General features: G+C 72.6%; 197 protein-coding genes and 6 pseudogenes (2 of these 203 only partly in view). 106 read left to right on the top strand and 97 right to left on the bottom strand.

Annotation, left to right across the window (positions count from 1 at the left end; translation table 11 throughout):
- Positions 1-239 carry the 5' portion of a hypothetical protein gene (locus ACZ51I_RS13230; RefSeq protein ID WP_468874839.1) on the bottom strand. The gene continues 127 nt to the left of window position 1, outside the view, so the window shows 239 of its 366 coding nt (coding positions 1-239); it begins with the start codon at positions 237-239; its stop codon lies beyond the left edge, outside the window.
- A complete protein-coding gene (locus tag ACZ51I_RS13235) occupies positions 236-1234 on the bottom strand; it encodes a LysR family transcriptional regulator (RefSeq protein ID WP_468874840.1) in 999 nt (332 codons plus the stop codon). The genes ACZ51I_RS13230 and ACZ51I_RS13235 overlap by 4 nt, the downstream gene beginning before the upstream one ends.
- A gap of 136 nt (positions 1235-1370) precedes the next feature.
- Between ACZ51I_RS13235 and ACZ51I_RS13240 the strand changes: the two genes are divergently transcribed.
- The 3 genes from ACZ51I_RS13240 to ACZ51I_RS13250 all read left to right on the top strand — a co-directional run bounded on the left by ACZ51I_RS13240 (position 1371) and on the right by ACZ51I_RS13250 (position 5007).
- On the top strand, positions 1371-2657 hold the full coding sequence (locus ACZ51I_RS13240) for an MFS transporter (RefSeq protein WP_468874842.1): 1287 nt from the start codon (positions 1371-1373) through the stop codon (positions 2655-2657).
- Positions 2658-2712: 55 nt separating this feature from the next.
- Entirely contained in the window at positions 2713-4161 is a 1449-nt protein-coding gene (locus ACZ51I_RS13245; protein ID WP_468874845.1) for a carboxylesterase/lipase family protein, read from the top strand.
- Between the two features lie 153 nt (positions 4162-4314).
- Positions 4315-5007, top strand: coding sequence for an RraA family protein (locus tag ACZ51I_RS13250; RefSeq protein ID WP_468874847.1), 693 nt, complete (start codon positions 4315-4317; stop codon positions 5005-5007).
- A gap of 24 nt (positions 5008-5031) precedes the next feature.
- Here ACZ51I_RS13250 and ACZ51I_RS13255 read toward each other — a convergent pair whose 3' ends face one another.
- From ACZ51I_RS13255 to ACZ51I_RS13265, 3 genes are all read right to left on the bottom strand, one after another.
- Positions 5032-5469 carry an OsmC family protein gene (locus ACZ51I_RS13255; RefSeq protein ID WP_468874850.1) on the bottom strand — a complete coding sequence of 146 codons (438 nt, stop codon included), beginning with the start codon at positions 5467-5469 and terminating at the stop codon, positions 5032-5034.
- A 465-nt stretch (positions 5470-5934) separates the two neighbouring features.
- Entirely contained in the window at positions 5935-6591 is a 657-nt protein-coding gene (locus ACZ51I_RS13260; RefSeq protein WP_468874852.1) for a class I SAM-dependent methyltransferase, read from the bottom strand.
- An 89-nt stretch (positions 6592-6680) separates the two neighbouring features.
- Complete coding sequence (locus tag ACZ51I_RS13265) at positions 6681-7061, bottom strand: MerR family transcriptional regulator (RefSeq protein WP_468874855.1); 381 nt, start codon at positions 7059-7061, stop codon at positions 6681-6683.
- Between the two features lie 63 nt (positions 7062-7124).
- On the opposite strand from ACZ51I_RS13265, the gene ACZ51I_RS13270 reads away from it, so the two are divergent.
- Entirely contained in the window at positions 7125-8351 is a 1227-nt protein-coding gene (locus ACZ51I_RS13270; RefSeq protein ID WP_468874856.1) for an MFS transporter, read from the top strand.
- Positions 8352-8426: 75 nt separating this feature from the next.
- On the opposite strand, the gene ACZ51I_RS13275 is transcribed toward ACZ51I_RS13270, so the two are convergent.
- From ACZ51I_RS13275 to ACZ51I_RS13285, 3 genes are read right to left on the bottom strand one after another with little or no spacing between them, the layout of a single operon-like run.
- Positions 8427-9254: a hypothetical protein gene (locus ACZ51I_RS13275; RefSeq protein WP_468874858.1), complete on the bottom strand. Its 828-nt coding sequence runs from the start codon at positions 9252-9254 to the stop codon at positions 8427-8429.
- Positions 9254-10525: a VWA domain-containing protein gene (locus ACZ51I_RS13280; RefSeq protein WP_468874860.1), complete on the bottom strand. Its 1272-nt coding sequence runs from the start codon at positions 10523-10525 to the stop codon at positions 9254-9256. Before ACZ51I_RS13280 ends, ACZ51I_RS13275 begins: the two co-directional genes overlap by 1 nt.
- 37 nt (positions 10526-10562) lie before the next feature.
- The gene (locus ACZ51I_RS13285) at positions 10563-11099 is read right to left on the bottom strand and encodes a hypothetical protein (RefSeq protein ID WP_468874862.1); all 537 of its coding nucleotides are present in this window, start codon (positions 11097-11099) and stop codon (positions 10563-10565) included.
- Positions 11100-11587: 488 nt separating this feature from the next.
- On the opposite strand from ACZ51I_RS13285, the gene ACZ51I_RS13290 reads away from it, so the two are divergent.
- The gene (locus ACZ51I_RS13290; protein ID WP_468874864.1) at positions 11588-12043 is read left to right on the top strand and encodes a hypothetical protein; all 456 of its coding nucleotides are present in this window, start codon (positions 11588-11590) and stop codon (positions 12041-12043) included.
- A gap of 154 nt (positions 12044-12197) precedes the next feature.
- Here the strand turns inward: ACZ51I_RS13290 and ACZ51I_RS13295 are convergent, their stop codons facing one another.
- The gene (locus ACZ51I_RS13295; RefSeq protein WP_468874866.1) at positions 12198-13079 is read right to left on the bottom strand and encodes a winged helix-turn-helix transcriptional regulator; all 882 of its coding nucleotides are present in this window, start codon (positions 13077-13079) and stop codon (positions 12198-12200) included.
- A 139-nt stretch (positions 13080-13218) separates the two neighbouring features.
- Here ACZ51I_RS13295 and ACZ51I_RS13300 point away from each other — a divergent pair, with 139 nt between their 5' ends.
- A complete protein-coding gene (locus ACZ51I_RS13300; RefSeq protein ID WP_468874868.1) occupies positions 13219-14475 on the top strand; it encodes an MFS transporter in 1257 nt (418 codons plus the stop codon).
- A 121-nt stretch (positions 14476-14596) separates the two neighbouring features.
- Here the strand turns inward: ACZ51I_RS13300 and ACZ51I_RS13305 are convergent, their stop codons facing one another.
- From ACZ51I_RS13305 to ACZ51I_RS13315, 3 genes are all read right to left on the bottom strand, one after another.
- A complete protein-coding gene (locus tag ACZ51I_RS13305) occupies positions 14597-15313 on the bottom strand; it encodes a flavodoxin family protein (RefSeq protein ID WP_468874870.1) in 717 nt (238 codons plus the stop codon).
- Between the two features lie 231 nt (positions 15314-15544).
- On the bottom strand, positions 15545-15832 hold the full coding sequence (locus ACZ51I_RS13310) for a DUF6296 family protein (protein WP_468874871.1): 288 nt from the start codon (positions 15830-15832) through the stop codon (positions 15545-15547).
- Positions 15833-15861: 29 nt separating this feature from the next.
- A complete protein-coding gene (locus tag ACZ51I_RS13315; RefSeq protein ID WP_468874874.1) occupies positions 15862-16698 on the bottom strand; it encodes an N-formylglutamate amidohydrolase in 837 nt (278 codons plus the stop codon).
- 185 nt (positions 16699-16883) lie between these two features.
- On the opposite strand from ACZ51I_RS13315, the gene ACZ51I_RS13320 reads away from it, so the two are divergent.
- Positions 16884-17447: an HPP family protein gene (locus tag ACZ51I_RS13320; RefSeq protein WP_468874876.1), complete on the top strand. Its 564-nt coding sequence runs from the start codon at positions 16884-16886 to the stop codon at positions 17445-17447.
- 8 nt (positions 17448-17455) lie between these two features.
- Here ACZ51I_RS13320 and ACZ51I_RS13325 read toward each other — a convergent pair whose 3' ends face one another.
- Positions 17456-17878 (bottom strand): ATP-binding protein, encoded by a 423-nt coding sequence (locus tag ACZ51I_RS13325; protein WP_468874879.1) that lies wholly within the window; start codon positions 17876-17878, stop codon positions 17456-17458.
- A gap of 181 nt (positions 17879-18059) precedes the next feature.
- Between ACZ51I_RS13325 and ACZ51I_RS13330 the strand changes: the two genes are divergently transcribed.
- On the top strand, positions 18060-18926 hold the full coding sequence (locus tag ACZ51I_RS13330; RefSeq protein WP_468874882.1) for an RNA polymerase sigma factor SigF: 867 nt from the start codon (positions 18060-18062) through the stop codon (positions 18924-18926).
- Between the two features lie 59 nt (positions 18927-18985).
- On the opposite strand, the gene thpD is transcribed toward ACZ51I_RS13330, so the two are convergent.
- The 6 genes from thpD to ACZ51I_RS13360 all read right to left on the bottom strand — a co-directional run bounded on the left by thpD (position 18986) and on the right by ACZ51I_RS13360 (position 24051).
- Entirely contained in the window at positions 18986-19882 is an 897-nt protein-coding gene (thpD, locus tag ACZ51I_RS13335) for an ectoine hydroxylase (RefSeq protein WP_468874885.1), read from the bottom strand.
- Positions 19883-19934: 52 nt separating this feature from the next.
- Positions 19935-20357, bottom strand: a complete 423-nt coding sequence (locus tag ACZ51I_RS13340; protein WP_468874888.1) for an ectoine synthase — start codon at positions 20355-20357, stop codon at positions 19935-19937.
- 37 nt (positions 20358-20394) lie between these two features.
- Positions 20395-21660, bottom strand: a complete 1266-nt coding sequence (ectB, locus tag ACZ51I_RS13345) for a diaminobutyrate--2-oxoglutarate transaminase (RefSeq protein WP_468875631.1) — start codon at positions 21658-21660, stop codon at positions 20395-20397.
- Positions 21661-21731: 71 nt separating this feature from the next.
- Positions 21732-22262, bottom strand: coding sequence for a diaminobutyrate acetyltransferase (gene ectA / locus ACZ51I_RS13350; RefSeq protein ID WP_468874890.1), 531 nt, complete (start codon positions 22260-22262; stop codon positions 21732-21734).
- Between the two features lie 331 nt (positions 22263-22593).
- Positions 22594-23397 (bottom strand): endonuclease I family protein, encoded by an 804-nt coding sequence (locus tag ACZ51I_RS13355; protein ID WP_468874893.1) that lies wholly within the window; start codon positions 23395-23397, stop codon positions 22594-22596.
- A 186-nt stretch (positions 23398-23583) separates the two neighbouring features.
- Positions 23584-24051, bottom strand: a complete 468-nt coding sequence (locus ACZ51I_RS13360; RefSeq protein WP_468874895.1) for an Lrp/AsnC family transcriptional regulator — start codon at positions 24049-24051, stop codon at positions 23584-23586.
- Positions 24052-24168: 117 nt separating this feature from the next.
- Between ACZ51I_RS13360 and ACZ51I_RS13365 the strand changes: the two genes are divergently transcribed.
- The 3 genes from ACZ51I_RS13365 (at position 24169) to ACZ51I_RS13375 (ending at position 28730) form a co-directional block, all read left to right on the top strand.
- Positions 24169-25290 carry an asparaginase gene (locus tag ACZ51I_RS13365; protein ID WP_468874897.1) on the top strand — a complete coding sequence of 374 codons (1122 nt, stop codon included), beginning with the start codon at positions 24169-24171 and terminating at the stop codon, positions 25288-25290.
- Between the two features lie 254 nt (positions 25291-25544).
- Positions 25545-26978: an aspartate ammonia-lyase gene (locus ACZ51I_RS13370; RefSeq protein ID WP_468874899.1), complete on the top strand. Its 1434-nt coding sequence runs from the start codon at positions 25545-25547 to the stop codon at positions 26976-26978.
- 108 nt (positions 26979-27086) lie between these two features.
- Complete coding sequence (locus ACZ51I_RS13375) at positions 27087-28730, top strand: GMC oxidoreductase (RefSeq protein WP_468874901.1); 1644 nt, start codon at positions 27087-27089, stop codon at positions 28728-28730.
- Between the two features lie 55 nt (positions 28731-28785).
- Here the strand turns inward: ACZ51I_RS13375 and ACZ51I_RS13380 are convergent, their stop codons facing one another.
- The 3 genes from ACZ51I_RS13380 to ACZ51I_RS13390 form a co-directional block, all read right to left on the bottom strand.
- On the bottom strand, positions 28786-29274 hold the full coding sequence (locus ACZ51I_RS13380) for a carboxymuconolactone decarboxylase family protein (RefSeq protein ID WP_468874903.1): 489 nt from the start codon (positions 29272-29274) through the stop codon (positions 28786-28788).
- Positions 29271-30350 carry an NAD(P)H-dependent amine dehydrogenase family protein gene (locus ACZ51I_RS13385; protein ID WP_468874906.1) on the bottom strand — a complete coding sequence of 360 codons (1080 nt, stop codon included), beginning with the start codon at positions 30348-30350 and terminating at the stop codon, positions 29271-29273. The genes ACZ51I_RS13380 and ACZ51I_RS13385 overlap by 4 nt, the downstream gene beginning before the upstream one ends.
- A 79-nt stretch (positions 30351-30429) precedes the next feature.
- Positions 30430-30870, bottom strand: a complete 441-nt coding sequence (locus tag ACZ51I_RS13390) for a GNAT family N-acetyltransferase (protein ID WP_468874908.1) — start codon at positions 30868-30870, stop codon at positions 30430-30432.
- Between the two features lie 199 nt (positions 30871-31069).
- Between ACZ51I_RS13390 and ACZ51I_RS13395 the strand changes: the two genes are divergently transcribed.
- Entirely contained in the window at positions 31070-31864 is a 795-nt protein-coding gene (locus tag ACZ51I_RS13395; protein WP_468874910.1) for a L,D-transpeptidase family protein, read from the top strand.
- Between the two features lie 44 nt (positions 31865-31908).
- Here the strand turns inward: ACZ51I_RS13395 and ACZ51I_RS13400 are convergent, their stop codons facing one another.
- The 4 genes from ACZ51I_RS13400 to ACZ51I_RS13415 form a co-directional block, all read right to left on the bottom strand.
- The gene (locus ACZ51I_RS13400) at positions 31909-33291 is read right to left on the bottom strand and encodes an NAD(P)/FAD-dependent oxidoreductase (RefSeq protein ID WP_468874912.1); all 1383 of its coding nucleotides are present in this window, start codon (positions 33289-33291) and stop codon (positions 31909-31911) included.
- A 146-nt stretch (positions 33292-33437) separates the two neighbouring features.
- A complete protein-coding gene (locus ACZ51I_RS13405) occupies positions 33438-34616 on the bottom strand; it encodes a YncE family protein (RefSeq protein ID WP_468874914.1) in 1179 nt (392 codons plus the stop codon).
- Between the two features lie 190 nt (positions 34617-34806).
- Positions 34807-35388 (bottom strand): dienelactone hydrolase family protein, encoded by a 582-nt coding sequence (locus ACZ51I_RS13410; RefSeq protein WP_468874917.1) that lies wholly within the window; start codon positions 35386-35388, stop codon positions 34807-34809.
- A gap of 124 nt (positions 35389-35512) precedes the next feature.
- Positions 35513-35785 carry a hypothetical protein gene (locus ACZ51I_RS13415; RefSeq protein WP_468874919.1) on the bottom strand — a complete coding sequence of 91 codons (273 nt, stop codon included), beginning with the start codon at positions 35783-35785 and terminating at the stop codon, positions 35513-35515.
- 191 nt (positions 35786-35976) lie between these two features.
- On the opposite strand from ACZ51I_RS13415, the gene ACZ51I_RS13420 reads away from it, so the two are divergent.
- The 6 genes from ACZ51I_RS13420 (at position 35977) to ACZ51I_RS13445 (ending at position 42134) form a co-directional block, all read left to right on the top strand.
- Positions 35977-37185: an RNA ligase gene (locus tag ACZ51I_RS13420; RefSeq protein ID WP_468874922.1), complete on the top strand. Its 1209-nt coding sequence runs from the start codon at positions 35977-35979 to the stop codon at positions 37183-37185.
- Between the two features lie 4 nt (positions 37186-37189).
- A complete protein-coding gene (locus tag ACZ51I_RS13425) occupies positions 37190-38110 on the top strand; it encodes a phosphatase domain-containing protein (protein WP_468874924.1) in 921 nt (306 codons plus the stop codon).
- A 70-nt stretch (positions 38111-38180) separates the two neighbouring features.
- Positions 38181-38882 (top strand): ribonuclease H family protein, encoded by a 702-nt coding sequence (locus ACZ51I_RS13430; protein ID WP_468874927.1) that lies wholly within the window; start codon positions 38181-38183, stop codon positions 38880-38882.
- Between the two features lie 287 nt (positions 38883-39169).
- Positions 39170-39853 carry a GNAT family N-acetyltransferase gene (locus ACZ51I_RS13435; RefSeq protein ID WP_468874929.1) on the top strand — a complete coding sequence of 228 codons (684 nt, stop codon included), beginning with the start codon at positions 39170-39172 and terminating at the stop codon, positions 39851-39853.
- A gap of 263 nt (positions 39854-40116) precedes the next feature.
- Positions 40117-41214, top strand: coding sequence for an enoyl-CoA hydratase/isomerase family protein (locus tag ACZ51I_RS13440; protein WP_468874932.1), 1098 nt, complete (start codon positions 40117-40119; stop codon positions 41212-41214).
- Entirely contained in the window at positions 41211-42134 is a 924-nt protein-coding gene (locus ACZ51I_RS13445; protein WP_468874934.1) for a glutaminase, read from the top strand. The genes ACZ51I_RS13440 and ACZ51I_RS13445 overlap by 4 nt, the downstream gene beginning before the upstream one ends.
- Before the next feature lie 25 nt (positions 42135-42159).
- Here the strand turns inward: ACZ51I_RS13445 and ACZ51I_RS13450 are convergent, their stop codons facing one another.
- Positions 42160-42768, bottom strand: coding sequence for a TetR/AcrR family transcriptional regulator (locus tag ACZ51I_RS13450; protein WP_468874937.1), 609 nt, complete (start codon positions 42766-42768; stop codon positions 42160-42162).
- A gap of 95 nt (positions 42769-42863) precedes the next feature.
- Between ACZ51I_RS13450 and ACZ51I_RS13455 the strand changes: the two genes are divergently transcribed.
- Positions 42864-43274, top strand: a complete 411-nt coding sequence (locus tag ACZ51I_RS13455; RefSeq protein ID WP_468874939.1) for a DUF4345 domain-containing protein — start codon at positions 42864-42866, stop codon at positions 43272-43274.
- Positions 43275-43325: 51 nt separating this feature from the next.
- Here ACZ51I_RS13455 and ACZ51I_RS13460 read toward each other — a convergent pair whose 3' ends face one another.
- The 5 genes and pseudogenes from ACZ51I_RS13460 to ACZ51I_RS13480 all read right to left on the bottom strand — a co-directional run bounded on the left by ACZ51I_RS13460 (position 43326) and on the right by ACZ51I_RS13480 (position 47503).
- The gene (locus ACZ51I_RS13460; RefSeq protein ID WP_468874942.1) at positions 43326-43991 is read right to left on the bottom strand and encodes a lysophospholipid acyltransferase family protein; all 666 of its coding nucleotides are present in this window, start codon (positions 43989-43991) and stop codon (positions 43326-43328) included.
- Positions 43992-44192: 201 nt separating this feature from the next.
- A complete protein-coding gene (locus ACZ51I_RS13465; protein WP_468874945.1) occupies positions 44193-44591 on the bottom strand; it encodes a nuclear transport factor 2 family protein in 399 nt (132 codons plus the stop codon).
- 44 nt (positions 44592-44635) lie between these two features.
- Positions 44636-44914 (bottom strand): hypothetical protein, encoded by a 279-nt coding sequence (locus ACZ51I_RS13470; RefSeq protein WP_468874947.1) that lies wholly within the window; start codon positions 44912-44914, stop codon positions 44636-44638.
- Between the two features lie 155 nt (positions 44915-45069).
- Positions 45070-46312 (bottom strand): annotated as a pseudogene (gene mgt, locus ACZ51I_RS13475) (macrolide-inactivating glycosyltransferase); the annotation flags it as partial.
- A gap of 18 nt (positions 46313-46330) precedes the next feature.
- Positions 46331-47503 carry an FAD-dependent monooxygenase gene (locus ACZ51I_RS13480; protein ID WP_468874949.1) on the bottom strand — a complete coding sequence of 391 codons (1173 nt, stop codon included), beginning with the start codon at positions 47501-47503 and terminating at the stop codon, positions 46331-46333.
- A gap of 79 nt (positions 47504-47582) precedes the next feature.
- Between ACZ51I_RS13480 and ACZ51I_RS13485 the strand changes: the two genes are divergently transcribed.
- From ACZ51I_RS13485 to ACZ51I_RS13495, 3 genes are all read left to right on the top strand, one after another.
- Positions 47583-48155: a TetR/AcrR family transcriptional regulator gene (locus ACZ51I_RS13485; protein WP_468874952.1), complete on the top strand. Its 573-nt coding sequence runs from the start codon at positions 47583-47585 to the stop codon at positions 48153-48155.
- A gap of 135 nt (positions 48156-48290) precedes the next feature.
- The gene (locus ACZ51I_RS13490; protein ID WP_468874955.1) at positions 48291-49058 is read left to right on the top strand and encodes an NPP1 family protein; all 768 of its coding nucleotides are present in this window, start codon (positions 48291-48293) and stop codon (positions 49056-49058) included.
- 141 nt (positions 49059-49199) lie between these two features.
- A complete protein-coding gene (locus ACZ51I_RS13495) occupies positions 49200-51263 on the top strand; it encodes a pectinesterase family protein (RefSeq protein WP_468874958.1) in 2064 nt (687 codons plus the stop codon).
- Position 51264: 1 nt separating this feature from the next.
- Here ACZ51I_RS13495 and ACZ51I_RS13500 read toward each other — a convergent pair.
- Both ACZ51I_RS13500 and ACZ51I_RS13505 read right to left on the bottom strand, forming a co-directional pair.
- Positions 51265-51396, bottom strand: a pseudogene (locus ACZ51I_RS13500) (SAM-dependent methyltransferase); the annotation flags it as partial.
- Positions 51397-51463: 67 nt separating this feature from the next.
- Complete coding sequence (locus ACZ51I_RS13505) at positions 51464-52741, bottom strand: FUSC family protein (protein WP_468874961.1); 1278 nt, start codon at positions 52739-52741, stop codon at positions 51464-51466.
- A 166-nt stretch (positions 52742-52907) separates the two neighbouring features.
- Here ACZ51I_RS13505 and ACZ51I_RS13510 point away from each other — a divergent pair, with 166 nt between their 5' ends.
- Positions 52908-53222: a hypothetical protein gene (locus ACZ51I_RS13510; RefSeq protein WP_468874964.1), complete on the top strand. Its 315-nt coding sequence runs from the start codon at positions 52908-52910 to the stop codon at positions 53220-53222.
- Between the two features lie 33 nt (positions 53223-53255).
- Here the strand turns inward: ACZ51I_RS13510 and ACZ51I_RS13515 are convergent, their stop codons facing one another.
- On the bottom strand, positions 53256-54965 hold the full coding sequence (locus ACZ51I_RS13515; RefSeq protein ID WP_468874966.1) for a serine/threonine-protein kinase: 1710 nt from the start codon (positions 54963-54965) through the stop codon (positions 53256-53258).
- A 458-nt stretch (positions 54966-55423) separates the two neighbouring features.
- On the opposite strand from ACZ51I_RS13515, the gene ACZ51I_RS13520 reads away from it, so the two are divergent.
- From ACZ51I_RS13520 to ACZ51I_RS13530, 3 genes are all read left to right on the top strand, one after another.
- A complete protein-coding gene (locus ACZ51I_RS13520) occupies positions 55424-56647 on the top strand; it encodes a sensor histidine kinase (protein ID WP_468874968.1) in 1224 nt (407 codons plus the stop codon).
- 33 nt (positions 56648-56680) lie between these two features.
- Positions 56681-57370 (top strand): response regulator, encoded by a 690-nt coding sequence (locus tag ACZ51I_RS13525; RefSeq protein ID WP_468874970.1) that lies wholly within the window; start codon positions 56681-56683, stop codon positions 57368-57370.
- Positions 57371-57578: 208 nt separating this feature from the next.
- Entirely contained in the window at positions 57579-59381 is a 1803-nt protein-coding gene (locus ACZ51I_RS13530; protein ID WP_468874972.1) for a thiamine pyrophosphate-requiring protein, read from the top strand.
- 33 nt (positions 59382-59414) lie between these two features.
- Here the strand turns inward: ACZ51I_RS13530 and ACZ51I_RS13535 are convergent, their stop codons facing one another.
- A complete protein-coding gene (locus ACZ51I_RS13535) occupies positions 59415-60305 on the bottom strand; it encodes a LysR family transcriptional regulator (RefSeq protein ID WP_468874974.1) in 891 nt (296 codons plus the stop codon).
- A gap of 106 nt (positions 60306-60411) precedes the next feature.
- On the opposite strand from ACZ51I_RS13535, the gene ACZ51I_RS13540 reads away from it, so the two are divergent.
- The gene (locus ACZ51I_RS13540) at positions 60412-60789 is read left to right on the top strand and encodes a hypothetical protein (RefSeq protein WP_468874977.1); all 378 of its coding nucleotides are present in this window, start codon (positions 60412-60414) and stop codon (positions 60787-60789) included.
- On the top strand, positions 60782-62401 hold the full coding sequence (locus ACZ51I_RS13545; protein WP_468874979.1) for a multicopper oxidase family protein: 1620 nt from the start codon (positions 60782-60784) through the stop codon (positions 62399-62401). The genes ACZ51I_RS13540 and ACZ51I_RS13545 overlap by 8 nt, the downstream gene beginning before the upstream one ends.
- A 252-nt stretch (positions 62402-62653) precedes the next feature.
- On the opposite strand, the gene ACZ51I_RS13550 is transcribed toward ACZ51I_RS13545, so the two are convergent.
- Positions 62654-63976 carry a phytase gene (locus tag ACZ51I_RS13550; RefSeq protein WP_468874982.1) on the bottom strand — a complete coding sequence of 441 codons (1323 nt, stop codon included), beginning with the start codon at positions 63974-63976 and terminating at the stop codon, positions 62654-62656.
- Between the two features lie 273 nt (positions 63977-64249).
- On the opposite strand from ACZ51I_RS13550, the gene ACZ51I_RS13555 reads away from it, so the two are divergent.
- Entirely contained in the window at positions 64250-64783 is a 534-nt protein-coding gene (locus tag ACZ51I_RS13555) for a hypothetical protein (RefSeq protein WP_468874985.1), read from the top strand.
- 9 nt (positions 64784-64792) lie between these two features.
- Here the strand turns inward: ACZ51I_RS13555 and thpR are convergent, their stop codons facing one another.
- The gene (thpR, locus tag ACZ51I_RS13560; protein ID WP_468874987.1) at positions 64793-65410 is read right to left on the bottom strand and encodes an RNA 2',3'-cyclic phosphodiesterase; all 618 of its coding nucleotides are present in this window, start codon (positions 65408-65410) and stop codon (positions 64793-64795) included.
- A 219-nt stretch (positions 65411-65629) separates the two neighbouring features.
- Here thpR and ACZ51I_RS13565 point away from each other — a divergent pair, with 219 nt between their 5' ends.
- Complete coding sequence (locus tag ACZ51I_RS13565) at positions 65630-67669, top strand: calcium-binding protein (RefSeq protein ID WP_468874989.1); 2040 nt, start codon at positions 65630-65632, stop codon at positions 67667-67669.
- A gap of 228 nt (positions 67670-67897) precedes the next feature.
- Here the strand turns inward: ACZ51I_RS13565 and ACZ51I_RS13570 are convergent, their stop codons facing one another.
- On the bottom strand, positions 67898-68653 hold the full coding sequence (locus ACZ51I_RS13570; RefSeq protein ID WP_468874991.1) for a TetR/AcrR family transcriptional regulator: 756 nt from the start codon (positions 68651-68653) through the stop codon (positions 67898-67900).
- 150 nt (positions 68654-68803) lie between these two features.
- Here ACZ51I_RS13570 and ACZ51I_RS13575 point away from each other — a divergent pair, with 150 nt between their 5' ends.
- The 4 genes from ACZ51I_RS13575 (at position 68804) to ACZ51I_RS13590 (ending at position 74366) form a co-directional block, all read left to right on the top strand.
- Positions 68804-70315 (top strand): flavin-containing monooxygenase, encoded by a 1512-nt coding sequence (locus ACZ51I_RS13575; RefSeq protein ID WP_468874992.1) that lies wholly within the window; start codon positions 68804-68806, stop codon positions 70313-70315.
- A 56-nt stretch (positions 70316-70371) separates the two neighbouring features.
- Entirely contained in the window at positions 70372-71331 is a 960-nt protein-coding gene (locus ACZ51I_RS13580; protein ID WP_468874993.1) for an AurF N-oxygenase family protein, read from the top strand.
- Positions 71332-71411: 80 nt separating this feature from the next.
- Entirely contained in the window at positions 71412-73052 is a 1641-nt protein-coding gene (locus ACZ51I_RS13585; RefSeq protein ID WP_468874994.1) for an FAD-dependent oxidoreductase, read from the top strand.
- Positions 73053-73148: 96 nt separating this feature from the next.
- Positions 73149-74366 (top strand): phospholipase D-like domain-containing protein, encoded by a 1218-nt coding sequence (locus tag ACZ51I_RS13590; protein WP_468874996.1) that lies wholly within the window; start codon positions 73149-73151, stop codon positions 74364-74366.
- Here ACZ51I_RS13590 and ACZ51I_RS13595 read toward each other — a convergent pair.
- Positions 74357-75280 carry a YihY/virulence factor BrkB family protein gene (locus ACZ51I_RS13595; RefSeq protein WP_468874998.1) on the bottom strand — a complete coding sequence of 308 codons (924 nt, stop codon included), beginning with the start codon at positions 75278-75280 and terminating at the stop codon, positions 74357-74359. The two genes, ACZ51I_RS13590 and ACZ51I_RS13595, sit on opposite strands and share 10 nt — an antisense overlap.
- Before the next feature lie 133 nt (positions 75281-75413).
- Between ACZ51I_RS13595 and ACZ51I_RS13600 the strand changes: the two genes are divergently transcribed.
- Genes ACZ51I_RS13600 through ACZ51I_RS13610 form a run of 3 tightly spaced genes read left to right on the top strand, consistent with a single transcriptional unit; the run spans position 75414 to position 78938 of the window.
- Positions 75414-77138, top strand: a complete 1725-nt coding sequence (locus tag ACZ51I_RS13600) for a bifunctional phosphatase PAP2/diacylglycerol kinase family protein (protein WP_468875001.1) — start codon at positions 75414-75416, stop codon at positions 77136-77138.
- Entirely contained in the window at positions 77104-78081 is a 978-nt protein-coding gene (locus ACZ51I_RS13605) for a YihY/virulence factor BrkB family protein (RefSeq protein WP_468875004.1), read from the top strand. Before ACZ51I_RS13600 ends, ACZ51I_RS13605 begins: the two co-directional genes overlap by 35 nt.
- Before the next feature lie 50 nt (positions 78082-78131).
- Positions 78132-78938 carry a phosphatase PAP2 family protein gene (locus tag ACZ51I_RS13610; protein ID WP_468875006.1) on the top strand — a complete coding sequence of 269 codons (807 nt, stop codon included), beginning with the start codon at positions 78132-78134 and terminating at the stop codon, positions 78936-78938.
- A 33-nt stretch (positions 78939-78971) separates the two neighbouring features.
- Here ACZ51I_RS13610 and ACZ51I_RS13615 read toward each other — a convergent pair whose 3' ends face one another.
- Complete coding sequence (locus ACZ51I_RS13615) at positions 78972-79622, bottom strand: esterase/lipase family protein (RefSeq protein ID WP_468875633.1); 651 nt, start codon at positions 79620-79622, stop codon at positions 78972-78974.
- A gap of 402 nt (positions 79623-80024) precedes the next feature.
- Between ACZ51I_RS13615 and ACZ51I_RS13620 the strand changes: the two genes are divergently transcribed.
- The 3 genes from ACZ51I_RS13620 to ACZ51I_RS13630 all read left to right on the top strand — a co-directional run bounded on the left by ACZ51I_RS13620 (position 80025) and on the right by ACZ51I_RS13630 (position 84464).
- Positions 80025-82385: a collagenase gene (locus ACZ51I_RS13620; protein ID WP_468875008.1), complete on the top strand. Its 2361-nt coding sequence runs from the start codon at positions 80025-80027 to the stop codon at positions 82383-82385.
- Between the two features lie 82 nt (positions 82386-82467).
- The gene (locus ACZ51I_RS13625) at positions 82468-83427 is read left to right on the top strand and encodes a proline racemase family protein (RefSeq protein WP_468875010.1); all 960 of its coding nucleotides are present in this window, start codon (positions 82468-82470) and stop codon (positions 83425-83427) included.
- A 92-nt stretch (positions 83428-83519) separates the two neighbouring features.
- Entirely contained in the window at positions 83520-84464 is a 945-nt protein-coding gene (locus tag ACZ51I_RS13630) for an ornithine cyclodeaminase family protein (RefSeq protein WP_468875635.1), read from the top strand.
- 63 nt (positions 84465-84527) lie between these two features.
- Here ACZ51I_RS13630 and ACZ51I_RS13635 read toward each other — a convergent pair whose 3' ends face one another.
- From ACZ51I_RS13635 to ACZ51I_RS13660, 6 genes are all read right to left on the bottom strand, one after another.
- The gene (locus ACZ51I_RS13635) at positions 84528-85808 is read right to left on the bottom strand and encodes an NAD(P)/FAD-dependent oxidoreductase (protein ID WP_468875013.1); all 1281 of its coding nucleotides are present in this window, start codon (positions 85806-85808) and stop codon (positions 84528-84530) included.
- Between the two features lie 92 nt (positions 85809-85900).
- The gene (locus ACZ51I_RS13640; RefSeq protein ID WP_468875015.1) at positions 85901-86890 is read right to left on the bottom strand and encodes an ABC transporter ATP-binding protein; all 990 of its coding nucleotides are present in this window, start codon (positions 86888-86890) and stop codon (positions 85901-85903) included.
- A complete protein-coding gene (locus ACZ51I_RS13645; RefSeq protein WP_468875018.1) occupies positions 86887-87891 on the bottom strand; it encodes an ABC transporter ATP-binding protein in 1005 nt (334 codons plus the stop codon). Before ACZ51I_RS13645 ends, ACZ51I_RS13640 begins: the two co-directional genes overlap by 4 nt.
- A complete protein-coding gene (locus ACZ51I_RS13650; protein ID WP_468875021.1) occupies positions 87891-88877 on the bottom strand; it encodes an ABC transporter permease in 987 nt (328 codons plus the stop codon). Before ACZ51I_RS13650 ends, ACZ51I_RS13645 begins: the two co-directional genes overlap by 1 nt.
- Entirely contained in the window at positions 88874-89809 is a 936-nt protein-coding gene (locus ACZ51I_RS13655) for an ABC transporter permease (RefSeq protein ID WP_468875023.1), read from the bottom strand. Before ACZ51I_RS13655 ends, ACZ51I_RS13650 begins: the two co-directional genes overlap by 4 nt.
- An 8-nt stretch (positions 89810-89817) precedes the next feature.
- Positions 89818-91560, bottom strand: coding sequence for an ABC transporter substrate-binding protein (locus tag ACZ51I_RS13660; protein ID WP_468875026.1), 1743 nt, complete (start codon positions 91558-91560; stop codon positions 89818-89820).
- Positions 91561-91786: 226 nt separating this feature from the next.
- Between ACZ51I_RS13660 and ACZ51I_RS13665 the strand changes: the two genes are divergently transcribed.
- From ACZ51I_RS13665 to ACZ51I_RS13690, 6 genes and pseudogenes are all read left to right on the top strand, one after another.
- The gene (locus tag ACZ51I_RS13665; protein WP_468875028.1) at positions 91787-92992 is read left to right on the top strand and encodes an NAD(P)/FAD-dependent oxidoreductase; all 1206 of its coding nucleotides are present in this window, start codon (positions 91787-91789) and stop codon (positions 92990-92992) included.
- A 34-nt stretch (positions 92993-93026) separates the two neighbouring features.
- Complete coding sequence (locus ACZ51I_RS13670) at positions 93027-93341, top strand: (2Fe-2S)-binding protein (protein WP_468875030.1); 315 nt, start codon at positions 93027-93029, stop codon at positions 93339-93341.
- On the top strand, positions 93322-94785 hold the full coding sequence (locus tag ACZ51I_RS13675; RefSeq protein WP_468875033.1) for an FAD-dependent oxidoreductase: 1464 nt from the start codon (positions 93322-93324) through the stop codon (positions 94783-94785). Before ACZ51I_RS13670 ends, ACZ51I_RS13675 begins: the two co-directional genes overlap by 20 nt.
- Positions 94786-94859: 74 nt before the next feature.
- On the top strand, positions 94860-95777 hold the full coding sequence (locus ACZ51I_RS13680) for a dihydrodipicolinate synthase family protein (RefSeq protein WP_468875035.1): 918 nt from the start codon (positions 94860-94862) through the stop codon (positions 95775-95777).
- A gap of 148 nt (positions 95778-95925) precedes the next feature.
- A complete protein-coding gene (locus ACZ51I_RS13685) occupies positions 95926-97311 on the top strand; it encodes an aldehyde dehydrogenase family protein (RefSeq protein WP_468875038.1) in 1386 nt (461 codons plus the stop codon).
- Between the two features lie 77 nt (positions 97312-97388).
- Positions 97389-97810: pseudogene (locus ACZ51I_RS13690) on the top strand (alpha/beta fold hydrolase); the annotation flags it as partial.
- 6 nt (positions 97811-97816) lie between these two features.
- Here ACZ51I_RS13690 and ACZ51I_RS13695 read toward each other — a convergent pair.
- Positions 97817-99079, bottom strand: a complete 1263-nt coding sequence (locus tag ACZ51I_RS13695) for a serine hydrolase domain-containing protein (protein ID WP_468875040.1) — start codon at positions 99077-99079, stop codon at positions 97817-97819.
- A gap of 46 nt (positions 99080-99125) precedes the next feature.
- Positions 99126-100022 (bottom strand): alpha/beta hydrolase, encoded by an 897-nt coding sequence (locus ACZ51I_RS13700; protein ID WP_468875043.1) that lies wholly within the window; start codon positions 100020-100022, stop codon positions 99126-99128.
- A gap of 107 nt (positions 100023-100129) precedes the next feature.
- Here ACZ51I_RS13700 and ACZ51I_RS13705 point away from each other — a divergent pair, with 107 nt between their 5' ends.
- Complete coding sequence (locus ACZ51I_RS13705; protein WP_468875045.1) at positions 100130-101158, top strand: PucR family transcriptional regulator; 1029 nt, start codon at positions 100130-100132, stop codon at positions 101156-101158.
- A gap of 192 nt (positions 101159-101350) precedes the next feature.
- Positions 101351-102562, top strand: coding sequence for a serine hydrolase domain-containing protein (locus tag ACZ51I_RS13710; protein ID WP_468875047.1), 1212 nt, complete (start codon positions 101351-101353; stop codon positions 102560-102562).
- A 22-nt stretch (positions 102563-102584) separates the two neighbouring features.
- Here the strand turns inward: ACZ51I_RS13710 and ACZ51I_RS13715 are convergent.
- The 3 genes and pseudogenes from ACZ51I_RS13715 to ACZ51I_RS13725 form a co-directional block, all read right to left on the bottom strand.
- A pseudogene (locus tag ACZ51I_RS13715) lies at positions 102585-102956 on the bottom strand (C40 family peptidase); the annotation flags it as partial.
- 13 nt (positions 102957-102969) lie between these two features.
- Positions 102970-103419, bottom strand: coding sequence for a MarR family transcriptional regulator (locus ACZ51I_RS13720; RefSeq protein WP_468875049.1), 450 nt, complete (start codon positions 103417-103419; stop codon positions 102970-102972).
- Complete coding sequence (locus ACZ51I_RS13725) at positions 103416-103898, bottom strand: MarR family winged helix-turn-helix transcriptional regulator (protein ID WP_468875051.1); 483 nt, start codon at positions 103896-103898, stop codon at positions 103416-103418. The genes ACZ51I_RS13720 and ACZ51I_RS13725 overlap by 4 nt, the downstream gene beginning before the upstream one ends.
- 362 nt (positions 103899-104260) lie before the next feature.
- On the opposite strand from ACZ51I_RS13725, the gene ACZ51I_RS13730 reads away from it, so the two are divergent.
- From ACZ51I_RS13730 to ACZ51I_RS13745, 4 genes are all read left to right on the top strand, one after another.
- The gene (locus ACZ51I_RS13730) at positions 104261-105658 is read left to right on the top strand and encodes an APC family permease (protein WP_468875053.1); all 1398 of its coding nucleotides are present in this window, start codon (positions 104261-104263) and stop codon (positions 105656-105658) included.
- A 227-nt stretch (positions 105659-105885) separates the two neighbouring features.
- Entirely contained in the window at positions 105886-106269 is a 384-nt protein-coding gene (locus ACZ51I_RS13735; RefSeq protein ID WP_468875055.1) for a hypothetical protein, read from the top strand.
- Positions 106270-106456: 187 nt separating this feature from the next.
- Complete coding sequence (locus ACZ51I_RS13740; protein WP_468875058.1) at positions 106457-107965, top strand: right-handed parallel beta-helix repeat-containing protein; 1509 nt, start codon at positions 106457-106459, stop codon at positions 107963-107965.
- Between the two features lie 194 nt (positions 107966-108159).
- The gene (locus ACZ51I_RS13745; RefSeq protein ID WP_468875060.1) at positions 108160-108804 is read left to right on the top strand and encodes a GAP family protein; all 645 of its coding nucleotides are present in this window, start codon (positions 108160-108162) and stop codon (positions 108802-108804) included.
- A 22-nt stretch (positions 108805-108826) separates the two neighbouring features.
- On the opposite strand, the gene ACZ51I_RS13750 is transcribed toward ACZ51I_RS13745, so the two are convergent.
- Both ACZ51I_RS13750 and ACZ51I_RS13755 read right to left on the bottom strand, forming a co-directional pair.
- Positions 108827-109156: a hypothetical protein gene (locus tag ACZ51I_RS13750; RefSeq protein WP_468875063.1), complete on the bottom strand. Its 330-nt coding sequence runs from the start codon at positions 109154-109156 to the stop codon at positions 108827-108829.
- Between the two features lie 111 nt (positions 109157-109267).
- Positions 109268-109666: a nuclear transport factor 2 family protein gene (locus tag ACZ51I_RS13755; RefSeq protein ID WP_468875065.1), complete on the bottom strand. Its 399-nt coding sequence runs from the start codon at positions 109664-109666 to the stop codon at positions 109268-109270.
- A 215-nt stretch (positions 109667-109881) separates the two neighbouring features.
- Here ACZ51I_RS13755 and ACZ51I_RS13760 point away from each other — a divergent pair, with 215 nt between their 5' ends.
- Positions 109882-112932 carry an AfsR/SARP family transcriptional regulator gene (locus tag ACZ51I_RS13760; RefSeq protein ID WP_468875067.1) on the top strand — a complete coding sequence of 1017 codons (3051 nt, stop codon included), beginning with the start codon at positions 109882-109884 and terminating at the stop codon, positions 112930-112932.
- Positions 112933-112973: 41 nt separating this feature from the next.
- Here ACZ51I_RS13760 and ACZ51I_RS13765 read toward each other — a convergent pair whose 3' ends face one another.
- Positions 112974-113210, bottom strand: coding sequence for a hypothetical protein (locus ACZ51I_RS13765; protein WP_468875069.1), 237 nt, complete (start codon positions 113208-113210; stop codon positions 112974-112976).
- Between the two features lie 305 nt (positions 113211-113515).
- Here ACZ51I_RS13765 and ACZ51I_RS13770 point away from each other — a divergent pair, with 305 nt between their 5' ends.
- From ACZ51I_RS13770 to ACZ51I_RS13840, 15 genes are all read left to right on the top strand, one after another.
- Positions 113516-114877, top strand: a complete 1362-nt coding sequence (locus tag ACZ51I_RS13770) for a helix-turn-helix domain-containing protein (RefSeq protein ID WP_468875071.1) — start codon at positions 113516-113518, stop codon at positions 114875-114877.
- Between the two features lie 206 nt (positions 114878-115083).
- Positions 115084-124641 carry a non-ribosomal peptide synthetase gene (locus ACZ51I_RS13775; RefSeq protein WP_468875073.1) on the top strand — a complete coding sequence of 3186 codons (9558 nt, stop codon included), beginning with the start codon at positions 115084-115086 and terminating at the stop codon, positions 124639-124641.
- The gene (locus ACZ51I_RS13780; RefSeq protein WP_468875075.1) at positions 124638-125429 is read left to right on the top strand and encodes a thioesterase II family protein; all 792 of its coding nucleotides are present in this window, start codon (positions 124638-124640) and stop codon (positions 125427-125429) included. Before ACZ51I_RS13775 ends, ACZ51I_RS13780 begins: the two co-directional genes overlap by 4 nt.
- Positions 125430-125476: 47 nt before the next feature.
- The gene (locus tag ACZ51I_RS13785) at positions 125477-126511 is read left to right on the top strand and encodes a TauD/TfdA family dioxygenase (RefSeq protein ID WP_468875078.1); all 1035 of its coding nucleotides are present in this window, start codon (positions 125477-125479) and stop codon (positions 126509-126511) included.
- A gap of 8 nt (positions 126512-126519) precedes the next feature.
- Positions 126520-128436, top strand: a complete 1917-nt coding sequence (locus ACZ51I_RS13790) for a non-ribosomal peptide synthetase (protein ID WP_468875080.1) — start codon at positions 126520-126522, stop codon at positions 128434-128436.
- A gap of 77 nt (positions 128437-128513) precedes the next feature.
- Entirely contained in the window at positions 128514-134030 is a 5517-nt protein-coding gene (locus ACZ51I_RS13795) for a condensation domain-containing protein (protein ID WP_468875083.1), read from the top strand.
- A 456-nt stretch (positions 134031-134486) separates the two neighbouring features.
- Entirely contained in the window at positions 134487-141629 is a 7143-nt protein-coding gene (locus ACZ51I_RS13800; protein ID WP_468875085.1) for an amino acid adenylation domain-containing protein, read from the top strand.
- On the top strand, positions 141626-141841 hold the full coding sequence (locus ACZ51I_RS13805; protein WP_468875087.1) for an MbtH family protein: 216 nt from the start codon (positions 141626-141628) through the stop codon (positions 141839-141841). The genes ACZ51I_RS13800 and ACZ51I_RS13805 overlap by 4 nt, the downstream gene beginning before the upstream one ends.
- A gap of 164 nt (positions 141842-142005) precedes the next feature.
- Positions 142006-142416 (top strand): cobalamin B12-binding domain-containing protein, encoded by a 411-nt coding sequence (locus tag ACZ51I_RS13810; protein WP_468875089.1) that lies wholly within the window; start codon positions 142006-142008, stop codon positions 142414-142416.
- On the top strand, positions 142413-143726 hold the full coding sequence (locus tag ACZ51I_RS13815; protein ID WP_468875092.1) for a methylaspartate mutase: 1314 nt from the start codon (positions 142413-142415) through the stop codon (positions 143724-143726). Before ACZ51I_RS13810 ends, ACZ51I_RS13815 begins: the two co-directional genes overlap by 4 nt.
- Positions 143727-143830: 104 nt before the next feature.
- Positions 143831-144835, top strand: a complete 1005-nt coding sequence (locus ACZ51I_RS13820) for an asparagine synthetase A (protein WP_468875094.1) — start codon at positions 143831-143833, stop codon at positions 144833-144835.
- Positions 144832-146118 carry a glutamate synthase-related protein gene (locus ACZ51I_RS13825; protein WP_468875097.1) on the top strand — a complete coding sequence of 429 codons (1287 nt, stop codon included), beginning with the start codon at positions 144832-144834 and terminating at the stop codon, positions 146116-146118. The genes ACZ51I_RS13820 and ACZ51I_RS13825 overlap by 4 nt, the downstream gene beginning before the upstream one ends.
- Positions 146115-146477, top strand: a complete 363-nt coding sequence (locus ACZ51I_RS13830) for a hypothetical protein (RefSeq protein ID WP_468875099.1) — start codon at positions 146115-146117, stop codon at positions 146475-146477. Before ACZ51I_RS13825 ends, ACZ51I_RS13830 begins: the two co-directional genes overlap by 4 nt.
- 75 nt (positions 146478-146552) lie before the next feature.
- A complete protein-coding gene (locus tag ACZ51I_RS13835; protein WP_468875102.1) occupies positions 146553-147845 on the top strand; it encodes an MFS transporter in 1293 nt (430 codons plus the stop codon).
- A 7-nt stretch (positions 147846-147852) separates the two neighbouring features.
- On the top strand, positions 147853-148593 hold the full coding sequence (locus tag ACZ51I_RS13840; RefSeq protein ID WP_468875104.1) for a 4'-phosphopantetheinyl transferase family protein: 741 nt from the start codon (positions 147853-147855) through the stop codon (positions 148591-148593).
- Between the two features lie 22 nt (positions 148594-148615).
- On the opposite strand, the gene ACZ51I_RS13845 is transcribed toward ACZ51I_RS13840, so the two are convergent.
- Positions 148616-151048, bottom strand: coding sequence for a SpoIIE family protein phosphatase (locus ACZ51I_RS13845; protein WP_468875106.1), 2433 nt, complete (start codon positions 151046-151048; stop codon positions 148616-148618).
- Positions 151049-151368: 320 nt separating this feature from the next.
- On the opposite strand from ACZ51I_RS13845, the gene ACZ51I_RS13850 reads away from it, so the two are divergent.
- Positions 151369-151650 (top strand): hypothetical protein, encoded by a 282-nt coding sequence (locus ACZ51I_RS13850; protein ID WP_468875108.1) that lies wholly within the window; start codon positions 151369-151371, stop codon positions 151648-151650.
- Between the two features lie 75 nt (positions 151651-151725).
- Here the strand turns inward: ACZ51I_RS13850 and ACZ51I_RS13855 are convergent, their stop codons facing one another.
- Positions 151726-153306, bottom strand: a complete 1581-nt coding sequence (locus ACZ51I_RS13855) for a CBM35 domain-containing protein (protein WP_468875111.1) — start codon at positions 153304-153306, stop codon at positions 151726-151728.
- Between the two features lie 337 nt (positions 153307-153643).
- Between ACZ51I_RS13855 and ACZ51I_RS13860 the strand changes: the two genes are divergently transcribed.
- Positions 153644-154435 carry a bestrophin-like domain gene (locus ACZ51I_RS13860; RefSeq protein ID WP_468875113.1) on the top strand — a complete coding sequence of 264 codons (792 nt, stop codon included), beginning with the start codon at positions 153644-153646 and terminating at the stop codon, positions 154433-154435.
- 23 nt (positions 154436-154458) lie between these two features.
- On the opposite strand, the gene ACZ51I_RS13865 is transcribed toward ACZ51I_RS13860, so the two are convergent.
- Entirely contained in the window at positions 154459-154635 is a 177-nt protein-coding gene (locus tag ACZ51I_RS13865) for a zinc-binding dehydrogenase (RefSeq protein ID WP_468875116.1), read from the bottom strand.
- Here ACZ51I_RS13865 and ACZ51I_RS13870 point away from each other — a divergent pair.
- The 3 genes from ACZ51I_RS13870 to ACZ51I_RS13880 all read left to right on the top strand — a co-directional run bounded on the left by ACZ51I_RS13870 (position 154634) and on the right by ACZ51I_RS13880 (position 156819).
- The gene (locus tag ACZ51I_RS13870; RefSeq protein ID WP_468875118.1) at positions 154634-155923 is read left to right on the top strand and encodes an MFS transporter; all 1290 of its coding nucleotides are present in this window, start codon (positions 154634-154636) and stop codon (positions 155921-155923) included. The genes ACZ51I_RS13865 and ACZ51I_RS13870 overlap by 2 nt on opposite strands.
- Before the next feature lie 234 nt (positions 155924-156157).
- A complete protein-coding gene (locus ACZ51I_RS13875) occupies positions 156158-156502 on the top strand; it encodes a hypothetical protein (protein WP_468875120.1) in 345 nt (114 codons plus the stop codon).
- Positions 156493-156819 (top strand): hypothetical protein, encoded by a 327-nt coding sequence (locus ACZ51I_RS13880; protein ID WP_468875122.1) that lies wholly within the window; start codon positions 156493-156495, stop codon positions 156817-156819. Before ACZ51I_RS13875 ends, ACZ51I_RS13880 begins: the two co-directional genes overlap by 10 nt.
- 219 nt (positions 156820-157038) lie before the next feature.
- Here the strand turns inward: ACZ51I_RS13880 and ACZ51I_RS13885 are convergent, their stop codons facing one another.
- Positions 157039-158094 carry a LysR family transcriptional regulator gene (locus ACZ51I_RS13885; RefSeq protein WP_468875125.1) on the bottom strand — a complete coding sequence of 352 codons (1056 nt, stop codon included), beginning with the start codon at positions 158092-158094 and terminating at the stop codon, positions 157039-157041.
- A 316-nt stretch (positions 158095-158410) separates the two neighbouring features.
- Between ACZ51I_RS13885 and ACZ51I_RS13890 the strand changes: the two genes are divergently transcribed.
- Together ACZ51I_RS13890 and ACZ51I_RS13895 are read left to right on the top strand one after the other, a co-directional pair.
- Positions 158411-159490, top strand: a complete 1080-nt coding sequence (locus ACZ51I_RS13890; RefSeq protein WP_468875128.1) for an alkene reductase — start codon at positions 158411-158413, stop codon at positions 159488-159490.
- Positions 159491-159663: 173 nt separating this feature from the next.
- Entirely contained in the window at positions 159664-160599 is a 936-nt protein-coding gene (locus tag ACZ51I_RS13895) for a zinc-binding dehydrogenase (RefSeq protein WP_468875131.1), read from the top strand.
- A gap of 164 nt (positions 160600-160763) precedes the next feature.
- Here the strand turns inward: ACZ51I_RS13895 and ACZ51I_RS13900 are convergent, their stop codons facing one another.
- Entirely contained in the window at positions 160764-161717 is a 954-nt protein-coding gene (locus ACZ51I_RS13900; RefSeq protein ID WP_468875133.1) for a terpene synthase family protein, read from the bottom strand.
- A gap of 417 nt (positions 161718-162134) precedes the next feature.
- Between ACZ51I_RS13900 and ACZ51I_RS13905 the strand changes: the two genes are divergently transcribed.
- The 5 genes from ACZ51I_RS13905 (at position 162135) to ACZ51I_RS13925 (ending at position 168281) form a co-directional block, all read left to right on the top strand.
- On the top strand, positions 162135-164105 hold the full coding sequence (locus tag ACZ51I_RS13905) for an ATP-binding protein (RefSeq protein WP_468875136.1): 1971 nt from the start codon (positions 162135-162137) through the stop codon (positions 164103-164105).
- 416 nt (positions 164106-164521) lie between these two features.
- Positions 164522-165142, top strand: coding sequence for a GNAT family N-acetyltransferase (locus ACZ51I_RS13910; protein WP_468875138.1), 621 nt, complete (start codon positions 164522-164524; stop codon positions 165140-165142).
- 120 nt (positions 165143-165262) lie between these two features.
- Complete coding sequence (locus ACZ51I_RS13915) at positions 165263-165682, top strand: YciI family protein (protein WP_468875139.1); 420 nt, start codon at positions 165263-165265, stop codon at positions 165680-165682.
- Positions 165679-166824, top strand: coding sequence for an RNA polymerase sigma factor (locus tag ACZ51I_RS13920; protein ID WP_468875637.1), 1146 nt, complete (start codon positions 165679-165681; stop codon positions 166822-166824). The genes ACZ51I_RS13915 and ACZ51I_RS13920 overlap by 4 nt, the downstream gene beginning before the upstream one ends.
- Positions 166825-167081: 257 nt before the next feature.
- Positions 167082-168281, top strand: a complete 1200-nt coding sequence (locus tag ACZ51I_RS13925) for a S8 family peptidase (protein ID WP_468875142.1) — start codon at positions 167082-167084, stop codon at positions 168279-168281.
- A 162-nt stretch (positions 168282-168443) separates the two neighbouring features.
- On the opposite strand, the gene ACZ51I_RS13930 is transcribed toward ACZ51I_RS13925, so the two are convergent.
- Positions 168444-168662: a hypothetical protein gene (locus ACZ51I_RS13930; protein ID WP_468875144.1), complete on the bottom strand. Its 219-nt coding sequence runs from the start codon at positions 168660-168662 to the stop codon at positions 168444-168446.
- Between the two features lie 233 nt (positions 168663-168895).
- Here ACZ51I_RS13930 and ACZ51I_RS13935 point away from each other — a divergent pair, with 233 nt between their 5' ends.
- Positions 168896-169318, top strand: a complete 423-nt coding sequence (locus ACZ51I_RS13935; RefSeq protein WP_468875147.1) for a YjbQ family protein — start codon at positions 168896-168898, stop codon at positions 169316-169318.
- 24 nt (positions 169319-169342) lie between these two features.
- On the opposite strand, the gene ACZ51I_RS13940 is transcribed toward ACZ51I_RS13935, so the two are convergent.
- The 3 genes from ACZ51I_RS13940 to ACZ51I_RS13950 all read right to left on the bottom strand — a co-directional run bounded on the left by ACZ51I_RS13940 (position 169343) and on the right by ACZ51I_RS13950 (position 173222).
- Positions 169343-170935 (bottom strand): DHA2 family efflux MFS transporter permease subunit, encoded by a 1593-nt coding sequence (locus ACZ51I_RS13940; RefSeq protein WP_468875149.1) that lies wholly within the window; start codon positions 170933-170935, stop codon positions 169343-169345.
- Positions 170936-171103: 168 nt separating this feature from the next.
- Positions 171104-171589 (bottom strand): MarR family winged helix-turn-helix transcriptional regulator, encoded by a 486-nt coding sequence (locus ACZ51I_RS13945; RefSeq protein WP_468875150.1) that lies wholly within the window; start codon positions 171587-171589, stop codon positions 171104-171106.
- A gap of 85 nt (positions 171590-171674) precedes the next feature.
- On the bottom strand, positions 171675-173222 hold the full coding sequence (locus tag ACZ51I_RS13950) for a serine hydrolase (RefSeq protein WP_468875152.1): 1548 nt from the start codon (positions 173220-173222) through the stop codon (positions 171675-171677).
- Between the two features lie 213 nt (positions 173223-173435).
- Between ACZ51I_RS13950 and ACZ51I_RS13955 the strand changes: the two genes are divergently transcribed.
- Positions 173436-174233 carry a thymidylate synthase gene (locus ACZ51I_RS13955; protein WP_468875155.1) on the top strand — a complete coding sequence of 266 codons (798 nt, stop codon included), beginning with the start codon at positions 173436-173438 and terminating at the stop codon, positions 174231-174233.
- On the top strand, positions 174230-174760 hold the full coding sequence (locus ACZ51I_RS13960) for a dihydrofolate reductase (protein ID WP_468875158.1): 531 nt from the start codon (positions 174230-174232) through the stop codon (positions 174758-174760). The genes ACZ51I_RS13955 and ACZ51I_RS13960 overlap by 4 nt, the downstream gene beginning before the upstream one ends.
- Positions 174761-174777: 17 nt before the next feature.
- On the opposite strand, the gene ACZ51I_RS13965 is transcribed toward ACZ51I_RS13960, so the two are convergent.
- The 4 genes from ACZ51I_RS13965 to ACZ51I_RS13980 all read right to left on the bottom strand — a co-directional run bounded on the left by ACZ51I_RS13965 (position 174778) and on the right by ACZ51I_RS13980 (position 177590).
- The gene (locus ACZ51I_RS13965; protein WP_468875160.1) at positions 174778-175782 is read right to left on the bottom strand and encodes a MerR family transcriptional regulator; all 1005 of its coding nucleotides are present in this window, start codon (positions 175780-175782) and stop codon (positions 174778-174780) included.
- Positions 175783-175788: 6 nt separating this feature from the next.
- Positions 175789-176457: a HEAT repeat domain-containing protein gene (locus tag ACZ51I_RS13970; protein ID WP_468875162.1), complete on the bottom strand. Its 669-nt coding sequence runs from the start codon at positions 176455-176457 to the stop codon at positions 175789-175791.
- A gap of 89 nt (positions 176458-176546) precedes the next feature.
- On the bottom strand, positions 176547-177074 hold the full coding sequence (locus ACZ51I_RS13975; protein ID WP_468875639.1) for an NUDIX hydrolase family protein: 528 nt from the start codon (positions 177072-177074) through the stop codon (positions 176547-176549).
- A gap of 132 nt (positions 177075-177206) precedes the next feature.
- The gene (locus ACZ51I_RS13980) at positions 177207-177590 is read right to left on the bottom strand and encodes a VOC family protein (RefSeq protein WP_468875164.1); all 384 of its coding nucleotides are present in this window, start codon (positions 177588-177590) and stop codon (positions 177207-177209) included.
- Positions 177591-177848: 258 nt separating this feature from the next.
- Between ACZ51I_RS13980 and ACZ51I_RS13985 the strand changes: the two genes are divergently transcribed.
- The 3 genes from ACZ51I_RS13985 to ACZ51I_RS13995 all read left to right on the top strand — a co-directional run bounded on the left by ACZ51I_RS13985 (position 177849) and on the right by ACZ51I_RS13995 (position 182404).
- Complete coding sequence (locus ACZ51I_RS13985; RefSeq protein WP_468875166.1) at positions 177849-179363, top strand: SDR family oxidoreductase; 1515 nt, start codon at positions 177849-177851, stop codon at positions 179361-179363.
- A gap of 300 nt (positions 179364-179663) precedes the next feature.
- The gene (locus ACZ51I_RS13990) at positions 179664-180152 is read left to right on the top strand and encodes a MarR family winged helix-turn-helix transcriptional regulator (RefSeq protein ID WP_468875169.1); all 489 of its coding nucleotides are present in this window, start codon (positions 179664-179666) and stop codon (positions 180150-180152) included.
- A 179-nt stretch (positions 180153-180331) separates the two neighbouring features.
- Complete coding sequence (locus tag ACZ51I_RS13995) at positions 180332-182404, top strand: MMPL family transporter (protein ID WP_468875171.1); 2073 nt, start codon at positions 180332-180334, stop codon at positions 182402-182404.
- 140 nt (positions 182405-182544) lie between these two features.
- On the opposite strand, the gene ACZ51I_RS14000 is transcribed toward ACZ51I_RS13995, so the two are convergent.
- Entirely contained in the window at positions 182545-183798 is a 1254-nt protein-coding gene (locus tag ACZ51I_RS14000; RefSeq protein ID WP_468875174.1) for an NAD(P)/FAD-dependent oxidoreductase, read from the bottom strand.
- Between the two features lie 205 nt (positions 183799-184003).
- Here ACZ51I_RS14000 and ACZ51I_RS14005 point away from each other — a divergent pair, with 205 nt between their 5' ends.
- Complete coding sequence (locus tag ACZ51I_RS14005; protein ID WP_468875176.1) at positions 184004-184822, top strand: alpha/beta fold hydrolase; 819 nt, start codon at positions 184004-184006, stop codon at positions 184820-184822.
- A 36-nt stretch (positions 184823-184858) separates the two neighbouring features.
- On the opposite strand, the gene ACZ51I_RS14010 is transcribed toward ACZ51I_RS14005, so the two are convergent.
- From ACZ51I_RS14010 to ACZ51I_RS14020, 3 genes are all read right to left on the bottom strand, one after another.
- On the bottom strand, positions 184859-185395 hold the full coding sequence (locus ACZ51I_RS14010; RefSeq protein ID WP_468875179.1) for a hypothetical protein: 537 nt from the start codon (positions 185393-185395) through the stop codon (positions 184859-184861).
- A gap of 177 nt (positions 185396-185572) precedes the next feature.
- Entirely contained in the window at positions 185573-186121 is a 549-nt protein-coding gene (locus tag ACZ51I_RS14015; RefSeq protein WP_468875182.1) for a GNAT family N-acetyltransferase, read from the bottom strand.
- Between the two features lie 107 nt (positions 186122-186228).
- A complete protein-coding gene (locus ACZ51I_RS14020; protein WP_468875184.1) occupies positions 186229-187131 on the bottom strand; it encodes an NAD-dependent protein deacetylase in 903 nt (300 codons plus the stop codon).
- 506 nt (positions 187132-187637) lie between these two features.
- Between ACZ51I_RS14020 and ACZ51I_RS14025 the strand changes: the two genes are divergently transcribed.
- Positions 187638-187844, top strand: coding sequence for a hypothetical protein (locus ACZ51I_RS14025; RefSeq protein WP_468875186.1), 207 nt, complete (start codon positions 187638-187640; stop codon positions 187842-187844).
- Here the strand turns inward: ACZ51I_RS14025 and ACZ51I_RS14030 are convergent.
- The 8 genes and pseudogenes from ACZ51I_RS14030 to ACZ51I_RS14065 form a co-directional block, all read right to left on the bottom strand.
- The gene (locus tag ACZ51I_RS14030) at positions 187834-188874 is read right to left on the bottom strand and encodes a vWA domain-containing protein (RefSeq protein ID WP_468875188.1); all 1041 of its coding nucleotides are present in this window, start codon (positions 188872-188874) and stop codon (positions 187834-187836) included. The two genes, ACZ51I_RS14025 and ACZ51I_RS14030, sit on opposite strands and share 11 nt — an antisense overlap.
- Before the next feature lie 75 nt (positions 188875-188949).
- Complete coding sequence (locus ACZ51I_RS14035) at positions 188950-189804, bottom strand: ABC transporter permease (RefSeq protein WP_468875190.1); 855 nt, start codon at positions 189802-189804, stop codon at positions 188950-188952.
- Entirely contained in the window at positions 189801-190922 is a 1122-nt protein-coding gene (locus ACZ51I_RS14040) for an ATP-binding cassette domain-containing protein (protein ID WP_468875192.1), read from the bottom strand. Before ACZ51I_RS14040 ends, ACZ51I_RS14035 begins: the two co-directional genes overlap by 4 nt.
- A 139-nt stretch (positions 190923-191061) precedes the next feature.
- Entirely contained in the window at positions 191062-191217 is a 156-nt protein-coding gene (locus ACZ51I_RS14045) for a VenA family class IV lanthipeptide (protein WP_351192239.1), read from the bottom strand.
- 190 nt (positions 191218-191407) lie between these two features.
- On the bottom strand, positions 191408-194164 hold the full coding sequence (gene lanL, locus ACZ51I_RS14050; protein ID WP_468875196.1) for a class IV lanthionine synthetase LanL: 2757 nt from the start codon (positions 194162-194164) through the stop codon (positions 191408-191410).
- Positions 194165-194376: 212 nt separating this feature from the next.
- On the bottom strand, positions 194377-195870 hold the full coding sequence (locus ACZ51I_RS14055) for an extracellular catalytic domain type 1 short-chain-length polyhydroxyalkanoate depolymerase (protein WP_468875199.1): 1494 nt from the start codon (positions 195868-195870) through the stop codon (positions 194377-194379).
- A gap of 523 nt (positions 195871-196393) precedes the next feature.
- A pseudogene (locus tag ACZ51I_RS14060) lies at positions 196394-196481 on the bottom strand.
- A gap of 37 nt (positions 196482-196518) precedes the next feature.
- Positions 196519-197253, bottom strand: coding sequence for a DUF7873 family protein (locus ACZ51I_RS14065; protein WP_468875201.1), 735 nt, complete (start codon positions 197251-197253; stop codon positions 196519-196521).
- 175 nt (positions 197254-197428) lie between these two features.
- Between ACZ51I_RS14065 and ACZ51I_RS14070 the strand changes: the two genes are divergently transcribed.
- Together ACZ51I_RS14070 and ACZ51I_RS14075 are read left to right on the top strand one after the other, a co-directional pair.
- The gene (locus ACZ51I_RS14070) at positions 197429-198112 is read left to right on the top strand and encodes a DUF4232 domain-containing protein (protein WP_468875204.1); all 684 of its coding nucleotides are present in this window, start codon (positions 197429-197431) and stop codon (positions 198110-198112) included.
- A 94-nt stretch (positions 198113-198206) separates the two neighbouring features.
- Entirely contained in the window at positions 198207-198899 is a 693-nt protein-coding gene (locus ACZ51I_RS14075) for a class I SAM-dependent methyltransferase (RefSeq protein ID WP_468875206.1), read from the top strand.
- Between the two features lie 34 nt (positions 198900-198933).
- Here ACZ51I_RS14075 and ACZ51I_RS14080 read toward each other — a convergent pair whose 3' ends face one another.
- The 7 genes from ACZ51I_RS14080 to ACZ51I_RS14110 form a co-directional block, all read right to left on the bottom strand.
- Positions 198934-199674 carry a VOC family protein gene (locus ACZ51I_RS14080; protein WP_468875208.1) on the bottom strand — a complete coding sequence of 247 codons (741 nt, stop codon included), beginning with the start codon at positions 199672-199674 and terminating at the stop codon, positions 198934-198936.
- A gap of 102 nt (positions 199675-199776) precedes the next feature.
- Positions 199777-200196 carry an SRPBCC family protein gene (locus ACZ51I_RS14085; RefSeq protein ID WP_468875211.1) on the bottom strand — a complete coding sequence of 140 codons (420 nt, stop codon included), beginning with the start codon at positions 200194-200196 and terminating at the stop codon, positions 199777-199779.
- Between the two features lie 25 nt (positions 200197-200221).
- Positions 200222-201178: a class A beta-lactamase gene (gene bla, locus ACZ51I_RS14090; RefSeq protein WP_468875214.1), complete on the bottom strand. Its 957-nt coding sequence runs from the start codon at positions 201176-201178 to the stop codon at positions 200222-200224.
- 111 nt (positions 201179-201289) lie between these two features.
- Complete coding sequence (locus tag ACZ51I_RS14095; RefSeq protein WP_468875217.1) at positions 201290-204274, bottom strand: NHLP bacteriocin export ABC transporter permease/ATPase subunit; 2985 nt, start codon at positions 204272-204274, stop codon at positions 201290-201292.
- A 1-nt stretch (position 204275) separates the two neighbouring features.
- A complete protein-coding gene (locus tag ACZ51I_RS14100) occupies positions 204276-206393 on the bottom strand; it encodes an NHLP family bacteriocin export ABC transporter peptidase/permease/ATPase subunit (RefSeq protein WP_468875641.1) in 2118 nt (705 codons plus the stop codon).
- 155 nt (positions 206394-206548) lie between these two features.
- The gene (locus ACZ51I_RS14105; RefSeq protein ID WP_468875219.1) at positions 206549-207355 is read right to left on the bottom strand and encodes a biotin/lipoyl-containing protein; all 807 of its coding nucleotides are present in this window, start codon (positions 207353-207355) and stop codon (positions 206549-206551) included.
- A 135-nt stretch (positions 207356-207490) separates the two neighbouring features.
- Positions 207491-207733: a hypothetical protein gene (locus tag ACZ51I_RS14110; RefSeq protein WP_468875222.1), complete on the bottom strand. Its 243-nt coding sequence runs from the start codon at positions 207731-207733 to the stop codon at positions 207491-207493.
- A gap of 454 nt (positions 207734-208187) precedes the next feature.
- Here ACZ51I_RS14110 and ACZ51I_RS14115 point away from each other — a divergent pair, with 454 nt between their 5' ends.
- Both ACZ51I_RS14115 and ACZ51I_RS14120 read left to right on the top strand, forming a co-directional pair.
- Positions 208188-208766 carry a GNAT family N-acetyltransferase gene (locus ACZ51I_RS14115; RefSeq protein ID WP_468875224.1) on the top strand — a complete coding sequence of 193 codons (579 nt, stop codon included), beginning with the start codon at positions 208188-208190 and terminating at the stop codon, positions 208764-208766.
- Between the two features lie 3 nt (positions 208767-208769).
- Positions 208770-208931, top strand: a complete 162-nt coding sequence (locus ACZ51I_RS14120; RefSeq protein ID WP_468875227.1) for a hypothetical protein — start codon at positions 208770-208772, stop codon at positions 208929-208931.
- Positions 208932-209859: 928 nt separating this feature from the next.
- Here the strand turns inward: ACZ51I_RS14120 and ACZ51I_RS14125 are convergent.
- Positions 209860-210726, bottom strand: a complete 867-nt coding sequence (locus tag ACZ51I_RS14125; protein WP_468875643.1) for a D-alanyl-D-alanine carboxypeptidase family protein — start codon at positions 210724-210726, stop codon at positions 209860-209862.
- Between the two features lie 213 nt (positions 210727-210939).
- Between ACZ51I_RS14125 and ACZ51I_RS14130 the strand changes: the two genes are divergently transcribed.
- A complete protein-coding gene (locus tag ACZ51I_RS14130; protein WP_468875229.1) occupies positions 210940-211497 on the top strand; it encodes a hypothetical protein in 558 nt (185 codons plus the stop codon).
- On the opposite strand, the gene ACZ51I_RS14135 is transcribed toward ACZ51I_RS14130, so the two are convergent.
- Entirely contained in the window at positions 211460-212083 is a 624-nt protein-coding gene (locus tag ACZ51I_RS14135) for a phosphoribosylanthranilate isomerase (RefSeq protein ID WP_468875232.1), read from the bottom strand. The two genes, ACZ51I_RS14130 and ACZ51I_RS14135, sit on opposite strands and share 38 nt — an antisense overlap.
- A 143-nt stretch (positions 212084-212226) precedes the next feature.
- On the opposite strand from ACZ51I_RS14135, the gene ACZ51I_RS14140 reads away from it, so the two are divergent.
- Positions 212227-212733, top strand: coding sequence for a DinB family protein (locus ACZ51I_RS14140; protein ID WP_468875233.1), 507 nt, complete (start codon positions 212227-212229; stop codon positions 212731-212733).
- A 138-nt stretch (positions 212734-212871) separates the two neighbouring features.
- Here ACZ51I_RS14140 and ACZ51I_RS14145 read toward each other — a convergent pair whose 3' ends face one another.
- On the bottom strand, positions 212872-213753 hold the full coding sequence (locus ACZ51I_RS14145; protein ID WP_468875237.1) for a helix-turn-helix transcriptional regulator: 882 nt from the start codon (positions 213751-213753) through the stop codon (positions 212872-212874).
- Positions 213754-213893: 140 nt separating this feature from the next.
- On the opposite strand from ACZ51I_RS14145, the gene ACZ51I_RS14150 reads away from it, so the two are divergent.
- Positions 213894-214673, top strand: a complete 780-nt coding sequence (locus ACZ51I_RS14150; protein WP_468875240.1) for an NAD(P)H-dependent oxidoreductase — start codon at positions 213894-213896, stop codon at positions 214671-214673.
- Positions 214674-214798: 125 nt separating this feature from the next.
- Here ACZ51I_RS14150 and rph read toward each other — a convergent pair whose 3' ends face one another.
- Positions 214799-217396 carry a rifamycin-inactivating phosphotransferase gene (rph, locus tag ACZ51I_RS14155; protein ID WP_468875243.1) on the bottom strand — a complete coding sequence of 866 codons (2598 nt, stop codon included), beginning with the start codon at positions 217394-217396 and terminating at the stop codon, positions 214799-214801.
- A 726-nt stretch (positions 217397-218122) separates the two neighbouring features.
- Positions 218123-218650, bottom strand: coding sequence for a PadR family transcriptional regulator (locus ACZ51I_RS14160; RefSeq protein ID WP_468875246.1), 528 nt, complete (start codon positions 218648-218650; stop codon positions 218123-218125).
- Between the two features lie 88 nt (positions 218651-218738).
- On the opposite strand from ACZ51I_RS14160, the gene ACZ51I_RS14165 reads away from it, so the two are divergent.
- The 7 genes from ACZ51I_RS14165 to ACZ51I_RS14195 all read left to right on the top strand — a co-directional run bounded on the left by ACZ51I_RS14165 (position 218739) and on the right by ACZ51I_RS14195 (position 224073).
- The gene (locus tag ACZ51I_RS14165; protein ID WP_468875249.1) at positions 218739-219518 is read left to right on the top strand and encodes an alpha/beta fold hydrolase; all 780 of its coding nucleotides are present in this window, start codon (positions 218739-218741) and stop codon (positions 219516-219518) included.
- A 9-nt stretch (positions 219519-219527) separates the two neighbouring features.
- A complete protein-coding gene (locus ACZ51I_RS14170) occupies positions 219528-220514 on the top strand; it encodes a glutathione S-transferase family protein (RefSeq protein ID WP_468875252.1) in 987 nt (328 codons plus the stop codon).
- 120 nt (positions 220515-220634) lie between these two features.
- Complete coding sequence (locus ACZ51I_RS14175; RefSeq protein ID WP_468875255.1) at positions 220635-221270, top strand: flavodoxin family protein; 636 nt, start codon at positions 220635-220637, stop codon at positions 221268-221270.
- Positions 221271-221362: 92 nt separating this feature from the next.
- Positions 221363-222256: an SDR family oxidoreductase gene (locus ACZ51I_RS14180; protein ID WP_468875258.1), complete on the top strand. Its 894-nt coding sequence runs from the start codon at positions 221363-221365 to the stop codon at positions 222254-222256.
- 317 nt (positions 222257-222573) lie between these two features.
- On the top strand, positions 222574-223290 hold the full coding sequence (locus ACZ51I_RS14185) for a GvpL/GvpF family gas vesicle protein (protein ID WP_468875260.1): 717 nt from the start codon (positions 222574-222576) through the stop codon (positions 223288-223290).
- Positions 223291-223389: 99 nt separating this feature from the next.
- A complete protein-coding gene (locus ACZ51I_RS14190) occupies positions 223390-223737 on the top strand; it encodes a hypothetical protein (protein WP_468875263.1) in 348 nt (115 codons plus the stop codon).
- Positions 223738-223911: 174 nt separating this feature from the next.
- Positions 223912-224073, top strand: coding sequence for a DUF5670 family protein (locus tag ACZ51I_RS14195; RefSeq protein ID WP_267726685.1), 162 nt, complete (start codon positions 223912-223914; stop codon positions 224071-224073).
- A 78-nt stretch (positions 224074-224151) separates the two neighbouring features.
- Here ACZ51I_RS14195 and ACZ51I_RS14200 read toward each other — a convergent pair whose 3' ends face one another.
- Positions 224152-224376 carry a DUF5133 domain-containing protein gene (locus ACZ51I_RS14200; protein WP_468875266.1) on the bottom strand — a complete coding sequence of 75 codons (225 nt, stop codon included), beginning with the start codon at positions 224374-224376 and terminating at the stop codon, positions 224152-224154.
- A 209-nt stretch (positions 224377-224585) separates the two neighbouring features.
- Here ACZ51I_RS14200 and ACZ51I_RS14205 point away from each other — a divergent pair, with 209 nt between their 5' ends.
- From ACZ51I_RS14205 to ACZ51I_RS14220, 4 genes are all read left to right on the top strand, one after another.
- Positions 224586-225065: an ATP-binding protein gene (locus tag ACZ51I_RS14205; RefSeq protein WP_468875268.1), complete on the top strand. Its 480-nt coding sequence runs from the start codon at positions 224586-224588 to the stop codon at positions 225063-225065.
- A gap of 165 nt (positions 225066-225230) precedes the next feature.
- A complete protein-coding gene (locus tag ACZ51I_RS14210; protein WP_468875645.1) occupies positions 225231-226070 on the top strand; it encodes an RNA polymerase sigma factor SigF in 840 nt (279 codons plus the stop codon).
- 225 nt (positions 226071-226295) lie between these two features.
- Entirely contained in the window at positions 226296-227126 is an 831-nt protein-coding gene (locus ACZ51I_RS14215) for a DUF1206 domain-containing protein (protein ID WP_468875271.1), read from the top strand.
- Positions 227127-227230: 104 nt separating this feature from the next.
- Complete coding sequence (locus tag ACZ51I_RS14220; RefSeq protein ID WP_468875273.1) at positions 227231-228700, top strand: aminotransferase class I/II-fold pyridoxal phosphate-dependent enzyme; 1470 nt, start codon at positions 227231-227233, stop codon at positions 228698-228700.
- Between the two features lie 195 nt (positions 228701-228895).
- On the opposite strand, the pseudogene ACZ51I_RS14225 reads toward ACZ51I_RS14220, so the two are convergent.
- The 4 genes and pseudogenes from ACZ51I_RS14225 to ACZ51I_RS14240 all read right to left on the bottom strand — a co-directional run.
- A pseudogene (locus ACZ51I_RS14225) lies at positions 228896-229165 on the bottom strand (GNAT family N-acetyltransferase); the annotation flags it as partial.
- A gap of 81 nt (positions 229166-229246) precedes the next feature.
- Entirely contained in the window at positions 229247-229408 is a 162-nt protein-coding gene (locus ACZ51I_RS14230) for a hypothetical protein (protein ID WP_467896989.1), read from the bottom strand.
- 142 nt (positions 229409-229550) lie between these two features.
- Positions 229551-230395 (bottom strand): IS5 family transposase gene (locus ACZ51I_RS14235; protein WP_468875277.1). Its coding sequence is split into 2 segments (ribosomal slippage): positions 229551-230051 and positions 230054-230395, totalling 843 coding nucleotides; the frame shifts between segments, so codons are not numbered across the junction.
- Between the two features lie 37 nt (positions 230396-230432).
- On the bottom strand, positions 230433-230686 hold the final stretch of the coding sequence (locus tag ACZ51I_RS14240) for a DUF4253 domain-containing protein (RefSeq protein ID WP_468875280.1). It continues 532 nt past the right edge of the window; 254 of the gene's 786 nt are visible here — the last part of the coding sequence; its start codon lies beyond the right edge, outside the window; the stop codon is at positions 230433-230435.

Consider the following 230686-nt stretch of genomic DNA (forward strand, 5'->3'; position numbering starts at 1 on the left):
ACCGCCGCGACCGTGACGATCGCCGGTTCCCCGTCCCCGGCGGACCGGCGGGCCTCCGCGATCACGTGGTCGGCCGCCCGGTGCAGGTCCCGGGCGTACTCGCGCTGGGCGAAGGACCGTGCCCGGGAGGCGGCGAACGGCCGCACCGCCCGACCCTTCCGGACCACCCCGACGGCCATGAGACCCGCCCCCAACAGGAACAGGAGGGCCCACCCCACGAGACCGGCGTCCCACTTCATCGCCGCGGCCCCTCCTGGAGTTGGACCTCCGGGCCCTGGCCCCGGGCCCCGGGGCGCCGACCCCGGTGCCGTGCCCAGGACGGGGTCCAGGTGTCCGCCTCGGGGCGGGGCTCCCGCGCGCCGTCGAGGTGCTCGCGCAGGGCGACGAGCGCCGGATGCGGATTGTCCACGGCCCAGAGCAGCGAGTGCGGATAGACCGGCGTAGGGCTGTGCACGGCGACCCGGCGCAGGTCGTGGCCCGCGGGCCAGACGAGGCGGGTGTGCCCGCCGACGAAGGTCGCGAGTTCGGGGGAGTCCGCGAGCGTGTCGAGCAGCGGCTCGACACCGAAGTCGGGGCCCGTCACCTCGATCGCGAGCCCGAACGCGGCGGCGAGGTCGGCGTAGTACGCGGCCCACTCGGTTCCGCCGGCGGCCCCGGGCACCCAGATGCGGTGCCCGGCGAGCCGGGCCAAGGTGATCTCGCGGACGCCCGCGAGCGCGTGCGCCGGGCCGGTGAGGAGCTGGAGCGGCTCGTCCAGGACCGGCATGGCCTCGATGCCCTCGGGCAGCCGGCGGCCCGGCATCGTGACGGCCCGGAACGACGCGTCGATCGTGCCGGAGCGGAGGGCGGCGACGGCCGCGTCGGCGTCGAAGAGCGTCACGACATCGAGCTCGACGTCCGGGTGGGCCCGGTGGAAGTCCTGCAGCAGGGCGGCCGGGGCGAGCCGCCGGCCGAGCACGTCGACCCGCAGCGCCCGTCTGCCCGGCCGTACGGAGGCGACCGCGCGGGCCTCGGCGTCGAGCAGCGCGCGGGCGTGCGGCAGGAACGCCTGGCCGTCGATCGTCACCTCCGCCCCGCGCGCGGTCCGGGCGAGCAGAGACACCCCGAGCTCCTTCTCCAGTGCGGCGATCCGCTTGGAGACGGCCTGCTGGGTGATCGCCAGCTCGTCGGCGGCGTGCCGGAAGCGGCCCGCGTCCACGACGGCGAGGAAGGTGCGCACGGCTTGGAGATCCACGAGCGCCAGGCTACCCCGACAACCGGGGGTTGTGGCGAGGTCCGCCCGTGGTTGTTTGATCTCGGCGTCTGCGGCTCGCTTGGATGGCGGAGGACGACAGGCCGTTGTTCCGCGAGATGGTGGGAGGGGTACGGGCATGGCGGGCGGCACCTCGCTCGGGCGGGACTTCGGATGGCTGTGGGCGGCCTACGCGTCGAGCACGCTGGGCACCTGGCTCGCCTTCAACGCCTTTCCCCTGATCGCCCTCACCGTGTTGCACGAGGGCGCCGCCGAGGTGGCCGCGCTCGCCGCCGTCGGAGCCGCCGTCGGAGCCGCGGTCGCCGTCCCTCTCGGACCCTGGGTGGAGTTCCGCCGCAAGCGGTCCGTGATGGTGGCCGCGGACCTCGTGCGGTGTGCCGCACTCCTGAGCGTCGGCGCCGCTCACGCCTTCGACCGCCTCACGTTCACCCAGCTCCTGGTCGTCTCCGTCGTTGTCGCGGCGGCCGACATCACCTTCGGCGCCGCCTCCGGCGCCTTCCTCAAGGCGCTCGTCCGCCCGGAGGACCTGGTCGTGGCCCAGGGTCGCCTGGAATCCACGACCTGGACCGCGACCGTGATCGGTCCGCCGCTGGGCGGCGCCATGGTCATGGTCCTCGGCCCGGTGGCGACGGTCCTGGCCGACGCCGTGAGCCACCTGCTCTCGGCCGTGGGCATCCGTGCGGTCGGGAGCGAGGAACCGCGCCGGACCGGGGTGAAGGAGCCGTTCCGGCTCCGTCCCGGCGACCTCCTCGCCGGATGGCGCCACATCCTCGCCCACCCCGTGCTGCGCCCGCTCTTCCTGAACACCGTCCTCGTCAACGGCCTGATCATGGCCGCCATGCCCCCGCTCGCCGTCCTCATGCTCGGTCCGCTGGGGTTCGCTCCGTGGCAGTACGGACTCGCCTTCGCCGTCCCCTGCGTGGGCGGGCTGGTCGGCTCCCGCCTGGCCGGGCGGCTCGTGGCGCGGTACGGCCGGCGCCGGGTGCTGCGCGTCTCGGGGGCGCTGCGGGTGTGCTGGCCCGTCGGCCTGGCCTTCGTCCACCCCGGGGTCACGGGGCTCCTGCTCGTCATCGGGGTCGAACTGGCACTGATCACCTGCTCGGGCGTCTTCAACCCGGTGTTCGCCGCTCACCGCCTCGCGCTGACGGAGACCGACCGGGTCACCCGCACCCTCACCGCCTGGTCGGTCACCGGCAAGGCGTCCGTCGCGGCCACGACCGCCCTGTGGGGCCTGATCGCCGCGGCCGCCGGTCCCCGGGCGGCCCTCGCGCTCGCGGGCGTCCTCCTGCTGGCGACGCCGCTGCTGCTGCCCCGGGAGCGGGATACGGGAAGGCGGGGGGACGGCCAGGGGGACGGGGAGCCGGACGATCAGGCTGACCGACACGGCGTTGACACGTGTAAGTAGCGGTGGGAGGCTCCTGCCCGACCCCGTGTGCCCGCACCGAAGGAGCAGCGCCCCCATGAGCAGCGCCCCCACCGTCACCACCGCCCGAGGACCCGTGCGCGGCGAGCGTCGAGCGGACGGGAGCCTGCGGTTCCTGGGCATCCCGTACGCGCGGCCGCCCGTCGGTGAACTCCGTTTCGCCGCCCCCGTGCCGCCGGAGGCGTGGGCGGAGCCGCTGGACGCGACGGCGTACGGGCCGACGGCGCAGCGCCGTCCGTTCGCCGAGGTCACGACGATTCCCGAGCCGTCGATCCCGGGTGCCGGTGTGCTGAACCTGAACGTGTTCACGCCCGCGGCCGACCCGGAGGCCGGTCTGCCGGTCCTGGTCTGGATCCACGGCGGTGGGTACGTGGCGGGTTCGGCGGCCAGCCCCTGGTACGACGGGGCCGCGTTCAACAGGGACGGCGTCGTGCTCGTCTCCGTCGGCTACCGGCTGGGCATCGAGGGGTTCCTGCACCTGGAGGGCGCACCGGACAACCGGGGCGTACGGGACTGGATCGCGGCTCTGGAATGGGTACGGGACAACATCGCGGCGTTCGGCGGCGACCCGGCCAAGGTCACCATCGCCGGGCAGTCGGCGGGCGGCGGCGCCGTGCAGACGCTCCTCGCCGTCCCGTCGGCGCGAGGACTGTTCCGGGGTGCCCTCTCCGTATCCGGCGTGGTCATGCGGCCCGACGGCCCCGAGGTCGCCCGCACCGCGGCCCGGCTGTTCACGTCCCGTACGGGCGTCCCGGCCACCGTCGCCGCCCTGCGCGACCTGCCCGACGACGAACTCCTCGCCCTCCAGGACCGCATGGCCGAACCGGGTCCGGACCGCGAGGGCCTGCCGCCGATGCTGGCCCTCGCCCCGTTCGCCGACGGCGAGCTGGTCCCCGTACCCGTCCTGGACGCCCTGACGGACGGCGAGGCGGGCGCCGAGGTCCCGCTGATGCTCGGCTTCACCGAGGACGAGTTCACGATGTTCCCCGCGCCCGGACCCGGCGCCCCGCCCCTGCCCGTCCTCCTGGGCGACCTCGGCCTCGACGCCACCAAGGCCGGTGCCTTCGCCGAGGCGTACGCGGCGGGCGGCCCGGAGCGGTACTTCGGCCAGGCGCTGACGGACACGCTCTTCCGTGCCCCGAACCTGGCCGTCGCGGACGCCCGCGCAGCCCGTGAACGCCCCACCTGGCTCTACGAGTTCCGCTGGCGCTCCCCGGCCACCGGCCTCGCCTTCCACTGCCTGGACCTGCCCTTCGCCTTCGACCTCCTCGACGCCGAAGGCGTCGCTGCCGTCGCCGGTGAGGAGCCGCCGCGCTCGCTCGCGGGCGCCCTGCACCGGGCGTGGGTCGCCTTCGTCACCGATCAGGACCCGGGCGCCGACTGGCCGCGCTACACCTCCACGGAGCACACCACGAAGATCTGGGACGCGGAGCCCCGGATCGCCCAGGACCCCCTGAGCCGGGTGCGGGCACTCTGGCTCGACTGACGCCCGTCCGGGGATCCATGCTCCGCGCGTCCGCGACTGGGTAGGCTTCGGGCGCGGCGGGGACGGGCGGTACGGCCGGACGGTGCGCTCCTGCCCGCTCGACGCCGGACCGCACCACGTCGCACCCCCGCCACGGACGGATCGGAACGCCAGATGCCGAAGGAATTCGCCGACCTCTCCACGCCGCTGATCGCCGACGCCTGTGTACGGCTCGGGGAACCGCTGCGCGCCGCGCCCGCCGGGATCCTCCCCGTCGTCGCCGGACAACGCGTCGCCGGCCGGGTGCTGCCCGCCCGCCACTACGGAAGCGTCGACGTCTTCCTGGAAGCCTTCACGCACGCCGCCCCCGGGGACGTCCTCGTCATCGACAACGCGGGCCGCCGCGACGAGGCCTGCATCGGCGACCTCGCCGTCCTGGAGGCGGAAGCTGCGGGCGTCGCCGGGGTCGTCGTCTGGGGCCTGCACCGGGACACCCCGGACCTGGTCGGGATCGGACTGCCCGTCTTCTCGTACGGACGCCACGCCCCCGGCCCCGTGCGCCTCGACGACCGCGACCCCGACGCGCTGACCACCGCGCGGTTCGGCGAGCACGAGGTGACCGCCGCCGACGTGGTGTTCGGCGACGACGACGGCGTCGTCTTCGTGGCGGCCGACCGCGCGGACGCCGTCCTGGAAGCCGCCCGGAACCTCTTCCGCACCGAGCGGGAGCAGGCCCGCCGGATCCGCGCGGGGGAGACCCTCCGCGCGCAGACCCGGTTCGACGCGTACCTCGCAGGCCGCGCCGAGGACCCCTCGTACACCTTCCGCCGCCACCTGCGCCGGATCGGCGGCGCGATCGAGGAGTGACCCCGGCGCCCCCGGGCCCGAGGGTCAGCCTTCGAAGCCGACGGTGCCGTCCGGCAGGATCGCCTCCACGCGCGCGCCGTGCTCCACCGTCCGGCTGACCGTGCAGAACTTCTCGTGCGTCAGGCGCACCCCGCGGGCGAACACCTCGGCCGCCTTCGGGTTGGTGTCCGGCAGGTCGAACTCGTAGCTCACCCGGATCCGCCCCACCCGGCCGTCGTCCTCGGGCCCCGCCACCGACTCGACCACGATCCGGAGGTCGTCGTGGTCCACCGCCCGGGCCGTCCGGTCGATGACGAGCCCGCCGCAGCCGCCCATCGCCGCGAGCAGCAACTCGACCGGGGTGAACGAGGGCTGCGCGTCCGCGTCGTCGGCGGCCGCCATCCGGACCTCCGCGCCCCGGTCGTTGCGGGCGGTCCAGTTCCGGTACCCGGTGCGGACGGTCTCGATCCGGTAGTCGGCCATGGCGGGGAAACTCCTTCGTTCACGTACGTGTGCTCGTACGGTACGCGCCGGGGACGCCGGGAGCCGCGTCCCTGCGGCCCCGCGCGCCCGTGCGGGCGGGCCACCGAGCCTCTACGGGACCGCATCTGAGTAGCGCGGTACGAGAGGCTGAGTACGCCGACCGATACGGCGGCCGCCGCCCGCTGATGGACTGGGGTCATGACCTTCGACGCCCGGCGCACCCGCCCCCTCCAGCACGTCACGGCCACCGGCACCGCCCTCGCGGTGGCCCTCGGCCCGCTGGTCATCGGCGCGCTGATCGCCAAGTCGGCCGGCGGTGACCCGATGGTCTCGGTCAACGCCCTGATCGCGGGCGGCGGCCAGCGCGCCCGCATCTCCCGCGCCCAGCTCCGCTCGGGCACCCGGCTCCGCCTCACCCTCCGGCTGCGCCCCGTCGCCCCGCTCCGCTCGCGCGTGCGCCCCGGCTCAGGCGCGCGGCCTGCGGGCCAGGAGGAAGGCCTGCGGCGTCTTCTCGCCGGGGCCCGGCTCCCGCACCAACCGGGCCGACTCGACGAGTCCCGCCGTGGACAGCAGTCCCGCCAGGCGGTCGGGTGACCAGCGGTACACGTCGAGGGCGACCTCGTGGCCGTACGCGCGCTCCAGCCGTACCCGCTCGTCGTCGCCGACCTTGAAGGCGACCAGGGCGTACCCGCCCGGCGCGAGCACCCGGTGGAACTCGGCGAAGGAGGCGGTGAGTTCCTCCTCGGGCATGTGCACCGTCGAGTACCAGGAGAGGACGCCGCCGAGCGAGGCGTCGGGCAGGTCGAGCGCGGTCATGGACCCCACTGCGAAGCGCAGCCCCGGGTAGCTCGCGCGGGCGACCGCGATCATCCCGGGCGACAGGTCCACCCCGAAGGCGTCGGCGCCGAGGTCCCGCAGGTGGGACGTCACACGGCCCGTCCCGCACCCCAGGTCGCCGATCGCGCGCGGCCCACCCGCCGCCTCCACCTTCTCCACGAAGCCGGCGATCATCGCCCGGTCCAGCGGAGCCGCCGCCAACTGGTCGGCGAGCAGCCGCTCGTAGTCGACGGCGACGGTGTCGTAGGAGCGGCGGGTGGCGGTGACGTGCGCGGCTTCGGTCATGGCGGGACCCTATGACGATCCCCTGACGAAGCCTGCCCGCGGGCCCCTCGGCGCGTGGCACGCCGTACGGACCGTGCCGGCGGCGCGGGCTACGCCGACGAATCCGCCGCCAACTTCCCCCGTACCGCCGCGAGATACTCGGCCACCGCGTCCCGGTTGCGGGTCAGGCAGCGGATTCGGTCGGTCATCCGGTCCCGCTCGTTCTCCAGGGTCTCCAGCATCTCCGGGGTCGCGTCCGGGAAGTGGATCGTCCGCGGCTTGTTCAGGCACGGCAGGATCTGCTTGATGATCCGGGTCGGCAGACCGGCGTCGAGCAGGCCCCGGATCTGCATCACCCGGTCCACGTTCGACTCGTCGTAGACGCGGTAGCCGTTCGGCAGCCGGTCCGCGACGATGAGACCCTGCTCCTCGTAGTAGCGCAGCAGTCTGCGCGGTGTTCCGGTGCGCTCGGACAGCTCTCCGATCCGCATGACAAGCCCCCTCCAGGCGATCGCTTGACCCTCACATCAATGTGAGGGTTCGACCATACGGCCATGACCCACGACACGACAGTGGCGGCCGGTCCCGCCACCCCCGCGCCCGCACGCCCCGAACCCCGCCCGGCCTCCGGCCGGTTGCCCCTCCCGGCCCTCCTCGCCCTCGCCACCGCCGTCTTCGTCACCAGCCTCACCGAGACCCTCCCCGCCGGGGTCCTGCCGGCCATGAGCGCCGACCTCGGCGTCGGCGAGGCGGCCATGGGCCAGTCGGTCACCGGCTACGCCCTCGGCACGGCCCTCACCGCCGTCCCCCTGGCCGCCCGCACCGCCGGCTGGCGCCGCAAGCGCCTGCTGCTCACCTCGACGGCCGGCTTCGCCGCCGCCAACACGGTCACGGCGGTCTCCTCCTCGTACGCCCTCACGATGGGTGCCCGGTTCCTCGCCGGGGTGGCCGCGGGCGTCGCCTGGGCCCTGCTCGCCGGCTACGCCCGCCGCCTCGCCCCCGCGCACCTCCAGGGCCGCGCCGTCGCCGTCGCCATGACCGGCATCCCGCTCGCGCTCTCGCTCGGGGTCCCGGCCGGCACCTTCCTCGGCGACGCCGTCGGGTGGCGGGCCGCCTTCACCGCCATGACCGTGATCGCCGTCGTGCTCCTCGGCTGGATCGCCCTCGCCGTCCCCGACCTGCCGGGTGAACCGCGCGGCGGCCGCGCCCCGGTCGCCCGCACCCTGAAGGTCCCGGGCGTGCTCCCCGTCCTCGCCGTCACCTTCGCCCTCGTCCTGGCCCACACCGTCCTCTACACCTACGTCGCCGCCTACCTCGACCACCTCGGCCTCGCCGGCTCCACCGGCCTCGTGCTGCTGGTCTTCGGCGCCGCCTCGCTCGCCGGGATCTGGTTCACGGGCCGTCACATCGACCGCAGGCTCCGGGCCCTGATCCTCGCCGGGACGATCCTCTTCGCCGTCGCCGCCGCCGCGTTCGCCGTCCCCACGGCGAGCGCCGCCCTGGTCCTCGTGGCCGCCGCGCTCTGGGGCCTCGGCTGGGGCGGCGCGCCCACCCTCCTGCAGACGGCCGTCGCCGAGGCGGGCGGTGACGACGCCGACACGGCGCAGACGATGCTGGTCAGTCTCTGGAACGCGGCCATGGCGGCGGGGGGCGTCGCGGGCGGCCTCCTCCTCGACGGACTGGGCGCCGACGCCCTGCCCTGGAGCGTCCTCCTGCTGCTCGTCCCGGTGGTCGCCGTCGTCACCGGAGCCCGCGCCCACGGCTTCCCGGCCCGCGGGTGAACCCCGCCTGCCCCACCCGACGCACCGAGGCCCCCACCGCGCGCGGTGGGGGCCTCCGTACCGCTTCGAGCCGGGTCAGACGGCCGGCGGCACCCGGGACGGGCGGCCCGTGCCGCGCGTCAGGACGTAGCCGCCGATGCCCGCGAGCGCGGCCAGGACGCCGCCCGCGAGGGTCCACACCCACCGGTCGGACCACCAGCCGGATGACCAGCCGTCCTCCGGGGCCGCCGCCTCGACGGGGGTGGTCCGGCCGGCGTCCTCGTCCGCCTTCGCCTGGTCGGCGGTGGTCGCTCCCGGGACGAGCGGCGCGGCGAGCGAGCCGTCGGTGGCGTAGGCGCCGCCCTTGTCGAGAATGTCGGCCCCGATCCGCGCGGTGAACGGCTGGCCGAGGTCCGCGTCCGGGCCCCCGGTGACGGTCAGCCGGACGTAGTAGCTGCCGGGCAGCGGGTCGTTCGCCCAGGTGTCGGCCGAGGCCCGGACCGGGCGCAGCACACAGGCCAGCTCCACGGTCGCGGCCTCCTTCGCCGCCGTACGGGACTGCATCCCGTACATGCACGGCTGACGCCGCCGCAGCCCGTCGTACACGTCGATCCGCCAGGTGGCGGGCCCGTGCCGCAGCGCCGCGTCGGGCAGCGTGACCGTGGCCTTCACGGTCGGACGCTCCCCCGTGTCCGCGGGGAACACCCAGTACAGGTAGTCACCCGTGGCGGCCTGCGCCGTGGCCTGCTGCCCCGGGAGGAAGCGGGCGGCGGTACGGAAGGTGGTGCCGGCCTCCGTGGGGCCGGCCTCCTCGGAGGAGGACGCCGAGGGGCTGGGCGAGTCGGCCAGGGCGGCCGGAGCCGCGAGGCCGAGCAGGGCCGCGCCCGCGAGCGCGGCCGTGGCGAGCACGCGTACGGTACGCATCAGTTGGTCCTCCAGACAGCGAAGCGCCAGCGGGACAGCCAGCCCCAGAGCAGACCGGCCAGGAAGCCGGCGAGGACCAGCACGCCGAGCAGCCACCAGCCGCGGCCGAGACCGAACGAGGCGACGTCCGAGGCGGACGAGGGGCCGTCGACGACGTCCACGGTCAGCTCGACCGGCATGCCCGGCGTCGTCTTGACCGACGGGGGAGCGGAGAAGGAGTTGCTGACCTGGAGGCAGACCGTCTCGGCCGCGGGCTTGACGTCCCCGGGGCCGTCGTCGGCCTCCGGCTTCGGATAGCGCAGTCCGGTGGAGATGACGTCCGTGCGTCCGTCGCCCGCCTCCGAGCCGCGGACGATCTCCCGGCCGTGGAGCGTGACGGCCCGCAGGAGCACCCCGTAGTCGTTGTTGACGGCCCGGTCGGCCGACACGCTGACGGAGGCGCGCAGTTCCTGGCCGGGCAGCAGGTCCACCCGGTACCAGCGGTGCTCGCCGAAGGATTCGCGGTCCGTGTACAGACCGGGTTTCAGGAGGGGCGCGTCGGCGCAGCGCGCCGCGCCCTTCGTGCCGACGGGAACCACCACCGGGTCGGCGGCGCGGTCGACCAACTGCCGTACGCGGCGCGAGAGGTCCTCGGTGCGGTGGACGGAGGTGTAGGTGCCTCCGGTGGCCTCCGCGATGCACGTGAGCTGCTGCCGGGTCTTGGCGTCCGGCACGAGGCCCAGGGTGTCGATCACGAGGTGGATGCCCTCGGCTGCGATCTGGCGGGCGATCTGGCACGGGTCGACGTCGCAGGTGTCCTCGCCGTCGGTGATGAGGACGATCCGCTTGGTCGCCCCGTCCTTGCCGAGGTCGCCGGCCGCGCCGAGCAGCGCCGGGCCGATCGGCGTCCAGCCGGTCGGGGCGAGCGTGGCGACGGCGGTCTTCGCCTCGGTGCGGTCGAGCGGGCCCACCGGGTAGAGCTGCCGGGTGTCCTTGCAGCCCCGCTTGCGGTCCTGCCCCGGATAGTCGGCGCCGAGCGTGCGGATGCCGAGCCGCACCTCCTCGGGCACCGCGTCGAGGACCTCGTTGAAGGCCTGCTTCGCCGCCGCCATGCGGGACTTGCCGTCGATGTCCTTGGCCCGCATGGAGCCGCTGACGTCGAGGACCAGCTCGACCTTGGGGGATTCCTTCGCCACCGGCTCGTCGGCGGCCGCGCTCTGCGGCAGGAGCGCGGCGCTCAGGGCGGCGAGCAGCGCGCAGGCCCCGGTCGCCAGCCGTTTTCTCGTGATCATCGCCGGATCGTATTGACGATCGTCCGACAAACCCAAATCAGGTCTGGCTGTTGAGGAAGCCGATGAGGCAGGCGCCCCACCAACCGGTCTGGCTGACGGTCGCGGCCACCCCCGAGCGGACGAGCAGCCGGCGCGGGACGGTCCCGGTGCGGTGGACCTCCAGGAGCTGGCCGAGCCGGTGTGCCCAGAGTCCGTTGAGGGTGACGGCGACGACGAGCCCCAGCTTGACCAGGGTCAGGGGGGAGTGGAGGTCGGGGCGGAGGAAGAGGCCGGAGACGACGAGCCCGCCGAGGCCGGCCCAGATCGGTGTCTGGAGGGCGACGGCCGTGTCGAGGACACCGGCGAGCGGCCGCCTCCCGCTCAGCCAGAGCACGGCGAACCAGTCGACGGCGAGCACGGAGCCGAGGCCGACGACGAGGAAGGCGACGTGCAGGAAGCGGGCCGTCGTCAGGAGGGAGCCGTCCGCGTGGACGTGTCCGGCGGTCCAGCAGGCTGCCGCGATACCGGCGGTGGCGACGAGCCCGAGGGCGGTGAGGAGCCAGGAAGGCGTGAGCTCCTGCGCGGTTCTGGACATGCGTTGATCTTCCGGACGTATGAACGACATAAATTAGGTAAGGCGAAGCTAAGTGCCGCTCGGGGGCACGTCAAGCCGGTGTGGCGTACGTCCCAGGCCTCGGGAGCCTGCCTCACGCATCAGGTGCTACTGCCGGGGGGAGAGCGGGTCAACGGGTCTCATCGGGCAGCGGCCAGGCGCAGCGCCTTGGCTGCGGCGGAGCGAGCGTCCGTCCCGGCACCATTCGGCATCGTGCGAGTGGAATTTCACCCACGCATGCGCATTCATTGACCGATCCACTTTGGATCGCATTCATCATTGAATCGTGCGCGAAAGGCGCAATCCCGCCGACTTGCGGCCGGGATTGCGGAGTGCTGCTCTGGATGGGGAGTGAAGGGCGAAATGATCCGGGCCCGAATGAGTGGCGTTCAGCCGAAGTAGGGGGAGCGCGCGTCGTGTGACGGCGGTCTGCCCCGCGCGCTGCGACGACCCGCTATCGGAGGTTCACGATGACACAGGTCTCTCATGTCCGCATCCCGCTACGCCAGGTCCTGGCCGTGCTCTTGGCGGCCGCCCTGACGCTCTCCCTCTCGGTGGTGTTCACCGTTACCTCGACCAAAGAAGCAGCCGCCTCGTGCTCCGCGAGCCGGTTCAACGGAACGTGGCGCTCGTCCGACGCGAGGCTGAAGCGTATCGACGTATGGCAGGGAGAGGACTGTCACCTGTACGCCAGAGCCTGGTCCGTCTGCGAGAACGACTCGTCGCATATCTGCAGCTGGGGAAAGAGGAGAATGGGCGACAGTCCCGAGCCGAACTTCCAGTTCGTCGGATACAACTGGAGCAACGCCGATGAGGTGCTGCACCTGCGGATGAAGGACAGCTCTCACCTCTCGGTGTGGGACAGCACCGACTACCACAGCGGCAAGAAGGTCAGCTTCACGGTCACGATGTCCAAGAGCCGTTGAGCCCGCGAAGAGCGGCGACTCCGCCCGCGTTGCTACGGGACGTGAGCCCCTACCGCGACAGGTGGGGGCCTCGCCGCTCGTCCCCGCCCCGACAGGATGCGAACCGCGTCGGGGTGGGCCCGTGTTCGATCCTTCTTGCGCCTGTCCGTACGTGTCAATCCTCCGCGGCCAGGCGCCGCACCTCGGTCAGCGCCTCGCTCACTGCTGCCGGGATGTCCGTCACCGGGAAGCGCGCGTGCCGCACCGTGCCGTCACGGTCGATGACCAGCACGATCCGTTTCAGTCGCAGCAGTTGTCCGGCGCGGAAGGTAGGCAGGCGCAAGGCGGCGGCGAGGCGGAGGTCGACGTCGGAGAGGAGGGTGAAGGGGATGTCCTCCTGGCTCGCGAACACGCGCTGTTCGTCCGGGCGTTGGGTGCTGACGCCGTGCACCTCCGCCCCCGCGGCGCGGAAGTCCTCGTAGGCGTCCCGGAAGAGCCGGTTCTCCAGCGTGCAGCCGACGGTGCCGGGGATGTGTGACCAGCCCTCCGGCAGGGGGCTGGGGCTCCCGGTCGCCGGATAGCAGAACAGGACGGTGGCCACGCCGCCCGCCACCGGGTCGACCGGCGCGCCGTCCCGGTGGCCGGGCAGTCGCAGGCGCGGCAGACGCCGGCCCGTCAGGTCCGCGACGCGCCGTGCCTCCGCGCTCGTCTCGTCGGCGGTGCCGCTGAGCGAGCCGTCGCCGAAGACCCAGCGGTCCGCCCAGTCCTGCATCGACAGCAGGACCGGCAGCAGTCCCCGGCCGCTCTCCGTCAGCCGGTACTCGTGGCGCACCGGCCGGTCCTGGTACGGGACCTTCTCCAGCACCCCCGTCTCCACCAGGTGTACCAAGCGCTCGGTGAGCACCTTCCGGGAGATGCCCAGCTCCTCCTGGAGCGCGTCGAACCGGTGGTGCCCCCGCGCGGTCTCCCGGATCAGGAGCAGGCTCCACCAGTCGCCGACCACCGACGCGGCATGCGCGATCGCGCAGGTGGCGTCCCGCTCGGGAACCGACCTCATCACTGCGTCTCCACTTCTGCGCGCACGGCGGCCGCTCGTCGGGACCATCTTGCGCCATGAGGTCGGTTCCGGATAGAAACTCACCTGGAGCAAGCGAGTTCCGAAAAGAGACTAACTATCCACGGGGGGTGGTCGCCGTATGAGCGGAACACAAGCGATCCAGGAACACGACCGACGCGACGACGAACGGGAGGCCTCGTCGCCGGGGGTCTTCTGGCGCTTCTGGGCCGCCGCCACCGTCAGCGGCGCGGGTACCGCCGTCACCGCCCTCGCGCTGCCGCTCGTCGCCCTCACCGTCCTCGACGCCACCGCCTTCGAGGTCGCCCTGCTCGCCGCCGCCGGGCAGGTCTCATGGCTGCTGCTCAGCCTCCCGGCGGGCGTCCTCGCGCAGCGTGTGCCGCTGCGCCGTCTCCAGGTCACGCTCGACCTCGTACGGTTCGCGGCGCTCGGATCGCTGCCGCTCGCCTGGTGGATCGGCACGCTCACGTATCCGCACCTGCTGTTCGCGGCGCTCGTCACCGGCGCGGCGACCGTGCTGTTCGACATCGGCAACTCGACCTTCCTGCCCGCCGTCGTCCCGTCCCGGCAGCTGGCCGCCCGCAACAGCGTCATGTCCGGCACGCACGCCGTCACCGACACCGGCGGCCCCTCCCTCGGCGGCGTCCTGATCGGCGCGACAGGCCCGGTCGGCGCGCTCGTCGTGGACGCCGCCAGCTACCTGGCCTCCGCCGTGCTCCTGCGTACCCTCCCCGAGAGCCGCCCCGCGCCCCGCACCGGCGAGAGCGCGCTGCGGCTGATGCGCGAGGGATGGCGGTACGTCACCGAGCACCCGGTCATGCGCCCCTGCATGATCTGGGCGACCGCCGCCAACTTCCTCAACGCGGCCCTCGTCGCCCTCACCCCCCTCTACCTGGTCCGCGGGGCCGGCCTCGACTCCGTACAGCTCGGTCTCGTCCTCGCCATGGACGGGGTCGGCGCGCTCGCCGGCGCCGCCGTCGCGGTCCGCGTGACCACGCGCCTCGGCACCGCGCGGGGCGTCATCGTGGCCGATCTGGCCGGCGGGGCGCTGCTCCTGCTCGCCCCGCTGACCACGTCGGCAGGGGACGCGTACTGGTTCGCCCTGGGCAACGCCGGCTTCGCCTTCGGCACGGTCATCGGCTCGATCACCACCCGCACCTACCGGCAGACGCAGTCGCCCCCGGAACTGCTGTCCCGCGTGATGGCCACGGTCCGCTTCGTCTCCTGGGGCGCGCTGCCGCTCGGCGCGCTCACCGCCGGCCTCCTCGCCACCCACGTCGGCGCCCACACCGCGCTCTGGACCGTCTGCGCCGCCGCCCTCCTGCCCCCGCTCTACCTCTTCTCCACCACGGTGGGCCGCCACCGCGACCTCATCTGACGCCCTGGCGGGGCGATCCCGTGCGCGTCGGACCTGTGCGGTGAGGGTGCGCCAGGCCGCACGACGGACCTGGTCGATCCGGGCCGACGTCCACCGGACCTCCGGCCGTTTCGGCCCGTACTCAGCGGTGCTCGGGGTTCTCGAAGTCGAACCGGCAGCCGGCGTCCCACTCGGAGCGCTGGTTTCCGTGGACGGGGATGCCCCCGGCGTCCCTGAGCATGCGGGCCAGGTGCAGCTGGTTCCAGGTCATGAAAGTGGTGTTGCGGTTGGTGAAGTCGTTGTTCGGCCCGCCCGAGCCCGGGTCGAGGTAGGAGGGCCCGGGCCCGGCCTCGCCGACCCACCCGGCGTCGGCCTGCGGCGGGATCACGTACCCGAGGTGCTGCAGGCTGTAGAGGACGTTCATCGCGCAGTGCTTCGCGCCGTCCTCGTTGCCGGTGATCAGGCAGCCGCCGACCCGTCCGTAGTACGCGTACTGCCCGTGCTCGTTGAGGATCGACGAGCAGGCGTACAGACGCTCGATCACCTTCTTCATGACTGAAGAGTTGTCTCCCAGCCATACGGGTCCAGCCAAGGTGAGGATGTCCGCGGCCATGACCTTGGAGTAGATGACGGGCCACTCGTCGGTCTCCCAGCCGTGCTCCGTCATGTCGGGCCACACACCGGTCGCGATGTCGACATCCACCGCTCGCAGCACCTCGACCTCGACGCCCTGGCGCTCCATGATCCCGCTGCTGATGTCGATCAGCCCCTGAGTGTGGCTCCGCTCCGGCGAACGCTTGAGCGTGCAGTTGATCACCAGTGCGCGGAGACCGCGGTAGGACGGGCCGGTGTCGGTCATGGATGCGTTCCCCTGCGGACGAGTGGGCGGGTCGGGCGGCGCATCACGCCCGGTGCCGACGTCGTGGGGCTCCGGGTGGGGCCGACCGAGAATCCCGTCCAATCTCTCGCCTCGTCGGACGGAGTGACCGCACACCACGCCAGTGCCGACGAAGTCGCCTGTCCGATCACCCGCGTGGCCGCACAGCCATTTCGGCGCGACCGAACGCGTGAGGACCCCTCGTCCCCCACCTCAGGCGGCCGAGGCGGGCGGATCCGCCGGATCCGGACCGGACGGATCCTCCGGAGCGGGGTCGGGAAGCGGGCGGGCCCGGACCTGGCGGGAGACCTCCTGATGGGCCCCGGTCGCGAGGATGCGCACCTCGTCCCGGTCGCTGATCTCGGCCCGGATGATCCCGGTCGAGTCCGCGTAGACCGGATGGCCTCCGGATCCCGTCAGGAGCGTGCGCTCCACGACCACGACGTCCTGGGTCGATCCCGTACCGTCGGAGAACACCAGCTCGTATCGGTGTGGGCTCATCTGTCCGATTTTACGCCGATCGGCCCTGCTCACCCGCCGGCGACCGCGTCGACCAGGGCCGCCAGGGCCGACCCGAGCGCCTCGGCCCCCGGGCCCGCGGGACCACCCGGCTCGCTCATGTAGAGGTCGCGGCGGATCTCCACCATCAGGGCGCTCACCCGCGGATCACGGCCGTAGTACGCCAGGGGCACGTACGTCCCTGCGAACGGGCTGTCCGTCCCGACGCCACCGAACCCGCCGAACGCCTCCCGCGCCGCGTCGAGCAGCGCGGGAGGGGTGTGGAAGGCGTCCGTGCCGAGGCAGACCGGCGGACGCGGGCCGTCGCCGTGCAGCTCGTACGGCAGCCGCTCGGTCGGGTACGAGTGGACGTCGACGATCACCACCCGGCCCGCCACGGCCAGCCGCTCGGCCACCGCCTCCGTCATGGCACGGGCGTACGGCGTGAAATACCGGTCGAGCAGCGGCGCCGCGTCGAATCCGGCGGGCCGCAGCACCGCCCGGTGGGTGGTGCGGGTGTACACCGCGCCCATCCCGACGGAGAGCATCTCCTCACGCTCGTCCGGGAACCGCTCCGGGTCGACGACGAGCCGCGAAAGCCCGTTGACGAACCTCCAGGGTGTCGTGCGGGCCGCCGCCGCGGCCACGTCCGCGATCTCCGCCGTGTGGGCGTCCGTGATGTGGTCCAGCTCACGGGCCAGCTCCGCGTCGCCGAGCAGGATCCCCCCGCGCACGTCCGCGGGCACCTCGCGGGAGGAGTGCGGCACATGCAGGAGGACGGGAGAGTCCGGGGATCCGGGGAGAAGGCGGAAGGACGGCGGGGCGGCGGGCGACGTGCCGGACGAGGGGCCGGTCAGAGGGAGACTCATGGGGGAATCCTGCCTCCGACCCCGCCCGCGCCGTGGCGAAACCGCTGGTTACAGTGATGGGAGGTCGCGCCGCCACACCAGGCCGGGCGCGAGACCGGGCCCGACTGTCGATCACAGGGACCCGTACGACCACCCCGCCCCTGTCCCGCCCGGCCTCCGCCGCCTGCCCCGGAAACTCCGCACCCATGAGCATCGACGCCGCCCCGCGTCCCGACACCGCCCCCGGCGCCCCCACTCAGCGGGGGCCGCGCCTGCCGTGGATCGCCGGCCGCGCCCCGGCCCGTCCCGCGCCCGGCGCCGCCTTCCACAGCGTCAGCGCCGCGACCGCCGCACTTCTCGGACTCGTCGCCATCGGCGCCGTCATCCACGAGCCGGTCCTGATACCCCCGCTGGCCGCCAGCGCCGCGCTCGTCCACTGCGCCCCCGCGCTGCCCCTCGCCCAGCCCCGCAGTGTGATCGCCGGCCACCTCCTGGGCGCCGCCGCCGGGTACGCGGTGTCCGCCGTCGCCTCGCACGGCAGCGCCTGGGCCGCCGCCCTCGCCGCCGGAATCACCCTGGCACTGACGACCCTGGCCCGTACCCCGCACTCGCCGGCCTGCGCGACCGCCGTCGTCATCGTGCTCCAGGCCCCCGCACCCGCCCGGTTCGTCCCCCTCCTGTTCGGGGCCACGGTCCTCCTCGTCCTGACCGCGTTCGCCGCCTCCCGCATCCGCCGCGCCGCACCGAGATACCCCGCCTACTGGTGGTGAGCCCCGGCTCAGCGGTCGACCGTCACCGCCGCGTGGACGGTCTTGCCGTCCGGCCGGGCGTCCACCGACACCTCGCGGCACAGCCGCAGCACGATCGGCCAGCCGAAACCGCCGGGCCGCAGATCCGCGGGGAGTTCCTGGCGCGGCGGTTCCCCGCAGGCGTCGGTCACGGACACGGTGACCCGGTCGCTGCCGACGGCGATCCCGAACGACGTGACCCCGCCCGCGTGGCGGTGGGCGTTCGTGACCAGTTCCGAGGTGACGAGGAGCAGATCGTCGACCTGGGAGTCCCGCAGGGGGCCGAGTGGCGTCAGCGTGCGGCGGACCAGCCGCCGGGCCTGAGCCGGTGTCAGGAGCGGGTGCGATCCGGTCCCGCCGGCGGCCCGCGAAGCCGCCGATCCAGGGGATCGGGTTTCGCTCCGGAGCTTCATCGCAGGTCCCTTTCTTCCCGATGTGTCAAGAGCTGACGTGAAACGCCTGCCCTGACCCGCCGTTGTGATGCCTCGTACCCGGACCGGCGGCGCCGCGCGCACCCGTCAGGAGTGTGTCCGTGGGAAGGGGGTACGCGGACCTGGACCGCCGACGGACAGTGAGCAGGAGGAGGTCGACCCCGTGCGGACCGAGGTGGCCAAGGCGACGACGACGTACGTGACGAGTGGTACGGGGGAGGACCTGCCCGTTCTCGATGCCCCCCATGAACTCCCGCCCCAGGACGCGCGCGCTCTCTCGAAGGTGTTCCTCCGCGAACTCGCGGCGCGGGAGGAGGGGACACCGGAGCACCAGTACGTCCGGAACACCCTGATCGAGATGAACATGACGCTCGTGCGGTACGCGGCGGGCCGGTTCCGCGCGCGGGCCGACGAGATGGAGGACATCGTCCAGGTGGGGATGGTCGGCCTCATCAAGGCGATCGACCGCTTCGACCTGAGCCGCGAGGTGGAGTTCACCACCTTCGCCGTGCCCTACATCGTCGGTGAGATCAAACGGTTCTTCCGCGACACGAGTTGGGCGGTCCACGTCCCGCGCCGGCTCCAGGAGGCCCGGGTGGAACTGGCGAAGGCGACCGACGAGCTGAGCTCGCGGCTCGGCCGCGCACCCCGGGTAGCGGAACTGGCGCCTGTCATGGACCTGTCCGAGGAGCAGGTGGTCGAGGCCCAGCTGGCGGCGAACGGCTACAACTCGACGTCCCTGGACGCCGCGATCGGCGACGGCGAGAACGACGACGCGGCCCTGGCGGACGTCATCGGCGAGGAGGATCCGGCGCTGGAACTCTTCGAGGACTTCCACACCCTCGCCCCGCTCGTGGTGGCCCTCGACGAGCGCGACCGGCTGCTGCTGCACCTGCGCTTCGTCGAGGAGCTGACCCAGACGCAGATCGGAGAGCGCCTCGGCGTCTCCCAGATGCACGTCTCACGGCTCCTCGCCCGCAGCCTGAAGCGGCTGCGGGACGGCATGGTCGGCACGGCGATCGAGGGATGACCGAGGGGCGCGCCCTCGTGGACCTGGGCGCGCCCCTCGCTGGTCGTCCGGTCTCCGCGTCAGGCCAGGTCCGCCGGGCGGGCCGCGATGAAGGAGGGGCGCGGGACCGGGGCGGCGAAGGGCGCCTCGGGAGCGTTCTCGACGCTGTTGAAGACGAGGAACACATTGCTCCGGGGGTACGGGGTGATGTTGTCACCCGAACCGTGCAGGGCGTTGCAGTCGAACCAGGTGGCCGAGCCCGCCGGGCCCGTGAAGTGCCGGATGCCGCAGGCTTCGGCGAAGGTGGTGAGCGCTTCGTCGGACGGCGTACCCGCGTCCTGCATCCGGAGCGACTGCTTGTAGTTGTCCTTGGGCGTCTCGCCCGCGCAGCCGAGGAAGGTGCGGTGCGAGCCGGGCATGATCATCAGGCTGCCGTTGGTGGTGTGGTTCGGCGTCAGCGCGATGGAGACCGACACGGTCCGCATCCGCGGCAGACCGTCCTCGGCGTGCCAGGTCTCGAAGTCGGAGTGCCAGTAGAAGCCGCTGGCGCCGAAGCCGGGCTTGCCGTTGACCCGCGACTGGTGGACGTAGACGTCGGAGCCGAGGATCTGGCGGGCCCGCCCGACGATCCGGGGGTCCTCGGCCAGCCGGCGGAAGACCTCGCTGATGCGGTGCACCTCGAAGACGGAGCGGATCTCCTGGGAGCGGGGCTCGACGACGGCCCGCTCGTCCGCGCGTATGGCGGGGTCGGCGACGAGCCGGTCCAGCTCGGCGCGGAGCTCCTCGACCTCGTCCGGGGTGACGAGCTCGTCCACCGTGACGAAGCCGTCGCGGTCGTACTCCTCCAGCTCCCGGGCCCAGAAGGGGCCGGGAGTGCCGGGCTCGGACCACACGACGGGGTCCTTGCGCCCGATGAGTTCCTCCCGGGCGCCGCGGGTGGGGTAGAGGTCGACGGGACGGGTGGGTGCGGAGGTCATGGAACGGGGTGCTTCCTTTCGTGTACGGACTCGTCGGGGGCGCGGGCCGGTCTCAGGCCTGGCCGGGCTCGGATTCGGGCGCGGGTTCCGTCAGGAGCGGGTAGACGCCGTTCTCGTCGTGGTCCTCGCGCCCGGTGACGGGCGGGTTGAACACGCACAGGCAGCGGAAGTCCCGCTTGACCTTGAGGGTGTGGCGCTCGTGCCCGTCGAGCAGGTACATCGTTCCGGGCAGGATCGTGTACGTGCGGCCGGACTCGTGGTCGGTGAGCTCGGCCTCGCCGGCGGTGCAGACGACGGCCTCGACGTGGTGGGCGTACCACATGGAGGTCTCGGTGCCGGCGTACAGCACCGTCTCGTGGAGGGAGAAGCCGACCCGCTCACGGGCCAGCACGATGCGCTTGCTCTCCCAGGTCCCGGACGCGGCGCGAACGTGCCGCTCGGTGTTCTCCAGCTCGTCGAAGGTGCGGACGATCATGGGCGATGGCCTTTCGGGTGGATCTTCGGGTGGGGTCTCAGGCGGTGTGGCGTACGGAGCGGGCCAGCATGCCGAGGCCCTCGTCGAGTTCGTCGTCCGTCGCGGTCAGCGGCGGCAGCAGCTTGACGACCTCGCCACGCGGCCCCGACGTCTCCAGGAGCAGGCCGATCTCGAAGGCCCGTCGGCACACGGCCTCGGCGCGCTCGCCGTCCGCGAACTCCAGGCCCCACACCAGGCCGCGCCCGCGCGACGACAGGGCCGTCCGGCCGTCGTCGCCGCACAGGTCGAGCAGGGCGCGCTCGACCCGGTCGGCCCGGTTCAGGGTGCGCTCGCGGAGGGCGCCGTCGCGCCAGTAGGCGTCGAGGGCGGCGGTGGCGGTGACGAAGGCGGGGTTGTTGCCGCGGAAGGTGCCGTTGTGCTCGCCGGGCTCCCACAGGTCGAGTTCCGGGCGGAACAGGCAGAGGGACATGGGCAGTCCGTAGCCGCTGATGGACTTGGACAGGGTGACGATGTCGGGCGTGATGCCCGCCTCCTCGAAGGAGAAGAAGTCGCCGGTGCGCCCGCAGCCCATCTGGATGTCGTCGACGATGAGGAGCATGTCGTGCCGGCGGCAGAGCTCCGCCAGGCCGCGCAGCCACTCGGCCCGTGCGACGTTGATGCCGCCCTCGCCCTGGACGGTCTCGACGATCACGGCCGCCGGGTGGTCGAGGCCGGAGCCGGTGTCGTCCAGGAGCCGCTCGAACCAGAGGAAGTCGGTGACCTGACCGTCGAGGTAGTCGTCGAAGGGCATCCGGGCGGCGTGGTGCAGCGGGACGCCCGCTCCGGCGCGCTTGGCGGCGTTGCCCGTGACGGCGAGCGAGCCGAGCGACATGCCGTGGAAGGCGTTGGTGAAGGAGACGACCGTCTGGCGTCCCGTGACCTTGCGGGCCAGCTTGAGGGCGGCCTCCACCGCGTTGGTGCCGGTGGGGCCCGGGAACATCACCTTGTAGGGCAGGGCGCGGGGCTCCAGCACCGTGGTGCGGAAGGTCTCGAGGAAGGTGCGTTTGGCGGTCGTCGACATGTCGAGGCCGTGGGTGATGCCGTCGTCGGCCAGGTAGTCGAGGAGGGCGCGCTTGAGCACCGGGTTGTTGTGGCCGTAGTTGAGCGAGCCCGCCCCGGCGAAGAAGTCGAGGTACGGGCGGCCGTCCTCGTCGTACAGCCGGCTGCCGCTGGCGCGCTCGAAGACGACGGGCCAGGCACGGCAGTAGCTGCGGACCTCCGATTCGACGGTCTCGAAGACGGAGGGGGCGGCGATGTCGGTCAGGGTCACGGAGTCTCTTCTCCAGGGTGTGGTGCGGGGGGAGTGGTGCGGTGCGTGCTCGGAACGCGCGGCTCTCAGTACGCCGGGGGTGCGAGGGGGCCGATGCGGTAGAGCACCTCGGCCTCGTGGCCCGCCACGGGGAAGGAGGCGGACGGGAAGAGGACCTCGCGTGTGAGGTCCGCCCCGTGCCGGCGGGCGTAGGACCGGAACATCCGGTCGGACGCCAGGTTCCCCGGTGTGACGGTCGCCTCCAGCCGGTCGAGTCCGTGCTCGTCCGCGACTCGGGCGGACAGAGCGTCGAGCAGGGTCCCGGCTACCCCGGTTCCACGGTGCGAACCCTCCACGGCGACCTGCCAGACGAAGAGCGTCCCGGGTGCGTCGGGCCGCAGGTATCCGGTGACGAAGCCGACCGCTCGCCCGGAGGCGTCACGGGCGACGGCGGTCGTGTCGGCGAAGTCACGGCACCACAGCAGGTAGTTGTACGGCGAGTTGAGGTCGAGTTCTCCCGAGCCGCGCGCGATCCGCCAGAGTTCGGCGCCGTCCGCGATCTCGGGGCGGCCGACGGAGAGGCCGCCGACCAGGGATGTCAGGGGGGCAGTGGTCATGGGCGCCGAAGTTACCGAGCAGATCGCGGAACTTCCTCGGGCTGGGGTCTTGTTCCGGATGAGGCAGGCGTGATAGGTGCGTCGGTGCTCTCGGTGTGAGGAATCCACCTCTGACCGATCGGCAAATGCGGTTATAAACGGTCAAAATGACCGTTTATAACGGATGGATAACGCATCTGGACTGTGAGATGCCGTCTCTCAAAAACGTGAGAACATCCGGGATTTCGTGTTTGAAGGCGCCGGGAGCGGTCAGGTGTAGGGGTCGACACGACGGGAGCCGGGCCGGCTGTCACGAGCCCGGCCCGGCTCCGTCCCTTCCGTGGCGCCCGGACTACCAGATCGCCTCGACCCACTCCGGGTGGTCGATGAACGGGTTCCGGTTGTGCTGGTAGGTGGTGTAGATGACGTCGTTGCGGCGCTCTTCGAAGGTGCTCGGCGGATCCTGCTCGTTCCACTGCTTCAGGATCGCGAGGCGGCCGTGGAAGGGGACGCCGCCGTTGGCGGACGACTCGTTGGGCTCCAGGTCGGGCCAGCCGTCCCCGCCCTCGTAGCGGACGGCCATGTAGAGGATCATCCGGGCGACGTCGCCCTTGTCCGCGTCGCGCGGCTCGAAGGAGTCGCTGTCCGTGTAACTGCCGGGCGCGCCGCTGACCGCGCTGCCGCCGTTGTCCCAGTCCTTGTTGCCGCGGGTGCTGTTGACCTGCACGTCACAGGCGCGCAGATGGTGCAGGTCGGTGCCGGGGCCGGCCGACGTGCCGAAGTCGCCGTGGGACTGGGCCCAGGTGTGCTCGCGGTTCCAGTTGCCCGTGGAGCCGCCGTTGAGGGACTTGGCGCGCGAGACCCCGCTGTAGAGCAGGATGACGTTGTTGGTGTTGCTCGGGTCCTGGTCGGTCGTCTTCAGCGCGTTCCAGACCGCGTCGTACGAGATCTTGCTCTGGCTGCTGATGATGGTGTGCAGCGAGGACTTGAGGCTCGCGCCGGTCTTGCCTATCGCGTTCTGGTAGTAGGTGGCGTCGTACGCGGTGGTCGTGGCGCTCGCGGGGGTCGCGGTGACCGCGGGGAGCGTGACGCCGACGAGGGTGGCGGCCACGGCCGCCGCCCACGCCTTCCATCTGCCGATCCGCACAACGGACATGGGGGGCCCTTTCCCGGGGACGGCACGCGCGGGGTGACGGGCGCAGGCTCAACGCCGCCGTCATCTACGCGTGTTGACTTCGTGTCATCCGGGAGGGTGGCACAGGTCAGGTACCTGTCATGTAACGGGGAGGAGGCTGTTGCGTGACGTTCCGGCATAGGGCGCGACCTCGGGGCGCCGGGATCCTCAGGCGCCGCCCCGGACGTCCACCGGCATCCCCTTGGGCTCCTTGATGCGCTTCATGATGATCTGCGAGTTGACCTCGGTGACCCCGGCCAGCGTCGTCAGGCGCTCGATCCAGAGCCGCTCGTACGCCGCGAGGTCCGCCACCGCGATCCGGAGCAGGCAGCCGGGGCTGCCGAACAGCCGGTACGCCTCGATCACGTCCGGCACGTCCTGCAGCGCCTCCTCGAAGGCCTCCACCGTCTCACGGTCCCGCCGCACCTCCACCGAGACGAGGACCTCAAAGCCGCGCCCCACCGCCTCCGGGTCGATGATCGCCCGGTAGCCCTGGATCACCCCGTCCTGCTCCAGCTGGCGCACTCGGCGCAGACAGGGGGAGGGGCTGAGTCCGACCCGCTGGGCCAGCTCCTGGTTGCTCAGCCGGCCGTCATTCTGGAGCTCGCGCAAGATGTGGAGATCAATCAGGTCCATGGCGCAATTATCCACCACGACGGAACAGGCGAGGGGCTGATTTCGCAATCGTCTTGCGCGCTCCCTGTCCTATTGTTGCGGCGCAGGAGAAATGGGCACGGAGTAAGGACGGCAGGCATGAAGCGGACGAACGACGGAGGGGCACGCCGGATCGTCGTCATCAGCACCGGCGGCACGATCGCCAGCCGCTGGCAGGGCACCGGTTACGCGGCGGACGCCTCGGGCGACGACGTCCTGGCCACCGCGCCCCTCCCCGAGGACGTCACCGTCGAGGTCGTCGACCTGTTCAACGTGAACAGCTCCCGGATGACCTCGGCCCACCAGCTCGCCCTTCTCCGTACCGTCCACGAGACCTTCGCGGACCCCGGCGTCGACGGCATCGTCGTCACCCACGGGACCGACACCCTGGAGGAGACGGCCTTCTTCCTCGACCTCCACCACGCCGACTCCCGGCCGGTCGTCCTCACCGGCGCCCAGCGCCCCTTCGGCACCGGCGACGGTGACGGCCCCGGCAACCTCTACGACGCGCTCCAGGTCGCCGCCTCCGTCCGCGACCTCGGCGTCCTCGTCGTCTTCGACGGACGCGTCCACGCGGCGCGCGGCACCGTGAAGACCCAGACCCTGGCCGCCGACGCCTTCTCCGACCCCTCCGCCGAGCGCCTCGGCCGCGTCGGGTTCTCCCGCGTCGACATCGAGCGGCAGCCGGAGCGCCCCGCCCCGCTGCCCCTGCCGGCCGCCGCGCACACCGCGATACCCGGGGCCACCGGCCCCGACGCCACCCCGCTGCCCAGGGTCGACATCATCACCCACCACGCAGACGGCGACCCCTTCCTCCTGAACGCGGCCGTCTCCGCCGGCGCCCGGGGCATCGTCCTCGTCGCCACCGGCGCGGGCAACGCCACCCCCGAGATCGCCGCCGCCGTGGCGGACGCGGTCGCCCAGGGTGTCCTCGTCGCCGTCACCACCCGCGTCCCCGCGGGCCCGCTGGCCGAGATCTACACCGGCGGCGGCGCGGTCGACCTCGTCGCCGCCGGCGCCCTGCTCACGGGCACCCTCCGGGCCGGCCAGGCGAGGATCGCCCTCCTCGCCACGCTGCTCGCCGAAGGTGCCACCGCCGCGGGCGACCCCGCCCGCGGCACGGCTCTCCTGCGCCGCCTCCTCGAAGGACCCGTCCGCGCCGAACCGGCCCTCGCCACCGGCGGCTCCCGCTCGGCCTCCGCGGTCGCCAGCCGGGCCTAGGGTCCGAGAAACACTCGCCGACCCGGCACATCCCCCGAACCCCGGCTCGCGGACGGAGCACCCCCCCGGCCCGCCCGCGAGCCGGAATCAACCTCCCCCATCGGCGCACCGCGCCCGCCGGGCCCGCCCGGCGGCTTCGCCCTGCCCGGAACCGGCCGCCGGGGCCGTACGCGCACGCGTGGCCACCGGACGGGCGCTCCGGCGCCGCGCACCTCCCGCACCCCACCCCCTCCTCTCCCCAAGGACGGCCCCTCATGATCCCCGCACCGGCCCCGCACGACGTTCCCGTCCGCCGCGAGCACGATCTGCTCGGCGACCGGGACGTCCCCGCCGACGCCTACTGGGGCGTCCACACCCTGCGCGCCACCGAGAACTTCGCCATCACGGGGACGCCCATATCGGTCTACCCGCTGCTCATCGACGCGCTCGCCGCCGTCAAGGAGGCCGCCGCCCGCGCCAACGAGGAACTCGGCCTGCTGTCCTCCGACAAGGCCGACGCCATCGCCGGGGCCTGCCGGGAGATCCGTGCGGGACACCTCCACGACCAGTTCGTCGTGGACGTCGTCCAGGGCGGTGCGGGCACCTCCACCAACATGAACGCCAACGAGGTCGTCGCCAACCGGGCCCTGGAACTCCTCGGCCACACCAAGGGCGACTACGCCCGGCTCCACCCCAACGAGGACGTCAACCTCGGCCAGTCCACCAACGACGTCTACCCGACCGCGATCCGGATCGCGGCGATCGGCGCCGGCCGTGAGCTCCTCAAGGCCATGGCCGTCCTCCAGGACGCCTTCGCCGCCAAGGCCCTGGAGTTCCGCGAGGTCGTGAAGATGGGCCGCACCCAGCTCCAGGACGCGGTGCCCATGACGCTGGGCCAGGAGTTCTCCACGTACGCCGTGATGCTGGAGGAGGACCGCGGACGGCTCGCCGAGGCGATCGAGCTCATCCACGAGATCAACCTCGGGGCCACCGCCATCGGCACCGGCCTCAACGCCGCCCCCGGCTACGCCGAGACCGCCCGCCGCAGGCTCGCGGAGCTGACCGGCCTGCCGCTCGTGACCTCCGCCAACCTCATCGAGGCCACCCAGGACTGCGGCGCCTTCGTCCAGCTCTCCGGCGTCCTCAAGCGGATCGCGGTCAAGCTCTCCAAGACCTGCAACGACCTGCGGCTGCTCTCCTCGGGGCCGCGCGCGGGCCTCGGCGAGATCAACCTGCCGCCGGTGCAGGCCGGTTCCAGCATCATGCCCGGCAAGGTCAACCCGGTGATCCCCGAGGTCGTCAACCAGGTGGCCTTCGAGGTGATCGGCAACGACATCACCATCACCATGGCGGCCGAGGCGGGACAGCTCCAGCTCAACGCCTTCGAGCCGGTGATCTTCCACGCCCTCTCGAAGAGCATGCTCTCGCTGCGCGCCGCCTGCCTCACGCTCGCCGAGCGCTGCGTCACGGGCATCACCGCCAACACCGAGGCACTCCGGGCCGCCGTGGAGAACTCCATCGGTCTCGCCACGGCACTCAACCCGTACCTCGGCTACACCGCCGCCACGGCCATCGCCCAGGAGGCACTGGCCACCGGCCGGGGGGTCGTCGAACTCACCGTGGAGAAGGGCCTGCTGCCCGCCCAGCGGCTCGCCGAGCTCCTGACCCCCGAGCGCCTCACGGGAGCGCCCGGCATGACCTCGGCCTGACCGCTCGGGCGGCGCGTCCGCACAGAAGTTACCCGTCGGTTTAACGTGACTTCCCCGACGGGCGACAGTAGAACATGTTCCCATTCGCTCACGAGTGAGGAACATCACATGAGTGAACACCCCTTGCCCGCCAAGAGAACCGGCGGTGTCAGCCGCCGCCGGTTCCTCGCGGGAACAGGTTCTCTTCTCGGTGCCGCCGCCCTCGTCGGACAGGCCACCCCGGCCCACGCCGAGACGCGCCTCGCCACCACCCCGATCCCCACCGGCGCCCACGTCCCGGCACTCGTCGTCGGCACCGGATACGGCGGCTCCGTCGCCGCGCTCCGCCTCGCCCGCGCCGGGGTCCACGTCCACATGATCGAGATGGGGATGGCCTGGGACACCCCCGGGCCCGACGGCAAGGTCTTCGCCAACACCACGCGGCCCGACTACCGCTCCTTCTGGCTGCGGACCCGCACCAAGCAGCCCCTCAGCAACTTCCTCGGTTTCCCCCTCGACAAGGACGTGCCCCGTCACACCGGCATCCTGGACGCCGAGGACTTCGCCGGCATCACCGTCTACCAGGGCCGGGGCGTCGGCGGCGGCTCCCTCGTCAACGGCGGCATGGCCGTCACCCCGCGCCGCGAGAACTTCGCCGCCGTCCTCCCCACCGTCGACGCGGCGGAGATGTACGCCAGGTACTACCCGCGCGCCAACGCCGGACTCGGCGTGACCGCCGTCGACCAGGCCTGGTGGGAGAGCGCCTCCTGCTACCAGTACGCCCGCGTCGGCCGCAAGCACGCCGAGCGTTCCGGCTTCCCCTTCGTCTTCGTGCCCAACGTCTACGACTGGGAGTACATGAAGCAGGAACTCGCGGGGGACGTCCCCAAGTCCGCCCTCGAAGGCGAGGTCATCTACGGCAACAACCACGGCAAGAAGAACCTTCAGAAGACCTACCTGGCCCAGGCCGCGGCGACCGGCCGCGTCACCGTCTCCGCCCTGCACAAGGTCACCTCCGTCACCCCGGCGCCCGGCGGCGGTTACACCGTCTCCATCGACCAGATCGACACCACCGGCGCCACCCTCACGAGCAAGACCGTCACCGCCGACAAGGTGTTCTTCGCCGCCGGCAGCGTCGGCACCAGCAAGCTCCTCACCCGCCTCAAGGCCACCGGCGCGCTGCCCGCCCTCAACGACCAGATCGGCAAGGGCTGGGGCGACAACGGCAACGTCATGTGCGGGCGCGCCAACCACATGTGGGACCCGACCGGCAAGCTCCAGTCGGCCATGCCCACCGCCGGCATCGACAACTGGGACGCGGGCGGCGCCTTCGCCGAGGTCGCCCCGCTGCCCACCGGCATCGAGACCTACGCCTCGTTCTACCTGTCCATCACCAAGACCCCGCACCGCGCCGAGTTCACCTGGAACGCGGCCACGGGGAAGGTCGACCTGAGCTGGGACAGGGCCTGGAAACAGACCTCCATCGACGCCGCCAGAACCATCTTCGACAAGATCAACGCCAAGGAGGGGACGATCTACCGCACCGACCTCTTCGGCGCGTACAAGATCTGGGGCGACCACCTCACCTACCACCCGCTCGGCGGCGCCGTCCTCGACCGGGCGACCGACAACCACGGCCGACTCCACGGCTACACCGGCCTGTACGTCATCGACGGCTCCCTGATCCCCGGCAACACCAGCGTCAACCCGTTCGTCACCATCACGGCCCTCGCCGAACGCAACATCGAACGGATCATCGCCGAGGACCTCTGACCCCGCGTACGCGAGAGGGGCCGGCCGGAACCCCGGCCGGCCCCTCTCGCGGTCCTCAGCGCGTCGGCAGCACGCACACCGTGTCGAGGCCGAGCACCCGGTTGAGCCGCCCGAAGGCCAGCCACGACCCCAGGCTCATCGTCAGCTCCACGATCTCCGCCTGGCTGTACCGCGCCGTCATCCGCGCCCAGAACTCCTCGTCGAGGCCGTGGTGGTCGAGCGCGTACCGCTCCGCGTACTCGGCGGCGAGCCGCGTCCGCTCGTCGAAGGCCTCCGAGACCTCCGTCTCGCGCCAGCCCGCGACGAGCTCCTCGAACCCCTCCTCGACCTTCACCCCGTCCCGGTCGGTACGCCAGTCCAGACAGAAGCCGCAGCCGTTGATCTGTGCGATCCGCAGCCGCGCCGCCTCGAACTCGCGCAGCCCCAGGGTCGTGTGCGCGTACACCGACAGCGAGAAGTTCGCCGCCGCCGTCCCGATTTCCGGGACCATGTCGCCCCATACGTACCCGATCGGCTCCTGGCCCTCGGGAATGTCGATGATCACCGCGGTCTCCTTCCCAGCTTCCCGACCGCCGGCCGCAGCGGCACGTCCAGCGCGTCGTACAGTCCCGGCTCCGCCGCCGCCAGCCACTCGATCGCCCCGACGAGCCGTCCCACCGCCGTGGCGTTCCCGCCCGCCGACCGGTTCTCGCACTCGTCCGTCGCCGCCACCGTCACCTCGATCCGGGGACTCCCCTCGACGACGACCCGGTGCGCGCCCGCCCCGTCCGGCGGCACCGGCCAGTCCGGCGCGCATGAGGGGTGGATCCGGGTGACGTGCTCGATCACGATGCGGGGCTCCCCGCCGACGATCCCCTGCACCTCGAAGCGGACCGCCCCCTGCGTCCCCGCCTCGAAGACGCCCATGCTCCGCGTCGTCACGGTGGACTCCAGCGGGCGTCGCTCCAGCGTCTCGCGGATCTCGTCGAGTTCGGCCCCGAGCGCGCGGGCCATCAGGCGTATCTGCCCGCCCCAGATCATGGTCGGCACCGAGGGCCACAGCATGGGCGGTTCGTACGCCATCGGCCGGCCCATCCCGACCAGTTCGCGGACCGACTCCTCCTGCTCGTACGTGGAGTAGTCGAAGATCTCCTGGCAGCGGATAACGTCCACCGTGGCGGCGAGCCCGCTCACCAGGAGCGGCAGTACGTCGTTGCCCCAGCCGGGATCGACGCCCGAGACGAAGAGCGAGCCGCCCCCCTCGGCGACCGCCGCGAGCACCGGATCCCGGAACTCGGGCGGCGCGTTGCGCTGGTCGTACAGCGGGTACAGCGCGGGCGTCACCACCACCGCACCCGCCGCCACCGCCCGCGCCACGTCGGCGAGCGCCCCGTCGGGCCGGGTGTCGCCGGAGGCCGCGTACACCACCGCCCCAGGCCGCCCGTCGAGCACCGCGCCGACGTCGTCGCCCGCCGCCACCCCGAGATCGCGCCCGAGCCCCGCGAGCCGGCCCGCGTCACGCCCCACCTTGGCCGGGTCGGACACGAGCACGGCCGCGAGCTCGAGACCCGGATGGGCGTCCACGGCGCGAATGGCCGCGCGCCCGACGTTCCCGGTACCCCACACCACCGTCCGAATCATGCGCGGAGGGTAGCGCCGGGCCCCGAAGGTTCCCAGACCCGCGACGCAATCGACTGACGAGCCGTCAGAAACGCGTGCGTCAGGCCAGGCGCAGCGCCACGAACGCGATCGTGTCGCCCGGCAGGACGTACCGCTCCACCTCCGTGAAGCCGCGCGCGCGGGCGAAGCGCAGACCCTCCTCGTTCGAGGCGAGAACCACCGTCTCCACGCCCTCGTCGCTCAGCGTCCGCGCGTACGCGAGCCCCCGCTCGTACAGCGCCGTACCGAAACCCCGCCCCCGGTACCCGGGCAGCGTCCGTGCGATCACGGTCGCCGCCGGGGTCTCCTCGTCCGGCGGACGCACCGTCGAACAGCCCACCGCCACCTCCCCGAGGTACGCGACGTCCAACCGGTTCCGGCCCGCGCGCTCCCGCACCTCCTCGGGGGAGAGCACCGCCGTCGGGATGATCGTGTTGTGCACGGCCCGCCAGTCGGCGAGCTGCTCCTCGGTCCGCGCCCGTTCGATACGAAGATCACTCATCTCCGCAGGAAAGCCCGCCCCACGCGACCGGTCAACCCCTTTCCTCGAGGGAGGCGTCCGTGCGGGGAAGCGGCGGGCGCGTCCGTACGGGGGAGGGGCGGGCGCGTCCGTACGAGTGACGGCGCGGTCGTGGCGGCAGCGCCGCCCGTCGAGCGGGTACGGATCGCTGCACTGCCCCCGGCCAGGAGGATGCCGTCCCATGCCCGTCCGCAAGGGCGCTCCCGCGCTGCTGAGCGCCGGCACACTGTGCGCGGCCCTGTTGCTCAGCGGCTGCGCGAGCCCCGTCCCACCCGCGCCCACCGCCCGCACCTCGCCGTCCGCGTCCGCCGCCGGCGACAGCCGCCCCGCCCCGGGCCCACCCGGCACGGCCGCCAACGACCTCGCCTCCGCCCCGGTCCCCGCGCCCCGGCTCCCCGGCGTCGGCCCCGCCACCCACGCCCACGTGCCGGACGCCACCACCCAGGCCCTCGTCGTGACCGGTGCCACGGCCGACTCCCACCGGGCCACCGCCACCTTGTACCGTCGCGACCCGGCCGGTCGCTGGACCAAGGCCGCCGGGCCGTGGGCCGCCCACAACGCCCTCCAGGGCTGGACCGCCGACCACACCGCCGGTGATCTGCGCACCCCGATCGGCGTCTTCCGCATCGGCGACGCGGGCGGCCTGCTGCCCGACCCCGGCTCCCGGCTCCCGTACGACCAGGACGAGGAGTTCGACATCAGCGGTACCGGCTTCTCCGGGGAGCCCCTGGAAGGCTCCTTCGATCACGTGATCGCGATCGACTACAACCGGGTGCCGGGCCGCACGCCGCTCGACAAGGAACGCCCCCTCGGTGAGGAGAAGGGCGGCGGTGTCTGGATCCACGTCGACCACGGCGGACCGACCCAGGCCTGCATCGCCCTGGAGCGAGAGGCGCTGCGCGAACTGCTGCGCGCCCTCGATCCGGCCGCGGAGCCGGTTGTGGTCATGGGGCCGGCCGCCGAACTCGCCCGCTGAGGGCCCGTGCGGCGCCGGGGAGAACAACCCCGGCGCCGCACGCGTCAGTTCCGGCCGCCCGTCCCGACCGCCCCGCGGAACGAGGCGGTGTGGCTGCGGACCTGCTCCGGCGTCAGGTACGCGTCGGTGTACTCGAAGTCCCGCAGCGTCCCCGCCTTCGAGGCCAGGAACCCGGTCCGTACGTAGTCGTCGCCCGCGACGGCGTTGAGCAGCCAGTTCGTCATCACCCGGGTCTTGGCCACGTTGGTCCGCAGCGCCGCCCAGTGGTAGCCGCGGGCCACGGCCTGGGCGGGGGCCCCGTGCAGCTCGACACCGAGCGGCTTCGACACGCCGTCCATGCCGCCCAGGTCCACCACGAGCCCCAGGTCCTTGTGCGTGTACGGGTGGGTCCGCTCGTTCCGCAGGGTCGCCACCAGGTTGTCGGCGAGGGCCTTGCCCTGCCGCATCGCGTGCTGCGCCGTAGGCGGGCAGATCGCCCCCGCCTCGCCCTTGGCGAGATCGGGGACCGCCGCCGCGTCGCCGAGCGCCCACACCCCGTCGAGCCCCGGCACGTTCATCTCCGCCGAGACGACGAGCCGGCCCCGGAGGGTCTCCGTGCCGAGCGTGCCCATCAGCGGACTCGCGGCCACACCGGCCGTCCAGATCAGCGTCCGGCTCGGCAGCACCCGCCCGTCCGTGAGCGTCACCGTCTTCTCGTCGACCGAGGCCACCGACACGCCCAGCGACACCTCGATGCCGCGCCGGGTCAGGATCGACAGGGCGGCGGCGCCGAGCTTGTCTCCCAGCTCGGGCATCAACTTCGGCGCGATGTCCACCAGATGCCATTTGATCAGGTCGGGGTCGAGCCGGGGGTACCGCTTGACCGCGTTCTGGGTGAGCAGCTGGAGACAGGCCGCCGTCTCCGTCCCCGCGTAACCTCCGCCGACCACCACGAACCGCAGCCGCGCGGCCCGCTCCTCCTCGTCGTTGCTCGCGTCCGCCAGGTCCAGCTGGGCGATGACGTGGTCGCGGATGTACACGGCCTCCGCGAGCGTCTTCATCCCGCGCGCGTGCTCGGCGAGCCCCGGGATGTCGAAGCTGCGGGTCACACTGCCGGGCGCCAGGACGAGATGGTCGTACGGCTCGTTCACGTACTCGCCGGAGATCGTCCGCACCACGCAGACCTTCGCCGCCGTGTCGATCCCGACGACACCGCCCGGGACGATCCGGGTCCGGTGCCGCTGGCTGCGCCGCAGGGACAGCGCGACCGACTGCGGGGTCAGCACCCCCGCGGCCACCTGGGGGAGCAGTGGCAGATAGAGCTGGTACGAGAACGGCGAAAGGAGCGTGACCTCCGCCTCCCGCTCGGTAAGCCGCCGTTCGAGCCGCCGCACACAGCCCACTCCGGCGAATCCGGCGCCCACTACGAGAATCCTCGGTCGCGTCACGCTGTCCGCCCTTCCGAAATGCGCGTTGGTCCACCCTTTTTATCGTGATTGCTGACGGATCGCTCCTCGGTGCCCTGAGGCCCCGTCTCTTCGGTGCCCTGCCGTCCCGGCGCCGAGGCGCTGCGGCGGCACGGCGCCGTGGCGCCTCAGAGGACCGCGATCCCCAGGGGCCGTGAGCCCGCGACAAGGCGTCGTGTGTCGCCCGTGCCGAGGTCCACGACCGTCAGACCGTCCCAGTACCCGCTCCGGGTGAATCCACCCGTCACATAGGCGGTGCGGCCGTCCCGCGACACGGCCACGCTCTCGTGCGGGCCCTCCAGCGGGTAGACCCGCTCAGCGCCGCCCGGCGCGCGCACCGTCAGGGACGGTCCGCGGTCCCCGTCGGGGTCGATCGGCCCGGTGCCGACGGCCAGCAGCGTCCCGTCCGCGGTCACGGTCGCGCCGTGCTGGTGGGTGTTCGCGGTCATCGGCTCGATCGTCGTCCGGCCCGTCCGGGGGTCGACCACGGCGAGCCGCTCGCCCTCGAAGGGCAGCAGGAGCTTTCCGTCCGAGGGCCGCACGGCCGTGTAGTGGGGCTTGAGCCAGGAACCGAGCCCGCCCTCCGTGCCGTACGGGGCGACCTCGATCCGGCGCGGCTCCAGCGTCCGCGCCGTGACCACCGTGACGTCGAAGGAGTCGTGGTTCGTCGCGTACACCTCGGCGCCGTCCCGCGAGACGTCCACGTCGAAGGGGCGCCGGCCGACCGGGACGGTGTCCGTGACCTTCAGCGTCGCCGTGTCGATGACCTCCAAGGCGCCGTTTCCGCCGGGCACGTTGACCCCCACGTACACCCGGCGTCCGTCCGGCGCGAGGGCGATGCCCATGCCGCCGCCCCGGTACTCGCCCGAGGTCGCCGGCCCGGTGGCCGTCCGGTACGGGATCAGCGCGAGGCGTGCGCGGCTCGCCGTGTCGACGACCGCCACGCCCTCGGCGGTCGCCACCCAGGCCCGCCCGTCCGCACCGACGACCAGACCGTACGGCGCGGTGCCGACCCGTACGGAACCGGTGGCGCCCCGTGCGGGGTCGACGAAGGTGACCGTGTCGGAGCCGAAGTCGGTGACGAGGAGTGCGCCCGGGGCGACCGCCCCGCGCGGGTCCGGCGTCACGGTGCCGGGGGTGGCCCGGGTGGGCTGCCCGGCCGTGGGGGAGGTCGTGGCGGTCGCCTTCGTACCGGTGGCGGCGGCCGTCCCGCCCGAGCCCTGGGCACAGCCCGCGAGCAGGACCACGGCCACCGCGCCGGGCAGGAGCACCCGGGTGGCACGGGACGGGCGGCGGAACTTCGGCATGACGGACTCCTCGGTACGGCGACCGCGCGGACGGCCCCGCCGGGGTCCGCGCCCTGCCCCGATCCTCCGCCCGCACCCGCGTCCGCACGGTCCACCGCGCGGCCCGTCGGATCCGGCCGAACGGCCGACCCGCGGGTCCACCGATCGGCTGACCCGGCCCCACCGCGAGGTCCCCGGGCCCGCCCGGGGATCACCCCTCGCGGCCGTCCAGGAAGCGCAGCACCCGCTCGGCGCACAGCGCGGCCGCCTCCGGCACGTGGTCCGGCGTGCCGCGCTCCGCGAACAGGTGGGCCGTCCCCGGGTACAGGAACAGCTCCCGGTCCCCGGCGCCCGCGACCAGCTCGCGCGCCGCCGCCAGGTCCCCCTCGCCAGCGAAGTACGGATCGGCCTCCATGCCGTGCACCTGCGCGGGTACGCCCTCCGGCCAGGCGGCGCCGAACTCGGTCACCGGTACGCAGGCGCTCAACAGCAGCGCTCCGGCGGCCCCGGAACGGGTCTGCGCCAGCTTCTGCGCGGGCAGCACGCCCAGCGAGAACCCGGCGTACACCATCTCCTCGGGCAACTCCTCGGCCGCCCGCTCGCCCCGCGCCACGAGGGTGTCGAACCCGATCTCCTGGGCATACCGGCCGCCGGACTCCAGGTCCTCGAACGTCCGCCCCTCGTACAGATCGGGAACGTGCACCGTGTGCCCGGCGCGCCGCAGCCCTTCGGCGAACGCCTCGACGCCCGCGGTCAGTCCGAGCGCGTGGTGGAAGAGCAGTACCTCGGCCATGTCGTCGTCCTCCGTGTCACCGTACGAGGCCCGAGCGCATCGCGACCCGGGCCACCCCGGAAGGCAGCATGACGCACGGCACCGACAACGGCCCCGGAACCCAGGACCGGTGCGCGGGACGCGGTCAGCGCATCGGGCGGTGCGGGACGACGGCGCCGGCCTGGCCCAGCATGCCGCCGGCTCCGCCGATGCCCATCGGGCCGCCGGCACCGGGGTGGGGGGCGCCCGGGTGCGCGACGGAGCCCTGCGGCGCCTGGAGGCCCTGCGGAGGCAGCTGGATCACACGGCTCAGATCCCGCAGAACCTCTTCGGCGACCTGGCGGACGTCACGGGGAACGTCCCCCCGTTCCCGTATGAGCTCGGCATAGATGGGTGCCGTGCCGTCCGCGTGATTCATGGGACTCGCTTCCTTCGTCTGGGCCGGTTCCGTCACCGACGGGCAGACGGCGAGTCTACGGGGCACCACCGACACGCCCGGGATAGGGGAGCCCGCTCGGCACCCCGTCCCGCATGCCCCACCGCGAAATTCGGTGTCCTGCCCGGCCTTCCCGCCCGAGAATGGATCACCGAACACACGGGAGGGACCCCATGAGCCAGGAGACCCTGACTCTGCACGACCTGATGCCGTCCGACGAACTCGCCGCCGCGCTCGCCGACGGGCACGTCACGCGCAAGCACCACCCCGAGCTGCCGCTGTCGATCTACACGTACACGCGCGCGTGCCAGTACGCCCAGCACTGGAACCGGGCCACCACCCGGTGCCGCGGACTCGTGGCCGACGACACCACCGGGCGGATCGTCGCGCTCCCCCTCCCCAAGTTCTTCAACCTCTCCGAACACGCCGGCGGCCGCCCCTACGCGCCCCCGCTGCCCGACGAACCCTTCGAGGTGTACGACAAGGTCGACGGCAGCCTCGCCGTCGTCTTCCACTACGCCGACCGCTGGCACGTCGCCTCCAAGGGCTCCTTCACCAGCGGCCAGGCCACCTGGGCCCAGCGCCGCCTCGACGCCGCCGACACCTCGGGCCTGACCCCCGGCGTCACCTACCTCGCCGAGATGGTCTACCCGGGCAACCGCATCGTCGTGAACTACGGTGAGCGCCGCGACCTCGTGCTGCTGGCCGCCTTCGGCCCCGACGGCACCGAGCTGCCGCTCGCCGAGGCCGCCGAGGGATGGCACCCCCTCGGCTCCGTCGTCCGCGCCTGGCCCGCTATGCGCGTCGCCGAGCTCGTCGCCCTGACCGAGTCCAACACCCTCCCCGGCGGCCGCACGGCCACCGGCACCGACGCCGAGGGCTTCGTCCTGCGCTTCGCCTCCGGCCTGCGCGCCAAGGCCAAGCTCAGCGAGTACGTGCGCCTGCACAAGGTGCTCACCGGCGTCACCGAGCGGGACATCTGGCGCAGCCACGGCATCCAGCGCTTCGCCGCCCTCCCGGCCGGCGAGCTGGCCAAGGGCCTCGGCTGCTCCGTCACCGACGTCGAAGCCTCCGGCGGCAAGCCCCTCGACGCCCTCCTCGAACAGGTCCCCGACGAGTTCGACGCCTGGGTGCGCGAGGTGATCACCCGGCTCGAGACGGCCGCGGCGGACCGCGAGCGGGTCGTCGACGAGACGTACGCCCGCCTCGCCCACCTCGCGGACGACCGGGCGGCCTTCGCCCGCGCCGCCACGGGCCTCACCGACCACGCCCTGCGCGCCCTCCTCTTCCTGCGCCTCGACGGCCGCCCGACCGACCTCCTCGTCTGGCGTCAGGTGCGCCCCGAGGCCACCGACCCCTTCGCCCACGACGAGGAGAACTGAAACCGTGCCTGTCGTCCACCTCATGACCGGCCTCCCGGCCTCCGGGAAGACGACGGCCGCCCGCGCCCTCCAGGCCGCCGCCGAGGGCCGGGTGCGCCGCGTCAACCTCGACGACCTCCGCGCCATGCTCGACCTCCCGGCGGCGACGACGGAGCGCGGCCGCTCCCACACGCACGAGCAGACCGTGCTCGGCATCCAGGACGCGGCGGTCCGCGCGGCCGTCGACGACGGCTTCGACGTCGTCGTCGACAACACCCATCTGACCCCGCACGTCCCCAAGCGGCTCAAGGCGGCCGTCGCCGGCCTGGCCACCTTCGCCGTCCACGACTTCACCGGCGTGCCCGTCGACGAGTGCGTCCGCCGCGACGCCGCCCGCGACCGGCCCGTCGGCGAGGAGATCATCCGCATCCTCGCCGCGAAGCACGCCAAGGCCACCCGGGGCGGCTGGCGCCTGACCGCGGACTGGCTCAACGACCACCCCGCCGTCGAGCCCTACGTGCCCGACCCGGCGCTCCCCACCGCCGTCATGTGCGACATCGACGGCACCCTCGCGCTGCGCGTCGACCGCGGCCCGTACGACTTCACCCGCTGCGACCGCGATCTGGTCAACCCCTCCGTGCGCGACGCCCTGCGGGCCTTCCGGCACTCCGAGCGCGACCGGATCGTCCTCCTCTCCGGGCGGAGCGAGGACCACCGGGCCCTCACCGAGAGCTGGCTCGCCCGCCACGAGGTGCCCTACGACGAACTGTGGATGCGCGCCTCCGGCGACGGCCGCGGCGACGACCTCGTGAAGGCCGAGCTGTTCGACGCCCATGTGCGCCACCGGTACGCGGTCCGGGTCTCGCTGGACGACCGCGACCGCGTCGTCGCCCTCTGGCGCCGGATGGGGCTCCCCACCTGGCAGGTCAACTACGGCGCCTTCTGACCGGCCCGGGAACCCTCCCCGGCCACGGGGTCGGGTCGGCCCGACCCCGTGGCCGTGTCAGGATCGTGGGATGGTGGAGAAGATCATCGCGGCGTGCGACGGCGCGTCGAAGGGAAACCCCGGCCCCGCGGCCTGGGCATGGGTCATCGGCCGCGCCGACGGAGCGATCGACCGCTGGGAGGCGGGCCCCCTCGGCCGGGCGACCAACAACGTGGCCGAACTCACGGCCCTGGAGCGCCTCCTGGAGGCGCTCGACCCCGCCGTGCCCGCCGAGGTGCGGATGGACTCGCAGTACGCCATGAAGGCCGTCACGACCTGGCTCCCCGGCTGGCGCCGCAAGGGCTGGAAGACCGCCTCCGGCACCCCGGTCGCCAACAAGGACCTGGTCGTACGGATCGACGCGCTGCTCACCGGCCGGGACGTCGACTTCGTGTACGTCCCCGCGCACCAGGTCGACGGCGACCCCCTCAACGACGCCGCCGACCGCGCGGCCAGCCACTCCGCCCGGACCCAGGAGCCCCTCGGCTCCGAGGGCGGCTCCGAGCTGCCCCCGGCGGAGCCCGGCGCACGCGCCTCCACGCCCCGGACGCGCTCCTCCGCGCCCCGTACGGGCTCCGCGAGCGGCGCTGGGGGATCCGCCCGCAGGACTCGTCCGTACGGCGGCACCCTGAACGCGAAATTCCCGGGCCGCTGCCGTTGCGGTCGTGCCTACGACAAGGGCGAGACGATCGCGAAGAACGCCGACGGCTGGGGCCATCCCACCTGCGTCTGAACCGGCGGGCCGTCCGACTGGCGGGCGGCTCCGTCCGTCCCGTGAGACCGCTCGAAGGGGGCCTGCGGCAGGCTTCACCCGCACGTGGACGCGGGTTCTCCCGGGGTTCTGTTCTCGGAGCGGTTGTGGCTGCATACTGATCCTCCTCGCACCAGGTGACGGACCGTTCTACCTGCTGTTTTGTCGTTCTCACGACACCTCCGGCACCGGGCGAGAACCCCCTCCTGCTGCCGCCGCGGACACTCCGCGGCGGGAGTCGTCCCTGCCCGTGAAAGACCCGAGGATCCGTGCCAGTACCTGTTCTCCTGACCGGGCGCTCCGTGCGCCTGGAGCCGCTGGCGATGCGGCACGCCGAAGCCCTCGCCCGGGCCGGCGGGGCGGACCGATCGGCCTACGCCTTCACCCCCGTCCCCGACGGCCTGGAATCGGCCTTCGACTACGTCGCCCGCGCCCTGACCGATCAGGCGGCAGGCCGGTGCCTGCCCTTCGCCCTGGTCAGTACGGCCGACGAGCGAGTCATCGGCTCGACCCGCTTCCTCGAACTCGACTACTGGCGGGGCCCGCTGGTCTGGCCGCCCGTTCCCGGCATGCCCCACGGCGATCCGCTGACCGCCGTCCCGGACGCCGCCGAGATCGGCAACACCTGGATCGCCGGCGACGCCCGGGGCACCGGCATCAACACCGAGGCCAAGTTCCTCATGCTCCGGCACGCCTTCGAGGCCTGGGGCGTCCGCCGCATCACCATGCGCGCCGACGCCCGCAACACCCGCTCCAGAATCGCCATCGAACGCCTCGGAGCGACCTGCGAAGGCATCCGCCGCGCCCACTCCCGGGGCCTCGACGGCGCCGTCCGCGACACGGCCTTCTACTCGATCCTCGACGAGGAGTGGCCGACCGTCCGGGACATCATCGAGCTTCGGCTCTCCACCCCGCGGCAGGTGCGCGTCCCCCAGGACCTGCTGCCCGCCTGAGGCACCGGTGCCGGGGCGTGGTGCCCGTGACCACGCCCCTCCACCGGCGTTCGCGTCGCCGTTCCGCCGGTGGTTCCATGGAGGTGACGGGAAGGACTCGGCGTGAGGACGCGGAGTAGCGGCCGTCGCCGACCGCGCACCGTGCAATCAGGATCCGCGAGAAGCGGATGAGTCCTTCCCGCCCCTCCACCCCGTCCCGGGCGGGTGCGGCGCGCCCCGGTACGGTGGCCGGGACACAGAGCCGTGCCACCCGAAGGGACCGAGTGATCGTGCCGACCGGAACTCCCGACGTGCTCCTCCGGACGGAGGGCCGGGCCGGGTTCCTCACCCTGAACCGGCCCCGCGCCATCAACGCGCTCACCCACGCCATGGTCCTCGCCGTCGACGCCGCGCTCACCGCGTGGGAACACGACCCGGCCGTCACCACCGTCGTCATCGAAGGCGCCGGGGAGCGCGGTCTCTGCGCCGGCGGCGACATCCGTGCCATCCACGACGACGCGCGCGCCGGCGGCTCCGCCTCCGCGGCCTTCTGGCGGGACGAGTACCGGCTCAACGCCCGCATCTCCCACTACCCGAAGCCCTACGTCGCCCTCATGGACGGCATCGTGATGGGCGGCGGCGTCGGCGTCTCCGCGCACGGCTCCGTCCGCGTCGTCACCGAACGCTCCCGGGTCGCCATGCCCGAGACCGGCATCGGGTTCGTCCCCGACGTCGGCGGCACGTACCTCCTCGGCCGCGCCCCCGGCGAACTGGGCACCCACCTCGCCCTCACCGGAGGGCACGCCGGCGCCGCCGACGCGATCCTCACGGGCCTCGCCGACGCCTTCGTACCGTCCGCCGAACTGCCCGCCCTCGCCCGCGACCTGACGGACCTCCCGGCGGAGGAGGCCCTCGCCCGGCACGCCGCAGCGCCGCCCGCGGGCGTCCTCGCCGAGCAGCGGGAGTGGATCGACGCCTGCTACACCGCCCCGACCGTCGAGGAGATCGTCGAGCGACTCTTCGACACCGGAGTGCCCGCCGCCAAGGAGGCGGCCGAGACCCTCCTCGCGCGGTCCCCGTCCGCCCTCAAGGCGACCCTGGCCACGCTTCGCCGCTCCCGTGCCCTCACCACGCTGGAGGAGGCACTCGACCTGGAGTACCGGGTCTCCCGCGCGGCCCTCGCCACCCCCGACCTCGTCGAGGGGATCCGCGCCCAGGTCGTCGACAAGGACCGCGCCCCGCGCTGGGCCCCGGCCACCCTCGCCGAGGTCACGGAGGTCGACGTCGCCCGCTACTTCACCGAGCCGGCCGACGGCGACCTCGGCCTGGCCGCCGCGGCCCGCACCTCCACCCGCCGGCTGCCACGGGGCGGCGGCGCGTGACCACGCACACCTCCTTCCAGCCCGTCCTCGACCGCATCGCCGAGGAACTCGCGGAGCTGACCGACCGGGGCACCCCGGCCGACTACATCCCCGCCCTCGCGGCCGGCGACCCGCGTGACTTCGGCATGGCCGTGGCGGAACTCGACGGCACGGTCTACGGAGTGGGGGACTGGCGCCGCCCCTTCTCCACACAGTCCGTCACCAAGGTCTTCACCCTCGCGCTGGCCCTCGCCGGAGAGGGCGACGCGCTCTGGGCCCACGTGGGCCGGGAACCCTCCGGCGACCCGTTCAACTCCCTCGTCCAGCTGGAGTACGAGAACGGCATCCCGCGCAACCCGTTCATCAACGCCGGTGCCCTCGTCGTCACCGACCGGCTGCACCGCCTGACCGGCGACGCCTCCGGGAGCCTGCTCGCCTTCCTGCGCGCCGAGAGCGGCAACCCCGACCTCGCCTTCGACGCCGACGTCGCCGCCTCCGAAGCGGCCCACGGCGACCGCAACGCGGCCCTCGCCCACTTCATGGCCTCCTACGGCAACATCACGGGCCCCGTCCCCGCCCTGCTGCGCGAGTACTTCCGCCAGTGCTCCCTTGAGGCATCCTGTGGCGACCTGGCCCTCGCCACCGGCTTCCTCGCCCGGCACGGGCTGCGCGCCGACGGAAGCCGCCTGCTGACCCGCAGCCAGGCCAAGCAGGTCAACGCCGTCATGCTCACCTGCGGCACCTACGACGCGGCCGGTGACTTCGCCTACCGGGTCGGGCTCCCCGGCAAGAGCGGCGTCGGCGGGGCGGTCGTCGCCGTCGTCCCGGGCCGCTGCACCCTGTGCGTCTGGAGTCCCGGCCTGGACAGCCGGGGCAACTCGGTGGCGGGCGTGACCGCGCTCGACCGCTTCACGACCATCACGGGCCTGTCGGTCTTCTGAGGGGCGACGCGGGGTCGCCCCCGGGTCAGCGCGGGCAGTCGGGGGCCGGGTCCTCGTCGAGAAGGGGCCGGAGGGCCCCCACGACCGCGCCGACGCACACATCGCGGAGTTCGGCGGCCGTGCAGGTCTCGTGCGTCAGCCAGTCCACGCACAGCACCTGCACGAAGACCAGCCAGCTCTTCAGGACACCCGACACGGCGGCCCGGGTCCGGTCCTCGACCGGCGGCATCACCCCGAGCAGGCGTTCCCGCAGGGCGTCGAGTTCGTCGTGGATGATCGTCTGGACGAGACGGTCGCCGGCCAGCACGCGGTTCGCCGCGAGGACCGTGTTGCGGTGCGCCGCGAAGTACCCGATGTGCGCGTCGAGACCCTGCACCAGCTGTTCGACCAGGGTGTCGGCGGGGTCCAGCCGCGTCTTCGCGAGCAGCTGCGCGGAGACCTCCTGGTAGAGCGCGGCGAAGAGGTCGCGCTTGCCGGGGAAGTGCTGGTAGAGCAGCGCGCGGGAGACCCCGGCCTGCTCGGCGACCTCCTCCATGCGCACCTCGTCGTACGGCAGCGCCGCGAAGAGGCGGGCGGCCACGTCCAGGAGCTGGGCGCGGCGTTCGGCGGGGCTGAGGCGTCTGCGGGGAGGCACTCCGCCATGTTACTTGACATGTGTCCAGTAGGCGGTCGTACGCTGACCCCCGCGCCCGTTACTGGACGCGTGTCTACTTGATGGGGGTCGCGGACATGACCAGAGCCAAGGCACTTCGGGGGCTCGTCCTCGCCATGGGGTACGCCTCCGTGGCGATCGGACTCCTCCACGTCCTGCTGGGCAACGCCGCGATTCCGGGCGCCGCGTCGGCCGGGCCGACGATCGACAGCCTCGGCCGGTTCCTCGGCGCGATCTTCGCCGGTTACGGGCTCGCCTGGCTCTGGGCGGCGAGGCAGTCGCCGATCCCCGCCGCGGCCGTGCGCGGCCTCACCGCCGCGTTTCTGCTGGGGGCGCTCGGGAGACTGCTCTCCCTCGCCGTCGAGGGCCGGCCGCACTGGTTCCAGCTGGCGCTGGCAGCCCTCGAACTCGCCCTCTCGCCCGTGCTGTTCCTGCTGGCGGACGCGGACGCGGTCGAGAAGGCGCGGGCGGAGGGTGGGATCGCCTGACGAATGGATTCAGTCCCGCCGCCCCCTCGTACGCGGCACGGTCGCCGGTCCTTAGTCGCCGAGGGCCGCCGGTTCGCCCAGGGCCCCTGCCGCGGTCCGCCACGCCTCGGTGACGGCCCCGTGCGCGAGGCGCGTCGCGGCGGCCACGTCGTCGGGCAGGCGCAGCGGCGTGCCGATGTGGACGTGCAGGCCGGGCCTGCGGACGGGGGCGGTGAGCACTCCGGCGAGCTGCTTCGCCCGCCCGCCCGAGGTGATCCGCCGGGCCCCTGCCTGGCCGATCGGCACGACCGGCGCGCCCGTGTCCCTGGCCAGCCGCGCGAGGCCGCTGCGGAACATCTCGGGCGGGTTCTCGGCGGCGTCCCGGCGCGGCGGGATGCGCCCCTCCGCGTACAGCATCACGTGCCGCCCCGAGGCGAGCGCGACCGCCGCGTGGTCCAGGGCCGCCGCCGCGCGCGCCGAGTTGCGGTGGACGGGGACGTGCCCCTCGCGGGTCAGCGCCCGGCCGAGGACCGGGACCCGCCAGAGTCCGGCGGTGGCGAGCAGGACGGGCTCGACGGCCAGGCACCTGCGGAGCGCGGCGAGTACCAGCGCCGGGTCGGCGAGGGACGTGTGGTTCACGACGAGGATGCTGCCCGGCTCGACACGGGACCCGGGGTCCGAGGTGACGGTCAGCCGCCCGAAGAAGGGGACGACGTGGGCGGCGATACGGCTGAGCACGGGAGGCCCCCTGGAGCCGAGGCGGAACGGTGACGGATTCATCGTCCCGGGACCCCACGGCCCGGACATGAGCATCCGTACTCAACCGCCGGGCGCGTGCCCGTACTCAAACGCCGTGCGGACCGGGCGCGGGAGCCGTGGTCCGAAGGAGACGGCCCGTCCCCCCTCCTCGTGCGGAGGGCTGACGGGCCGCCGCCCGGGTCACGGCTTGTCGAACCAGGAGAGGGCCGCGATCCGCCAGCCCTCAGGCGTACGGACGAACTGGATCGTCTTGGTGCCCTCGCCCTCGTAGGGCTGTCCATCGAGGAACCCGGACTTGCGGTAGGTGCCGAACCGGGAGGCGATGTCTCCCTCGATCCGCGTCTCCTCGGAGGTCTCCCACTCGGAGAAGTCGACGAGCCGTCCTTCGGAGAGCAGGCGCTCACGTGGCAGGACGAACTCCTCCACGGAGTACGCGGTGAACGTGGGCGCCGTGCAGACGATGACGCCCTGGGGCAGGACGAGCCGCCGGATCCGGTCCACGTCCGGGGCCTTGCCGCCCCGGTTGTCGAACGCACCGTAGAACTCGGCGGTCACCCGGTCGATCTCGGTCTTGGACATGACATGACCCTACGCCTCGCCCCAGGCCCTCCGGCGGCTTCCGCTCACGGCGTCCAGTAGGCGTGGACCGGGTGGACCTCGGGCTGGGAACCCTGGGGCAGGCCCATCTCCTGGGCCACCGGCATCACGACGCCCATGAACTTCTGCATGGCCTCCTCCGACTCCCACAGGTCGTGGATCACCAGGCCCGAGTCGGTCGGGACGCAGACATGAGACAGACAGCCCTCGAAGGGGTTGCCGGGCAGCGCCTGGAGCTTGCTGTTCAGGGCGTCGTACTGATCGGTCGTCACACCCGCCAGCTCGGCCTTCACCAGAATCGCCATCGAGATCTCCTTTGTGTGCGGTCGGTCCCCGGCACCCGACAGGGTGACGGTGCGTGTCGAAGGTGACACACACCGTACTCGCGCCGGTGGGCGGCGAAGGGCGTGACCCGCCCCCCCCGCCGGACGCGTCGCCCGGCGAGGGGGGGCGGGTCACGTCAGGCGAGTTCCGCCTCGATCAGGTCGGCGGCGCGGGCCGTGCCGCCCTCGCGGGCCATCGAATCCTGGATCTCCCGTGCCCGGCGCGCCACTTCGGGGTCGCCGGTCAGGGCGAGCACGGCCTCCCGCAGACGCTCGGGGGCGGCCTCTTCCATGGGCAGGTGCCGGGCCACGCCCAGGGACTGGAGCATGTCGGCGTTCCCGAACTGGTCGACGGCCTGCGGCACGGCGACCATGGGCGTGGCGGTCGCGAGGCCCTCCTGGCTGCCGCCCGCGCCCGCGTGGGTGATGAATGCGTCTGCCTGCCGGAGAATCGCCAACTGGGGTACCCACGTGTGCACTTCGACGTTGGGCGGCAGCTCGCCGAGTTCGGCCGGGTCGACGAACCTGCCGATCTGCAGCACGACGTGCCAGTCCGGCAGGCCGGCGAAGGCCTCGGCGCAGTCCCGGTAGAAGCCGGGCTGCTTGGTGAAGGCGGACCCGAGCGAGACCAGGACCACCTTCCCGGCCCCCTCCGGCCGCTGCCAACCGCCCTGCTCGGCACGGGCCCCCTGGCAGGCGCCGACGAAGGTGTAGACGGACTCGTCGACCCGGTCGGCGTGCGGCTGGAGAGCCCGGGGGATGAGGACGAGCGCCCGGCGCGGGCGGGCGACGAACCGGTCCGGGTCGGTGTCCACCCCGTGCCGGGCGAGCCACTCCTCGAAGCGCGCGTAGTAGGCCTTGCCGCGCGGCGAGGCCTTGAGCTCGGCGAACATCGGCTCGGCGACCTCTTCCTCGTACCCCTCCCACGGCACCAGGTTCGGCCACAGCGAGACGGCCGGGACGCCCCAGGCGTGGGCGAGGACGGGGGCCGGGTAGGCGGTGATGTCGTGGAGCACGAGGTCCGGCCGGTCCTCGTCGAAGGCCTTGGCGAGCTGCGGCAGCGCCTGCATCGCGTCGGCGAGGAACGGTTCGAGGTTGTCGATCAGTTCGGTGCCCCAGGCGTCCGGGTCGTCGTCGGTCGGCAGCGTGGAGGTGTAGACGACCGGCGTGGCCCCGGTCTCCGCGACCTTCGCGGCGAAGGAAGCGGGGACGGCGTAACTTACGCGGTGGCCCCGGGCGACGAGCTCACGGATGACCTCCAGACTCGGGTTCACGTGCCCGTGGGCGGCGATGGAGAACATGGCGATGTGCGCGGGGGAAGCGGAAGTGGTGGGCATGACGACCACTGTAGGCGAGACGATACGTATCGTCTAAGCGTTTCTCCGGCCCGCTCCGCGTTCAGGCGGTTCTCCGCTCCAGGCTCGGCGGTGTCCAGTCGGCGTGCCGCAGGATGGCGCGCAGCGTCACGCCGTCCGGCGCCCACCGCAGAGCCGCGTTGCGTACGGAGACGGCGACGGGGTGCGAGAGCCGCTGCCCCATCCGGCCGGCCTGGCGGGCGGCGCGGGCGACGGACTGGCTGCGCGGGCGCCGCTCCGCGTCGTACCGGGCCAGGGCCGCGTCGACGCCGGACGCGGTGGCCAGCGCGGCGGCCAGCGACACCGCGTCCTCCAGGGCCTGGCAGGCGCCCTGCCCGAGATGTGGCGTCATGGCGTGGGCCGCGTCACCGAGCAGGGCGACCCGGCCCGCGACGAAGGACGGCAGGGGAGCGGCCAGTTCGTGGATGTCGTGGTGGAGGACGGCCTCGGGACGGGTCGCCGCGAGGAGGGCCGGAATCGGCTCGTGCCAGTCCCGGAAACGCCGGCGCAGCACCTCCAGGGAATCCGAATGGCGCACGCCCGGCCGGGAGTTGAGCACGGCGTGCCACTCGGCCCGCCCGTCGGCGAGGGCGATGTGCCCGAACTCGGCGCCCCGGCCCCATGTCAGCTCGAAGTCGGAGCCCGGCGACACGGGGGAGTCGGTGAGGGCGCGCAGGACGGTGGACCCGCTGTACACCGGACCCGGATGGCCCGGGAACAGCAGACCCCGGAGGGCGCTGTTCACCCCGTCGGCGGCCACCACCAGGTCCGCTTCCCGTACCCCCTCCCGGGTGACCACCCCCACCCGGCCCCGAGCGGCCAGGTCGAGGGAGGTCACCTCGGCCCCGACCGTCAGGGACCCGGCGGGGAGCGCCGCGCGCAGCAGCCTGTGCAGTGCGGCGCGGGGGATCCCGACGATGGGGGTGCCGAGCGCCCGCTCCAGCGCCGCCCCGTCCATCCGGGACAGCCAGCCGCCGCCCGGCACGCGCGTGCCGCCGGTGTACTGGGGCCGGGCTGCCTCCCGTATCCCCGCGCCGACCCCCAGCGCGTCCAGGGCGCGCATGCCGTTGGCGTGCAGGGAGATGCCCGCGCCGGCGTCGCCGAGGGTGGCGGCGCGCTCCAGGACGGTCACCTCCCATCCGGCCCGCCGCAGTCCGATCGCCGCCGCGAGGCCGCCGATCCCGCCACCCACGACCACCGCGTTCCCGCCGTCCATGCCGAACACCCCTCTGTACGGTTCTTCTACAGCTGTAGAAGAACCGTACTCCTGCTCTCTACAGGTGTAGAAAGGGGGGATGCCCGCCACCGACTCCGCCGCCGCCCGCCGCGCCCTCCTCGCCGACACCGCCATCGACGTCCTCGCCGAGCACGGCATGCGCGGGCTCACCCACCGCGCCGTCGACCGGGCCGCCGGCCTGCCGCCAGGTACCACCTCCGCGTACCACCGCACCCGCCAGGCGCTCCTGTCCGCCCTCGTGCTCCGCCTCGTCGAGCGCGACCAGGCCGAGATCGAGGAGGCGGGGCGGCGGACCGGGACGCCCCGCGACGCCGAGGAACTCGTCGCCGGGCTTACGGCGTTCGCCGGTCTCCGGCTCACCGGGGAAGGGCGCCGCCGCTCCCTCGCGCGCTACGCGTGCGCCCTGGAGAGCGTCCACCACCCCGAGCTGCGGGAGATCCTCGTGCCGCGCGACAACGCGGCCCGGCGGTCCGTCGAGGACTTCCTCGCCGGCCAGGGCCTCGCGGACGCCCGCGAGCGCACGGTCACCCTGCTCACCTGCGTGGACGGCCTGGTCTTCGACCGTCTGGTCAACGGCGGGAGCGTCCCGGCGGAGGAGCTCCGCCGTCTGGTCGCGGCCGCGCTGAGGTAGGGGCGCGCGCGGGGATGGCCAACCGGGGGTGGCGGCCGGGTGAAGGCTTGCCCCGGTGGCTCCCGCGCTCTCGCCTATCTGGGATGTGCATGTCAATATTCGGTCGGCCCATGCCCACCGACCCAGGGGGACGCAGTGAAGACACAGGCGTACGCCACCAGGGGCGCGCTCGCCCTCGCCGGAGCCCTCGCCCTCATCATCGCCCTGCCGGGCAGCGCGCTCGCCGCGCCGCCCGCCGCCCTGCCCGGCAACGCCGACGGCCTGGAGCAGACCTTCCAGCCGGCGTACGACTACGACACGGACGGCTGCTACCCCACCCCCGCGATCGGCCCCGACGGGACGCTCAACGGCGGCCTCAACCCGTCCGGCGCGCTCAACGGCCAGTGCCACGACGCCTCGGACCTCACCAACACCAACGGGTACGCGCGCGCGAAGTGCAACAACGGCTGGTGCGCCATCCTCTACGGCCTCTACTTCGAGAAGGACCAGGCGGTGGCCGGCAGCAGCCTCGGCGGACACCGCCACGACTGGGAACACGTCGTGGTCTGGGTGCAGAACGACCAGGCGCAGTACGTCTCCACCTCCGCCCACGGGAACTTCGACATCTACGGCCGCGATCGCATCCGCTGGGACGGCACCCATCCGAAGGTCGTCTACCACAAGGACGGCATCGGCACCCACTGCTTCCGTCCGGCGAACTCCAACGACGAACCGCCCGAGAACCACCAGCACACCTGGCAGTTCCCCAGCCTGGTCGGCTGGAACGGCTACCCCGCAGGCGTCCGCGAGAAGCTCACCCAGGCCGACTTCGGCAGCGCGGTCTTCGGCCTCAAGGACGGGAACTTCGCCGCCCACCTCGCCAAGGCGAAGCCGGCCGGCATCCCCTTCGATCCGTACGCCTGACCGGCGGGTCCCCCTGGTCCGGCCGGGACCGATCAAGAAAGGGGGCGCACGGCGGCAACCTTCCACGGCGCTGCGGCGACTACGGGGTGCCCGCCCGCAACGGCGCGGGCAGCACCCCCCACATACGGAAGGAAGCACGACGTGAGTGAGACCCGCAGCAGGGCGAGGCACCGCAGGCGCGGAAAGGCTCTGGTGATCGGTGTACCCGCCGTCCTCGCCGCCGCAGGGATCCTGGCCTACGGGACGGCCTTCGACCTGTTCGGCGCGGACGCCCGCCCCCGCGCCGGCGCCGCCACCGCTCCCGCCTGGGCGCGGGCCGCCGCCGACGGCTTCGCGTCCGTCGACGCCCTCGGCCAGAAGGGCACGTACGGCGGTCGCGACGGTGCGACGGTGACCGTACGGACCCTCGCCGACCTCGAGAAGTACGCCACGGCGCCCGAGCCGTACGTCATCGTCGTGGCCGGGACGATCACGATGAACCCCGTGGGCAAGGAGATCAAGGTCGCCTCCGACAAGACCATCGTCGGCTCGGGCACCTCGGGCCACATCGTCGGCGGCGGCTTCTTCCTCGGCCCCGGCGTCCACAACGTCATCATCCGGAACCTGACGATCCGGGACGCGTACCAGGGCGTCTGGAACGACAAGGACCACGACTTCGACGCCGTCCAGATGGACGGCGCGCACCACGTGTGGATCGACCACAACGACCTGCGGCACATGGCCGACGGCCTCATCGACAGCCGCAAGGACACCACGTACGTCACCGTGTCCTGGAACCGCCTCGGCAACAACAACAAGACCTTCGGCATCGGCTGGACGGAGAACGTCACGGCCGACCTCACCCTGCACCACAACTGGTTCCGCGAGACCGAACAGCGCAACCCGTCCACGGACAACGTGGCCCACGCCCACCTCTACAACAACTACCTCCAGGACGACCCCGGCACCGCCATCACCTCGGCCTACGGCAACTACGCCCGCGGAAAGACCCGGATGCTCCTGGAGAACAGCTACTTCCAGGGCATGAACAACCCCGTGATCAAGGACGCCGCCGCCGGCCTCGTCCAGCGCGGAAACGTCTTCTCCGGCACGAGCGGCCGCAACGAGAGCGGCGGCACCGCCTTCGACCCGAGGGCGTACTACCCCTACACCCCCGACCCGGCGGCCGCCGTCCCCGCTCTGCTCAAGGCCGGCGCCGGACCCCGCGGTTCCATCGGGACCACCACAGCCGCCGCGTCCCCGGCCACGACGACTCTGACCGTCGCCAAGGACGGCAGCGCCGCCTACACCACCGTGCAGCAGGCCGTCGACGCCGTACCGGCCGGCAACACCTCCCGCGTCGTGATCCGCGTCAAGCCCGGCGTCTACCGCGAGACCGTCAAGGTCCCCTCGAACAAGCCGCACATCACGATCGAGGGCACCGGCGGCAGCCGCAAGGACACCCTCATCGTCGAGGGCCACGCCTCCGGCACGCCCAGGCCCGACGGCTCGGGGACGTACGGCACCGGCGGCAGCGCAACCGTCTCCGTCGAGGCCGACGACTTCCAGGCCCGCAACCTCAGCATCTCCAACGACTTCGACGAGGCCCGCAACCAGCACATCAGCGGCCACCAGGCGGTGGCCCTGCGCACCGCCGCCGACCGGATCCTCCTCGACGGCCTCATCGTCAGCGGGGACCAGGACACCCTCCTCCTCGACTCCGCCGCCCGGGACAGGACCGGCCGCGTGTACGTCACCAACTCCTACGTCATCGGCAACGTCGACTTCGTCTTCGGCCGGGCCACGGCCGTCATCGACCGGTCGGTCCTCACCGTCAAGAAGCGCTGGGACGGCACCTCCGCCGGATACGTCACCGCGCCGAGCACCCCCGCCGGACGCAACGGCTTCCTCATCACCCGCTCCACGGTGAACGGCGACGTCACCGCCGCGAGCTTCTTCCTCGGACGCCCCTGGCACGCGGGCGGCGACGCCACGCTCGACCCGCAGACCACGGTCCGCGACAGTGTGCTCGGCGCCGCCGTCAAGGCCACTCCGTGGACGGACATGGGCGGCTTCTCGTGGAAGTCCGACCGCTTCGCCGAGTACCGCAACAGCGGCCCCGGCGCCGGACCGGCCGGCGGCGAACGGCCCCACCTGACGGACGCCCAGGCCGCCGTCCAGGACACCGCGCACTGGCTCGGCGGCTGGACCCCCACCGCCGGCTGACCTACGCCGCCGGAACGGAGGGCCTGCGGGCCTCGATCAGGGTCCGCGCGGAGTGCGCCACGAACGGCCCCTCCGCGCGGACCCCCGTGTCCAGCTCCCGCAGGCGCGGCATCTGGTCCTCGACCGTGAACCCGGCACGGCTCCTTGCGGCCTCGCCGTCCCGCCCGGCCTCCCGGGGCCGGCCGGAACGGCCCCCGCGGTCATGACGTACGGCGCGCCCGGGCCGCGAAGGAGGTGACGCGGCGCCGCCGCTCCGCACGCTCCCGCGTGTGCCGGTCCAGTTCCTCCAGGAGGCGGCGGCCGCGGTGGTCGGGATCGAGTTCGTCCAGGACGCGGTCGATCTCGGCGAGCAGCGCGCCGTAGAGCTGCCAGCGCCGCGGATCGTGCGCCGCCTCGCTCTCCAGCAGCCCGGCGGTGTGGTCACGGGCGACGCGGGCCGCCGCCAGGTCCTCGCCGAGCCGGTCCTCCGCCGTCTCCGCGCCCGCGCTCGAATGCGAGGTGACGAGGTCGGCGAAGCTCACGAGGGTGTCCGCGAGGTGCCGCAGCGTCTCCCGCAGGGCGAGACCGGTCTCGCGGCGTACGAGCGCGGCTCCGTCCCGTTCCTTCGCGAGGTCCGTCAGGGAACGGGCGAGGACGCGCAGCACGACGGCGCAGATCTCCAGGGTGTCGAGTCCGGTGCGCAGCACGATCCTGTGCAGCAGGCCCTCCTTCACGCGCGGGTTCAGCCGGAGGCTGTCCTCCGCCTGCCGGAGCGCCCCGTCGACATCGGCGACGTCGTTGTCCAGGCGCCGTGCCTCGTGCAGCCGCGCCGCGGCCCGCTCCACGGAGGCGAGGGGCGGGGCCGCCTCCGGCACCGGGGCCGGCTCCGGCCGCGCGTCCGGGTCGGCGAGCTCCTCCCCGATGTCCAGGAGCAACCGGCGCATCCGGCGGGCCAGGTCCCCGATCGAGTCCCCGGCGGTGTCCACCCAGACCGGCGGGACGAGTACGACGTTGAAGAGCAGGCCCACGACCGCGCCGATCAGCGTCTCCAGGACCCGGTCCCACGCGGTGTCGGCGACCTGCGTGACACCGAGGACCAGCATCGCGCTGATCGCCACCTCGGGGACGAACTCCTCCACCCGCACGAACCGGCCGACGACGAGCGACGCCAGGATGACGAGGGCGAGGCTCCACCAGGTGAGGCCGACGAGCGCGCTGAACGCGATGGCGATGAGCACGCCCACGACGACCGAGTTCACCCGCCGCAGGCTCGTCGTCAGCGTCGAGTACAGCGTGACCTGGACGACCAGCAGCGCCGTGAGCGGCGCGGTGAGCGGCGCCGGTTCCGTACTGAGCTGGAGGGCGACGACGTACGAGATCGTCGCCGCCGCGGTGGAACGCAGCGTCTGCACCACCGACGGGTCCCGGCCCCAGCGCTGCCACCACTTCCACCGGCGCCAGGGGCGCGGCAGGACGTGCGGCACGGAGCGGTGCGGCATGGTGTACTCCTCCTCCGGTCGTCGGTGCCCCGCCCTCCGCCGGGCGGGGACGTGCGGACGCGTGCCCGCCCCGACGCCATCGAATCGCGATGCTCCGTGCTCCCGCCCCCCGTGGCGCGCCGACGCGCCGGAGAACCGGCGAATCCTCCGGCCTTACCCTCGGCACATGACCGAGAACGAGATCCAGCTCAAGGCCATCGCCGCCCTCACGGCCCTGCGCGGTGGCGTAGGGACGGAGTACGTCTCCGGCCTGCTCGGCGAGGTCATCCCGACCCACTTCCTCGTCCCCGACAGCGAGGATCCCGCGGAGGTCGGTCTCGCCGTGCTGAACCAGCTCTCCGAACCGCTGAGCGCCCTGATCAACGGCTTCCTGCTGGCCTTCGAGACGGTCGCGGAGGCGTACGACCGGACGGACCCCGACGTCCCCACCGACGCGATCCTGCAGGCGCTGGCCCTGGGCATCGCGCGCGACCCCGAGTGACCCCGGCGATCGTCGTGGTCGGGACGGAGGACGTCACAGGCCGTCGATCCTCAGCCCGGCACGCGCCTTCGCCATGAGGTCGTCGAGGTTCCGGGCCGCGTTCTTCCCGCTGGGCACATCGACCCCCAGGGTGATGCGTTCCTGGTTGGAGGTGACGAGGATCAGGGTCTTGTACATCCGCCGCGGCGTGCCCTCGGTGGGGGCGCTGTACGTCTCGCTGATGACGGCCGCGTCGCGGCCCTGGTGGGTGGTGGATTCGACCGTGGTGACGGGCGCGGAACCGCCGGACGGCGGTACGGACGTCTCGTGTTCCCGCTTCCACCGTTCGGCGATCGCGCGGGGCGTCTCGGTCGCCTGCGCCTTCCGGTCCACCAGGATCCAGGTGTCGCCCTTGGGCGCGGTGTAGCGGGTGCCCCGGTAGGCGCCGTTCGTGCTGTTCAGATCGTCGGCGACGGTGATCTCCCAGTCGGCCGGTGCCGCGACGGACAGGTGCATCCGGTACTCCTCGTACCGCCTCCAGCCCTCGGGGGCATCGTCGTCGCCGCCGAGGAGGAGGACCGTCGCCGCGATCAGCGCGAGGACCGTCGCGGCGGCGGCCGCGATGCCGTAGCGGCTGCGGGCCAACCGCGCGAGGGGCGAGGCGGGCGGGGTGGCGGGCGGGGCCTCGGCCAGGACCGTGGGCGTGCGCACGGCCGCCGTGCGAGGCGGCGGGGCGGCGAGGGCGCGCAGCAGGGGACGGGCCGCCTGCGCGGTCGTACGGACTTCCGGCTCCCGCCGCAGCAGGCCGGTGATCAGGGTGGTCATCTCCGCCGAGTGCCGCGGCGGCGGCAGCTCGGCGAGGAGGACCGCCTGCAGGGTGGAGGGCGTCGTCCGGCGCCGGAACGGCGAGACGCCTTCGACCGCCTGATAGAGCATCACACCCAGCGACCACAGGTCGGACTCGGGGCCGGGACGCCGGCCCAGCACCCGCTCGGGGGCGAGGTACTCGGGAGAACCGATGAAGGCCCCGGTCTCGGTCAGCTTCTCCTCGCCCTCCACCAGGGCGATGCCGAAGTCGGTCAGGACGACCCGCTCGTGACGGCCGATCATCACGTTTCCGGGCTTGACGTCCCGGTGCAGCACGCCCGCCTCGTGCGCGGCGTGCAGGGCGTCAAGGACGGCGAGCCCGATCCTCGCCGCCTCCGGCGGTGCCAGCGTGCCCTCGTCCAGGACCTCGGCGAGGGACTTGCCGCGCAGCAGCTCCATCACGATCCACGGCCGGCCGTCCTCGGTCACCACGTCGTGGATGGTGACCACCGCGGGATGGTCGATCCGGGCCGCGGCGCGAGCCTCGCGCTCCATGCGGAGGAAGGCCGTCCGCCGTTCGGCCGCGGAGAGGTGCTCCGGGACCCTCGGCTCCTTGACGGCCACGTCACGTTCCACCACCTCGTCGCGGGCCCGCCACACCGTTCCCATCCCGCCGGAGCCGAGGCGTTCGAGCAGCCTGTACCGCCCACCGACCAGCCGTCCGGCCCCCGCCTCGGCACCGGCCGCGTCACCGGAGTTCGTACCGGCCCCTTCCCCGGCTCCCGTACCACCCGGCCTGCCCGCCGCTTCACCGGGTCGCGCCGGCCCGTCCGCCGCCCGGGTCTCCCGCTCGGCCGGCCCGGAGGGGTTCGCCGGGACGGGCGTCACGGGCCGGGGAGCCGGCACCGGTGGCCTCAGCCCGTAGCTGGTCGGTTCTTCGCCCCCGAGAGTCGACATCTGCCTGCGTACTTCCTTCCTCGTGCGGCGCCGCGGCGCGCTACCGGGCCCCCGCCCGACCCTAGGGGCCGGGACGCGGCGCGGTCGTCCTGTCGTGGAATGAACCGCGCCTGCAACCGGCGCGGTAGCGGCCGTACCCGTACACCCGGCGGGTACCGCGCGGGTTTACCCCGGCCCCCGGTACCGCCCCCGGATTCAACCCCCTGCGGGATGACGGGCCGTCGTCGAGTTCGTAGCGTCCTTCCCGTCGCACCCTGTGCGGCGACACCCCGGGGCGCCGGCGCCCGCACGGCGCTCCCGGGGCTCGACGGGGGCGCGGAGTGAGACCCGCGGGCATCGCGGGTCTCACTCCGCGGGCCGCACGGCGCGCCTCACCCCCGCGGCGGCCAGGGCCTACAACCTTCGCGGTATGACGTCGGGTTGACGCCCGCCCCAAGGCACCTGGCTAGGCTGCGGACATGCAGCTCCACCCCCTGCGCGGCCCCCTCGTCAACGCGCTCATAGGACTCGCGATGACAGGGCTGGCCCTCGTGCTGGGCCAGGAATCCGCCGCCCAGGGATGGCCGGCCCTCGACCCGGTCGGCTTCGCACTCGTCGTCCTGGTCAACCTCCCCGCCGTGGCACGGACGAGGTTCCCCACCTCCGTGTTCGCGATCAGCCAGTGCGGCTTCGCGGTGTACGTGGCCCTCGGGTACTGGCCCGTGGTGAACTCCCTGGCCACGCTCCTGGCGACGTTCACGCTCGCCGCGTACCGTCCCGCCCGGATCTCGGTGCCCGGCGCGACGGTGACCGGACTGTCCTGGCTCGGCGCCGGTGTCCTCGAACGGGTGAACGGAGGCCACGGCTCGCTCGCGTCCGTCGTAGGCCAGGCCGTGGTCTTCCCCGCCGTGCTGTGGTGGTTCGGCGCACTGTCCCGCCGGGCCGACGAGCTGACCCGGCGGCTCGCCGCCGAACAGGAGGAGCGGGCCCGGCGGGAGGTCTCGGGCGAGCGGCGCAGGATCGCCCGCGAGCTCCACGACGTGGTGGCCCACCACATGGCGGTCATCTCCGTGCAGGCGGGCCTCGCACGCTTCGTCTTCGAGAGCGACCCGCCCACGGCGCGCGGCGCTCTCGACACCATCGCGGACACCGGCGCCGAAGCGCTCGACGAACTCCGCCGCATGCTGCTGCTCCTGCGGGAGGGCCCCGAGCCGGGGACGCGGGACCGTCCCATGCCCGGCCTGGCGCGGCTGGACGAACTCGTCGGCCGCGTACGCGCCGGTGGCACGCCGGTCGAGCTGACGTTCACCGGCACGCCCCGTCCGCTCGGGCCCGGGGCCGACCTGTGCGCCTACCGCGTCGTGCAGGAATCCCTCACCAACGTCCTCAAACACGCGCCCGGAGCCACGGCCCGGGTCGTCGTCCGCTACGAACCGCACCATCTCGAAGTGGACGTCACCGACGACGGTGGTGGTCCGGATCCGGCCGGAATTCCGGCGGGAAGCGGCCACGGCTTGATCGGTATGCGCGAGCGCGTCAAGCTGTACGGCGGGCGGATCGACATCGGCCCGCGCGACGGCGAGGGCTTCGCGGTGCGCCTGACCCTGCCTCTCACGGCACGGGCCGGCGCACCGCCCGCCGCCGAACGTCGCGACGGCCCCGCTCCGGACGACCGGCTTCCCCCGGTGGTCCGGGAGGGCTGAGTCCGCCGCCAGCACAGGAGACGCAGCTCTCGCATGAGCCAGGTGATCAGGGTCCTCGTCGTCGACGACCAGTTCCTCATCCGCGCCGGCCTGGTCGGACTGCTGAAAGCGGCCCCGAACACCGAGGTGGTGGGAGAGGCCGCGGACGGTGAGGAAGCCGTCGCCCTCGCCGCACGGCTGCGCCCCGACGTCATCCTCATGGACGTCCGCATGCCCAACGGCACCGGGATCGAGGCCACGGCCCGCATCCTCGCGGAGGCCGCCGACCCGGCGCCCCGCGTCCTGATCCTCACCACGTTCGACCTGGACGAGTACGTCTACGGTGCGCTGCGCGTCGGCGCCTCCGGCTTCCTCCTGAAGGACTCCGGTCCCGAGCGCCTCCTGGCGGCCGTGGCCGCCGTCGCGGGCGGCGACCACCTCTTCGCCCCGAGCGTGACCCGGCGGCTCGTCGAAGCGTTCGCCCAGCGCGGCCTTCCCGCCGCGGAGGAGCCCGGCCGGACGGTCCCGCCTCCGGGCCTCGAGGTGCTGACCGGCCGGGAGCGAGAGGTCCTCGAACTGACCGGCAAGGGCATGTCGAACCGGCAGATCGCCGAGGAGCTGTACATCAGCGAGGCGACCGCCAAGACCCACCTCAACCGCACCATGAGCAAACTCGGCCTCGCCAGCCGCGCCCAGGCGGTCGTCCTCGCGTACGAGACCGGCCTCGTCGTACCGGGGGCCTGACCCCGCGTCCGACCCGGCTCGCGCTCCCTTCGCGAGACGTGCGAAACGTGAACGGGTGTTCTTTCCGCGGCACCGAGCGCGTAACGGGCCTGCGAGTGGATAAGCGGTTTCGGGAGAGGTCATAGTGCTCTGGCTGCGTATGCCCGCACATGCACCTTTCGCCGTCCGGTACGGCGCCTGACCCACCGCACCGCCCCCAAGGAGCCACATGTCCATGAAGGTGTCCGACTTCGTACTCCAGCGGCTGCGCGACTGGGACGTCGAGCACGTCTTCGCGTACGCCGGCGACGGGATCAACGGCCTGCTGGCGGCCTGGGGCCGCGCCGAGAACCGCCCCAGGTTCATCCAGTCCCGGCACGAGGAGATGTCGGCCTTCGAAGCCGTCGGCTACGCCAAGTTCTCCGGCAAGGTCGGCGTGTGCGCCGCCACCTCGGGGCCCGGTGCCATCCACCTGCTCAACGGCCTCTACGACGCCAAGCTCGACCACGTCCCCGTCGTCGCGATCGTCGGCCAGACCAACCGCAGCGCCATGGGAGGCTCCTACCAGCAGGAGGTCGACCTGCTGAGCCTGTACAAGGACGTCGCCTCCGCGTACTGCGAGATGGTCACCGTCCCCGAACAGCTGCCGAACGTGATCGACCGCGCGATGCGCACCGCGTACGCCCAGCGCACCGTCACCGCGGTCATCATCCCCGCCGACGTCCAGGAACTCGACTACTCGCCGCCCACCCACGCGTTCAAGATGGTTCCCTCCAGCCTCGGCGCCCCCTCCTACGCCCCGCTGCCCGCGCCCGCCGAACTGACCAGGGCCGCCGAGGTGCTCAACGCGGGCGAGAAGGTGGCAGTCCTGATCGGACAGGGAGCGCGCGGGGCCCGTGCCGAGGTCGAGGAACTCGCGGACCTCCTGGGCGCCGGTGTGGCCAAGGCGCTGCTCGGGAAGGACGCCCTGGCCGACGACCTGCCGTACGTCACCGGCTCCATCGGCCTGCTCGGCACCCGCCCGTCGTACGAGATGATGCGGGACTGCGACACCCTGCTGGTCATCGGCTCCAGCTTCCCGTACTCCCAGTTCCTGCCCGAGTTCGGCCAGGCGCGTGCCGTGCAGATCGACATCGACCCGTTCATGGTCGGGCTGCGCTACCCCTTCGAGGTCAACCTCGTGGGCGACGCCGCGGAGACCCTCAAGGCCCTGCTGCCGCAGCTGAAGCGGAAGAAGCACGGCTCCTGGCGCAAGAAGATCGAGAAGGACACGGCGCGCTGGTGGGAGGTGATGGAGCGGCGGGCCGCGGTCGAGGCGGACCCGATCAACCCCGAGTACGTCGTGCACGCCCTGGACGCCCTGATGCCCGAGGACGTCATGCTGGCCGCGGACTCCGGATCCTCGGCCAACTGGTACGCCCGGCACCTGCGCATGCGCGGTCTCATGCGCGGCTCGCTCTCGGGGACGCTGGCCACCATGGGGCCGGGCGTGCCGTACGTCATCGGCGCCAAGTTCGCCCACCCCGGCCGGCCGGCACTGGCCCTGGTGGGTGACGGCGCCATGCAGATGAACGGCATGGCCGAACTGATCACCGTCGCCAAGTACTGGCAGGACTGGCAGGACCCGAGGCTGGTCGTCGCCGTCCTCAACAACCAGGACCTCAACCAGGTCACCTGGGAGATGCGCGCCATGTCCGGCGCCCCGCAGTTCCTGCCCTCCCAGGCCCTTCCCGACGTGCGGTACGCGGACTTCGCCCGGTCCCTGGGTCTCGACGGCGTCCGGGTGGAGGAGCCCGGCGGCGTCGAGGCCGCCTGGCAGCGGGCGCTGGCCGCCGACCGTCCCTTCGTCATCGACTTCCGCACCGACCCCGCCGTACCGCCGATCCCGCCGCACGCCACCCTCGACCAGATCGAGGCCGCCGCCTCGGCCGTCCTCAAGGGGGACAGCGACCGCGGCGCCATGGTGCGTCAGGGCCTCAAGGCGAAGCTCCAGGAGATGCTGCCCGGCCACCGTCACCAGGACGAAGGCTGAGCGGAGAAGGGCGGTCGACCGACGGCGACGGGCTCAGACCGGGCCGGACGTCCAGTCCCAGCCGGTGAGCGCCGCGTGCATCAGGCGCGCGGCGCCCGTGCAACGGCTCCCGGGGTGCCGCAGCAGGGTGAGGGTACGCCGGCAGTCGGGGCCGTCGACGCGGACCCAGGCGACGGGGGTGCGGGTGGCGCTGCGCCGGGCCATCTCCGGGATGAGGCCGATGCCGAGCCCCGCCGCGACCAGAATCGCGGTGGCGCCCGGCTCGTCGCCCTCGCAGACGATCCTCGGCGGCGCCAGACCGTTCCCGGCGAAGAGCCGGTCGAGAAGCCGGCGCTGCCAGTGTCCCGTGCGGGTGGAGACGAAGGGCTCGGCGGCGAGCTCACCGACCGTCACCGAGGAGCGGTCCGCCAGGGGGTGGCCCGGCGGAGCCACCACCCACACCTCCTCGTCGAGCAGCCGCACCGCTTCGAGGCCCTCGGGCGGGAAGGGCTGCGAGGCGACGCAGAGGTCCACCTCCTGGGTGCGCAGGCAGCGGGCCATCTCCTCGGCGGCCATCTGGTGGAGTTCGACCTCGACGGCGGGATGCGCCCGTTTGAACGCCCCGAGAGGACCGGTCAGGGTCAGGAAGGTCTCCGAGGCCAGCCGTACGGTGCCGAACTCCCCGCTCGTGATGGAGGTGACCGCCCGGCGCCCCGCGTCGAGCTCCCCCAGAGAGCGCTCGACATGCCGGAGGAAGACCTTCCCGGCCTCGTTCAGCCGGAGCCGCCCCGCCCGGTCGAACAGCGGCGCGCCCAGCTCACCCTCCAGGCGCGCGATGGTCCGGCTCAACGACGGCTGGGCCACGTGGAGTTCCTCGGCGGCGCGGCTGAGGTGCTCGAGCCGGGCCACGACGACGAACTGCCGCAGTGCGTGGAGATCCATCATGCCCCCAGGGACATAGCCCCATAGCGATATTGATCTTGGACAGGATAATGCCCCGGTCATAGCGTCGTGAGCGTTCCCGCACCGACAACAAGGAGGAGGGCATGACATGTTGAGGGGCGTGTGGCGAACCGTCGTCACGGCGCACGTGGTGGCGGTCTTCGGCCAGCCGGTGTTCGCCGGTGTCTATCTGAGCGGCGACTTCGACGGACTGGGCATGCACGGGGCGGGCGCCGACGTCGTCACCTCGCTCTGCCTCGTACAGCTCGGCGTCGCGGCGGTGGTCTGGGCGCGGCTGCGCCGGTCCTGGCCGTTCTTCGTCACCCTCGCGCTCGCGGTCGCCGAGACCGTGCAGTACTTCGCCGGGACGGCCGGGGTGCTGTGGCTGCACATCCCCCTGGGCGTGTTCACCGTCGCCGCCGTCGTCGTGCTGTTCGCCGCGGTCTGGCTGCGGCCGTCGCGCCCCCGGGAGGCCGTCGATGCCTGACCTGACGAGGCGCCGGGTCCTGGCCGTCGGCGGAGCGCTCGGCGCCCTGGCGGCGGGCGGTCTGACGGCCGCGGCCGGCCTGTCGAGCCGTCCCGCGACCACCGGCGCCGCACTGCGCAGCGCCGTACCGCTGCCGCCCCCCTTCCAGGTGCCGCTGCCCCTCCCCGCCGTCCTCGAGCCGGTCGCCACGTCCGGCGGCGCGGACCGCTATGAGATCGTCCAGCGCGAGGCGACGGCGGAGATCCTGCCCGGGGTCAGGACGCGGCTGTGGACGTACGGCGGATCCTTCCCGGGCCCCACGATCGAGTCGCGGCGCGGCCGGCCGGTCACCGTGACGCACCGCAACGAGCTGCCCGTGCCGACCGTCGTCCACCTGCACGGCGGCCGCACCCCGGCCCACTCGGACGGCTACCCGACGGACCTCGTCACACCGGCGGGCTGGGCGCCGGCGGCAGCGCACGGCGGCCACCCGGGTGGTGCCGGTGACACGGGGCACGCCCCCGGTCACGCCATGCACGACCCCCGGGCCGTGACGACCGAACTGACCCGGGACTACACCTTCCCGCTCGACCAGCGCCCCGCGCTGCTCTGGTACCACGACCACCGGATGGACTTCACCGCCCCGGCGATCTGGCGCGGCCTCGCCGGGCTGCACATCGTCCGCGACCCCGCCGAGGAGTCCCTCGGCCTGCCCGCCGGGCCGCGCGAACTGCCCCTGATGATCGCGGACCGCGCCTTCGCCGCCGACGGCAGTCTCGACTACCCGTCCCTCGACCCCACCCTGCGCGGCCGCCCGGGTGTCCGCGAGCCGTACGTCGCCGGGGTCCTCGGCGACGTGATCCTCGTCAACGGCGCCCCCTGGCCCGTCCACGAGGTCGACGCGGCCCGCTGCCGCCTGCGCCTCCTGAACGCGTCGAACGCCCGGCACTACGAACTGGAATGGGTCGACGGCGACGGCAGGCGGCTCCCCGTCGTCCAGATCGGTTCCGACCAGGGCCTGCTCGCCTCGCCGGTCATCCTCTCCAGCCTGCCCGTCGCCCCGGCCGAACGCTACGACGTGGTCGTCGACTTCGCGCACGTCCCGGTCGGGGGGCTCGTCCGCCTCGTCAACCGCCTGGGCTCCGGTCGTACGAGGGAGGTGATGGCCTTCAGGGTCGCCCGCAAGGCCACCGACACCAGCAGGATTCCCCGTACCCTCTCCACCGACCTCCCGGCCTGGCGCCGCTCGGACGCCGTCCGGGTGCGCGACTTCTCCTTCCGGGCCGGACGCGTGGGCGAGGACGACCGGCACGGCTGGCTGATCGGCGGCCTCCCCTTCGACCCGGCCCGTACGGACGTCACTGTCCGGCTCGGCGACGTGGAGGTCTGGCGGCTGGTCGCCGACGTGCACCACCCCGTCCACCTCCACCTGACCGGCTTCCGCATCCTCTCCCGGGGTGGCGGGCAACCCCTGCCCCACGATGCGGGCCTGAAGGACACCGTCTCCCTGCGCCCCGGTGAGTCGGCCGAGATCATCACCCGCTTCGACGGCTATCGGGGCCGCTACCTCTTCCACTGCCACAACGCCGAACACGAGGACATGGGCATGATGGCCAACCTGGAGGTGACGTAGCGGGCTCACGCCCCAGCGGCCTCGCCCTGCGTGGGCGCCGCGGGCCGGATGGTGCCGTCCTCGCCGAGGGGCGGGTGGAGGACGCTAGGGGTCCGGCTCCACCGGAACCCCCACCACCACCGGCTCCCCGACCGGCTCCGCACTCTCCTGGCTCATGCGCCCATCGTGGCGGCGCTCGTGTGTCTCCATCACGTTTCACGTACCAGGACCGTGCGGAACCGGTCGTCCGCGTGCCCGTCCGGGGCACGCGGGTCAGTCGTCGAGGGCGTCCAGGACCGTGCCCAGATCGACGAACTTGAAGTCGGTCGACGGGCGGTCGCCGTCACCGGGGGAGTCGTGGCCGTCCTGGACGACGAGCAGCCCGTTCGGGTACGCGGAGCCGAGCGGCGCGTTCAGGGCCGCCGCGCCGTCGCACTCCTCGGAGCCGTCCAGCGCCCCGCCCGCGGCCGCGACCCGGAAGCCGCCCTCGTACTCGTTGTCGTCCTCGACCTCGCGGTCGTAGGCGGCGAAGGTGTTGTCACCCTGGCTGGAGGCAAGGAGGTAGCCGTCGCCGTCCGGTTCGGTGACCAGCGTCAGGCCCTCGACGTCCGCGGTGACCTTCGTGCCGCCGAAACCGGGGTCGGCGCCCGGCGTGCACTCCTCGGTCTCCTCGTCGTAGACCCCGGGGACGCCGTACTCGCGCACCTTGTCCACCAGTTGAGGCGTGCCGGTGAGGTCGGCGCGCAGGCGCCAGATGCCGATGTCCTCCTGCCCGGCGTAGAGCGTGCCGTCGGCCGGGTCGACGACCATGCCCTCGACCTGCGGCAGTTCGCCGGGCTCGGCGCAGGGAGACCACGAGGTGCCGTCGGGCAGCCGGAAGGAGGAGGGCAGGTCCAGCGTGCGGACCTTGCGGTACGTGACCTTGCCGCCGGCGGCGGGGAGCAGCTCCAGAAGGGCGATGCTGGTGCGCTCGCGGCGGCTGACCAGGGCGTAGGACTTCCCGGACGCCGGGTCCGTCCACGTCGCCAGGCCGTAGGCGGTCCGCTGCTCGTCGACCTCGGCCTGGTCCCGGGAGAACACGGCCGGCGCCGCAGGGTCGGTGACGTCGGTGAGCGGGCCGCCGGCACGGTCACGGTCGATGCGGTAGAAGCGCAGCCGGTCGTTGCCGCGGTCGCTCGTGACGGCCAGATCGGCGCGGCCGGAGGACAGGCGCAGCCCCTGGACGAGGTCCACGTTGTTGAACCGGCCCGGGGCGTGGTCCGGCCCGGCGGCCGGCGGCGCGGCTATCGACTGCACCGGCCGCGCGTCCAGGTCGTAGACACGCAGGCCGCCCTCCTTGGCGGTCGCGATGACGAGGCTGCGGCCGGGGGCGGCGGCGTTGCGCCAGATGGCGGGGTCGTCCGCGTCCGCGTTGCCGCCCGCCTCGTCGTCGTGCAGCGCCGGCGTCTCCGAGCGCGGGGTGACGACGGGCAGCGAGCCACCCGCGGAACGGTGGTGCCCCTGTGCCTCGGCCTGGGCCGGCACGGCCAGCGCCGCCGCGGCGAGGGCCGTGCTCAGGGCCAGTACGGTCGAACGGGCGGTGGTGGAGCGCGTCACGCGAGTCTCCTCGTACGGGGGGTGCTTGGTCCCGCGTGAGCGTGGTCGGCCTCCGTGTCGGCACGGCAGCCGCCGGGAGGCGGGTAACCCCACGTCTGGGTGTACGTCCGATGAACGACCCCTCCGAACCCGGACCGCCCGCAGGTGAGTCGGGGGTCTCGCGGGACGCGCGGCCGGCTCCGCCCCGTCCACGTACGGCGGCTGTTCACTCGTCACGGTGGACTCGGGCCGAGCCGCCACCCCGCCCCTCGGGGCTCGGGCACCGTGACTCCCATGCCCGCCCGCCGCACGACGTTCCTCCTGCTCATCGCGCTCCTCACCACCGGGTGCGTGGCCGTCCCGCACGGCTCGGCCCCGGCCCCGCCGGCCCGTTCCGGCGCACTCGCCCCGGCCGCGGACCGGCCGCCCGCCCCGCTTCCCACCTGGCCGGTGCCCACGGAGCCCGCGCCGCGCGAGGCGCTCACCGCCACCGACCCCCGCCCGGCTCCCCGGCCGACCCCGGCCCCCGGCCGGAAGGCCGGCGGTGCGGCCGCAGAGGCATCCGCCGCCCGCCGCCCGCACGCTCAGCGAGCGGCCCCGAACCACCCGCACACCTCGGTGGACAAGCCCAGGAAGCCCGCGAGCAGGAGGCCGCCCGGTGCGAGGACCACCCTCCGCTCCCCGCAGCGGAACCGGCCCGCCCCCGCCCGGCCGCGACCGCGGACGGACGTCCGGACGCCCGAGATGCGTCACCTCTGCCGCCAGGCCGAGGACATCCAGGCCCCGATGGGCGCCGCCGACCTCTGCCGCACGTTCTACGGCAGCTGATCCCGACGGTCACCGCCCGGCGAAGGCCCAGGACTCGATGTCGCGATAACGGATCGGGCCCGGTCCGCGGCCGAAGTCGCTGCCGACGAGGTGGAGGCGCTGGGCGGGCCATCGGCGGCCGGTGAACCCGGCGAGCCCGGCGGCGGCCTCCCCTACGGACGCCGGATCGTCGCGGCGGGCACGGGCGAGCGTCAGGTGCGGACGCAGCGGCCGGTCCTCGAAGGGGATCCCGCACCCCTTGACGACGGCCCGCACCTCGGCGGCGACCTCGTGCAGCGCGTCGAGCTCGCCGTCGACCCCGCTCCACAGCACCCGGTCGTCGAAGTGCCCGCCGCCGCGCAGCGCCAGCTCCACGGGCCGGCGCGCGGCCGCGAGCTCCGCCAGCGGCGCCCGGAGGAGGGGGACGATCGCCACCGGCAGCTCCCCGAGGAACGCCAGGGTGATGTGCCAGTCCTCGATCCGGTTCCACCGCATGCGCGGGTACGCCTCGTACGCGGGGCGCAGCGCGCGCTCCAGTTCCCCCTTGGCGTCGTCCGGCGGGGCGAGCGCGACGAACACCCGTACGGTCGCGGCCCGCGTCCCGCCGTCCTCACCGGACTCCGTACCCCGCCCGGGCGCCTCGGCCATCTTCCGTTCCCTGCCCACCCTCTGCCCCCTGTCCCACACCTTTCGGAGGCGAGGGTACGCGGTGCCTGGACCCGGCGCGCCCCGCGCGCTCCTCCGCCGGGGTGGTCCCCGGGGGCCAGTGGAGGGCAGTGGGGCCCGGTCCGCGCTACCACGGAACGATCCGGTACGAAGCTGGGCGCTGCTCCCTGTTCACCTGCGAAGACGGAGGATCGTCCACCCATGACCCACGCACTTCTCAGACCGGCGGCTCGGCGCCGCGGGCCCGGCGGAAGGGGCGGGGCCCCGGCCGCGCTCGGGCTCGCGCTCGTCCTCGCCCTGCCCGGCACGGCGTTCGCCGCCCCCGGCGACCTGGACCCGACCTTCGGGTCCGGCGGCCGGGTGACGACTCCCATCACGGGGTACGCGGAGGGTCACGACATCGCCCGGCAGGCCGACGGAAAGCTGGTCGTGGTGGGGACGAGCGAGGCCGGCTTCGCGCTCGCCCGCTACGACACCGACGGCAGCCTCGACCCCACCTTCCAGGGCGACGGCATCGTGAGCAGCGACTTCGGCGGCGGCAGCCACTCGGCGAACGCCGTCGCGATCCAGCCGTCGGACGGCAAGATCGTCGTGGCGGGCACCACCGAGGTGATCGCGGAGGAGGGCGGAGGCTGCTGCTTCTTCTCCGTGGCCCGCTACAACACCGACGGCAGCCTGGACACCGGCTTCGGCGACGGCGGCCTGGTACGGATCGACGAGTTCGGCGGCTCCGCCGACGGCGCCGACGTCGCCGTCCAGCCCGACGGCCGGATCGTCGCCGTGGGCAAGGGCGCCGGCAGCGGATTCGCGCTCGTCCGTCTCCTCGCCGGCGGCAGCCTCGACCCCAGCCTCGGCGGCGACGGGGCCGTGGTCGCGGGCTTCACGCCCACCTCGCCCCAGGACGCCGGAGGCATCGCCCGGGGCATGGCCCTCCAGCCCGACGGCAAGATCGTCTCCGTCGGCTACGTGGGCAGCACCGCCTTCGACATCGGCGTGGCCCGCTACAACAGCAACGGCACCCTCGACACCACGTTCAGCGGCGACGGCATGGTCACCGCCGACTTCGGGGGCACCGAGTTCGGCAACGCCGTGGCGGTCCAGCCCGACGGCAAGATCGTCGCCGCGGGCGCCGGCGGCGCCGGCTACGCCCTGCTCCGCTACAACGCCGACGGCAGCCCCGACGCCGACTTCGGCACGGCCGGCCGCACCTCCGTCGCCTCCCCGGGCGACGGCGGCGTCGCGTACGCCATGGCGCTCCAGCAGAACGGCAAGATCGTGCTCGCCGGCCGCGCCGACGACCCGAACAGCGCCGAGGCCAACGACTTCGGCCTGGTCCGCTTCCAGCCGAACGGCACCGTCGACACCGGCTTCGGCGGCGACGGCTTCCTGGTCACCGGCTTCAACGACTTCGACGAGGCCCGCGGGGTGCTCGTCCAGCCCGACGGCAAGATCGTCGCGGCCGGCTACGGGGCGGGCTTCGCCTTCGCCCTCGCCCGCTACCAGGGCGGCGACGGCACGCCTCCGCCCACGCCCTACGCCGACCTGTCGGTGACGAAGTCCGGCACCACCACCCTGAGCATCGGCGACCGCGCCACCTACACGGTGACCGTCACCAACGCGGCGTCCTCCACCACCACCGCGACCGGCGTCACGCTCACCGACACGCTCACCGGCACCGGCGCGACCCTCATCTCCGCGGTCCCCGCGCAGGGCACCTGCACGACCACCGCGACGGGCGCCACCTGCGCCCTCGGCTCCCTCGCCCCCGGCGCCGCCGCGAGGGTCACGGTGACGGCCGAACCCCGTGCCACCGGCACCCTCACCAACACGGCGAGCGTCAGCGCCGCCCAGCCGGACCCGGTGAGCCCCGGGAACTCGGCCACCGCGACCACCTCGGTGAACAACGCCCGCGGTTGCACGATCATCGGCACCAGCGGTGCGGACTCCCTGACCGGGGGCTTTTCCAACGACGTCATCTGCGGGCTCGGCGGCAACGACACCATCAGCGCCGGCTACGGCAACGACACGGTGTACGGCGACTACGGCAACGACAACCTCGACGGCGGCTTCGGCGACGACATCATGAACGGCGGCCCGGGCAACGACACCCTGACCGGCTACTACGGCAACGACCGCCTCACCACCACCGACGGCCTCGCCGGCAACGACACCGCCAACGGCGGTATGGGCACCGACACCTGCACCACCGACCCGGGCGACATCCGCGTCAGCTGCCCCTGATTCCCCATCCCCCCGGTGCCGTCGGCGCGACCCGCGCCGACGGCACTCGTCCGTCCGTGGCGGTCGGCTCAGGAGACGGACCTGCCGAAGGTTCAGGTCATGTCGAAGTACGGGACGGGCCCGGCCGGTTGCGCGGCGGTCACGCGGCGGATCACAGCGATCGCCAGGTCGGGTGGACGCCGCGCAGACGGGACTTTCGAAACACGCCCTAGCCGCGGCCGCCCGTGGTCAGGCGCCGTCGTCCGCCGCACGGTACGGGGCGGCCGCGCCCGGGGACCCCGGGGGCGGCCCGATCGGCTGGTCCGGGTCGAGCTTGATCCCCAGGCGCGGGGTGGCGCCCGCGAGGACGCCCCAGAGGGCGTCGCTCAGGAAGTGGGTGAGCTCGTCGGGGGAGCTCCTCGACTCGGGGTGGGCGGCCCACTGGTTCACCACGCCGTCCACCAGGCCGACCATGCCGAACGCGAGGTTGAGGCTGAACCCGGTGGGCGCAGGCTCCCCGTCGAGGAGCCGCTCGGCGTAGGCGTCCAGGAGCCGGGCCAGGTGGAGGGCGACGGCGGTGCGGGTCCCGGTGACCGCGCGGGAGCCGGGGGCGGGCTGCCCGGCGGCGCCGGTGCCGAGGAACCGGTGGAGGTGGGGGTGGAGCGCCACCCAGCCCACGTACGTGGCCGCGGCGAGTTCGATCGCCTCCCGGATCGTGCCCCTGGGGTCGAGGGCGGGCGCGAGCGCGGCCATCAGGTCGTCGGTGATGCGCGCGCGGATCTGCTCGTCGAGGTCCTCACGGCTGCGGAAGATCCGGTAGACGACGGAGCGGGGCATGCCGGCCTCGGCGCCGATCGCCGCCACGCTGACCGCCGTTCCGTCACGCCCGATGACCGCGAGGGCCGCGGTCAGGACCTGGTCACGGCGCTCGGCGCGGTGGCCGCTCCAGCGTGTGTCGCGGCCGTCTGGGCGCCCGTCGCTGCGTGTGTGTCTGTCCTCGGCCACGGCGTGGATCGTACCCGGCCGCCGTCAGCGAGCGGGCCGCGAGGGGTGGCGCAGCTCACGTTACCGCCGGTATCTTGGACGCGGTGACACAGGTAAATTCTGGTGCCTGGGGGAGAATGCGCACCGCCACCGGCCACAGAGGGGACGCACATGGAGAACGAGCACGTCGACGTGCTGATCATCGGCGCGGGACTGTCCGGGATCAGTGCCGCCTGCCACCTGCTCGCCGGGAACCCGGGGACCACGTACGCGATCATCGAGCGGCGCACCGGGATCGGCGGCACCTGGGACCTGTTCCGCTACCCCGGCATCCGCTCGGACTCCGACATGTACACCTTCGGCTACGGCTTCCGCGCCTGGCACGGCACCAAGGTCCTCGCCGGCGGCGGTGACATCCGCCGCTACATCCGCGCCACCGCCGAGGAGCACGGCGTCACCGACCGCATCCGTTTCGGCCGCAGGGCCGTCCGGGCGGACTGGTCGAGCGACGACGCCCGCTGGACCGTCGAGACCTTCGACGAGGCCACCGGCGAGACCCACGTCCTCACCGCCCGTTTCCTCGTCGGCGCCACCGGCTACTACGACTACGACGCCGGCCACCGCCCCGAGTTCCCCGGCGAGGAGCGCTTCCGGGGCACCCTCGTCCACCCGCAGCACTGGCCCGAGGACCTCGACCACGCGGGCAAGCGCGTCGTGGTCATCGGCAGCGGCGCCACCGCCATCACCCTCGTCCCCGCGATGGCCCCCGATGCAGCGCACGTCACCATGGTCCAGCGCTCACCCACGTACATCCTGGCGCTCCCCGCCGACGACCCCCTCTCCGTCCTCCTGCGCGCGCTGCGCGTCCCGGCCGCGCTCGTCCACCGGGTCGGCCGCGCCCGCAACATCGCGATGCAGCGCGGCCTCTACGCCCTGTGCCGCAAGGCCCCCCGCCTCATGCGCACCGTGCTCCTCGCCGCGGTACGGGCACGGCTCGGCAAGAGCGTCGACATGAGCCACTTCACCCCGGCGTACAAGCCCTGGGACCAGCGGCTCTGCGTCGTCCCCGGCGGCGACCTCTTCACCACGCTCAGGAGTGGTCGGGCGTCCGTCGTCACCGACCACATCGAGACGTTCACCGAGACCGGCGTCAAGGTCCGGTCCGGCGAGGAGATCCCCGCCGACATCGTCGTCACCGCCACCGGCCTGCGCATGCAGCTCGCCGGCGGCATGGACCTCGCCGTCGACGGCAAGCCCGTCGTCACCCGCGACCACCTGCTCTACAAGGGCGTGATGCTGGACGGCGTCCCCAACCTGGCGATGATCATCGGCTACACCAACGCCTCCTGGACCCTCAAGGCCGACCTCGCCTCCGCCTACGTCAGCAGGCTCATCGCCCACATGGACCGGCACGGTCTCACCGCCGTCACCCCCGTCGCCGGGGAGGGCGACCGCTCCTCCGTCTCCGTCATGGGCGAATCGCTGACCTCCGGCTACATCGCACGCGGCGACGCGATCATGCCCCGCCAGGGCACCCGGGACCCGTGGCGGATCTGGAACGACTACTACCGCGACCGCCGCGCGCTGCGGCGGTCGCCGATCGAGGACCCCGCGCTCCGCTTCGACCGCGCGGTCCCCGACGGGCGGCCCGCCGGCCGACGGCACCCGTCCCCGGCGGCCTGAACCCGCTCCCACCCCGCACCTCCCGACGGCCCACCGCGAGAGACCGAGGACGACGAATGACCAGCGTGCAGAGCTATCACGAGAGGCTCAGGACCCTGTCCGAGGCCTCGGTGCACCTCCACTTCGACGCGTTCACCGACATCGACTGGGACCACCCCGACTTCGCCATCGACCCCGCCGACCCCCGCTGGGTGCTCCCCGCGGCCGACCCCCTGGGCGGCCACCCCTGGTACCGGGAGCAGCCGCTGGAGGTCCGCACGCGCATCGGACTGTGGCGGTACGCCAACATCGTCAAGGTGGGCATGCAGTTCGAGAACGTCCTCATCCGCGGGGTGATGGACTACGTCTTCGCCCTGCGCAACCAGAACCCGGAGTTCCGGTACCTCACCCATGAGGTCACGGAGGAGTGCCACCACACCCAGATGTTCCAGGAGTTCGTGAACCGGGCCGGGGCCGACGTGCCCGGCGGACGACGCTCCTTCCGCGTCCTCAGCCGCTTCCTTCCCCTGGCCGGCTCGCTGGTCCCCGAGTCGTTCTTCACCGGCGTCCTCGCCGGGGAGGAGCCCATCGACCACCTCCAGAAGGCGATCCTGCGCGGCGGCGAGGACATCCATCCGCTGATGCGCCGGCTCATGCAGATCCACGTCGCCGAGGAGGCCCGGCACATCTCCTTCGCCCACGAGTTCCTGCGCGTCAAGGTTCCCGGCTACGGCAGGGCGCGCAGGGGCGCGCTCTCGGTGGCCTTCCCGGTGATCATGCGGGTGCTCGGGGACGTCATCATGGTCCCCGACCGGAAGACCGCCGAGGCGATAGGCGTGCCGCACCGGGTGATCAAGGACATCTTCTGGAAGTCGCCCGACGGCGAGAAGATGCTCCGCGACCTCTTCTCCGACGTGCGGATGCTGGCCGAGGACATCGGTCTGATGAACCGGGCCTCACGACGGGTCTGGAAGGCGCTGCGCATCGACGGCCGGCCGTCCCGCCACCGCGGCGAGCCCGCCCCGTACGCCGCCTGACGCAGCCGGCCGGGCGGCCGTGCGCACCCAGCCTGGCCCGCGACGGCCCGCCGCCTCACCGGTCCCGTGAACGGAGAACCATGACCTACGTCGTCACCCGGTCGTGCTGCGCCGACGCGTCCTGCGTCCTCGCCTGCCCGGTGAACTGCATCCACCCCGCCCCCGGCGAACCGGGCTTCGGGCAGACCGAGATGCTGTACGTCGACCCCCGCACCTGCGTCGACTGCGGCGCCTGCACGACGGCCTGCCCGGTGGACGCCCTCAAGCCGCACACCCGGCTCACCGAAGCGGAGTTGCCGTTCCTCGAACTCAACCGCGCCTACTACGACGCCCATCCGCACGAGGACCGCACGCCCATGGCGATCGTGCCCAAGCAACGCCGCATGACCGCGCCCGAGTTGCGGGTCGCCGTCGTCGGCGCCGGGCCGGCAGGCCTCTTCGCCGCCGACGAACTGCTCCGGCACCCCGGCGTGACGGTGACCGTCCACGACCGGCTGCCCACCCCGTACGGTCTCGCCCGCGCCGGGGTGGCGCCCGACCACCAGGACACCCAGCGGGTCGCCCGGCTGTTCCGCGCCGTCGAGAGCCAGCCCGGCTTCTCGTACCGGCTCAACACCGAGATCGGCCGCGACCTCCACCACGAGGAACTGGCCCGAGACCACCACGCCGTCATCTACGCCGTGGGCGCGGCGACGGACCGGCGGCTCGGCATCGACGGAGAGGACCTGCCCGGCAGCCACTCCGCCACCGACTTCGTCGCCTGGTACAACGGCCACCCCGACCACAGCTCCACCTCGTACGCACTCGACGGCGAACGGGCCGTCGTCATCGGCAACGGCAACGTCGCCCTGGACGTGGCCCGGATCCTCACCGCCGACCCCGACACCCTCTCCCGTACCGACATCTCCGACCGCGCGCTCGCCGCGCTGCGGACGAGCCGCGTCCGCGAGGTCGTCGTGCTCGGACGCCGAGGCCCGGCCGAGGCCGCGTTCACCCTGCCCGAACTGCTCGCTCTCGCCGCGCTCGACAGCGTCGATGTCCTCGTCGAGGCCCGGCCCGCGGACCTGCCCACGAACCCCACGCCGAAGACCGCCGTCCTCGCCGACCTGGCCGCCCGCACCCCCGTACCGGGACGGCGCCGCATCGTCCTGCGCTTCCGGACCCGCCCGACGCGGATGCTCGGCGACGACAGGGTGACCGGTCTGACGGTCGTACGGAACGAACCGCCGCGCGCCGACGACGGCGCCCCGCCGGCCGCGCGCGCCCCCGAGACCGAGACCATCGCGACCTCGCTCGTCCTGCGCGCGATCGGCTACCGCGGGCGGCCGGTCCCGGGCCTCCCGTTCGACGAGACGACCGGCACGGTGCCCCACGAGCGGGGGCGGGTCCGGCCCGGCGTGTACGTGGCCGGCTGGATCAAGCGCGGCCCGAGCGGCTTCATCGGCACCAACAAGTCCTGCGCCCAGGAGACCGTCTCCGCGCTCCTCGACGACCTCGACGCCGGCCTGCTCACCGCCCCCGCCGACGGCCCGGTGTCCGGCGGGCACCCGGACGCGGTCGGCCTCGACGGGTGGCGGGCGATCGACGACCACGAGCGGACGGCGGGACGCCGCGAGAGGCGACCCCGCGTGAAGATCGTCGACCGGGACGCCCTGCTGGACGCGGCCCGCTCAGCCTCGGGGCGCCGCCGAGCGGGCCGCGGTCGGAGGGGCGGGCTCTAGGGGGCGGGTCCGGCCACCCCGGGACCAGCGCGCCGGAGTCCTGGGCGCGGTCGGATATGGTCCTGGTCGCCGATGGCCCGACCGAGGAGTGCAGGTATGTCTGACAGAGAGCCGCCGCTCGGCGGTGCGACGACCGCGACCGCCGACAGCGCCCTGGCGGACGAACGGATCCACCGCATTCGCCGGCGCCTGGAACGGCTCATCGGTGTCGCGGCGACCGAGGGAAACGCCGTCCGTCCCCTGCGCAACGGGGACGAGATCTTCGCCGCGATGCTGGACGCGATCGGCCGTGCCCGGCACACCGTCGACATGATGACCTTCGTCTACTGGCGGGGCGACATCGCGCGGCGCTTCGCCATGGCCCTGTCCGACCGGGCGCGCGCGGGTGTGCGGGTGAGGCTGCTGCTGGACGGCTTCGGCAGCCGCCTGATAGAGCGGGACCTGCTGGACCGGATGAGCCGGGCCGGGGTCGAGATCGCCTGGTTCCGCAAGCCCCTCTACCTCTCGCCGCTCAAGCAGAACCACCGCTGCCACCGCAAGGTCCTCGTGGTCGACGAGCAGACCGCTTTCACCGGAGGCGTCGGGATCGCCGAGGAATGGTGCGGTGACGCGCGCAACCCCCACGAGTGGCGGGACACACACGTCGAGGTCCAGGGCCCCGCCGTGGACGGCATCGCCGCCGCCTTCGCCCAGAACTGGGCCGAATGCCATGCGGAGCTCTTCGACGAGCGCGACCGTTTCGTCGGCCACCGCCCGAGCGGGAGCGCCATCGTGCAGGTGGTCCGCGGCTCGGCCAGCTTCGGCTGGCAGGACATGCAGACCCTGATGCGCGTGATCCTCGAATCGGCCGAGGAACGGGTCCGTCTGGCGACCGCGTACTTCGCCCCCGACAGCTACTTCATCGACCTGCTCTGCGCCACGGCCCGCCGCGGAGTGGAGGTCGATATCCTGCTGCCCGGCCCCTACACGGACAAGCGGGTGTGCCAGCTGGCGGGGCAGCACCGCTACGAGGAGCTGATCGCCTGCGGCGTGCGCATCCACGAGTACCAGCCGACCATGATGCACGCGAAGGTCATCACCATGGACGGCGTCGTGTCCCTGATCGGCTCCACGAACTTCAACCGCCGCTCCCTCGACCACGACGAGGAGGTCATGCTCGCCGTCATGGACGCCGGGTTCACCGCCGCCCTCGACGCGCACTACGACGAGGACCTCGAGGTCAGCGAGCTGATCCGCCCGGACCGCTGGAAGCGGCGCTCCCTGGTGCAGCGCGCCCGGGAGACCGCGGTGCTCCCCATCCGCCGCTACCTGTAGGAGGAGGCGGTGCCGGCCTCCGCCGGCGCCTCGCGGGTCCCTTCCCCGGTCCGCGCGAGCACGGCGTTGAACTGGGCGCCGGCGAGCAGGGCCAGGTTGCTGAACCACAGCCACACGAGGAACACGATGACCCCGGCGAGCGAACCGTAGAGCCGGCTGTAGGTCCCGAACTGCGTGTAGAGGGTGAAGAGCGCCGAAGCGCCGAGCCACAGGAAGGCCGCCAGGGCGCCCCCCAGAAATCCCCGGCGCGCGCCGCGGGCTTGGACGGGTCCGGTCCGGTAGAGGATGAGGATCAGTGCCGTGACGATCACCAGGAGCGCCGGCCACCGCAGGAGGGCCATGGCGTCCGTGCCCGAGTGGCCGGTGGCCGCCGCGAGCCGGCGGGCCACGGGGCCGGTCGCGACGAGGCTCGCGGCGCCCGCGACGAGCAGGGCCAGCAGCACGCCGGCGGTGAGGACGAGGACGTGCGCCGCACGCAGCGGCCGCCGCGTGTCGGGCAGCCGGTGCATCACGTGCAGCGCGCGACGGAAGACCGCCAGGTAACTGGACGCCGACCACAGGGCGCTCAGGACGCCGCTGACGAGCAGCGCCCACAGGGAGGACGGCGCCGAGGTGAGGCCCTCCAGAGCCTCCCGCAGCACCTGGGCCGACTGGGGAGGGGCGTAGGAGGTGAGATCGCGGATCAGCCGCTCGCGGGTGCCGGTCCCGGCCAGGCCCACCAGGGAGACCGAGACGAGCAGGGCGGGCACGAGTGCCAGCACCGCGTAGTAGGTGAGGGCCGCCGCGTAGTCGGCGATGTTGTCGTCCCAGAGGCGTACGGCGGTGGTGCGCAGGTGCGCGCGTGCGCGTCCCCACAGCTCGACGAGCCGGCTTCCCGGAGTGCTCCGGTCCGTGCGGAGAGTGTTCGAGGTCACGGTGCCCTCCTGCCCGGCGTCACCGCTCTCATCCTCCGTTCCCCACCGACGAAGCCGGTGAAGGTGATGAAGCCGACGGCGCCGAAGAGGACGGTGGCGGTTTACCCCGCGCCAAGCAGGTAACACGGCGTCAATGACGAACCCACACGGGGCGGGAGCCAGACCGGGCCGCCCGCTCCTGCTGCTGCCCGTGCAGGCGGCCGCGGTCGTCGCGCTGGGGCTGCTGGTGACCGGGCCCCTCGCGCACCGCTGGCCGCTGTCGGCGGAGGAAGGCGTCAACCGCGCCCTCGCCGCCCACCGCACCCCCTTCGCCACCACTCTCACCGACTGGGCGTCGCTGCTTGCGAACACGGGTAGCGTGATCCTCCTCACCCTCATGTGCACGGCCGCCCTGCTCCTGGTGCCGCACGTGCCCCGGTGGCGGGAGGCGGCGTTCCTCGCCGGGTCGGTAGCCGCGCAGTCCGCCGTCTTCCTGCTCGTCACCCTCGTCGTGAACCGCGAACGCCCCGACGTGCCCCACCTGGACCCGGCGCCGCCGACGTCCAGCTTCCCCTCCGGCCACGTCGGCGCCTCCGTCGCCCTCTTCGGGGGGCTGGCGGTCCTCGCGACCCGGCGCCTGCACGGCGTCCTGCGACACCTCGTGGTGGGGCTGCTCCTCGCGATCCCGCTGCTCGTGGCGGTCTCCCGGGTGTACCGCGGCATGCACCACGTCTCCGACGTGGCGGCGGGGCTGCTGAACGGCGCCTGCACGCTGGCCCTCATGGCGGCCGCCCTGCTGCCGCGCCACCGGGACGAGGAGGCGGAAGAGGAGTCACCACCCGCCCGGGGCCCGTCCGGGCTCGGCAGGCGCCGGGTCCTCGTGGTGCGCCACCCGCGCGCGTGCGGGGACGAGACCGCCACCAAGGTCCGGGCCGTACTGCGCGACCACGGCTACGCGGAGCAGCAATGGACGGAGACGACGGCCGGGGACCCGTCCGGTGCCCTGGCCGCCCACCTCGGAGGGACGGACACCGATCTGGTCGTCGTCTGCGGCGGGGACGGCACCGTACGCGCCTGCGCGGACGTGGTGGCCGGGACCGGGATCCCCCTGGCGATCGTGCCCTGCGGCACGGGGAACCTCCTCGCCCGCAACCTGCGGCTGCCGACCGAGCCCGTGGCCGCTCTGCGGGAGGCCCTCCAGGGGCAGGCCGTCGGACTCGACGTGGGGCGCATACGGGGCGACGGGATCGCGCCGACCCGGTTCGCGGTCATGGCGGGTGCCGGGTTCGACGCCGCCATGGTCCGGGACGCCTCTGCGCGGCTCAAGGAGAGCCTGGGCTGGGCCGCGTACGTGGTCTCGGCCGTACGGCATCTGGGGGACGACCGGATGCGGCTGACGATCCGGCTGGACGGAGGCGCCCCGCTGGAGCGGCGGGCCCGCATGGTCGTCATCGGCAACGTCGGGACCCTCCAGGGCGGGCTGCCGCTGCTGCCGGAGGCCCGGCCCGACAGCGGCAGGCTGGAGGTCGTCCTGCTCGACCCGCGCGGGGTGACCGGCTGGCTCGCCGCCGCCGGGTACCTCGCCTCCCGCGTACCGGGCGCACGGCGGCGACGCGCGCCCGCCACGGGGGAACGGTCCCTCGCGCACGGCGCACTGGAGTACTTCGGCGCGGCCCGGATCGACCTCCACTTCGCCCTGCCCCAGCCGCGCGAGCTCGACGGTGACGTCTTCCCCGCGGGTACCCGGCTGACCGCGGAGGTCGAGCCGGGGGCGCTGCGGGTGTGCCTGCCGGCCCCGGCGCGGACGGGAGCCCCGGCGGGGGCGACGGAGGAAGGAGGCACCCATGGGCACCGCGACACGCGTACCGCAGCGCAGTGAGGTCAAGGCCGTGGAGGCAGAACTGCGGCTGCGGGGAGACGTCCTCTCGGGCGAGGAGGCCTGGGCCGCGCTTCGCCACTACGGAGGCTGGGCCCTCGTACGGGACTCCTTCGTACGCTTCCGCTACGCCGACGGGTTCAGTCACTCCCGGGCCCTCGCCCTGCAGACAGTCCTCGCGATCCTTCCGCTGGGCATCGCCGTCATCGGGCTGTCCGGAGTGCTGCACACCGAGGACGTCGGGCGGATCGCCGAGCTGACGATCCGCCGGATCAGCGGTCCGAGCCAGGACGTCGTGGACGACGCGCTGCGGGAGAGCCGGCGGCACGCCGGGGAGGGCGGCGCGGCGGCCCTCTGGTTCGGCCTGCTGTTCTCCGTCGCGAACGTCACCACGGGCATGTGCCAGGTGGAGCGCGGCGCGAACCGCATATACGGCGTGGAGCGCGACCGGCCGTTTCTCCACAAGTACGCCCGGGGGCTGGTGATGGCGGTGCTGGCCGGGCTGCCCCTCGGACTGAGCTTCTGCGTCACGGTCCTCGGATCCGACCTGAGCCGGGCCCTGATCGAGGTCTACCACCTGGAGCCGGCCACGTCCCGCGCGTGGGACGTGCTGCGCTGGCCCGTGGGAATCCTGTTGGCGGTGATCGCCACCAGTGCCGTCTTCCGCCGCTCGCCCCGGCGCGCCCAACCGGGCTACACCTGGCTCGCCTTCGGCGCCGCCGTCCATCTGCTGCTGTGGCTGGGCGCGACGTGGGCACTGAGCCTCTACGTCGGCTCCGGAGGCTCCTTCACCACCGTGTACGGGCCGCTGAGCGCGTTCGTGGCGCTGCTGTTGTGGTCGTACCTCACCTCGATCGCCCTGTTTCTGGGCCTTTCCTTCGCCGCCCAGCTGGAGGCCGTACGGGCGGGGGTGGGGACGCCCATCACCGAGGACCCCGGGGTCTGAGCCGAGCGGCGCTCCCGACACCTCCCCGACGGAAAGGAACCGTACCGACCATGACTGAGCCTTCCCCCCGGACCTGGCGGCACCGTCTCGGGCGAAGCGTGACCGGCCACGGCGGGCCCGACACGCGGTTCGGCACGCGGTTGGTGGCGGGCGCGGCCCTCACCGCCCTGGCGGCCGTCCCGTTCTCCCTCGCCCTGGTGCTGGTGGAGTCGCACTGGACCCCGCTGTACCACCTCGACCAGGTGGTGGCCGAGCGGCTGCACCGTTCCGCGCTCGGCAGTCCGGCCTGGGTACGGGTGCTCGACTTCCTCACGCAGGTCGCGTGGGGGCCGCTGACCATGCGGCTCCTGGTGGCCGGTGTGGTGGTGTGGCTCCTGCGGCGGCGGGCGTTCCGCCTCGCCGCCTGGGCGGCCGTCACCGCGACGACCGGCGGGCTGGTGGGACTGCTGGTCAAGAACGTGGTCGAGCGTGCCCGGCCGCACCTGCCGGATCCCGTCGCCCACGCGCCCGGCTTCTCCTTCCCCTCCGGGCACGCCATGACGGCCACCACCTCCTGCGCCGTCCTGCTGCTGGTCCTGCTTCCCCTGGTCCCGCGTGCCTGGCGGCCGCTGCCGTGGGTCCTGGCGGCGGTGGCGGTGCTCGGTGTGAGCTACACGCGGGTCGCGCTCGGGGTGCACTGGGTGAGCGACGTGGTCGGGGGCTGGCTGCTGGGACTGGCGGTGGTGACCGCGACCACGCTCGCCTTCGAGGCGTGGCGCGGCGACATCGGCCGCTCCCGCACCACCCCCGCCGAGGGCCTGGAGCCCGAGATCGTGACGGACTCCCCGGAGCCGGTGGGCCGGCCCGGATCCGGCTGACGCGGGGTCGGCCGCCGGGCGGACCCAGGTCGGCTACGAGCGGAGGAAGGCGCGGACGCCCTGGGAGACGGTGGCGTCGCCGAGGAGCTCGTTGTGGTCGAGGCAGCCGGCGCCGTTGTTGGCGGCGCCGGCCAGCGGCACGCTGCTGTCGGGGTTGATGACCTCGTCGCATTCCGACCACCAGGTGGCGTAGCGCACGGCTCCGGGCGTCTCGTCGCCCTCAGCGAGCTTCTTCTGGACGTAGGAGCCCGGGGTCATGTCGCGGCAGGCCTGGTCCCACAGCGCGCACGCCCATGCCGTACCGGTGCCGTGGTTGGGGCCGGCGAGAGAGGCCCAGTGGGCCACGGAGGACTGGCCGGCGGGGTCGAACTTCACGTACCAGCGGGTGACGAGACTGCCGAAGGAGTGGGCGACGAGGTCGACCCGGCTCGCCCCGGTCCGCCGCTTGACTCCCTCGACGTACGCGGCGAGTTCGCCGGACAGGACCTCGTTCACGGACCGGTGGGTGTCGTAGCCGAAGGAGAAGAGCTCGGCGTCGGTGTAGCCGTCGGCTTCGAAGTCCGCGCGCAGGCCGCCCCACACCCCGGGATCGGCGTTGTAGCCGTGGACGAACACGACGGGGGTACGGGCGGACGCTTCGGGCCCGGGCTCCTCGGCCCGCACGGGCGCCGCCGACAGGAACAGGGACGCCACGACGGCGAGCAGCGGAACGGTGATCCGGCCACGGATTCTCAACACGCTCTCCCCTGGAGTGAGTTACGCACGAGTAGACAGCAGCATGGTGGGGGTTGAGGGGGCGCATGAACAGCCCCTTGCCGTGGCTTCGTCGGGCCCTGCGGTCCGTTGTGGCGGACTCGGCACCGCGACGCCGCTGAATCCCGAGGCCTGTGTGACGGATTGACCCCGTTCGGGGGCGGCCTGTCGGCCCCGGAGGGCAAGTGATGCCACCCAAAGGCTTGTCAGTGCAATTTCACATTACTATGTTACAGCGCACACGGTCTGATGAACGTTCGTCATACGCCGTGCGAACACGGCCAGTTCGCGAACACATCCCCGCGCCACCCCCCTCACCAGCAGGAGTTCCCCTTGTCCCTCCACAGACGTGTGCGCTCGTCCCTGCTCGCCTCCGCCGTCGCCGTCACCCTCCTCGCCTCCGCCGGCCAGGCCGGTGTCGCCGCGGCGGGCACGGACGACCAGCCCGCCACCGCCCCGGCCCTTATGCTCGGCGCGCCGGCCCCGCAGGCGCAGCCGGGTGCCAACCCCTTCGACGAGGTCGAGCACCCGGCCTCCGCCCCGCGCACCACCTTCGGGCCGGCCCCCGCCCCCGGCGGCCTCGCCGCGGGCCGCGTCCCCGGCCGGGCACCGGCCGCCGCCACCGCCAAGGCGTACGCCGCGACCGCCGCCGGTACCACGGCGGCCGGCGTCCCCTGCACCCTCGACGGGATCAAGGGCCTCACCCCCGAGCAGTTCGCCGACTTCCTCGCCGACCCGGCGGTCACCGCCGACGGCTGTCTGCGCAACCTCATATGGACCTGGGACGCCCGGCTCGCGCCCGTGATGTCCGACGCCCACGTCCAGGCCGTCGCCCGCCGCATATCGGGCCTCGCCGCCTCCCACGACGGACGGAACGCCTCCCATCTGGAGGAGATGTTCACGTACCTGCACGCCGTCGCCTACCACGACTACGCGCGCGACGAGATCGACACCACCGACGCCCCCACGATCGACGCGATCCGCCGGGCCGTCGCCGACTTCGCCGCCGCCGCGCACACCTTCGACGTCACGAAGAGCAACGCGAACACCCTCCGCGAAGCGCTCTACGCGGCCAGCGCCCCCGGCCTCCGCCAGCACCAACTCGGGCTGATCAAGCGGGTCCTGGCCACCATGGACCCCTCGCACCCCGCCACGAACCTCGACCCGGCCTGGGCGGGTGCCGCGCTCGCCGGCCTCTCCGTCAACTACCTCGGCGTCTACCCCGGCAACCAGGACACCGCGTTCCACACGGCCGTCGCCGCCGACCCGGCCTACCGCGCCGTCTTCAAGGCCTTCGCCGGCTACGGACACCTGAAGGGCACCGCCAACGCCTGGGTCGCCCGGGACGCCCTCGGCGAGTACGGCCGCTTCGGCCAGATCGCGGGCCTCAAGGACGGGATCGTCGCCGACCTCGGGGCCCTGCTCACCACCGTCGTCGGCACCTTCGGCCAGGGCAGCCAGCCGTGGGCGAAGGTCGTCTCCTGGCTCAACGTCTACGAGGCCTGCAAGCCGTACGGCGTGTGCAAGGAGGACATCGAGAAGCAGCTCTTCCCGTACACGTACACCTACGACAACGGGGCCATCAAGGTCCGCACCGCGCTCGACCGGGCCACCGTCGACCAGCTCTACTACGCGAGCAAGCAGGTCAAGGCGCAGTACCACCGGGTCCTCGGCACCGACAAGCCGCTCGCCGGTGACCCCAACACCACGCTGAACATCGTTTTGTACGCCTCCCGCGCGGACTACGAGAACTACCACCCCATCCTCACCGGGATGGACACCAACAACGGCGGCATCTACATCGAGCGCGGCGCCACCTTCTACACCTACCAGCGGCGCGTCCCGCAGGACTCCACCCTGACCCTGGAGGAGCTCTTCCGCCACGAGTACACCCACTACCTCAACGGCCGTTACGCCGTGCCCGGCTTCTTCGGCGAAGGCCCCTGGTACCAGGGCGACCGCACCACCGCCATGGACGAGGGCACGGCCGAGTTCTTCGACGGAGCCACCCGCGACAACGGCATCGCCGTCCGCAAGTCCCTGGTCCGCAGCGTCATCAGCGACACCGCCGGCGGCGGACCCCGGATGAACCTCCGCCAGATCCTCAACGCCACCTACGACGGCGACGGCTTCCGCTTCTACGGCTACGCCGGAACCTTCTTCGAGTTCCTCTGGACCGAGAAGCCCTCGCTGCTCCGCGAGATGTACACCCACCTGCGGGCCAACGACGTGGCGGCGTACGACGCGTGGCGCAACCGTCTCGGTTCCGAGGCCGGCCTCCAGCGCGACTACGACCGCTTCCTCGACACGCAGATCGCCAAGGTCGACCAGCTGTACGTGCCGAACACCACGTACACGCCCAACGCCCAGCTCCGCGACTCCGCCCTCGCGTCCGTGAAGTCCTCCTTCGCCGCCGCCACCTACAGCACCCCCGACTGCGTGGAGAACGGCGACCCCGGCAAGCGCCGCTTCGTCTGCACCGGGCGGATCACCGCCAACCTGTCCAACTCGGCCAGCGCCGACCAGAACTTCAAGGACATGTCCGAGACCGTCGACTACTTCCTCCTCGACCGCGCCGGCGCCGTCTCGAACAACCTGGCCGACATGAACTGCAGCTTCGGCCCCGTCGAGATCTGGTCCACCAAGGTCGCGGGCACGTCGAGCTACAGCTGTGAGGGCCCCCTCCGCAGCTGACCGCACCCGCCGTCCGGGCCGGTCCTTCCGCGGGGGAGGGGCCGGCCCGGCACCGTGACCCCCCTTCTGGAGGCCGCACTCCGTGAACACCAGCCCGCACCCGGTCCGCACCACCGACTACCACACCGCAGGCGAGCCCTTCCGGATCGTCGACGAAGACCTCCCCCCGATCCCCGGCGACACCGTCGCCGAGCGCCGCGCCCTCGCCCTCCGCCTCCGGCCGCTCGACGGACTGCGCCGCCTCCTGGTCCAGGAGCCGCGCGGACACTCCGGCATGTACGGCGGGTTCATCGTGCCGCCCGACGACGACGGCGCCCACTTCGGCGTGCTGTTCTGGCACAAGGACGGCTACTCCACCGCCTGCGGCCACGGCACGATGGCCCTCGGCGCCTGGGCCGTCGACACCGGGCGCGTCCCCGCCCCCGAGGACGGCGACGTCCCCGTCCGCATCGACGTGCCCTCCGGGCGCGTCACCGCGACCGTGCACCGCGCGGGCGGCCGGACCACCGGCGTCACCTTCCGCAACGTCCCCACGCGCGTCCTCGCGCGCAAGGTCCCGGTGAACACCACGTCCGGCACCGCCGACGTCGACCTCGCCGACTCGGGCGCCTGCTACGCCTCCGTCCCCGCCGCCGCCCTCGGCCTCGACACCACCCGGGCCGCCCTGCCCGCACTCGTCCGGGCCGGGCGGGAGATCCGCGCCGCGTTGCCCGCGTACGAGATCTACGGCGTCATCCTGTACGAGGAGCTGCCCGACGCTCCCACCGGGCCGCGCCAGCGCAACGTCACCGTCTTCGCCGACGGGCAGGTCGACCGCTCACCCTGCGGATCGGGCACCTCCGCGCGGCTCGCCCTGCTCGGCGAGGACGGGCGCCTCGCACCCGGCGACACCCTCACGCACGTGTCGGTGGCCGGCACCGTGTTCACCGGCCGCCTGCTGCCCGGAGGCGTCACCGAGGTCACCGGAACCACCCATCGCACCGGCACCCACACCTTCGTGCTCGACCCGCACGACGACCTGGGGACGGGATTCCAGCTGTGACCCCCACGCCTGCCCAGTCCGCCACGCCTGTCGTGACCACTGCGTCTGCCGTGACCACCACGGCCGACCTGCTCCGGATCGACGCCCCGGCCATGACCCGTCTCCTGACCCCGGGGGCCACGGCCGACGTCCTCGCCGACGTCCTGCGGGCCGGCTTCGACCCCGAGACCGCACCGCCCCGCACCGCCGTCCCCGTCCCCGCCGGTGAGCTCCTCCTCATGCCCGCCGCCCTCGGCCCGTACGCCGGAGTGAAGATCGCGGGCGTGGCCCCCGGCAACCCGGCCCGCGGCCTGCCCCGCATCACCGGCTCGTACCTGCTCCTCGACGGCGAGAGTCTCCGGCCCCTCGCCCTCCTCGACGGAGCGGCGCTCACCGAGCTGCGCACCCCGGCCGTCTCCGCGCTCGCCATACGCCGTCTGACACCGGACGACCGGCCCCTGCGGCTCGTCCTGTTCGGCACCGGACCCCAGGCGTACGGGCACCTGGAAGCAGTCCTCGCCGTGCGCGAGGTCGCCGAGGCCGTCGTCGTCGGACGCGACGCGGTCGGCGCCCGCGCCCTCGCCGGATACGCGCGGACGCTCGACGTGCCCGCCCGCGCCGGCACGCCCGGCGACGTGGCAGGGGCCGACCTCGTCGTCTGCTGCACCACGGCCCGGGAACCGCTCTTCGACGGCACCCTGGTGGCCCCCGGCGCCACCGTCGTCGCGGTCGGCTCGCACCAGCCGGCCGCCCGTGAGACCGACACCGCGCTCGTGACCCGCGCCCAGGTGTACGTGGAGGCGCGCTCGGCGGCGCTCCGCGAGGCGGGCGACCTGCTCGTCCCGCTGGCCGAGGGGGCGATCGGCGCGGACCACATCGCGGGCACCCTCACCGACCTCGTGAACGGCCGCGCCCCCTCCGGTCGCGCCTCCCGTGACCCCGCGTCCACCGGCCGCGCGCCCTCCGGCCGCCCGCGGCTCTTCAAGAGCGTGGGGATGGCCTGGGAGGACCTCGCCGTCGCCGGCGCCCTGTACCGCGCGGCCCGCGATACCGCCTGAACACACCGACGCCGGCACCGCTCGGGCGAGGCGGTGCCGGCGTCGCTGTGTTGGGGGAGCCCGTCACGCCCCCGTCCCTGGCAGGCGCGCGGGTCGGTTCGCCGCCCGCCGGTGCCTGAGGTTGACGACCGCCGCCCTGGCCACCACCGCGGGGTTCAGGAACCGCACCGGACCGATGAGGCGGGACGCGAACAGGTGCATGTGCCGGGCCAGGGACGCGTCCCGCGCCGCCGCCGAGAACATCAGCCGCTCCACCGGATTGAACGGACGCCCCTTGGCGAAGTCCGCCGCCAGGTACTGATGTCCGCTCAGGCGCCGCCGGTGCCTGCGCGCGTACACCGCGAGCGCCCGGTCGAGGTCGCCGTGACCGGTCACGACGGGGGCGACCGCCTCCGCCAGCCACCGCGCGGACTGCAGGGCCCACCCGCATCCGACTCCCCACAGGGGATCGCCGGTCAGGGCGGCGTCACCGATGAGCGCGAGGCCCGGCGCGGTCGGCCTGCGGGTGTGGAGCGGGTAGTCGACCGTGCCGGTGATCTTCGTGACGCGCTCGGCGGAGTCGATGGCCGGTGCGTCGGGCAGCGAGCGGACGAACTCGAGGAAGCTGCCCTCCAGATCCTCCCGGAAGGCCGGCAGCCGCGTCTTGTCCGGGAGCACCGCGACGACCGTCACCCCGTCGTCGTTCGGGAACGCGTAGGCCATGTCCGGCACCAGGAACCAGGCGTGGCTGATCCCGTCGCGCAGCGGAAGGTTCCGGTAGTGCGCGAGATAGCCGAACCGCGCGTTCTGGTGCCGCCGGGTGGGCACCCCGGCGAACGAGGCCACGGCCGAGTCCTTGCCGTCGGCGCCGACCACCAGACGGGCCCGGAACTCGCGCTCGCCCTCGGGGGTGGAGGCCCGCACCCCCACGGTCCGCCCGTCCTCCTGGACCAGCCCCGTCACCTGGTGGCCGAGGAGTACGTCGACGCCGGGGGTCTCGGCCGCACGGGAGCGTATCAGCGGGTCGAGGGTGCTGCGCCGGACGTTGTAGCCGTACGGCAGCTCGGGACCCGGCGCGGCCCTCGGCTCGATCCATCCCCAGGGGGTGTACCAGCGGGCCTCGTTGCGGACGGCCCCCGCCTTCTCCAGGGCGGGGACCAGGCCGAGTTCCTGAAGGACCGGGGTGGCGTTGGCCGTGAGGGAGTGGGTGCACAGCGTCTTGTACGCCCCGGGGCGCGAGCGCCGCTCCAGGAGCGCGACGCGGGCACCGCGGCGGGCGAGCAGGATCGCCGCGGCGCAGCCGGCGAGGCTCGCGCCGCTGATGACGACGTCGTAGTCGTGTCCCGCGCTCTCGGGCTGGGTCATGCGCTGATCGTTCCCCTCGTGGTGCGGAGCCACTTCTGTCAGGAACATGAGGACGAGGAACGTGAGCGGTTGTCAAGAGCGGCGGTGTGCCCTCACCCTCCCTCCGGGCTCTCGGGGAAGTGGCAGGCGACCTGCCGGGCCTCGCCCGGGGTGGCGATCCGCAGTGACGGCGCCTCGGTCCGGCAGAGCTCCCGGGCCTTCGGGCAGCGCGGGTGGAACGTGCAGCCCGGCGGGGGAGCGGCCGGACTCGGCGGGTCGCCGAGCAGCGTGATCCGCTCCCGGACCCGCTCGGCCACCGGGTCGGGCAGGGGTACGGCGGAGAGCAGCGCCCGTGTGTAGGGGTGGGCGGGCGCCGCGTACACCCGCTCCTTCTCACCGATTTCCACGATCCGGCCGAGGTACATCACGGCGACCCGGTCGCAGACCCGCTTCACCACGGAGAGGTCGTGCGCGATGAAGAGATAGGCGAGGCCGAGCTCGCGCTGGAGCCGCTCCATCAGATTGACGATCTGCGCCTGGACGGAGACGTCCAGGGCGGAGACCGGCTCGTCGGCGACGACGAGCCGGGGGCCGGTGGCCAGCGCGCGGGCGATTCCGATGCGCTGGGCCTGCCCGCCGGAGAACTCGTGCGGATAGCGGTCGATGTGCTCCGGGATGAGCCCGACCAGCTCCATCAGCTCCACGGCCCGCTTGCGCGCCCCGGCGGCCGAACTCCCCTGCACGAGCAGCGGATCGGAGATGATCCGGGCCACGGTCTGCCGGGGGTTGAGGGAGGAGTGCGGATCCTGGAAGACCATCTGGAGGTCGCGGCGGAGCGGCTTCAGCTCCCGCCGGGACAGATGGCTGATGTCGCGTCCGTCGTACGAGACGGAACCCGCGGTCGGCTCCAGGAGCCGCACGATCACGCGGCCGGTGGTCGACTTCCCGCAGCCGGACTCGCCGACGAGCCCGAGCGTCTCGCCCGCCGCCACGTCGAACGACACGCCGTCGACGGCCCGGACGGGCGCCGAGCGCGCCCGGCGCCCCGGAAACGTCATGGTCAGGTCCTGTACGCGGAGGAGGGGCGGGGGCGTGGTGGTCATGAGGGAACGCCTTCGTACGCGGGGAAGTGACAGGCGGCCGGGTGCCCGTCCGGGCCGTCGAGGAGCGGGCGTTCGGCCGCACAGCGGGCCCGCTCCTCCTCGGAGCCGGCGGCGGCGCGGAGGCAGCGAGGGGCGAACGCGCAGCCCGGCGCCGGGTCGAGCAGGGACGGCGGGCTGCCGGGGATCGCCCGGAGCGGCGCGTCGTCGTGGTCGTCGAGCCGGGGCAGCGAGTCGAGCAGACCCCGGGTGTACGGATGGGCCGGGGTCGCGAACAGCGCGTTCACCGAGGCGCGTTCGGCGGCCCGGCCGCCGTACATCACCAGGACGTCGTGGGCCACCCGGGCGACCACCCCCAGATCGTGCGTGATCATGACGACGGAGAGGCCCCGGTCCTCCTGGAGACGGGCGATCAGCTCCAGGATCTGCGCCTGGACGGTGACGTCGAGCGCCGTCGTCGGTTCGTCGGCGATCAGCAGATCCGGCTCGCAGACGAGCGCCATCGCGATCATCACCCGCTGGCGCATCCCGCCCGAGAACTGGTGCGGGTACTCGCCGGCCCGGCGGCGGGGCTCGGGGATGCCGACCTCGCCGAGCGCCTCGACGGCCCGCGCGCGGGCCGCCGCGCGACGGGACCCGAAGTGGACCCGGTGGTGCTCGGCGATCTGCTCGCCGACGGTGTAGTACGGATGCAGGCTGGACAGCGGGTCCTGGAAGATCATCGCCATCCTCCGGCCGCGCAGCCGGTTGAGCTCACGCTCCGGCAGGCCGATCAGTTCGCGGCCGTCCAGGGCGACGGAGCCGGTCACCTCGGCGCCGGTGAGCAGGCCCATCACGGCCAGCGAGGTGACGGACTTGCCGGAGCCGGACTCGCCGACGATGCCGAGGGTGCGCCCGTGCGGGACGTCGAAGGAGAGGGAGTCGACCGCCCGGACGGGGCCGCGCCGGGTGGGGAAGGTGACCGTGAGGTCGCGTACCGACAGCAGGGAGGCGGAGTCGCCCATCAGTACCTCACTCGCGGGTCGACGACGGCGTACAGCAGGTCGACGGCCAGGTTGGCGACGACGATGAAGGTGGCGGCGAGCAGGGTCACCCCGAGGATCACCGGCTGGTCGCCGGTCGACAGGGCGCCGTAGAAGAGACGCCCGATGCCCGGGAGCCCGAAGAGGGACTCGGTGATCACCGCACCCGCCAGCAGACCGCCCAGATCCATCCCGAAGATCGTCAGGATCGGCGTCAGGCCCGCGCGGAGCCCGTGTTTGACGACCACCGTGCGGCGCGGCAGCCCCTTGGCGCGCGCGGTGCGGATGTACGGCTCCGCCATGGACTCGATCATCGAACTGCGGCTCTGACGCGCGTACATCGCGGCGTACAGGATCGCGAGCGCGAGCCACGGCAGGAGCAGGTTGGTGGCCCAGGACAGGGGGTCGGAGCCGAAGGGCACGTACTGCGGATAGGGGAGGAGTCCGGAGACGCGGATCAGCCCGTAGATCAGCAGCACCGACGTGAAGTAGACGGGCAGCGAGGCGGCGGCGACCGCGCCGACCATCAGGGCCCGGTCGGTGAGCGTGTCCTTGTGCAGGGCGGCCGTGACACCGGCGGAGAGCCCGAGCAGCAGCCAGATCACGGCCGCGCCCAGGGCGAGGGACGCGGAGACCGGCAGCCGGTCGACGAGCAGGTCCCACACGCTCTGGCTGTTCTCGTACGAGTAGCCCAGGCAGGGGAAGTCACAGTGCAGGGCGTACTGTCCGCTGCCCACCGTGCGGCCGGTGAAGATGCCGGTGACGAAGTCGGTGAACTGCCGCCACAGCGGGGCGTCCAGGCCCATGTGGGCGCGGATCGCCTCCAGGCGTTCGGTGCTGCACGACTTGCCGCATGCCGCGGCGGCCGGGTCGGAGGGCAGGACGTAGAAGATGGTGAAGGTGACGGCGGCGATGGCGACGAGGACGCCGAGCACGCCCAGGAGCCGGCGGCCGAGATAGAGGATCACGTGCCGCTCCCTCGCGGGTCGAGGACGTCGCGCAGCGCGTCGCCGAGGAGCGTGAAGGCGAGCACGGTGAGGAAGAGGCAGAGGCTCGGGACGAGGAAGTACATGGGATCCGTGTCGTAATAGGCGACGCTCTCGGCGATCATCTGGCCCCAGGAAGGAGTGGGCGGGCGGACGCCGACGCCCAGATAGCTGAGGGCCGCCTCGGTGGCGATCATCCCCGGAATGATCAGGGTGGTGTACGCGATGACGGGCCCGGCGACGCCCGGGAGGATGTCGCGGGCGAGGATCCGCCAGGGGCCGGAGCCGCCGACGCGGGCGGCGTCGACGTACTCGCGGTGCTTGAGGGAGAGGGCCTGGCCGCGGACGACCCGGGCGATGCCGGGCCAGCCGAAGAGGCCGATGACGGCGGTCATGAGGACGATCCGGTTGACGTCCCTCGCCACCGACATCATCGCGATCATGAAGATGAGCGAGGGGAAGGACATGGTGAGGTCCATCAGGCGGGAGAGCACGCTGTCGGTGCGGCCGCCGAAGTAGCCGGCGGCGATGCCGGCCGCCGTTCCGGCGACGACGACGATCGCGGTCGCCGAGAAGGCGATGAGCAGCGAGACCTGGGCGCCGTGCACGACCCGGGCGAACAGGTCGCGTCCGGTGACGGGTTCGACGCCGAGCCAGTGCTCCGCCGAGACGCCGCCGAGCGGACCGATCGGCTGGCCGCCCAGGTACGGATCGACGGCGCTCTTGTCGAACTCCTCCGGGCCCCAGCCGCCCAGGGAGCCGATCAGCGGGGCGGCGACGGTGAGCAGCGCGAAGAACGCGACGACGGCGAGCGAGACCTGCACGGAGGTGCGACGGCGCAGCTCCCTCCGGGCGAGTCGCCAGGGCCCGCTGCCCGCCCTCACGGGCGGGGAGGTCGAGGTGGTGGTGGTCATGGCCGCCTTCAGCTCGCGCTCTTCGACGGGTCCTTGAGGCCGACCGTCGCGAAGTCGATCTGCCCGCCGAAGGAGGTGTGGCCGAAGGCACCGGCGATGTTCGTGCCGAGCAGCAGGGGCCTGCGCTCGACCACGACGGGCGCGGTCGGGGCCTTGGCGAGGATCTGGCCGTCCAGCTCCTGCCACGCCTTGTTCGCCTGCGCGGAGTCGGTCATCGCGGCGATCGCGTCCATCCGCTTCATGGTGGCGTCGTCACGGAAGAGGGAGTGGTTGCCGGAGTTGCCCTTCTCCTTGATGTAGCGGCCGTCGAAGACGAAGGGAAGGAAGGTCGATCCGGAGGGGAAGTCGGGGCACCAGCCGGTGTAGACGAGGTCCGTGCGGTTCTTGGTGTCGCCGATCGTGTCGTAGAAGGCGGAGGGGTCGACGGTCTCGATGGTGACCTTGATCCCGGCGCGGCCCAGGGACTGCTGGATCGCCTCGCCCACCGACTTGTCGCCGTTGGAGACGGTGATGCTCGTGGGGAAGCCGTCGGCCTTCCCCGCCTCCTTCAGCAGCCGCTTCGCCTTCTCCACATCACCGGTGAGCGGGATCTTCAGGGTGTCGGGCTGCTTGCCGCCGAAGAGGGAGGCGGGCATGAGCGCGGTGGCGGGGTCGTTGAGGGCGGGGCCGCCGGAGGCGGTGAGGATCGCCTCGCGGTCCAGCGCGTACTGCACCGCCTGCCGGACCCTGACGTCGTCGAAGGGCGCCCGGCCGGTGTGCATCTGGACCATCTCGGTACAGCTGCTGGACTCGGCGAGGAGCCGCGCCCTGACCTCGGGCCTGGTGAGCACCTTGGGGGTGGACTCGGGGCGGAGCTTGTCCCAGGAGACCGCGGAGGCGTCGGCGCCGGCGGCGGCGATGAGCCGGTCGTCGATCTGGTTGGCCTTGAGCCCCATGGTGACGACGATCCGGTCCGGGTACGCCTTGCGCACCGTGTCGGACTTGGGGTCCCAGTGGGTGTTGCGGACGAGGACGAGCTGCTTGTCGCGGGCGTACGAGTCGATCTTGTACGGGCCGGAGGAGAAGGGGCGGCTGTCGTACTGGGGGCCCTTGTCCTGGGAGGCGGGGACGGGCGCGAAGGTGGGCAGCACGGTGGTGTAGGGGAACTCCGCGAAGGGCTTGCGGAGTTCGAAGACGAGGGTGCGGGCGTCGGGCGTCTTCACGGAGTCGAGGTGCTTGCCCTTGGCCGGGCCCTGGTAGCCCTCGGCGCCGACGAGGTAGCGGGCCGCGTAGTCGGGACCGCCGGGCAGATCGGGCGAGAAGGACCGCTCCACGTTGTACTTGACGTCCTGGGCGGTGATCGGAGTGCCGTCCTCGTACTTCAGCCCCGGCTTGAGCCTGAACGTCCACGTCCTGGCGCCGTTGGAGGAGACGCCGAGGTCCTCGGCGAGGTCGGGCGCCAGCACCCCGCCCTTCGCGCCGGGCTCCGCCCTGTACGTCAGGAGGGTGCGGTAGAGCAGGCGGGTGCCGAAGTCCATGTCGCTCATGACCCAGTTGCGGGCCGGATCCAGGTGGGTGAAGTCCTGGTTGGACAGGACCGTCAGCGTGCCGCCCTTCTGCGGAGTACCTCCGACGATCGTGCCGTTGGTGGAGGCCGCGGGGTTCTTACGGTCCGGGGAGCCGCCGGACTTCTCGCCGCCGGAACAGCCGGTGACGCCGAGGGCGAGGGTCGTCACCAGGGCGGTGGCGAGGGTGCGGGTGCGCTTGTTCATGGGTGGTCACTCCGGTGGTACGGCGGTGGGGCAGCCGTGGGACAGCCGTGGGACGTCGGCGTCGGCTGGAATGTGACCGGTAACATAGTAATGTGAAATTGTACTGACAAGGTGTCGGGGGCTCCGTTATCCATCCGTGTCCGTATGGCGAGAACGGGTGCGAGAGGCAACTGCGAAGCTCTCCACGGGTCTTGGCAACCACAGTGCCATGTGAAATATTACTGCCGTGCCCACGAGAACGCCCACGAGGAACACCTCGGATGTCATCGTCGTCGGTGCCGGCGTCGTCGGCGCGGCCTGCGCCCACTACGCCGCCCGAGCCGGTCTCTCCGTCACCGTCGTCGACCGCGGTTCCGTCGCCGGCGGCACGACGGGAGCCGGTGAGGGAAACCTCCTGGTCTCCGACAAGGAACCAGGTCCCGAGCTCGAACTCGCCCTGATCGCGACAGCGTTGTGGCGAGAGCTGGCCGAACAGCTGCCGCCGCAGGTCGAGTACGAGGCCAAGGGCGGCCTCGTCGTCGCCTCGGACGAGCCCGGGATGCGCGCCCTGCGCGACTTCGCGGGCCGCCAGGAGAAGGCGGGCGTCACCAGCCGGGAGATCCCCGCGGACCGGCTCCACGACCTGGAGCCCCACCTCGCACCCACCCTGGCGGGCGGTTTCCTCTATCCCCAGGACGCCCAGGTGATGCCCGCCCACGCGGCCGCCCGACTGCTGCGCGCGGGAGGCGACCGGATCCTGCTGCGCCTGGGGGAGGAGGTCACCGGCCTGCTCACCGGCGCGGCCGGGGAGATCCGCGGCGTGCGGACCACCGACGGCGAGATCCACGCCCCGTACGTCGTCAACGCCGCCGGAACCTGGGGCGGCGCCCTCTCCGCCCTCGCGGGCGTCCATCTTCCCGTACTGCCCCGCAGAGGCTTCGTCCTCGTCACCGAACCGCTCCCGCGCGTGGTGCGCCACAAGGTGTACGCCGCCGACTACGTGGCCGACGTCGCCAGCGGCTCCGCCGCGCTCCAGACCTCGGCGGTCGTCGAGGGCACGCCCTCGGGCCCGGTCCTGATCGGTGCCAGCCGGGAACGGGTCGGCTTCGACCGGACCCTCTCCACCGAGGTCCTGCGGCGGCTCGCCGCCGGTGCCACCACGCTGTTCCCCCTCCTCGGCACCGTACGCGCCATCCGCACCTACCTCGGCTTCCGCCCGTACCTGCCGGACCACCTGCCCGCGATCGGCCCCGACCCGCGCGTCCCAGGACTGCTCCACGCCTGCGGCCACGAAGGAGCGGGCATCGGACTCGCCCCCGTCACGGGCCGGATCGTCGCGGCCTGCCTGACCGGCGGTGAACCGCCCCTCGACATCCACCCGTTCCGGCCCGAGCGGTTCGCCGACACCGGAACCGTCGCCGACACCGCGCCCTTCACCGGCACCGCGCCCTGAGGTGCGCGCACCCACCGTCACGAGAGGAGGGCCCGTGGCCCGCACCCCCGCCGACCTCGTCGGCGCACAGCCCGATCCGCCGTTCGACATCACCTTCGACGGCCGTCGCGTCACCGCCCTGCCGGGGCAGACCGTCGCCGCCGCCCTCTGGGGCGCCGACATCCTGGCCTGGCGCACCACCCGGGACGGTGGCCGCCCGCGCGGCGCCTTCTGCGGCATCGGCCAGTGCTACGACTGCCTCGCCACCGTCAACGGCGAACCCAACCTGCGCGCCTGCCTGGTCCCGGCCCACCCCGGCGACGCGATCACCACCCAGGAGGGACACGGTCATGAACACCTCACCGTCTGAGCCCGAGGTGCGCGGCGAGACGTACGACCTCGTGGTGGTGGGAGCGGGATCCGCCGGACTCTCCGGCGCCGTCACCGCCTCCGAACTCGGCCTCTCCGTCGCCCTCCTCGACACCTCCTCCCAGACCGGCGGGCAGTTCTACCGGCACCCGGCGCCCGCCCTGGGCGCCGTACGGCCCGAGGCCCTTCACCACGACTGGTCCGCCTTCACCGACCTCCGCCGACGCCTCGCCGGCACCGGCCTCGCCCACCTCGCCGGGCACCACGTCTGGTCCGTGGTCCGGGAGGGTGACGGGACCTGGACGGTGCACGCCGTCACCGGAGCGGACGGAACCGCCGAGCGGCCCGTACGGATCCGGGCGCGGGCGCTGCTGCTCGCCACCGGCGCGTACGAGCGGCAACTCCCCTTCCCCGGCTGGACCCTGCCCGGAGTCGTGGGCGCCGGCGGAGCGCAGGCCATGCTGAAGTCCGGGCTCGTGCTGCCGGGCCGTCGCGTCGTCGTGGCCGGCAGCGGCCCCCTGCTCCTCGCCGTCGCCTCCTCCCTCGCCGCCGCCAGCGCACGGGTGCCGGCCGTGGTCGAGGCCGCCGGCTACCTGCGGTACGCCCGTAACCCCCGGGTGCTCGCGGCCAACCCCGGGAAGGCGGCCGAAGCCCTGCTGCACGGAGCCGCGCTGCTCCGGCACCGCGTCCCCGTACGGTTGCGCAGCGCGGTCACCGAAGTGCACGGCGGCGACCGCGTGGAGGCCGTCACCGTCAGCCGCGTGGACGCCGACTGGCGTCCCGTGCCGGGGACGGGACGCCGGATCGTGTGCGACGCCCTGGCCGTCGGCCACGGCTTGATCCCCCAGATCGAGCTGGCCACGACGGTCGGCTGCGCCACCCGGAGACTGCCCGACGGAACCCTCGGCCTCGCCCTGGACGGCCTCCAGGAGACCTCGGAGACCGGCCTGTGGGCAGCGGGCGAGACAGGCGGCGTGGGCGGCGCGGAACTCGCCCGCACGGAGGGTGAGCTGGCCGCCCGCGCGATCACCGCGCGACTCCTCGGGCGCCGCGCGGGCGAGGGCCGGATCGCCGAACTGCGCCGCCGCCGGGACCGGATGCGCGCCTTCGCCGACGTGATGAGCGCCGCCCACGCCCCCGGCCCCGGCTGGCAGGACTGGCTCAGCGACGACACGGACGTCTGCCGCTGCGAGGAGGTCAGCGCAGGCCGCGTCCGCGAGGCGGTCGCCGAGCTCGGCGCGCGGGACGCGCGCACCGTCAAGCTCCTCACCCGGGCCGGCATGGGCTGGTGCCAGGGCCGGATGTGCGGGACGGCCGTCGCCTGCCTCGCCGCGCGCGGCGACACTCCCGAACCACCTGCGGAGCGCCGTCCGTTCGCGGTGCCGGTCCGGCTCTCGACGCTCGCCGGGCTGCCTCCCACAGATCCGGACGCCGGAGCGTCCTAGCGCCCGGCGGAGAGGCCCGTGGGTCTCTTCTTCCCCAGCTATAAAATGTCACACACTACAGAAAGGTCATCGACATGACCGTCACCGCCGCCACGACCCGGACCACCGACCGCCCCTGGCGCGGCATCATGGTCGCCACCACCCTGCCGTTCCGCGACGACCTCTCCGTCGACCACGACGCCTACGCCGAGCACGTCGCCCGGCTGATCGCCGAAGGCTGCGACGGGGTCGTCCCGAACGGCTCCCTCGGCGAGTACCAGACCCTCACCGACGCGGAGCGCGCCCAGGTCGTCCGCACCGCCGTCGAAGCCGCCGGAGACGGAGCGCGGGTCATGCCCGGCGTCGCCGCTTACGGCAGCGCCGAGTCCCGCCGCTGGGCCGAGCAGGCCGCCGAGGCCGGCTGTGGCTCGGTCCTCCTCCTGCCGCCCAACACCTACCGCGCCGACGCGACGGCCGTGCGCGCCCACTACGCCGAGGTCGCGGGCGTCGGCATCCCGGTCGTCGCGTACAACAACCCCTTCGACACCAAGGTGGACCTCGTCCCCGACCTGCTCGCCCGGCTGTACGGCGACGGCAGCATCGTCGCGGTGAAGGAATTCAGCGGCGACGTCCGCCGCGCGTACGAGATCGCCGAACTCGCCCCGGATCTCGACCTGCTGATCGGGGCCGACGACGTCCTGCTGGAGCTGGCGGTGGCGGGCGCCGTCGGCTGGATCGCCGGCTACCCCAACGCCTTCCCCGCGAGCTGCGCCGCGCTGTACCGCGCCGCCGTCGCGGGCGACCTGGCCACGGCTCTCCCGCTGTACAAGTCCCTGCACTCCTTGCTGCGCTGGGACTCCAAGACGGAGTTCGTCCAGTCCATCAAGCTCTCGATGGACATCGCCGGCCGGCCCGGGGGCCCCACCCGGCCGCCGCGCCACCCGCTCACCGGCACGGTCGAGGCGGCGGTGCGGACCGCCACGGAGAAGGCCGTCGCGGACGGCCACCACTGACACCCGGCTCCGCCGACGGCGGGCGCTGAGGCCCACGCGCGCCGCCGCCCACCGACGCCCACCGCCGATGGCCGCGGCCGCCCGCCGTCCCCGCCACACTCGATCCGTCCCCTCCCACCCCACGCCCCTCTTCCGGAGGCCTCCTCCTGTGACCGACGTCCTTCCGACCCTCACTTCCCGCAACCCGGCCGACCCGGCCGACGTGCTCCTGCGGATCCCCGCGCCCGGGGCCTTCGCCGCCGTCGACACCGTCGAACGGGCCCGTGCCGCGCAGCCCGGCTGGCTGCGGGCCGGCGCCGCCGCCCGGTCGGCCGCCCTGGGCACGGTCGCCACCGCCGTGGAGGCCGCCGCCGGTGAACTGGCCGAACTCGCCGTACGTGAGGTGGGCAAGCCGCTCTCGGAGGCCCGAGCCGAGGTGACGCGTACCGTCGCGATCTGGCGCTACTACGCCCAGGCCCCCTTCCAGCCCGCCGGTGCCGTCCACGAGACCGCGGCAGGGGAAGGACTGCTCCTGACCCGCCGCCGCCCCCACGGTGTGGCGGCACTCATCACGCCGTGGAACTTCCCCTTCGCCATTCCGACCTGGAAGGCGGCGCCCGCGCTCGCGGCCGGGAACACCGTCGTCCTCAAGCCCGCTCCCGAGGCCACCGCGTGTGCCCAGCGCCTCGCCGAGATCGTGCGCCGGGTCGTGCCCGAAGCGGTGTTCACCGTGCTCCCCGGCGGTGCCACCGAAGGCAACGCGCTCGTCTCGGCCGCCGACGTCGTCTCCTTCACCGGCTCCACCCCCGTCGGCCGGGCCGTGGCCAGGGCCGCGACCGCCCGGGGCATCCCGGCGCAGGCCGAGATGGGCGGCCTGAACGCGGCCGTCGTGCTGCCCGACGCGGACATCGAGCAGGCGGCGGGTCACATCGCCGCCTCCATCGGCGGGTACGCGGGCCAGAAGTGCACCGCCACCAGCCGCGTCATCGCGGTCGGCGCCGCCCTCGGCCCGCTCCGCGAGGCACTCGCCGAAGCGCTGAGGGCCCTCCCCGTGGGCGACCCCGCCGACCCGGCCACCGTGTGCGGGCCGCTCATCCACGAAGCCGCCCGCGACCGGATGGTCGACGCCTGCCGCGGCCTCGCCGCCCTCGCCGGAGGCACCGCGCTCGAGAGGACCGGTTGGTACGCGGCCCCGACCCTGGTCGAGAACGTGGCCCCCGGACACCGGCTGCTGCGCGAGGAGGTCTTCGGCCCCGTCGCTTCCCTGCTCGCCGCCGACGACGTCGCCCACGCCATCCGGATCACCAACTCCGTCCCGTACGGCCTGGTGACCTCGGTCCACACGGCCGACCTGAACACGGCCCTGCACGGCCTCGATCTGCTCGACACCGGCATGATCCGGATCAACGCCCCCTCCACCGGCGTCGACTTCCACCTGCCCTTCGGCGGATCGAAGGCCTCCAGCCACGGCCCGCGCGAACAGGGCGGCGCGGCCCTGGAGTTCTACACGGCCGGCCGGACGTACACGCTGGCGCCGGTGGGCCCGGCTGCGTGACTGCGTACGGTGGTGAGGCGGAGCTCGAAGGGACCGGCACCCGACCCGCCCGCCACCGTACGCACCATGGGCAGACACAGGTGATGTCCCTGACCGGTTTCACCGACAACCCGCTCTTCGCCGTCCTGCGGGAGACCCTGTACGGGCGGGGCGAGGGGCCGACCGGCTGGGCGGCCGCCCGCGCACGGGCCGGCTTCCCCGAGTTCACCGAGGGCGCCGACCCTCTCCTGCTCACCGGCGAGATGACGTACCCCTGGACGTTCCGCGAGATCAGGGGCCCGCGCCCGTTCGCGCAGGCCGCCGACCTCCTGGCCGCGCACCGACCGGCCGCCCTTGTACGACCCGTGCCGCCTCGCGGCGAACGAGGTGCCGCTCGCCGCGATCGTCTACCACGACGACATGGACGTCGACTCGGGCCTCTCCTCGGGACGACGGCCTCTCCGCCTCGCGCGGCCGCGTCCTCGCCCTGCTGATGGACACGGCGGCCGGCCGGGCCTGACCCGTCCTAAGGACTGACCGCCGGGGCCGTCGCGGCTCCGCCGCACATCGCCTGCCCGTACAGCTTCTTCATGGCGCCGTCGATGGGGTGGGGCTGTGGCTTCCCCGAGGCGTCCGGCTTGTTCCAGCGGATGAGGTTGACCGCCACGGACATCTGCCGCTTGCCGTCCGCGCTGGTCAGCGACATCGTTCCGGCTCCCCAGACGGTCCCGTCGTGTCCCCAGAAGGTGCCGCAGGGGGCCTCGACCCGGTGCAGCCCGAGGCCGTACCGGATCATCGACCCGTCCAGGGCGCGGACCGGGATCGTACGCTGCATCTCCGCGAGCGACGCGCGGCTGACGATCTCGCCGTCGAGCAGCCGGGCGTAGAAGCGGTTGAGGTCCTCCATCGTCGACACCAGCGCCGCTCCCGTCCCCACCCAGGACATGTCGTACACGCTGTAGTCACGCGGCGGGTCGATCAGACCGTAGAACGACTCGTACAAGCGCGAGTGCGGCCCCTCGACGCGCGGGCCGGTGGGGAAGCCGGTGTGGCGGAGTCCTGCCCGCGCGATCACGTTCCGGGTGATGTACTCCTCGGCCGGCACGCCGGTCACCTTCTCCAGGAGTTCGCCGAGGATCAGCCAGTTGGTGTTCGAGTACACCCCCGTGGGGCCGCCGGGTTCGCCGACGGGAGGTGCCGAGAGGCCCATCGCGATCAGCTCGGACGGACGGAACCTGCGGAACCTGTTGTCGTCCAGACTCTCCGTCGACACGTCCGAGAGGGAGGGGAAGCCCCGCAGGGACGGGAACGCGTACGGGAGGTAGTCCGGGATGCCGCTCGTGTTGTTGAGCAGCATCCGGATCGTGATCTTCCTGCCCCGCTCGCCCGGCACGAGGTCCGGCAGGTAGTCCCCGACCGGCGCGTCGAGCCGGACCCGCCCCTGCTCGACCTGCTGCATCACGGCGGCGGCGGTGAAGGTCTTGGTGACGCTGCCGACGCGGTGCCGCATGTCGGCCCTGACGGGACGGCCGGTCTTGAGGTCGGCGACCCCGGAGGCGCCGCGCCAGGTCCGGCCGTCGTCCCGCACCTCGGCGAACACGCCCGGCACGCCCGCGCGGTGGACACCGTCCAGGGCGGACTGCAGCTCCGCGGGATCGAGGCCGGCGGACGCACGCGTACTTCCGGCGGGAGCGGACCTCGGGCCGCCGGGGGCGGCCGCCGCGGTGACCAGGCCCGCGCAGACGCCGAGCGCGGCAACGCTTCCCACCAGCATCAGTCGTTTCTTCATGACATCAGTCCTTTCGTGATCGATACAGGGGAGGGGGTGTTCGGGCTCAGCCGGCGAGGGCGCGGCGCAGGACGGCGCCGAGTTCGGCGTTCTGCCGCTGAGAGACGTCGGCGGAGACGATGGCCTGCGACCCGTGGAACGTGCCGGGCCACTGGTGGAGTTCGACGGACACACCCGCCTGGAGCAGACGGACGGCGTAGGCGATGTCCTCGTCGCGGTTCGGGCAGAACTCGGCCGAGGCGACGTAGGCCGGCGGGAGTCCGGACAGATCGGTGGCACGTGCGGGAGCGGCGTACGGCGTGGCGGCCCGGGAGCCCAGGTAGTGCTGCCAGGCGGCGACCGCCTTCCCGCGGTGGAACCAGGGAGTGTCCGTGAAGTTCCGTGCCGACCAGGTCTCCAGGCGGTCGTCGAGCCCCGCCTGGTTGAGCAGCTGGAAGCGGATCGGCGGGCCCTGCTCGTCACGCGCCCGCAAGGCCACCGCCGCGGCGAGCCCGCCGCCGGCGCTGTGGCCCCCGACCGCGATCCGCGCCGGGTCGACGCCGAGTTCCTCCGCGTGCTCGACCGTCCACTTCAGTACGGCGTAGGCGTCGTCCAGGGCGGCCGGGAACGGATGCTCGGGGGCCAGCCGGTAACCGACCGAGACCACCACCGCCCCGGAGCTCTCCGCGATGCGGGTCGCCCACGGGTGCTCGGTGTCCACGTCACCCATGACGAATCCGCCGCCGTGCAGCCAGACCACGGCCCCCTGGGCCCGGCGCGGCCGGTAGATCCGGACCACCACGTCCGGATCGGCGGGCACGACACGGTCCTCCACCTCCATCTGCGAGGTGTCCGGCGCCGGTACGCCGGCCGCCAGGCCGGCGAAGTAGGCGCGGGCGGCGACCGGGTCGGAGAGGTCGGTCTGCGGGAAGAACGGTATGAACGCTTCGAGTTCGGGATCCATGGCGACCATCCTCCGCGGCGGCCACCCGGGGATCACCCGCCATCCGTCGCGCATCCCGCCCCGATCACGCGCCGAACGGCGCGCTCCCGTCCTTCTATGCTTCTGCCATGGAGGCACTGGCCGTACGGCTCTCGGGACTCGATCCGTACGTGGACGGTGCGATGCGCATCGTCGCGTTCTACGACACCCTGATGCGCCGTCGGGTCGACCTCCCGGCGCTGGCCCGCGCCTCTGCGGGCCTGGCCGAGTGTGTGGCCGGGATACGGCTCCACGGCACCGGCCGCGCGACCCGCGTCTCGCCGCACGGCACCCAGGCGTCGACCCCGCCGGCACCCGTCTCCACCGAGGCGCCGATCACCCTCGACGAGGAGGAGATCGGCACGGTCTGGCTGGAGCGCACCGGCCCGCCCAACCCGCTCGACGAGGTCCTCCTCGACCGCTTCGCCCTCGCGGCCGCGGCCGCCGCGGAACGCTACGGCCCCGCCCGTACCACCATGGCCGACCCGGCCCTGGTCGAACTCGCCGTCAGCGCCGACGGCGACGACGCGGCCCGTGCGCGGGCGCTGCGCCTCCTCGGCTTCGCACCCGGCCTCCGCGTGCACGTCGTCGCCGTCCGCACCCGTCTCCCGCTCGACCGCGTCGGCGCCCTGATCTGCCCGGCGCGGCCGGTGAAGGCGGCCCCGCTCGCCGATGTCGGCGTCATCCTGGCCGGCACCCTGGACCGTACGGGGTTCCCCGCAGGCGTACGAGCGGGCATCGGCGCCGCGGAGAGCCCCGACCGCTCCTGGCGCCAGGCCCGCATGGCCCTCCGCTTCACCACCCCGCGCGAACCCGTCGTCCACCACAGCGACCTGGGCGCGCTGGCCCTCCTGGCGGACATCCCCGAGGACGCCGTACGGGACAACCCGGACGTGACCGCGATCGACCGCCTGTCAGCGGAGGACCTGGAGACCCTGGACACCTACTGCGCCACCGCGTCCGTACGGCGGGCGGCCGACCTCCTCCACCTCCACCACAGCAGCATCGCGCGCCGCCTCGACCACATCGGCAGGGCCCTCGCCCTGGACCTCACCGCCCCCAGGGGCCTGACCCGCGCCCGTCTCGCCCTGACGACCTGGCGCCTGCACAACGGCTGAGCGAGCAGCGGGGGCGCGCGTTCATTTCATGATCACGGGCCTCTCCTCAGGGGTGCCCCTGAGGGGGTCGATCCGGGGGAATGGGGGTCGGCTCCGGGTGATCACGGATGGCCACCGGACCGCAGGGACGGGAGAGTTGAGGGTGTCAAGGGGCGCAGTGCCCCCCACCGCCTCAACAGAACGGAGCAGCCCGTGCGCGTCCGTCCGACCCGTCTTCGCCGCCTCGCCGTGGCATGCCTCGCCGTATCGGTCCTCACGATCGGTGCGGGCGTCCCCGCCGCGACGGCTCTCACCCCGGCACAACCGCCCACGACGAACACCGGGTCTACCTTCGACCCCGAGCCCCTGCGGAAACTGGTCACGCCCCTGCCGACATACCAGGCCGGCGTACTCGTCAGAGTCGACGGACCGGGCCGCGGCCCCCTATGGACCGGTACCGCCGGTCCCGTCACCGCCGACGACCACTTCCGCATCGGCAGCGTGACGAAGGTCTTCACCCACACGGTGGCCCTGCAACTGGTCGCCGAGCACCGCATCGGCATCGACGACCCGGTGAGGCACTACCTCCCGGAGCTGATTCCGCCGGACTACGGCACGGTCACGGTGCGGCAGTTGCTCGACCACACCAGTGGGCTCCCCAAGCCGGCCCCCACCCCCGGCCCGCCCGCGCGCCCCGGCGAGGACCCGGGGTGGTGGCTGAAGGGCGTGGCGCCCTCGGAGGGAGTCCGGGACACGTTCGCGCTCGCCGCGCGGGACCACCAGGGAAACGAACAGCGCCCCGCCCCGGGCACGGTCCAGCAGTACAACGGGATCAACACCGTGATCGTCGGCCTGCTCGTGGAGAAGGTCACCGGCCACAGCTTCCGGCACGAGCTCGACCGGCGGATCCTGCGCCCCCTCCAGCTGCGGGACACCAGCCTGCCCGCCGCCGACGACATCACCCTCCCCAGCCCGCACACCCGGGTGTACGTCGACGGCGACGACGTCACCGAGCAGAACCCCTATCCCTGGGCGGAGGGCGGGATGATCTCCACCGCCGCCGACCTGGACCGCTTCATGACGGCCCTCTTCCGGGGCCGACTGCTTCCGCCGGCCCAGCAGGAGGTGGCGTTCTCGGTCCCCGCGGTGCCCAACGCCCAGGCCAACAAGAACTGCCTCAAGGCCGGGGCCGCGTGCTTCGGTCCCGGCGGGATGATGCGGCTCACCCTGAAGAACGGCGTCACCGTATGGGGCAAGACGGGTTCCCGCCCCGGCTGGGAGAACGGGATGTTCGCCACCCGTGACCTCGAACGCCGCCTGGTCTACTCCTTCAACCCCAACGGCACCGGGGACGGCAGCCAGTACGGCGACTACATACAGAACATCGCCGGTGCCGCCTTCACCGGCGTGAACGAAGCGCGCTGACCGCCGGGCCGGCCGCCGGCCCTCAGAGGCGCTTCGCGCTGCGCAGGGACTTGGCGCAGAAGCCGTTGCCGTCGAGGCGGGAGACGCCACCGATGTCCCCGATGGTCGGCCCGTTGACCTCCTCGCGGCTGGAGACGAAGACCAGGTGCCCCTCGGTGCATTGGCCGAGGACCATGCCGACGCGGTCGAGGCGTTGCCCGGTGCGCTGGTCCAGCTTGAAGAACACGACATCGCCCGGCTGCGGCTGGTCGATGGCCGCCGGGCGGTCTTGGGTCACGATGCCGATGCGCGGCAGGCCGTCGCCCGACTTGTCCGAGGACATCAGCGGGTAGCGGGCACGGTAGCCCAGCACCCTGCGGATGTGACCGGAGCAGCCCAGCGACCTGGCCCGCAGCCCCGCGGAAGACTCAGGAAGCCGCCAGCTCGGCGTTCGCACGTTCCGTGAGGAGGGTCAGCACGCGGCCCGCGACCGCGAGGTCCTCGGCCGGGATGCCGGTGTACAGCCGGGCGGAGATCTCGGCGGTCTCGGCGGTGGTGGACTCGTACAGCTCCCGCCCGGCCTTCGTGAGCCGCAGCCGGGACGCCTGTGCCGGGTCCTGTTCCAGCAGCTTCGCCGCCGTCAGCTCGTCGATCACCCCGCGTACGACGGACTCCTCGGCCTTCAGCGAGCCGACGACGTCGGCGACGAGTGCGTCCCGGCCGACGGAGTCGCCCGCGACCACGACGGCCCGGAGGGTCACGTTCTGCTCGAAGGTGATGCCGTGGCGGGTCAGTGCGCCCTCGAGGAGGGCGCGCGCGGCGTAGTGGGCCAGGGCGATGACCCGGCCGTTGGTCGTGGGTGCGGTGGTGGTGGTCATGACTGCTCCTCGTCGTTCTCGGCGGACGGATCAAGAGGTGCTTCGAGCAGGGTCGCCAGCTCGCTGGTGAACTCCCGCGCGCGCGGGCTGTGCTGCCCCCCGAGCGGTTCGAGGAGCTGGTCCAGGAGGCCCTGGACCACCTTGATCGCGCGGCGAGTGACGTCGTGCCCCTGCTCGGTGAGCGACAGTCGCATGGCGCGCGGGTCGTCCGGGTCACGGGTGCGGGCGACGAGCCCGGCGGCCTCCAGCGCGCGGGCGAGCTTGGAGACGTACAGCGGTTCGAGCCCGGTGTGGTCGGCGAGCTGCCGCTGACTCGGTTCCCGCCCGGAGCGCGCCATCCCGTACAGGGACCCCATCAGCGCGTACTGGGCATGGGTCAGGCCCAGGGGCGCGACCGCCCGGTCGACGGCCACCCGCCACTTCATCGACAGGCGCCAGACCAGGAAGCCCGCCGTGGCGCTCTCGGTTGCTGAACTCATACGAGACACAGTACATGGCTACTATGTACATGGCTACTATCCGTTCCCGGTCAAAAGGGCTCCGGCTGTTCGACCCGGGATTCCGGCATGTGGAGCGGCGGTAAAGCGCGGGAAAAGTCCTGGCGGACGGGGTGCGGTTCCCGTACGGAGCGATTCCGCCGTCCTCGGGCCTCCTTGGCGCCCCCTTGGCCCGCCGAACGGGGTCGCGGCGACGGATTCCGCAGCAGGCGAGCCATTGACCTGCGGTTCCGCCCAGGCTTCCATTCAGCCCGGGAGCCCACGGAACCACCTGATCACCAGCCGCCTCGGAGGCGATACCGCTCCCGCCCAGAATCACCGCTCGCATCGATCGGAACCGCCTGATGACCGACACCCTCAGCGCCCCGCACGCGTTGGCCCCCCCGACCGGCCCCGTGCCCCAGAAGCTCAAGCGTTCCATCGGTGTCGTGGGCGGCACGCTGCTCACGCTGTCGTGCGTGACGCCCGCCTCCACCCTGTTCGTGGTCGTGCCAGACCTGTTCGGCGGAGCGGGCACGTACGCCGCCCTCACCATCGCGATCGGCTCGCTGCTCTGTATCGGCGTGGCGTTCTGCTACTCCGAGCTGGGCACCCTGATCCCCAGCGCGGGCGGCGAGTACGCCATCGTCTCCACCCTCTCGGGCCGTCTGGCCGGCTGGCTGGTCTTCGTCCTGTCGCTGCTGGTCGTGATGATCGTGCCACCGGTGATCGCAATGGGGACCGCCGACTACCTCGCGCCCCTGGTGCACATCCCCGCCCCCCTCGCCGGCGCCGGTGTCATGCTCCTCGCCACCCTCGCGGGCCTCCTCGACCTGCGCGCCAACGCCTGGATCACCGGCATCTTCCTCGTGCTTGAGGTGGTCGCGGCCGGCCTCGTCGCGGTCCTCGGCTTCTCCCACTCCGAGCGGGGCGTCGGCGCGCTGATCCACGGCCAGGTCGCGGCCGAGGGCGGCACGCACTCGCTCGTCACCGGCGCCATGGTCGTCTCCGGCCTCGCCATCGCCCTCTTCATCACCCAGGGCTTCTCGACGGCCGTCTACCTCTCCGAGGAGCTGGAGAACCCGCGCAAGACCGTGGCCCGCACCGTGCTCGCCACCCTCGCCATCTCCACCGCCGTCATCCTGGTGCCCGTCGTCGCCATCACCCTCGGCGCCGGCGACCTGGAGACGCTGACCGGCGGCGACATCAGCGGCATGATCGAGGCCTGGTCCAACTCCGCCGTCGGCACCTTCATCAGCCTCTGCGTCGCGCTGGCCATCATCAACGCCGGCATCGTCATGGTCATCCAGAACTCCCGCGTCCTGTTCGCCTCCGCCCGCGACAAGGCCTGGCCGGAGCCCGTCAACAACGCGCTGTCCCGCCTGGGCCGCTTCGGCTCCCCGTGGGTGGCCACGCTGGTCGTGGGCGTCCCCGGCGCGGCCCTGTGCTTCGTCAACCTCGACACGCTCTACGGCGTCACCGGCGTATCCGTCACCGGCATGTACCTGCTGGTCGCCGTGGCGGCGCTGTTCAGCCGCCGGGGGGCGCACCGCGAGGTCGCGGCGTGGCGCATGCCGCTCTGGCCGGCCGTCCCGGTGGCGCTGATCGGCGTCCTCGCCTACGTCCTGTACATGCAGGACGCCGAGTACCTCCTGTGGACCGGCGGCATCACGGCGGTGGCCACCCTCTACTGGGCGCTGTACCTGCGGCCGCGCAAGGACTCCCGCTGGCTGGTCAGCATCCCGGAGGACGAGCAGGTCTGATCCTGCCGAGACCGTTCCCACCGAGGGCCGGGGCGCTTTCTGCCGCCCCGGCCCCCGGGCGTTTCCCGGCACGGGGGCCGGGAGGGGCGTGCGCGGTACGACGCCGGGCGGGCCGGGCGGCGATCACTCCGTACGGGGGGCGGACGGTACCTCCCGCGTGTCGTGACGGGCGACGTGGGCCGCGTAAACGTATCTGTGCATGCATGACCGCTGACATGGAACACCTGTTGAACGTACGTCTGTGCGAGCACTTCGGTGACACGGCCGACTGGGCCGAGGTCACGTCCTTGACCGCCTCCCATCTCCGGGTCGTCGTCTCGGCGCTCGGTCCGGAGGACGCCATCACCTTCCTGGCGGCCGCGCGCCGAGCCCTCGACGAGGAGGAATCCCGGGCAGGAACGATTCATCTGGGCTTCGGTGCCCACCTCTGGACCCACCTCGAAGAGATCCCCTGGGGCGCGTCACCCCTGGCCAGGACGTCGGCCTGGGACGCGATGCTGACCATGCACCGTCTTTCCGTACTGGCCCCCGACCCAGGCCTCGGCGCTCATCTCGACGCCGCACTGGAAGCCTGCCGACTCCATCTCGTACCGGCCGCGGCAGGGTGCTGACGGGAGTCTGACCGGGACGTACGAGGGCATCCCGGGAGCCGTCGGCCCAAGGGCGGGCCCGTTTCCGGGATCGACCAATCGTCCGCACCCTGATCGAAACTCGATCAATCGACGAGAACGCATTGACTCGATCACCGACCGCACCTAGCTTCTGGCCGCACCCGCCCGCCAGAGAGGTTGTCGCGTCATGACCATCAGAGCTCTGCCCGCACGGCAGTCGACGGGCCGTGGGCTCGTCGCCGCCGCGCTCGTGTTCACCGGAAGCGCCGTCCTCGCCGGCTCGCCAGCAGTGGCCGCGGGAAGCGTCACCTACGTGGACTGCTCACGGACCGCCGCCGGGGACGGGAGCCAGACCGCGCCGTTCAACAGCATCGGACAGGCCAACGGGAAGACGTACGGCCCCGGAGACACGCTCGCCTTCGCCTCCGGAAGCGTGTGTACGGGTTCCCTCGCCCCGCGGGGCAGCGGCACCGCCGCCGCCCCGGTCGTCCTCACCAGGTACGGCACCGGCGCCCTCCCCGTCATCGACGGCGGCGGTGCCCCCGACGCGGTCTCCCTGACCAACCAGGACCACTGGCGGATCAGCGACCTCACGCTCACCAACCCCGCCTCCACGCTCGCCCGCCGCACCGGACTGCGGATCTCCGCCACCGACGGAACCGCGCACCGCGGCTTCGACATAGGCAACCTCGTCATCGACCGGGTCGCCGGCCAGACGAACAAGAACAGCCTCACCACCGAGGACTTCATCCAGTCCGCCGGCATCGTCACGGGCGCGAGCGGCACCGACTCGACCCTCCACGACGTCCACGTCCACGACAACCGGATCAGCAACACGGGCGGCGGCGGCCTCAAGATCCGCGTCGGCTCCATGTCCGTCAAGGGCAGCGGAGTCCTGATCGAGAACAACACCGTCAAGGACGTCGGCGGTGACGGCATCATCGCCAGCTACGCCGACGCGCCCCTGATCCAGTACAACAACGCCTCCGGCGTCGGCAACGGCGTCTATCCGTTCTCCGGCGGCAACTTCGCCGGCATCTGGGTCCTCGGCGACCACGACCCGACCATCCAGAAGAACGCCGTGTACGGCATCACGCGCATGTCCGTCGCCGACAGCCAGGCGTTCGACTGCGACTGGGGCAACACCGGCACCTGCACGATCCAGTACAACTTCAGCCGCGACAACATCGGCGGCTTCTTCCTCGACTGCGACGGCTGCGGCACCATCGGCGGCGCCCGGCAGATCATCCGCTACAACATCTCCGAGAACGACTGCCGCATGAGCAGCGTCAGCGCCGGACGCTCCGCTCTGCACCTGTACAACAACGTCTTCTACTGCACGGACAAGAGGTTCAGCATCACGCTCCCCGACGAGAGCGTCGTCGAGAACAACATCTGGGTGGGGACCACCGACTCCCGGCTTCCCACGGCGGCCGGGATCTCCTGGCTGTGGAACGTCTTCCAGGGAGTGCCCCGGCCGACCGCCAACGGCATCGCCGGCGACCCGCGGTTCGTCAACCCCGGCAGCGGCGGCGACACGATCCACTCCGCCGACGGCTACCGACTGCGCTCCACGTCCCCCGCCCTCGACAACGGCGCCGTGATCAGCGGCAACGGAGGCCGCGACTACTGGGGGAACCCGGTGAGCGCGACCACGAAGCCCCACCGCGGCGCGTACAACGGACCGGGGCTGTAGGCCGTGTGTCGAAAGGGCCCGGGCAGAGGCGGTCGGGGCTGTGAAGTGCTGCCTTCCTGGGCGTGGCCTGCTTGACCCGCCGGGCCGCCGCCTGCACAGTCGGGATGCGGCACCGTGGCGGCGCCGCACCCCTCTGCCGGCCGGCCCCAGTCCCTGGGCGGCGGACGGCCTGACGCCCGGGAGCGACTGGTCCGATGGTCCTCGAACTGGTGGTGATCGGTACGGCCATCACTCTGGGGCCCTTGCACAACAGCGCCTTCATCCTGCTGCTCTCCTCGCGGCGCGGCGTCCGTAAGGGGCTCGCCTTCCTGTTGTCGTGGCTGGCCAACCTGATCGCCGTGATCGCGGTCGTGGTACTGCTGACCGGCGGTCAGCCCCCGGCCCGCCACAGCGCGCCCTCGACCGCCGCGATCGCCGCCAAACTCGCCATCGGTCTGGCGCTGGTGCTGTACGGCGCGCACCGGCGGCACCGGCCGCCGCGACCGCACGGCCCACCGCGCTGGGCCGCCCGGATCGACGACGCCTCCTGGGCCACGGCAGCCGGCCTGGCGTGGCTGCTGCAGCCCTGGGGACTGGTCGGCGCCGGTGCTGCGACGGCCCTTTCGGCGAACCTCTCCACCGCCGGCGACTGGCTCGCGCTGACCGGCTACTGCCTGCTGGCCACCCTCAGCCTCATCGTCATGGAGATGTACGTGGTCTGGGCACCTGCGGCCGCGGAGGCCCGGCTTAACGCCCTGCGGACGTGGTTGGGCCGGCACCAGGAGCAGCTGATCGTCACACTCTCGCTCCTCGTCGGCCTGTGGCTGACGGCCGCGAGCATCTACGAGCTGGTCGCCTGACGCGGGCGGGCCCCCGCCGCGATCACCATCGTCGTACCAGTGCCTCGCGACCGCTGAGCGCGTGGACCTGATCGACGGGCGGCGTCTCGGCGTCGGTCCCGGAAGGGACGGGGACGCCGGTGGGAGGGGAGTAGTCGTCCGGGTCACCGGTCCACTCCGACAGTGGACTCAGCCACGTGGCGTCCTGAAGCCGGTTGACGGCCGGGAAGCCCGACGGGCCGCTGGCCGTGTACCGGACGATGATCCAGTTCACGGCGGTGGGGGTTTTCGAGTCCGGGCCGACTCTAAGAGCGCCACCTGCCTCCCGCGCGGCGAGCCCGCCGAACGGGTGGCGCGGACGGAACGGCCCCATGGTCCGTACTCGACGGGGACATCTCCTCCCCACGGAACACCGGTCCGCACCTGGAGCGGGATGCCGCCGACCCCGTAGAGAGGCCGAGGACGGGGGACATCCGGGCCTCGCTCACGGCGCCACGTGGTAGTACCGGGTGCAGGCGAGGACCATGCCGTCGTCGGCGATCGTGAAGAGATCGGCGAAGCGCAGATCCTGCCCGTCCGTGCCCGGCACCACACGGCGCCCCGTGGCGACCACGCTGCGGCCCTGCCCCATGACCCGGTCGATCTCGTAGTGGGCCCGCGGCAGGGTGCGCCCGAAGTGCGTGTGCAGGACTGCCGCACGGCCGTGGACCGGCGGCAGACCCGGCAGTTCGAGGACCACGCCGTCGTGCAGAAGCGAGGCGCACGAGTCCAGGTCACCGGCGTCGAGGTAGTCGTAGACCAGGCGGACGTGGTCGATTCCTGCGGCGGTGACCAGGTCGGCCGACCCCGATAGCCCGGCGCTCGTGTCATCTTGGCGGTTCAACGGCTGAGCCCCTTTCCCTCTCGGCCAGGATTCTGGGGGGAGCCGCCAACTCCACGTTATCCCCCCTCTATCTCCGACCGGGATCTTCACGGCATGGACAGGGCGGGGGTGGTTGTGGAGACTGTCCTCACTCGGACCTGAGGTGTCAACTCGTTTCTTTGGTGGGGGAATCGGTGACGGACGACATCGGGGACAGATCCCAGGAACTCCCGGACATGTCACCGCTTGTCTTCCGGGTCCTGGGACCATTGCAGGTCCACGGCCCCGACGGGCCGCTGCGGCTTCCTCCCGGGCGCCAGGAGGTGATCCTCGCGGCGCTGCTCCTGGAGACGAACCGGGTGGTCAGCACCCCCCACCTGGTGGACCTCATCTGGGAGGACAACCCGCCCGAGACCGCCCGCACCCAGGTGCAGATCTGCGTCTCGCGGCTGCGGAAGCTTCTCGCCGGAGCGGACGGCGAGGTCTCGATCACCACCCGGCCCCCGGGGTACATCCTGCACACCGACGCGGCGAACGTGGACGCCGCGCTCTTCACCGGCCTCGTCTTACGGGCCCGCCGACTGCGCGAGCGCGGCGAACTCGACGGAGCGGTGCTGCTGCTGAGGAACGCGGTGACGCTGTGGCAGGGCGACTGCCTGTCCGGCCTCGACAGCGGCCCGCTCGCGAACAAGGCGCGCCAGCTCAACGAGGAACGCCTCGCCGCCGTCGAACTCCGCATCCAGCTCGAACTCGAACTCGGCCGGTACGACGGCCTCGTGGGCGAACTCCAGCGCCTCACTCGCGAACACCCGCTCCGGGAGAAGCTGCACGGCCAGCTGATCCAGGCGCTGTACTGGTCGGGCCGGCAGGCCGAGGCCCTGGAGGCCTTCCGCACCGCGCGACGCTTCCTCGCCGAGGAACTCGGTCTGGAACCCAGCCGGGAGCTCAGGGAGCTGGAATCGGCGATCCTCGCGGGCCGGCTCCAGGCGCCCGCCGGCGCCGCACCCGTCCGCGTACCGGCGGAGAAGGCACCGCCCGGGGAAACGGCACCGGACCGCGGGGAGACAGGGGCCGCGGGAGAGGGCGAGGCGGCCGAGGAGAGGTCCGCAGCGGCCGCCCCGACGGCTTCGACGCCCCCGGACGCGGCACGGCAGGACGCCGTACCGCACCAGCTGCCCGCCGCCGTCGCCGACTTCGTCTCCGACGCCGGCCAGGTCGCCGCCCTCGAAGAGGCACTGACCGGACGGCCCGGCCGCACCACCGTCGGACTCGCCGCCATCACGGGAAGGCCGGGCACCGGCAAGTCGACCCTCGCCGTGCACGTCGCCCACAGGCTCTCCGAGACCGGCTTCCCCGACGGACAGCTCTACTGCGACCTGCGCGGAACCACCGGCACCCCGGCCACCCCAGAAGAGGTCCTGGGACGGTTCCTGCGCGCCCTCGGCATACCCGGCCAGCTGATACCCGAGTCCCTGGACGAGCGGGCCGAGATGTACCGCACCCGACTGGCCTCGCGCCGCGTCCTGGTCGTCCTCGACGACGCCGCCGGCGAAGGACAGGTGCTGCCCCTGCTCCCCGGCAGCCGGGGCTGCGCCGTCCTCGTCACCGGCAGGGCCCGACTCACCGCCCTGCCCGGCGCGCACCGCGTGGAACTCGACGTGCTCTCCGAGGACCGCGCGCTCGAACTGCTCTCCCGGATCATCGGACGGGAACGCGTCGCGGGCGAGGCCGCGGCCGCCGAGGCCCTCGTCCGCACGGTCGGCCGGCTCCCGCTGGCCCTGCGGATCGTCGCCGCCCGGCTCGCGGCCCGCCCGCACTGGACCCTGGCGTCCATGGTGCAGCGGCTCGCCAACGAGCGGCACCGGCTCGACGAACTCACCCACGGTGAGATGACGATGCGCGCCAGCCTGTCGCTGACCTACGAGGGCCTGGCGACCGAGGACCGCCGGCTGCTGCGGCTCCTGAGCATGGCGCAGGCACCGACCCTGCCGAGCTGGCTGGCCGGCGCGCTGCTCGACGACCGCCGCCCCTTTCCCTCGGACCTGATGGAACCGCTGGTCGACGTGCAGATGCTGGACGTCGCCGGAGTGGAGCGCACTGGCGGCTTCCGCTACCGCTTCCACGAGATCATCCGCGTGTACGCGCGGGAACAGCTGGCCGCGCACCACACGCCCGAGGGGCGGCGGGAAGCGCTCGCCCGCATGGCGGGCGGCTGGATGCACCTGGCCCAGCAGGCCCACCGGCAGGTGTACGGAGGGGACTTCACCGTCCTGCACGGCGACGCGCCCCGCTGGGAGCCCCCGGCCCCGTACACCGACGAGGTACTCGCCGACCCGCTGGCCTGGCTCGACGCGGAACAGGCCGCCCTGTGCGGGATGGTCGAACACGCCGCCGACGCGGGGCTCCACGACCTCAGCTGGGACCTCGCCACCTCGCTCGTCACGCTGTTCGAGGTGCGCGGCCACTACGACCTGTGGGAGCAGACCCATCTGAGCGCGCTGGCCGCCGTCCGCAAAGCGGGGAACCTGCGGGGCACCGCCGCCGTACGGGCGTCGCTCGGCTCGCTCTACATGAGCCGCAACCAGTTCGACACGGCCCGGCAGGCACTGAACTCGGCGCTCGACGTCTTCCAGGCACTCGACGAGCCGATGGGCGAGGCGCTGTGCCGGCGCGACATGGCGCTCATCGCGCGCACGAACGGCGACGACTCCTCGGCCCTGGAGCTGTACCGGAGGTCCCTGGCCGACTTCGACCGGGCGGGCGACGTGGTGGGCCGCGCGATCGTCCTCACCCAGAGCGCGCACATCCGGATGCGGCAGGGTGAGATCGCGGCGGCGCAGAGCCAGCTGGACGAGGCGCTGGAGATCTACGAGGGGGTCGGCTACACCGGCGGCCGCGCGAGGACACTGCGGCGGGTCGGGCAACTGCTGCTCGAACAGGGCCGGAGCGACCTGGCGGTCCTGACCTTCACGGAAGTACTGGAGCTGTGCCGCGATTCCGGCGACGTGATCGGAGAGGGCCATCTGCTCCGCGACCTGGGCCACGCATTCGCCGTCATGGGCCGTCCCGACCGGGCCAGGGACTTCTACGACCGTGCGGTGACCGCACGGGAGGGCGTCATGGATTTTGGCGGGGGCGCGCTGGCGCGCCTTGACCTCGCCCGTCTCCTCGACGCGGAGCCGGGCCGTTCCCGGGAGCTGCTCGTCCCGGCGGTCGAGGTGTTCCGGGAGCGCCGCATGGGGCGGGAACTCGCCGAGGCGGAAAGGCTGCTCGCGACCGGCTGCTGAGCGCGCGGACGGTCGGCCGCGGGGGGACAGGGCAGCGCGGGTCAGTCCCAGGGGTTGTTGTCGCTGCTGCACGGGGTGGTGGTGCCACCGGTGGTCGTGGTGCCCGAGGTGGTGCCCGTCGTGCCCGTGGTGGTGCAGACCGGAGTCGTGCCGGTGGTGGTGCCCGTCGTCCCGTCGGCCCAGCTCGCCTGCACACCGACCCCGGTCAGTACCACGATCAGCGCGGAGGTGACGGCGGCGCGGAGGGACGTGCGGGCGGCGGCGGTGGTGTGCGACATCGGATTCTGCCTCTCGGTTGTGTGCGGCGTTTCCTTCTGACCACCAACCTAGGAACACGCGGATTCACCACACCGCTCGCTGCCTTATCACCCCGCTATCACGGAACAGCGCCCCTCCCGCCGCGCTATCACGGGCCCCGCACCGCTATCACGGCCCCCCGACCCGCCCTTAGTGACGGGATGCCCCCTGAATAGTCGCGTCCGGACGATGGGTCCCAGCAGACGGCGAGGCGCAGCCCCCGGTCGGCGGCCCGACCGGGCCCTCGGCCGGAGGCCCGCCCCAACTCGACGAGCGGGAGCTTCTCATGACGACCAGTCTCTCCCCCGAGGACACCGTGACGGCCACCGCCGCCCTCGGCACCCTCATACGCGGCCACCGGCTCCGCATCGGCCTGACCCAGCAGGAGCTGGCGGACCTCTCCACCATCAGCGTCCGCGCCATCCGCGACCTGGAGAAGGGGAAGGCGCAGCGGCCCAGAGCCGACACGATCCGGCTGATCGCCGACGGCCTGCGCCTCGGCCCCCGGGCCCGCACGGTCCTGGAGGACGCGGTACGACGCGGACACCGCGGCGGCATCGGAACCCGGCACCTCGCCGACGAACGGCCGGCGCCGCCGGTACCGCTGCACCCGCTCATCGAGAGAGACGCCGAGTCCACCGTCCTCACGGACGAGCTGCGCTCCGGAGCCGAACGGCTGATCACCGTCGTCGGCCTGAGCGGCGTCGGCAAGACCCGCCTGGCCCTGGAGACGGCGGCCCGGCTGTACGATGCCGGCTTCCCGGTGCTGTGGCACACCGCCCCCGGAGCCGTCGCCGACTGCCTGCCCTCATGCGACGGCCGGCTCGCCGCCCTGACGGCCGACTGCGCGGCCTACCTGCACGGCGAAGGCGAGGCCCACGACCTGGCCACCGACCTGGCGGGCGCCCTCGGCGACCGGGCGGTGCTCCTCGTCCTCGACGGCGTCGACACCGCGCTGCTCGACTTCCACCGCCTCAGCCGACTGCTGCGCGAGCTGCCCGGACTCCGCCTCCTCGTCACCGCCGACGAACCCTGGGACGTCCCCGGCGAACGCCTCTTCCTGCTCTCCCCGCTGGAGGCGCCGAACCCCTCCGACGGCATCCGTCCCGACGCGCCCGCCGCCCGGTTCCTCCTCAGCCGGCTCCGCCACGTCCGGCCCGACATCGTTCCCGACGACCGCGTCCTCGCCGACATCGCGTGGGTCAGCCACCGGCTCGACGGTCATCCGCTCGCACTGTCCACCGCGGCCTCCTGGCTCACCGTCTGCGACCTGACCACCCTGCGCGGCATCGTGGAGTCCGACCCGGCGTCGCTGCTCGACCACCTGGCCGACGGCCGGTCCGGCTCCCGTCTCCGCGAGCGCGTCGCCCGGACGCTCGCCGCCCTGCCGGGCGGCCACCGGGTGCTGATCGGCACGCTCTGCGCCGCGCGGGGCGACGAGTTCGTCCTCGAGGACGTCGTACGGCTGACCGGCATGCCCCTGCCGTCCTGCGGCCGGATGGTCCGTGACCTCCTGGTCAGCGGCGTGATCCGGACCGACACGGACGGTGGCCGCTCCGCGTTCCGCGTGCTGCGGGTGGTGCGTGCCCTCGTGATGACCACATCCGAGTCCCCGACGGCGGCCGTGCTGCCGACCCCCGCCCGCTGAACGGCATCCCGGACGCGTGGCGCACTCGGCCCCCGCGACTGCCGGAACCGCTGCCGCCCGACTGCCGCTCCGTCGCCGAACCGCTGACGTACCGCCGGATCAACTGCCGCTCCCCGCACCGGCCCACGGGTTGTATGGCGACTGCCCCGCCGAGTCCTCCTCTCCCTCACCTTCCTCCTCCGTCGTGACCTCCACAGGAGCCCCTCATGCCGTTCGACACGCCCGTCGCACCCGCTCCGGCCGCCGTCCGGCTGCCGCTCTCGGTGGCCCAGCGTGACATCTGGACGGCGCACGCCCTGGACCCCACCGGCCTGAAGTACAACGTCGCCGAATGCCGCGAGATCAACGGCCCCGTCGACCCGGAGCTGATGGCGGCCGCCTGGCGCCGGCTCGTGGAGGAGGCGGACTTCCTCCGCATCCGCCGCTTCGAGGACGACGGCGAGCAGGTCTGGCAGCTGGTCGACGCCGGCGTCGGCTCGCGCAGCCTGCCGTTCACCGACGTGAGCGCCACCGACGACCCGGAAGCCGAAGCCTGGCGGCTCATCGACGCCCTGATCTGCGCCCCCTTCGACCTCACCGACCAGCCGCCCGTCCGCTGCGCGCTGATCAGGCTCGGCGAGGAGAGGTACTTCTACTTCTACGGTTTCCACCACCTGGTCGTCGACGGCGTGGGCGTCTCGATGGCGCTGGCGCGACTGATCGAGCTGTACGAGCGGGCCGTCGCCGGCGAACCCTGGGGCCCCTCCCCGTTCGGGAGCCTGGCGGAGCTGCTCGCCGAGGACGCGGAGTACCGCCGGTCCGAGGAGGCCGCCACCGAGCGCGCCGCCTGGCGCGAGCACCTCGCCGGAGCCCCCGACGCGCCCGCCGGGCTCGTCCGGGGCACCGGGCGGGCGACGGCCGCGCACGGCGGCCTGCCCTTCGCCCGCCGGAGCGTACGGGTGTCCCCGGCGGACGCCGACCGGCTCCGCTCGGTCGCCCGCGGCGAGCGCGCCTCCTGGTCCGTCCTCCTCGTGGCGCTGTTCGCGGCCTACCTGCACCGCGTCACAGGACGCACGGAGCTGGTGATCGCCCTGCCGGTGACCGGCAGGACGTCCCGACTCGCGCGCAGCACCCCCGGGATGTCGTCGAACGTCGTCCCGCTGAGGCTCCGGGTCCGGCCCGACGAATCGCTCGGCGCACTGGTCCGCTCGGTGGGAGCCGAGGTCAAGCACGGGCTGCGCCACCAGATGACCCGGTACGAGGACCTGTGCCGCGACGCGGGTGTCATCGACGGCGCACGCGGCCTGGCGACTCCCGTCCTCAACATCATGGGCTTCCACGCGGAGCTCACCGTGTGCGGCCACCCGACGGTCAACCACAACGTGAGCAACGGCCCGGTCGACGACCTCAGCGTCGCCGTGCTCGACCTGGGCGCCGCGAACGGCCTCCGCATCGACTTCGACACTCCGGTCGACGGTGTCGACGTGACGGCCGTCGCCACCCACCAGGACCGGTTCGCCGCCTTCCTCACCACCGCCCTCGCCGCCGAGCGGCCGACCGAGCGCGGGGTCGCCGACCTGGACGTGCTGTCGAGCGCGGAGCGCGAGCTGCTGACCGGCCGGTGGTCCGGGCCGGTGGCCGACGCGGTGGAGACGACGCTCGTGGAGCGCTTCGAGGAGCAGGCGGCACGGTACCCCGACGGCGTCGCGCTCATAGACGGGGCGGGCGAGGTCACGTACGCCGAGCTCAACGCCGCCGCCAACCGCTGGGCCCGCCACCTGCGCTCCCGCGGCCTCGGACGCGGCGACATGGCCGGCGTCCTCTTCGAGCGCGGAACCCGCTTCGCCACCGCTCTGCTCGCCGTCCTGAAGACCGGCGCCGCGCACGTGCTCCTCGACCCGGACTTCCCGGACGACAGGCTCCGTTCGGCGGCCGCCGACGCCGGCATCAGCCACCTCGTCACCCGCCCGGTCCTCGCCGAGCGCGTCGAAGGTCCCTGGGCCACCCACACCGAAGCCCCGGGCGAACTCCTGTCCCACCACCCCGGCAACCTCGGCCTGCCGCTCGGCCCCGACGACCCCGCCTGCCTGATGTTCACGTCCGGCTCCACTGGTCGGCCCAAGGCCATCCTGTCCTCCCACCGCAACCTGGCGTCGACCCTCATCGGACAGCCCTACCTCCCCGCCGGCCCGGACCAGGTCTACCTCCAGTGCTCGCCGGTGTCCTGGGACGCGTTCAGCCTGGAGTTCTGGGGAGCCCTCCTCCACGGCGGCACCGCCGTCCTCCAGCCGGGACAGAAACCCGAACCGGTCCTCGTGACCGAGCTCGCGCGCCGGCACCACGTCACGACGCTCCTGCTGTCCGCCACCCTCTTCAACTACCTCACCGACGAACACCCCGAGGCCTTCGAGACCGTCACCACCGCCTTCACGGTGGGCGAGGCCGCCTCCCCGGCGCACGTCCACAAGCTCCAGCAGCTCAGGCCCGGCATCACCGTCCTCAACGGCTACGGGCCCGCCGAGGTCATGATCTACGCGACCACCCACACCGTCGAGGCCGGAGAAGAGCCGCACGCGGTGATCCCCATCGGCACCCCGCTGGTCAACAAGCCGGCCTACGTCCTGGACGCCCGGCTGAACCTGTGCCCGCCGGGGGTGACGGGTGAGCTGTACGTGGCGGGCGAGGGCCTCGCCCACGGATACCTGGGGCGGCCCGATCTGACGGCCACCCGCTTCGTACCGAACCCCTACGGCACCGGAGGCGGCCGGCTGTACCGGACGGGGGACCTCGCCCGGTTCGACCAGGACGGACACCTCCGGTACGAGGGCAGGGTGGACGACCAGATCAAGATCCGCGGCTTCCGCGTCGAGCCCGGTGAGACCGAGGCCGCGCTCCTGACACACCCCGCCGTCACCCAGGCCGTCGTCACCGTCCACGAGAAGCGGCTGGCCGCCTACGTCGTCGCCACGGACGGGCGGACAGACCCCGACGACATCCGCCGGCACGTCGCCGACCGGCTCCCCGACCACCTCGTCCCCACCTACCTGACCACACTCGAACGCCTGCCGGTGACGCCCAACGGGAAGATCGACAAGCGGGCGCTCCCGGCGCCCACGGCGAGCCAGGGAACCCAGCGCGCCCCGCGCGACGAGACCGAGGAGATCCTGGCCGCCCTGTTCGCCAGGACCCTGGAGACGGCCGGCCCGGTGGGCGTCGACGACAGTTTCTTCTCCCTCGGCGGCCATTCGCTGCTGGCGGCCCGGTTGACGAACCACATCGCCGACGCCTTCGGCGTGCGGCTGACGATCCGGGACGTGTTCGGGCGCCCGACGGTGGCGGGGCTCGCGGAGCTGCTCGGTGAGCAGAGTGGTGTACGGGACGTCCCGCCGCTGGTCGCGGGGGAGGGGGCCGGCGAATCGGCTCCGGCGTCGTTCGCTCAGCGGCGGTTGTGGTTGTTGTCGCAGCTGGAGGGGGACAGTGCCGCGTACAACGTGCCGATGGTGGTGCGGTGTGAGGGCGGTGTGGACGTCGGGGCCTTGGAGTCCGCGTTGAACGATGTGGTGGAGCGGCATGCTCCGCTGCGGACGGTGTTCGAGTCGGTGGAGGGCGAGCCGCGCCAGCGGATCCTGGCGCCCGAGCGCGCGGGCGTGTCCGTGGACCGGCGGAGGATCGACTCTGCTTGCCTGGAAGGGGAGTTGGCTGCGGCCGCGAGCCGGGTCTTCGATCTGGCGGTGGAGCTTCCGCTGCGGGCGGTGGTGTTCGAGCTGGGTGACGGTGCCGTGGTGCTGTCGTTGGTGGTGCATCACATCGCGACGGACGGTCTGTCGAACGGTGTGTTCTTCGCGGATCTGGAGCGGGCTTACGAGGCCCGGGTCGCGGGGGCGGAGGGAAGTGTCCTTGAGCCGTTGGCTGTGCAGTACGCGGATTACGCGGTGTGGCAGCGGCGGGTGTTGGGTGCGGCGGATGATCCGGAGAGTGTCCTGGGCCGGGAGCTGGCTTTCTGGCGTGGGGCGTTGGCGGGTCTGCCGGAGGAGCACGGGCTGAATCTGGACCGTCCGAGGCCGGCCAGGGCCACGCATCGTGGTGGTGAGGTCGAGCTGGACCTCGGTGCGGACCTGTTCGAGCGCATCGCGGTTCTCGCCCGCTCGGAGGGGTGTACGCCGTTCATGGTGGTGCACGCGGCGCTGGTCGCGGCGCTGTCACGGCTGGGTGCGGGGGCGGATCTGGCGATCGGTACGCCGGTGGCGGGCCGGGGTGAGCGGTCGGTGCAGGATCTGGTCGGGTTCTTCGTGAACACGCTGGTGCTGCGGACGAGTAGTACCGGTGACCCGAGCTTCCGTGACTTGCTGGGCCGGGTGCGTACGGCGGACCTGGACGCGTTCGCGCATCAGGAGGCCCCGTTCGATCTGGTCCTCGAAGCGGTCAACCCCACCCGGAGCCTCGCGCGACACCCCCTCTTCCAGATCTGCCTCGGTTTGGAGACCGATGGTGGCGTCGCCTTCCGGCCAAACGGTGTCCGCACCGGCCCGGTCGAGAAGTTCGCCAATGGGTCCGCCAAGTTCGATCTGGAGTTCTTCCTCCGCTCCGACGACGCCAGGGAGTTGCGGGCAACCGTGCTCTTCGCAGCGGAGCTGTTCGACGAGCCCACGGTACGGCGCATGCTGACCGTCCTCGGCGAGGTGCTGGCCCAGGTCCTCGACGAGCCGAACCTGAGGCTGTCGGATCTGGAGGTGCTGTCGAGCGCGGAGCGCGAGCTCCTGACCGGCCCGTGGTCCGGGCCGGTGGCGGAAGCGCTGGACACGACCCTGGTGGAGCGGTTCGAGGAACAGGCGGCGACGTTCCCCGACCGGGTGGCGTTGGTCGGCGAGAGCGGCGAGGTCACATACGCCGAGCTCAACGCCGCCGCCAACCGCTGGGCCCGACACCTGCGGTCCCGCGGCCTGGGCCGAGGCGACATGGCGGGCGTGCTCTGGGCGCGTGGGGTGGAGTTCGCGGCGGCGGTGATCGGGGTGGTGAAGACGGGTGCGGGTTATACGCTTCTCGACCCGGACTTTCCCGACGAGCGGCTTCGCTCGGCGGCGACCGACGCCGGCATCAGCGTCCTGGTGGCCGAGCCCCGCCTCGCCGCGCGCCTGACCGGACCCTGGGACACGGCGTCCTGCTCCCCCGACCAGCTGGTCGACCTGAGCGGGGAGAACCTCGGCACGGAACTGAGCCCGGACGATGTGGCGTGTCTGATGTTCACGTCGGGGTCGACGGGCCGGCCGAAGGCGATTCTGTCCTCGCACCGGAGTCTGGTGTCGACGGTGTCGGGTCAGTCGTACGGGCGGTTCGGTGCGGGGGAGGTGTTCCTGCAGTGCTCGCCGGTGTCGTGGGACGCGTTCAGTCTCGAGTTCTGGGGCGCACTGTTGCACGGCGGTACGACGGTGTTGCAGCCGGGGCAGCGGCCGGAGCCGGTGCTGATCGGTGAGTTGTCCCGTAAGCACGGGGTCACGATGCTCCAGCTGTCGGCGAGCCTGTTCAACTTCCTCGTCGACGAGCATCCCGAGGCCTTCGCCACGGTCACCGTCGCCTTCACGGGCGGTGAGGCGGCGTCCCCGGCGCATGTACACAAGCTCCAGCAGCTCAAGCCCGGCATCAAGGTCGTCAACGGCTACGGACCGGCCGAGTCCATGGGATTCACCACGACCCACACCGTCGAGGCCGGCGACGAGCCGCTCATGGTGGTTCCGGTCGGCGCTCCTCTGGTGAACAAGGGCGCGTACGTCCTTGACCCCCACCTGAAGCTGTGCGCGCCGGGGGTGACCGGTGAGCTGTACCTGGCCGGTGATGGTCTTGCCCACGGGTACCTGGGCCGGTCGGATCTGACCGCCACGCGCTTCGTACCCAACCCCTTCGCGGCGACCGGCGAGCGCCTCTACCGGACGGGCGACCTGGCTCACTTCGACCGGCAGGGGCAGCTCCACTACGACGGTCGTGCGGACGACCAGATCAAGATCCGGGGCTTCCGGGTCGAGCCCGGCGAGGCCGAGGCGGCGCTCCTGACGCATTCCGCCGTCTCGCAGGCCGTCGTCACCGTCCACCACGAGCAGCTCGCCGCGTACGTGGTGACCAGCCGGCCCACGGACGCTGACGAGATCCGTCGGCACGTGGCCGGGCTGCTGCCCGAGCACCTCGTCCCGACGCATGTGGTCGTCCTGGAGCGGCTGCCCCTGACCCCCAACGGCAAGGTCGACAAGCGCGCTCTGCCCGAACCGGCTCCCGTCGCCTCCCTCGGGCGTGCCCCGCGCACCCCGCTGGAGGAGACCCTCCTCGCCCTCTTCGCCCGCACCCTCGACACCCCCGCCGACCTCACCATCGACGACGACTTCTTCCACCACGGCGGCCACTCCCTCCTGGCGGCCCGGCTGACGAACCACATTGCCGAGGTGCTGGGTGCCCGGCTGACGATCCGGGACGTGTTCGGACGTCCGACGGTGGCTGGGCTCGCGGAGCTGGTCGCGGGGCGGGAAGAGGGAGACGCTCTCCCGCCGCTGGTCGCGGGGGAGGGGGCCGGCGAGCTGGCTCCGGCGTCGTTCGCTCAGCGGCGGTTGTGGCTGTTGTCGCAGCTGGAGGGGGACAGTGCCGCGTACAACGTGCCGATGGTGGTGCGGTGTGGGGGCGGTGTGGACGTCGGGGCCTTGGAGTCCGCGTTGAACGATGTGGTGGAGCGGCATGCTCCGCTGCGGACGGTGTTCGAGTCGGTGGAGGGCGAGCCGCGCCAGCGGGTCCTGCCGCCCGGGCGGGCGCGGGTGCCGGTGCAGCGCCGGCGCGTCGCCGCCTCCGACGTCGATGCCGAGCTGGCGGAGCTTGCCGGGCGGGTCTTCGATCTGGCGGTGGAGCTTCCTTTGCGGGCGGTGGTGTTCGAGCTGGGTGGCGGTGCCGTGGTGCTGTCGTTGGTGGTGCATCACATCGCGACGGACGGTCTGTCGAACGGTGTGTTCTTCGCGGATCTGGAGCGGGCTTACGAGGCCCGGGTGGCGGGGGTCGAAGGTTGCGTCCTTGAGCCGTTGGCTGTGCAGTACGCGGATTACGCGGTGTGGCAGCGGCGGGTGTTGGGTGCGGCGGACGATCCGGAGAGTGTCCTGGGCCGGGAGCTGGCTTTCTGGCGTGGGGCGTTGGCGGGTCTGCCGGAGGAGCACGGGCTGAATCTGGACCGTCCGAGGCCGGCCAGGGCCACGCATCGTGGTGGTGAGGTCGAGCTCGATCTCGGTGCGGACCTGTTCGAGCGCATCGCGGGTCTCGCCCGCTCGGAGGGGTGCACGCCGTTCATGGTGGTGCACGCGGCGCTGGTCGCGGCGCTGTCACGGCTGGGTGCGGGGGCGGATCTGGCGATCGGTACGCCGGTGGCGGGCCGTGGTGAGCGGTCGGTGCAGGATCTGGTGGGGTTCTTCGTGAACACGCTGGTGCTGCGGACCAGCAGCGCGGGTGACCCGAGCTTCCGCGAGTTGCTGGGCCGGGTGCGTACGGCGGACCTGGACGCGTTCGCGCATCAGGAGGCCCCGTTCGATCTGGTCCTCGAAGCGGTCAATCCCACCCGGAGCCTCGCGCGGCACCCCCTCTTCCAGATCTGCCTCGGCCTGGAAGTGGGCGGCGTTCCGGAGCTCCACCTGCCCGGGGTCCGGACCACCGAGATATCCGGCCTCGGGAATGGAGCGGCGAAGTTCGACCTCGAGTTCCTGCTCCGCTCCGACGACAGCAGGCGTCTGCACGGCGCGATCCTCTTCGCGGCCGAGCTGTTCGACGAGGCGACGGTACGGCGCATGGCCTCGGTACTCGGCCAGGTGCTGGCCCAGGTGCTCGACGAGCCGAACCTGCGGCTGTCGGATCTGGAGGTGCTGTCGAGCGCGGAGCGCGAGCTGCTGACCGGCCCGTGGGCGGGGGTCGTCGCCGAGGTGGGTGACGCCACCCTTGTCGAGAGGTTCGAGGAGCAGGTGGTACGGCGACCGGAGGAGACGGCGCTGCTCGACGGTGTCCGCGAGGTGTCGTACGCGGAGCTGAACGCCGCGGCCAACCGGTGGGCCCACCACCTGCGCGCCCACGGACTCGGCCGAGGCGACATGGCGGGTGTGCTCCTCGAGCGCGGGGTGGAGTTCGCGGCGGCGGTGATCGCCGTGGTCAAGACGGGTGCGGGTTATACGCTTCTCGACCCGGACTTTCCCGACGAGCGGCTTCGCTCGGCGGCGACCGACGCCGGCATCAGCCACCTCGTCACCGCGCCGGCTTTCGCGGGGCGTGTCGACGGACCGTGGCAGACCCACACCGAGGCCCCGGGCGAACTCCTCACCCGCAATCCCGGCAACCTCGGGCTGGCGCTCAGTCCCGACGACCCGGCCTGCTTGATGTTCACGTCGGGGTCGACGGGCCGGCCGAAGGCGATTCTGTCCTCGCACCGGAATCTGGTGTCGACGGTGTCGGGTCAGTCGTACGGGCGGTTCGGTGCGGGGGAGGTGTTCCTGCAGTGCTCGCCGGTGTCGTGGGACGCGTTCAGTCTCGAGTTCTGGGGCGCACTGCTGCACGGCGGTGTGACGGTGTTGCAGCCGGGGCAGCGGCCGGAGCCGGTGCTGATCGGTGAGTTGTCCCGTAAGCACGGGGTCACGATGCTCCAGCTGTCGGCGAGCTTGTTCAACTTCCTCGTCGACGAGCATCCCGAGGCCTTCGCCACGGTCACCGTCGCCTTCACGGGCGGTGAGGCGGCGTCCCCGGCGCACGTGCACAAGCTCCAGCAGCTCAAGCCCGGCATCAAGGTCGTCAACGGCTACGGACCGGCCGAGTCCATGGGATTCACCACGACCCACACCGTCGAGGCCGGCGACGAGCCGCAGACGCTGATCCCGATCGGCGCGCCGCTCGTCAACAAGGGCGCGTACGTCCTCGACGCCCACCTGAAGCTGTGCGCGCCGGGAGTGACCGGTGAGCTGTACCTTGCCGGCGAGGGCCTCGCGCACGGATACCTGGGCCGCTCCGACCTCACCGCCACCCGCTTCGTAGCGGATCCCCTCGGTTCCGTGGGCGGGCGCCTCTACCGGACGGGCGACCTCGCTCACTTCGACCGGCAGGGGCAGCTCCACTACGACGGTCGTGCGGACGACCAGATCAAGATCCGGGGCTTCCGGGTCGAGCCCGGCGAGGCCGAGGCCGCGCTCCTGACGCATTCCGCCGTCTCGCAGGCCGTCGTCACCGTCCACCACGAGCAGCTCGCCGCGTACGTGGTGACCAGCGGGCCCACGGACGCCGACGAGATCCGTCGGCACGTGGCCGGGCTGCTGCCCGAGCACCTCGTCCCGACGCATGTGGTCGTCCTGGAGCGGCTGCCCCTGACCCCCAACGGCAAGGTCGACAAGCGCGCTCTGCCCGAGCCGGCTCCCGTCGCCTCCCTCGGGCGTGCTCCACGCACGCCCCTGGAAGAGACCCTCCTCGCCCTCTTCGCCCGCACCCTCGACACCCCCAACGACCTCACCATCGACGACGACTTCTTCCACCACGGCGGCCACTCCCTCCTGGGAGCCCGCCTCACCAACCACATCGCAGGGGCCCTCGACGTGCGGCTCACCATCCGGGACGTCTTCCAGCACCCCACCCCCGCCCGGCTCGCCGAGCACATCGAATCCCTGAAGACCACGCCGGCCAGGAAGGCCCGCCCCGCCCTCCGCCGCCGCACCAGGGCCGAGACGGTCAACCCGACCGAGCCCGGCAGCGCGACCGCGCCCACCAACGAGACCGCTACAGAACGGATCAGCTCATGAACCACTCCCTCCCGACCCCCGCCCCCGAGGACGTCGTCTGGGACCTGCCCGGCGACCTGCCGCACCGCCTGTCGCTGCTCGTCCTTCCGCACGCCGGCGGCAACGCGCACGCGTACAGCGCGTGGCGCGAGCACCTCCCGGCCGACGTGCGGCTGCTCATCGGCCAGTACCCGGGCCGAGGCGCCCGCTTCAGCGAGGACCTGCCGGAGTCCGTCGACGACCTGGCCCTGCCCGTGGTCGACGCCCTCCCCGCGGACACCGGCGCCCTGGTCGTGCTCGGGCACAGCATGGGCTCCCTGGTCGCTTTCGAGGTGACCCGCGCCCTCCAGGCCGTGGGCCGCACCCCGCAGGGCCTGATCGCCTCCGCATGCCGGGCGCCCGTGCTGCCCAACCAGTGCCCGGTGCACCCCGAGCGGCTCGACGACGACCAGCTGGTGGCGGCCATCAAGGAGCGCGGCGGCACCGACGACGGCATCCTCGACGACGAGGAGCTCCGCGAGATCGTCCTGCCCTCCATCCGCGCCGACTTCGCCATCGACGACGCCTACCGCTGCACCGCCCCGGCCGTACGCGTCGACTGCCCGGTCGCGGTGTTCGGCGGGGACGTCGACCCGATCGTCCCGACCGACATGCTCGACGGCTGGTCACTCGTGGCAGGACACCCGGTCGTGCCGGAAGTTCTGGCCGGGGACCACTTCTACTTCCAGCAGGACCTGCCCGGCTTCTTCGCCCGCCTGAACCCGGTCCTGGAGACGCTGCACGCCGCCTCCGCTCCCAGCAACGCCTGACCCCTCCTCAACACCCGACCCCCGACAGGGGATCCCAGGAGCCCACCATGACCACGTACGCCCAGCCCTCGGTCACCGCCGGCGTCACCGCCGTCCGGGAGCCCGGCAAGCCGGCCCTCGTCCGGACGCCCGCCTTCGACACCATGGCGGAGGCCACCGCCTGGCTCTCCGCCCAGCTCCCCGCCATCCAGGCCGAACTGCACCGCTCCGGCGCGGTCATGCTGCGCGGGCTTCCCGTGACGGACACGGAGACCTTCGCCGAGGCGCGTGACGCGCTGATCGCCCAGCGCGCCGGGTACAAGGAGAAGGCCACTCCCCGCAGCGACTTCGGCGAAGGGGTGTTCTCCTCCACCGACCTGCCGGCGGCCCAGGCGATCCGCCTGCACAACGAGAACAGCTACACCCTGGACTTCCCCGGTGTGCTGCTCTTCGGCTGCCTCACCGCCCCCGAGACCGGCGGTGCGACGACCGTCGGCGACATGCGCAAGGCGCTCGCGATGCTGCCGCGGGACCTGGTGGCCCGGTTCGCCGAGGCCGGCTGGCTGCTGGTGCGCAACTACTCCGATCTGGCCGGGATGCCCTGGCGCAAGGCCTTCTCCTCGGAAGAACCCGCGGGCGCGGAGGAGTACTGCGACGCCCACGCGATCGGCTACGAGTGGCTCGACGAGGACACCCTGCGCACCCGTCAGCGCCGCTCCGCGATCATCAGCCACCCGGTGACCGGCGAGCGGTCCTGGTTCAACCACTTCGCGTTCTGGAACGCCCGCAGCCTCGACGAGGACGTCCGCGAGGTCCTCACCGACACGTTCGGCGCCGACGGGCTGCCCTTCGACACCCGCCTGGGCGACGGCACCGCCCTCACCGACGCCGAGGTGGACGCGATCAACGACGTGTACCAGGCGGTCACCCTCCGGGAGAGCTGGCAGGCCGGCGACCTCATGCTCGTCGACAACATCCTCTGCGCGCACGGCCGGGAGTCGTACACGGGAGACCGGAAGATCGTCGTCGCCATGGGCGAGCCCGTACGGCTGTCCGACTGCTCCCCGACCTCCGCCCCCTCCACCACCCTGTACGGAAGGTGAGCCCCGCCATGACCGCCGTCCTCCCCGAGCGCTCCACCGCGGCCCCGGCCTCGTCCGCCCCGTCCGCCTCTTCCGTCGACACCGCCGTCTGCGCCGCCGCCGGCACCGGCGCGGCCGACCTGCTCGCCCGGCTCGCCACCGCTCCCGGCGGGCGCACCGCCGTCGTCGCGGGCGACGACCGCCTCACCTTCGACGAGCTGCGCGCCGAGGCCGCCGTGATCGCCGCCCGGCTCGGCGCCCTCGGCGTCGGCCCGGAGAGCGTCGTGGCGCTCTGCCTGCCCCGAGGCGCCGCTCTGGTCACCGCCATCATCGGCACTCTCACCGCCGGAGCCGCCTACCTGCCGGTCGACCCGTCGCTGCCCGCCGACCGCCGCCGCTACCTGATAGAGGACTCCGGCGCCGACCTGGTGGTCGTGGACGGCGCGGACGGCTCTCCGGCCCCCGCGTCCCGGGCCGTGACGGTCGCCGAGCTGACGGCCACCCCGAGCGGGGACCCGGACCCGGCCCCGTACACGCCCGTCCCCGTCACCGGGGAGACGCTCGCCTACGTCATCTACACCTCCGGGTCCACCGGCCGCCCGAAGGGCGTGGAGATCGGTCGCGCCGCCGCCTCCCTGCTCCTGAAGGAGCTGGAGGAGACGGGCGCCGCCACCGGTGAGGGCGGCCGGGTCGGCTGGAACGCCTCCCCCTCGTTCGACGCCTCCGTCCAGCAGTGGACGCGGCTCTGCCGGGGCGACACCCTCGTCATGATCGACGAGGAGACCCGCCGTGACCCGGCCCTCCTCGCTGCGTTCGTCGACGAACAGGCCCTCACCGACCTGGACATCACCCCCTCCCACGCCGACCCGCTCCTCGACCTGCTCACCGCGGACGGCGGCCCGCGCCCCCTGACCCTCCTGGTCGGAGGCGAGGCGATCAGCCCGGCGCTCTGGGACCGGCTCGCCACCGCCCACCACTCCGGTCTGCTGCGCGCGCTCAACGTGTACGGGCCGACCGAGTGCACCGTCGACGCCACCGCCGGCTGGATCGAGGGACCCGGGGAGCCGCACATCGGCGCCGTTCTGCCGGGGCTCCGGATGCGCTTGCTCGACGAGAACCTCGTCCCGGTCGGGCCGGGGGAGTCCGGCGAGCTGTACCTCGCGGGCCCGCGCGTCGGCCGCGGCTACCGGCGCCGGCCCGGACTGACGGCGGAACGTTTCGTCGCAGACATCGCCACCCCCTGGGACACCGCCACCGCCGGGGACCACGCCCGTGGCGCCCACGCCCCCGGCGGCCGCATGTACCGCACGGGCGACCGCTGCCGACTGCTGCCCGACGGCAGGCTCGTCTACCTCGGCCGCGCCGACGGCCAGGTCAAGCTGCGCGGCCACCGCATCGAACTCCCCGAGATCGAGGCCGCCCTGACCCGGATCGACGGCGTCGCCGAGGCCGCCGTGATCCTCGGCGAGGACGCCGGCGGCACCGCCTCCCTGATCGCCTACCACCGGGGCGGGAACGCCGCCGCCCTGCGTGCCGCGCTGTCGGACAGCCTGCCCGCCTACATGGTGCCGAGCGCGTACGTCGCGGTGGACCGGTTCGCCACGACGCCCAGCGGCAAGCTCGACCGGTCCGCCCTGCCCACCCGCCTCGAGGCATCGACGGAGACGTTGCCCCAGGCCACCGGGACCGAGGGCACGGACGCCCTCGAGGGCCGCGCGGAGGAGCTGATCGCCCGCGTGTGGACGCAGGTCCTCGGCGCCGCGTCGATCGGCCCGGACGACAACTTCTTCAAGCTCGGCGGCCACTCCCTGCTCGCCATCAAGCTCGTCTCCCGCGTGCGGGCCGAACTGTCCGTCGCGCTCCCCGTGAAGGCCGTCTACGCCCACCCGCGGCTGCGTGACCTCGCCGCCCACATCGAGGAGCTGCTGGCCGCACGGGATGCCTGACCGCGGACCCTGCCCGTCCCGCCGCCCCTGTCGCCGGCCCACCCGCCCGCCCCCGCCACTCACGAGGAGCAGCAACCGTGATCCCCCTGTCCTACGCCCAGCGCCGCCTGTGGTTCCAGAACCGGCTCGAGGGCTCCTCCCCGGCCTACAACGCGCCCGTGGTGCTCCGGCTGGGATCGATGCCCGACCCGGCGACCCTCGAGGCGGCGGTACGGGACGTGGTGGAGCGGCACGAGGTGCTCCGGACCGTGTACCCGGCCCGGGACGAGGAGCCGTACCAGAAGATCCTCGACGCCGCCGACGTACGCTTCGAGGTGGAGGAGTGCGGCGCGGGTGAGGACGTGGAGGCCCGGGCGACGGCGTTCGCCCGGCTCCCCGTGGACGTGACTCGCGAACTTCCCCTCCAAGTGCGGCTGTTCAAGGTCGACGACGGGACGGCCGTCCTGGTGCTCCTCCTGCACCACATCGCCACGGACGGCTGGTCGGTGAGCTGCCTGCTCGCCGACCTCGACACCGCCTATCGCGCCCGCGCCGGAGGTCACGCCCCCGACCGGGAACCGCTCCCCGTCCAGTACGCGGACTACGCCCTGTGGCAGCGGGACATGCTCGGTGACCCCGAGGACCCCGAGAGCACCGCCCACGAGCAACTCGCGCACTGGCGCGAGGCCTTGGCCGGCATCCCGGCGGAGACACGGCTGCCCGCCGACCGGCCCCGGCCCACGGAGCCCAGTCACCGGGGCGCCGTCGTCGCGGCGGAGCTGGACGCCGGCACCCACCGGGCCCTCGCCGCCGTCGCGCGCGCCCGGCGCGGGACGCTCTTCATGGTGGCCCGGGCCGCCCTGGCCCTCGCCCTGCGGGCGGCGGGCGCGGGTGACGACGTGGTCGTGGGCACGGCGGTGGCGGGCCGGCCCGAGGAGGACCTGCACGAGCTCGTCGGGTTCTTCGTGAACACCCTGGCCCTGCGCACCGACCTCTCGGGAGACCCCGGGCTCGGCGCGCTCGTGGACCGCGTCCGCGAGACGGACCTCGCCGCGTTCGCACACGAGGACCTGCCCTTCGACCTCCTCGTCGAGGACCTCAACCCGGAGCGCTCCCTAGGGCGCCACCCGTTCTTCCAGGTCATGCTGAGCGCGCAGCCCCGGCAGCAGGACCGGACCGTCCGGCTCGGTCCCGTCCCCGCCGTCCTCGACGACGCGGACCTCGCCACCGCCAAGTTCGACCTGAGCTTCCACTGCCAGGAGACGCCCGACGCCGGAGGCGAACCCGGCGGGCTGCTCCTCGGGCTCCAGTACGCGACGGACCTGTACGACGAGGACACCGCCCGGCTCCTGCTCGCACTGTTCCAGCGCGCCCTGAGGGCCATCGCCGAAGAAGGGGAGAGCACCCCTCTCAGCCGGATCCACCTCGTCACGGACGAGGAGCGCACCGCCCTCGACCGCCGCCACCGGGCCCTCTCCGAGGCGGCACGGGCCCGCACCGCCGGCAGGCACGAGGAGCGCGAGAGCGGGCGCACCGGCTCCCGCACCGTGGAGGACCCCCGCGAGGAGATCCTGAACGGCCTCTTCGCGGAGATCCTGGACCGGGACGGCGTCCGCTCCGGCGACAACTTCTTCAAACTCGGCGGCCACTCCCTGCTCGCCGGCAAGCTCACCAACCGCATCCGGGGCGCCCTCGGGCTCCAGGCCGCGATCCGTGACGTCTTCCTCGCCCCGACCCCCCGCCAACTCCTCCGCCGCCTCGCGGGACGCGGCGACGGCCCCCGCCGCCCCGCCCTGCGGCCGGTACCGGCCGGACACCGCCCCGACCCGCTCCCCCTGTCGTACGCCCAGCGCCGGCTGTGGTTCCTCAACCGGCTCGAAGGCTCCTCCCCGGCGTACAACGCACCCATGGTGCTCAGCCTCGACGCCCACCCCGAGACGGCCGTCCTGGAGGCGGCCGTACGGGACGTGGTCCACCGCCACGAGGTGCTGCGGACGATCTGTCCCGTACGGGACGGGGAGCCGTACCAGCGCGTCGTCGACGCTCCGGACGTACGGGTCGAGGCCGAGGAGTGCGCCACGCGCGAGGAAGCGCGGGCGCGGGCGACCGGCTTCGCCGGGATCCCGCTCGACGTGACGACCGAACTTCCCCTCCGCGTCAAGGTGTTCAAGGTCGCGGACGGTACGGCGGTGCTCGTTCTCTCGGTCCATCACATCGCGACCGACGGCTGGTCGGTGGGCTCCCTGCTCGCCGACCTCGACAGCGCCTACCGCGCCCGCTCCGAGGGCCGCGCCCCCGACTGGGAGCCGCTGCCCGTCCAGTACACCGACTACACCCTCTGGCAGCGCGAACTCCTCGACGGCGAACACGGCATCCGTGACGACCAGCTGGCGTACTGGCGCAAAGCCCTGGACGGGATCCCGGCCGAGACCCGGCTGCCCGCCGACCGGCCACGGCCCACGGAACCCAGCCATCGGGGCGCGGTGGTGACGGGTGAGCTGGACGCCGCGGTCCACAAGGCGCTCGCGGGAGTCGCCAGGAGCCGCCGGGTCACGTTCTTCATGGTCGTCCGGGCCGCCCTGGCCCTCGCCCTGCGGGCGGCGGGCGCGGGTGACGACGTGGTCGTGGGCACGGCGGTGGCGGGCCGGCCCGAGGAGGACCTGCACGAGCTCGTCGGCTTCTTCGTGAACACCCTCGCCCTGCGCACCGACCTCTCCGGCGACCCCACCCTCGCCGAACTCGTCCGGCGCGTGCGGGACGGCGACCTCGCGGCCTTCGCCCACGACGATCTGCCGTTCGACCTCCTGGTCGAGGACCTCAACCCCGAACGTTCCCTCGGCAGGCACCCCTTCTTCCAGGTGATGGTCAGCGCGCAGACCGCGCAGTCCGCGGGGGACACGGCCGTCCGCCTCGGCGGCATCACCGGCGTGACGGACGGTGCCGACCTCGCCGGAGCCAAGTTCGACCTCGCCTTCCACTGCGTCGAGACCCACGACACCGGCGGCGAACCCGGGGGAGTGCTCCTCGGACTCCAGTACGCGACGGACCTGTACGACGAGGACACCGCGCGACTTCTCCTCTCCCTCTTCCGGCGCGCCCTGACCACCGTCGCCGAGCGGACCGGCGACACCCCGCTGAGCGGGATCGAGCTGCTCACCGGCGAGGAGCGCCAGGGGCTCGACCGCCGACACGACGCGCTCGCGCACACCCGCGCTCTCGCTCTCGACGAGCGGAGGCGCGCCACACGGGGCGACCGGGGGACGGCGGCACTTCCCCCGGCAGACCCCCGCGAGGAGATCCTCCGCGGCCTGTTCGCCGAGGTCCTCGACCGGGACGAGGTGCGGCCCGGGGACAACTTCTTCAAGCTCGGCGGGCACTCCCTGCTCGCCGGCAAGCTCACCAACCGCATCCGGGGCGCCCTCGGGCTCCAGGCCGCGATACGTGACGTCTTCCTCGCCCCCACGCCCCGGCAGCTGCTCCACCGTCTCGACGAGCGCGGCGACGGCCCCGCCCGTCCTCCGCTGCGGCCCGTCCCCGAAGCCCTGCGCCCCGCACGCGTCCCGCTGTCCGCCGCCCAGCTCCGGCTCTGGTTCCTCAACCGGCTCGAAGGCCCCAGCGCCACGTACAACATCCCCGTGGTGACCAGGCTCCACCGCCCCGTCGAGCCCGCCGTCCTGGCCGCCGCCCTCGCGGACGTCGCCGACCGCCACGAGATCCTGCGCACCGTCTACCGGACGGCGGACGGCGAGCCGTACCAGCACGTGCTGACCGGTGCGGCGCCCGTGCTCCAGCAGGTCACGGCCGACGGCCCGGACGCCCTGCGCGCGGCCGTCGACGCGGCCGCCGGACATGTCTTCGACCTGGCCGCCGAGATCCCCTTCCGGGCCTGGCTGGTGACGGACAGCGCCGGCGACCAGGTGATGGTGCTCCTCGTCCACCACATCGCCGGCGACGGCTGGTCGACGAACTGCCTGCTCGCCGACCTGGACACCGCCTACCGCGCCCGCTCCGAGGGCCGCGCGCCCGACGGGGAGCCGCTGCCCGTCCAGTACACCGACTACACCCTCTGGCAGCACGACCTGCTCGACGGCGAGCACGGGGTCGCGGGCGAACAACTGGCCCACTGGCGCGAGGCCCTCGACGGCCTGCCGCCTCTCCTCGCCCTGCCCACCGACCGGCCGCGCCCCGCCGAGAGCGACGGAGCCGGCGCCCTCACCCCCTTCGAGGTGAGCGCCGCCACCCACCGTGCCCTGCTGCGCTGCGCCCGGGGCAGCGGCGCCACCCTCTTCATGGTCGTGCAGGCCGCCCTCGCCGCCCTCCTCACGCGGCACGGCGCGGGCACCGACCTCGCGATCGGCACCACCGTGGCGGGCCGCGCGGACGACGCCCTGCACCCGCTCGTCGGCTTCTTCGTCAACACCCTGGTCCTGCGCACCGACACCTCCGGCGACCCCGACTTCACCGAGCTGGTGCGCCGGGTCCGCGAGTCCGGGCTCGCCGCGTACAGCTACCAGGACCTGCCCTTCGACCGCCTCGTCGAGCACCTCAGCCCGCACCGCTCCGCCGCGCACGCCCCGCTCGTCCAGGTGATGCTCCAGGTGCACGCGGCGGCCGCCGGGACCGGGACGTCCCCCTCCCCGTCCGTCCTCGACGGTGAACCGGTCGCGTTCAGCGCGGTGGGCGCCAAGTCCGACCTCACCTTCGCGCTCACCGAACTGGTGGACGCGGACGGTGCGCCCGCCGGCCTCCGGGGCGCCCTGGAGTACGCCACCGCGCTCTACGACGCGGACACCGCCGCTCTCCTCGCCCGGCGGCTGACCGAGACCCTCGACGCCGTCGCCGCCGACCCCGGGACCGTGCTGTCCGGCACGTCGCACGGCCCGGGGGCACCCTCCGGCCGGGACATCGTCCTGGACGAGCGGGGGCGCCCCGCGCCGATACGGGTGCCCGGCGAAGTCCACGAGCGGACACCCGGCGGCGGTCTGCGCGCCACCGGCCGCCGGGCCTACGCCGACGCCGACGGGCGTCTGCGGCCCGTGGCCACGCTCACCGTCGGGGGCTACCCGGTGGAGCCGGGCCACGTCGAGGACGTGCTCGGCCGGCACCCCGACGTGACCGGTGCGGCCGTCACCGTCCGCGAGGACCGGCTGTACGCCCATGTGACCTGTGCGCCCGGTGGTGCCGACGGGGCGGCGCTGCGCGCCTGGGCGGGCGAGCGACTGCCCGAGTACCTGATCCCGGCGCGCGTCGTCGTCGTGCCCCGGCTGCCCGCGGCCGGCGAGCCCGCCGACGTCCTGCCCGAGGCGGAGCCGCGGGTCCGCCCGGACGGGCGGGAGGAGCGCCTCCTCGCGGTCTTCCGGGACGTGCTCGGCGGCCGCCCCGTCGGCCGGGACGACAACTTCTTCAAGTCGGGTGGGCACTCCCTGCTGGCGGTCCGGCTCCTCAACCGGATCCGCGCGGAATTCGGCCAGGACCTGACGCTGCGGGACGTCTTCCGCAACCCGACGGCGGCGGGCCTGGCACGCCGCCTGGGCGACGCCGGTCCCGTGCCCGCCGGGAGTGCGGCCCCGGCCCTGCGCCGCCGCACAACGGCCGGCACCCGCCGCCCCCTCTGAAGCCAACCGAGCCCGGCGGCGCGACGGGCGGCGCCGCCGACCCCGTTGTGGGCAGTCGTTCGGCCGGAGCGATGGGTGCCCCCCTGCTCGAGCGGGCACAACGACGGCGCTCCTTGCCGTGCCTGGGCCTCCGCGCCTGAACCCGCACCGCGGCCGCGACGTACCCGGTGGTGCGGGTCCGGGCTCGGAAGGCGGAGGCGCCGCCAGGGGCGCCGTCCCGTGTGCCCACCCTCCCGCCCAGCGGGACGACTGCCCATACGGGCGGGGGCGCCGCCCCGGCCGGGGCGTTCCATGAGCGGGCCCCCGCACCGGCAGCCCCTCGTGCTGGCGTTCTGCCGATCCGAGCTGCCGGGCCGACTGCCCCGCCCGGCAGGACCCCGCGCCTAGCGTGAAGGGCACGGAGGCGAGAGGAACCGTTCGCCCCGGTCTCTCGGCCCTATACCGGAGGAACTCAGCATGCCCCCCAGCAGAACGGAAGACCTGCTCGACGGCGGACCCTCTCCCGCCCCCGCGCCGCCCGTCCTCGACCTGATCGCCCACCAGACGCGCACCCGGCCCGACGCCCCCGCCCTGGTCCACGCCGACACCCGCCTGACCTACGCCGAGCTCGACGCCGCCGTACGGGACCGGGCCCGGGAGCTCACCGCCCAGGGCGCGGGCCCCGGCCGCCTGGTCGCCCTCCACCGGCCCCGCGGCGTCGCCGCGATCGTCGGCCTCCTCGCCGTCCTGACCACCGGCGCCGCCTACCTGCCCCTCGACGTCCAGGCCCCCGACGCCCGCAACGAGGCGATCCTCAAGGACGCCTGCGGTGACCTGGCCCCCGCCCCCGCCGACGTGGCCCGCCACGGCGAACTCGTCCTCGGCGGCCCGGGAGCGGAGGAAGGCGCGGCGTACGTCATCTACACCTCCGGCTCCACCGGCACCCCGAACGGCGTGGTCGTCGCCCACGACTCCCTCGCCCACTTCGTCGCCGGCGCCACCCCGGCCTACGGCATCGGGCCGGACGACGCGGTCCTCCAGTTCAGCCCGCTGCACTTCGACGCCAGCATCCAGGAGATCTTCGCGACCCTCGGCGCCGGCGGCACCCTCGTCCTGCGCACCGACGACATGCTCGACGTCGCCGAACTCCTCGCGGGCTGCGCCCGGCACGGCGTCACCTATCTCGACCTGCCCGCCGCCTACTGGCACGAGCTCGTGTACGTCCTCACCACGGGCTCCGTCCGCCTTCCCGACACCCTGCGCACCGTGATGATCTACGGCGAGGCCGCCCTGCCGGAGCGCGTCGCCCAGTGGCGCGGCCTCGTCGGCGACCGGATCCGCCTCCTCAACGGCTACGGCCCCACCGAGACCACCGTCGTCGCCACCGTGGCCGACCTGAGCCGCCACGAGTCCGGGCCCATCCCCATCGGCCGGCCGCTGCCCGGTGTCCGCGCCGCCGTCGTCGGCGGCGAACTGTGGCTGCTCGGCGGCGGCCTGACCCGCGGCTACCTCCACCGGCCCGAACTGAACGCACGCCGCTTCACGGAGCTCGACGGTGAACGCGCCTACCGCACCGGTGACCTCGTCACCATCGGCGAGGACCGGCAGATCCTGTACCACGGCCGGCTCGACGACGAGGTGAAGATCGGCGGCCAGCGCATCGACCCCGCCGCCGTCGACTCCGTCCTCGCCGGCCACCCGGCGGTCCGGGAGGCCGCCGTCGTCGCCCAGCAGGACGGCGACGGCGTCAAGCGCCTCGTCGCCTTCGTGGTGACCGAGGGCGGCACCGGCGCGGAGGAGCTGCGCGACTGGGTACGCGCGCGCATGCCGGCCGCCGCCGTGCCCGCCGTCTCGATCGTCGTCGCCCTGCCCCGTACCAGCTCCGGAAAGATCAACCGCAAGGCGCTGCGCACGGCCGACCCGCGCCTGCCCGTCGTCGACGAGGAACCCCTGCCCGCCGAGGACCGCGTCCCCCTCTCCCACGCCCAGCGCCGGCTGTGGCTGGTCGGCCAGCTCGACGGACCGTCCGCGGCCTACAACATGCCGATCGTCCTCCACCTGGAGACGGCCCCCGACCGGGCCGCGCTCGCCGCCGCCGTGGCCGACGTCGCCGAACGGCACGAGGTGCTCCGCACCGTCTTCCTGGCGCCCGAGGACGAGCCGTACGCGCACGTCCTCGCCCCCACCGCCGTCCGGCTGCGGACCGTCGAATGCCCGGCGGGGGAGCTCGGCACGCGGGTCGCCCGGTTCACCGCCGAGACGTTCGACCTGGCCCGCGAACTCCCGCTGCGCGTCGCCCTGTTCCTGTCGGACGAAGGGCCCGGCGCCACCCTGGCCGTCCTGCTCCACCACGTCGCCGGCGACGGCTGGTCCCTCGAGCCGCTGATGACCGACCTCGCCCACGCCTACACCGCCCGCGCCGAGGGCCGCGCGCCCGACCGGGAGCCGCTGCCCGTCCAGTACGCCGACTACACGCTCTGGCAGAACGACCTCCTCGGCGACGCCGGCGACCCCGACTCCGTCATCGCCCGCGGCCTCGCCCACTGGACCGCCGCCCTGGACGGTCTGCCCGCCGCCACCGACCTGCCCCTCGACCGGCCCCGGCCCGCCGTCCGTGACCACGACGGCGGCCTGGTCACCACCACCGTCGAACCGGACGTCCACGCACGGCTCGTCCGCCTCGCCGAGGAGCACGACGCCAGCCTGCTCATGGTGGTGCAGGCCGCGCTCGCGCTCGCCCTGCGCGCCTCCGGCGCCGGAGAGCGCACCGCCGTCGGCACCCCCGTCGCCGGACGCGACGACGAGGCCCTCGACGAGCTGGTCGGCTTCTTCGTCAACACGCTGGTGCTGCCCACCGACACCTCCGGCGACCCCGCCTTCACCGACCTCCTGCACCGGGTCCGCGACACCGACCTCGCGGCCCTCGCCCACCAGCGCCTGCCCTTCGACCTCCTCGTGGAGCACCTCAACCCGCCCCGCACCGCTGGCCTCCACCCGCTCTTCCAGGTGATGCTCACCCTGCGCACCACGGGCCCCGACGGCGGTCCCTTCCGTCTCGGCCCCATCGGAGGCCGCTTCGCCGGCGAAGGACCGGCCACCACCAAGTTCGACCTCACGGCCGCCTTCGAGGAGCTGCGGAACGCCGACGGCGCCCCCGCCGGACTGCGCTGCGGCCTGGAGTACGCGCGCGACGTCCTCGACGAGGGGACCGCCCGTATCCTGCTCACCGCCCTGGAGCGCGCCCTGCGCGCCGCGGCCGACCACCCCGAGGCCCCCGTGCCGGACACCGGCCTCGTCGGCCCCGCGACCCGGCGCGCCCTGGACGAACGGCGGGCCCGCGCCGTCGAGACCGCGGCGGCCGCGACCCCGCAGGCCGGCTCGGAGCCCCCCGCCGCCCACACCGACACCCTGCGGGAGCTCTTCGCCGAGGTCCTCGGGCTCGACCGGGTCGGCCCCCACGAGGGCTTCTTCACCATCGGCGGCCACTCCATGAGCGGCGTACGCCTCGCCAACCGGATCCGCGCCCGCCTCGGCGCCGACGTCCAGGTCCGCGACCTGCTCCTCGCCCCCACCCCCGACGCCCTCGCCCGGCGCATCGCCGCCCGCTCCACCACCCCGCACGCCGACGGCGAGCCCGGCCCTCGGGAGCCCGCGCCGCGCCCCCGCCCGGTGCCGCGAGCGGACCGGCCCGCACGCGTCCCCCTCTCGTACGCCCAGCGCAGACTGTGGTTCATCGACACCCTCGAAGGCCCCAGCGCCTCCTACAACATCCCCCTCGTCCTCAGGGCGGCGGAAACCCTCGAGACCGGCCCGCTGGCCGAGGCCCTCACCGACCTCTGCGACCGGCACGAGGTGCTGCGCACCCGCTACCGGACCGTCGACGGCGAACCCCACCAGGAGATCCTGTCCACCGTCCGGCCCCCTCTCGACGTAAGGCGCGTCCCCGCCGGGCTGCTCCAGGACGCCGTCGCCGAAGCCGCGGGACACGTCTTCGACCTGGCGGGGGAGACGCCCCTGCGGGCCACCCTCCTCACCCCCGACGACGGCGGCGGCCAGGTCCTGGTCCTGCTCGTCCACCACATCGCCGCCGACGGCTGGTCCACCGGGCCCCTCCTCGCCGACTTCGGTACCGCCTACCGTGCCCGCGCCGAGGGCCGCGAGCCCGGCTGGGCGCCGCTGCCCGTCCAGTACGCCGACTACACCCTCTGGCAGCGCGACCTGATCGACGGCCCGGCCGCCACGGCCCACCTCGAGTTCTGGGAGCGGACCCTCGCCGGCGCCCCCGCCGTACTCGAACTGCCCTCCGCCCGCCCCCGCCCCGCCGAGGCCACCCACCGCGGCGGACGCGCCCCCGTCAGCCTCGACGCCGCCACCCACCAGGCCCTCGAAGCCGTGGCCCGGCGCGGCGGCGCCACCCTCCTCATGGTCCTCCAGGCCGCACTGGCCGCCGTCCTCACCCGCCACGGCGCCGGCACCGACCTGCCCCTCGCCACCATGACCGCCGGACGCGACGACGAGAACCTCGGCGACCTGGTCGGCTTCTTCGTCAACACCCTCGTGCTGCGCACCGACACCTCAGGCGACCCCACCTTCGCGGAACTCCTCGAACGCGTCCGGGAGACCGACCTCGCCGCGTACGGGCACCAGGAACTCCCCTTCGACCGGGTCGTCGAGCATGTCAACCCCGTCCGCACCACCGCCCACCACCCGCTGGCCCAGATCGTCGTCCAGCTCCACCACGACTACACCCGCGACGCCCCCGGGGCGGCCGCCGCGAAGAACCTCTTCCAGGAGGGGGGACCCGCGCTCCTCGACACCGTCTCCACCAAGTTCGACCTGACCTTCGCCCTGGAGGAGCGGCGGGACGCGGACGGACGGCCCGCCGGCATGGCCGGCGGCCTCGAGTACGCCACGGACCTGTTCGACGCCCCCACCGCCGCGCTCCTCGCCGCCCATCTGGAGCACACCCTGCGGGCCGCGGCCGCCGATCCCGGTGTACGGATCGGGGACGTGGACCTGTTGACCCCGGCCGACCGGTTCCGGCTGGTCAGTGAGTACAACGACACCGCCACCGTGGTTCCCGGCGACCCGGAGACCATCCACGGGCTGATCGCCCGGCGCGCCGCCCGCACCCCCGACGCCCCTGCCCTGATCACCGACGAGGAGGCCGTCGGCTACGGCGCGCTCGACGCCCGGGCGGACGCGCTGGCCGCCCGCCTCCGGACTGCCGGAGTGCGCCGCGGCGACACCGTCGGCGTCCTCCTCGAACGCGGTGTGCCGCTGGTGGTGACGGCCCTCGCGGTCCTCAAGTGTGGCGCCGCCTACCTCCCCCTGGACCCGCGCCTTCCCGGGGCGAGGATCCGGCTGATGCTGGAGGACGCCGGGGTACGGGTGGTGGCGACCGACGCGGACCACGCCGCGCGGGCCGGGGAAGCCGTACCGACGCTGCTGGACGTGGACGCGCCCGACACCGGAGAGCCTCACGACGAGGAGCCGCGCGCCACCAGTGACGACCTGATGTACGTGATGTTCACGTCCGGTTCGACGGGACGGCCGAAGGGCGTCGGCGTCACCCACCGCAACGTCGTGGAGCTCGCGCGCGACCGCGACGTCCGCGCCGGCGGACCGTGCCGGATGCTGGTCCACTCGGCGACCGGATTCGACGCCTCCGTCTTCGAGATCTGGGTCCCGCTGCTCAACGGCGGCAGCCTCGTCCTCACCCGGGGCGACGGCACCGACCTGGCCGAGACCGCGCGCGCCGTCCGCGAACACGGCGTCACCACCGCCTACTTCACCGTCGGCCTCTTCCACGTCATGGCCGACGAGGGCCTGGACACCCTGCGGCTCCTGCGTGAGGTGTGGACCGGCGGCGACGTCGCCAACCCGGCCGCCGTCCAACGGGTCCTCACCCACTGCCCCGACACCGTCCTGGTCCACTCCTACGGCCCCACCGAAACCACCTTCGCCTCCCACAACCAGTGGTTCGGCACAGGCGAACGCGCCCTCCGGGGCGCCGGCCTCCACCTCGGGCGGCCCATGGACAACACCCGCAGCCACGTCCTCGACGACGCGCTGCGCCCGGTCCCGCCGGGCGTCCCCGGCGAGCTGTACATCGCCGGTTCGCACATGGCCCGCGGCTACGTCGGCCGGGCAGGTCTGACCGCCGAACGGTTCGTCCCCGACCCGTTCGAGGGCGACGGCAGCCGCATGTACCGCACGGGCGACCGCGTGCTCTGGACCCCCGCCGGTGAACTCCGGTTCCTGGGAAGGGCGGACGGTCAGATCAAGCTGCGCGGCGTACGGATCGAACCCGGGGAGGTCGAACGGGCCCTCGCCGGGCACCCCTCGGTCGGACAGGCGCTCGTCGTGGTCCGGGAGGACCGACCCGGCGAGAAGAGCCTCGTCGGCTACGTCGTCCCCCGCGCGGACGCGTCGGTCACCGAGGCCGAGATGCTCGCCGAGGCGCGCGCCACGCTCCCCGAGCACCTCGTGCCGTCCGCCGTCGTCGTCCTCGACGCCCTGCCGCTCACCGTCAACGGAAAACCCGACCGCGCGGCGCTGCCCGCACCGCACCGCCCCGCCGCCGCCGAGGGCGGCCGGCAGCCCCGCAACCCGCGCGAGGAGGTGCTGTGCACCCTGTTCGCCGAGGTCCTCGGCGTTCCCCGGGTCGGCATCGACGACAACTTCTTCGCCCTGGGCGGCCACTCGCTGCTCGGCGTCCGCCTGGTCAACCGCGTCCGCGGCGTCCTCGGCATCGAGCGCACCGTCCGCGACCTGTTCCGCCTGCCCACCCCCGCCGGGCTCCTCGGACTGCCCGAGGAAGGCGACGGCACGGCCGCCGCCCTGGGCGTCCTGCTCCCGCTCAGCACCCGCGGCACCCGCCGACCGCTGTTCTGCGTCCACCCCGGCACCGGCGTCGGCTGGGCCTACGCCGGGCTCGCCCGTCACCTGGGCGACGACCAGCCGCTGTACGCGCTCCAGGCCCGTGCGCTGAGCGAGCCCGGCCACCGGCCGCGCAGTGTCGAGGAGATGGCCGACGACTACCTGGAGCAGATCCGGCACGTCCAGCCCTGGGGCCCCTACCGCCTGCTCGGCTGGTCCTACGGCGGTCTCGTCGCCCACGCCATGGCGGTACGGCTCCGCGAGGCCGGCGAGCGGGTCGAACTGCTCGCGCTCATGGACGTCCACCAGACCGGGCCGGGCAGCGTCTCCGTACTCCCGGCCGAGGAGCGGACGGTGGCGGCCGGGCCGGCGGAGGCCGGGGACCTCACCGCGGCGATGGAGGCGATCCGCCGCGAGGACCCCGTCCTCGCCGGGTTCTCCGACGCCGAACTCCGGTCGGTGCTCCGCGCCTCCGAAACCCACGCCGCCCTCATGGCGCGGCACGTGCCGGGCGTCGCCGACACCGACACGGTGTTCTTCACCGCCCGTCGGCCGGGGGAGCCGGAAGGTGCTCTCGCCGCCACCTGGATTCCCTTCACCGAAGGGGTCATCGAGCATCACACCGTCGAATGCGGTCACCTTCAGATGGCCGAACCGGAACCTCTCGAAAAAATCGGAAGAATAGTCGCGGAGAAACTCTCCGCGCTCCAGAAGGAAGAAACGAGGAGCCAGTCATGAGCGAGTCCGTCAACCCGTTCGACAACGCCGAGGGCACCTTCCACGTCGTCGTGAACGACGAGGGCCAGCACTCCCTCTGGCCGGCCTTCGCGGACATCCCCGCGGGCTGGACCAGCGTCTGGGGTGCCGGGGGCCGCGCCGAAGCCCTGGAGTACATCACCGCCCACTGGACCGACATCCGCCCGCGCAGCCTCGTCGCCCAGTACGCCTGACCCCGCCCGGCCGAAGCGCCGTGCCCCGCAGCCGATGCGGGGCACGGCGCTTTTCCGTGCCCCGCCGACGCGATGCGGAACCGGTATTTCCGGAATGAAAGTGCCGGTCCGTGCTGCCGGTCCTCCTTCCCCTTCCGGAGTCCCCGGAAATCTATTCTCGACCCATGAAGATACTTCTGAGCGGAACCGCATCGGATTCCCATACGTGGAATCTCGTGTACCTCCGTCTCTTCCTCGAGGAACAGGGCCACGAGGTCGTCGGGCTCGGTCCCTGCGTGCCCGCCGAGCTGCTGGTCGCCGGCTGTCTGCGACACGCCCCCGACGCGGTGGTGCTCAGCAGTGTCAACGGGCACGGCTACCGCGACGGACTCGCCGCCGTCCGCGGGCTGCGCGCGGAACCCGCCCTGACCGGCCTCCCCGTGGTGCTCGGCGGCAAGCTCGGCGTCGTCGGGCACCGCCAGGAAGCGGACGTGGCGCGGCTGACCGACGCCGGCTGTGACGCCGTACTCGGCGAGGACCTGGACGCCCTGCGCGCGTTCCTCGCCGCCCGCTCCCGCAGGGGGGTGCCGGCTTGACCGCCCCGGCCCCCGACTTCGGCGGCTTCGTCGCGGCCTCCATGGCCGCCGGCCGGCTCGTCGTCCAGCCCCGCATGGGTTTCGGCGAGCCCAGCCGCATGCGAGCCGGGCTCGCCCGGACCAGGGCCGCCACCGCCCACACCGCGGGCACCCTGACCGTCGACAGCTACACCCGCGTCGGCGACCTGGCCGCCGCCCGCGCCGCGGTGGCCGAGGGCAGCCGTCTCAACGGCTACCCGATCGCCGCGCACTCCCCGGCCACCACCCGGACCGTCCTGGACGGGCTGTTCGACGCGGACTTCCCCGTACAGGTCCGGCACGGCTCGGCCCGCCCCCTGGCCATCGTGCGGGCACTCACCGAGGCGGGCCTCGACGCCACCGAAGGCGGGCCCGTCTCCTACTGCCTGCCGTACGGCCGCACCCCCCTCCGGGAGTCCGTCACGGCGTGGGCCCGCGCCTGTGAACTGCTCGCCACGGGGGCACGTCCCGGAGCCGTCCCCCACCTGGAGAGCTTCGGGGGCTGCCTCCTCGGCCAGCTCTGCCCGCCCGGCCTGCTGGTGGCCACGAGCGTCCTGGAGTGCCTGTTCTTCGCCCAGTTCGGGCTGCGGAGCGTCTCGCTCAGCTACGCCCAGCAGACCCACCCGGCCCAGGACGAGGAGGCCCTGCGCGCCTTGCACCGACTCGCCGCCGAGTTCCTGCCCGACGCCGTGGACCACCACGTCGTGCTCTACACCTACATGGGCGTCTTCCCGCGCACCGAACAGGGCGCCACCCGTCTCCTGGAGGCCTCGGCCCGGCTCGCCGTGCGCTCCGGCGCCGGCCGCCTCATCGTCAAGACCACCGCGGAGGCCCACCGCATCCCGACCGTCGAGGAGAACGTCCGCGCCCTGGAGACCGCCGCCGCGGCCGCGGCACTCGCCGGGCCCCCGGCCCCCGACCGCAGGGCCGGAGAGGACGACGAGGTGTACCGGGAGGCCCGCACCCTCATCGAGACCGTCCTGGGCCTCCACCCCGACCTGTCCCGGGCGCTGCCGACCGCGTTCGCACGCGGGCTGCTCGACGTGCCCTTCTGCCTCCACCCCGACAACGCCGGCCGCTCCCTGGGCTTCGTCGACCCCGAGGGCCGGCTCCGCTGGGCACGCACCGGCGCCATGCCGATCCGCCCGGACGCGGCGGCCGACGCCGCGCCCCTCACCTCGGGCGGCCTGCTCACCGCCCTCCACCACGTCGCCGACCACTACGACGACCCGCGGCACCGCGACAGCGGCGGCGCCCACGACCGGCCCGCGGCCACCCCGCTCACCGTCTGAGCCTCCTGCGCCGGCCGCACGCGCGGCCCGCTCCCGCGAACACCGCATCTCCCGCGCGCCCCACCGCCCGACCACTCCCGCCCACCCCGAACAGGAGCCCCGCCATGGACCAGCACCAGCCCGCCGGCGTACCCGCCGCACCGCCCCCGCTGGGCGAACACCTCCGCTCGCCCCGGCTGCGCGCCGCCATGCTCGTCCAGCAGGAAGCCCTCCACGCCGCAAGGGAGTTCCTGCGCGGCGAGGGCTTCACCGAGCTGCTGCCCCCGCTCGTCGGGCCCGTCACCGACCCCGGAGGCCGCGGGGCCAAGGCCCTCGACGTCGACTACTACGGCCACCCGTACAAGCTGATGACCAGTGCCATCCTCTACAAGCAGGCGTCCCTGCGCGGCTTCCCCCGGCTCTTCTACATCGCCCCCAACGTGCGCGTGGAACCCGAGGAGACCGCGACCACCGGCCGTCACCTCGTCGAGTTCCACCAGATCGACGTGGAGATCGCCGACGCGAGCCGCGAGGACGCCCAGGAGATCGCCGCGGGCCTCCTCACCCATGTCACCGAGCACGTGTGGACCGCCGTCCCCGGGATCCTCGGTGAACTCGGCCGCGTGGAGGCAGACTTCGCCGACATCCGCGCCGGCAAGTACGACGTGCGCACCCACGACGACGCCGTGGCCCGTCTCCTCGCCGCCGGCCACCCGCAGAACCCCGACGGCGAGATCGACTGGGCCGGCGAGCGGATCCTCTCCCTGGAGAGCGACCGCCCCTTCTTCGTCAACGACTACCCCAAGGGCTCCCGCGGCTTCTACGACCGGGAGGACCCCGAACGCCCCGGCGTCCTGAGGAACTTCGACCTGATCGCCCCGCACGGATACGGCGAACTCGTCTCCGGCAGCGAGCGCGAGGCCGACTACGCCACCATCGTCACCCGCATGCGGGAGAGCGGCGAGAACCCCGCCAAGTACGCCTGGTACCTCAAGGAGGCCCGCGACGGCATGCCGGCCAGTGCCGGATTCGGCATGGGACTCCAGCGACTCGTGCGCTTCCTCACCGGCCTCGACGCCCTGTGGCAGGTCAGCGCCTACCCGAAGCTCCCCGGGGTGGTGGCCGCGTGACCGCCCTCGGCGCCCCCGGCTTCCCGGAGCGGGCGATCCGCGCCCGCGCCCGCAACGGCACCGCGGAGGTCTTCCCCGACCCCGCCACGTACGGCACACGACTGTACGGACCGAGTACGGGGCCCACGGCCGCCGACGACCTCGACCGGGCGCGCATCGTCCCGCCCGTCTTCATGCCCCGGCGCCTCGAGAAGCTCATCGACCTGGCCCGCGAACCGGAGTTCACCGACGTCGACCTCGGCTCCCGCGTCGGCGGCTTCACCGCCCGGCTGCCCCTCTACCTGTCCGCCTTCGGTTCCACCCGCGCCGGCAGCGGCGACCTCGCCGTCCACGCGAGCCGGCAGGCCGCCCGCCTCGGCATCCCCATGGTCATCGGGGAGAACATGGTCCCCGTCCACGGCTACCGTCGCACCGGCGACGCCACCCGCTCCGCACTCCTCGCCCGCGTCGAGGCCTATCTCGACGCCGCACCCGGCGGGGCCGGCGGCGTCGTCGTGCAGCAGTCCACCGAGGACGCCGACTCCGAGGTCTGGAACCTCCTCTACAGCGACCCCGCCTTCCGGCCCCTCCTGGAGACCGGCCGGCTCGCCTTCGAGCTGAAGACCGGTCAGGGAGCCAAGCCCGGCCTCGGCGGGATGACCGTCGTCGACCGCGCGGAGGCCGAGCTGCTCGCCCGCCGCTTCGCCGTCCGCAAGGTCCTCGACCCGGACGGCGAGCGCCAGCTGCGCTGCGCCACCCCCGGGACCTTCACCGAGGAGATCCTCCGCCAGCAGCTGCGCTTCATGCGGAACAACTTCCCCAAGGCCCGCACCTGGGTGAAGTTCCACCCGGGCCGCGACATCGCCCACGCCGCACGCACCGCCTGGTCCGCCGGAGCGGACGCCGTCACCGTCGACGGCGCCGAGGCCGGCACCGGCTGGGCCCCCGGCGTCTTCCTCGACCACGTCGGTCTGCCCCTCGCCGCCTGCCTGCGCCGCATCGGCCGCCCCGACGGCTGCCTCCTCGCCACCGGCGGCATGTGGGAGGGCGGCCGGGCCGTGCGCGCCCTCGCCCTGGGGGCCACGGCCGTCGGGCTCGGCCGCGCCGCCCTCGTGGCCGTCGACGAGGACCCCGAACACGGTCTGGAGCGCCTCGCCGACAGCATCGCCCTCGAACTGCGGCTGCTCATCTCCGCGGTGGGCAAGTACGCCGTCGCCGACCTGGGCCCCGAGGACCTGTGGTGGCCCGACGGCGACGCCCACCCCGCCGACCGCGTCACCGACCCGGCGGGAGCGACACCGTGACCGCGCACCGGAGGCGCGGCGGAGACCGCGCGGTCCACGCCGTCCACGCCTGCTTCGACGTCCGGGAGATCCCGGGCATCACGGTGGCGGTCTCCCACGACGGGACCGGCCTTGCCGCCACGGCTCGGCGCACGGCCCAGCGCGCCCTCGCCGAGGCGGGCCGCGGCTACCTCGGCGGCCGCGTCGAGCTCCGTACGCCCCGGAGCCCCGCCCAGGTCACCTCCCGGCCCGGCCTCTTCGGCACGCGCCGGCGCCGCGCCGTCCGCCGGGCCGCCGACCGCGCGGTCGCCCTGGCGGTCGCCGCCACCCTCCGCGGCGAATCCGCCGACATCCGGATCCACGTCCGCCCACCCCTCTGAGGGGTCTTCGCCGCGCCCCGTCCCTCCCACCGCTTCTCCCGGCACCCCCTCCCGCGACCACAGAAAGCCGACCCCATGGGAACGACCCCCGCGACCAGCGCACCGGCAGGCAAAGATCCCGCCGTCGACTGGCGCCGCGTCAGCAGTCTCGTCATCGGCCAGGCCGCCGTCCAGGCGGGCAGCTTCGCGCTCCTGATCGCCATGAGCTGGACGGCGGTCCAGCTCGGCGGCCGTGAAGCCGTCACCTACGTCACCCTCGCCGCCACCCTCCCGCGCGCCCTGCTGCTCCTCTTCGGCGGAGCGCTCGCCGACGCGCTCGGCCCCCGCGCCGTCCTGCTCCGCGCGACGAGCGTCCGTGTCCTCGTCCTCGCGGCCGGAACGGTGGTGACCGCCACCACCGAGAGTCTGTGGCCGCTGATCGCCGTCGCCCTCGTCGACGGCGTCCTCCTCGGACTCACGGGCCCCGCCTCCGGCGTCCTGCTGCCCCACCTCGCCCCCCAGGACCAGCTCGGCCGGGCCAACTCCCTGTTCTCCATGGTGCTGCGGCTCGCCCCCATCGCCGGATCACCCCTCGGTGCCTGGCTGGTCGTGATCGGCGGCCTGCCCGTCGCCATGAGCGCCGCAGCCGTCGGCTGCGCCGTCTGGCTGGCCTGCGCCGCCCACGTCACCCACGGCATGCCCCGGCCCGAGCGCGCGCCCCAGGGGCCCTCCCTGCTGCGCCGCTCCGGCGACGGCTTCCGGCTCCTCGCCGCCCACCCGCGCCTGCGGTGGATGTTCGTCGCCTGCTTCTGCATGGACCTGGCGTTCCTGTGGCCGGCCGAGGTCGCCCTGCCCCTGCGGGCCGCCGAGGAGGGCTGGGGCGTCGGGGCCGTCGCCATGGTCCTGGCCGTCTTCGGCGCCGGGGCGCTGGCGTCCGCCGCCCTGGGGGCGGCCCTCGCCCACCGCATCCCGGCGCACACCAAGCTCGTGGTGACCGGAGTCGGCCTCGCGGTCGGCATGGCCGCGATGGCCCTCGTCCCCTCGCCCGTCGTCCTGGCCGGCACGGCGGGCGCCGTCGGCCTGCTCTCGGGACTCAACGGGCCGGCTCTGGTCACCGCCTACCAGCAGGCCGTTCCCGAGGGCCGGATGGGCGCCGCGATGTCGACCTTCGCGCTCTCCGGGATCGGCGCGGCGCCCCTGTCCCTGGCCCTGTTCAGCCCCGTCTCGCTCACCCTCGGCGTGACCGGGACCTGGCTGCTGTGCGCGGGCCTCGCCCTGCTCTCGCCGGTCGCCGCGGCCGTCGCCCTGCGCGGTGGGGCGGCCGCCGCCACGCCACGCGCCGAGGCCCGTACCCGTACCGCACCGGAGCCCACCGCCACTTCCGTGTGAGGCAGACATGATCCCGCTGGTTCCCGCGCCGCCGACAGCTCCTCCGGCCGGCCCGCTGATCCCGACCACGCTCCCGCCCCTGACCACCGCCCTGCCACGACTGCCCGGCCTGCCCCCCGCACGGCCCCAGCTGTGGCTGGTGGCCACCGACGCCCACCAGGACACCGTCACCCGGTACGCGCCCCTCGTCCTGGACGCCACCGAACTGGCCCGTGCCGAGGAGTTCCGCCGGTCCGGCGACCGTGCCACCTACCTGTGCGCGCACGTCGGACTGCGCCGACTGCTCGGCGCCCACCTGGGCATCGCGCCCCGCACCGTGTCCGTGGCCCGGGCGCCCTGCCCCTGCTGCGGCGAGCCGCACGGGCGCCCCGTACTGCCCGACGGGCGCCTGCACTTCTCGCTCTCCCACTGCGAGGGACTGAGCCTGATCGCCCTCGCGTCCACCCCGGTCGGGGTGGACGTCGAACGGGTGCCGGCGGCGCACACGGTCGCGGAGGCCTCGGAGGTCCTCCACCACGCCGAGGCGGCGGAGCTCGCCGCCGCGCCCCCCGTCCTCCGCCCGGTCGCGTTCGCCAGGGTGTGGACGAGGAAGGAGGCCTATCTGAAAGGACTCGGCATCGGCCTGGGTGCCGACCCCTCCGCCGAGTACGTGGGCGCCGGCCCGGTCCCCTCCGCGCCTCCCGGCTGGCTCCTGAGGGACGTCACCGTCCCGGACGGCCACCACGCCGCCGTGGCGCTCCGCGGGTGAGCGGCGCACGGCCGGGCCGCGGTCACGGCTCCCGGGGCGGCACCTCGGTCCGGCTGCCGGGTACGTGGATGTCGAGGACGCAGATGTCGTCGCGGCGCCCCGCGCCCGTCGCGGCGAGCGTCCGGGCGAGCAGGGGGTGACCGCCCGCCCGCACCAGTCGCAGCGCCTTGGCGGCGAGCCGGGCGAGGCCCGCCGAGAGGTCCTCTCCCGGCTCTTCCACCAGGCCGTCCGTGTAGAGCAGCAGATGGTCCCCGGGGAGCAGCTGGACCGTGGACTCCTCGTACCGGGACTCGTGCGAGGCGCCCAGGAGCGGGCCCTCGGGCTGGGGCAGGAAACACGCCTCGCCGTCGCGGATCAGCAGCGGCGGCAGATGCCCCGCCCGGACCCAGGTCAGGCGGTGGTCCCGGGGCTCGTAGCGCCCCATGACCATGGTCGCGGTGGCGCCGCGCTCGTCGTGGGCCGTGTGGAGGAGGAGGGCGTTGAGCCTGCGGAGGGCGTCCGGAAGACCGGATCCCGTGATCGTCATGCCCTTGGCGGTGAACCGGAGCTGCGCCATGGTGCCGACGGCCGCGAGACCGTGCCCGGCCACGTCGCCCACGACGAACAGCGCGCTCTGGTCGGGCAGTTCGATCGCGGAGTACCAGTCACCCCCGACGTTCAGACCGCGGTCGGCGGGAACATAGGCGACGTCGACGCGCAGACCCGCGAGCTCCAGCGACTGCTCGGGGATCGGCAGCAGCGTGTCCTGGAGCCGGGCGCCCAGCGCCCGTTCGGCCTTGAGCATGCCGCGCTGGACGAGGTTCTCGCGTTCGCTGTCGCGCAGGGCGAGTTCGGCGCCCTTCTGCGCGCTGAGGTCCTGGAAGAAGCCGTGGACCTCCACGGTGGCGCCGTCCACGTCCCGTTGCGCCTCGGCCACGATCCGCAGATGCCGTACGCCGTGCGCGGTGGTGATGCGGAAGGGCTCGTCGATGGCCAGGCCGTCGACGAGAAGCCGCTGGACGGCCGTGCCGAGCCTCGGCACGTCCTCGGGCACCGGATGCTCTGGCAGTTCCTCCAGACGCAGCGGGCCCAGGGCCGGGTCGCGGTCGAAGATCACATACACCTGGTCGGACCAGGTGATCGTCTCCGTGACGAGGTTCCAGCCGGCCCAGCCCAGGTTTCCCAGGCGCTGCATGTCGGCCAGCCGGCGCGTCTCGCGCGCGCTCGTGTCGTGGCGGATCCATGAGACCACGAGACGTTCACCGAGCCGGGAAGCCCGGACCGAGTACACGGACTCCTGCTGGACCCCCGCGGTCACCTCCTCGTACGTGAACGGCTCACCCTCATAGACCGACCCCGTGACCAGGGTGTCCAGATATCCGTCCCAGAGGGCGGTGCCCGCCACGGTCGGGTACGTCTCCAGGATCCGGCGGCCCACCAGCTCCTTGCCGCGACGCCCGGCCACGTCGACGGCCTCCGGCGTGGCCGCGTCGATCCGGTAGTCCTCGACGTCACCGGTCTCGGACCGCAGCGGGGTGAGCAGGACCGCGGGCCCCGGCAGGGCGTCGAAGACCGTCTGGACGGCGGCGACGTCCGTCTCGGGCGATTCGGATCCGAGCGGACCCCGGTCCTCCCGCAGGGGCCCGCCGCACAGCCGGACGGCCCGCCGCAGCAGCGTCCGGGTCCGGGCGTCGAAGGGGCCGGGACGGGCACGGAAGAAACCGACGACCGTCGTCCTCGGCACGCGCCCCGGCACCGGAAGCCAGGCACGGGAGAGCCATCGCTCGGGCGGGTCCCCGATCAGGAGGTACCGGGCGCCGTCCCGCGCCATGTCTTCGAGCCAGACCGCTTCCTGCGCGTCGACGGCCTCCAGCGCGGCGACACCGCTGAGGGGCGGGATACGGCTCCACTGCTCGGCGAACGACTCGCCGACGCCGGCGCTGCCGACCAGTTCCAGGTTCCCGGCCGCCGCCACGGTATAGATCAACACCGCGTTCACGCCCGCCGGCTCCTCCAGAGTCGCCACGAGGAGTTCCGCGACATGGTCCCCGGTTCGCGCGTCCGTCAGCCCCCGGGCCAGCTGTGCCAGTGCCATGCCGTGCCCGGCCGGCCGGGCACGGCCGACGTCGGGACGAAGGGTGTCGAAGGGCGACGGATCATCCTGCTCGGGCAGCCCGGAGGCGACCGGCGCGGGCAGCACGGGTGCCGGCGCGTGGCCGTCCCCGATACGGCCCAGGGTGATCCAGCACTCCTCCAGGAGGGTTCTCCGGTGCTGCTCGGCACGGTCGACCAACAACTGGTACGCGGCGTCCGCCGACCCACCCGCCCCGGCCATCACCACGCCCTTGGCCCGTTCGAGGACAGCCGCCATCGCGGCGCTGCTCTCCAGGTCCGCGACCTCGGCCCGCAGCCGTGCCACGACCTTGGCCAGAGCGAGCACCTCGGGTGCCGCACCCTCACGTGCATCGGGGGCCACGAAATCGCCCTCCATACGTCTGAGCATGCCACGCGGGACCCGGAGTGCACTTTGGCCGGGCCGTTCCGCTCGTGACGATCAGTGCACCGGGACGGCACCGTACCCCGTCCGCGAGGGATGGTGAAAGTGCGCCGGTGTCCACCGTGGACGGATCGGACGGGCTGCGTCGCGGCCATCCGGGGCACCGAAACCACCAGGCGTACGCGCTGCGACTGCCGGTGAGGGACGTTTGCACCGATAATGTCCCTGCCGCCCTCTGCCGTGCTCTCACGATGCCGAGCGTCCTGCGGCAAGGGGCGGGATCCGAAGCAGGAGGAGCCATGCTCATCAGGCATCGGGTCGAGGAGGGCGTCCTGCACCTGGCGCTCCTGCACGACCTGGACGTCCCCACGCGCGCCGCGGCCGCGCTGCAGATCGAGACCCTCCTCCTCGCACACCGGCCGCGCCTGGTCAGGATGCAGCTGCCCACCGCGGACCCCTCGCCCGCGTCACTCAGCGCCCTCGCCCGCGCCCGCCGGATGTGCGAGGGCCTGGGCATCCCGCTGACCGTCGTCGGGCCCGCCCCCGCCGTCCGGCCGTCCGACGCCGCCGGTGCGCCCTGACGGCCGGTCGGCGCCATGAGAGCGCCGGCCCCGGGGCGGAACCCGAGGCCGGCGCGACGGATCATCTCCTGAGGCTCACCACGTGACCGTACGGCCGCCGAAGGTTACGACGAGCCGGCCGTCCGAGGCGTACGACCAGGTCAGCGCCCCCGTGTAGGAGGAGCACCGGGATCCGTTCGAGCCGGCCCAGAACTGGTTCGAGCCGTCGGCGTCACCGATGGTCCGGTCGTTCGTGCCGCTCGCGGTGCTGCGGCAGGAGGTGTTGCCGCGGAAGACCGAAGTGCCCGCGTCGAAGGAGAAGTTGCGCTGCGCGTTGTCGACGGCGAGGTTGTTCGAGACCGTCATCGAGCCCGGGTTGCTGTTGTACGTGAAGCCGTGCTTGCCGTTGTGGAAGGCGATCGTGCGCCGCACGACGTGGTCGACGGCGATGTCCTCGCCGCCGAGCTTGAAGCCGTTCCGGTCGCCGGCCCCGGCCTGGGACCCGTCGCTGAGGGTGCCGTTGTCGTACGCGAGGGAGTCCTCGATGGTCACGGCCCCGATGGGTCCGGTGTCGGTCTTCGTGTAGAGGTCCCAGCCGTCGTCGATGTTGTGGTGGGACACGGCGTAGCGGAAGACGTTCCCCGCGCCGACCGTGAGCTTCGCGGCGAAGCCGTCGGCGTCCTCGCCGTCGGAGTCGGCGTTGTCGTGCGACTCCGCGCTCAGGACGAGGTTGTCGGACGGCCACTGCTCGCGGGGCGTGGTGGAGGCGGCGCGGCCGAGCTGGAGGCCGGTGTCGCGGTTGAAGCGGGTGACCGTGCGTTCGATGACGTTGTGGCTGCCGCCCACGTAGATGCCGTTGTCGCCGGCGCGCTCGACGACGACACCGTTGATGTGCCAGTACGAGCCGTTCACGGCGAGTCCGCGGTTGGCGGGGTCCTCGGTCATGGCGGAGAAGTTCAGCACCGGCGTCTCGCCGGGATAGGCGGACAGGGTCTTCGGCGCCCCGGCCGCACCGCTGTTGCCCGGCGGGATGGTGACCGTCGTCGAGTGGCGGTAGGTGCCGCCGCGGAGGTAGACGGTGCCGCCGGCGGTGACGCGACCGAGGGCCGAGGTGAGCGTCGTGGGGTCGGACTGGGTCCCGGACGCGCCGTCCGTGCCGTTCGGGGCGACGTACAGGGCGCTGCCCGTCGGGGGCGGGGCGTCGGCGGCCGTGACGTTCAGGGAGTCGATGTTGGGCAGGCCGGCGGCGGTGGTGGGGGTGAGCCGGACGGTGTTGGCGCCGGCCTTCAGCGAGACGGTCAGGGTCTTGGTGGTCCAGGCGGACCAGGTGCCGGTGGTTTCGAAGGAGGGCGTCTGCACGGTCGACCCGTTGACGACGAGGCCGGCGGGCCGGGCCGTGGTCGTTCCGTTGGCGAACCGTACGGCGAGCGTGGCGGTTCCGGCGGCGGGGGCGTTCACCGTGAACTGCGCGGCGGCGCCGATGGCGTTGGTGCCGTTGCAGAAGCCGCTGCCGGTGTAGCCGGGCCAGTCGGAGTCCACGGTGCCGCTGCATACGGCGGGGGAGGCCTCGGCCTCGTACAGGGTGGACGCCGCCTGCGCGGTGTTCATGTTCACGGACAGGGCGACGAGCGTGCCTGCCAGCAGGCTGAGGCAGGCCGTGGCGGATCGCAGATGCATGTGGGGGCTCCAGAAGGGACGGAGGGCGGTCCGGGGCTGGACGGGAAAGCGCTTTCTCCGGAAGCTAGAGGGGGAGTCGTCGGCACGTCAATGGTCGTGTAGGTGACCGTCGTTCACATGACTGAACATTTACGGGAGGATGTGGGCGCGACTGACCCAGGTGACGGGAAGCGGCCCCGCGCCGGCTCGCCCGCCGGAACCTGGCCGTCCGTCGTCGCGACGCGCACCCCGCTCGTGGCGTCAGCGTGTTCCATCGCCGACACGGGCGGGTGATCATTCGCCGCCAACCCCTCCATGGGACAGGACCGGCCGCGTGCCGCCCCTAGACTCCCCGCACATGTCGCTCTGGCTGCTCAATCACTTCAGCACCTTCACGTTCGCCGTGGTCACCGTCGGCGGGACCGTCGTCCTCGCCGTGGCCGGCAGCGTGCTGCTCCGCCGCAGGTACCCGTCGCTGGCCCGGGGCGAGCACAACGACATGGTCGGGGTGACGCTGGGCATGTTCGGCGCGATCTACGGGATCATCCTCGCCTTCGTCATCGTCACCCTCTGGACCCAGCTGGACAACACCCAGACCATCGTCGCCAGCGAGGCCACGGATGCCGCGCTCATCGCCCGCGACGCCGCCGCCTTCCCGCCCGCCGTCCGCGCCGACCTCGACGCGGCGCTCAGCGGCTATGTGCACGCCGTCGTCGAGGACCAGTGGCCGCGCATGCGCGCCGGGCAGCCGAGCTACGGGACCACGGAAAAGCACCTCCGGGCCGCCTTCGACGTCCTCCAGACCTACGACCCGAAGTCCCCGCGCGAAGAGGTCTTCTACGAGGAGGCCGTCACCCACCTCAACGACGTCGCCGCCCAGCGCCGCGCCCGTCTGACGATGGCCCAACAGGAACTCCCGCCCCTGCTCCAGGTCCTGGCCTTCGGCGGCGCGATCGTCCTCGTCCCGCTCACCTTCCTCTACGGCATGCGCAAGCTCCGGATCCAGCTCCTCTTCGTCGCTTCGGTCGCCGCCCTCATCGGTTTCAGCCTGCTCCTGGTCTTCGTCCTCGACCGGCCGTTCGCCGGCGAACTCAGCGTGAGCCCCGCGCCGTACCGCGAGGGCGCCCTCGCCCAGTACTGGAACCGGTGACCGCCGAGGCGCGCGACGCCGGGTCAGCTGACGCTGATGACCACTTTGCCGAAGGAAGCGCCGTCGGCGTAGTGACGGTAGGCGTCCACGGCCTCCTCGAAGGGGAAGGCGCGGTCGATGACGGGCCGGATGCCGTGCTCCGGAGACGGCGCGGGCCGGGCCGCGGGTGCCCGCGCGAGCCTTGCTAGCCTGCGTCGCATGATCGAAAGGCACCCCGGGCCGCGGATATCCGGATGGCTGGGTCCAAGCGGTCCGCAGCGTGCCCTCATCGTCGCGAGCTTCGTCAGCCGCGTGGGCAACGGACTGTTCAACACCACTGCGGTGCTCTACTTCACGTTGGTGGTGCACCTGCCCGCCGCACAGGTCGGCGTCGGCCTCACCGTCGCCGGTCTTGTCGGGCTGCTGGCCGGGATCCCGGCGGGGAACCTGGCCGACCGATACGGGCCGCGCACCGTCTGGCTCGCGTCCCTCGCGGCGCAGGCGGTGACGATGGCCGCCTTCGTCCTCATCGACGACTGGTTCACGTTCACGCTCATCGCCACCCTGGACCGGCTGGCGGCGACGGCGAGCGGCGCCGCGGGTGGTGCCCTCATCGCCCGTGCCGGCGGGGAACGCCCGGCCGCGTTCAGGGCGAGACTCCGCACGTTCGTCAACCTCGGAGTGGTCCTCGGCACCCTCGGCGCCGCCTTCGCCGTGTCGGTCGACACCCGCCCGGCGTACACCGCGCTGATCCTCGCCAACGCCGCCAGCTTCGCCTGCGCCGGACTCGTCGCCCTGAACGGCCTCCCGAACTACCGGCCCCTGCCGCAGCCCAAGGAGCACCGCCGCTGGGCCGTCCTGTCCGACCGGCCGTACGTGTCCTTCGCCGCGATCTACGGTGCGATGGGCCTGCAGTACCAGACCGTCTCCCTGCTCCTGCCGATCTGGCTCTCCGCCCACACCGACGCACCCCGCTGGACGGTGGCGGCGGTCTACGCGGTCAACAGCGGGGTGTGCGTCCTGCTCCAGAGCAGGATCGGCTCCCGGGTGGAGACACCGCGCCAGGGCGGCCGGGCGTTCCGCCTCGCGGGGCTGCTCTTCCTGGTCAGCTGCCCCTTGATGGCCCTGACCGCGGACGTTCCGGTCTGGATCGCGCCGGCGCTCGCCATCCTCGCCGTCTGCCTGCACAGCCTCGGCGAGGTGTGGGAGTCCTCGGGCGGCTTCGCGCTCGGCTTCGGTCTCGCCCCCGACCACGCCCAGGGGCAGTACCAGGGCTTCTTCGGCATCACCTTCCACGCCGGGCAGGCGCTGGCCCCGGTGGTCCTCACGACAGCGGTCCTCGGCCTCGGACACGCGGGCTGGCTGTTGCTCGGCGTCTTCTTCGCCGCTCTGGGCGTCGCGGGCCCACCGGTGGCCGCGTGGGCGGAGCGCACCCGCCTCCCGAGCCGCGCCACGGCCGACGCCACACAGCCCCGGCCCGACGATGCCCCGCTTCCGGACTCCGCCTAGTTCGGGACCAGATGGTGAGTGCTGCGGTGATGGTGGAGAGATGGATGTAGCCACGTTCGTCGTAGCGGATGGCCACTGTCGTTGCCACTTCAGCCGGTTGACGGTCCGTTCGATGGCGTGGCGCTTCTTGTACCGCTCCTCGTCGAGGGCGGGCGGCCTCGCTGTCGGACTGCTCCGGCGGAATGAGTACGACTACTCAGGCGGCCGGTGGCCACGGGCCCGCAAGGTACCGACATGCGATCGATTCTCTTCCCGAAGCCCCTGCTCACCGCCGCACTCGGCAGCGTCGTCGTCCTGGGGGCCGTCGGCACCCAGAGGGCCTACGCCACCACGACCCGCACCTCCGCCACCCCCTCCGCCTCTCCCGCCGTCCGCGCCGCCTCCCGCGTCTCCGCCGCGCGGACCGCCCGGGCGGTCACCGTCGTGACGAGCGCCCGCGAGGCAGAGGCGCGGTTCCTGGAGCTGGCCGACCTCATCGCGCAGAGCTGCGAGCCGAAGGTCCTCAGCGCCGTGGGCCACGTGACCTCGGCACCGGCCCCCGACCCACCCTGCCCGTCCTGGCCGACCCGGTGCCGCTGACTCCGACGGAGGAGTGCGCCGCCCAGAGGCACCAGCTCCGGATCAGCAAGGCGTTCTCCGGAAAGGAGACGGCCACGTACGAGCAGATGCGGGACAGGCTGACGACCCTGAAGTACCCCGGAGCGTGGATCCACCACATGCCGGACTTCGCGGGCAAGCCCGTGTCGAGGCTCGGCCTGCGCGTGGGAGCCGAACACCTGGCCCTGGAGGTCACCGACATCGGCCACGGCGTCACGGTCCGGGCGTTCGGCGCACCGCAGGGCGTGAGCGTGACGGAGGTCCGGCTGAAGCGGCAGTTGGACCGGCCCGCCCCCTGAGCAACCTCCTGCCGGGCCGCCCGTGGCCGGGCAGACAAGGTGGGTGGACTCCGGACGGGACGTTCCACGGGTCCCACCGCAGTCGGCGTCCGATCAGACCGCTTCGACCACGCGGCACCACAGAGACGTGGAGCTTGGGACGCGAACGGATACCGCGCACGCAGAAAGTGCCTTCCGCCCGGACCGGCGGAACCCCTCGACAAGGTTCATCGGCCCAGCTCAGAAGGCACTTTCGCGTTCCCGTCCATGCTCCGGACGTACCTGGCCGAGGCCAGAAGGTGAGGGCGCCCCGGCCGCATCGCCCTCGGCAGCCGTGCCCGCACTGGATCCGGCGACTCCACTGGTCGCAAGGACCGGAGCGGGGCTGCCGGGCGGGGAGAGAGTCGGGGTGACCTCCACGACGACGTCGGCGAACGTTCGTATGCGGCGGTCGGCGTCGTCCTGCGTGCGCCACGCCAGCCCGTGTTCGATCGGGGGTGCGTCCGTGACCCGGGCGAAGTGGATGTCCGGCCGCTGGTACAGCAGCGGCAACTGCCCGTCGCCGGGCAGGATCGCGCGTCCGGCGGCGACCAGCGCGAGGCCCTCGGCGTAGGTGGTACACGACTCGCGGTGTCTGGCGATCGGCTGCCCGCCGGGGGTGCGGCGCGGCAGGTGCACGTCGCACCAGTACGCGGGGACGGAGTCGGGCACGCCGATGAAAGTCTCACCCGCGAGGTCCTCGATCGACACCACCGACTTCCCCGCGAGGCGGTGCCCTGCGGGCAGGCACACGTGTCTGGGATCGCGCGTGATCACTGCGCCGGTCGTCAGGTCCGGCTCGTCGACCGGCAGCGCGAGCAGCAGCAGGTCCGCGCTTCCGTCGCGCAGCTGCGCGGCATGCTGGTGCAGTTGGGTCTCGACGATGCGTACCCCGCAGTGCGGATTCCGCTGCTCGAACACGTCGCGGGCCGCGTACAGGATGCGTCCGGCCTGCGCGCCCATGAACCCCACGGTGAGCGTGCCGCTCATGCCTCGACCGGCGAGTTCGGCCCGGTTCAGCGCGCGTCTGATGCCCTCGTACAACGGCAACAGGTCGTCTCGCAGGCCGCACCCGGCGGGAGTCAGTGAGACGTGGCGCGTAGTGCGTGCGAACAACGCCGTGCCGATGCGGCGCTCGATCTTCTTGACCGTCTTGCTGACCAGCCCGGTGGTCACGTGCAGACGCTCGGCGGTGCGGCCGAAGTGCAGCTCCTCACACAGCGTCAGAAATATTTCCATTTCCGCGCGTTCCAGCACTCGGCCGCCCCTTGGATTCTTGAACTGACGTACACGATCATGCCGCATTGTCGGCAGAGCGCGAAGAATACGGAGTTCCGGCCGAAGGGCGGCGCACTTCGTCCGCGCGGCCGGAGCCGGCGTTTCTTGAGTGGCACTCAACGACCGTTGCCGGAATCGTCGTTGATCAAGGTGTCACGCAGCGGTCATCGTTGACCTCGTGAGCCGGCCCGACGGCACCGGCCGGGTAGCCACTCACGGAGTTCTCCGACCGCCGCCCTCGCTACCCGCCCCGTCGTGCTGCTCCAGCACGCCTTCGACCAACCAGAGGAACGACATGACCGGATACTTCGAACCGCTCACCGTGGGCAAGCTGGACCTGCCCAACCGCCTGGTGATGGCGCCGATGACGCGCAACCGCGTCGACGGCGACGTGGTCACGGAACTGACCGCGCAGTACTACGCGCAGCGTGCCTCCGCCGGCCTGATCATCTCCGAGGCCACCCAGGTCAGCGAGATCGGCCAGGGATACGGACTCACGCCCGGTCTGCACACGCGGGAGCAGGTGCGGGCCTGGCGCGAGGTGACCGACGCCGTCCGCGCCGCCGGGGGACGCATGTTCGCCCAGCTGGTGCACTGCGGTCGGATCGGCCACCCGAGCCTGTACAGCGACGGCGCCCTGCCGCTCGCCCCTTCGCCGATCGCCTCCGGTGAGCAGATGTTCACGCCGGAGGGCATGCTGGACCACCCCACCCCGCGGGAGATGACCCAGACGGACATCCACCGGACGATCGACGACTTCGTCTCGGCCGCCCGCAACGCCGTCGAAGCGGGTTTCGAGGGTGTGGAACTGCACGCCGCCAACGGATTTCTGCTGCACCAGTTCCTGGCGGACGGCACCAACCGCCGGACCGATGGCTACGGCGGCTCAGTGGCCGCCCGAATCCGGTTCCCCGTCGCGGTGGTGGAGGCGGTCGCCGAGGCGATCGGCGCGGAGCGGGTCGGCCTGCGGATCTCTCCCGGCATCACGTTCAACGGCATGGCCGGGGCCGAGAGTGACACCACCGAGCTCTACACGGCGCTGGTACGGGCCCTGGCCCCCGCCCCGCTCGCCTACCTCCACGTATTCGAGATCCTCACCCGCGACATCACCCGGACCGTCCGGGCCGAATGGCCCGGCACGCTCATCCTCTGCCCGCACCCCACCGCGGAGTCCTTCCCGAGCACTCCGGAGACCGGCGCCGAGGCCCTGCGAGACGGGGTGGCCGACGCCATCGCCATGGCCGAGCAGTGGCTGGCCAACCCGGACCTGCCCGCCCGTGTCCGCGTCGGCGGCCCGTACAACGCCGCCGACAAGGCCACGTTCTACGGCGGTGACCACCACGGCTACACCGACTACCCGACGCTCGACGCCTGATCTCCATCATCCCTGGGGCCAGACCCCGGCCTCGTCCAGAGGCTCCCGGGGTCCCCCTGAGATTCCAGGCTCCCCTTGAGGCTCCTCGGGCCCGGCCCTCCCCGGACTCACCCCGGACCCCCGCGGGCGGTCCGGGGCCCCACCCCCCTCACCCTCGCTGTGAAAGGCCTCGCATGAAAGCCCTCGTCCACGACCCCGACGCCCCCCGGCAGCTCCGCCTCGGTGACGCCCCGGATCCGGAACCCAGGGCCGCACAGGCCCTCATCGAAGTCGCCTCTGTCTCGTTCAACTTCGGCGAGATCGTCTACCGGTCCCCGCAGACCAGGCCCGGACATGTCCCCGGATGGGACGCCGCGGGCGTCGTCGTCCGGCCCGCCGCTGATGGAACGGGCCCGCCCGCCGGAACGCGGGTGGTCTCTTTCGGCTGGAGCGGAGCATGGGCCCAGCTGCGCGCGGTGGACACCGCCGAACTGGCCGTCGTTCCGGACGCCGTCGACCTCGGCACGGCGAGCGCGCTCCCCGTCGCCGGGGTCACCGCCCTCCAGGCGGTCCGGCGCCTCGGTTCCGTACTCGGCCGCCGGGTCCTCGTCACCGGCGCATCGGGCGGCGTGGGGCGCTATGCCGTCCGGCTCGCCGCTCTGGCAGGCGCGGAGGTGATCGCCTGTGTCGGCAGCCCTGCCCGGGCGCAAGGGTTGCTGGAGCTGGGCGCGGCAGAGCTGGTTCATGATCCGGCCGCATTGTCGGAACCCGTGTACGGCGTGATCGACAACGTCGGTGGCAGCCAGTTGGCCGACGCGTTCAACCGCCTCGAACCCGACGGTGTCGTCCAGGCTGTCGGGAAGGCATCCGGAGACGTGACCGTCATCGACTTCGAGCAGTCCCGTACCAACAGCGCCCGTGGGCGGCTGGAGAACTTCAACGTCACCACCCCGTTCGGGAGCGACCTCACCTACTTGCTCCACCTGGTGGAGGTGGGCCGACTCGACCCGCAGATCGGTTGGCGCGGTCCCTGGACGCAGGCGGTGCAAGCAGCCGACGCCCTCGTCGCCCGCCGCGTGCTGGGCAAGGCCGTCCTCGACGTCACACCCGCCGGACTCGCCTCCCCGTAGGCGGACTGGGAACTCGAGGCGGTGGAGATGTCGAGTCATGGACCCTGCCAGTGATCACCCGGACAGGGCCCTGGTCATCCGCGGGCGGATGCCGGCGCGTGGACGGGAGCACACCGCGTGTCGTGCGGAGAGGGCGCCCGCCGGCCGCGGGGACGGCGCGCCGTTCAGTTGCCGTAGCGGCCGGTGTCGATCTCCCAGCGGTGGTAGCCGGCGATCCATGCGGCGAGGCCGTCGATGTAACGGCGGGCCGACTCGCGTGCGCCCGGAGTGAGTCCGAGGAGGTCGCAGATCTCGGGGACTTCGGCCGACAGCTCCACGAAGCGGTCGACCATCGCCTGGGCCTCGCGCATCACCTGGACGGCCGCCTCTTCGGGGGTGCCGCCGCGTTCCTCGCGGACGATCATCACCATGTTGGCGACGTCCCCGCGGGCGAGCTCCTGGGCGTACGAGTGCACATCGTTGGTGAACGACGGTATGTCGGCGGCCAGTTGGCGCATCCGGCGGAACACCGGATGGTGCAGCACCTCCTGGGGCAGCTCGAACCGGTTGAGCCGCTCGACCATGTCGAAGAGGGTCTCCATGGCGGCCGTGCCCCGGCGCAGCGCCAGATAGCTCTCCCGGTCCGGGAGCCGTCCGGAGAGCCGTCCGGCGGCCTCGGCGGGGTGACACGCGAAGTACCACTCCCAGTTGTACGCGGCCCTGGCCCGCCACCGGGCCGACATGCCGCGCACACTGCGCTCCCAGAGGTCCACGAAGGCGTGCTCGACCGGAGTGCGGGCGTCGGGCGCCGGTCCGTCTCCATGTAGAAGGCTCGTCAGGCGGGTGCAGATATAAGCCACTTGGGACGGCGCGCGACCGAGGTCCGAGTCGAACCGGTCGTCGAAGAGGAAGTAGAAGCTCAGCAGGTCCGCGGCGAGGACGAGGTCGTCGGCGGCGGAGTCCGGGCTGGTGAACGCGGCGAGACGCGGCACGTCCCACTTGTCGTACGCCTGCAGGGAGACGGTGGCGGGGAGGCGCTCGTGGAGGCGGAGCCAGTCCCGGTGGCGCTGGGCGACGGATGCCCGGTGCGGGTTGCCGCGCGGCGGAAAGGGCAGGTTGAGTGTGGTGGCGTTGGACACTGGCCCCCCAGCTTGCTGATCCCGGGTGATCCCCTGGCGCCCCCGGCGCGATCGAAGAGTACTTGAATTGATCATCAACTGCCAGAAGCGTCAAGCAGATCGCTTTCAAGCCAACGGAAGAGTGGCGTCCGGATGATCGGAGGGGGAGTGTCCGGCCTGGTTCCCGCGCGGCCGCACGGCTCTGCTCGCCGAGCCGACGGCGACCGGCCGACGTGTCGGTCACGCGTTCCATCGTTCATCGCGGCGGGTGGTTCGTCCCCCGTCCGCGCCACCCACGGCCGGGGGAACGCGTTGGGGTTGCCGTGACACCCGGTGCAGTGACGGTTCTGCATCCGGGACCTGCGGGTTCCGCAGCGACTCCCGATCTTGGTGGGTCGGCGGCGAGAGCGAAGATCTGGATGGTGCGCGGTGCCGGAGATGTGGACTCGGGGCGAGGGACACGACGCCCGGTACGCGGGCTGCCTCCGGGACGGTCCCGCCCTGGTCGGACGGGGCGAGGAACTCACCGCGCTCCGGAGCGCCCTGTCCGGGCACCGGCTGGTCACCGTGACCGGAGCGGCCGGGACGGGGAAGAGCCGGCTGGCCCTGACCGCCGTCGCGCCACCCCTCGAAGGCCCCTGGCGGACCGTGATCCGGGTGCGATGGCACGACGGAATCCCCGTCGGCCGCCGGGCGTTGACGATGCGGGTCGCGCGCGCCCTGGGCCGGCCCTCGGTGCCGGTACGCACGGACGCCGCCGCGCTCGCTCACAGCGTCCCGGGCGGTGAGATCCTGCTCCTCCTGGACGACATCGATCCCGTGCACACGGAGAGCATCGGTCTCGTCCAGACGCTGCTGTCGGACCGTCCGGCCGTACGGGTCCTGGTGACCGCTCGGCGGCCGCTCGGGCTCGGGGACGAGAGGGTGATCAGGCTGGCGCCCCTGCCGGTGGAGGCGGCACCGGGCCGGACGGGCCCGTCGCCCGCCGCCGAGCTCCTCGTCTCCCGGGCCCGGGAGCGCGGATGGAGCGAAGAACCCGACCCGGCGGCCGTGACCCGCGTGTGCCGTCTGCTCGAAGGCGTACCCCTGGCCCTCGAACTGGCCGCGGGCCGGCTGGGGGAGTGGACCATGGAGGAGCTGGCCACCCACCTCGAATCCGGCCAGTGCCGCCTGGCCGACCCGGCCCCGCTCCTGCTGCGGCACCGCACGCTGCGTACGTCCCTCGGCGCCGTCCACGCCCTCTGCGACCCGGCGCAGCGCATGGTCTGGCGGCGACTCAGCGTCTTCGCCGGACCCTTCACGGAGGCGGCGGCGGAGTTCGTGTGCTCGGGTTCCGACCTCGCCCCGCACGAGGTTCCTCCCGCCCTGGCCATGCTGAAGGCCACGGGCGTGCTCCAGGCGCTCGGAGACCCGGGCGCGGTGCGCCCGCCCCGCTACCGCATGGCCCGGGCGGCCCGCGACTTCGGCACGGAACGGCTCACGGCGGCGGGGGAGCTGCCGGCGACGCGCGACCGGCACGCCGTCCACTTCCGTGGTGTGGCGGCCGTCGCCGAGACGCTGTGGAACACCGGCCTCCAGCCCCAGGCGCTCCAGACCGTCCAGGACGAACACGGCGATCTGATGGCCCTCGCACACCGCGCCGGGGACGGGACCGGTGACGCCGAGACGGCCCTGGAGACCATGCTCCACCTCTGGTTCTGGTGGGCGGTCCACGACCAGGCCAGAGAAGGCAGCGACCACCTGCACGTCCTGCTGGCCCGGGTGCCGGCCGACAGTCCGCTCGTGGCGCGCGGCCGATGGCTCGAGGCCTGGCTCAGCGCGGCCTGGGATCCCCGCGCGGCCCACCACCTGCTGTCCCTCGCCTGGCCCGCCGCCGTGCTCGCCGGCGACGACGCCCTCCTCGGCCGCATCGCCCACGTGCACGGAATCCTGGCGTGGCGGCGCCAGGACCGGGCATCGGCCGCCGAGTACTACCGGCAGGCGGCGGCCGCCACACCCAGCGGCGCCCCCGGAGGCCCGTCCCCCGCCGTGAGCCTGGCCGCCCTCGCCGTGGTCCAGGCCCACGGCACCCCCGCGGCGGCGGCCCGCACCGCCCGCCGGGCCCTCGCGCAGCCCAGCTGCGCGAACGACGCCTGGGCCGCGGCGCTGGCCCACTACGCCCACGCCTTCGCCGATTACCGCGCCGGGCGCACCGGCCGCGCCCGGCACCGCGCCCTGCGCGCCCTGGCGGACCTCGAAGCCCGGCTCGACGCCCCGCAGGCCCACCGTGCTCTGCGCCTCCTCGTCGAGGCGCTCGATTTCGCCGCGACAGCGACCGCCGGGACGACACCGCACCGAATCCCGCACGTCCCCGTACCTCGCGGCGGGGCGCAGACACCGTCGGCGACGGCGAGCCTGGCGCAGCGGTGAGAGCCCGTTCTTGGTGACGCCCCGCCCGTAGGCCCCGGCCGACCCAGCCGTACGCTCGCGATGCCCGGCCGCGACGGTGTCAGGTCGTCCCGGTGCCCTGACGGGCCGACCGCCTCGACCCGTACAGCTCGAAGATCTGCTGCAACCGAAGGCTGCTGCCCACCGGCCGGCCTTCGCGGCCCGGACCCCTAGGGGGTGTCTCGTCGATCATGCCGGGCTCGCGGCGTCCGGCACCGCGCCTCGCCGCGTCGCCGTCGGTCGCCGACGCTCCGCGTCGACTCCCTCCTCCGCCTTGCGATGCACGGCACCAGACGCCGCTCCCTGGTCCGGCCAGATCGACAAGACACCCCCTGGCGCTGGCCTCCGGTCGGCGAAAACCCCTGCGGGAGCGCTCCCAGGGTGGCAATGTGCAGCGGGTGACGACCGAAGCCTTCATCCGCCCCTACCGGCCCTCCGACCGCGCCGCACTCGGTGACATCTGCGTCAGGACAGCGCACGACGGCGGTGACGCGTCGCTCCTGTATCCCGACCCGGAACTGTTGCCGACGGTCTTCGCCTACCCGTACGTCGAGCTGGAACCCGACTTCGCCTTCGTCCTGGACGACGGTGCCGGGAGCGCCGTCGGATACGTCCTGGGCGCACCGGACACGGCGGCCTTCGCCGGACGGTTCCACGCCGAGTGGCTCCCGGGCGTGAGGGACCGGTACCCGGCCGGCAGCGGGGCGGCCCGCACGCCGGCCGAGGAGATGACCGCACTGCTGCACGCCCCGGAGCGGATGGTCCGCGAGGAACTGGCCGACTTCCCCGCCCACCTCCACATCGACCTGCTGCCCGACTGGCAGGGCCGGGGGCACGGCCGCGCTCTCATCGGGACCCTTCTGGAGGCTCTGCGCCGGCGTGGAGTCCCCGCCGTGCACCTCTGCATGGCGCGGACGAACACCCCGGCCAGGGCGTTCTACGACCGCCTCGGCTTCCGGCCGCTGCCCGTCGACGACCCCGGCCCCGTCTGGTACCTGGGCAGGCCGACGGAGACGTGAGCCGGCCCCGTACGACACAAGTTCAAAAAATCCTGGGCGCCGATGTCGAGAACCCGCGCCCCGCTCCGTCCCCGCTGTGAGAGCGACCAGAATGGGCGCCCCCGCACCGAGGAGAACACGATGGCCAAGTACCTGCTGCTGAAGCACTACCGTGGCGCTCCGGCCGCCGCCAACGACGTACCGATGGACCAGTGGACGCCCGAGGAGATCTCGGACCACGTGCGGTTCATGCGGGACTTCGCGACCCGGCTCGAAGGCACCGGCGAGTTCGTCGACGGCCAGGGGCTCGCCCCCGAGGGGACGTGGGTCCGGTACGACGGAGAGGGCCGCCCGCCGGTCACCGACGGCCCGTTCGCCGAGACGAAGGACCTCATCGCCGGCTGGATGGTGATCGACGTCGACAGCTACGAGCGCGCCGTCGAGCTCGCCGGGGAACTGTCGGCAGCGCCCGGGGCCGGCGGGAAGCCGATCCACGAGTGGCTCGAACTGCGCCCCTTCCTGGCGGCGCCGCCCACCATCCCGGAATGCCCTCACGGATGAACGAGACCCTGCTCCGGAGTCTGACACCGAGCGTCCTCGCCGTCCTCGTCCGCCGCGGAGCCGACTTCGCGGCGGCCGAGGACGCCGTCCAGGACGCGCTGGTCGAGGCGATCCGCGTCTGGCCGGCCGACCCTCCGCGCGATGCGAAGGGCTGGCTGGTCACGGTGGCCTGGCGCAAGTTCCTCGACGCGACCCGGGCGGACACCGCCCGTCGGCGGCGCGAGGACCTCGTCGACGAGGAACCGGCGCCCGGGCCCGCGCCCGCGGTGGACGACTCGCTCCAGCTCTACTTCCTGTGCGCCCACCCGTCCCTGACCCCGTCGTCCGCGGTCGCGCTCACCCTGCGGGCCGTGGGCGGCTTGACCACCCGTCAGATCGCCCAGGCCTACCTGGTGCCCGAGGCGACCATGGCGCAGCGCATCAGCCGGGCCAAGCGCACGGTCTCCGGCGTCCGTCTGGACCGCCCCGGCGACGTCGCCACCGTGCTGCGCGTCCTCTACCTGGTCTTCAACGAGGGCTACTCCGGGGACGTCGACCTCGCCGCCGAGGCGATCCGGCTCACCCGGCAGCTCGCGGCCGCGATCGACCACCCGGAGGTGGCGGGCCTTCTCGCCCTCATGCTGCTGCACCACGCCCGCCGCGCGGCCCGGATCGCGCCCGACGGGAGCCTCGTGCCGCTCGCCGAGCAGGACCGCGGCCGGTGGGACACCACGGCGATCGCGGAAGGCGTCGAGATCCTGCAGGCGGCCCTCGCCCGTGACCGCCTGGGCGAGTTCCAGGCGCAGGCCGCCGTCGCGGCCCTCCACGCCGACGCCCCGACGGCGGAGGAGACCGACTGGGTGCAGATCGTCGAGTGGTACGACGAGCTCACCCGCCTCACCGACAGCCCGGTGGTCCGGCTCAACCGCGCGGTCGCCGTCGGTGAGGCGGACGGACCGCGCGCCGGCCTGGCGGCGCTCGCGGAGCTGGACGACGCCCTGCCCCGGTACGCGGCTGTGGCGGCGTACCTCCACGAACGGGCCGGTGATCTCACGACCGCGGCGCGTCTGTACGCCGAGGCGGCGGGAAAGGCGACCGACGCCCGGGAGCGCGACCACCTCACCCGCCAGGCCGCACGCCTCAACACCCGCGGACGCCGCTGATCGCGGGCACCTGTGGTCCGTGACTGATGGCGCGTCACCATTCGCCCGTGTCGGACGCCACACCGAACGTGTCCTTTTCGCGCAGGAGTTGGCGCCATCACGTGTGCGTCGTGGAGGCGGCGAGGAGAGCCTATTAAGAAACCTTGTTGAAAAACCCTTTACCCCTGGTTCCCCCTTGATTTGCTCCTGCCAATCCGCACAGGGTTCTCTCGAACGTTTGACGCCCCACACGTCAACACGAGGAGAGAACCTCTTTCATGGCAACTCACAAGCGCTCCAACGGCCTTCGCAACGCGGCCATCGCCACAGGTGTGGCAGGTGCCGCCGCCGCGGCGCTCTTCGCGAGCAACCTCGCGGGGGCGGCCGCCCCGGTCGAGGGGACCGTGCACGGGCTCGGCGCCCCGGGTGCCGTCGACGGCAGCTTCGTCGTCATCCTCGACGCATCCGCGAACAAGGCGGAACTCGCGAAGAAGTACGGCGGCACCCTCCAGCGCTCCTACGGCTCGGCGGTCAACGGCTTCTCGGCATCGGGCCTGACCGTCCAGGAGGCCAAGCGGCTCGCCGCCGACCCCTCCGTGGGGACGGTCGTCCAGAACAAGCGCTTCAGCATCAACGAGACGCAGGAGAAGCCCCCGTCCTGGGGCCTGGACCGGATCGACCAGGCCGAGACGGCCGGCGACGAGAAGTACGCGTATCCCGACGGCGGGGGAGAGGGCGTCACCGCGTACGTCATCGACACCGGCGTACGGATCACCCACAAGGACTTCGGCGGCCGGGCCGCCCACGGCTTCGACGCCGTGGACAAGGACGCCTCGGCCGACGACGGCAACGGCCACGGCACCCATGTCGCGGGCACCATCGCCGGCGCCTCCCACGGCGTCGCCAAGAAGGCCAAGATCGTCGCCGTGCGCGTACTCGACGACAACGGGTCCGGCACCACCGAACAGGTCGTGGCGGGCATCGACTGGGTGACCAAGAACCACTCCGGGCCCTCCGTCGCGAACATGAGCCTCGGCGGCGGCGCCGACGAGGCACTCGACGCCGCGGTCCAGCGCGCCATCGCCTCCGGCGTGACCTTCGCGGTCGCGGCCGGCAACGAGTCCTCCGACGCGGGCCAGGGTTCGCCGTCCCGGGTGCCCGAGGCCCTCACCGTGGCCTCCAGCACCAAGGACGACGAGCAGTCGGACTTCTCCAACTTCGGCGCGGTGGTGGACCTGTACGCCCCCGGCTCGGACATCACGTCGGCCTGGAACGACAGCGACACCGGCGTCAAGACGATCTCCGGAACGTCCATGGCGACTCCTCACGTGACGGGCGCCGCGGCCCTCTACCTGGCGGCCCACCCCTCGGCGACGCCCGCGGACACGGCGGCGGCCCTGACCGGGGCGGCCACCCCGGACGCCATCAAGAACCCCACCTCCGGTACGGCGAACAAGCTGCTGAAGGTGGCGCCGTAACAACGTGACGGATGGCCCCCCACGGTGGTGGGGGGCCGTCTTCCGTTCCGTACGGCGACACCGACGCCGTCCTCCTGCCGCCCAGCCGGCGGGCAGCGCACCGCCCGCCACGGCCGCGCGGTAGGAGGCGCGCCGGCCCGGCTCACTGCCGTGGGGAAACGATCACGCCGCCAGGTACCGATGAGGCTCGGCGCCGCGCCATTCCACCCACTCCGGGTTGTCGAGCAGCTCCTCGGCGTCGGCGAGGCCGGCCCGTCGCATGAACTCGACCACGTCGGTGTCCCTGAGGGCGACGCCGGCGAGCTGCTTGTTGACCGTGACCTTCCGACCGCCCGTCGGGCCGGGGCGGTGGACGACGATCGGAGCCTCCCTGCTGGTCATCACTCCCGGCGACTTCCCGGCCGTCCCGCGTCCATGCCCGGAGTCGGCGCCGCTCCTGCCCCGAGGGGCGGATTCAGGACGCTGCGGGCAGCATGGCCACGTTCTGCAGACCGAGACCCTGGGGCACGGCCTGGCCCCGGTTACGGGAACCGGACCGAGGTCGGCGTCCGACCGCCCGCGCGCCGCCTGCGTGTGAAGTTGGACGAGACTGCTCCGTCAGCCACGATGGAGACATGAGCCACGGATTCAAGACCCGCACCCTGGACGTCGCCACCGGGGCATCAGAGACGGTCTACGACCTGACCCGGGAGTGCGCCACTTTCCTGGCAGAGGTGGCGCAGGGCCGGGACGGGCTTCTGAACGTCTTCGCGCCGCACGCCACCATGGGGGTCGCCCTGATCGAGACGGGAGCGGGGAGTGACGACGACCTCCTGACGGCCCTCCACCACTTGCTCCCCGCCGACGACCGTTGGCAGCACCGCCACGGAAGCCCGGGGCACGGCCGGGACCACGTGCTGCCGGCCATTGTCCCGCCCCATGCGACCCTCCCTGTGATCGGCGGCGAACTGGCCCTCGGAACCTGGCAATCGGTCTGCCTCGTGGACACCAACAAGGACAACCCCCAACGGCAAGTGCGGCTCTCTTTCCTGGGGTGATGCCGCCCCGGCCGGTGGCCGCCCCTACCGCCCGGCGGCCACGTCCGTACGCCCTCGTACGCCCGTCGCGGCGAGGGCCGCGCCGAGGGCGCACAAGGTCCCCGCGACGAGTACCGACGTGTGCATGCCGTTCATGAACGCCTGGTGACTGCCCTGGGTGACCGCTTCCTTGAGCCCCGCGGGCATGCTCGCCGTGACGGGCGCTACGCCCATGGCGACGGCGTCCCTGGCTTCGTACAGGCCGGCGGCGGTGGCGGCGGGGACCCCCGCGGAGCCGAGTTCCCCGGTGAGCGTCGTGCCGACGCGGCTGCCGATGAGGGAGACGAGGACGGAGGTGCCCAGCGCGCCGCCGATCTGCAGGGCGGTGGCCTGGAGACCGCCGGCCACCCCGCCGTCCTTGACGGGGGCGTTGCCCACGATGGCGTCGGAGGACGACGCCATCACCATGCCGACGCCGAGACCGAGCGCCACGAACGGGGGCCACAGCACCGCGTAGGAGGAGTCCGGGCTCCAGCCCAGCATCACGAAGCAGGCGACGGCCTGCAGGGCCATGCCGAGCGGCATGGTCAGCCGCGGGCCGAAGCGCTCGGTGAGCGCGGCGCCGAGCGGGGACGCGACGACGGACGCCAGACTCAGCGGCAGAGTGCGCACGCCCGCCTCCACGGGCGAGAGGCCGCGGACGTTCTGCAGGTAGATCATGACGAAGAAGATCACGCCGAGCAGTACGAAGAAGTTGAGCCCCGTGATGATCGCGCCGATGGTGAGCGCACGGTCGCGGAACAGCCGCATCGGCAGCAGCGGGGAGGCGAACCGCGTCTCGTACCAGCCGAAGAGCAGCAGGACCGCGATGCCGGCGGCGATTGCGCCCACCGTGCCGGCCGAAGTCCAGCCCCAGGTCTCGCCCTTGACGACGCCGAACACGACGGACACCAGACCCAGGGCCAGGAGGACGACGCCGATGAGGTCGAACTTCTCCTCGGCGGCCGCCCTGTTACGGCTCTGCGGCAGCACCGTCATGCTGAAGACCAGCGCGATCACGCCGATCGGGGCGTTGATGTAGAAGACGGACTCCCAGGTGACGTGTTCGACGAGCAGGCCGCCGACGATCGGTCCCAGGGCGGTGGAGACCGAGGAGACCATGGCCCAGACGCCGACCGCCATGCCGAACTTCCTCGGCGGGAAGACGGCGCGGAGCAGGGCGAGGGTGTTCGGCATGAGCAGGGCCCCGAACAAGCCCTGGACGGCGCGGAAGGCGATGACGCCCTCGACGGATCCGGCCAGGCCGATGGCGACGGAGGCGACCGTGAACCCGGCGACGCCGATCAGGTAGAAGGTGCGGCGCCCGAACCGGTCTCCCAGCTTGCCCCCGAGGATCAGCGCGGCGGCGAGCGCCAGGAGGTAGGAGTTGGTGACCCATTGCAGGTCGGCCGTGGAGGCGCCCAGGTCACGGCCTATCTCCGGATTGGCGATGGCGATGACCGAACCGTCGAGACCGACCATGAACAGTCCGAAGGCGACGGCGGCGAGAGTCAGCCACGGGTTGGCGCGACGCCCGCCGGGCCGGTCGGGCGCAGGCTGGGCGTGGGTGGGTGGAGCGGTGGGGATGACGGAGGGCATGACAGTGCCTGTCCTTACGAATGGCAGGGGAAGGAGCCGCTGCGGGACCGGCCCACGGCGGGAAAGGGGGAGGGAGGAAGGAGCGGTGCGCGGCGCGTCAGGAGGGCAGCGCGGGGCCCGGCGGTGTGCCGACGGCACGAGGGACCGGGATCACCCTGGCGTACGGGATCAGCGCGCGGCGCGGTGAAGGTGCCGGCTGAGTGCGTTGAGGGCGCCCAGGGCGGAGCCGAGGGCGTCTCGCTCCGCGTCGCTCAGGGCGCGCAGAGCGCGGGCGACGTGCCCGCCCATGAGGTGCTCCACCTCGGTGATCTCCCGGCGGGCGGTCGCGGTGAGGTGCAGATGCGCGACCCGCTTGTCGGCCGGGTCCTGCCGGCGTTCGAGCAGCCCCTGCTCGGTCAGCTGCCGGACGAGCGCGCTGACGTTGCTCGGTTTCATCAGCAGGGCCTCGGCGGCCTCGCGCACCGTGATCCCGTCGTACGCCTCGACGTGACGCAGCAGCGCGAGTTGCGCCTCGGACGGCTTGGCGGGCTTGATGAGGGTGTCGTCCAGGTCGACCCGTCGCTCGACGGCCCGGGCCAGCGCGGGGAGGCATGCCACGAGCCCGGAGGCTACGCGGTGGATGTCCTCGTCGGACACGCTGTTGTTCACGGACACGTCGAGGACCTTAGGTATGGCGACATAGCTATGTCAACATAGCTGTGCCCGCGGGGCCGCCGGGACGGTCCAGGGGGCAGTCGCCTCACGGGCCATCGGTACGCGTGAACGTGCCCAGCCCCTCGGCGTTCAGGTACTCGACGGTGAACGACTTCCCGTCCGGGGTGAAGGTGACCCCCGTCAGACCCACGGCGTTCTCGCCGGCCGTCCGGAAGCTGAACGTGTCACCGTCGTAGTGCGTGAGCCGGTACGTCTGGGGCTTCGGACCCAGGCGGAGCGTCAGGGAGCCGTCCGCTCCGGCGACGACCTGCGCGCGTCCGTAGTACGTGCTCCGGTACGTGCCCGCGTACGTGTCGGCGGCCTTCGGGGGAGTGGCACCGGAGGGCGGGTGCGCGTAGTCGGTCTTCGACCGGCCGGCCTCCGCCTCCTGCTGGTACAGCGCGTCCACGAGGGGGATCCAGTCCCGGCTGATCTTTCCGGTCTGCGCGATGTCGAAGAAGTCGAGGGCGACGGCGTCGGCGACACCGACCGGTGAGGTGTTGGTCAGTACGACGATGCCGAGCCCCTCACCGGGCAGCATCGTCACGTTGGTGTGGGCGCCCTGGGCGAACGCTCCGGTGTGCGAGAGCCTGAGCCGGCCCTGGTCGTCGTAGCTCACGTTCCAGCCCAGGCCGTAGAACCCGGTCCTCCCGGCCGGGGCGCGGGGCGGGGAGGCGATCGACTCCGGCCAGTGGGTGCGCTCCAGGGCGTCGGCGTCGATGATCCGTTCGCCGTCGAGCGTGCCGTTGCCGAGCTGGAGCTTCAGCCACGTCGCCATGTCACGGGCGGTGGAGCTGACGCCGCCGGCGGGGGACTGGGCGTCGGGGTCCCGTACGAACTCCGCCTTCCAGGCGCCGCCGACCTTGACGTGGCCCCAGGCCCGGTCGGAGGCCTTCGCGTAGTCCTCGAAGCGCGAGCTGGTGGAGTTCATGCCCGCCGGCCGGTAGAGCGTGTCGGCGGCGAGCTTCTCCCAGGGCACGCCCTTCTCCTCGGCGACCGCCTGGGCGGCGGCCGTGAGGCCGAAGTTGGTGTAGGCGTAACTGGCGCGGAAGGGAGCGAGGGGCTCGTAGCGCAGGTGGGACAGGATGTACGAGCGGTCGTAGCCGAGGTCTTCGAGCAGGTCGCCCGCGTGGTCGGGGAGGCCGCTGCGGTGCGCGAACAGATCGGCGACCGTCACGTGGGAGGTGACCCACGGGTCCTTGAGGGCGAAGCCCGGCACGTTCGGGGCGACCGGCTTCGCCCAGCCCTCCGTGCCCACGGCTCCGGAGACGATGGTGGAGGCGATCGGTTTCGAGACGGAGGCGAGCTGGAAGACCGTGTCGGCGTCGACGGCGGCGCTCTCGCCGGCCTTCCGTACGCCGTACCCCTTCAGGTGGATCACCTTGCCGTCGTGGACGACGGCGACGGCCACCCCCGGCGCCCCGGTGCGTTTCATGGCCTCCTGGACGACCCCGTCGAGCCGGTCGACGGCCCGCTTCACGTCCGCGTCGTCGAGCTGGGGCGGGGGCTGGGCGGGAGGCGGCGAAGGTCCCGGGGCCGCGGCGCCCAGCAGCGCCGCCAGCCCGGCCGCGGCAAGCCATCGAACCGTGCTCACCCCTCCATTCAACGGTCTGCGACGACGTCTGTCGCGCGCTGCCCCAGAGCCGGGGCCGGCGGGGGGCCGGGAGCCGTCGCGCCGGGCGCCGAGACCGTCGTACCCCCAAGGCGTTCATCAGACCGCCCGTACCACCGTGACCAGCGGGTAGTCCCCCCGGCACGTCCGCCCACCGTCGAGCACGCGCCAGGGCCGGCGGTAGACTCGGCGACCGTGGCGGATACCCAGTACGAAGACTTGTTGAAGATGGTGCTCACCTCCGGGACGGCCAAGGCCGACCGGACGGGGACAGGCACCCGGAGTGTCTTCGGGCACCAGCTCCGCTACGACCTCTCACAGGGTTTCCCGCTGGTCACCACCAAGAAGGTGCACCTCAAGTCGATCGTGTACGAGCTGCTGTGGTTCCTCCGCGGCGACTCGAACGTCGGCTGGCTGCAGGAGCACGGCGTCTCCATCTGGGACGAGTGGGCCGACGACAAGGGCGAGCTCGGCCCCGTCTACGGCGTGCAGTGGCGCTCCTGGCCCACCCCCGACGGCCGGCACATCGACCAGATCAGCCAGGTCCTCGACACGCTGCGCCGCGACCCGGACTCCCGCCGGATGATCGTGTCCGCGTGGAACGTCGCCGAACTGGACCGCATGGCGCTCGCCCCGTGCCACGCCTTCTTCCAGTTCTACGTCGCCGACGGCAAGCTCTCCTGCCAGCTGTACCAGCGCAGCGCGGACCTGTTCCTCGGCGTCCCGTTCAACATCGCCAGCTACGCCCTGCTCACCCACATGGTGGCGCAGCAGACCGGCCTCGAGCCGGGCGACTTCATCTGGACCGGCGGCGACTGCCACATCTACGACAACCACACGGAGCAGGTGACCGAACAGCTCACCCGCACCCCGTACGACTTCCCCGAGCTCAAGCTGCACAAGGCCGACTCGCTGTTCGACTACGCCTACTCCGACGTCGAGGTCGTGGGCTACCGGCACCACCCCGCCATCAAGGCCCCGGTCGCCGTATGAACCACAGCGTGCACCGGCGTATGAACGTCGGCCTCATCTGGGCCCAGACGCCCGCCGGCGTGATCGGCGCCGACAACACGATCCCGTGGCGTCTCCCCGAGGACATGGCCCACTTCAAGGCGACCACCCTCGGCCACCCCGTGATCATGGGCCGCAAGACCTGGGACTCGCTGCCCGCGCGCTTCCGCCCCCTGGTCGGCCGCCGCAACATCGTGGTGACCCGGGACGAGCGGTGGACGGCGGAGGGCGCGGAGCGGGCCGGATCCATCGACACGGCGCTGGACCTGGCAGCCGGGCCGCAGGACTCGGACGGCGAGGCCGCCGCCTGGGTGATCGGCGGTGGCGAGATCTACCGCGCCACCCTGCCCCACGCCACGACGCTCTCGGTGACGGAGGTCGACAGCCCGACGGCCGGCGACACGTACGCCCCGACCGTCGATCCCGACTGGCGGATCGCGGAGGACACCGGCTGGCGGGAGTCCGCGACCGGCCTGCGCTACCGCATCCGCCGGTACACCCGCCCCTGACCGGCGGCCGGCGCGCGTCAGCGCGCTTCGCGAATCCCGAGGATGTACGCGGCGGTCAGCGCGACCGCGCGGTCCTCGTCGTCGGACAGCTCCGCGAGGGCGCCTGACGCCGTGTGTCCGGGGATCTCCGCGAGGGCCTGCGTGAGCCGGAGACGCGCGGGCGGCCGCGTACCGTCGTGGGCGAGGCGGTCGACGAGCAGACCGGTGATCCGATCGGCGAGCGCGGGGCGGCTCGCCAGCGTGCTCAGCGCGTCGGCCGCCGCGACGTCGTTCGCCTCCTCGACGACCATGTCGATGAGCGTCGGAACCGCGTCGACCACGCCCCGCACCCCCAGCTCCAGCGCCGCGTGCCTCCGCACCACGAGGTCGGGGCCCGCGAGGGCCTCCCGCAGCAGGGCGGTCGCCCCGTCGCCCGCGATCTCGGCGATGGACCGGACGGCACGCGTCCGCACCTCGGCCGCCGGCGAGCCGAGACCACGCGCGAGGAGCGGCAGTCCGTCGTCGCCCGACCGCGCCAGCGCCCAGCGGAGGGCTCCCGCGACGACCGGGTCCTTCTCGCTCAGGACCGCCTCGACCAGCGCCTCCACCGGCACCGGGGCCTCTCCGGACGAGGACAGGGCGGCGCGCTGCCGCGTCCCGGGGCTCTTCGACGCGAGTGCCTGGAGCAGGGCGACGATCTGGAGGACGTCCTGCCAGCCGGCGGGCTCCGCCGCGCCGATCCTGCGCAGCCGCGTCAGCAGCTCCGTCTCGGCCGCGATGCGTTCGCGCGTCTGCCGGATGAGGCCGTCGACGAGCTCCGACGGCGCGAAGCCGGGATCGTCGAGCGCGCGCCCGACCTCGCGCAGCGAAAGGCCCAGGGACCGCAGGCTCTCGATGTGGAAGACGCGCCGGATGTCCTCGTCGGAGTACTCCCGGTAGCCGGCGCCGGTACGGCCCGTCGGGCGCACCAGGCCGAGCGCCTCGTAATGCCTGAGCATGCGGGCGCTGACCCCGGAGTGCCGCGCCACCTCACCGATCAACACTGTCCGTCACTCCTCCTGGCCGGCCGGGCCGAGGGCCACGATCCGCTTAGCTTCCTCGATCGCGAAGTCGAATCCGGCATCCGGGTCGCGCGACAGCCTGTCCGTGGCGATCGCGTGCTGCCGCACGTGCGGGCGGGGATCCGACAGCGCGGCCGACAGGAACGGCGTCGCCGCCTCGCCGAGCGCGATCAGCGCCCGGCTGAGGCTCAGCTGCGTCTCACGGCCGCCGCGCCCGAGCTGCGTCGCCAGCACGCCGGCCGGCTCGGACTCCTCGCCCTCGGGTACGAGCACGACCGCCGCCCTCCAGGCAGTGCGTGCCACCTCGTCGTCGGCGTCGGTCAGCAGCTCCCGCGTGATCGCGGGCCAGGCCCGACCGTCGCCGATCTTGGACAGCGTATGGAGGGCCTGGCTCCGCGCCTGGGCACGCTCCGAGCGGAGCTCCCCGAGGAGCCGGGGGAGCGTGAGGGCCGACGGGTGGCGGGTCAGCGCCCACGTGAGCATTTCGCGGACCTGGAAGTCGGGCTCGACCGCGCAGCGTCCGACGAGGGCGTCGACGCAGCGCGGGTCCGGCGCCGTTCCCACCGCGAGCGCGGCCCGCAGCCGGACCGACGAGCTGTCGCTCTCGAGCCCCCGCAGCGCCCGCATACCTGTCGTACCCTCGTTCGCCATGGTCATCGGGACCACCTCCTGGGCCACAGTGAAGACCTTGACACCGTGTCAAGGTCAACCGGAGCCGGGCGGGCGGCCCTGCGGGGGTGCGGGGTTCAGTAGATGTGGCCCACGTGGGCGAGGGCTTGCTTGAGGAGCGTCCCCTGGCCGCCGGGCATCTCGTTCTGCACGGCGGGGGAGGCCGCTTCCTGCGGGCTGAACCACAGCAGGTCGAGGGCGTCCTGCCGCGGGCGGCAGTCGCCGGCGACCGGCACGATGTACGCGAGGGACACGGCGTGCTGGCGCGGGTCGTGGTAGGGCGTGATGCCGGCCGTCGGGAAGTACTCGGCGACGGTGAAGGGCTGCAGGGAGGCGGGGACGCGGGGCAGCGCCACGGGCCCGAGGTCCTTCTCCAGGTGGCGCAGCAGGGCGTCGCGGACCCGTTCGTGGTGCATGACGCGGCCGGACACCAGGGTGCGGCTGATCGTTCCCTCCGAGCCGATCCGCAGGAGCAGTCCGATGCTGGTGACCTCGCCGCTGTCGTCCACGCGCACGGGGACGGCCTCGACGTACAGGATCGGCATGTGGGCCCTGGCCGCGTTGAGCTCGTCCGTGGTCAGCCAGCCGGGCGTCGTCTCAGTCATGTCAGACATCGCTTGATCATACTTTCCGGGCCGTGCTTCGGCCCAGGCCGCCTGTCCGCCGGCCGGGTAGGAGTTCGGGCGGTCACCGCGAGCGGCTCCGTCCCCCGGATGGCGGGGCGGCCGCGAGCGGGGTCAGAGGGGCTGGATACGGGTCCGCAGGAGGCAGAACTCGTTGCCTTCGGGATCGGTCAGGACGTGCCAGCTCACGCTGTCGCCCTGGCCGATGTCGGCGGGCTCGGCGCCGAGGGCGATCAGCCGCTCCAGCTCCGCGTCCTGGTCGCGGTCGGTGGGGTTGACGTCGATGTGCAGGGGAAGCTTCCCGCGCCGGGGGTCGCTGCTGGGGGTGAACAGGAGCGTGGGCTGCGGCCCGCCGAACTCGGCGCCGGGCGGCCCGATCTGGATGCTGCCGTCGTCCTCCCGGCCGATCTCGACATACCCGAGGACCTCGCTCCAGAACACGGCGAGCCGCTCGGGATCGGCGCAGTCGAGGTTCAGTTCAGTGATGCGCGATGCCATGCACGTGAGTGTACGTGGCGAGATCTGGTGACGCACTGTCATATCACCTCTGGAAAACCCCGGTTGAGTGCCCGCGAGACGCCTTCCGTGCAGGTCGGCCGGTGGCGTGGGAGGGAGTCGGTGCGGTGAGAGCCTTCCGTGCGCCTCCTCGTCGAACGTGTCTTCGCGGGCGGGCGGTCCGCATCCGTATGCCCCCATGACGAGGAAGAACCGGCGTAAGGCGTGTACGCCGCGGCAATCGGTGAAACGGATCAGCACATGGACACTCCCACCCCGTCCGAGGGCGCCCGCTGCCTGGTCACCGGCGCGAGCGGCTACATCGGGGGCCGCCTCGTGCCGGACCTGCTCGACCGCGGCCATCGCGTGCGCTGCCTCGCGCGCCATCCGGACAAGCTCCGCGACTTTCCCTGGTCCGACCGTGCGGAGACCGTCCGCGGGGACGTCACCGACGCCGCGAGCCTCCGCGAGGCGTTCGCCGGCGTCGACATCGCGTACTACCTCGTCCACTCCATGAGCTCGACGGCGGACTTCGAGGACAAGGACCGGCTCGCCGCCCGTACCTTCGCCGCCGAGGCCCGCTCCGCCGGAGTGCGGCGCATCGTCTACCTCGGCGGCCTCACTCCGCGCGGAGTGGCGGAGGACGAGCTCTCGCCCCACCTGCGCTCCCGGACCGAGGTGGGCCGCATCCTCCTCGACTCGGGCGTCCCCACCACCGTGCTGCGGGCAGCCGTCGTCATCGGCTCCGGATCGGCCTCCTTCGAGATGCTCCGGTACCTGACCGAACGGCTGCCCGTCATGGTCACGCCGAGCTGGGTCAGCAGCCGGGTCCAGCCCATCGCCGTCCGCGACGTGCTGCGATACCTGGTGGGGAGCACCGCCATGCCCCCGGACGTCAGCCGGACCTTCGACATCGGAGGCCCCGACGTGCTCACGTACCGGGAGATGATGGTGCGGTACGCGGAGATCGCCGGGCTCCGCAAACGCCTGATCGTCCCCGTACCGGTCCTCACGCCCCGACTCTCCAGCCAGTGGATCGGCCTCGTCACGCCCGTCCCCGCCTCCCTGGCCCGGCCGCTCACCGAATCGCTCCGGCACGAGGTGGTCTGCACCGAGAACGACATCACGCGGTACGTCCCGGACGGCCCCGGGACACCCCTCCCCTTCGAGCAGTCCCTCCGGCTGGCCCTCCGCCGCGTGCAGGACGCGCGGGTCACCACCCGCTGGTCCTCCGCCTCACCGCCCGGCGCACCGAGCGATCCGCTGCCGACCGACCCGGACTGGGCGGGGGGCAGCCTCTACACGGACGAGCGGTCACGCATCGTCCACGCGAGCCCGGAGGCGCTCTGGCGGGTCATCGAGGGCGTCGGCGGCGAGAACGGCTGGTACTCCTTCCCCCTGGCCTGGGCCGTACGGGGGTGGGCGGACCGGCTCGTCGGGGGCGTGGGACTGCGTCGGGGGCGCCGGGACGCGGCGCGCCTCCGCGTCGGTGACGCGCTGGACTTCTGGCGCGTCGAGGAGATCGACCGCGGCCGTCTGCTGCGCCTTCGGGCCGAGATGCGCCTGCCGGGTCTCGCGTGGCTGGAGATGGCCGTCGGCCGGGACGAGGAGGGCCGCACGTCGTACCGGCAGAGGGCGCTCTTCCACCCCAGGGGTCTCGCGGGACAGACGTACTGGTGGAGCGTCGCGCCGTTCCACGCCGTGGTCTTCGGCGGCATGGCCAGGAACATCGCCAGGACCGCCGAGAAGGAGAACGAGCGGCGAGGCGCGCGGTGAACGGTTGCCGGACGGGACCCCGCGCGTGGTGCGGACACCGCCGTACGCCGTGCGCCCGGTCGCCGGTGGTTCGGAGGCCGTCGCACCCCAGGCGTCCGGACGCCGCCGTGAAGAGAGCTGCCCTTCACCACCGAACGGCCGACCCCCGCTCCCCACGGAGGCTCGGCCCTGGCGGTCGCATCGGGACGGCGTCGCTCCACCCTTCCCCCGCCGCCCCGGCGGGCGGGCGGGGAGCGCGGGCAGGCCCGTCGGAGAGAGGCTGATTCCGTGATCGTGCCGGCCTCCGCATAGGCTGACCGTGTGGATGACGGGCAGGCGAGGACGATCGTGACGGATGGCGGGAGCGGGGCCGACCTGCAGAAGTTCGCGATCGCCCTGCGACGGACCATCGGTGAGATGAACCGTCTGGTCCACGATTTCGCCTCCACCGAGAACCTGCACCCCACCGACGTCCACGCGCTCTCGTTCGTCCTGGACCACCCCGACACGGCCACTCCAGGACTGCTGAAGGAGCATCTCGGTCTGACGTCCGGCGCGGTGACCGCCTGCCTCGACCGCCTGGAGAAGGCCGGCCACATCCGCCGCAGCAGGGCCGACGACGACCGGCGCGTGGTGCGCATCCACTACGTCCCGGGAGCCCGGGCGGCGGCGCGAGTGCATTTCCTCCCGCTGGCGCAGGCGGCGGATCGTGCGCGTGGCCGGTTCACCGAGGACGAACTCGCGGTCGTTCTGAGGTATCTGGACGCGCTGAACGAGGAACTCGGCGAGCTGCGCGCGCCCCGCCGCTGACGCCGCCTCGTCGTCGGCCCGCCACGACGTACGCCACCGACTCCGCGCTCGGCGGCCCCTGACCGGACGGCCGGAGCGCACGACCGGGCATCGGGGTACCTGCGATCAAGACCTCCGTCCATGATTCAATCTATCTTGACCATTGAGATAATCAACCGCCGAGAGATTCGGGAGTTTCCATGCCGACACCCCTGCGGTGGGCGGGCAGACTGCTGCCGCTGCTGGTGCTCGTCGTCTGGCTCGCCATCGGTGGAGGGCTCGGGCCCTATGCCGGCAAGCTCGGCGAGGTGGCGACCAACGACCAGGCCGCTTTCCTGCCCCGCACCGCGGAATCCACCCTGGTCCTGCGGGCCCAGGAAGCGTTCCGCCAGGAGAAGGCCCTGCCCGCCCTGGTCGTCTGGACCGCCGAGGACGGCGGGCGCGTCACCCCCTCGACGCAGGCGGCCGCGACCCGGGCCCTGGCCGCCCTCACGGGCACGCCGGGCGTGGTCGGCGCGGCCGGCCCGGCTCTCCCGGCCGAGGACGGCGAGGCGCTGCGGGGCGTCGTCAGGCTCCGCCCCGACCTCGGCGACGAACTGCCCGCGACCCTGGAGAAGGTCGAGGCCGCGGTGTCCGCCGTGCCGGGGACCGAGGCCTGGCTGGCCGGACCCGCCGCCACGCAGGCAGACCTCGGCGACGCCTTCGCCGGCATCGACGGCCTGCTCCTCGTCGTCGCGCTCGTGACCGTCCTGGTGATCCTGCTCCTGGTCTACCGGAGCGTCCTGCTCCCGCTGCTTATCATCGTCGGCGCCGTCTTCGCGCTCGGGCTGGCCTGCGCCGTCGTCTACGTCCTGGCCGACCACGATCTCGTGCGGGTCGACGGCCAGGTGCAGGGCATCCTGTCCATCCTCGTCATCGGCGCCGCCACGGACTACGCCCTCCTCCTGGCCGCCCGCTACCGCGAGGAGCTCGGCGTACGCGACGGGGACAGGCTCCCGGCCATGCGCGCCGCCCTGAAGCAGTCCTTCGGGCCGATCGTGGCCAGCGCCGCCACCGTGGCGCTCGGTCTGCTGGCCCTCCTCCTCAGCGACCTCACCAACAACCGGGCGCTCGGCCCCGTCGGCGCCATCGGCATCGCCTGCGCCGTTCTCAGCGCGGTCACGTTCCTGCCCGCCGCCCTCGTCCTGCTCGGGCGAGCCGCGTACTGGCCCGCCCGCCCCAAGCCGACCGCCGGAGACGAGGCGCACCCCGTCTGGCGCAAGGTCGCGGCCCTCGTCGACAGCGCGCCGCGCAAGGTCTGGGCAGTGTCCCTCGTGGCCCTACTCGCCTGCTCCGCCTTCTCCCTCACGCTCGACTCGAAGGGCGTCCCGCTCGACGAGATCTTCGTGAAGGACGCCCCCTCCGTCGCCGCCCAGGCGCGCCTGAGCGAGCACTTCCCCGGCGGCGCCGGCAACCCCGCCGTCGTCATCGCCGACGACACGGCCGCCGGGAAGGTGCGCACCGCCGCCGAAGGCGTCGACGGGGTCGACTCCGCGACCCTCTTCGCCCTGCCCGGCTCCGCGCGGCCGCTCGTCGCGGACGGCCGTGTTCGGATCGACGTCACCCTCGCGGATGCCGCGGACTCCGACGCCGCGAAGGACACGGTCGCCCGTCTGCGCACCACCCTGCACGCGGTGCCCGGAGCCGACGCCCTCGTCGGCGGATACACCGCCCAGCAGTACGACACCCAGGTCACCGCCGGGCAGGACAGGAAGCTCATCGTGCCCGTCGTCCTGGCGATCATCCTGGTGATCCTCGTCGGCCTGCTGCGCTCCCTCCTGCTGCCCGTCCTGCTCGTCGCTTCGGTCGGGCTCAACTTCCTGGCCACGCTGGGAGTCTCGGCCCTCGTCTTCGAGCACGTCTTCGGGTTCACCGGGACCGACTCGGCCGTCCCGTTGTACGGATTCGTCTTCCTGGTCGCCCTTGGGGTCGACTACAACATCTTCCTCATGTCGCGGGTCCGCGAGGAGACGGCCGTGCACGGCACGCGCGAGGGCATGCGCCGGGGCCTGGTCGCCACGGGTGGGGTCATCACCTCGGCCGGCGTCGTCCTCGCCGCCACCTTCGCCGCGCTCGGCGTCATCCCGCTCGCCTTCCTTGTCCAGATCGCCTTCATCGTGGCCTTCGGCGTCCTGCTCGACACGCTCGTGGTCCGGTCGCTCCTCGTCCCCGCCCTCGTCCGGGACATCGGGCCCACCGTGTGGTGGCCGGGCCCGCTGCGGCACCGTCCCTGAGCCGTGCGGTCGGGAGGGGAGTGCGGGAGGCGCGGGGGCTGCGTGGCGGGTCGGCGGAGAGCGACCCGACACCCCTGCTTCCCGCCCGACGGCCCGGTGGATGCGCCGCGATCACTCCCGCGTGCCGGTTCCGGCGGGCCTCAGGACCCGCCGTCCCCGAGGTCGTCGAGCACCTCGCGGGCCGCACGGGCGCCCGAGGCCAGTGCGCCCTGGAGCGAGGGGGTGGCCCGGTGGTCACCGCACACGTACAGGCCGGGGGCGAAGCGCGTGGGCCGGGACAGCGGCGCGGCGCCGACCGTCGCGGGCAGGGCGTCGGGCACGGTGACACGGTGGACGGGTTCCCAGGCGCCCGTATCGGAGCCGTACACCTCGCCCACGGCGCGCAGGACCGCCGCCGTCTCCTCGGGCCCGGGGGAACCGAGCACCGACGTGGACACCAGCGCCCGGCCGTCGGCGGAGAACCCGGGCTGGACGGCGCTGAGGACGCACGTGTTCAGGAACCGGCGCCGGGAGTCGATGTGGAGCAGGGGCTCCGTCGACGGTGGTGTGGCCGTCGCGTGGTAAAGCGTGGTGACGGTCCGGCCGGGCGGCACGCGGAGCCCGGGGAGGAGGTCGGCTGCCACCCGTTGTCCGGTCGCGACCACGACCGCGCGGGCTCCCATGGTGCCGCCGCCCGCGACGGCGACGCCGTCGGGCGTGACGGCCGTGACGGGGCTCGATGTACGCAGCACCCCGGGCGGCAGCCGGGAGGCCAATTGGGTGGGCACCGCGCCGATGCCCTCGGCCGGCAGCGAGAGGGTGCCGCGGATCATGCTCCGCCACACCAGGTGGAAGAAGCGGGCCGAGGTCTCCAGCTCGTCCTCGAGGAAGACCCCGGAAAGGAACGGCCGGAAGAACGTCTCCACCAGCTTCGGCGACACCCCGGCCTCGGCCAGCGCCGTGAGCGTGGTGCCGTCGCGGCCCCGCCGCAGTACGGAAGGCGGTGCGAGGACGTCCCGGGCCGTCAGCGCGGCGAGCGCGGCCAGATCACGCGCCGACGCGAGCCTCCCGGGGAGCAGGTCACGGCTCTCCCGGAGCCGGCGGGTGGGATCGGTGAACCGGCGCGGGCCGTCTTCGGTGTGCACGAGAACCCCGGGTGTGAACGCCCGCAGCCGGAGCGCTGCGAGATCCAGCCGGCGCCGGACCTGGGGATAGGAGGTGTTGAAGACCTGGAAGCCCCGGTCGACGGTGAAGCCCGCCACGCGGTCGGTGCGCATCCGCCCACCGACCGTCCCGTCCGCCTCCAGCAGGCGCACCCGCACACCGGCCGCGCTCAGGTCGCCCGCGCAGGCGAGCCCCGCGGCTCCGGCTCCGACGACCACCACGTCGTACCGCCCGGAATCCGACGAGCCCATGACAGCACCTCCTCCTCGCCCAGGTCCGGTGGCTCTCGGCCGCCGGACCGCTTCCCGTGCTCTGGCCCCCGGTCCTCTTCGTACCAGGGTGCCGACGCGGATGCCTCCGGTCCGCCCGCGCCGCCGAGACGACCCGGCCGACAGCCCCGGGTGTCCCCCGCCCCTCCCCTTCCTATTCTGGAAGTGAGAGGTGAGGAGGGCCCTGATGGCCGCCGTCGCCGTACACCGCGTCGTCCTGGGGGAGGGGCGGCCCACCCTTCCGTACGCGGAGGCGGGCCGTGCGGGGGGTACACCGCTCGTCCTGGTGCACGGCTACCTGGACTCGTGGTGGACGTTCGAGCCGCTGCTGCGGCGTGTGCCTCCCGGTCTGCACGCGTACGCTCCCACCCAGCGCGGCCACGGCGACGCCGACAAGCCGCCCGACGGCTACCTGCCGGAGGACTTCGCCGAGGACCTGGTCGCGTTCCTCGACAGTGTGGGCATCGAACGAGCGGTACTGGTCGGCGGATCGAGCGGCGGAGTGCAGGCTCGCATCGTCGCGGGCCGCCGGCCGGACCGGGTGGCGGGCCTCGTCCTGCTCGGCGTCCCGGCGACGCTCGCCGACAAGCCGCGGGTCGCCGCGTTCTGGAACGCCGTGAAGGATGTGCGGGACCCCGTGGATCCCGCGCTCGCGGAGGCCCTCGCGGACGGCCTGACGGCGACGCCCATGGGGCGCGGCTTCCTGAAGACCATCGTCGACGAGAACCTCAAGGCTCCGGCGTACGTCTGGCGCGAGACCCTGCGCGGCCTCCTGGAGACCGACCTCCGGGCCACGCTCGCGGGGATCCTCGTCCCCACCCTGGTCGTCTGGGGCGACCAGGACCCCGTCCTGACCCGAGAGGACCAGCAGACGATCCTCGACGCGATCCCCGACTCCCGCCTCCTCGTCTACGAGGGCGTGGGTCATGTCGCGTACTGGGAGGCCCCGGACCGTGTACTCCGCGACCTGACGGCCTTCATGGCCGAGCGCGCAGGAAGGCCGTGAGACGAAGGCCGTGGGGCGGCGTTCCGGCAGCGGACGTCAGCGCTCGTCCGCGCTGGACAGGGCGTCGGTGACCAGTCGGGTGGCGAAGTCGTGGTCGTCGGTGATCCGGTTGATGACCTCCGCCAGGAGGAACGCGGTGGCTTCCAGGGCGTTCATCTCCCGCCGGGTCCAGTCCCCGTACTGCCGGCGCCACAGGCTCGGGCTGAGCCCGGTGCCCGCCGCGACGGCCAGACCGGCCATGGTGGGGATGACCTCGGGCCGGATGCTCCTGGGCATCCGGCCCATCGACGTCACGAGGTTGGGCACGATGTACTCGATGACGTCCTTGTCGTGCTCCTCGCAGGCCATCCGCAGCCACCTCATGTACATGAAGATGATCGTGCACACCCCGTCCAGGAGGTCCTGGGCTTCGGTGGGCCCCAAGGACGCGGTGAACTGCTCGTCGAGGCGCTGCTGTTCGGGATCGACCGCGGTTCTGCCGTCGTAGACGGCCTTGAGTCGGGAGTCGACCATCATCATCGCCGCACTCACATCACCGGCCGGAGCGTACTGGGGGTCGCAGGGCGAAGACACGGGTTCCTCCTCGAGTGACCGCGGCTCGCGGCACGGCACGTCCGTACGCGAGTGACCGCGGCTCGCGGCACGGCACGTCCGTACGCTAGACCGCCGACCCGCCGGGGGTCCCGCGATTCCCCAGGGAAGCCCCTCAGGGGTGACACCGGCCTCGACCCCTCGGCGACATCGTGCGACTCAGATCTCGGGAAGGGAGGGGTCGGGCGTCCAGGGGGCCGGTGCGGTGATGGCCCAGCGCTCGTGATCCCGCCAGTCTCCACCGATGTAGAGGTACGCGGGCGACACCCCCTCGTAACGGAAGCCCAGCCGCTGGACCACGGCCAGGGATGCCTTGTTGCCCGGCTGAATGCAGGCCTCCAGCCGGTGGAGCCGGAGGTCGGTGAAGGCGTACTGGAGGGTGAGGGCCAGCCCTTCGGTCATGTACCCGGCCCCTGCGGACGGGGCGAAGGCCGCGTAGCCGAGGGACGCGCCCTGATAGCGGCCCCGGATGATCGAGTTGATGTTGACCGTGCCGGCGGCTTCACCGGTCTCCCGGACCCGGACCAGGAATCCCCGGTTGGTGCCGTCGTCGAAGCGGTTCATCCAGACCTGGAACTCCTCCGCGGTCGCGGGCAGCTGCATCCACGGCTGGTGCAGCTCCGAGCTGGTCCGTACGAGCGTGCAGAACTCGTCCTGGTCGGAGCGGGTGAGGGGGTGGAGTTCGACCCGTGGCGTCGTCTTGAGCATGGAGCAACGTTAGGGCCTGCGGGCGGTGGCCCTCCCCGCGTTCACCCTGTCTCCGTCCTGCCTGGCGAGGGCCGAGTGAGGGGGCGCCGGCCCTGCGCGTCACGGCCTCAGTCGAGCGGCGCAAGATCATCGGCGGGGATGCCCAGCCGCTCGGCGACGGTGGTGAGGGCGGCGCCGAGGGGGAGCGCGACACGGGAGTGGGCGTGCCGGTCGCCGCGGGTCGGGTCCCGGTTGACGATCACGACGGGTGTCCCCGCCTGCGCCGCCTGGCGGACGAATCGGAGGCCGGACATCACCGTGAGCGAGGAGCCCAGGACCAGCAGTGAGGCCGCCTCGCCGACCAGCCTCCGGCAGTGCTCGACCCGCCGGGGCGGGACGGCCTCGCCGAAGAACACCACGTCCGGCTTGAGGATGCCGCCGCAGTTCGCGCAGGGCAGCACGCGGAAGCCGGCGACCTGCGCGTCGGTGAGGTCGGCGTCACCGTCCGGGTTGATCCCGGCCGCCACCGGCTCGAAACCCGCATTGGCCTCTTCCAGCCGCCGGGCGAGTTCGTGACGCGGACTGTACGTGCCGCAGGACAGGCACACGACCCGGGCAAGGCTGCCGTGAAGCTCGACGACCTCACCGCTGCCGGCGGCCTGGTGCAGACCGTCGACGTTCTGGGTGATCACCCCGGAGAGCAGACCGTGGCGTGCGAAGGCGGCGACGGCCCGGTGCCCGGCGTTGGGCAGGGCACGCCCGAACGTGCGCCAGCCGAGGTGGCTGCGCGCCCAGTACCGGCGCCGCGCCTGAGCGCTGCCGGTGAACTCCTGGTACGTCATCGGCGTGTGTCGGCTGAGGCTTCCGCCCTGGCCCCGGTAGTCGGGGATGCCCGACTCCGTGGAGATCCCCGCACCACTGAGCACCAGCACACCACCCGCGCCCAGGGCATCGGCGACCGGCCCCAGGTCCGTCGTACCCGGGGGCAGCTCCTCGTCAGGGGTCCAGCTCAGAGTCGGGCGCATACGCATGCCGCCAGGGTACGGAACAGAGCCCTGGTCCCGCCTGCCGCGAGGACGTGGAGTGCGACAGGGCTGTCACAGGCTTCGAAGATCACTTGCCGCTCCCTGAACGCGGAGGTGACACTCGCGGATCAGCGAGGCCGAAGAGGCAGAGTTCGCGTGTCCGAGAGCTGCGTCATCCTCGATATCGGCGGCGTGCTGCAGTTCACGCCGGAAACGGGAGGGGTGCGACGCTGGGAAGAGCGGCTGGGACTTCCGTTCGGCGCAGTGAACGGGCGGATGCGGGATATATGGACGGCCGGCGGTGTCGGGACCATCAGCGAGCAGGACGTGCACGAGCAGGTGTCGATACGTCTGGGTCTCGACGGCCCCCGCGCCGGGGATTTCATGGCCGATCTCTGGGAAGAATATCTGGGGACGCCCAACAACGAGCTCATCGACTATGCGCGCTCCGCGGAAAGTGCAGGCTGGAAATTCTGGGTAACAGTTTCGTCGGTACCCGGGAACGGGAGACGGTGCGCTATCAGTTCGACGAACTGGTCGAGCAGATCGTCTACTCCCACGAGATCGGCATCGAGAAACCGGACTCGCCGGCTTTCGATGCCGCATGCGCCGCTCTGGACGTGCGGCCGGAGAACGCGAGCAGGGCGCCGGCTTCTGGCCCGCCTCGAAGGGCGGGCCAGGCCTCGGTCGCTGTCGAGTGGCGGTTCGTCAGACCATGAGGAGGACTCGGGTCCGGGAGACGAGCTTCCGGTTGACACTGGTGCTCTGCACGAAGATCGTGAAGTCGTCGTTGTGGTCGGGCTTCACGCGCGTCTCCACGTCCGGCAGGCCCAGCAGGGCCCGGGCCTGTGGGCCCGTGTACACCCGGTCCGTCTTCTTCTCCAGGACCGCGATCTGCTTCCGTGCCTGGATCTTCTCCGGCTTGCTCAGCTGGTAGAACGCGCATCCCGTGCGGTAGGTGTGACCGGACTCGGTGACCCACTCCCGGATCGCCGCGTCACGCGCCACCGGAATCAGCTGGTACTCCGACGGATCCACCGGCGTGAGACCCGCCGCCTTGATGGTGTCCCTGTTGACCGCCTCCGCGCCCGTGGAGAACACCGCGCGTGATCCACGGATGCCCTGGGCCCGGCCCACCATGAACTTCTCCGTGGCCTCGCGGATGACCTGACCGGCCTCCTCCAGACCCCGCGTGCTCGTGGCGTCCCAGATGGCGATGTTCTCCTTCGGGAAGCCGCAGCTCATGGCCTCGCGCTTGCCCATCTGGTCCGGTACGAGAACGGCGAGGGTCCAGTTGTCCTCCTGGGCCTCGATCATCTCCGCCACCGCCTGCACCAGTTCACGCGCATTCCTGGTGGGGGCATCGGGGCAGCGGTGACTGGCGTTCTCCTGACCGTCGGTCAGGACGAATGTCAGGAAACTGTGGTCGCCGTACAACTGCGCGGTCTGCGCCAGCTCCCGCTGGGACTTCAGCGCGGCCGCCAACAGGGCCGTCATTCCGCCGACCCGGTACAGCTCCTTCAGCGAAGGCATCCGGAGGACGTCCTTGTCGTAGATGACGCACTCCACCTTGTCCGCGAAGACGTACACCGTGACGCGGGTCTCCTGGTCCAGTTCCCTCGACCGTCGGGCAAGATAGGCGATCTGCTGGTCCGCGACCTCCACGACCTTGCGGCTGAGATGCGACATGGACGAACTCGCGTCCAGGACAAGGGCGACGTGATTGATGTAATTCTGAGTTCCGGACAAGACAGCTTCCCCCTCTTTCCGACTGGATGCTCCTACCGTCTCATCCACCACTGACAATCGACTTCGGCCGACCGGTCAGTCAGGGCGGTTGAAGCGACGGGCTGCCCAGAGCAGCGCGATGCCGCCGGTGACCAGGAGGAGTGCCGCCTCGAGCGGCAAGGGCGGCTGCCGTCCGTCCCATTCGATGCCGGCGACCGCTGCCTGGTTCGGCACTCGGAGGGCGATGGTGCGGCGGAGGAGGTCGACCGCGTAGGCGAGCGGGTTGGCCCCGGACAGATTGCGGGCCCAGGCGGGCAGGGCCGTCAGCGGGAAGAAACCGCCCGAGAGGAACAGCAGCGGCATCATCACCAGGCCGAGCAGGGTGTGGAACGTCTCGGCCCTGCGCAGGCCCACCGCAAGGGCCAGCGCCAGCGCCGTGATGGTGAACGAGGCCAGGACCATGCCGGCGAGAAGCAGCAACAGGAGGCAGGGGTCGTAGGGCAGACCCGCCACGCCGGCCAGGCCGAGCAGGATCCCGCCCTGGACGGTGGCGGTCAGAGTGCCGCCTGCGCAACTTCCCAGGAGCAGGGTGGAGCGGTGGACAGGGGCCATGAGGAGCTCCCGCAGGTAGCCGCTCTCCCGGTCCGTGATCAGGCGGATGCCGACCATGATGGCGGGCGTCTGCACCGTCATCATCAGCATGCCGGGGAAGAGGTACGTCTGGTAGCCGACGCCCAGGGAGGACTGGGGGATGAGGGTGGCCAGTCCGCCTCCGAGGATGAAGAGGTAGAGCACGGGATGGAGCAGCATCAGCGCCGTGTGGGTGCGCTGCCCGGCCAGGCGCAGCAGGTCACGGTGGACCAGGGCGTGGACCGCGCGCAGTTCCCGCCGCAGTCGGGACGACCGCTCCCCGTCGTACGCGTCCGCCGAGCCCGAGGCGAAGGTCGTCATCGGTCGCCGCCACCCTCTGCCGTGGCCGTGGCCTCGTACAGGCTGGGACGTGTGGCCGCCGTCCGCCCGGGTTGCAGGGCGTCCAGGCTGCGCCCGGTGTGGTGGAAGAAGACGTCGTCGAGCGTGGGCGGGGTCGCGGAAGCGGCGTGCACCGCGATCCCGCGTGCCTCCAGTGCCGCGCACAGGCGCGGGATCCAGGCGCTGCCGCCCGAAACCCGCAAGCAGATGCCGCCCCCGTCGACCGTGACGGCACGGTCGGGCGGCGCGATGCGGCGCACGACCTCCTGAGCCGCGTCGTCGTCGCCCGTGCGCAGCAGGACCCAGTCGTCTCCGATCTCGGCCTTGAGCGCGAGGGGCGTGCCCTCGGCCACCAGATGGCCCCGGTCGATGATGGCGATCCGGTCACAGTTCTCGGCCTCGTCCAGGTAGTGGGTGGTGACGAACAGAGTGCTGCCGTGCCGCTCGCGCAGCGCCCGCAGCTGCTCCCAGACCTGGGCGCGGGCGTACGGGTCGAGTCCGGTGGTCGGTTCGTCCAGGAACAGCACGCTGGGGGCGTGCAGCAGCTGACGGGCGATCTCCAGACGGCGCCGCATGCCGCCGGACAGAGTGCGTACCGGGGAACGGCCCCGGTAGGTCAGGCCGGCCGCCTCGAGTACCTCGGCGGCGCGCCGGCGGGCTTGGCGACGCGGCAGCCCGTACAGGCGTGCGTGGATGTGGAGGTTCTGCTCGGCCGTCAGGTCCGGGTCCACGGCGCTGTGCTGGAAGAGCATCCCGACCCGCCGCCGTACGTCGTGGGGCTGGGCGACGACGTCGGCGCCGGCCACCACGGCGTGACCGGCGGTGGGGCGGGCCAGCGCGCACAGCATGGCGATGGTGGTGGATTTCCCGGCGCCGTTGGGGCCGAGAAAGGCGAACGTCTCACCTCGCCGCACGTCCAGGTCCAGGCCGCTCACGGCGTATGTGGTGGTGCCGTCCGGCCCGGGGTAGCCCTTCACCAGCCCCCGGGTGCTGATGGCGTACGCGGACTCCGGAGGGTGGGGCGAGGCGTGCGGGCCCGCGAGGGAGGTCGTTCTGAGGGCCGCTGGGGCGAGATCGTCGTCACCGGCGTGTGGTTGCATGTCGTCTGGTCCTCGTCTCCGGGTTCTCCGCGCGAGGCGCAGTCGGGGCCCGCCACGCTTCGGGCGCAGGGTGTTGTCCGGTTCCGGATCCGGCCGGCGGCTGCCCGGGACAGCCGCCGGCCGGATGGTGGTGCCTGTCCTAGGCGCAGCTGACGCCGATGCAGACGGTGTTGAGGAGGGTCAGGAGGCCGACGCACTCGCACGTCGCGGCGAACGGCGCCCCGTCAGCGCCGACCGGGTCGGTCTCCGGGAGGGCGTGGAGACGGGCCAGCAGTTCGAGGTCCTGGTTCTCCATGGTTTTCTCCTTCTTCTGTGAGGTGGCGGCAGCACTTTTCTGCCGCTCGGCCCGGCGCCGGACCATCCAGCACCGGGAGCCTGGGGTGCGTCTCCGCAGGGCGGAGACCGGGACGACGGCAAAAAGACGCGTCAGACCCGGGGGCCCGGTGTACTCGTGGGGGAGGGAAAGCTGTGGCCGTGCGTGGCACTCAACCCGGCTGCTGGACCATCCAGAGGCGCGGGCCGGTGTGGCGGAGCCGCAGGAGGAAGGCGAGGATGCCGGCGGACCCGTCGCTCCAGCTGGTCGAGACCTCCCCGTACTCGTTCGGGAAGACCACCTGGCCCCGGCGGCGGGCTCTCTCGGCCACGAGGAGAGCGGCCAGTTGCCCCGCCATGTCCCGGTAGACGGCATCTCCTGTGGCGTCGGCCAAGTCGAGGAGGAAGTCGCCGTTGCCCGCCAGCCCGTGGCACTGGGTGAGGGCGGCCCGGGAGGCACGTTCCGTGACGGCGTGCGCGCCGCGACGGGCGAGGTCGCCGAATCTGTCGTCCCCGGTGGCCTGCCACAGCCGGACGAGGAAGGAGCCGGTGCCCGCCGCGCCGTGACACCAGTACGGAGCCGTCGGCACGTCACCCGCCTGTGCGGGCCACTGCGCCGTTTCACCGATGCGTACGGCGGTGGCCACGAGGCCCTCGCCGACCTCCACGGCCAGTTCCCTGTGCCCGGGGCGCTGCGAGAGGCCCGCCGCGGCGAGGAGGAAGCAGCCGATGCCGGCCGTTCCGTGGGCGAAGCCGAGGTAGCGTTTGCCGCCCTCCGGGGAAGCGGCGTCGGCGGGCACCGCCCAGCCCACTCCGGCGGCGTCGCGCCTGGCGGCGGCGGTCAGCCGGTCGGCCGCCTCGACGACCAGCTCGGCGAAGCGCGTGTCCCCGGTGTGCTGCCACAGATGGAGGGCGGCGAGGCCACTGCCCGCGGTGCCGTGGGTGATGTCGTGGTGGGGCGTCACCTGCTGCTGCGCCAGTGCCAGGGCGAGCGCGTGGTCGGTGAGCCGACGGTCGTCGACGGCACGTCCGGCGTCGTACAGCGCCCAGGCGGTGCCGCGGCCGCCGAAGTGCAGGCCGGGACGCGGGGAGCGGAGAGCGGTACGGTCCGCGATCCACTGGCCCGCGGTCGCGAGCAGCTCGGGCAGGCGCGGGTCGCCCGTGAGCGAGAAGTACCGCGTCAGTACGGCCAGAACGCCGGCCGCGCCCTGCTGCACCGTGCAGGGATCACTCTCCCCTGCCAGCGTCGACACCGGCCACAACCGCCGGTCGTCCGCCGGAGTCATCGAGTCGATGAGGTGGTCCACGAGCCCGGCCACCACCCCGTCCCGCGCCCCGTCCTCCTCCGGCCGGGGGACGGCCGAGTCGATCACCTCGCCCCGAAGGAGGCCGGCCGAGCCCCTCACCTCGTCCCGCGCCCCGCCGTCCTCCACCGGTCGGGGAACCGCCGAGGTCCCCGCCCGAACCGACTCCGCCGTCCCCTTCAGCAGAGCCTCGCGTGCCCTGGACGGATCCCATCGCTCGGCGGGATCGTCCCGCATCAGCCCGAGGATCATGTCCACGACGCCGTCCGGCGGCCGAAGCGGTCGCGCGCACGCCGCGAGCCAGGCGGCGAGCCGCTGCTCAGCCGCCCTTCCGGCAGGCTCCTCCGGCAGCAGGTTAGGCACCTTCCCGGCCAGGACGAAGCACGCGGTGGCGCCGAGGCTGTAGTAGTCGGCCGTCGCGCACACCGGCGCGTCGTCCAGCCGCTCGGGGGCGCTGAACCCAGGCGTTCCCACGCGGGTCGGCAGGGCGGCCTCGTCCGCGAGGACCGCGAGCTCCAGATCGATGAGGCGCAGTGCGCCGTCCGGGCGGACCATCACATTGCCCGGCGTGAAGTCCCGCAGGACCAGCCCCCGGGCGTGCGCCGCCGCCACCAGGTCCACCAGCCGCGCCACCTGCGCCAGCGCGTCGGCACGGTAGCGCTCGCCCCCCACGTCGCGGAAGTGCTCGGCCACCCACGTACGCAACGTCACGCCCGGAACCTCGTCCTGGGCCAGGAACAGGTGCCCGCCGTGCTCGAACAGCGCCACCGCTTCCGGCGCCAGCCCCGTGCCCGCGAGCTGCTCCAGCGTCCTGGCCTCGGCCCGCAGCCAGTCCCGTACGTCACCGCCGGAGGCATCGCCCTCCACGTGCGGCCGGGCCTCCTTGATCACCACGCCCGCACCCGTACGGACATCGGTGCCCCGGTACACACCGCCCTTGTTCGTCTGCCGGATCGCCTCCCGTACCGCGAAGCGACCACCGACCACCACCGGACGACCCGTCGGGTCACCGCCGCTCGGCGCCACGGGCACCGAGGCGGGGAACGGACAGACGGCCCAGGAAGGCGGGGAGTACTGACCGGTGCGCCTGTCCTCCACGGGGTTGCCGTCGGGGTCCTCGATGAACCACACCAGCAGACCGTCGTCCGACAGCCTCCGCCGCCCCACGAAGGACCCGTAGCGGTAATGCACCAGACTGCGTGCGGCGTAGGGCTGGTCCGACAGGATCCGGGGCCCGGGAAGCCCCGCCGTGGCCTCGTGCAGATCCCGGGCGAGCGCGACCGCCTCGGCGTCGGAACGCGGGTAGACGGTGATGAACTTGCCCGAGCTTCCCCGCGGCGTCGCCCGGGAGTTGAGCGCGCTGACCTGCTCCGGCGACCGGGCGAACTTGAACGCCGACCGCTCCCGCAGCAGCACGCCGAGGGCCTTGGTGAGGACCGCCGGCGCGGAAGCGGCCGTGGCCGACAGGTGCAGCTTCCACCCCTGTGCGCGCCGCGTCCCCGCCAGCGGCGCGACCCGGCACCACATCTCGTCGGCCTCGACCACCCACCGCGCACCCGTACCCGTGGCGTGCAGCGATCGGCGGAGGAGGTCCTCCCACTCGACTTCGGTAGCGTGGCTCGTCATTGCGTGTCCCTCTCAACGGTGAGAACCGCTGACGGGAACGTGCCCGATGCCATGAACAGACCAACACGCAGCCCTCCGGATTCACTTCATCCAGCGAGCGCACGACGTCCTACCTCCTGAAGAGGCGCGCCCGGCGCAGTCGGCGGCGCGTATTCGCTCATCCGAAGACGCCGCCGTTCACGCTGCCCGAACCCCTCAGATCCTCTGCACGGTCACGCCGGGCAGCCGGAATCCGCCACGACGTAGTAGCCGGGCGCGGTCTGCTGGAGCGTGTGCGTGGTGAACGTGTTCCAGAGCCCCATGGCCTGACCGGAACCCGTGGCGTAGGTGAGTCCACCGCTCTGGTAGGCGCGGCCGGCGACGGTGTGGTCGTAGTTGCTGGCCGTGTGGCACGTGGGCGTGTACCCGCTCGTGGTCGCGGTCACGGCCGCCGAGACCGCGCCCGCCGCGCCCGAGGCGTCGACGGCCGCGACCGTGTAGCCGTACGCCGTGCCGGTGGCCAGGCCGGTGTCGGTGAAGGCGGTCGAGGAGGTGGTGCCCACCTTCGTACCGTCGCGGTAGACGTGGTACGAGGCCGCCCCGGCCACCGCGTTCCAGCTCAGGGACGCCGTGGTGCCGGTGACCGAGGCGACCGCGAGGCCGGTGGGGGCGGGCAGGGGTCCGGGGCCGGGTTCCTGCCCGGCACGGTCGAGTCCCCAGAAGCGGGCGGTGTGGTAGCTGGAGCAGATGGTGTCCAGGTAGTACGTGCCGGTGCTGCCGCACTGTTCCGGGCCGCTGCCCGGGTCGACCGCGAGGCCGTGGGCCATGCCGGAGACGGAGTAGACCCGCACGGCGGGCGTGCCTGAGGCGTCGTCGTACTCGCTCAGGGTGGTGCCCCCGCTCAGGCTCTGGGTGCGGGAGGGCGTCTGGCCGATGCCCCAGACGTTCGTCCACTGGTCGCGCAGTTCGGTGGCGTTGGCCGGTGTGACGGTCGTGTCGGCGGTGCCCTGCCAGATCGCGACCCGGGGCCAGGACGTCGTGCCGGCGGGAGCGGCCGAGCGCACCAGGGCACCCCATTGCGCGGGACTCTTGTCCGGCGGGCTGTACATGCAGGTGTACGCCGTGGACACGCTGTTCGCGCAGAACGCGGGCAGCCCGGACGCGATGGAGCCGCCCGCGAAGACGTCGGGGTACGCGGCGAGCAGGTTCGCGGTCATGCCGGCGCCGGCGGACAGACCGGTGACGTACACCCGCCGGGTGTCGCTGCCGTACTGGGCGACGGCCTTGTCGACCATCTGCTTGATCGACAGCGCCTCGCCCTGACCGCGCGCGCTGTCGCCCGGCTCGAACCAGTTGAAGCAGGAGTTGGCGTTGTTGCCGCTGCTCGTCTGGGGGAAGACCAGCGCGAAGCCGTAACGGTCGGCGAAGGTCGGCCAGCCGGAGTGCGCGTAGTAGTCGCTCGCGCTCTGCGTGCAGCCGTGCAGGGCGACCACGAGCGGCGCGCCCGAGGGCAGGGCCTCGGGGGCGTACGCGTACATGGACAGGTTGCCGGGGTTGGAACCGAAACCGGTGACCTGGGTCAGACCGGCGGCGGACGCCGGCGGCCCCGCGGCGACCAGGCCGCCGGTCAGGGCGAGCGCCGCGGCGGCGACGGCGACCCAGCGACGAATGCCTCCGCCGAGGCGTCGGCCTGTCGCGAAGCGGAACGGAGGGTGCGAATGTCCCATGACGACTGCCTCCTGTCGTGGCGAAACACGGGGTGCACCGGCGCCGCTCGGGGACCGCGGCGGACGGTGTGGCGTGCATCATGGAGGCGCCCGGACCGCCGCTGACATGGGCGGGCCACCCAGGCTTGGCCGGGCCCCTGTGTGACCTCGATCCATGGCCGCCCGTGAGACGGCCTGCCTTCCGGCGCCCGAGGACGGGCCGGGGCCGAAGAACGAAGGGGGGCGGCAGCGGGGTCCGGGGAAAAGGAGCGGGTCCGGGGGCGTAGCCTGCCCCCGGACCCTGACGGTGCCGCTCACATCACACGCCGGCACACTTGAGGACCCGGGTCATTCGTCATTGCGTCGCGTCCTGCCTTTGGACCACCGCCGATCGAGCTCGGCGGACCAGATTCGAACTGGCATCTCGACGCACAGGGCCCGGGCCCGGTCGATCCGGCGATGAGCGGCGCATGCTGAGTCTGGAGCAATAGTCTGAGATTGACCGCGGTCTGCCTCTGCCACGTTGGGCCATCCCGGCGGGAAGTGCCGGGAGGAGGACTCGAACCTCCACTGGAACCGCGGATGTCACGACAAGGCTCAGCTTCAGCTTTGCGCTCCTCGCGCACCCCGGCCGTGTTCTGTACGGCCGGGGAGTCTGTGGTGTCCCGGCTACCCGAAGAGGTAGCCGAAGACGGCGTCGCCGACCCGCTGGTCGGTGACCTCGGCGCTGTTCGCCTCCTCACGGGCGAACTTCACCGCCTGCTGGAGCTTCTCCACCCGCTCCAGAAGCTCGTTGACCCGGCGGGCCGGCAGCGCGCCCGAGAACTTCACCGTGGTCCAGTAACCGACGGGCACGTCCTCGTAGTACACCTCGACCTGAGCCGGGTGCTTGTCCGTCGCCTCCGCCTTGACGTGGTTGCGCGGCACCTTCTTCGTCCGGACCGTCCGCACGACCTCGGTCTTCCACGCGTCGGTCGACGGGTCCTGCGTCCACGACTCCGCCGCGTCAAGGACCGGAAGCTTGCGGACGAAGGTGTTGATGTCCGTCAGCTGCTTCTCCAGGAACAGCAGGTACGCCACGGGCACCTGCGCCACGAGCACACGCCCGTCGACCGTGACGTCCGCACGCGCCTCGCAGTTCGCCCAGTCCTTGGTGGCCGTCACATCGAACAGCCGGGTGAGCGCCCGCGCGGTGTCGCGCAGCACGTCCTCGGCCTTCACCTGCACCAGCGTGGACTCGGGCGGCAGTTGCTCGCCCTCCTCGTCCTTCGGCTGGTAGGTACGGGAGATGCCGGCGAGCAACGCGGGCTTCTGGAGGCCGTGATGCGCCGCCGTCAGGTCCTGATGCGCTCGGGACTTGACGCCCTTCTCCACTGCGATGATCTGATTGAGTTTCGTTGCCACGTCGCAGACCCTAGACGGTGGGGCGACCGCCGATCGAGTGAATTTCCCGCGCGGGACCGCCGGGGTGAACCGTGGTGAATTCGGCAAGCGACCGTCACAGAACCGTGAAGCGGACGCGCGAACCTGATCTCCACCACAGCGCGGTTCGAGCGCTGTCATCGGGGGGAGTACCGCCATGAGTTCCGTTCGCAGAGCCGCCTTCGTCCTCGTCGCCGTGTCCGCGCTGGCACTGACCGCCTGCGGGCCGTCCGACGACGGCGTGGCCGGCGGCGGCGAGACGCCGACCGCGACACCCCCCGTCTCCACCTCTCCGGCGACGCCGGTCACGCCCGCGAAGCCCGCCGCGCCGTCGAAGCCCGCCACCGCCTCGAAGCCGGCCACCCCGTCCAAGCCGTCGAAGCCGTCCCCGCCCGCGAAGCCGGGCTCGCCGTCGACCGATCCGGACTACGACGTCTTCCCCTGCAGCACGTACGACGTGACGTTCACGGCGAGTCCGGCCGAGGCCACCACCAGCAGCTACCTCCTGAAGATCACCAACAGGAGCGGCAAGCCCTGCCGGGTGCTCGGCCACCCCGTCGTGACCTTCGGCGACCTGGACGGGCACGCGACGGAGCGAGGCGCCGCCCCCGGCATCGAGGACGCCATCCGGCTCGCCCCGGGCGAGTCCGCCTACGCGGGACTCATGGGCGGCCTGAAGGGCGCCAAGAGCAAGACGGTCTCCTCCATCGCGATGACCATGAACACCGAGTCCGACCTGGAGCAGGTGCCGCTCAAGGCCTCGACGCCGGGCCTGAACGTCTCGGAGGCCAACTCCGTCACCGCGTGGATGGACAACGCCGAGGACGCGCTCACCCTGTAGCCCCGCCTCCTCCACGGCCGACGATGCGGGCGGCGACTTGCCGGTCCGGCAACACCAGTGGCGGGACCGGGACCCGGTGGGCGACGGTGGGCGCGTGACTGACGACATCGCGGCGGGACGGCCCGCCTCCCACGCCCCTTCGCCCGCCGACGGATCCAGCGGATACGCCGGAGATCCCGCGGTGCGGGCGAAGTGGGACGACGTGTACGCCGAACGGGAACAAGTGTGGAGCGGCCGGCCCAACGGCGCGCTCGTCGCCGAGGTCGCTCGGCTCACCCCCGGCCGGGTGCTCGACGTCGGCTGCGGCGAGGGCGCCGACGCCGTCTGGCTCGCGCACCGCGGCTGGGACGTGACCGCGCTCGAGGTCTCGGGCGTGGCGCTGGAGCGGGCGGCCGGCCACGCGCGGGACGCCGGCGTCACCGTGCGCTGGGTCCACGCCGCTCTGACGGAGGCGGCGCTGCCGCCGGCCTCCTTCGACCTGGTGTCCGCGCAGTACCCGGCACTGCTCCGTACGCCAGACGCCGCGGCCGAACGCGCGCTGCTCTCGGCCGTCGCGGTCGGCGGAGTGCTCCTCCTCGTCCACCACGCGGGGATGGACACCCGTACGGCGGACGAGAGCGGCGGCTTCGACCCGGCGGACTACGTCTGGCCCTCCATGGTCACGGCGCTGCTCGACGACGACTGGGTCGTCGAGGTGGACGAGCGACGGCCGCGCGAGACACCCGAAGGAGGCGCCGGCGCGCACCACACCGAGGACCTCGTGCTCCGCGCACGCCGACTGCGCTGACGCGCACGCGCCGGGGCGTCGTCCGGGCCGCGGGTCAGGACGACCGGACGAGGAGGCAGAACTCGTGGCCCTCCGGGTCGGCCAGGCACGTCCACGGGACGTCGCCCTGGCCGACGTCGAGGTCGGTGGCGCCGAGGGCCCGCAGCCGGGCGACCTCCGCCTCCTGATCGTCGTCGGGGTACCGCAGCAGGTCGAGATGGACGCGGTCCGGCACGGTCTTCACACCGGCACGGAGGAACTCGAGGTACGGGCCGGCGCCCTTGGCGGAGCGCAGCACCGCGCGATCGTCGGTCACCTCGTGGAGGGTCCAGTCGAGGGCCCCGTCCCAGAACCGTGCCATGGCCCGCGGATCGGCGCAGTCGACCACCACCGCGGCGATCGGCCCGGTGTCCCGATAGATCTCCCGGGGCTCCAGCACGCAGAACTCGTTGCCCTCCGGATCGGCGAGCACCGTCCACGGCACCTCGCCCTGCCCCACGTCGGCGGGTGTCGCACCGAGAGCCTTGAGGCGCGCGACCAACTCCGCCTGATGGACCGCGGACGTGGTGGCGAGATCGAGGTGGACGCGGTTCTTCGTCGCCGTCTTGGGTTCGGGGACGGCGACGACGTCCACGCAGATCGTGAGCGGGTCCAGCCAGTCGAAGCCGGCGGGCCGGACGCTCGTCTCGCCCGCTTCGCGGCTGGAGGCGTCCCAGCCGAGCGCCTCCGCCCAGAACCGGCCGACCACCGAATCGTCGAGCGCCTTGATGTTCACCAGGACAGGTCGCAGTGCCATGCGGGCGATCCTATGCACCGGGCCGGGCGGCCCGCGCGGAGGAAGGGCGGTCGCTCACGGGCGACCGCCCTCACCGTTCGTGCGCCGGCCGGCGCGTGCGCGTCAGGAGTTCCCGGCGGATTCCAGCAACGCCTTGAGCCGGGCCAGGTCGGCGGTGACCGTGGCCGCGTCACGCTCGAGGTCGGCGTCGCTCATCCCCGGCTGTCGGCGGAGGGTGAACACCACCTCGCTTCCCGCGCCGTCGGCGATCACACGGACCGGGTTGTAGACCGTCTCCCCGGAGGGGAGCGTGACGTGGTGGTCGAGGACACCCAGCTCGTTGCGCGGCGCGAAGGCGACCGTGACGCGCCCCAGGGGTGCGGACTCCGCGACCCACTGGTCTCCGACCCTCTCGACGGATTCCCCCAGACCATGAGCCCAGGCGGGCAAGTTGGCCGGATCCGACGCGTAGGCGTAGACCTCGTCGACGGCGCGGTCGACGTAGACGCTGAGGTGGAGTGATTCCTTACGGGTGCTGGTCATGCCTCGACGGTAGTGGGCCGACCGGTCACCGCGCCGGGAACGCGTCTCCGTCCCGTACGGCCCCTCGACCGAGTTCATCCGCCAGCAGTGCGGCCGTCCTGGCCACCAGCGTGTTGTCGGTCGGGGCGTCCTCCTCCGGCTGGGTGGAGAGGACGGCGAGGACGACCGGTGTGCCGTCCGGCCGCCAGGCGACGCCCACGTCGTTGGCGCCGCCGTGGCGCGGGGAGCCGGTCTTGTCGGCGAGGAGCCAGTCGGCGGGCAGGCCGCGGCGGAACTTCTCGGTGCTCGTGGTGTTGCGGAGCATCCAGTCGGTGAGCCGCGCGCGGTCGTGGGGCTCCAGCACGTCGCCGAGCACGAGGCGGGCGTGGTCGAGGCCGATGGCGTACGGGGTGGTGGTGTCGGTGAGCCGCCAGGGCTCCGCCGAGTTGAGCTCGGGCTCCCACCGGTCGAGCCGGGTGACGTGGTCCCCGATCGAGCGACAGAAGCGGGTGATTCCGGTGGGGCCGCCCAGCTCCTTGAGGAGCAGATTGCCTGCGGTGTTGTCGCTGAAGCGGACGGTGGCGTCGCAGAGTTCGGCGATGGTCATGCCGCCCGAGACGCTCTTGGCCAGCCCGGCGACCGGCGAGATGCCCGACCTGTCGACGTACGCCTGGGTGTAGTGGACGCGCCGGGCGAGGAACTCCCCGTCGCGGTCGAGGTCGCGCAGCACGGCCGCGACGGCGAGCGTCTTGAACACCGAGGCGATGGGGAAGCGCTCGTGTGCCCGGTACGCCACCGTCCTCCCGGTGCGCATGTCACGGGCGAACACGCCCAGCCGTGCGGTGTGTTCCCGCTCCAGGCGCCTGAGCCGGGCGACGATTCCGCCCGTCTCCGGTAACGCCTGCGCGGTTCCACCGCCCGCGGCGAGCGCGGCCGTGAGTGCCGTGCCGACACCCAGGGCGAGGGTGGTACGGCGGGACGGTCCTGGTCCGTCGGAGTACACGGTGCTTCCTTCCGTGGCGATCACTGTCGTACGTGTTACACGCCCCGACAGCCCGTCCGGTTTCGCCACACGGGAGCCGGGCGTCGCTCGCACGGATCTCGAGCGGAAGCATCAGCCCAGTTGCCGCCGGACCAGCTCGTGGAACAGTCCGGTCGTGTCGGCGAGGAGTTCGGCGGGCGTGCCCTCCTGCACGACGCGCCCGTCCGCCAGGGCGATCACCCGGTCCGCGTCCATGATCGTGGAGAGGCGGTGGGCGATCACGACACGGGTCGCGTTCAGGGCGCGGGTCGACTCGATGACGGTCCGCTGCGCCTCGTTGTCCAGGGCGCTGGTCGCCTCGTCGAAGAAGAGGATGCGAGGCCTGCGGATGAGCGCCTGGGCGATCATCAGCCGCTGGCGCTGGCCGCCCGAGACGGTGCCCCCGCCGTCGGAGAGCATCGTGTGCATGCCCATGGGCATGGCCTTGATGTCCTCGGCCAGTCCCGCCATCGCGGCGGCCGCCCACGCGTCCTCCAGCGGATACGTACCGGCGCCGCGGATGCAGTCGAGGACGGAGCCGGAGAAGGGCTGGGCGTTCTGAAGCACGACGCCGCACTGGCGGCGCACGGCCGCCTGGTCGAGAGCCGCCAGGTCCTGCCCGTCGTACCGCACGGTGCCGGAGACGGGGCGGTCGAAGCCGATGAGCAGCCGCAGGAGGGTCGACTTCCCGCAGCCGCTGGCCCCGACGATCGCGACGAACTCGCCCGGCCGCACCCGCAGACTCACCCCGTCGAGGACGAGGGGGCCGTCCTCCGTGTACCGGTACGACAGGTTCTCGGCCTCGATCGCCCCGGTCAGTTCACCCGGCCGGGCGCTGGAGCCGCGGACCTCGGGCGTCTCCCGGAGGACCGGCCTGATCTGTTCGAACATGGGCTGTACGGCGGCGGCCGAGAGGAGCGCGCCGGTCAGCTGCGTGACCGAGGACAGCATCATCGTGACGGCGGTGCTGAAGGTCAGGAACTCGCTCGCGGACAGGGTGCCGCGCGCCGGCCCGGCCAGGAGCGCGAACATCACGAGCGTGCACAGCGGCAGACAGACCGCGCCGAGGACCGCGAGGACGTTCTTGATCCGTCCGACGCGCCGGTGCAGCTCGCGGGTCCGGGCGAACTGTCCCGCCCATGCGGCGTACGCGAAGCTCTCGGCCGCCGCGACGCGCAGCTTGGGCAGACCGCGCAAGGTCTGGAAGGCCTGGTTGTCGAGCTTGTTGCCGAGCCGGATCAACTGGCGCTGGTACCGCAGCTGCCAGAGCCCGAGCCCCAGGAAGACCGCGGCCGTCGCGAGCAGCAGGGCGAACGCGACGAGGGCCAGGGGCACGCTGTACACCAGGAGGAGCACCAGGTTGACCGTGCCCACGGTGCCCGCCTGGACGACCACGGGGCCGATGCCGGACATCACGCGCCGGATGGCGCTGATGCCCATGGCGGCACCGGCCAGTTCGCCGGTCGAACGCCCGGCGAAGAACGTCGTCGGCAGGCGCAGCAGCCGGTCCCAGACGGCGGGCTGGAGGGTGGCCTCGATGCGGCCCTCCATGCGGAGGATCGCGGTGTTCTGGAGCAGCATGAACGCGGCCGACACGACGCTGGTGGCGGCGATCGCGAAGCCGGCCTGGACGATGAGCCCGGTCTCCGCCGCGGGTACGTACGCCCCGAGCACCTTGCCGGTGGCGACGGGTACGAGCGCACCCAGAGCGACCGCGACGAGCCCGCCGAGGAGAAGGTCGCGGAGTTCCGCCCGGGTGCCCCGGACACTGAACCGGAGCAGCCGCAGCAGGCCCAGCGGCCGGTCGGGGAGCGGCCGGTAGAACATGACGGCGCGTGGCGCGAACGCCGCCGCACCGGTCCGGCCCAGGCGCTCCCGCTGACCGGTGGCGGGGTCGAACGCCACGTACCGGCCGCGCCGCCACAGCAGGGCGACAGGTGTTCCGTCCGTCCGGTGGCCCACGAGCGGGCCGCTGTCCTCCCGCCACCAGCGGTCGCCGAGCCGGACGCCGCGGGTGCGGATCCGGGAGGCGAGCGCGATGCGCTCGACGGGGTCGGGGTGCCCGGGGTCCGCGCCGGTGTCGGCCGGTTCGGCGAGGGTGATGCGCGCCTCGTCGGCGACGGCTCGGCAGACGGCGTAGGTCGCGTCGTCGGCGCGGTCGCGCGGGGTGCCGCCGGGGCGGTCGCCGGGCCGGCCGATGGAGGCGAGCAGGGCGCGGTCGGCCCGCGTGCGGGCGGCCCGGCCGGCCTCGATGCCCGCGGCCGCGCGGTCCTCGTGGTCGCGTTCGAGCTGCTCGATCCAGCCGTCGAGGGCGTGGAGCAGCCGGTACTGCTGGTCGACCATGCCCTGCCAGGTCGTGGGGTCGAGAAGCAGGGCGGCGGACCCGGGACCCTGGGACGTCGCGTGGCCGTGAGGGCTCCCGTAACCCTGATCGCTCTCGTACGCCGCTCCGTACGCGACGCTGCCGGGGGTGATCCGCATCCAGAGGACGTCGTCGTCGGCCGCGCCGGGGGCGTCGCCGGGGCTGCCGTCCAGGGCCGCCTGGTACAGGACGCGCAGCCCGCGCCCGATGCCGAGGGCGAAGGCGTGCTCCAGGGGGCTGAGGGGAACCTCGGCCGGCATGCCGTACGCGCTCTGGTCCTCGTACCACTGCCCCTCGTACCACTGACCGTCGTACCACTGGCCCTCCTGCCAGCGGCGGCTGCCGGACGCCTGCTGCCCGTACCCCTGATCGACGGGCTGCGGCAGCTCGCGCAGCTCGACGCGGCGCAGGAGGCAGCCCTGCCCGGGGCGGCCGATGAGGGTGTGCGCGGGGCCGTCGACCGGGCCGAGCAGCAGCGCGCCCGTTTCGAGGCGGCCGAGGAAGTGCCAAGGCCCGAGTCGTGCCGCGTCGACGGCGAACAGGTCGAGCGCGCCCTCGACGACGAGCCAGAGCACGTGCGGGCCTTCGAGGGGGAGGCTGCGCAGCCCGGCGCAGTCGACCGCGGTGCCGAGGGCGCCCAGGGCCGCGACGACCGGATCCGGGGCGCCGCCGTGCCGTGCGCCCGTGAGGTCGGCGGGCGGGTGGGGGAGGTTCACCTCAGTGCTCCTTCACCAGACCGGCGTACGCGCCCCGTGCCGCGACGAGCTGTTCGTGGCGCCCGCGTTCGACGACCGTGCCCCGGTCGAGCACGACGATCTCGTCGCTGTCGCGCACGGTGCTCAGCCGGTGGGCGATGACCACGCAGGCGCAGCCGCGCCGCCGCAGGTTGTCGATGACGATCTGTTCGGTCGCCGCGTCGAGGGCGCTGGTGACCTCGTCGAGGATCAGGACGCTGGGGCGGCGCACCAGCGCGCGGGCGATCTCCAGGCGCTGACGCTGGCCGCCGGAGAAGTTGCGGCCGTCCTGCTCGACGCGGCTGCGGATGCCGCCGGGGCGGCGGGCGACCTCGTCGTATACCGCGGCGTCCTGAAGAGCGGCGACGACGGCCTCGTCGGGGACGGACGGGTCCCAGAGCGCCACGTTGTCGCGGACGGTGCCCTCGAAGAGGAAGACGTCCTGGTCGACGAAGGAGACGGAGGCGGCGAGGGCGCTGCGCGGGATGTCCTCCAGACGCATCCCGTCGATGCGGATCGCGCCCTCCCACGGTGTGTAGAGGCCGGACATGAGCCGGGAGACGGTGGACTTGCCGCTGCCGGAACCGCCGACCAGGGCGACCTGCTGCCCGGGCCCGACGGTGAGTGAGAACTCCTTGAGCAGCGGGGCGTCGAGGGGGCTGTAGCCGAAGGTGACGCCCTCCAGTTCGACGTGGCCGGTGAGGCGGCGGGTGGCGGCGTGCGGGGTGCGCCGGGTGTGGACCGGGTCGACGGGGAAGTTCTCGACGTCCCTGAGTCGGGCGATGTCGGCGGCGAAGTCCTGGATGCGGCCCGCCACTCCGTTGAGCCGGGTGATCGGCGCGGTGAAGCCGGTCACGAGGGCCTGGAACGCGACGAGCAGTCCGACGGTGAGGTGCCCCTCCACGGCCCGCAGACCGCCGATGGTGAGGATGACCGCGCTGTTGAGCGCGGCGAGGGTGGGTGCGACGACCGCGAGCCAGGCGCTGGGCACGCCGAGCCGCTGCTGCACGTCGAGGGTGGTGGCGTGCTGTCCGGCCCAGCGGCGGAAGAAGCCGTCCTCGCCGCCGGTGGCCTTCATGGTCTCGATGAGCTGGAGCCCGCTGTACGCGGTGTTGGTCAGCCGGGCGCTCTCGGCGCGCAGTTTCTGCGTGCCGGTGGCCCGCAGGTGGACCACGACGCGCAGGGCGAGGACGTTGAGCAGGGCGGTCAGCACGCCGACGACGGTGAGCTGGGGATCGTACGTCCAGAGCAGCACCGCGTAGAGCAGCACGACGACGGCGTCCACGGCCGCCGCGGCGAGGTCCCGGGCGAGGGTCTCGGCGACGGCGTCGTTGGACTGGAGGCGCTGGACCAGGTCGGCCGGGTTCCGCTGCGCGTAGAAGGCGAGCGGGAGCCGGAGCAGGTGCCGCAGGAAGCGGGCGCTGCCCAGGGTGGAGGCGATGATGCGCCCGCGCAGCAGATTGGCCTGTTGGAGCGAGGTGAGGACGGCCGTGAGGACGAGGGTGGTCGCCATCGCCGTGAAGACCACACCGAGCAGGGAGGTCTGGTTCCCGATGAGGAACATGTCGATGTACGTGCGGCTCAGGGCCGGCACCCAGGCGCCGACGGCCACCAGGAGGAGGCTGGCGACGACCGCGGCGGCCATGGTGCCGGACGTGCCGCGCAGCCGGGCGGGGAGGGCCGCGAGGACACCGGGCCGGTTACCGCCGCGGCGGAAGCCGGGGCCCGGCTCGAAGGTGAGCACGATGCCGGTGAAGCTGGTGTCGAACTGGTCCATGGGGACGAACCGGCGGCCGCTGCCCGGGTCGTTGACGTACACGCCGGGACGGCCGAAGCGGCGGCCCGTGCCCTCGTAGACGACGTAGTGGTTGAACTCCCAGAAGAGGATGGCGGGAGCGGCCACCTCGGAGAGCGCGGCCAGGTCCATCTGCATGCCCTTGGCCTGGAGCCCGTAACCGCGAGCGGCCTTCAGGAGGTTGCCCGCCCGGGAACCGTCGCGGGAGACGCCGCAGGCGATGCGGAGCTCTTCCAGCGGGACGAAGCGGCCGTGGTGCCCCAGCACCATCGCGAGGGCGGCGGCGCCGCACTCGACCGCCTCCATCTGGAGGACGGTGGGGGTACGGACGGTCCGGGGCCGTCGGCCCTTGGCGGCGGGCGTACGGCGACGGGGCCCGCTCGCGGGCGGGAGCCTGCGGGCCGTGTTCCGCGTCCTGCCGCCGGACCGGGTCCGGTCGGGGGCGACGGCCCGTGACGCGCTCACGGCAGCAGCCAGTCGACGGGGCGCTGCGCGGCGAGGTGGACGGCGCCGGTGACGGGCGTACCGGAGACGGGGGCGTGCGGGGGACCGTCGGTGGAGGACCAGGCGTATCCGGAGGCGGTGGTGGGGGAGCGGTCCAGGGTCACGAGCACCGCTACCGGAGCGCCCTGGCGGGAGAACTGCGCGGCGAGTCCGGTGTCGCCGAGGAAGGAACCGAGCTGTGCCTGCGTCTGCGGGGTGCGGCCGACGGCTTTGACGCGGCCGCGGAGCACGCCGAACCGGTCGCGCGGGACGGACTGGACGCCGAGGTCGACCGGGGCGCCCACGCGAATCGTCGCGGCGGTGTCGCCCGGCAGGTAGAGCACGGCCAGCAGCGGCGCGTCGGGGTCGGTGACGCGCTCGACGGTCGCCACGTCGGCGCCGGTCGTGACGACCGAGCCCAGCCGGGCGTGCAGCGTGGTGACGCGACCGCCGGCGACGGCGCGTACGGGCCGGTCGCCCCGGTCCGTGCGGACGGTCAGCAGGGGCGCGCCGGCGGCGACGGGCCGGCCCTCTTCGGCGAGGACCTCGGTGACCTGTCCGGCGACCGGGCTCTGCAGGAGGTAGGTGCCCTCGGCGTGGGTGAGGAGGCCGGGGGCGTTCACCTTGGACGTCAGGGTGCCGGTGAGGGCCCAGAAGCCCGCCGCGGCCATGACGACGACGGTGACGACGAGCACGAGACGGCCCTGCGGGCGCGCGAAGCGCACGGGCACGTCGAGTTCTTCGGGTGATTGCAGCTTGGAAAGCGCATTGCGGCGGAACTGCACGGACTATTCCTTCGGCTGCATTCTCTCGCACATTTCGCGGTCGTGATTTCCGCGGTCGGTCTCAGGGGCGGCCGTGAACCCCGGAACCGGGGCGGTTCCGGGGTTCACGGGCGATGTCAGGCGGCGATGCCGGACTCAGATGCCGGCGACACCCGCGGTGTTCACCGAGACGCCGGTGATGCCGGAGACCAGGCCGGGGACGCCCGAGACGAGGCCCTCGACGCCCTGGACGGTCTGCAGGGAGCCGACCGTGCCGAGGACGTTGGCGACGTCGTTGGTCAGAGCGCCGGCGAGGCCGCCGGACACGGTGACGAGACCGCCGGAAACGGCGTCGAGGTCGGCGTCGGAGATCTCTACGGTCTCAAGGTCGTGACGCATGATGCGCACCCTTCGTTCATGGGGGGAATCCGTCTTCTGCGGCCGCAGCGGGCTTGATCCAATCATGGGAACAGCTGAGCGGAGAAATTCGATTGACGCCTTGACGTCGATGTTTCTGCACCTCGGGAAGCGGCCGTGACTTCAATTTCACCGAATGCCGACACCTTCTCCTCGGATGGGAGTAACAGATTCGGCGGCCCCGCGCCGCACGGGGAATCTAAGGGGACAAAGGGGGGCTGACCGGACGGCCACGCTCCCGGAGGTGTCGGGGAACGGTGAAGGCCACGCCCCTCCACACGCACACGTTGTGCAGGTTTCTTGAAGGGGCGGGGCGAGGTGCGGGCGGACGCCGAAGCCCTCGGGGAGCGCGCGACGCCCGCGGGCGAAGCGAGGTACGGAGGGACCTGCGGCGAGCACCGGCAAGGCCGCGGGCGCCCGCGCTAGGGTGCCCGCCATGACTGAACTCGGACCCGTCGCCTGGCCGCCCGCCCCCATACGTACCGAACGGCTGGTGCTCCGCGAGTCCCAGGCCGGGGACCGTGAGACGTTCATCGAGCTGTTCGCGTCGCCAGAGGTGGGCACCTACGTAGGCGGCCCTCGCCCGCGTGAGGAGCTGGAACGTGCGGTGCCGAAGGTGCCCGGCCGGCGCCCCGGCCTCTTCGTGGTCGAACTCGACGGAGCGATGGTCGGCATGATCACGCTCGACCGGCGCGACGCCGAGCGTCCGGGGCACGTCCGTCCGGCGGCCCGAGAAGCCGAGCTCGGGTACATGTTCCTGCCGACGGCGTGGGGGCGGGGGTACGCCGCCGAGGCCTGTACGGCGGCGCTCGACTGGTTCACCGGCGCGCTTCCTGGAGAGCCGCTGGTGCTCGCCACCCAGATCGCCAACGCCCGCGCCGTGCGCCTCGCGGAGAAGCTGGGATTCACCGAGGTGGCGCGCTTCGAGGAGTACGGAGCGGAGCAGTGGTTCGGCGTGTGGCGGGGCGCCGTCGGAGGAACGGCGCGGACTGACGACGAGCAGGGCGAAAGCTAGGGCGTGTTTCGAAAGTCCCGTCTGCGCGGCAAGCGCTCCGTCGACCGGAAGCCCGACGACCCCGCCGGGCAGGGCGTCGAAGCCGTCCGCTTCATCCGCGACGCCATCGAACGCCGCGTCCGCGACCCGCTCGTCGAACTCGGCATCGCGACAGCCGCCCCCTGAGGGGTCCCGGCCTGCTTCCGGAGGCGAGCCTCACCTCGTGCGACCTGGGCGCCACGCCCTCCCCGGGCGGCCGCGCGGGTTCCGGTCCCGGTTCCCTTTCGGGTCCCGGTGCGGGCGGTGGCCTCGGGACCGGGGCATGGGGGTCGACGGGGGCGGGACGCGTCGGCGGTACGGGGAACGGGGGCGGGCTCGGCGGGCGGGGATGGCCCGGCTGGTGTGCGTACATGTCGTCGCCTGTCCTTCTTCGCATCGCTGTCATGCGTTGCGAGAGGTACGGCGTATACCCCCGCCAGTCCGTCGGACACCACCCGTTCGGGGGCCGCTTGGCCCTCGGCCGGCTGGGTAGGCGAGGGCTGAGCCCGGCACCTCCTCCGCACAGGCCACCGCCTCACGCGGGGAGCCGTGACCGAGCAGCCACAGTCGATTCGAGCCCGGGTAAGCGGTGCCGGGCTCCGGAAGACCGAGGAGGCGATCATGGGCACCCCGCCCAATGACCCCGTACCGCCGAGCCCCACCCCGGCACCGGGTCCGGGGCCCGGCCCGCAGCCCGGCCCGTTGCCGGGCCCGGTCCCCGGTCCCGGCGGCCCCGACCCGACGCCACCGGCACCGCCGCAACCCGAACCGGATCCCCAGCCCGCGCCCGCCCCGGGACCCGAACCCCACCCCCAGCCGGGGCCACTGCCCGGTCCCTTGCCGGCCCCGGGCCCGCTCACTTGAACCGCGCGTGAGGGGCGACGGTTCCACCGGCACCGAGTGCGCGTAGCCGACTACGTAACGTATCGGCCGCTAGGGCGTCACCGCCCTCGTTCGACCGCCCCGGCACGAGGTCGCAAGCCGTAGGCCGTCCATACGCCGACAGGCTGCCTCCCGTCTCGACGGGAGGCAGCCTGTCGGCAACCGGCGCGCACGGTGCGCCGGCCGTCGCCGGTTACCTGGCGAAGCCGTAGTCCAGCAGCTTCTTCACGTCGGCCGCCCTGTTCGTCTCGGACGGCGCGGCGAGCACCGTACCGATGACCGTCTTGGTGCCTCGGGTGGCCGCGAAGACGAGGCAGTACTTGGCCTGCGGGCCCGAACCGGTCTTCACACCGATCGCGCCGCTGTACGTGCTCAGAAGCTTGTTCGTGTTGGTCCACGACATGTACCGGTAACCACCCGTCTTCGTGGTCACCTTCTGCTTCGTCGACTTCGTCTTGACGACGGTGCGGAACGTGGAGTTCTTCATCGCACTGCTCGCGATCTTCGTCAGATCGCGCGGAGTCGAGTAGTTCTGCCCGCTGCCTATTCCGTCGAACGAGTCGAAGTGGGTGTTCCGCAGACCCAGCTTCCTCGCCTCGTCGTTCATCTTCCCGATGAACGACTTGACGCGGGCCGCCCGCGTCGAGCCGGTGCCGAACTTGTCGGCCAGGGCGTAGGCGGCGTCACATCCCGACGGCAGCATGAGGCCGTACAGGAGCTGGCGGACGGTCACCTTGTCGCCGACTATGAGCCGGGCCGAGGAGGCGTTCTTGGAAACGATGTAGTCGCTGTACGCCTTCTGGATCGTCACCTTCGCGTCGAGGTTCAGGTTCCGCTGGGACAGCACCACCTTCGCGGTCATGATCTTGGTGGTGGAGCCGGTCGACCGGCGGGTGTCCGCGGCCTTCCCGTACAGCGTCGTACCCGTCCCGTTGTTCATGACGAAGCCGCCCGGGGCGGTGATCGACGGGGTGGGCGGCGCGGCGTGCGCCTGGCCGGCGAAGAGGCCGCCGGCCAGTACGGCCGAGGCCGTGAGCGAGACGGTCACGGCACTGCGCAGGCCGAGTGTGGGAGTCAGCAAAGTCTTCTGCCCTTGGTAGGAATGGATGTCTTCCGGGTCCGCATGAGTCCGACGCGAGTCGCGGGGGAGAGCCGGCGTACGCACTGCCGGGTCCAGCGACGGCGCCGGATACGGACCCGGCGCATAGAAGACGCACGAGAGAGGCCTAGGGATGCACGGTGGAGCCGTGAACTTCTACCCTCTCCGCCGCCCTTGGCCGCCGGCCTGTCGCTCCCACGGCACTCGAGGAGGAGGGGCTTCCCGGAGCGCCTCGAAGGCCGGCGCATCACGGGTCCGAGGGAGGCGGCAGCGGAGGCCACCTGGGCGGCGGTCCAGCTCGCGCTTCTGCGGGCTCTGTACGAAGCCAAGCTGCCCGTCCACCGGTTGGCGGAGAGCGCCGCCACCGTCGCCGGCCGCAGTGGAGCGAGCTACGCCCAGCTGGGGCCCGCGTGGGGCGGCATCAAGCGGCAGTCAGCCCGCCTCAAGTGGCCGCACGCCGTAGTCCGCAAGTCCGTGAGAGAGCCCGTCCCGCTTCGCTACGCGGGTGGCACCGCCGTCGTCCACCACGATGCCGACGCCGACGCCTGGTGGTACACCGCGACCGCCGCGGACAAGCAGGAGAAGGAGTCCGATCCCGTCCAGGGCACCAACGCCGAGGCCATCGCGGGGGAGACCGAGTTCCTCTTCACGCACGCGCTGCCCGACAGGCACCAGCCTGTCGTCGCCGTGGGAGTCAGGCCCCGTGCGGGGCGGCCTGCTTCGCGGCGGTGACGAAGGCACGGATCAGGTCGTGGTCCTTGACGCCGGGGGCCGACTCGACGCCGCTGGAGACATCGACCCCCCACGGACGCGCCCGGCCGATCGCCTCGCCGACGTTGTGCGGTGCGAGCCCGCCGGCGAGCAGCCACGCGCCTTCGGGCCGGGCACCTTCGAGCAGGGACAGGTCCCACGGCTCGCCGGAGCCCGCCCGGGGGGAGTCGAGGAGGAGAACCTCCTCGCCGTAGGCGCCGACACGGATGTCGGGCCGGTCGTTCAAGGAGGTGGCCCTCCACAACCGAGGGAAGATCCCGGCGGCCGCCACGAAATGCTCCTCGCGGTACGCGGTGCCGTGCAGCTGCAGCGCACCCACGCCGAACTCGGCGGCCATGCGCGCGGCGTCGGCTGCAGGGGTGTCGTTGACCACCAGAACGTACTGGACACCCGGCGGCAGCACGTGCGCGGCGAGCTGCTCGGCCCGGTCCCGGTCGAGCCCGCGCACACTGGTGCCGCTGATCACCAGACCGACGGCGTCCGCGCCCGCCGCAACCGCCACGTCGATGTCGGCGGCCGTCTTCAGCCCGCACACCTTGACGAACACGTCTCTCTCCTCCATCGACCCGTCGCGGCACCCCGAGCCTACTCACCCCCTGACCGCCCCCGCACGGCGCCGGACCCTGACGGGGCGGGGGGCGTCGATAAATGCCTCGACATCGGCCGCCGGGATCGGGGAGGCTTCGCGCGATGACCAGAATCGACGACACACCGCCCGCGTGGGACGAGCGCACGCAGCTCACCACGTTCCTCGACTACGCCCGTGACACCGCCCGCGCCAAGTGCGAGGGCGTCTCTGCGGAGAACGCACGCAAGGCACTTCTGCCCGGCTCGCCGCTGATGACGATGAGCGGAGTGATCAACCACCTCCGCTGGGTCGAGTACTACTGGTTCCAAGTGGTCTTCCTCGGCGAGGAGGACCAAGGCCCCTGGACCGAGGAGGACCCCGACCGCGAGATGCGCATCGCCGTCGACTTCCCCCTCACGCAGTTGCTCGACGAGTACGCCGAACAGAGTGCCCGCTACCGCGAGCTGGTCGAGGGAAACAGCCTGGACAAGCAGGCCCAGCGAACCGTCCGCGACGGCCTCCACGTCGACCTGCGCTGGATCCTCCTCCACCTCACCGAGGAGACGGCCCGCCACAACGGCCATCTGGACATCCTGCGCGAGCTGCTCGACGGCACTACCGGCGACTAGGGCGCGTCGCAGCTCGAAGTACGCGGTGCCGCACCCGCTGTGCAGCGTCCTCATCGGCGCGGGTGGGGCACCTGGGCACCAACCGCCCGGTGAAACGGATCATCGCCGCCGAGGAGGACATCCCGTACGTCAGCCACGTCAGGAGGAAGGGCTTCTGCCATGCCCCCGACGTACGGGGACCTGGGCGTCGAGCTCGGGTCGTGCGTCGCAGTCGCCGTCCGCGGCCAGGCCCGCGAGGAGGCGTAGTCCGTCCTCCGTCGGGCTGCCCGGCGCCGCGGACAGCACCAGCAGCTCCATGCCCGACTCGTCCGGCAGCGCGAAGTTCTCCTGGTGCAGCTCCAGCAGCCCGACCAGCGGGTGGTGGTACGCCTTGCGGCCGTGCGTGCGGGCGCGGACGTCCGCGCGGGCCCAGAGGCGGCGGAAGCGCTCGCTGCCCATCGCGAGCTCGCCGATGAGAGAGGCTAGGCGCGGATCGTCGGGGTGCTTCCCCGCGGCCAGGCGCAGGTGCCCGACGACGTCAAGGGTGCACTTCTCCCAGTCCGCGTAGAGACCGCGCTCGGCCTCCTCCAGGAAGATGTGCCGCGCCGTGTTCAGGTCGGGTATCGGCCGGCCGTACAGGAGTCGCGCGAGACGGTTGCCGGCGAGGACGTCCAGGCGGTGGTTCATGATCAGCGCCGGTGCGTCGCCGACCAGGTCGAGGACGCGCAGCAGCTCCGGCCGGAGACGCCCCCCGGGTGCCTTGGCGGGGCGGCGACGCTGCCGGGCCAGCCGGTAGAGGTGCCCGCGTTCCGTCTCGTCCAGACCGAGGACGCCGGCGAGGGCGTCGAGGACCTGCTCGGAGGGCTGGGTCGCCCGGCCCTGTTCCAGACGCACGTAGTAGTCGACGCTGACTCCGGACAGGTGCGCGACTTCTTCGCGGCGCAGCCCTTCGACCCGGCGGCGTCTGTCCGTGGGGATGCCTACCGCCGTGGGGTCGATACGGGAACGCCGGGTCCGCAGAAAACCCGCAAGATCGTCCATCCCTCCAGTATGGCCACGGCGGCGCCCCGCGAGGGTGGCCCTGTCGTTACCAGGAAGCCCGGTCCGACGGAAGGAGCACCCCTGAACAACGGCCGCCGCCGCGCGCAGGATCGAGGCATCCGATCCGAAGGAGTACCCCTGTGAAGACGCTCATCGTCCACGCCCACCCGGAGCCGAAGTCGCTCAACGGCTCGCTCAAGGACCTCGCGGTGTCCACGCTGGAGTCCGCCGGGCACGAGGTACGGGTGAGCGACCTGTACGCCATGAACTGGAAGGCCGTCGTGGACGCCGAGGACTACGGCACCGCCGCCTCGGACCCGCTGAAGGTGGCCCTGGACTCGGGCCGCGCCTTCGACGCCGGGACGCTCACCCCGGACGTCCTGGCCGAGCAGGAGAAGCTGCTGTGGGCCGACACGATCATCTTCCAGTTCCCGCTGTGGTGGTACACGATGCCCGCGATCCTCAAAGGCTGGGTGGACCGGGTGTTCACGTACCACTTCGCGTACGGCGTCGGCGAGCACAGCGACACCAGGTACGGCGAGCGCTTCGGCGAAGGCACCCTCGCCGGCCGGAAGGCCCTGCTCTCGGTGACCGCAGGCGGGCCGGAGTCCCACTACTCCGCCCGCGGGATCAACGGCCCCATCGACGACCTGCTCTTCCCGATCCACCACGGCATCCTGTACTACCCCGGCATCGAGGTCCTGCCGCCGTTCGTGCTGTACGGCACCGACCGGATGACCGACGACGACTACCAGGACGTCGCCAAGGCGTGGGAACACCGCCTGCTCACCCTGGAGTCGACCGAGCCGATCCCGTTCAGGCGGCAGAACTTCGGCGACTACGAGATCCCCTCGCTGCATCTGAGGGAGGGTCTGGAGCCGCACGGCCGCACGGGTTTCGGGCTGCACGTACGCGGCTGACCACCGGGCCCGCACGGTTCCCACCGGTTCCCGTCCCGTCGCGGCGGGAACCGGTGGGAGCACCGGCACGCCCGGGTGCGGGAACCGAAGACCATCCCGACCGCCGACGGCCTCGGTGTCGGCGGTCAGGACAGGATCTCGACGTACCCCTCGGTTCCGTGTACGCGGATCCGCTGGCCGTCCCGGATCAGCCTGGTGGCCCGGTCCACGCCCACGACGGCCGGCAGGCCGTACTCCCGGGCGATCACCGCCCCATGAGTCATCAGGCCACCCACCTCCGTCACCAGCCCCGCGATGCCGACGAACAGCGGTGACCAGCTGGGGTCCGTGAAGGTCGTGACCAGGATGTCGCCCGCTTCGAGCTCGGCCTCCGCCATGTCCAGGATGACGCGGGCCCGTCCCTCGACGGTCCCCGCCGAGACCGCCAGGCCGGCCAGGGCGCCGGCCGGCACGTCCTCGCGCCGGTACACCCCGCTGACGGCCTCACCGTCCGATGTCAGCACCCGGGGAGGTGTGAGCGACTGGTACGACCGGAACGCGTCCTTGCGCCGCTGGATGAGCCGGGGATCCACCTCGTTCGAGCGGACGACGTCGTGGAGCTCCTGGAACGTGAGGTAGAAGACGTCCTCCTTCTCCGGCAGCACACCGGCCCGCACGAGACGGTCGGCCTCCTCCATGAGGGCCTGCTTGTAGACGAAGTAGCGGCTGATGATGTTGTACTTCGGGTACTCCCGGTATCCGATGAAGGTTCTGACCCGGTCGATCATCCGCTGGGTCTCGTCGGCCTTCCGGTCCCCGTCCGGAAGGGCCCGCAGGCGCGCGAGCACGTCCCGCTCCTTCTCCCGCGCCTTCCGTCGCCCTTGCTCGAAGCGCCGCTCGGCGGCGCCCGGCTCGAAGTTCCTGACGTTGTCGAGGATCACGGGCACGAGCGTGGAGGGGCGCTCGCGCCAGCGTGGCCTCGTGATGTCGATCTCGCCGACGCAGCGCATCCCGTACCGGTCGAGGTAGGCCTCGATGGCGTCGCGCGCTTCGGCGCCGCCCTGGAGCTTCGGCAGCTCGTCGAGGAAGCCCTCGTCCTCGACGCCCCGCAGGAACGCCACCACCTCCGCATGCGGACGGATCACGTCCGCGACGTCGAGCAGTGCCAGTCCCATCTCCGACGTGACGTTGTCCGGGGCGGACAGGGTCAGCGTGTCGGCGGCGTTCCTCTCGCCCAGCCACTCCTGGAGCCTGTCGTTGAGCCACCAGGTGGCCTCCATACCCGCCATGATCACCTGCAGGCTCAGAGGATCTCTGAGGACCCGCTTGTGCTCCTCGAAGGCCTCCAGCAGGAAGTCGAACAGCGCCGGTCCGGTTTTCGTCCGGATGTCGCGTTCCAGGGCGGCGAGCGACGCCCGGCTGCGTTCGATCAGGCCCGTGACGATGGCCGGATCGGTCTCGATCGGCGTGGGCGCGCCGCCGGGCGGCGGCGTGCCGGGACCCGTGTCCGGGACCGACGGGACGAAATCCTCGCGTTCGAGGACGGTCTCCAGCGCGTCCCTGATCAGCGGATCACCCCTCCCCACGAGGTCCAGGAGCGCGGCGCGGCCCGTGGGCGAGGCCAGGCGGGGGGTGGCGTCGACGAACAGACGGCCTCCGGCCTCGAGCATCGGCGCCATGGCCGTCATCTGCCACATGGAGATGCCCAGCGGCTTCATGGGGTCGGTCATCATCTGCTGATGACCGACGGAGAGGTAGACGTGATTCTCCTGGTCGCCCGGATCGGGGGTGGGGAAGAGCGTCGTGATCGGCCGGCTCTGAACGATCCGGAAGTCGTCCTCGTCCAGACACCATTCGATGTCCTGCGGGCCGCCGAAGTGCGCTTCGATCCGCCGCCCGAGCCGCACGAGCCGTAGGACCTGCGCATCCGTCAGCGCCGGCTCCTTCTGCCGGCGCTCGTCGATCGCCACCTGCTGTGTGCCACCGGCCGGCAGGGCCTGGACGGCACGCTGTTTGGCGGTGATCGTCCTGGCCACGATTTCACCCTGGCGCACCTTGAAGACATCCGGATTCACGAGGCCGGAGACGAGGGCCTCGCCGAGGCCGAAGCCGGCGTCCACGGTGGCGACCTTCCGGTTGCCCGTGACGGGATCGGCCGTGAACAGGATGCCCGCCGCATGGGGGAAGACCATCCGCTGCACGACCACGGCCATGTGGACCGTACGGTGGTCGATGCCGTTCCGCAGACGGTAGGTCACGGCCCGCTCGGTGAACAGCGAGGCCCAGCACCGGCTGACGTCCCGGAGGACCGCCGTCGGACCGACCACGTTCAGGTACGTGTCCTGCTGGCCGGCGAACGAGGCCGTGGGCAGGTCCTCGGCCGTCGCGCTGGAGCGGACGGCGTAGGCGGCGTGCTCGCCGAACCGGGCGAGCGCGCGGGTGATGGCCGCCGCGACATCGGAGGGGAGGGGGACGCCTTCGATGGTGTGACGGATCCGCGCGCTGAGCGTACGGATCGCCTCCCGGTCGTCCGGGCCCACGCGTGACAACTCATCGACCAGGTCGCCGACCGACGGCGCTTCCTCCCGGATCCGCCGGAAGGCGTCCGTGGTCACGCAGAAGCCCGCCGGCACCTGGATGCCCTCGATCCGCGACAGCTCGCCCAGGTGAGCTGCCTTGCCGCCGACGGCCGCGCCCTGTGTCTGGTCGATCTCGTGAAGGTCCCATACGTACTGCTCGGTCATCGCGACCCCTCCGAGGTGGTCCTGCCCCATGACACCGCACCGGCCGTTCGCCTCACCGGCACCTCCAGCTCTCTCGTACGGCCGGTCTCGTCACCGGTCCGAACGTCACCGCGCTCCCCGTAAGCCGACTGCAACATACGCACGTCTTGCCCCCATTTCCGCGGCTTCTGGCACAGGCCCACGATTCTGCGCCATGACCGGGTCCTTGCGGCAAGCCCCCCAGTGCGCTATACGTTGAGAGAGGCAAGGAGGGTGAGACATCTCCTTGCCTTTGCCATGTCCCGGACCCGCCGCCGTTCAGCTCTGACGCGGTTCGTTCCAGCGTTTGACGCGGTTGCGGACGGCGAAGGTCGTGAGGCCGATGAGGGTGGGTTCGAGGACTGGTCGTCCTTCGGTATGCCCCACAGCATCATCGCCACGACGGTGGCCGTCATGGCCAGCAGCAGCCGGACGAGGGCGCGGGTGGCGCGCAGACCGCAGCCGGAGACCGCCCAGTACAGGTGGAGCAACGCCCGTTCGCTCCGGGGCGATTCGTGGTCGTGGCGCCGCATCTCCCTCTCGCCGTAGGAGAAGTCGGCGGCTCCGGGCTGGGTGCCGGGCGGCTCGCCAGTGGTGGCGCCAGGGCGGCGACCCGGCCGCATGCTTCGCGGTCGAGAGGGCCGAACAGGAGGTCATCGAGAGCGGAAACCCGTAGGCGGCCTCACACGCGACCGCCTCGATCGGCTCCTACGTGCTCTCGAGGCGGGCGAGAGTGGCGCGGAGCCAGGTGAGTTCCGCCCGGCTGGTGGCACGGGCGATGGTCAGGATGCCGTGGCGGAACGGGTCGTCGAGTTCCTCGGCGCGCAGCGGCCGTTCGCCGTCGTAGAAGAAGCTGGCGGGTTCTTCCAGGAAGGTGAGACGGCGGCGCAGGACGGCGGCCTGGGCGGCGGGGTCGTCGAGGTGGCGCAGGAAGGCCAGGAGGGTGAACCAGCGGTTCTCGTCGGTCACGTCGGGGCCGTCGGCGTCGGCGAGGCGGCGCCGGAGCTCGTCCCGGCCCGCAGGGGTGAGGGTGAGGACCTGGCGGGGGGCGGCGGCGGAACCGGGCCGGGTCTCCCGGACCAGGAAGCCGGCCTTCTCCAGGCGCTTGATCGCCGGATAGAGGGTGGACTCGCCCACCGGGCGTACGTGACCGGTGAGGGCGGTGATGCGTTTGCGCAGCTCGTAGCCGTGCAGCGGGGTCTCGTGGAGGAAACCGAGGATCGAGAGTTCCAGCATGCCCGCATTCTCGCAGCAGGCTCACGTCGACGTAGTACTACGTGAACGTAGTACTGTGAGGGCGAGGTATCCGAAAGGGGAGTGGACCGTGCGCGAGGCGCGATTCGACGAGCGGGGCAGCGTCATCCGATGGACCGAGGCGGCCGGCGAGGGGCCCGCCGTGGTGTTCGTGCACGGCCTGGGCGCCGCGTCGACCGTCTACCACGCGCACATCGCCGCCCGACCCGAACTCGCGGGCAGGCACATCCTCTTCGTCGACCTGCCGGGCCACGGCATCAGTGACCGGCCCGTCGATTTCGAGTACCGGCTGGTGGACCACGCGGACGCCCTCGCCGCCGCGCTCGACGCCGCCCGGGTGCGCGGCGGAGTGATCGCCGGCCACAGCATGGGAGGCGCGGTCGCCATCGTCCTCGCCCACCGCAGGCCCGACCTGGTGGGACGGCTCGTCGTCACGGAGGGCAACCTCGACCCGTACCCGGAGCCCACGGCGGGCAGCAGCGGCATCGCGTCGTACACGGAGGAGGAGTTCGTACGGGGAGGAGGCTTCGCCCGCGTCCTGGAACGAGTCGGACCCTCCTGGGCGGCCACCATGCGCCTGACCGACCCGCTCGCCCTGCACCGCTCCGCCACCCACCTGGTACGCGGCACCGAACCCGTGATGCGGGAGATGCTCCTCACCGCGCGCGTGCCGCGCGTCTGTCTCCAGGGCGCACTGAGCGGCGAGCTGCCGGGCGCCGACGCCCTCCGGGCGGCAGGCGTGGACGTCGTGACCGTTCCCGGCGCCGGCCACAACATCATGTTCGACCGCCCCGACGCCTTCGCCCACGCGGTGGCGGCCCGGCGCGTACCGGCGGCCGGGCGCCGTTAGGCTCGGAGTATGGCTGGTGACGGGGAGTTCAAGCGGGAACGGAATTACCTGACGACACGGATCACCGCCGACGGCCGCGACGGCTGGCCCGTGGAGCCCGGGCGCTACCGCCTGGTCATCGCGCGGGCCTGCCCCTGGGCGAACCGGGCGGCGATCGTCCGGCGGCTGATGGGCCTCGAGGACGCGCTCCCGATGGGGATCGCCGGGCCGATCCACGACGAGCGGAGCTGGTCCTTCCATCTGGACCCCGGCGGCAAGGACCCGGTACTGGGCATCGAGCGGCTGCAGGAAGCGTTCTTCAAACGCGATCCCCACTACGAGCGCGGCATCACCGTCCCCGCGCTCGTCGACGTTCCCACCGGCCAGGTGGTGACCAACGACTTCGCCCGGATCACGCTCGACCTCGGCCGGGAGTGGTCGGCCCACCACCGCGACGGCGCGCCCGACCTCTACCCCGACGAGCTGCGCGACGAGATCGACGACGTGGCCGACAAGGTCTACCGGGACGTGAACGACGGCGTCTACAAATGCGGATTCGCGGGAACCCAGGCGGCCTACGACACGGCCTACCAGCGGTTGTGGGCGCGGCTCGACTGGCTCGAGGAGCGGCTCGCGCGCCGACGCTATCTGGTGGGCGACAGCATCACCGAGGCCGACGTCAGGCTCTTCCCGACACTGGCCCGGTTCGACGCCGTCTACCACGGCCACTTCAAGTGCAACCGGCAGAAGCTGACCGAGCTGCCGGCCCTGTGGGCCTATGCGCGGGACCTCTTCCAGACGCCCGGGTTCGGAGACACGATCGAATTCGCGCAGATCAAAGCCCATTACTACGTGGTCCACCACACCATCAACCCGACCGGCGTCGTCCCCAAGGGCCCGGACACCCGCGGCTGGCTCACCCCGCACGCCCGGGAGGAACTCGGCGGCCGGCCGTTCGGCGACGGCACCCCGCCGGGCCCGCCACCGGAGTCGGAGCGGGTGCCCCCGCCCGCTTGATCCGAGGAGTGGGGTGCGTGGCACGGCCCGCCCCCGCACGCCGTGCACCTTTCGTGCGGACCAGTCTGCAAACGGTCGAAAAGATGGGATACGGGTCTGCTGCCGGGGTAGCCGGAGATCATGGAACCCACTGACACCACCGATACCACCCCGCTCCGCGCCGTCGCGCTCGTGTGCACGCTGACGCCCTCTCCCGCGCCGTCCAGCTCCCAGTTGCTCGCGGAACAGACCATGGCCGCGCTCAGCGATCTCGGCGTCACCGGAAAGACGATCCGCATCGTCGACCGTGACGTGCGGCCCGGCGTGCGGATCGACATGGGTGACGGGGACGAGTGGCCCGACATCCGCGACGCCGTCATGGGCGCCGACATCCTCATACTGAGCACGCCCGTCTGGCTCGGCCATCCGTCGAGCGTCGCCCAGCGTGTCCTCGAACGCCTGAACGCCGAGCTTTCCGAGACCGACGACGAGGGGCGCCTGCTCACCTACGGGAAGGTCGCAGCGGTCTGCGTGGTCGGCAACGAGGACGGCGCCCACAAGGTCAGCGCCGACCTGTTCCAGGGGTTGAACGACGTCGGTTTCACCCTCGCTCCGAACGCCGTCACCTACTGGGTGGGTGAGGCCATGCAGGGGACCGACTACCAGGACCTCGACAAGACACCCGAGGCCACCGCCGCCGCGACCAGGACCCTCGCGGCCAACACCGCCCACCTGGCCCGCCGGCTGAAGCCCGCGCCGTACCCCGCGTCGTCCTGACCCCGGCGGCCACGGCCGGGGGAGCCACCCCGTGGCCTGCCCCGACTTCACTCCTTCCCCCACCCTCACGTACGACCGAAACAGGAGGCCAGATGTCCACTCCGGAAGACCCCCGACTTCCCGACCCGGTGTCCCACCACCCCCGTCCTCCCTTCCCGGACCAACAGCAGCAACATCCCGGCACGACCGACGACATGAGCCCGCGCCCCGACCACGGCGAGGACTCCTACCGCGGCCACGACCAGCTCCTGGACCAGGTGGCGGTCGTGACGGGCGGGGACTCGGGGATCGGCAGAGCCGTCTGCCTGGCGTTCGCGCGAGAAGGGGCGGACATCGTCTTCACCCATCTGGCGGAGGAAGCGGACGAGGCCGCCGAGACGGCACGCCTGGTCCGCGACGCGGGGCGTACGGCCCTGCCCGTCGAGTGCGACATCCGCGACGAGCGCCAGTGCGAGGCCCTGATCGAGCGTGCGGTGAGCGAACTGGGCCGCCTCGACATCCTGGTGAACAACGCGGCGTACCAGATGTCGCAGCCGGACGGGATCGAGGCCATCACCACCGAGCAGTTCGACCGGGTGATGAAGACGAACCTGTACGGCATGTTCTGGCTCACCCGCGCGGCCCTGGCCCATATGCCACGCGGTGGTTCCGTCATCAACACCACGTCCGTGCAGGGGTACCAGCCGAGCCCTCACCTGCTCGACTACGCGATGACGAAGTCGGCGATCATCTCGTTCACGCACGGCCTCGCGCAGATGCTGGCCGAGCGGGGCATCCGCGTGAACGGGGTCGCGCCGGGGCCGGTGTGGACGCCCCTGATCCCCGCGACCATGCCGGACACGAGCGACTTCGGCGGTCAGTCGCCCCTGGGGCGTGCGGCCCAGCCGGCGGAGATGGCGCCGGCCTACGTGTTCCTGGCCTCGCCCGGCTCCAGCTACATCACCGGCGAGATCGTCAACGCCACCGGAGGCACCCCGCTGCCCTGAGCGGGTACGCGCGACGGCTCGTCGCGCCCGGTGCCGGCCGTCGGGAGGCCACGGGCCACCCGGCGGCCGGCGTTCTCCTCCGCGTCTCAAGTCCGGCGCGTGACCTCCGGTTTGGGGGGTGGGTCCCCGGTAACACGAGACAGGGACACGGCACACGCCACGGAACCGCCCGACGACGTCACCGGGTCCGGTGCGCGCTCCCCGGCCCCGAGGATCCCCAGGGAGGAGGCGCGCGGATCATCTCCGACGCCCTCCACCAGCCCGAGAGCGGGGGAGCGGGGGACGGAGGGGGCGGGCCCCCGACGGGAGGAGAGGGAATGAGTACGTACGTCTACGGCATCGCCCCTGCTGACCGGAAGCTTCCGGACGACATCGAGGGCGTCGGCGATCCGCCCCGGCCCGTACGCGCCGTACGCAGCGGCGACCTCGTGGCCCTGTGCAGCGACGCGCCGACCGAACTGAAACCCAAGCGGAGCGACCTGCTGGCGCACCAGCACGTCGTGATCGAGGCCGGCAAGGACGGAACGGTCCTGCCCCTGAGGTTCGGCGGGATCTCCCCCGACGACGAGACCGTCGCCGCGATCCTGGACAGGCACTCCGACCGCTACCTGGAGAGGCTGGAGGCGCTCGACGGAAAAGACGAGTTCAACGTCAGGGTGCACCACGACGAAGAGGCCGTGCTGCACCTGGTCCTGTCCGAGCAGCCCGACCTGATGGCCCGGGACGCCGCCCACCGCGCGGCGAGCGGCAGCCACGAGGAGGAGGGCACCTTCGGCGAGCTGGTCGCCCGTGCCCTGTCCGAGCGGGGGCAGGCCGACGCCGCGCTCGTCGAACGCCTGCTCGCCCCGTACGCGGCGGCGGTGGCGCGCGGGCCGGAAGCCGCCGGCCGACTGGCCAACCTGTCGTTCCTGGTGGAACGCGGTCGGCGCGACGAGTTCCAGCAGGCGCTGCGCAGCCTCCACCAGGAGCACGGTCACATCCAGGCCTACGCGGCGGGACCGCTGCCTCCGTACAGCTTCGTCGAGGCGGATTGACCTCCCGTCGCCGTGAATCCATCTCCGGAAAGGCGCCGAACACATAAGCCGAACACATAAAAGGAGTTTGCAACCGCCGGACGTGGCTAGACGAGGGCTATGAGTGCATCGGAGAAGAGCAACGAGACCACGCCCCGCCGGAACACTTCGCGTTCCACCTCGCAGGCGGAGGGCAAGGCCGTCCACGCGGTGGAGGAATCCGGAGAAGCGGTGAGCGGGACGCTGACCGCCCTCCCCGCCCCGGTGGCCGAGAAGACGCTCGCGGCCGCTCAGGCCGTCCGGGGCACGGGCGGATGGCTGTGGACCGCCGTACGAGCCCGCAAGGGCACGGTCGGCAGCACCGCCGCCACCGCCGCAGCCGCCCTCACCGGCGCTTACGTCCTTGGGCGCCGGTCCGGGCAGCGTTCCCGTGGCCCGCTCTCCCGGCTCACCGGCGGCCGCATCTGACCCGCGCCCGGCGCGGCTCCTTATGCACGAGCCTGCCTGACTTCGCTTCATTCGAAAAATATCGATCAGAATTCCCTGCCCCTCCCCGTAAAACCGGGACCACAAGCGGATCATTCATCCGCAGGTCCAGAGGGAGTGAGAGCAGGGCGAGTCACAACCCGGAGGTTGAGAGAAATGGTTCCCCTTCTGCTGGTCCTTCTGCTCGCGCTGATCCTCTTCGGCGCCGGTTTCGCGCTGAAGGCACTCTGGTGGATCGCCGTGATCGTTCTCGTGGTGTGGCTGGTGGGCTTCGTGGCCCGGCCGAAGGGCAGCTCGGGCCGCTGGTACCGCTGGTAGACCGACGTACCCACGCCACCACGGTGACGACGAAGCCGGCGGGCCCCTTCCCAGGGCCCGCCGGCTTCGTGTGCTGATTCAGGCGAGTACCGAGTCGTCCTCGGGGCGCGCGCCGGGCAGCTGGTGGAGGGCGGCGACCAGCGCGGTGTCCACGTCACGTGTGCCGGTGGCGACGCACAGCGTGTACGCGATGTCGTCCAGTCGCTGCCGGACCTCCGTGGTTCCGTTCTCCGCGTGCAGCACCTTCAGCGTCTCGTACTGCTCGATCAGGTTGCTCAAGACCGCGGGGTGGGCCATCAACACAGTGCTTCTCCCCTTCACCGTCAGGGCGCGGACCGCCCAGCTCGCTGCGCCGCTTACCCTCGTTCCCGGTTTGCATGCGGAGGGAGGCTCCTCTTCCGTGTTTTCGTACGTGATCCCGGTACGGAGGGGAATGGAAACCGCAGAGGAGGGAAGGGCGCTGTATGAGGTGCGAGGCGCGGCAGCGAGCCGTGTGAAGGAGGAGCGGGCGGATGACGGACGTGATCACCGCGGAGCCTGCGACCCAGCGGTCCGTGCTCTGCGCGAGTGTCGACTACGACGGCGCGAATGCCGACACGGGCCTGGTCGCGGGTGCCCGCGCGTTCACCGCCGACTTCCTCGCCGCCGCGGGGCGCGAGCCGGCCTTCCGGGAGCGGGCTCCTCGCGGGCGGGTCGCGCGCGAGCCGGTTCCCCGCGAGCGGGTCGAGCTGGCTCGACTGGTGGTCAGTGAGCTGCTCACGAACGCGCTGAGGCACGCACCGGGACCTTGTCGACTCACTCTCGAACTGTTCGAAGATGCGCTGGAGATCTCGGTGATGGACGCCGTGGAACGCTCTCCCGTCCCGCGCGGCCACGACCCGGCTCGGGTAGGCCAGCACGGGGTCGAGATCGTCATCGCCGTCTGCGAGAGCGTGAGCGTCGAACCGCACCCCCTGGGAAAGCGGGTCCGGGCCCGCCTCCCCCTGGCCTGACCGCCGCCCGTCCCTGTCCGTGCCCCAACAGGGATCCGCCCCGCGGAGTGGCGATCTCGAAATTCATGTGCATGCCTTGTGAGAGTCGGGGTAGGCGAGCCCTCCACGGAAGACGGATTGTCGACGAAGGAGGGTCATCGCGTGCCGACTGCAGCGTCGACGGAGATGAAGGCCGGAACGGACAAGACCGTGGGGGGCCTGCCCGTACTCGAAGCTCCCCGCAAGGTCGCACCGAAGGACGCGCGCGAGCTGTCGAAGGTTTTCTTCGACAGGATGGCGGTGCTGGAGGAGGGAACCGCCGAGTACCAGTACGCACGTAACACGCTGATCGAGATGAACATGTCGCTCGTCCGCTACGCGGCCGGCCGCTTCCGGGGCCGCGGCGACGAGATGGAGGACATCGTCCAGGTCGGCATCATCGGCCTGATCAAGGCCATCGACCGGTTCGACATCTCCCGGGAGGTGGAGTTCACCAGCTTCGCCGTCCCCTGCATCGTGGGGGAGATCAAGCGGTTCTTCCGCGACACGTCCTGGTCGGTGCACGTACCGCGCCGGCTGCAGGAGGCCCGCGTCGAGCTGGCCAAGGCGACGGAGGAACTCAGCTCGCGGCTCGGGCGGGACCCGAGTGTGGCCGAGCTGTCGGCCCTGATGAACCTCTCCGAGGACGAGGTGATCGAGGCGCGGATCGCCGCCAACGCCTACAACTCCACCTCGCTCGACGCCCCGATCGGCGGCGACACGGAAGACGGCGGCACCATGCTCGCCGACCTCATCGGAGCGGAAGACCCGGCGCTCGAGCTCTTCGAGAACTTCCATGACCTCGCGCCCCTGTTGGAAGAACTGGGTGAGCGCGACCGCCTGCTGCTCCATCTGCGGTTCGTCGAGGAGCTGACCCAGGCGGAGATCGGCAAGAAGCTCGGCGTCTCCCAGATGCAGGTGTCGCGACTGCTCTCGCGGAATCTGGCACGGCTGCGCGAGCGCATGCTGGCCCCCATGGACGTATGACGCTTCCGGGAGGGACACACCTCCTTCCGGCCCGGGGCGCGGCCCCCGGGGCAGAACCGAACGGCCTCACCGCCCCCTTCCGGTGAGGCCGTTCCGCTTTTCGCCCGCGTCGTGGGGCCTTCCGCCACCTGTCTCCGTGTCAGGTCCGTTCGTTCGAAGCCTCGGAGGATTCGTCCGGGCGAGACGGGGCACCCGAAGGCATCGAGTGGAGGGGAGCGAGTCGACATGACCACAGAGGGATCGTCCATGGCCAAGATGGGCAGAGCGGCCAGAGGGGACGTCATACCTGCGGCAGCTCGGGCGGGGTTCGTCGCGCGCGGAGTGCTGTACCTGCTAGTCGGAGCCCTGGCCGTACGCATCGGTCTGACGGGCACGAAGGAGCAGGCCGACCGGGGCGGGGCCCTCGCGGGCATCGCCGGGTCCCCGTTCGGTGCCGTCCTCCTCTGGGCGCTCGGCATCGGGCTCGCCGGGATGGCGTTGTGGCGGCTGGCGGAGGCCGTCTTCGGCGCCGCCGGGCCGAAGGGCGACCGCGCGGGCAAGCGTGCCCTGTCCGGTGGGCGGTTCGTGTTCTACGCCGTCTCGTCCTTCCTCGTCCTCTCCTTCGCCACGGGGGACCGGGGCAGTGGCGCGGGTTCCACCGACCGGCAGAGCCACGACATCACCGCCCGTCTGCTGGGCCTGCCGGGCGGGCAGTGGTGGGTCGGCGCGGTGGCCGCGGGCATTCTGGGAGCAGGAGTGTGGATCGCCGGCCGGGCGGTACTGCGGAAGTACCGCAAGCATCTGGAGTGGGGACGGATGTCGGCGTCCCAGCGTCGCTTCATGGACGTGACCGGTATCGCGGGCGGTGTCGGGCGCGGGCTCGTCTTCGCCGCGATCGGGTTCTTCGGCCTCAAGGCGTCGATCGCGTTCGACCCGGGCCAGGCCAAGGGCACGGACGACGCGATACGGTCGTTCGCCCAGACCCCGGCCGGCCCATGGCTGCTGATCGCCGTCGCCGTCGGACTCGCGATGTTCGGGCTGTTCTCCTTCGGTCAGGCCAAGTGGCGCGAGGTGTGAGGGGCGGCCGTCGGCGCTCTTGGAGGCATCCGAGTGGGCCCGCGGATATCGCCGTTCGACGCGACGACCGTTTTCACGGGCGTTCACCGGAGAGACGGTGAACCATGGATCAGTCCAAGACCCCCGTACTCGATGCCCTGGCCGACTACCACGAGAGCGGCCAGACCCCGTTCACACCACCGGGCCACAAACAGGGCCGGGGCGCCGACCCCCGGGTCCGCGCGGTGCTGGGCGACGACGTGTTCCGCTCCGACATGCTCGCCACCAGCGGTCTGGACGACCGCAGGTCCTCGCGGCGCGTCATCGAGGAAGCCCAGGCACTCATGGCCGATGCCGTGGGGGCCGACCACGCGTTCTTCTCCACGTGCGGGAGCTCGCTGTCCGTGAAGTCGGCGATGTTGTCCGTCGCCGGACCGCACGAGAAACTGCTGGTCGGACGAGACGTCCACAAGTCCGTCGTGTCAGGCCTCATCCTCTCCGGTATCCGGCCGGTGTGGGTGGAACCCCGGTGGGACGCCGGACTCCACCTCGCCCACGCCCCGGGCGCCGACGCCTTCGAGGCGGCGTTCGCGGAGCACCCCGACGCACGCGGGGCGCTGGTCACCGCCCCGACCCCGTACGGCACCTGCCCGGACCTCTCCGCCATCGCCGAGGTCTGTCACCGGCGAGGCAAGCCCCTCGTCGTCGACGAGGCGTGGGGAGCGCATCTGCCGTTCCACCCCGCCCTCCCGACCTGGGCGATGGACGCGAACGCGGACGTCTGCGTCACGTCCGTCCACAAGATGGGATCCGGCCTGGAGCAGAGTTCCGTGTTCCACCTCCAGGGCGACCTGGTCAAGCCGGAGGTGCTCAGGAGCCGCGAGGACCTGCTCGGAACGACCAGCCCCTCCGTCCTCGTGTACGCGGCCCTGGACGGCTGGCGCCGGCAGATGGTCGAACACGGCAAGGCCCTCTACGACGACGCGCTCACCCTCGCCGCACAGGTACGCGACCGGATCTCCCGGATCGACGGCATACGGGTGAACGGCCGGGACGACTTCTGCGGCCCCGGCCGGGCCACGGACATGGACCCCCTCCAGGTCGTGATCGACCTCAGCGAAATCGAGGTCACCGGCTACCGGGCGGCCGACTGGCTGCGCCGGCACCACCGGGTCAACCTGCACATCGCCGATCACCGCCGCGTCAGCGCCCAGCTCACTCACGCCGACGACACGGGGACGGCCGAGGCCCTGCTGACGGCCCTCACCGATCTGGCCGCCCACGCCCCCGAGCTCCGCTCGGCCCAGCCCGTACCGGTGCCCTCGCCGGCCGGGCTCCGGCTGGAACAGGCGGCGCTGCCCCGGGATGCCTTCTTCGGGCCGACGGAGCAGGTCCCCTGGGAGAAGGCGGAAGGCCGGATCGCCGCCGAGATGCTCACCCCGTACCCGCCGGGCATCCCCGCGGTGCTGCCGGGGGAGCGGCTCGACCGCGAGGTCCTTTGCTACCTCCGGTCCGGAGTCGAGGCGGGGATGGTCGTACCCGACGCCGTCGACACGAAGGTGACGAGCGTCCGGGTGCTCCGAGACGACGTGTGAGCGGCGGACGTGCCGCCGAGTGAGCGGCAGGCGCGAGGGCGGAGGCCGACCGGTCGGCGGACGTACGGATGGGAGTGCGGCCGGCGCGCGGGTGGGAGTGATCCGGCCGCGCCACGCCCCCCTTAGGGCGTGTATCGAAAACACGGACAGGCCGGGCGGGGTGATGTCCCGGTCCGGCCCGTCCGCTCTCTGCTGAAGGTCGAGCTGATACTGGTGTGTCGTGTGCGTGGGTGTGTAGCCAAGACCGTCGTTGACCCGTCGTATGTGCGCGTTGCTGTCGGCGGTGTCGGTCAGGAGGTCACCGAGGTCCGGATAGTCCCTGTGGGCCTGCCGGATCGACTCGGCCTTCATCCGTCGGCCGAGGCCGTGACCTCGGTGCTCGGGCAGCACCCCCGTGCCGTAGTACTGGCCGTCACCTGTGCCGTTGCCGGGGATGACGAGTTCGGTGAAGGCGGCGATCGAGCCGCAGAGTTGAGCTCGGCCGCCTCTTGACTGACCCCTGACCTGATGGCGAAACGCCGCGGCTTGCCGGGGTGTTTCCTCAGTTCAGCGCAAGCCGTCTGTGTCGTCGTACTCTTCGCCGACTGGCAGTGGCGGACGGTCCTCCCCCGGGTCATCGCTGTAGACGACCGCGGAGACCGCGCTGTCGTAGGCATCGTCGAGGCCGTTACCGCTTGCGCCGAGTATGTTCTCCCAGTCAATTCCCATACCTACGAGCCTACCCGTGGTGTTCGAGGAACCGAGCGATGTGGGCGTTGAGCTCGTCCGCCTGGGTCAAGATCGCAGCTTCTTCTCCTGGAAGGTGAGCGGCGCGGCCAGCCTCGTCATCGGGCTAGGACCTTCGTTTGGATCATCGGGCAGACCAGAGGAAGATGCCCGCGATGTGGAGTCCGGCCAGGTAGATGGTCGCGGTCTTCTCGTAGCGGGTCGCGAGCCCCCGCCACTGCTTCAGGCGGTTGATGCAGCGTTCGACCGTGTTCCGCTGCTTGTATGCCTCGCGGTCGAACGTGGGTGGCCTGCCGCCACGACTTCCACGACGAAGCCGGTGGCCCCGTTGATCGGCTGGCACTGGGATCACCGCGCGGATCCCGCGCTTGCGGAGGTGGTCGCGGATCGCCCGCGAAGAGTACGCCTCGTCGGCCAGGACCAGGTCTGGCCTGGTGCGGGGCCGTCCTCGTCGACGCGGAACGCGCAGGCGGGCCATCACGTGCGGGAAGGCGGGCGCGTCGCCGGCTTGTCCGGCCGTGAGGTAGGAGGCCAGAGGCCGACAGTGGGCATCGGACGCGAGATGGATCTTCGTGGTCAGTCCGCCGCGGGACCGACCGATGGCATGGTCGTCGAGCTCGCCAGCATGGGCCCCTTTTTGCGGGCCCCGGCCGCGTGCTGGTGAGCGCGCACGATGGTGGAGTCGACCGAGACGGCCCAGTGGAGGTCTTCTTCGGCGTCGGCCTGCGCGATGAGCGTGGTCAAGACCCGCTCCCACGTGCCGTCGATGGCCCACATCCGTAGCCGGTTGTAGACGCCTCGCCAGTTGCCGTACTTCGCCGGCAGGTGGACCCACTGCGAGCCGGTCTGGAACTTCCAGGCGATCGCGTCGATCACTTCGCGATGGTCTCTCCACCGGCCCCCGCGTTTCGGTGTCCGGTCCGGGAGCAACGGCTCGATCCTCGCCCACTGGGCATCAGTCAACGGCACACCCGAACCAACGACGCAGGCAGCACAGCCGTCATGCCTAGTCCCACCAGAAAGACCAGCAAGTCCGTCCCATGAGGTCCATCGCGTACTCGGGGAACGGTGTGGGCGGATCATCGACGATGTTGTTCGCGGTCGAGAGCACGTGCTCCAAGGCGAGCAGGTTCGCGTGCTCTGCTTCAGTGGGTGGCCTGGCGACCGACACGTGCAGCTCGCTGCCGAACACCGCCACGATTCGGGCGCCGAAGCGGTCTTCCCAGCTCCGCAGGAGTGCACACAGCAGAGGCAACGGTG

The organism is Streptomyces sp. NPDC034084, assembly GCF_055575535.1.

Coding starts and splice junctions, on each gene's coding strand:
- ACZ51I_RS14055 (WP_468875199.1), bottom strand. CDS start 195,870: ATGGGACATTCGCACCCTCCGTTCCGCTTCGCGACAGGCCGACGCCTC.
- ACZ51I_RS13870 (WP_468875118.1), top strand. CDS start 154,634: ATGATCGAAAGGCACCCCGGGCCGCGGATATCCGGATGGCTGGGTCCA.
- rph (WP_468875243.1), bottom strand. CDS start 217,396: ATGACCGAGCAGTACGTATGGGACCTTCACGAGATCGACCAGACACAG.
- ACZ51I_RS13940 (WP_468875149.1), bottom strand. CDS start 170,935: ATGCCCTCCGTCATCCCCACCGCTCCACCCACCCACGCCCAGCCTGCG.
- thpR (WP_468874987.1), bottom strand. CDS start 65,410: ATGGCCGAGGCGCCCGGGCGGGGTACGGAGTCCGGTGAGGACGGCGGG.
- ACZ51I_RS13395 (WP_468874910.1), top strand. CDS start 31,070: ATGCCCGTCCGCAAGGGCGCTCCCGCGCTGCTGAGCGCCGGCACACTG.
- ACZ51I_RS13290 (WP_468874864.1), top strand. CDS start 11,588: ATGACACAGGTCTCTCATGTCCGCATCCCGCTACGCCAGGTCCTGGCC.
- ACZ51I_RS13930 (WP_468875144.1), bottom strand. CDS start 168,662: ATGACCAGCAGGGAGGCTCCGATCGTCGTCCACCGCCCCGGCCCGACG.
- ACZ51I_RS13480 (WP_468874949.1), bottom strand. CDS start 47,503: ATGGACGGCGGGAACGCGGTGGTCGTGGGTGGCGGGATCGGCGGCCTC.
- ACZ51I_RS13780 (WP_468875075.1), top strand. CDS start 124,638: ATGAACCACTCCCTCCCGACCCCCGCCCCCGAGGACGTCGTCTGGGAC.
- ACZ51I_RS14215 (WP_468875271.1), top strand. CDS start 226,296: ATGACCACAGAGGGATCGTCCATGGCCAAGATGGGCAGAGCGGCCAGA.
- ACZ51I_RS13640 (WP_468875015.1), bottom strand. CDS start 86,890: ATGACCACCACGCCCCCGCCCCTCCTCCGCGTACAGGACCTGACCATG.
- ACZ51I_RS13485 (WP_468874952.1), top strand. CDS start 47,583: ATGCCCGCCACCGACTCCGCCGCCGCCCGCCGCGCCCTCCTCGCCGAC.
- ACZ51I_RS13630 (WP_468875635.1), top strand. CDS start 83,520: ATGACCCGTCTCCTGACCCCGGGGGCCACGGCCGACGTCCTCGCCGAC.
- ACZ51I_RS13675 (WP_468875033.1), top strand. CDS start 93,322: ATGAACACCTCACCGTCTGAGCCCGAGGTGCGCGGCGAGACGTACGAC.
- ACZ51I_RS13410 (WP_468874917.1), bottom strand. CDS start 35,388: ATGGCCGAGGTACTGCTCTTCCACCACGCGCTCGGACTGACCGCGGGC.
- ACZ51I_RS14045 (WP_351192239.1), bottom strand. CDS start 191,217: ATGGAGAACCAGGACCTCGAACTGCTGGCCCGTCTCCACGCCCTCCCG.
- ACZ51I_RS13600 (WP_468875001.1), top strand. CDS start 75,414: ATGACGAACCCACACGGGGCGGGAGCCAGACCGGGCCGCCCGCTCCTG.
- ACZ51I_RS14230 (WP_467896989.1), bottom strand. CDS start 229,408: ATGGGAATTGACTGGGAGAACATACTCGGCGCAAGCGGTAACGGCCTC.
- ACZ51I_RS13310 (WP_468874871.1), bottom strand. CDS start 15,832: ATGAGCCCACACCGATACGAGCTGGTGTTCTCCGACGGTACGGGATCG.
- ACZ51I_RS13315 (WP_468874874.1), bottom strand. CDS start 16,698: ATGAGTCTCCCTCTGACCGGCCCCTCGTCCGGCACGTCGCCCGCCGCC.
- ACZ51I_RS13810 (WP_468875089.1), top strand. CDS start 142,006: ATGAAGATACTTCTGAGCGGAACCGCATCGGATTCCCATACGTGGAAT.
- ACZ51I_RS13960 (WP_468875158.1), top strand. CDS start 174,230: ATGAACCACAGCGTGCACCGGCGTATGAACGTCGGCCTCATCTGGGCC.
- ACZ51I_RS14175 (WP_468875255.1), top strand. CDS start 220,635: ATGGAACCCACTGACACCACCGATACCACCCCGCTCCGCGCCGTCGCG.
- ACZ51I_RS13725 (WP_468875051.1), bottom strand. CDS start 103,898: ATGAGTTCAGCAACCGAGAGCGCCACGGCGGGCTTCCTGGTCTGGCGC.
- ACZ51I_RS13285 (WP_468874862.1), bottom strand. CDS start 11,099: ATGTCCAGAACCGCGCAGGAGCTCACGCCTTCCTGGCTCCTCACCGCC.
- ACZ51I_RS13375 (WP_468874901.1), top strand. CDS start 27,087: ATGAGTGAACACCCCTTGCCCGCCAAGAGAACCGGCGGTGTCAGCCGC.
- ACZ51I_RS13525 (WP_468874970.1), top strand. CDS start 56,681: ATGAGCCAGGTGATCAGGGTCCTCGTCGTCGACGACCAGTTCCTCATC.
- ACZ51I_RS13835 (WP_468875102.1), top strand. CDS start 146,553: ATGGGAACGACCCCCGCGACCAGCGCACCGGCAGGCAAAGATCCCGCC.
- ACZ51I_RS13245 (WP_468874845.1), top strand. CDS start 2,713: ATGAGCAGCGCCCCCACCGTCACCACCGCCCGAGGACCCGTGCGCGGC.
- ACZ51I_RS13655 (WP_468875023.1), bottom strand. CDS start 89,809: ATGACCACCACCACCTCGACCTCCCCGCCCGTGAGGGCGGGCAGCGGG.
- ACZ51I_RS14185 (WP_468875260.1), top strand. CDS start 222,574: ATGAGTACGTACGTCTACGGCATCGCCCCTGCTGACCGGAAGCTTCCG.
- ectA (WP_468874890.1), bottom strand. CDS start 22,262: ATGACCACTGCCCCCCTGACATCCCTGGTCGGCGGCCTCTCCGTCGGC.
- ACZ51I_RS13575 (WP_468874992.1), top strand. CDS start 68,804: ATGGAGAACGAGCACGTCGACGTGCTGATCATCGGCGCGGGACTGTCC.
- ACZ51I_RS13540 (WP_468874977.1), top strand. CDS start 60,412: ATGTTGAGGGGCGTGTGGCGAACCGTCGTCACGGCGCACGTGGTGGCG.
- ACZ51I_RS13370 (WP_468874899.1), top strand. CDS start 25,545: ATGATCCCCGCACCGGCCCCGCACGACGTTCCCGTCCGCCGCGAGCAC.
- ACZ51I_RS13545 (WP_468874979.1), top strand. CDS start 60,782: ATGCCTGACCTGACGAGGCGCCGGGTCCTGGCCGTCGGCGGAGCGCTC.
- ACZ51I_RS13275 (WP_468874858.1), bottom strand. CDS start 9,254: ATGCGTACCGTACGCGTGCTCGCCACGGCCGCGCTCGCGGGCGCGGCC.
- ACZ51I_RS13260 (WP_468874852.1), bottom strand. CDS start 6,591: ATGACCGAAGCCGCGCACGTCACCGCCACCCGCCGCTCCTACGACACC.
- ACZ51I_RS13875 (WP_468875120.1), top strand. CDS start 156,158: ATGCGATCGATTCTCTTCCCGAAGCCCCTGCTCACCGCCGCACTCGGC.
- ACZ51I_RS13750 (WP_468875063.1), bottom strand. CDS start 109,156: ATGGGGCCGTTCCGTCCGCGCCACCCGTTCGGCGGGCTCGCCGCGCGG.
- ACZ51I_RS13980 (WP_468875164.1), bottom strand. CDS start 177,590: ATGGCATCGCGCATCACTGAACTGAACCTCGACTGCGCCGATCCCGAG.
- ACZ51I_RS14115 (WP_468875224.1), top strand. CDS start 208,188: ATGACTGAACTCGGACCCGTCGCCTGGCCGCCCGCCCCCATACGTACC.
- ACZ51I_RS13305 (WP_468874870.1), bottom strand. CDS start 15,313: ATGACCGACACCGGCCCGTCCTACCGCGGTCTCCGCGCACTGGTGATC.
- ACZ51I_RS13465 (WP_468874945.1), bottom strand. CDS start 44,591: ATGTCCAAGACCGAGATCGACCGGGTGACCGCCGAGTTCTACGGTGCG.
- ACZ51I_RS13515 (WP_468874966.1), bottom strand. CDS start 54,965: ATGTCGACTCTCGGGGGCGAAGAACCGACCAGCTACGGGCTGAGGCCA.
- ACZ51I_RS13420 (WP_468874922.1), top strand. CDS start 35,977: ATGAGCCAGGAGACCCTGACTCTGCACGACCTGATGCCGTCCGACGAA.
- ACZ51I_RS14205 (WP_468875268.1), top strand. CDS start 224,586: ATGACGGACGTGATCACCGCGGAGCCTGCGACCCAGCGGTCCGTGCTC.
- ACZ51I_RS13510 (WP_468874964.1), top strand. CDS start 52,908: ATGACCGAGAACGAGATCCAGCTCAAGGCCATCGCCGCCCTCACGGCC.
- ACZ51I_RS13745 (WP_468875060.1), top strand. CDS start 108,160: ATGGTCCTCGAACTGGTGGTGATCGGTACGGCCATCACTCTGGGGCCC.
- ACZ51I_RS13385 (WP_468874906.1), bottom strand. CDS start 30,350: ATGATTCGGACGGTGGTGTGGGGTACCGGGAACGTCGGGCGCGCGGCC.
- ACZ51I_RS14035 (WP_468875190.1), bottom strand. CDS start 189,804: ATGACGACCTTCGCCTCGGGCTCGGCGGACGCGTACGACGGGGAGCGG.
- ACZ51I_RS13555 (WP_468874985.1), top strand. CDS start 64,250: ATGCCCGCCCGCCGCACGACGTTCCTCCTGCTCATCGCGCTCCTCACC.
- ACZ51I_RS13340 (WP_468874888.1), bottom strand. CDS start 20,357: ATGATCGTCCGCACCTTCGACGAGCTGGAGAACACCGAGCGGCACGTT.
- ACZ51I_RS13915 (WP_468875139.1), top strand. CDS start 165,263: ATGGCCAAGTACCTGCTGCTGAAGCACTACCGTGGCGCTCCGGCCGCC.
- ACZ51I_RS13610 (WP_468875006.1), top strand. CDS start 78,132: ATGACTGAGCCTTCCCCCCGGACCTGGCGGCACCGTCTCGGGCGAAGC.
- ACZ51I_RS14100 (WP_468875641.1), bottom strand. CDS start 206,393: ATGGAGGCGGTCGAGTGCGGCGCCGCCGCCCTCGCGATGGTGCTGGGG.
- ACZ51I_RS14210 (WP_468875645.1), top strand. CDS start 225,231: ATGAAGGCCGGAACGGACAAGACCGTGGGGGGCCTGCCCGTACTCGAA.
- ACZ51I_RS14170 (WP_468875252.1), top strand. CDS start 219,528: ATGGCTGGTGACGGGGAGTTCAAGCGGGAACGGAATTACCTGACGACA.
- ACZ51I_RS13695 (WP_468875040.1), bottom strand. CDS start 99,079: ATGAAGAAACGACTGATGCTGGTGGGAAGCGTTGCCGCGCTCGGCGTC.
- ACZ51I_RS13430 (WP_468874927.1), top strand. CDS start 38,181: ATGGTGGAGAAGATCATCGCGGCGTGCGACGGCGCGTCGAAGGGAAAC.
- ACZ51I_RS13840 (WP_468875104.1), top strand. CDS start 147,853: ATGATCCCGCTGGTTCCCGCGCCGCCGACAGCTCCTCCGGCCGGCCCG.
- ACZ51I_RS13580 (WP_468874993.1), top strand. CDS start 70,372: ATGACCAGCGTGCAGAGCTATCACGAGAGGCTCAGGACCCTGTCCGAG.
- ACZ51I_RS13855 (WP_468875111.1), bottom strand. CDS start 153,306: ATGCATCTGCGATCCGCCACGGCCTGCCTCAGCCTGCTGGCAGGCACG.
- ACZ51I_RS13365 (WP_468874897.1), top strand. CDS start 24,169: ATGAAGCGGACGAACGACGGAGGGGCACGCCGGATCGTCGTCATCAGC.
- ACZ51I_RS13300 (WP_468874868.1), top strand. CDS start 13,219: ATGAGCGGAACACAAGCGATCCAGGAACACGACCGACGCGACGACGAA.
- ACZ51I_RS14020 (WP_468875184.1), bottom strand. CDS start 187,131: ATGCGTATGCGCCCGACTCTGAGCTGGACCCCTGACGAGGAGCTGCCC.
- ACZ51I_RS13730 (WP_468875053.1), top strand. CDS start 104,261: ATGACCGACACCCTCAGCGCCCCGCACGCGTTGGCCCCCCCGACCGGC.
- ACZ51I_RS14110 (WP_468875222.1), bottom strand. CDS start 207,733: ATGCGTCACGACCTTGAGACCGTAGAGATCTCCGACGCCGACCTCGAC.
- ACZ51I_RS14015 (WP_468875182.1), bottom strand. CDS start 186,121: ATGCTCAAGACGACGCCACGGGTCGAACTCCACCCCCTCACCCGCTCC.
- ACZ51I_RS13250 (WP_468874847.1), top strand. CDS start 4,315: ATGCCGAAGGAATTCGCCGACCTCTCCACGCCGCTGATCGCCGACGCC.
- ACZ51I_RS13740 (WP_468875058.1), top strand. CDS start 106,457: ATGACCATCAGAGCTCTGCCCGCACGGCAGTCGACGGGCCGTGGGCTC.
- ACZ51I_RS13785 (WP_468875078.1), top strand. CDS start 125,477: ATGACCACGTACGCCCAGCCCTCGGTCACCGCCGGCGTCACCGCCGTC.
- ACZ51I_RS13635 (WP_468875013.1), bottom strand. CDS start 85,808: ATGACCCAGCCCGAGAGCGCGGGACACGACTACGACGTCGTCATCAGC.
- ACZ51I_RS13535 (WP_468874974.1), bottom strand. CDS start 60,305: ATGATGGATCTCCACGCACTGCGGCAGTTCGTCGTCGTGGCCCGGCTC.
- ACZ51I_RS13920 (WP_468875637.1), top strand. CDS start 165,679: ATGAACGAGACCCTGCTCCGGAGTCTGACACCGAGCGTCCTCGCCGTC.
- ACZ51I_RS13765 (WP_468875069.1), bottom strand. CDS start 113,210: ATGTCGCACACCACCGCCGCCGCCCGCACGTCCCTCCGCGCCGCCGTC.
- ACZ51I_RS13790 (WP_468875080.1), top strand. CDS start 126,520: ATGACCGCCGTCCTCCCCGAGCGCTCCACCGCGGCCCCGGCCTCGTCC.
- ACZ51I_RS13935 (WP_468875147.1), top strand. CDS start 168,896: ATGAGCCACGGATTCAAGACCCGCACCCTGGACGTCGCCACCGGGGCA.
- ACZ51I_RS14145 (WP_468875237.1), bottom strand. CDS start 213,753: ATGGACGATCTTGCGGGTTTTCTGCGGACCCGGCGTTCCCGTATCGAC.
- ACZ51I_RS13585 (WP_468874994.1), top strand. CDS start 71,412: ATGACCTACGTCGTCACCCGGTCGTGCTGCGCCGACGCGTCCTGCGTC.
- ACZ51I_RS13865 (WP_468875116.1), bottom strand. CDS start 154,635: ATGCGACGCAGGCTAGCAAGGCTCGCGCGGGCACCCGCGGCCCGGCCC.
- ACZ51I_RS14085 (WP_468875211.1), bottom strand. CDS start 200,196: ATGACCAGCACCCGTAAGGAATCACTCCACCTCAGCGTCTACGTCGAC.
- ACZ51I_RS13390 (WP_468874908.1), bottom strand. CDS start 30,870: ATGAGTGATCTTCGTATCGAACGGGCGCGGACCGAGGAGCAGCTCGCC.
- ACZ51I_RS13565 (WP_468874989.1), top strand. CDS start 65,630: ATGACCCACGCACTTCTCAGACCGGCGGCTCGGCGCCGCGGGCCCGGC.
- ACZ51I_RS13270 (WP_468874856.1), top strand. CDS start 7,125: ATGACCCACGACACGACAGTGGCGGCCGGTCCCGCCACCCCCGCGCCC.
- ACZ51I_RS13680 (WP_468875035.1), top strand. CDS start 94,860: ATGACCGTCACCGCCGCCACGACCCGGACCACCGACCGCCCCTGGCGC.
- ACZ51I_RS14000 (WP_468875174.1), bottom strand. CDS start 183,798: ATGGGCTCGTCGGATTCCGGGCGGTACGACGTGGTGGTCGTCGGAGCC.
- ACZ51I_RS13505 (WP_468874961.1), bottom strand. CDS start 52,741: ATGCCGCACCGCTCCGTGCCGCACGTCCTGCCGCGCCCCTGGCGCCGG.
- lanL (WP_468875196.1), bottom strand. CDS start 194,164: ATGACGAGCCACGCTACCGAAGTCGAGTGGGAGGACCTCCTCCGCCGA.
- ACZ51I_RS13660 (WP_468875026.1), bottom strand. CDS start 91,560: ATGAACAAGCGCACCCGCACCCTCGCCACCGCCCTGGTGACGACCCTC.
- ACZ51I_RS14160 (WP_468875246.1), bottom strand. CDS start 218,650: ATGCTGGAACTCTCGATCCTCGGTTTCCTCCACGAGACCCCGCTGCAC.
- ACZ51I_RS13860 (WP_468875113.1), top strand. CDS start 153,644: ATGTCGCTCTGGCTGCTCAATCACTTCAGCACCTTCACGTTCGCCGTG.
- ACZ51I_RS13995 (WP_468875171.1), top strand. CDS start 180,332: ATGCCGACACCCCTGCGGTGGGCGGGCAGACTGCTGCCGCTGCTGGTG.
- ACZ51I_RS13530 (WP_468874972.1), top strand. CDS start 57,579: ATGTCCATGAAGGTGTCCGACTTCGTACTCCAGCGGCTGCGCGACTGG.
- ACZ51I_RS13805 (WP_468875087.1), top strand. CDS start 141,626: ATGAGCGAGTCCGTCAACCCGTTCGACAACGCCGAGGGCACCTTCCAC.
- ACZ51I_RS13890 (WP_468875128.1), top strand. CDS start 158,411: ATGACCGGATACTTCGAACCGCTCACCGTGGGCAAGCTGGACCTGCCC.
- ACZ51I_RS13325 (WP_468874879.1), bottom strand. CDS start 17,878: ATGAAGCTCCGGAGCGAAACCCGATCCCCTGGATCGGCGGCTTCGCGG.
- ACZ51I_RS13895 (WP_468875131.1), top strand. CDS start 159,664: ATGAAAGCCCTCGTCCACGACCCCGACGCCCCCCGGCAGCTCCGCCTC.
- ACZ51I_RS13775 (WP_468875073.1), top strand. CDS start 115,084: ATGCCGTTCGACACGCCCGTCGCACCCGCTCCGGCCGCCGTCCGGCTG.
- ACZ51I_RS13800 (WP_468875085.1), top strand. CDS start 134,487: ATGCCCCCCAGCAGAACGGAAGACCTGCTCGACGGCGGACCCTCTCCC.
- ACZ51I_RS14190 (WP_468875263.1), top strand. CDS start 223,390: ATGAGTGCATCGGAGAAGAGCAACGAGACCACGCCCCGCCGGAACACT.
- ACZ51I_RS13355 (WP_468874893.1), bottom strand. CDS start 23,397: ATGTCCGTTGTGCGGATCGGCAGATGGAAGGCGTGGGCGGCGGCCGTG.
- ACZ51I_RS13985 (WP_468875166.1), top strand. CDS start 177,849: ATGGACACTCCCACCCCGTCCGAGGGCGCCCGCTGCCTGGTCACCGGC.
- ACZ51I_RS14040 (WP_468875192.1), bottom strand. CDS start 190,922: ATGCAACCACACGCCGGTGACGACGATCTCGCCCCAGCGGCCCTCAGA.
- ACZ51I_RS13770 (WP_468875071.1), top strand. CDS start 113,516: ATGACGACCAGTCTCTCCCCCGAGGACACCGTGACGGCCACCGCCGCC.
- ACZ51I_RS13975 (WP_468875639.1), bottom strand. CDS start 177,074: ATGACTGAGACGACGCCCGGCTGGCTGACCACGGACGAGCTCAACGCG.
- ACZ51I_RS14080 (WP_468875208.1), bottom strand. CDS start 199,674: ATGGCACTGCGACCTGTCCTGGTGAACATCAAGGCGCTCGACGATTCG.
- ACZ51I_RS13470 (WP_468874947.1), bottom strand. CDS start 44,914: ATGGCGATTCTGGTGAAGGCCGAGCTGGCGGGTGTGACGACCGATCAG.
- ACZ51I_RS14220 (WP_468875273.1), top strand. CDS start 227,231: ATGGATCAGTCCAAGACCCCCGTACTCGATGCCCTGGCCGACTACCAC.
- ACZ51I_RS14180 (WP_468875258.1), top strand. CDS start 221,363: ATGTCCACTCCGGAAGACCCCCGACTTCCCGACCCGGTGTCCCACCAC.
- ACZ51I_RS13320 (WP_468874876.1), top strand. CDS start 16,884: ATGAGCATCGACGCCGCCCCGCGTCCCGACACCGCCCCCGGCGCCCCC.
- ACZ51I_RS13415 (WP_468874919.1), bottom strand. CDS start 35,785: ATGAATCACGCGGACGGCACGGCACCCATCTATGCCGAGCTCATACGG.
- ACZ51I_RS13520 (WP_468874968.1), top strand. CDS start 55,424: ATGCAGCTCCACCCCCTGCGCGGCCCCCTCGTCAACGCGCTCATAGGA.
- ACZ51I_RS14195 (WP_267726685.1), top strand. CDS start 223,912: ATGGTTCCCCTTCTGCTGGTCCTTCTGCTCGCGCTGATCCTCTTCGGC.
- ACZ51I_RS14005 (WP_468875176.1), top strand. CDS start 184,004: ATGGCCGCCGTCGCCGTACACCGCGTCGTCCTGGGGGAGGGGCGGCCC.
- ACZ51I_RS13360 (WP_468874895.1), bottom strand. CDS start 24,051: ATGGACCTGATTGATCTCCACATCTTGCGCGAGCTCCAGAATGACGGC.
- ACZ51I_RS13295 (WP_468874866.1), bottom strand. CDS start 13,079: ATGAGGTCGGTTCCCGAGCGGGACGCCACCTGCGCGATCGCGCATGCC.
- ACZ51I_RS13265 (WP_468874855.1), bottom strand. CDS start 7,061: ATGCGGATCGGAGAGCTGTCCGAGCGCACCGGAACACCGCGCAGACTG.
- ACZ51I_RS13760 (WP_468875067.1), top strand. CDS start 109,882: ATGTCACCGCTTGTCTTCCGGGTCCTGGGACCATTGCAGGTCCACGGC.
- ACZ51I_RS13925 (WP_468875142.1), top strand. CDS start 167,082: ATGGCAACTCACAAGCGCTCCAACGGCCTTCGCAACGCGGCCATCGCC.
- ACZ51I_RS13645 (WP_468875018.1), bottom strand. CDS start 87,891: ATGGGCGACTCCGCCTCCCTGCTGTCGGTACGCGACCTCACGGTCACC.
- ACZ51I_RS13280 (WP_468874860.1), bottom strand. CDS start 10,525: ATGATCACGAGAAAACGGCTGGCGACCGGGGCCTGCGCGCTGCTCGCC.
- ACZ51I_RS13240 (WP_468874842.1), top strand. CDS start 1,371: ATGGCGGGCGGCACCTCGCTCGGGCGGGACTTCGGATGGCTGTGGGCG.
- ACZ51I_RS14140 (WP_468875233.1), top strand. CDS start 212,227: ATGACCAGAATCGACGACACACCGCCCGCGTGGGACGAGCGCACGCAG.
- ACZ51I_RS13850 (WP_468875108.1), top strand. CDS start 151,369: ATGCTCATCAGGCATCGGGTCGAGGAGGGCGTCCTGCACCTGGCGCTC.
- ACZ51I_RS13705 (WP_468875045.1), top strand. CDS start 100,130: ATGGAGGCACTGGCCGTACGGCTCTCGGGACTCGATCCGTACGTGGAC.
- thpD (WP_468874885.1), bottom strand. CDS start 19,882: ATGACCTCCGCACCCACCCGTCCCGTCGACCTCTACCCCACCCGCGGC.
- ACZ51I_RS14070 (WP_468875204.1), top strand. CDS start 197,429: ATGAGTTCCGTTCGCAGAGCCGCCTTCGTCCTCGTCGCCGTGTCCGCG.
- ACZ51I_RS13720 (WP_468875049.1), bottom strand. CDS start 103,419: ATGACCACCACCACCGCACCCACGACCAACGGCCGGGTCATCGCCCTG.
- ACZ51I_RS13590 (WP_468874996.1), top strand. CDS start 73,149: ATGTCTGACAGAGAGCCGCCGCTCGGCGGTGCGACGACCGCGACCGCC.
- ACZ51I_RS13605 (WP_468875004.1), top strand. CDS start 77,104: ATGGGCACCGCGACACGCGTACCGCAGCGCAGTGAGGTCAAGGCCGTG.
- ACZ51I_RS13255 (WP_468874850.1), bottom strand. CDS start 5,469: ATGGCCGACTACCGGATCGAGACCGTCCGCACCGGGTACCGGAACTGG.
- ACZ51I_RS13700 (WP_468875043.1), bottom strand. CDS start 100,022: ATGGATCCCGAACTCGAAGCGTTCATACCGTTCTTCCCGCAGACCGAC.
- ACZ51I_RS13820 (WP_468875094.1), top strand. CDS start 143,831: ATGGACCAGCACCAGCCCGCCGGCGTACCCGCCGCACCGCCCCCGCTG.
- ACZ51I_RS13405 (WP_468874914.1), bottom strand. CDS start 34,616: ATGCCGAAGTTCCGCCGCCCGTCCCGTGCCACCCGGGTGCTCCTGCCC.
- ACZ51I_RS13455 (WP_468874939.1), top strand. CDS start 42,864: ATGACCAGAGCCAAGGCACTTCGGGGGCTCGTCCTCGCCATGGGGTAC.
- ACZ51I_RS13905 (WP_468875136.1), top strand. CDS start 162,135: ATGTGGACTCGGGGCGAGGGACACGACGCCCGGTACGCGGGCTGCCTC.
- ACZ51I_RS13970 (WP_468875162.1), bottom strand. CDS start 176,457: ATGACCATGGCGAACGAGGGTACGACAGGTATGCGGGCGCTGCGGGGG.